Consider the following 230,686-nt stretch of genomic DNA (forward strand, 5'->3'; position numbering starts at 1 on the left):
TCATCCTGTATAATGTGCCCGGCCGGACAGTGACCGATATCGCGCCTGAAACGGTCTGCGAACTGGCGAAGCGATATCCGGAGAACATTGTCGGGATCAAGGATGCCAGTGGTGATCTGTCCCGCGTGGTCGATCACCGGATGGGCATAAGCAAGGATTTCTGTCAGCTGTCGGGTGACGACGAACTGGCACTGCCTGCCAATGCCGCCGGTGCATCGGGCTGCATTTCCGTCACCGCCAATGTCGCACCGAAGCTCTGCGCGGATTTTCAGCAGGCCTGCGTTGAAAACGACATCGCCCGTGCGCGTGAGCTGAATGATCTGCTCTATCCGCTTCATTATGCGATGTTTGAGGATTCAAGCCCCGGCCCGGTCAAATATGCGCTGAGCCGCGTGCATGACTGGATGACCGATGAAGTCCGCCTACCGCTGGTCCCCTGCAGTGAACCGGCTCGTAAGGCGGTTGACGCGGCGCTGGAAAATGCCGGCCTGATCTGATTCTTCGGTGCTGCTAATAAAAAGGGCCGCCTCCCCGGGGAGTGCGGCCCTTTTTATAGTTTTTGCGCAGATTTTACTGTGCAGGGTTATATTTCTGGACGAAATCCATCGCTTCATGCAGCATCTGGTTGCGTGTCTCGGCATGCGAGAGCCAATGATCCTCGTTCATTAAATCAACCATCTTGTAGGGCTTTCCGGCATCCTTCAGGGCATCTGCCATGATTTTGCTGTGAACATATGGAACCACCGTGTCGTCGCGTCCATGGATCAGCAGGATCGGGGCATCGGCGTCTTCTGCATGATTTCTTGGAGAAATTTTTCCGAAATTGTTGGTCGGCCCGAACTCTTCGAGGTAATTTGCCTTGCGTCTTCTATCTATTCCAAACTGGAGATGCTCCTGGCGATAAAAGAGGCCAATGTCGCTCACAGGCGCAACCGCAACAGCGCATTTATAGATACCATGCTGGAGTGTTACCCCGGCCAAAGCGGCATAGCCGCCATAGCTGGCGCCAACGATACAGGCACGTGACGGATCGATTACGCCTTTGTCGGCTAACGCATTCAGACCGTCAGAGAGGTCCGTCTGCATTTTTCCACCCCATTCGCCATAGCCTGCTTCCTTGAAGGCATCATCGCGATTGGTTGAGCCACGGAAATTTGGCTGAAGAACAGCGTATCCACGCGATGCAAATGCTTGGGCCCACCAATCGAACTCTTCACTATCCTGACTATGAGGTCCGCCATGGGGAAGTGGAATAACCGGTAGGTTTTCTGCCTGAAGATTAAGCGGAAGAGTCAGGATGGCTTCTATCTCAAGGCCGTCTTGTGCGGTATATTCGAATGTAGAGATAGGATTGACGCGATTTCCGATTTTTGGTCGTTCCTGACCTATCAACTTCGCTTCCAAAGTGGTGATATCGACAAGATACTGGCTTCCGCTGTCATTATTGCCATTGGTGGACACGATGATGCGCTGAAAATCGGGAGTCCACTGATGAATAGCGAGATTACGGTCCGAAAAGGCTCTATCTATCTTCATGGCTGAGGCTTGCCACTGTGGGGCGACGAATTGCCATGGATCATCCTGCGTGTCGTCGCGCCAACCCAAAAACCTGCTGTTTTTCGGGCTCCAATACATCGCGTCAACATTCTGATCAGAGAGTATCTCTTCGGCTTCTCCATTCCCTGTTAGTGGAACTGTGAAGTAACGGTCATCATCAATGATAGCGGATGATTTTTCGAAATAGATTACATTCTGGCCATTTTCGGAAAAGCCCAGAAGTGCGATGTCACCATCGTAATTCTCCCCTTCCCATATCTTGCGATTCCGGCCATTTTTTATCGTCCAGCGACCATTGTTTCGTTCCCACTCCAATGTCGCCGCGACGTTACCGTCTTCGTCGATCAGCCAGTCACGCCACTGGGATTCGGAAGGTGAATTTGCGATTTTGCGTGCCTGATTTTTGCTCAGATCTATTTCATAGAGGGCAGGTTTAGTGCCGCCTTCATAATACCACTTTCCGTAATTGGAAAAGGTCAGTGGCATCCCGCCGACATAGGCGAACCACCTCCCATTTTTTTGCCGAACCCCATACCATCCGAAGGTCGCGTTCATGATTTCGGGATCGTCTTGAAACACAAGCCTGAACGGCTTTTGTGGATCGACCGGAATGATCATTATATTATAGAATTCGGCGTTTTCGCGAACGAAGCGTGGATCGAGTTCCTGCGTATCGCTGCGAGTAAGGAGCAATTGTTCGTTTCCTGCCCATGTGATACTGCGTACTTTCATGTCGCCAACCTGAAGCGCGTTGATTGGCTTCATTTCCTGATCGAACATCACGAGCATACGTTGGGAATTGATTTGTCCCAGCATTGCCAGAAGCCCCTGCGGCGACAAGGCGGTAAATTCGATCGCGGATAGACTGCCGTAGGCCTCCAGAGGAATCGATTTTTCCTGCGCATGAGGCGTTGAAGAATACCCGGCGGATAGAAGAAGAAAAAGGAAACAGTAAAATAATCTTTGCATTTTGCACCCCTGTTTAAAGAGGTGATTAATACTGTTTTTTAAGTCGTAAAGATCTCGCGTAAGCGGCGGCGCTTGCGGGATTACCCTTTGCAGATTGGCTGCGACGCCCTACATGGCCCATCATCATGGCACGTCCCAAACCATCCACTTTCGACAAGAAAAAGACCGTTGCGGAAAATCGCCGTGCGCGGTTTGATTACCATATTGACGACACATTCGAGGCAGGGATCGCCCTGACTGGCACCGAGGTGAAGAGCCTGCGTTTCGGGGAAGGGTCAATCGCCGAGAGTTATGCCGAGATTCGCAAAGGCGAAGCATGGCTGATCAATGCGAATGTGCCTGAATTCAGTCACGGTAACCGGTTTAATCACGAACCCAAGCGGCCGCGTAAATTGCTGCTCCACGAACGGGAAATCAATCGTCTGCACGGCGCGGTGGAGCGCAAAGGCATGACGCTGGTCCCGCTATCGGTCTATTTCAATTCCAAGGGCCGGGCCAAAGTCGAGCTGGCATTGGCCAAGGGTAAGCAGGCGCATGATAAGCGTGCGACGATGAAAGATCGCGACTGGAAGCGTGATCAGGCAAGAATATTGCGCGATCGTGGCTGATTCACCCGAATTATCTAACGGCTAAACCGTATGTTCAGCCGTTACAGTGCATCATGGCTTTCGTGGATGAGTCAAATGTGTATGGGAGAATCATGAAAACCCGCCTCAGCAGATGGGCAATGCGCCAAATGCCCACGCGCGAGCAGCTTGAGAAAAGCCGCTATGTGCGTCATTTGGCGCGGCGGTCTGAATTGTGGCGGCTTACCCGGCGATCTGTCCCGCGCGGTGTCGCAATCGGCCTGCTCGTCGGCATATTCGCGCTCATTCCCGGGGTGCAGATGATCGGCGCGGCGCTCATGTGCGTGCCATGCCGCGGCAATATCCCGATCGCAGCAGCGATGACATTTGTGTCCAATCCGGCGAGTACCTTCCTGATCATTCCAGCAGCTCTTTGGGTTGGCGGTCTTTTGGGCTTTCCGGTCGATATGGCTGCATTTTCCGAATTGTATCGCAATGGAGCCGGAGTAGGCGAGTGGATCGGCTGGCTGCTTTCTGATGCGGCGCCCTCCCTGGTGGTCGGACTGTTGGTCATCTCGGTGCTGGTTTCGGCCATTGGCTATTTTCTGACTATTTTTATCTGGCGCGGAATCGTGTTGCGCCGTCGGCGTCGGCGATTGAGCCGCGCAGCCCTCGCGCCTGCAGAATGAGCTTTCTGGCCGAAAGAACCGGCTTGCGCCTTGCTGACCATACTTTGGTGGTCTGTGGGTGCCTGCTCAGCCTGACAATTGTGATGTGGGTCAGCGAAAGCGTTCTCGTCACCATGGCCTATGGCGGCGGATTGCTGGCTCTGGGCGCATTGGCCATATTTATCAGCCGCCATAAAATCGCGCTGCAGGCCAGCGATCATGCGGTTGTGCCTGACTGGGCGCTGACCGCTGCCGCAATTGCGGATGATCATGCCGGGCTCGCCATTACGGATCATGATGGCCGTATGCTCTGCGGGAATCCCCTGTTCAACCGCTGGTTCGGCGGGGGCTGTGTGCCGCCGCGACTGGCTCTGGATGACGATTATGATGCGACCTTGCAGCTCGCCGCGCGTGCTGCACGGCGGGATGGCGAGGCGCATCAGCGGGTGTGCCGTGGTCAGGAAATCTGGGATGTAACGATCAAGAGAGCGGGGCGCGGTGACGATTATCTGATCTGGCGCTTTACCAAGATCGGCGTGTCGCATCCTGTCGAGGGGATGAAGGAACGTCTTACCTCATCCGTGGGGCGCATGTTCAGCCAGGCTGCTGTTGAAATCGTTCTGGTGGGCGCTGACGGCGCCATTCGTGCGGTCACGCCAGGCTTCGCCAAACGGGCTGGGGCCGATTCTGAGGCGGATCTGACCGGGCAGGATTTTGTTGCCTTGCTTCGAACCGATGAGCGCGAGCAGATCTATTTCGCGCGTGAAGGACGCAGTGGCAGTCCCCAAATATTGGTGAGGGTTCCGCTTTCAGATCCGGAAATGAAATCGGATGAGGGCGATGGCGAACTGTCGTTGATGCTGTTGTTCGATTCTGCCGTCGGCATTGGCGTGCAGGGCACCGATCAAGGGCAGGCACCCGAATTGGAAGCTCTGCTGGAGAAGCTTCCGCTTGGCCTCGCCATGACCAATAAGGATGGTTATTTCCTGTTTGCCAATCCCGCGTTTCACCGTGCTGCCGGGTTGGGTGAAGAGGAATTGCCTTCCTATCCCTCTGATCTCGTCATTCAGGAAGATAAGGGCGCGCTCTCTAACGCGGTGCGCCGCTATAGTACGGGAGCGACCGGGCGCGGCGATGTCACCGTTCGGTTGCGCTCTGAACCAGATGAACCGGTGTCGTTTGGCATTGCCGCTGTTCGCGGTCTTGGTGAAGCCACCATTCTGCTCAGTATTGCCGATTCATCCGAAGAAACCCGCTTGCGCCGACAGGTGGCCCAGGCGACGAAGATGCAGGCCGTCGGTCAGCTTGCAGGCGGCGTAGCGCATGATTTCAACAATGTGCTGACCGCCATCATCGGCTATTGCGATCTGATGTTGCTGCGTCATTTGCCGGGTGACAGCGATTATGATGATATTCAGCAGATCAAGGCGAATTCGAACCGTGCGGCATCGCTGACGCGGCAATTGCTAGCATTTTCGCGGCAGCAGACGTTGCGGCCTGAAGTGGTGCAATTGCCTGATGTCCTGTCGGAAGTGTCGCAGTTGCTCAAGCGGCTGCTGGGCGCCAAGATCACGCTCAAGATTCATCATGCCAGAGGGTTGGGGCCAGTCCGCGCGGATCCGCGTCAACTTGAACAAGTGATCATCAATCTTGCCGTCAATGCGCGCGATGCCATTCAGTCGAATGGTCGGGACGGTGAACAAACCGGCGGCACACTCAGTTTCTGCACGCGCGCCGTGTCACGCGCCGATATCGAGCGGCTGGAAAGCGATATCATTCCGGTCGGTGAATATACGGCACTGATCGCGGAAGATACTGGTGGCGGCATTTCACCAGAAGCGCTCGGCAAGATCTTTGAACCCTTTTTCACGACCAAGGAGCAGGGCAAGGGCACGGGCCTTGGCCTTTCGACGGTGTACGGTATCGTTAAACAATCGGGCGGTTTTGTCTTTGCCGATAATGTTACCGATGCGGCAAATCGCATTACAGGCGCACGTTTCACGGTTTATCTGCCCATCCATAATGCGCCGACTGAAATACAGGCCCGCCAGGAGCCAGAGCCAGCCAGTCGCTGGTCGGGCGGCGGGCACATCCTGCTGGTCGAAGACGAAGACATGGTTCGCGCGGTCGCGGAGCGCGCTCTGCTGCGTCAGGGATATGAGGTTACCGCCGCGCGCGATGGGGATGAAGGGCTGGAGCACATGCAGCCTGGTCGCTTTGATCTGGTTATCAGCGACGTCGTCATGCCGACGATGGACGGGCCGGCAATGGCGCGTGAGATTCGCAAGATCGAACCTGAGCTGCCGATATTGTTCATGTCGGGCTATGCGGAAGAACAATTGCGCAGCGACATCGATATCGATCGGATGCACTTTCTCCCCAAGCCGTTTTCGGTTCAGCAAATCGCCGCTAAAGTCTCCCAAATCCTTTCGCAAGGGCCGCACAGCGACCAGTGATTTTTCACTTTTGTTCCACTCTTGTTCTTTGAGAACAAATAGGATACATCCTTCGCATGATGCAGAAAGGGGGGGGCTCCCCCTAGGCAACCGAAGGAGGCCATGTCATGGCGGCAAATCTGAAAGTGGTTGAATCTAAGGAAAGCAACGTGGATCGCCAAAAAGCACTCGACGCCGCACTCGCACAGATTGACCGTGCCTTTGGCAAAGGCTCCGCCATGAAGCTGGGCAGCCGGGAAGCCATGCAGATCGAATCGGTCTCGTCAGGCTCGCTCGGGCTGGACATCGCCCTGGGTATCGGCGGATTGCCGCGTGGCCGGATTATCGAAATTTATGGCCCGGAAAGTTCGGGTAAGACAACGCTCGCTCTGCATGCAATTGCAGAAGCGCAGAAAATCGGCGGAACGGCAGCCTTTGTCGACGCCGAACATGCACTCGACCCCGTCTATGCCAAGGCGCTGGGGGTGAATATTGACGAACTGATCGTGTCTCAACCCGATACCGGTGAGCAGGCACTTGAAATTACCGATACGCTGGTGCGCTCAAACGCGGTGGATGTGTTGGTTGTTGATTCGGTTGCCGCTCTGGTGCCGCGGGCAGAAATCGAAGGCGAAATGGGTGACAGTCATGTCGGCCTCCAGGCCCGGTTGATGAGCCAGGCCCTGCGCAAGCTTACCGGGTCGATCAACCGTTCGAAATGTATGGTGATCTTCATCAACCAGGTGCGGATGAAGATCGGTGTGATGTATGGTAACCCGGAAACGACGACGGGTGGCAACGCACTGAAATTCTACGCGTCTGTGCGCCTGGACATTCGCCGGATCGGTCAGATCAAGGATCGGGACGAGATTGTCGGCAATACCACGCGCGTAAAAGTGGTGAAGAACAAGGTCGCACCGCCTTTCAAACAAGTCGAATTCGATATCATGTATGGGGAGGGAATCTCCAAGATTGGTGAGATTCTCGATCTGGGGGTGAAGGCTGGCATCGTAGAGAAATCGGGTAGCTGGTTCTCTTATGATAGTATCCGGATTGGTCAGGGCCGCGAAAACGCGAAGACCTATCTCAAGGAACACACGGAAATTTGTGAAAGGCTGGAAGAGGCCATTCGCGGGAAGACCGATGAAGTGGCCGAAGAGATGATGACCGGTCCGAGCAAGGATGACGAATAGATCTTTGCTATCGATGTGTAGCTGATAATCAAAGGGGGCAGGGCGCTAAGCTCTGCCCTTTTTTATGGAGATGAGGAATGGTGGATCGGTCTGATTGGGAATCCAGAATGGGCGATAAATGGGCCCGTGAATGGCGACAGACTGATCTCAGCTTTTCGCAGCTTACCCCGTATCTGCTGACCCGGATCACCGAACATTCTTTCACAAGCGCGCTCGACATTGGTTGCGGCGCTGGTGAACTGGCTCTCGCCGTTGCTGAAACGAACCCGCAGGCCGGGGTTACCGGCCTTGATATCTCCGCTAGCCTGATCGAAGTGGCACGCGAACGTGCCCATCTGCAGCACTCTCAGCCGACTTTCATAAAAGGCGACGCCGCACATTGGCAGCCCGAAGATAGCTTTGCGCCAGACCTGCTTTTTTCGCGCCATGGCGTGATGTTCTTTGACGATCCCCCTGCTGCCTTTGCGCATCTTTCCGAGATCGCCGCGCCCGATGCCCGGCTGGTATTTTCCTGTTTCAGGGCTTTGGAAGCGAATCCATTTTTTACTGAAATCGCGGCACTGCTTCCACCGGCTGATGGAGCTGCAGCTGCCCCAAATGCACCGGGGCCGTTTGCCTTTGCGGATAAAGACTATGTCCGCTCCATTCTTGAGGCTGGTGACTGGAGCGACATTCAGTTTGAAGCTTTCGACTATCCGGCAATTGCAGGACGCGGCGAAAATGCTGTTGACGACGCAGTGGCCTATTTCACCTCTATCGGACCTGCTGCTCGGGCTTTGTCTCAGATGGAGCAGAGTGAGCGGGAGCAGATATGCGAAGAGATTCGCCGGATCGCTGCTGCCAATTTGACAGGCGGAAAGGTGTCGCTTCAGGCGGCCGTGTGGATTGTGACGGCACGAAACGGGCGTTGATTGCCGTGCAAACAGGCATCTCGTCACTGATTATGGTCTGTTAGATGGTTTAAGGCGCTTGTCGTTCGCGATCCTGTGGCCTAATTGCCAGCCATGCTTTCGACCAATGACATCCGCCGCACGTTCCTCGACTATTTCGCCAGTCATGATCATCAGATCGTGCCTTCGGCGCCTCTGGTCCCCTATAACGATCCGTCGCTCATGTTCGTGAATGCCGGGATGGTCCCGTTCAAGAACATTTTCACCGGTCTGGAGACACCGCCAGCACCGCGCGCGACAGCGTCTCAAAAGTGCGTGCGCGCTGGCGGCAAGCACAATGATCTGGACAATGTCGGTTACACGGCCCGTCACCTGACATTGTTCGAAATGCTCGGCAATTTCAGCTTTGGCGATTATTTCAAAGAACGCGCCATTGAGCTCGCCTGGGGATTGGTAACTAAAGAATTTGGTCTTGATAAAGATCGTCTGCTGGTAACGATCTATCACACGGATGATGAAGCGTTCGATCTCTGGCGCAAGATTGCCGGTTTGCCGGAAGACCGCATTATCCGCATCGCGACCAAGGACAATTTCTGGACTATGGGTTCAGATGGTCCCTGCGGTCCATGCTCGGAAATTTTCTGGGACCACGGGCCGGACGTTGCCGGTGGCCCTCCGGGCAGCCCCGATGAAGATGGTGATCGTTTCGTAGAGATCTGGAATCTCGTTTTCATGCAGCATCTGCAGGAAGCCGATGAGATTACCGGTAATCTGCCGCATCCCAGCATCGACACCGGCATGGGGCTTGAGCGGATTTCCACCGTGCTTCAGGGCGTCCACAGCGTGTTTGAAACGGATAGTTTTCAAACCCTTATCGGTGCAAGTGAAGAGTTGACCGGAACCAAGGCGCAAGGTGAAAGCCGGGCGAGTCATCAGATCATTGCCGATCACCTGCGGTCCACCAGCTTCCTGCTCGCCGATGGTGTTTTGCCCTCGAATGAAGGGCGCGGTTATGTCCTGCGCCGTATCATGCGCCGGGCCATGCGCCACGCGCATCTGCTGGGGGCCAAGGAGCCTTTGATGCACCGGTTGGTGCCTTCGCTCGTCGGCGAAATGGGGCAGGCCTATCCCGAATTGCCACGTGCTCAGGCGCTTATCAGCGAAGTGCTTGAACGCGAAGAAACGCGCTTCCGGCAGACGCTTGATAAGGGGTTGCGCTTACTAGACGACGAAACAAACACGCTGGGCGAAGGCGATCAATTGCCGGGCGAAACTGCATTTCGCCTCTATGACACCTTCGGCTTTCCCTATGATCTGACCGAGGATGCGCTGCGTCAGCGCGGTATCAAGGTTGATCGCGAAGGTTTTGATGAAGCCATGGCGCAGCAGAAGGCCGCTGCACGGGCCGCATGGAAAGGGTCGGGCGCTGCCGCAGACGAAGATGTCTGGTTCGACATTGCTGACCGCGAAGGGGCCACCGAATTCACTGGCTATAATGCGACATCTGGCGAAGGCCGTGTTGTCGCGCTGGTGGTCGATGGCAAGGAAGTGCAGAGCGCCGATGCCGGACAGGATGTGATCATCCTGACCAATCAGACACCATTTTATGGTGAAAGCGGCGGACAGGCCGGTGATAGCGGCGTGATTAGCGACGAGCGGGGTCTGTCGATCACTGTGACGGGCACCAGCAAGCCGCTTGGCCGCTTGCATGCCCACCGCGCGACGATCAATCACGGCCGTATCGCGGTTGACGACACGGTGCATATGACGGTGAATGCAGAGCGCCGTGATCGCATCCGGGCCAACCATTCGGCCACTCATCTCGTTCATGCCGCCTTGCGTCGCCGTCTTGGCGACCATGTTACGCAGAAGGGCTCCCTCGTCGAAGAAGGGCGCATGCGTTTCGATTTCTCCCACCCCAAACCGCTGACGGATGAAGATATCGCTGCGGTGGAAGCTGAGGTGAATGAAGAAATTCGCGCCAATGAAGAAGTTACCACCCGCTTGATGAGCCCGGATGAGGCCATTGAAGCCGGAGCGATGGCTCTGTTTGGCGAGAAATATGGCGATGAAGTTCGGGTGCTGTCCATGGGCCGCACCACTGAGGGGCGCAATTATTCGGTTGAGCTTTGCGGCGGTACCCATGTGAACGCGACGGGTGATATCGGCCTGTTCCGGATTATTTCGGAAAGCGCCGTATCTTCTGGTGTGCGCCGTATTGAAGTGATGACCGGCGAAGCGGCTCGGCAGTGGCTCGTCTCGCGCGAAGAAACGCTGAAATCTGTGGCTAGTCTGCTGAAAACAGTTCCGGAAGAAGCAGAAGCCCGCGTCAAGGCGCTGGTCGATGAGCGTCGCAATCTGGAAAAAGAGCTGGCCGAAGCGCGTAAGCAGCTGGCGCTGGGTGGCGGCGGACAGTCCGGCGGTCCAGTGGATGAGACGATTGCTGGCGTGAAATTCTCCGGCCAAGTGCTGGAAGGGCTTAATCCCAAGGATTTGCGCGGGTTATTGGATGATGCGAAAAAACGCATGGAATCCGGCGTGGCTGCTATCGTTGCCGTGAATGAAGGCCGTGCTGCTTTTGCTGCTGCCGTGACTGCAGATCTGACAGATCGCTACGATGCTGTGGAAATCGTCAAGGCCGGCGTCGCAGCACTGGGCGGCAAGGGCGGCGGCGGTCGTCCCGATATGGCTCAGGGGGGAGGCCCGGATGGCACGAAAGCCGCAGACGCACTCGCTGCCGTTCGCGCCATCTTGCAGGGTGATTGATACCGGCTCGGCGGGCTGACCCTTGCGGTCAGCAACGCACCCAATCAAACCAACATCAGAGGCGAAGCAGGCGCAATTAGCTTGCTTCGCCTCAATTGTCTTTTGCACTGTCGGATGATGTCGGCTCTGCAGTGCCAGCTCGAACCGCGGGCTGGCTGAGTGTCGGATAATGCACCCCAGCACCAAGTCCAGGATAAGTGGCGCGAAGCCGACGGAAAGCTCGACGAACTGGTGCCCTTGATAGAGCTTCAGCTCTTTAAAGTGCTGGTTCGTAATTTGGGCTTGTGCTCCAGCGCTGCACCTTGCTGAATTTGCACACGATATTCGTCACGCTTTTCATGGATCGAAGCGATAACCGGGCCGACTGCAACGCCGAGATCGGTCAGCACGGCTTCTGATAGCTGCAAGGAACTTTCCAGCGTTTCAGGCACGGCATGCGTGGCACCGCTGCGATAGAGTTCGGCGGCATGTATCGTATCGCGTGCACGGGCAATGATCGACAAATCGGGATAGTTGCTGCGCAATTTGCGCGTGATCTGCTGGACCAATACGGGCTCATCCATCGTCAGGATTACCGCAGGGGCCGTCTCAATCCCCAGCTTGTCGAGCGCGTCGACGCGTGCTGCATTGCCGAAGACCGCTTGATAACCATCGCGTTTGGCTTGCTCGATCTGGTCCGAATCCGAATCAACCGCGACATATAGTTGATCATGCTTGTCGAGCATCTGTGCGATCAAACGACCGACGCGGCCGCAACCGACAATGACCACGCGCGGTTCCCCGCTGTTCATGTCGACTTCTGACAAGTCTGGGATCGGCTCCACGCGCCGCGCGACGACCCGGCCGAGCAGGGCAAGCAAGGGGGTAATCGTCAGGCCTATTGCGGTTACGGTTTGCCAGAATTGCGCCGTACCGGGCTGGATAAGCAGGGCCTGAGTGGCTGCGGCCAGTACGATCAAGGTCGTTTCCGACGGGCTGGCCATCAATATGCCGGTTTCGGTCGCGGTGCCGCGGCGGGCGCCCATCAGGCGCAAGAGTACACCCGTAACCAAAGCCTTGAGAGTGAGGACGGAGACGACCGCGACTGCGAACATGCCGGCGTTGGCCGCGATTGTACTGAGATCGATACCCATCCCGACAGTAATCAGGAACACACCCAGGGCTAGGCCCTTGAACGGCTCCATGATGCCTTCAACTTCGGTGTGATATTCGGTTTCGGCAATCAGCAGGCCTGCGATCAGTGCGCCAACGATGGGTGACAGGCCAACTGCGGCTGTCGCCAGGCTGGCCCCCATCACCACCAGCAGCGAGGCTGCCAGAAAAAGTTCAGGGCTTTTGGTCCGCGCTGCCTGAGCGAATAGTTTGGGGAGCGCATAACGCCCGCCGATCATCATGACGATGACGAGCAGCAGACCCATCCACAATGTGTCGATCAGACCATCAAGGCCCTCACTCCCAGCATAGGGGGCAAGAGCGCCAAGCAGGAAGATGATCGGCACGATGGCAATGTCTTCGAACAAGAGCATGGACAAGGCTGCGCGGCCAACCGGGGAGCGAGTGCCCGCCATGGGCAGCACCAACGCTGTGGATGACAGGGCAAGCGCGAGGCCGAGGCCAAGCGCGCCGGTCCAATATTGCCCCAGCATGGCCAGAAATGCCGTGATCAGGGAGCTGATAACCAGCAATTCCAGCGCACCAAGACCAAAGACGAGCTTGCGCATCGCCCAGAGCCGGTTGAATGACAATTCCAGCCCGATCGTGAAAAGCAGCAGGATGATACCGAATTCGGCAAAGGGGCCGAGAGCTTCTGGATCGGTAATCGTCACATGGCTGAGCCATGGATGCGCATAGACGATGCGGCCGAGGCCATAAGGGCCCACAAGCACGCCGACCAGAATGAAGCCGATAATGGGCGTGATGCGAAAGCGGGCGAAGACGGGTATGACTATACCTGCCGCGCCCAGGATCACGAGTGCATCAGATAGAATTGGTGATGAGAGTTCGCCGTGCATGGATGCCCCGAATGTCCTGTTCAGCCACTATGTCAGAAGCGAAGCCTGCTGCAAATCGGCGAGATGCAAAAGTTGGTAATTGTTGAAATCTTGCCCGAAGCTCTCACGTCTTTGACGATGAATTCAGGGCGTGGTGCTTATTCGCTGATCGCTGGCAGATCGTCGATCGGTGCGCTGCCGCCCAAATTGGCCGAGCTCCATGCACAGGATAACGCTGCGCCCAGAACGGGCAGGGGGACGGCCTTCAAGCCGGGTTCAAGTTCGAGGACTACGGGATTGGATGGTGTAGTCATTAAGGTCATCCCTGTTTTTCTGGAGGGCCTGCCATCGGCCCGGATAGTAAAAGCCCCCTCCGAACCGGTCGGAAGGGGCGGTTTTCAGTCCACCATATCGGCGACTACTCGCCTTAATTCGGAGCCTGAAAGCAATGTCTGCGCTGCTGCGGAGGAGCTGCGCGATGCGCGTGACTTACCACCAAAAGACAGCGAAAGGGTGGGGCGCTTGCGCGCCGCCATATTGTTTATTTCCATTAAATTTCCTCAGGGCCGCCAGATGCAGCCCAATGATCAAGCCTGAATCAGCGCCGCTTGCCGGGGCCTTGCCCGGGGGTTCTTTCGCGAAACACGATGCGACCTTTGCTCAGATCATAGGGTGTCATTTCGACATGAACCCTGTCTCCGACCACGGAGCGGATGCGGTATTTGCGCATCTTGCCAGCTGTATAAGCGACAATCCGGTGCTCATTATCGAGCAGCACGCCGAAGCGGCCGTCGGGCAGGATCTCGTCGATTTGCCCTTCAAGCGTAAACAGTTCTTCTTTAGCCAAATCAGGCCCTCTTTTCATGCAATTGGAAGTAACTTCGCGCAAAATTTTACGCGATTGGCCAAGAAGCATGAAAGGGAAGCAGAAGCCGATCTGTCGGCGGTCAAATTCCGTCGCAAGCGACGTCAGGCGAGTTTCATATAGGCAGCTTTTTGCATTTTTACAATCGCGGCTTATATTTATTTAAGAAAGACGGCATTCGGCAAAGCCGAACCAAGCCATTCAGGCGGGTTTCAAGACGGCTATCAATCCGTTATGAGGCGCGGTGTATGCCACCTGCCGATAATTGATTATTGGTTATAGAGCTTCGCCCTGCCTTGGTACAGGCTGGATGATCGATTGGAATTGTATGACTGATCTGGAACGCCCCGTTCTAACCCCGCCCAATGGTGAAAAGCGCGTCTTGCTGCATAGTTGCTGCGCGCCGTGTTCGGGTGAGGTCATGGAAGCGATGACGGCGAGCGGCATCGATTATACGATTTTCTTCTATAATCCCAACATCCACCCCAAGGAGGAGTATATTCTGCGCAAGGAGGAGAATATCCGCTTTGCCGAGGAATATAATGTTCCCTTTGTGGATGCCGATTATGACACCAGCAATTGGTTCAAACGGGCGCGTGGTCTGGAATGGGCGCCCGAGCGCGGGGAACGCTGCACGATGTGTTTCGACATGCGCTTTGAACGCACCGCGCTCTACGCCTATGAAAACGATTTTCCGATCATCACCTCTTCGCTGGGCATTTCGCGCTGGAAGAACATGAATCAGATCAATGATTGCGGCGAACGCGCTGCAGCGAAATATCCGGAAATCGATTATTGGACGTTCAACTGGCGCAAGGGCGGCGGCGCGCAGCGAATGATCGAAATCTCCAAGCGTGAGAATTTCTACCAGCAGGAATATTGCGGCTGCGTTTACTCCTTGCGCGATACCAATGCCCACCGTGTCTCGCAGGGCCGCTCTGAAATCGAGATTGGTAAATTATATTACGGGATGGAGCCGCAAGAGAAGGCAGAGAGCGAAAGCTGATCTTCGCTGAGCTTCTCCGCGTGGCTGTATCGCAGCGGAACTAAAAATCTCTGGATCGCTTGGGCAATCGCGGTCATCCTTGCGCGATGATCCAAGAGCTTGCACGATCCGGGGATAATATGATCCATTTTCACGAAATAATGGCCTTATGAGCGTTCAGGATAGTGCAGATTCGCGCGACTGGACGATGGGGAAAGTTGCGCTTGCCACCGTTACCGTTCTTGCGATCGTGGGTGTGGCGGCGCTGTTGATCGATCTGGCGCGGTTTATCCTGCTGGTATTCGCTGCCGTCGTTCTTTCGGTCATCTTTGATGCACTGACGCGGCAATTCTGCCGTATTCCTTATATTACCCGCGGTCCTGCCCTGGCGCTTTCGGTGTTGCTGCTCATCGGCGTATTCGCCGGCGTTTTCACGATGTTCGGATCGCAACTGGTGCGCGAATTCGACACCATTCGAGACAGTATCCCGCGCGCGATGCAGGATATCGAGAATTTGCTGGACCAGATCGGGCTGGGTGAGACCGCGCGCAGTCTGGTGGAGCAGGGGGGCAGCGATCTTTCGAGTCTCGCTTCGACTGCGGGCGGCTATCTGCTCGCGGCCGGCAATGGCGTGTCCGATCTGGTGCTGGTCTTTGTGGGGGCGATCTTTATCGCCAGCGACCCCGCCGTTTATCGGCGCGGCTTCCTGTTGCTGATTCCGGGGCCTGCTGAACAGACTGCCGGGGAAACGTTGGACGATGCATCGCACGGTCTTCATGGCTGGATGGTGGGGCAGGCGGTCAGTTCCGTGCTGGTCGCCATTCTTACTTGGGGCGGGCTGCAGTTGCTCGGCGTACCGGCCGCTGGCGGGTTGGGCCTGATTGCGGGGCTGCTCGATGTAATCCCGATGATCGGTCCGATCATTGCCGGTGTGCCAGCGGTGCTGCTGGCCTTCACCGTCTCCCCCATCACGGCGCTATGGACGGTGCTCCTCTTCCTGCTGGTTCAGCAATTGCAGGGCAATTTTCTGCAACCGATGATCCAGAAGCAAGCCGTCAATGTTCCGCCTGCAGTTTTGCTCTTCGCCGTGCTGGGGGCCGGAATGGTATTTGGCCCGCTGGGCGTTCTGCTCGCCGCGCCGATCACGATCGTTCTCTTCGTCGCTATACAACGTATTTATGTGCGCACGCTCTTGGGGAAGGACATCAAGGTGGCTGGCACGCAGGAGTAATTTGCCGAGGGTGACATCAGGAAGGGCGAAGCTGCTGTGCGCGCTCTTCCCAGGCAGCATCACACCAGGTGAATTGAACTTCATAAAAGAAGACGGACCCCGCAGCTGATGCTGCGGAGCCCGTTACAATCATCCTGACTTTGGAAAATCAGAGGCCTTGCTTGGCCATTTCTGTTTCGAGGCCGTTCACGATGGCTTCGAAGAACTGTTCGGTGGTCATCCAGCTCTGATCCGGGCCGATCAGAAGCGCCAGATCCTTGGTCATCTGGCCGTTTTCAACACATTGGATGCAGACTTTTTCGAGCGTTTCGGCGAAGGCCACCACATCAGGTGTCTCGTCAAAAATGCCGCGATATTTGAGGCCGCGCGTCCAGGCGAAGATCGATGCAATCGGATTGGTGCTGGTCGATTTGCCTTGCTCATGCTGGCGGAAGTGGCGGGTAACGGTGCCATGCGCCGCTTCAGCTTCCACTGTCTTGCCATCGGGGGACATCAGGACCGATGTCATCAGGCCGAGCGAGCCGAAGCCCTGTGCCACGATGTCGGACTGGACGTCACCATCATAGTTTTTGCAGGCCCAGACGAACTTGCCGCTCCACTTGAGGGCGGAAGCAACCATGTCATCGATCAGGCGGTGTTCGTACCAGATCTTCTTTTCTTCGAATTTTTCCTTGAAGCCTTCCGTGTTGAAGACTTCTTCGAACAGATCCTTGAAGCGGCCATCATAGGCCTTGATGATCGTGTTCTTGGTCGAAAGATAAACCGGCCAGCCGCGGTCGAGGCCGTAATTGAACGATGCACGGGCGAAGTCGCGGATCGAATCGTCCAGATTGTACATCGACATGGCGACGCCCGAGGAGGGGAACTGGAAGACCTCACGGTCAATCACTTCGCCATCGTCACCTTCAAAGACCAGACGCAGTTTGCCCGGGCCCGGAACGCGGAAATCGGTCGCACGATATTGGTCGCCAAAAGCGTGACGGCCAACCACGATGGGATCGGTCCAACCCGGTACCAGACGCGGCACATTGTCAATCACGATCGGTTCGCGGAAAACCACACCGCCAAGAATGTTGCGGATCGTGCCGTTGGGCGAACGATACATGTGTTTGAGATCGAACTCTTCCACACGGCCTTCATCAGGAGTGATGGTCGCGCATTTTACGCCGACACCATGTTCCTTGATCGCATTGGCGGCATCAACGGTGATCTGATCGTCCGTTTCATCACGCTTCTGGATCGAAAGGTCGTAATATTTGAGGTCAACATCGAGATAGGGCTGGATCAGTCTTTCGCGGATCCACTGCCAGATGATTTTCGTCATTTCATCGCCGTCGATCTCGACGATCGGATTTTTGACCTTGATCTTCGCCATAAGGGAGTTCCTGTTGCCTAGCGTTCTCGTTAACTTTGCCGCGTCCTTAAGCGGCTGGACGGATCAGCGCAAGACACCGCCCGTCGGCGAGGCGCATTGCGGGCACTTGCTATCGCTTCGATAGCGGCACGCTTGCGGGGAAAGGCCGGGGCAGCGGAAGTTGTTACAGAGGCAAATCGGCGGCGCAGCAACGGAGACGTCGCCAGAATAATTCTTCGCGAAAAGGGCCAGAGGATATAAATAGGGCAAAGAAAAGCCCGCCATTTAGGCGGGCGTTCTGAGGGTTCGAATGGTGGGCGTAGGAAGAGTTGAACTTCCGACCCCTGCGATGTCAACACAGTGCTCTACCACTGAGCTATACGCCCACACTATCGAATATCCATTCTGGCGAATGGCTGCCTTTTTGTCTGGCAGGCGGGCCATCTAGCGCCGGGGGCATCCCTTGGCAAGGGGTTTAAGCGCGAGCATTTGCCATTTTTTGAAAATGACCATCCACCTCGGCTACCAAATCTTTGAGATGGAATGGTTTTGAGAGTATTTTCGCTCTTGGCTGTGCCTGACTGGCGCGCAAAACGACGGCGGCGAAGCCAGTGATGAACATGACTTGGGTTTCTGGGCTGAGTTCAGAACAGAATTGCGCAAGCTCTATGCCATCCATTTCCGGCATGACGATATCCGTCAGCAGCAGATCGAATCGCTTCGTTTCAAGGAAGGGGATAGCGGCCGTTCCGCGATCCACTGCCGTGACCGCATAGCCCGATTTTTCCAGCGCGCGTGTCAGATAGGCCCGCATGGAATCATCGTCTTCAGCCAGCAGAATTTCGATCATTGGGGCCGTCCTCTCTCGCATCGATAGTGTTTAACGGTATGTCGGCTGAAGTCTGCCTGATGATTTGAACTGGCCAGCTTTGACACATGATAAGAAACCGGCCAGCGTCGCTTTATGACAGAGGCCAATGAACACGATAATGGGGCTGCTCAGCACGGTGCCGGGCAATCCGGCGGTGTAATTCCCGGCATGCATGCCTGGCCCGCTTATCACATTAGGGGGCGTAGCGCCGCTTCACCGATTGTTCTGTCCGTACCGCATGCGGGGCGCGCTTATCCAGCCTCAATCATCCAGAATCTGAGAAATCCTGCGAATGCCTCTCTGCGGTTGGAGGATCGCTATGTTGACCGCGTGGCCACTTATGTCGCGGCAGAAACGGGCGCGCCCTTATTGCTGGCGAACGCGCCGCGCGCCGTGATCGACCTTAATCGTGCGCCCAATGAAATGGACTGGTCGATGGTGAAGGGGGAGGCCGCCCGCGGTTTCCGAAGTGGTTCCCCGCCCAGCCGCCGCGTACAGAGCGGCCTGGGGCTGGTGCCGCGCCGCCTCGCCGGCATGGGCGAATTATGGCGTCAGCCGCTGGTAAAGGGGGAAGTCGAGGCGCGGCTGTCCGGAATACACCGTCCCTATCACATCGCCTTGGAGCGCCTGATACGCGCCGCCCGTCAGGGCTGGGGCACTGCCTTACTATTGGATATCCATTCCATGCCGCCCCTTGGGCCGAAAAGCGGTCCGGATGCAGCGCCAGATTTTGTGCTGGGGGACCGCTTTGGAGGGGCTTGCGATGCGCGGCTGTCGACTCTGGCGGCAGAGTTCCTTTCTGCTGCCGGCTGGCGGGTGACGCACAACCGGCCCTATGCCGGGGGCTATGTACTGGATCGGCATTCCGCGCCCAGCAGCGCGATTCATGCGCTTCAGATTGAGATTTGCCGCTCGACCTATCTGGATGAAGACATGAGCGAACCGGGGAGCGGTCTGCCGCTGATCGCGCGATGCCTGGCGTCGATGGTGCGTATGTTGGAAGATGAGCTGGCGGGCTGGTCAGAAGCGCAGGCCGCAGAATGATGTCCTGCCCCTGACAAAAAACCACCCCGTGCAAATTTGCACGAGGTGGCCAAGGTTCAGGGAGGAGGTGCAAGGGAATGCACCTATCCGGGGGCGCCATGAGGGGAACGCACACCGAATGACCCAAAGTTAAATCTTTGGATCAGATAATCAAGAGCCCCGTGACACTATTTATTGAATTTGTCTGAAACGGGGCTCTTGAAAGATCAGTTCTTTTTCTTGGCGTCGCTCTTGGCAGCTTCTGCAGCCGGGCCTTTGCCCTGCTCAACCTGCTTGGCAAAAATCACGCGCATGCGGTCGAGAGAGAACAGGTGAGCGAAGATCAGAGGCAGCATACCGCTCTGATTCCAGGTGCGCAGCAGGTCACCGCGCACTTCGCGCAGCTTGTCCTGATTGATCATCTGGAAACCGCGATAGATGAACGGCTTGTCCGAATCATCACCGCGCTGAATGGCGACTTCGCCGTCCATCAGCAGGTCTGCTTTTTTCAGTTCTTCGACGAAGTTCTGCGTCCGGCGGCCAGCTTCTTCAAAACGCTGACAGAACTGCAGGACTTCCTGCGTATGTTCGGTCGGTTCGCTTTCCTTGAACAGCTCACGACCTTCCTTGAAATCACCGATCAGGTCGCTGCTCGGATCGAAGCAGAGCGACATGTTGTCATTCTTCGCGTCGAGCTTCGCAAGCAGGAAGGGGTAACGGCGCGCATATGCCGGAACATAAGCGTCTTCCAGAGCTTCACCATCATCCTTGAAGAAGACGTTCACGCCTTCATGCAAGCCGAGCAGTGCGAGAGGAACAGGGTTGTCGCCGCTCGAAAACACAATCGGGAAATGACGCTGTGCTTGGGCAAACTCGTCAGTGGTCAACGGAATGGCGTGCTGCTGGGCGATCCAGGGGGCCTTGTCGACAGACTTTGAGCGCCAGTTGGCGTGATCGCGGCTGTTGAGGGGCGTCAGGTCTTTATAGAACAGGGGCAGGTTAGCTTGCGGCGCGCTGGCCATGGATACTCTCCACATGGAAATAAAACATGATCGGGATCATTGTGTCCCGTGCGATCTTTATTGGCTTTAAGGTTACTGAGCCGTTGGTGCAAGCGGTACGAGTTTGCCCGGATTAAGCCGATTGTCAGGGTCCAGAGCCAGTTTTACAGCGCGCATGATTCCCAGCGAAGCCGGATCACCCAAACGGCCCAATTCTGCGACTTTCAGCTGGCCAATACCGTGTTCAGCGCTGATCGAGCCACCCCATTCGGTCACCAGATCATGGACAAATTCACTGATTTTCTTGCCCTGGGAGTTCTCCCATTCTCCTCTGGATGAACCCTTAGGTGCGATCACGTGGAAGTGGACATTTCCGTCTCCCAGATGGCCGAAGGCGACTCCCGTCGTACCCGCGAAACGTGATTCGACCTGCGGCACAGCTTCGGCAATAAAGTCCGCCATCCGCGCGACCGGCACCGAAATATCATGCTGCATAGCGGGGCCAATCGCCCGTTCGGCTGGCGAAATTTCGTCCCGGAGTGTCCAGAAATCTTCAGCCTGCGTCTCATTCGCGGCCAGCGTCGCATCTTCGACCAGTCCGTCCTCAAACGCGCTTTCGAGCAATTCAGTCGCCAGATCCATCAACGTGCCAGCTCTGCTTTCATCCGCCACCAGCTCGATCAGGCAATGCCATTCATGCTCTGCCTGAAGCGGGGATCGCGCCCCGGGCGCATGGTCAAGCACGGCCTTCAGACTGTGCTTGGGCAGAATTTCGAAAGCTTCCATCGCCTCGCCTGCTTTGGCTTCGGCGTGGAGAAACAGTTTGCGCGTGTCGCGCACATCGCCAAGCCCGGCCCAGATCACCAGTCTTTCCGCAATCGCGGGTTCCAGCTTCAGCGTTGCCGCAGTGACCACGCCCAGCGTGCCTTCCGATCCAATCAGCAATTGCTTGAGATCGAATCCGCGGTTGTCCTTTTTCAACGGAATCAGCGAATTGAAGACACTGCCGTCTGCCATCACGGCTTCAAGGCCGAGTACCTGTGCCCGCATCGACCCATGGCGCAGCACCTGACTGCCGCCGGCATTAGTGGAAATAAGCCCCCCGACGGTCGCCGAGCCTTTCCCGCCAAGCGTAAGCGGAAAGCGGAGGCCTTTTTGAGCGGCGATATCGTGCAAATTCTGCAGAATGACGCCGGCTTCGCATGTGATCTGGCGAGCATCCGCGTCGAAACTGCGAATGGCATCCATCCGGCGCAGCGACAGCAGCAGTGCGTTGCCGCTTGTGTCAGGAGTGGCGCCACCGGACATGCCACTATTGCCGCCCTGCGGTACGATCGCGACCTTGTGACGGTCACACAGGGCCATCAATTGCGATACTTCCTGCGTTGAGGCGGGAGAAGCAAGGCCCAGCGCTTTGCCGGTAAACCTGCCGCGCCAGTCGGTCAGCCACGGGTCGACGAGATCTTTATCCTGGGTAAAGCCACGCTCACCCAGCAATTCGGTAATGTCTTCTAGAAAATCTTTCATGCCATTCCTGTGCCTTAACTGACGGCCCATTGCCAGTCCCGGATCGATGGATAGGGTGGCGATCGCTAACACCATTGCCAGCATGTGCTTGCAATGGGGGCGTTAATTAAGCCATCATTCAATTGCCGCGCTTTAGGGGAGGGCTGAAGTCAGGGTTTTGTCCTGTCATTGTGATTGAATGATGAATTCCTTTGCCGCCCTTCTAGCTGCAGCCGCTGCGCTGCTGCCCTCTTCACCGGAAAATCCCGGACGAACAGTGCTGCCTGCGGTTTCTGCCGGCTATGCGGTGGGGAATGATGGCGAATTGCGCTGGAAAGCGGGCTTGCGCAAAGGCGCAAATCTTGCCGCCGGAGTGCCGCGGCAATCGCCCTTCACGACCTTATTCGAGGTGCACCGGGAACAGGTAAATCAGCAAGTGCGGGTTGAACGACGGGTTGTCATCCGCGTTGCGCCCAGCCCGCCTTCCGTGCGCCAGCAAATGATGGCGGCGATTCCCAAGCGGAGCATGCGCACCCGTTTTCTGGAGCGACCACTTGGCCATTGTATTCCGGCCCGTGACATTGTCGGGCTGCAAACGGTTGCGCCAAACCGATTGCTGTTATTCATGAAGGATCGCCGTATTTTGAGCCTCGCTTTGGGGCGGGCATGCCGGGCACGTGATTTCTATTCCGGCTTTTACGTCGAACCGAATAAGGACGATCAACTTTGCGAGGGGCGCGACCGGTTGTTGTCGCGCGCTGGCGTCAGCTGCGGGGTGGAGAAGCTCAATAAGCTGGTTGCGATCCGCGAATAGTGATCGGAAGCAGCTTTGACACCCGCAAATTCTTGACATTTTCGCCTGTGAGTGCATAGGCCGCGGCAGTTAGATAGCAGGAATAAGCCTGTTGGAAGACCGCGCGGCCAGACGCCGCCTCAAATCCGGATTTTATCGCGCCTATGAAATTTGCCGATCTCGGCCTGTCTGATGAATTGCTGCAATCGGTGAAAGCCGCAGGCTATGAAGAACCAACGCCTATTCAGGCGGAGGCGATCCCTCAGATCCAGATGATGAAGGATCTGATTGCCATTGCCCAGACGGGGACCGGCAAAACGGCCAGCTTCGTGCTGCCGATGATCGATATTCTGGCTGCCGGACGCCGCCGTGCACGCATGCCGCGCTCGCTTATTCTCGCGCCGACGCGCGAACTCGCCATGCAGGTGGCAGAGAATTTTGAAAATTACGGCAAGAATCACGATCTCAAAATGGCGCTGCTTATTGGCGGTGTTCAGATGGGTGAGCAGGTCAAGGCGCTCGATGATGGCGTCGATGTGCTGATCGCGACTCCGGGCCGTCTGATGGATCTGTTCGAACGCGGCAAGATCCTGCTGACGGGCTGTGAATTGCTGGTCATCGATGAGGCTGACCGGATGCTGGATATGGGGTTCATTCCCGATATCGAATTCATCTGCGAAAAATTGCCGACCAATCGCCAGACATTGTTGTTTTCGGCGACCATGCCGGGACCGATCAAGAAACTGGCGGACAAGTTTCTGACCAATCCGAAGCTGATTGAAGTGGCCCGTCCGGCTACCGCGAATATCAATATCGCGCAGCACAAGGTTCACGTTACCCCGCGCAAGAAGCGCGAAATGCTTCGCTATCTGCTAAAGAACGACAATGTGCAGAACGCCATCGTTTTTGCTAATCGCAAGACGACCGTGCGCGAACTCAGTAAGAGTCTGAAGCAGCATGGCTTTGCCTCGGGCGAGATCCATGGCGATATGGATCAGTCATCGCGCATGGCCGAGCTGGATCTCTTCCGTAAGAACGAGATCAACATTCTGGTGGCAAGTGATGTCGCCGCGCGCGGTCTGGACGTTAAGGGCGTAAGCCACGTCTTCAACTTCGACACGCCGTGGCATCCAGATGATTATGTTCACCGGATTGGCCGTACAGGCCGTGCAGGCGCAAAGGGGCGGGCCTTTACCTTCGTCACCGATGCTGATGCAGAGGCGATTGCCAATGTCGAAAAGCTGACCGGCATTAAAATCCCGCCCTATGAAATGTCGGACGGCGATAGCAAAAAGCCGGTTCGCAAGGCGGAAGACGACGCTGACAAATCAGCTGAGGACAAGCCCGAGAAGCCAAAGCGTTCACGCCGTAAAGCTGCACCTGCAGAAGAACCGGCGAATGAAACTGTGCATGAAGAGGCACCGCAGCGTAAGTCACGCCGCAAACCTTCTGCCCGCAACGCTGAGCCTAAAACTTCCGAGCCAGATGTTGCTGAGCCTCAGTCTGCTCCGCGTAAAACCGAGCGCAGCGAATCCGTGAAACCGGATGACTGGAATGGTCCTGTGCCTGAATTTCTGGCGATTTCAGCGCTTCCCTGAACGACTCGATACCTTCGCTGGCCATTCCCTGCGCTGGATAGCATCAATCACCTGATGATCGTGCTTATCCGGCGCAGGCAATCTTCCTGATCAGGCCTTTTTCACGAAACTATCGATCACGCGTTTGACGCCGGTTGTCTCGAAAGCAATTTCGAGCTTGTTGCCTTCCTGCGCCTGTACTTCACCATAGCCGAACTTTTCGTGAAAGACGCGGTCGCCGATGGCCACGTCCTTGCGTGCCTTGGCGGCGAAACTCGCCGCACTGCGGGTGGGTTCTTTGAGCTTTTTGGGAGTGGTTTGATAGCCAGTCGCCAGGGCTCGTTGCCACCCCGGTCCGCGCTGCTGAGAGCGTTCGGGGCGGGATGAGCTGACATGGGCGAAGGGGTCGTCCTGATCGCTCCAATTGGCGCGCCATAGCGAGGCGCCACCGGACATCGTCGTTTCCTGCTCGATATGATCTTCGGGCAGTTCTTCGATAAAGCGTGACGGGATCGAGCTGGTCCACTGACCATAGATCCGGCGGTTGGCCGCATGAAGAATGGTGCAGCGCCGTCTCGCGCGGGTGATCGCGACATAAGCCAGTCTGCGCTCTTCCTCCAGACTGGCCAGACCGCCTTCGTCCAGTGACCTTTGTGACGGAAAAACGCCTTCCTCCCAGCCGGGCAGAAAGACATGTTCAAATTCCAGTCCCTTGGCAGCATGCATTGTCATGATGGTGATTTTTTCACCGTCATCGCGCGCATCATTGTCCATCACCAGGCTGACATGTTCGAGGAAGTCGGTGAGACTTTCGTAATCCTCCATCGCGCGGGCGAGTTCAGACAGGTTCTCAAGCCGTCCGGCGGCCTCTGCCGAGCGTTCGGCCTGAAGCATGGCGTTGTAGCCGCTTTCCTCCAGCACCTGACGCAGCAATTCGGCGGATGACAAATTGTCCGCTTCTTCCCGCCAACGAAGGAAATCGCGCATCAATGCGGCGATCGTTCCACCGGCGCGCTTGGGCAATTCGTCACTATCGGCCAGTTGCAGAGAGGCGGCTGCCAGAGGCATTCCTGTCTTGCGCGCATGCTGGTGCATCTTCTCCAGCGTTTTCGCGCCCAGTCCCCGCTTGGGTTGATTATAGATCCGCTCAAAAGCGAGATCATCGCTCGGCTGGGCGATTACACGCAGATAAGCCAGCGCATCTCGAATTTCAGCGCGTTCATAGAAGCGGAAACCGCCAACGATCCGGTAATTAAGCCCGATCTGAATAAAGCGGTCTTCAAATTCACGTGTCTGATATTGCGCACGTACCAGAATAGCGATCTGATCCAGCGGAGCGCCTTCACGTTCCAGTCGTTCGATATCTTCACCGACACGGCGTGCTTCTTCGGGCGCGTCCCATACACCCACCACCCGCACCGGGTCGCCCGCATGGCGTTCGGTCCACAAGGTCTTGCCCAATCGCTCGCTATTTTCGGCAATCAGGCCAGAGGCGGCAGCGAGAATCTGGGGGGTGGAGCGATAATTCTGTTCCAGCCGGATCACTTTTGCCCCGGGAAAATCCTTCTCAAAGCGCAGGATGTTGGCGACTTCCGCACCGCGCCAGGAATAGATCGACTGATCGTCATCGCCCACCACACAGATATTTTTGCGCGCCTGTGCGATCAAACGAAGCCACAAATACTGGACGGCATTGGTATCCTGATATTCGTCCACCATCACATATTTGAAACGCTGCTGATATTGTTCCAGCACGTCACGATTGCGCCGGAATATATTCAGCATATGCAGCAACAGATCGCCGAAATCACAGGCATTGAGCGCCTTCAGCCGCGCCTGATAGGCGGCGTATAGTTCCTGCCCCCGGCCATTGGCGTAACTTTCATTCTCGGCTGCATCCAGATCTTCTGGATTGAGCCCGCGATTTTTCCAGCGATCGATCAGTCCGGCCAATTGGCGGGCGGGCCAGCGCTTTTCATCCAGCTCCCGCTCGGCAATGAGCTGTTTCAGCAGGCGCTGCTGATCATCCATGTCGATGATCGTGTAGTTACTTTCCAGCCCTGCCAGCTCGGCGTGCCTGCGCAGCATTCGGGCGCAAATCGAGTGAAACGTCCCGAGCCAGGGCATGCCCTCCACCGCTGGACCAATCAGCGTTCCCACGCGCTCGCGCATTTCGCGCGCGGCACGGTTGGTGAAAGTGACGCACAGAATCTCGCTCGGCCATGCCTTGCGCTCATGCACCAGATTGGCGAGCCGGGCAGTCAGGGCCGCTGTCTTACCGGTTCCCGCACCTGCCAGCATCAGCACGGGGCCTTCGCTGGTCAGCACGGCATCACGTTGGGGCGGGTTGAGATTGGCGACCCAATTTGGCGCCTCGACTGGCGGCGGCGCGCCGAGGGAGGAGGGGCTGGCGGACGAGGAGAATGGAGGCTGGTTCACCCGCGAACAGTTAGGGAACATCACCGAGCGGCGCAAGCCCATGGCGCTGTAAGATTGGAACTCTGTTGCCAGGAAAGGCGTTGGGTCGGTGAAAAGAAATAATGAGGAGTTAAAGATGCGTAACCTACTTTTGGCCGGTGCGGCCGCTATGTCCATTGCCGGAATGTCTTCAGCTGCTGTTGCACAGGATGCCTCGGCTCCCATGGGCTCCACCAACACCGTTGAGGATAAGCAGGGCGGTGTTGAAATGACCGCTGAACAGCAGGCAGAGTACGATAGCTGGCCTGAAGAACAGCAGGTCATGTTCGTCGCCTGGGAACCGGTCTATCAACAATACTACTGGACGCTGACACCTACCCAGCAGGAGGGGTATTGGGTGCTGAATGATGAGCAGCGCATGCAGATCAATCAAATGACACCAGCGCAGCGGTCTGCCGCCTGGAGCGCCATCACTTCGCAGATAGATGAGGCCACTTCACCCGCGGCCCAGTCGGCCACTACCAGTGCCGAACCGGGAACACCGGCGGCGAGCACGCCCAAGGATTATCCAATCTGCAGCGCCGAGGTACAGGACAGCTGCATTCAGCCGCGCGCAGCGGGTAAAAACTACGGCAATCGCCCGCTGGATTACTGGCCGGGTGAACCTGCTAGCAAGATGAACTAAATTCATCGCAACATTATCAGAATATCAGGGCGCTGGTTCTTCCAGCGCCCTTTTTTATGCCAGACGCCAAACATAGTGCCGTTGGGAACCGCGCAATTCTTGACAACTTACGGCGCACAGCGCAGCGCTTTTGGCCAATCGGGGGAGCCGAAGGGGGAAGATATGACGTCACCGATACGCGCCAATCGCCGCATTTTGCTTGCGGCACTTGTCGGCACCGCCGTCGAATTTTATGACTTTTACGTCTATGCCACCGCGGCGGCACTGGTGTTCGGACCGCTCTTTTTCCCTTCGGAAAGTGCTTCGGCGCAATTGCTGCTCAGCCTGATGAGTTTCGGCCTCGCTTTCGTAGCCCGGCCAGTGGGGGCGATTGCCTTCGGCCATTTCGGTGACCGGCTGGGGCGCAAGTCCACACTCGTAGCCTCGCTCATGCTGATGGGCATCTCGACATTGCTGATCGCGTTTTTGCCGACCTATCAGATGGTCGGGTGGGTCGCGCCGTTATTGCTGTGCATCCTGCGCTTCGGGCAGGGCTTCGGCCTGGGGGGCGAATGGGGCGGGGCGACCTTGCTCGCTGTCGAAAATGCGCCACCGGGCTGGGAGGCACGCTTCGGCTCTGCACCGCAATTCGGCGCGCCGGTTGGCTTCCTGTGCGCGAATGGGCTTTTCCTGGTGCTGGGTATGACGCTGTCGGATGATGCGTTCTTCAGCTGGGGCTGGCGCGTGCCCTTCCTGCTGAGCGCCATATTGGTCGGGCTGGGTCTGTGGGTGCGGCTCCGCATTGGCGAAACCGCTGCCTTTCGTGATGCGGTGGAAAAAACGCCGCCGCCTGCGGTTCCGCTGGGCGCATTGCTGCGCAGTCATATTTTTGGTGTTGTCGCGGCCGGGGCAGGGGTGGTGGCCTGCTTTGCGATCTTTTATCTATCAACCGCCTTTACACTTGGCTTCATGACGACCGAACGGGGCGTGCCGCGTGAAGACATGCTTGGCATCCAATTGGCAGCCAATCTGTTTCTTGCACTGGGCATTCTGGTCGCGGCGATTTGGTCTGACAAGATGACGACGCGCCGCGTTCTGACCTTCGGTTCGTTCGGCACCGTGCTTCTCGGCCTTGTTTTTGGCCCGGCGCTCGCGGAAGGGTCTCTGCTGGCTGTTTTTGCCATGCTGTCCTTCGCCTTGTTCGTGATGGGGCTGGTCTATGGACCAATCGGCGCATGGATGCCGACGCTGTTTCCCGTGACTGTGCGGTACACTGGAATGTCGATTGCCTTCAATGGTGGCGGTATTCTGGGCGGCGCAGTGGCCCCGATCGCAGCGCAGATGCTGTCTGCTGCCGGGGGCACTGCGCTCGTCGGTCTGTTTCTCAGTGTTGCCGGTCTCGTGACGCTATTGGGTGTTACTCTTGGGAAGCCTTTGCGCGCAGCAGCGTGATCCGGGCTTTGCCCACATTTCGTTCCGCTTCAACCGTGTGAAACTTGAAGCGCAGCTCTTCATCGCGCGCGGTTTCGAGCGCGATCCAGCTTTGTTCACCAATCCAGCCAAGCCGTTGCAGCTTTTCCAGCGCAACGGGCCCGGCGCCGCTATAATAAGGCGGGTCGAGCAGGATGAGATCGGGCGGCGAAATTTTTGGCGGTCCCAGCGCCATGACAGAGCCGGCTCGCACATCACATTGTAATTGTGCGCGAAGAGCCGCGATATTCGCGCGTAAACTGCGCAAGGCTTCCGCATCCTGTTCCACGAACAGGCAATTCGCCGCGCCGCGCGACAGGGCTTCCAGCCCCAGTGCGCCAGATCCGGCGAAGAGGTCCATCACCGTGAGGTCGGCGAAGCTACCCAGCCGGCTGGACAACATGGCGAAGAGTGTTTCACGTGTGCGATCAGCGGTGGGCCTCGTGCCTTCACCCTTTGGCGCGCGCAGCTGACGGCGCCGCCAATCCCCAGCTATAATTCTCATAATTTGCCGCCTTGACGCAATTGCTTGCGGAACCATTCAACGTCTGCCGGGCGAACTTCCTGCACCTGACCGCGCGGAATATCGCCAAGTTCGAAGGGGCCGTAGCTGACCCGCATCAAGCGCGAAACCTGCAGACCCAGATGTTCCAGAACCCGGCGAACTTCACGATTTTTACCTTCGGTAAGCGTCATCTCAATCCATTGATTGCGCCCCGTGCGGCGCTCAAGATTGGCATCGATTTTGCCATAATGAATGCCTTCGATGGTAATACCTTCGATCAGGCTTTCGAGGTCACTTTGCGAGACATCACCAAAGGTGCGGGCGCGATAGCTTCGGGGTATCTCGCTGGAGGGGAGCTCCATGGCGCGTTTCAACTCACCATCATTGGTGAGCATTAACAGGCCTTCGGTGTTGAGATCGAGCCTGCCCACAGGCATCAATCGCGGAGCATTGCGCGGTAATGCATTGCGCAAGGCATTATAAATCGTTGCGCGCCCTTTGGGATCGCGCTCTGCCGTCAACAGGCCAGAGGGTTTGTGAAAGCGGAACAGGCGTGCTTGTTCGGGCTTGGCCACAGCCTTGCCGTCTACGGTAACACCGTTCAAATTGTTCAGGATAGTTGCCGGAGTGGTCAGCGTTTCGCCATTCAGCGCGATGCGCCTGTCAGCGATCATACGCTCCACCTCACGGCGGCTTGCTACGCCAGCACGGGCCAACAATTTTGCGATCCGGTCGCCTTGGCGTTCTTCGCCAGAAATTGGTTTTTGAGACATGGAGGCCCCATAGACCTGATGCGCGTCTGGGGGAAGCTATCGCTAATCGCTAACTATAAAATTAGCCGCAATCATGCGACATGCCTTCGCGTTCGCGAGGGTGCGGCGCGCGCCGGTCATCTGCATCTGCCGTGTCATCAAAAACGCGCCATCCCGGATCGTCCCTCAGCATAGAGATGCGGCAGCGCACGCAACTCGTACGAAAATGAAATCCGTCATGCCACACACGATTACGGTTAACCTTGTGCCCCATCATCCGGCAAATGAGTTTCCGTAGCAAGCTTTTGCCCTCCGTTATGCGACACAACACGGGGGTTTACTTACATCAGTGTATTAACCACCTCAATCCGCAGTTATGTAAATAACACCACACTGGTATGCCCAAAAACCGGATAGCTTCGTAAGTCTTTGAAAATTCGCAAAGCTGTCAGTTGCAATTGTGTTAACGAATTTTCCCGCGAGCAGATATTCGGCCTTTGTTATAGGCGCGACGACAACAATTTCGCTTCTTTCGGGTATCTTTGATCGAATCACTCTGCATGTTTAGCTGCTGCCCTTGTTGGCGAAGCAAAAATTATCGCCAGACCCATGCTTAATTGCGGGGGATAGTGCGCTCTGGCTCTTTTGCGTATTGCCGGGATCGCTATGCTAATACACGGCAGATATTGCCGGGAACAAAGGACGTTATATGGCCGATGTGGCAGAACTGACCGAACGCAATATGTGGGATTCGGTCAGGCCCTATCTTGAGAAGGAGTCGCTTGCCTCTTTCTTTCTCGGCATTTCCTCCGGCTTTCCTTTCGCGATGATTGCCGCGACCCTCACCACGCGGCTGGCGCAGGATGGAATTGAGAAATCGACCATCACTGCCTTTAGCCTGGCGTTTCTGGTTTATAATCTGAAGTTCTTATGGGCTTGGATCGTCGATGGGGTGAAGATTCCGCTGCTTCATCATCTGGGCCAGCGCGTCTCGTGGATGTGGGTTATCGGTTTCTGCGTGATTGCTTCGGTGGTTAATCTGGCGCTCGCGGATCCCGGCCAGGATATTTACTGGACTGCGGTATCCGCCGTGCTGGTGGGCATTGCCGGGGCGACATTTGACATCATCATCGACGCCTATCGGATCGAAACGCTTAAACCCTATCAACTCGGTGTCGGCTCAGGGATGAGCCAATATGGCTGGCGCATCGGGGCGGGCGCTGCCGCTGCTCTCGCGCTGGTGGTGTCGGGGCGTTTCGGCTGGGAAATCGCCTATATTGTCTGCGCCTTATTCGCCTTGCCAGCCATGCTGACGGCAGCCTTTCTGGGTGAGCCCGCACGGCGTAAAGTGGTTCAGGAAAAGCGTAGTATTCGGCAAAGCCTGCGCGCAATCAGCGGTCCATTCACCGAATTTTTTCAGCGCAATGGGGCGTGGCTCGTCTTGCTTTTCATTCTGGTGCACAAAATTGGCGATACGCTTGCCAATCTGACGTTCCGCCTCTTGTTTGATGATCTTGGCTTCAGCAATGATGAAATTGCGATTTTCGACGTGGGCGTCGGCTTTTGGGCGCTCATCATCGGTGTCTTTGTCGGCGGCATCATTTATGCGCGTCTCGGCCTGAAGCGCTCGGTGCTGATTGCGCTCGTTCTGATGGCAATTTCCAATCTCAGCTTCGCCATGCTGGCGGCTGCCGGACACAGCAATATCGGCATGGCCAGTGCTATCGGTTTTGAGAACTTTGCCAGCGGCTTTGGCGGTGTGGTCGTGGTCGCCTATTTCTCGGCTCTATGCGATCTGCGCTTTACCGCAGCGCAATATGCGCTGATTTCTGCAGGCGCGAGTATTGTTGGCCGGTTTCTCACCGGTACAACAGCAGGCAGCCTGATCGAAACCTTTGGCTATGTGAACTTCTACCTGCTTACGACGGTCGCGGCTGTTCCGGGAATCCTGCTGTTCTGGTGGATGATGCGCGTCGGATTGGTGGATGAAGCAATGGGCACTGCCGGTGAGGTGGGCGAAGGCGACGCGCGAAACGATTGAGCCTCAGGGCCTGCGTTTCCCCCGCCGGTTGCGTCCCTTTGTCATGGGGTCAGGCTTGGCGGGCGGTTTCCACCCCTCCGGCCTGCTTTGCCCCTGTTGACTTGTCCCCAGACCCATTGCGCCAGCTTTTTGGCGGGTCAGGCCGGACAGATCGGCCTGCTCGGCAGATTCCGCGCTGGCTCCGCCGCGCATCAGATTAATTCTGTCCCGGCAGCGTTTGGCTTCCTCAAAATCCAGGGCCTGCGCGGCCGCCTGCATCTTTTCCGTCAACGTCTCGATCGTTTCAGTCATAGTTTTAGGAATGCTTTGGTGGCGCTTTGGCTCCAAAAGCTAAGGATGGTTTTTGACTGATTGCGGATTGATCCCCGGCGCGTCCGCCGGAAGGGTTGTGCCGGTTTCAGTCCGGCAGTTCGCCATTCGCCTTCAGCACTTGCCCGGCAAGATAGAGCGAGCCACCGATCAGCACGCGCTGGCCGTCATCGGGCAGGCGGGTGAGGGCGGTGGCGACGTCGGGGGCGGATCGTGCATCGGCGCCGAAGGCGTCCACGCTATGCGCCTCGCTGCCGGGAATGGGCACCACGGTCAGACTGGAGAGCATGCCTTCCATCGGTTTGATCAGCGCCTGCGGGTCCTTGTTGGATAGCATGCCGATGACCAGATGCAGTTTCTCGCCGCCCAGATGGCGCGCGATCGCTTGTCCGGCATCGGGATTGTGCCCGCCATCGAGCCAGACATCGCGGTTTCTAGCATGGGAAGTGAGCGGGCCTGTGCTCAGTTTCTGCAATCGAGCGGGCCAGCGCGCCGTGCGAATGCCTTCGGCCATCGCAGCAGGCGAGACGGTGACGAAATCCTGATGCCGTAGCATAGCAACAGCGAGCGCGGCATTGTCCCCCTGATGCACGCCGGGCATGGTGGGAAGGGGTAGGGTGAGCGGCCCGAATTTGTCCCGGTAATCGATCGCGTCAGGCGTGATCGTGGCATGCCAGTCCTGCCCGCGCATATGCAACGGAGCACCTTCACGCGCTGCGGCGGCCTGCACTTCGATTTCGGCTATTTCGGGATAATGCTGCGTTACGAGCGGTCGACCGGAGCGCGCGATTCCGGCCTTTTCAAAGGCGATCCGGGCGAGCGGTTCGTCCGGCGTACCTTCCTCAGGCACCAGCAGGAAGCTCTCATGATCGATGCCGAGCGTAGCAATGCCGCAGGCGGCGGGGCGATCGAGCACATTGGTGGCATCGAAACGTCCGCCAAGCCCGACTTCGATCACACAGACATCGGCTGGTATCCGTGCAAAAGCCAGAAAAGTCGCCGCTGTGGTTACTTCGAAGAAACTGGGAGCGAGGTCCTCTCCCGCATCCAGCACTTCTTTCAGCAATTCACCCAGGAACTCATCTGAAATGAGCGCACCGTTCAGCCGGATACGCTCATTATATCGCACGAGATGCGGCTTGGTCGCGCTGTGAACGCGCAGACCCTCGGCTTCCAGCATCATCCGCAGATAAGTGCAGGTCGATCCTTTGCCATTGGTACCGGCGACATGAAAAACTGGCGGCAGATGCTTTTGTGGGTCTCCCAAACGGCCAAGCAGATCGTGAATCACGTCCAGCCCAAGCCGGCCCTGTGGCAGGGTCAGCCGGGCCAGACGATCAAGCTGCGCCTGCACCGCTGGGTCTTCTGAGGTGGCGAAATCCTTCACCGCGTTGTCAGCACTGTTGTTCAGGCTGCCTGAGGCTGGGTATAGGCCAGCAAGCGAGCAAGAGTTGACCGCAAATCCTTACGTTCCACCACCATGTCAACCATGCCGTGGTCGTAGAGATATTCGGCGCGCTGGAAGCCGTCCGGCAATTGCTCGCGGATCGTTTCCTGAATGACGCGCTGTCCGGCAAAGCCGATCAATGCGCCCGGTTCGGCGATGTGAACATCGCCCAACATGGCATAACTGGCCGTGACGCCGCCCGTGGTCGGATCGGTCAGCACCACCAGATAGGGCAATCCTGCCTCCTTCAGCCGGCGTGTCATGACGGTTGCCTTGGGCATTTGCATCAGGGACAAAATACCTTCCTGCATCCGTGCGCCACCGGCGGCGGTGCAGACGACGAAGCCGCATTTTTCTTCGATCGCGCGTTCTGCCGCGGCACAGAATGCAGCGCCAACCGCCATACCCATGGAACCGCCCATGAACATGAAATCCTGCACGCCTACAACTGCTCGCTGGCCTTCAATCTGGCCAAAGGCGGCAGTAAAGGCATCATCGTGCGGGTTCTTGGCACGGGCCTGTTTCAGCCTGTCGGTGTAGCGTTTCGTATCGCGGAATTTCAGCGGGTCTTCCTTCACCTGCGGCGCAGGCAGCAGGGCGTAGCCCGGATCGAGAATCTGGGAGAGGCGCGCATCGGCACCAATCCGCCCATGATGTCCGCAGCGCGGACAGACGGACATGCTGTCCTCATATTCCTTGGCGAACAACATATCATGGCATTGCGGGCATTTGACCCACAGATTGTCGGGTGTTTCGCGCTTGGTCGCGAAGGGTAACGAATTGCGAACACGGTTAAGCCAGCTCATGCGGCATCCTTTCGCGCATTATGCACTGCCTGCGCAAGTGCCTGTGTTAGTTCACGAATATGGGTAGGCGCATTTTCTCCATGCTCACCCACCAGTTCGACAAGCGCTGAGCCTACCACCACGCCATCGGCGACGGCAGCAATGGTCGCGGCCTGTTCAGGAGTGCGCACGCCGAAGCCCACGGCGACAGGCAAATCGGATTTTGCCTTGATATCCGCTACGGCGCGATCGACCGATCCGGCAGCCGCTTGCTGCATACCGGTGATCCCGGCGACCGAAACATAATAGAGAAAACCGGCAGAGCCTTCGAGCACTGCGGGAAGGCGGCGTGCATTTGTGGTTGGCGTGGCGAGCCTGATGGGGGCAATACCATTGTCCCGTAAAGCCGGGCCCAGAGAAGCATCCTCCTCAGGCGGAATATCGACGCAGATCACGCCATCCACACCAGCCTTCGCGGCTTCGGCAGCGAACCATTCCGGTCCGCGGCGAACCATCGGATTGGCATATCCCATCAGCACGAGCGGAACGTCCGGGTGGCGGCTGCGAAATGCAGCGGCGATGTCCAGCACGTCGCGGGTGGTGGTGCCTTTGGCCAAAGACCGCAGATCGGCGGCCTGAATTGCCGGACCGTCGGCCATCGGATCGGTGAAGGGCATCCCCAGCTCCACCACATCAGCGCCGCCCTCTACCAAGGCGTCGAGATTGGCGGCGGTGTCTCCATCACCTGCGGTCAGGAAGCAGACGAGGGCTGGATGCCCTTTGCCGAAAGCCTGTTCTATACGGTTCACAGATCCACCCCCAATGCTTCGGCAACGGTGAAGATATCCTTGTCACCGCGGCCACACAGATTGGCGAGAATGATCTGGTCCTGATCCATGTCCCGGGCGCGCTTCGCCACGGCGGCGATGGCGTGGCTGGGTTCCAGCGCCGGAATGATCCCTTCCGTCCGGCAGAGCAGCTGAAAAGCATCCAGCGCTTCCTTGTCGGTGATGGAGGTATATTCCACCCGGCCGTTTTCCTTCAGCCAGGCGTGTTCCGGGCCGATACCGGGATAATCCAGTCCCGCGCTGATCGAGTGCGCTTCGGTGATCTGGCCGTCTTCATCCTGCAGTAGATAGGTCTTGTTGCCATGCAGAATGCCCGGTGCACCGCCGGTCAGGCTGGCGGCATGTTCCTTATCGAGGCCATGGCCAGCGGCTTCAACACCCAGCATGGCGACATCACGGTCATCCAGAAACGGATGGAACAGACCGATGGCATTGGAGCCGCCGCCGATCGCAGCGACCAGCATGTCTGGCAGGCGTCCGGTGCGGTTCATCAATTGCTCGCGGGCTTCGCGGCCGATGACGCTTTGGAAATCGCGCACCAGTTCGGGGTAGGGGTGCGGCCCGGCCGCTGTGCCGATGATGTAGAAGGTGTCATCGACATTGGCGACCCAGTCGCGCAGCGCCTCATTCATGGCATCCTTCAGCGTGGCTGCGCCCGATTGAACGGGCACCACTTCGGCGCCGAGCAATTTCATCCGGAACACGTTGGGCTGCTGACGCGCGGCATCAGTTGCGCCCATATAGACAACGCAGGGGAGACCAAAGCGTGCGCAGACGGTCGCTGTAGCCACGCCATGCTGACCCGCGCCGGTTTCGGCGATGATGCGGGTTTTGCCCATGCGAATCGCCAGCAAGATCTGACCGATGCAATTGTTGATCTTATGCGCGCCGGTATGGTTCAGCTCATCACGCTTGAACCAGATTTGTGCGCCCTTGCCCTCCGGGGCATCCTGACGCAGCTTCGCGGTCAGGCTTTCGGCATAATAAAGCGGGCTGGGCCGGCCGACATAATGCTCCAGCAAATCCTCGAATTGACGGTGAAACGCAGGATCTGCCTTGGCAGCCTTATATTCGCGTTCCAGTTCGAGGACGAGCGGCATGAGTGTTTCGGCGACATAGCGCCCGCCATATGTGCCGAAATGGCCATGCTCATCCGGCTGATTGCGATAGGAGTTAAGTTTGTCTGTCATATTGACCTTGCCGATTGGCAGAAGGCTGCGATTCTGTCCACGTCCTTGATGCCCGCTGCGCTCTCCACACCAGAAGAGGTATCCACCAGCGGCGCTCCTGTGCTGCGTATGGCCTGCGCCACATTGTCCGGAGTGAGCCCGCCAGCGAGCCCCCATGGCGTGGAACCACGATAGGCGGAGAGCAGCGACCAGTCGAAACTTAACCCCATGCCACCGGGCAAAGTGCCTTTTGGGGTCTTGGCATCGAACAGGAGAAAATCAGCGGCGCCTTCATAGGATGCGGCGCGCTCAATATCGGAGGCAGAGGATACCGAGAGCACTTTCCATACCGGCAGGCCAAACTGTGCCTTTACCTGTGCTGTGCGTTCGGGCGTTTCCTTGCCGTGCAGCTGGATCGCACCAAGTCGTCCGGCTGTGACACTTTCACTCAGCATTCCATCATCGGGGTCGACGAAGACGCCCACGCTGCTGATCCGACCGCTTGCCCGTTCTGCCAGCACTGGCAGATCGCGGATGGTGACAAAACGCGGAGAAGGCGGGAAGAAATTGAAGCCGGCATATTCGGCCCGATTGCGGATCGCCGCATCGAGCGCTTCGGGAGTGGAAATTCCACAAATCTTTATCGCAGGTATAACCATAATGCGCCGTAATCGATCGCCCGCCAGAGGGGAAGTGCGGGCGTATCTAAAGCGTAGCTTCGATAGCGCGCGCTGCTTCGGCTGGGTCCAGCGCGCGGCTGATTGGGCGGCCGATTACCAAAACGCTGGCGCCATCGTCACGTGCCTGACGCGGTGTGACGGTGCGTTTCTGATCGCCTGCCGCGCTGCCGGCGGGACGCAGGCCGGGGACGACGAAGAAACCGTGTTTCCATTGCTTGTGCACCGCGCCAACTTCCTGACCCGAACAGACGATTCCGTCGAGACCGGAAGCCTCGGCGAGTTCGGCCAGGCGCATTACATGGTCATGTGGTGTGCCCGTGACGCCTGCTTTGGTCAGATCACGCTGATCAAGGCTGGTCAGCATGGTGACGGCCACCACTTTGCAGTTTTCCCCGGCCGCTGCCTTGGCATCTTCCATCATCGCCTGACCGCCGGATGCGTGAACGGTGACAATCGCCGGTTCCAGCGTGTGAATGGCCTGCATCGCACCGGCAACGGTGTTGGGAATGTCATGCAGTTTCAGGTCAAGGAAGATCGGCAAACCGCAATGGGCGATTTCATGCACGCCATGCGCGCCATGGGCATAGAAAAACTCCATCCCCAGCTTCACACCGCCAATATGGCCTTTGACCTTTTCAATCAGTGCTTTGCCCGCATCAAGTCGCGGCACGTCGAGCGCAAGAAAAACGGGGTTGCTCATCCGCTGTCAAATCCTTGAAGGGCCGGTTTCATCCGGCGTATGTTCTGGGGCCACGACCGGGTCGGATGCCGGGTCCACGCTTTGCGGCTGGACTGTTTGTGCCGATGGTGCGGGCTGGGCCGGGGGAGGGGGCGTGATTGCGGCTTGCTCCAGATGAGAAATGCGCCGCTTCAACCGCCACTTCGTGCCGCGATAGATGAGCCACATCGGGATAAGCCCGGCCAGAAAAGCCACGATTACCAGCGCCGGGATCTTGGTTTCCAGCACCAGTCCTTCCCATATTTTCACCTCAACCGGATCCCAGTTGAAGATGGAAAAAATCAGCAGTGCGACCAGCACCAGCACCCACATAATCGTCCGCAAAATCTGCAAGGCTCAGCTCCCAAAACCGGTAGGTTTAATCCCAATTGGCCGTGATGGTAGGCCCATCACGGCCAATTGGGAAGTGGCTCAGTTTGCGCCGAAAACGCGGTTGAAAATGGTGTCGACCTGCTTGAAATGGTACTCAAGGTCGAAGCGTTTTTCGAGTTCTTCATCACTCAGCGCGGCGGTCACTTCCGCATCCGCCTTAAGCAGTTCGAGCAGGGACAGAGCGCCGTCGCTTTCCCATACTTTCATCGCATTGCGCTGAACCAGACGATAGGCATCCTCGCGGCTCACACCGTTCTGAGTAAGCGCCAGCAGAACGCGCTGCGAATGAACGAGCCCGCCCATACGGTCCATATTCTTCTGCATACGCTCAGGATATACCAGCAGCTTGTCGATCACACCGGTTAGGCGGCCCAGTGCGAAATCGAGCGTGATGCAGGCATCGGGACCGATGAAGCGTTCGACCGAGCTGTGCGAAATATCGCGCTCATGCCACAGTGCCACATTTTCCATGGCGGGCAGGGCATAGGAACGGACCATCCGGGCCAGGCCGGTAAGGTTTTCGGTCAGCACCGGGTTGCGCTTATGCGGCATGGCGCTCGATCCCTTCTGGCCGGGGGAGAAATACTCCTCCGCTTCCAGAACTTCAGTGCGCTGCAGATGGCGCACTTCGACAGACAGACGCTCGATCGAGCTGGCAATCACGCCCAGCGTGGCGAAGAACATCGCATGGCGATCACGCGGGATCACCTGCGTGGAAACAGGCTCAGGCGTCAGGCCGAGGCGTTCGGCGACATGCTCTTCCACCGAAGGGTCGATATTGGCGAAAGTGCCGACCGCACCCGAAATGGCGCAAGTGGCGATATCATCGCGCGCGGCGACGAGGCGCGCGCGGCAACGTGAAAATTCGGCATAGGCTTCGGCCATTTTCAGACCGAACGTCACCGGCTCGGCATGAATGCCATGGCTGCGGCCGATGGTGGGGGTGTATTTGTGTTCCTCCGCGCGGCGCTTGATCGCGGCCAGCAGCAGATCGATATCTTCCAGCAGCAGGTCGGCGCTACGGGCGAGCTGCACGGCCAGCGTGGTGTCGAGCACATCCGAGCTGGTCATGCCCTGATGCATGAAGCGTGCTTCATCACCGACATTTTCCGCCACCCAGGTGAGGAAGGCGATCACGTCATGCTTGGTCACGGCTTCGATGGCATCAATCGCCTCGACATCAACCTTGGGGTTGGTTTCCCACCATGCCCACAGTGCCTTGGCCGCGCTTTCCGGCACTACGCCCAGTTCGCCGAGCTTTTCGGTGGCATGCGCCTCAATTTCGAACCAGATGCGATATTTCGCTTCTGCTTCCCACAGGGCGGTCATTTGAGGGCGGGCGTAGCGGGGAACCATGGCAAACTCCGAGAAAAGGAAATCGGCGTGCGGCTAGGCCGAGCGGGGCGTTAGATCAAGCCCTTCGCCTTTAGCGATATTTGCCCCTCGCTCCCAATAATGACGTGATCATGCAGAATTATGCCAAGCAGGCCGCCTGCTTCCGCGATGCGCCGGGTGATCTGAATATCCGCGCGGCTGGGCTCAGGATTGCCGCTGGGATGGTTGTGCACGAGGATGAGCGAAGACGCTCCGATGTCGAATGCCTTGCGGATGACTTCGCGCGGGTGAATGGCCGCTTCGTCAATCGTGCCATCGCCAACATGGTGATCAAACAGCAGCCGATTCTTGGAATCGAGATATAAAATGCGCACCCGCTCCACCGTCAGATGCGCCATATCGATGCTGAGATAATCGAGCAGCGCTTGCCAGCTCGACAAGACGGGCCGCTCCATCACTTCGCTGCGCGCCATTCTGCGGGCGGAGAGCGCCACGATCTTGAGCGCGCCGGCGCTGACTTCACCCATGCCGGGGACGGCAGACAGCGCTTTGGGATCAGCATTCAGGACCTTGGCCAGCGATCCAAAACGGCGCAGCAGCTCTTTGGCGAGCGGTTTGGTGTCACCGCGGCTGCGCGCGGCAAAGAGAAGATATTCAAGCACTTCATAATCGGCCAGCGCCTCTGCCCCGCCATTCAGCAGCCGGTCACGCAGGCGGGCACGATGGCCCAGTGCATCGCGCCGGACTTGCGCTTGCTGATCGGAACGCGATGAAGTTTCGCTGCTTGTCTGGTTTTCCACGCGCCTATCCCCCGGTAAGACATTGCCTTTGCCGCGCTCAGCGCGCAAGTGGCGGAAGATATGACGCAGACCATCGATATGGATGATGAAACAACGGACACCGCATCCGCGCGGCGACATGTCTGGCGATTCGTCCTGCTCGGTCTGCTGGCATTTTTGCTGGTCGTGCTGGGTGTCGCCTGGTGGCAACGCGAATCAATCGCGGATCGGCTGATCACCGATACGCTCGCCTCCTATGGCATAGAGGCGCGCTATAATATCGAGCGCATTGGTGCCGATCAGCAGGTGCTGACTGATATCGTGATTGGCGATCCGGAAAATCCGGACATGACGATCGAACGCGCGCAAATGCAAATAAGTCCGCGATTCGGCCTGCCGGACATTGCTGAAATCCGGCTGATCAAGCCTCACCTGCGTGCACGGTTTACCAATGGTGCATTTGATCTGGGCGCGCTCAATCCGTTGCTGGAAGGTGGTGACGGCGGGCCGTTCGAATTGCCGAATATCAATCTCCGCATTGTTGATGGCCGGGCGAGTGTCACGACCGACTATGGCAATGTGGGCGCTGCGCTGTCGGGCTCCGGCAATTTGCAGGGCGGATTTACCGCGCAAATGGCGGCAGTGTCCCCCGGTCTGACCGTTTTGGAATGCGATATACGCTCCGTTCAGCTGACCGGGCAGCTGGCGATCCGGTCAGAGCAGCCTGAGTTCAAAGGTCCGCTTTCGCTTCGCCGCGTGAAATGCGCGGGGCAGGGCATCTCGACCGGACAGGCACAGGCCGATCTTGACCTGGTGATCGATCGCGACCTTTCTGGCGGTGAGGGGAAACTCGATCTCAAACTGGCCGATCTGATTGTCGGAGCAAACCGTCTGCGCCACCTGACGGGCGGGATGGATGGTGAGTGGCGGAATGATTCGCTCAATATGGGTTATGATCTGACCGGTCGTAATCTGAGGACGCCGGTGTTGGCTTTGGAGCGGGCCGCGGCCACGGGGGCGATCCGCAGTCATGCCGGGCTGTCCGATTATGACGTGACGGGCGAGGCCAGTGGGCGCAATATTCGCATGGGCGAATTTGTGAACACATCCCTGAACGACGCGGCAAGCGCAGCAGGTGACACCTTACTCGGCCCCATCCTTTCTCGCATCGCGGATAATCTTAAGAGTGAGGAGGCGCGTAGCCGCTTTTCCGGTGAGTTCAGCTACCGCGCGGGGAAGGACGGTCGGCATCTCGATATCCCACGTGCGCGGCTTTGGGGCGGTAGCGGCGACGCGCTGATGTCCGTTTCACGCGTGAGCTTTGACCAAACCAATGAAGAAGCAGGGCGTTTCTTCGGTAATTTTACGAGCGGCGGGCGCGGTCTGCCGCGAATTGCCGGGCGTATGGAAAAGAGCGGCAATGGGCGAACTGTTTTGCGTTTGACCATGGCTGACTATGCTGCGGATGATAATTCACTGGCGATCCCTGAATTGATCGTGCTGCAGGATGGCTCTGGCCGGCTAGGTTTTTCCGGACGGCTGGCGGCCAGCGGCAGGCTACCGGGCGGCCGCGCGGATGATCTGCTGGTCCCGCTATCGGGCAATATCTCGGCAGACGGCGTTCTCTCACTCTGGAGGCGCTGCGCCGATATTCGCTTTGGCCGGTTGCAGCTCGCCAATCTGAGGGTGGAAGACCGAAGTCTGCGGCTCTGTCCGGCGCAGGGCCAGCCTATCCTGCGCTATGGCGCGAAGGGGCTGAAATTGTCAGCCGGCGTGCCTCAGCTCGATCTGGCTGGGTATCTTGGAGAAACACCGATTCGCTTGCGCAGTGGCGCGGTGGGCATTGCCTATCCGGGCAAGATCGCCGCGCGCGATATTCACGTTGGCCTGGGGCCGGTCGCCACCGCATCAACTTTCCTGATCAGCGATTTAAGAGCTGGGGTTGATCTGGATGGCGGAATTTCCGGAGGATTCGCGGGTGCGGATGTGAAGCTGGCCGCTGTGCCGCTCGACATTCTGGACCTCGCCGGCAGCTGGCAATTCGCCGATGGCGTCCTGCGTTTGACCGGCGGCGGATTCCGATTGGAAGACCGTTCAGACAGCGCACGGTTCGAGCCGTTGGTAGGGCGCGACGCTGACCTGACGCTTGAGGATAATCGTATCACCGCCGCCGCAATTCTGCGTGACCCCGGCAGCAACCGGGAAGTTACTCGCGCGGCCATCACGCATGATCTGGCCACTGGCAGCGGCGATGCCGACCTCAGGGTGGATGGTCTGGTCTTTGATGAGGATATGCAGCCCAGCGATCTCACGCAGCTGGCGCTCGGCGTGGTCGCCAATGTCGATGGGATTGTGACCGGTCGCGGCAAAATAGCCTGGAATGAAGCAGGCATCACCAGCAGTGGCCGTTTCTCCAGCAGCAATTTGGATCTCGCCGCGCCCTTTGGTCCGGTAAGAGGGGCATCTGGCACGCTCAACTTCACCGATTTGCTTGGCCTGACGACCGCACCGGGACAGACAATCCAGGTCGCCTCGGTCGATCCGGGCATCGAAGTGTTCGATGGCGAAGTCTCCTTTCAGATCCTGCGTGGAGAGACAATTGCGGTTGAGGGCGGGAAATGGCCGTTCGTCGGCGGTTCGCTCACCCTCCGGCCTGTACGGATAAATCTGGGGCTGGATGAAACCCGCAGCTACATCTTCGAAATCGAAGGACTGGATGCGGCGAAATTTGTCGATCGGATGGGGCTTGCCAATCTTAGCGCCAGCGGAATCTTCGACGGGACATTGCCCGTGGTGTTCAGCGGAGAAAATGGCGCGATCGAAGGCGGCTTGCTGCTGTCTCGTCCGCCCGGCGGCAATGTCTCCTACGTGGGTGAGCTATCCTATGAGGATTTGTCGCCCATGGCCGATTTTGCCTTCGATGCCTTGCGCTCGCTGGATTACCGACAAATGCGAATCGGAATGGATGGGCCGCTGACGGGCGAAATCGTCACCCGAGTGCGCTTCGACGGGGTCAGTCAGGGGGACGGTGCCTCCAACAATATCATCACCCGCCAGATTGCGCGGCTACCTCTGCGTTTCGACGTTAATGTGCGTGCGCCATTTTATAAGTTGATTGGGTCGCTCAGTTCTCTTTACGATCCGGCCGCTGTGCGCGACCCGCGTGATCTTGGCTTGATCGATGTCGAAGGCGATATGCTCGACCGGCAAGTGACGGACAGTGAATTGCCAGGCGGCGACGCCGGAAAAGAAAATCCCACCATTCAGTCCAGTGAAAGCGAGACTATGCCATGAGGCAAGCAAGACAGATTGTGGCTGCCCGTTGCGGGGGCACGGGCCAGCGCGGCGTTACTGGCCGCATGCTGGCGTTGCTTACTCCCTTATGCGGCGCAGCGGTACTTGGAGGATGCATATCCATCAATGCGCCGGATAAGCCTATCGTGATCGAGCTGAATATAAATATCACGCAGGAAGTGATCTATCGGTTGGCAGAAGATGCTGGCAACACGATTGAAGACAATCCGGATATTTTCTGAATGCTCAGGCGTTCTGAGATACTATTGGTGATACGCGGAAACAGAGGCAGATGATTATGAAACAGACAGCCATCACAAAGAAAATATCCGCGCGGGCGCTAGCAGCAGTTGGCGCTGCAGCCGTTCTGGCCAGCGCCTTCGGCAGCCCGGCTCTGGCGCAGCGTGACCCCGCATACGCGCAGGCGCGGGCGCAGGGTAAAGTGGGCGAAAAGATGGACGGTTATCTGGGGATTGTCGGTTCCGGTGACGCGCAATTGCGCAGTCTGGTCGACGATATCAACATCAAGCGCCGCGCTGTCTACGCTGACAAGGCCAAAGCCGCCAATGCGACGCTGGAGGAATACGCTTTCACTGCAGGCTGTCTCGCCATTTCCCGGACCGAGCCTGGTGAAAAATATCAGGCGCCCTCAGGCGACTGGAAAACCCGCACGTCATCGGCTCCGGAGCGAGATCCTCGCTGCCCCTGATTAATCCGTAAGATCAGGGTTTATGCGCTTGTCTCAGGCACTTCTGGGGTAAGCGCCGGGAGAGTTTTCCGCTGTCAAATGGTTGACTCGTTCATATGCCCCGCCTAAGGGGGCCGCGCCCTTAGGGGGTAGCTCATTGCTCATGTCTGAAACTGTCTCTAAGGAGACAGGCATGAGTGATGAAACGCCCGGACGGGAACCCATTGGTGAGGATGCGCGGATCGATGCGCTTGATGCTCGGCTTAAGGCCGCGCGCGAGCGGGAAGATCATCGCAACCGACCGCAAGTGCAGGGTGCCGATGCGAATTATCGTATGGGTAACCGGGTATTGGCGGAATTACTTGGTGGGCTCATCGGTGGCGCGCTTATTGGTTGGGTAATCGACCGGTTTGCTGATACGTCGCCTTGGGGACTGTTAGTGATGTTGACCTTAGGGATCATCGTTGCTTTCAGGAATATTATACGGATTTCGAACCGGCGATCCGACTGACGAATTCTCAAAAGGAATTCACCGGATGGCCGTTTTTATTTTGGCGTTAGGGTAGGGGCGCGAAACAGTGGCAGCCGAACAGGCCAAAGTCGACCCGATGCACCAGTTCACGATCGAACCGATTCTCGGTTCGCAGAACTGGGAAATCGCCGGCTACAACATTGCATTCACCAACAGTGCATTGTGGATGGGCCTCGCGGCCATCGCATTGTGGCTGTTCGTTTTCGGCGGCATGAAGCGTCAGCTCGTGCCCGGCCGTTGGCAAATGGCGGTGGAAAGTTTCACCGGCTTCATCGATGACATGCTGGAAGCGAATATCGGCAAGGCCGGGCGCAAATATGTGCCCTATGTCTTCTCGCTGTTCATGTTCATCCTGTTTGCCAATATTCTGGGCCTGCTGCCCGTCGGTCTGTTTGGGGTTCATCCCTTTACCTTCACCAGCCATTTCACAGTGACTGGTGTGCTGGCGCTGCTGTCCTTTTCGATCGTTCTGGTCGTGGGATTTGCGAAGCACGGCTTCCGTTTCTTCTCGCTGTTCATTCCACACGGTACGCCCGTGGTGATGATGCCGCTGATCTTCTTCGTCGAACTGGCGAGCTTCATGGTGCGGCCGTTCTCTCTCGCATTGCGGTTGTTTGTTGCGATGATGGCTGGGCACCTTCTGCTTGAAGTGCTTTCGAGCTTCGTCATCAGCGGCTTTAATAACGGCATTGGCACCAGCGTGATCGTTGTCATCCCGACCTTCCTGCTGATGATCGGGATCTGCGCGCTGGAGCTGCTGGTCGCCGGTATTCAGGCTTATGTTTTTGCCTTGTTGACTTCGCTTTACATCAACGACGCAGAAAACCTTCACTGATCTTTTTACTTGATACTCAAACGGTTTAATCAAAGGAGTTTTTGAAATGGACGCAGAAGCCGCAAAGCTGCTCGGAGCTGGTCTCGCCGCTATTGGTGCGGGTCTTGCATCGCTCGGCGTGGGTAACGTCTTCGCCAAGTTCCTGGAAGGCGCACTGCGCAATCCGGGTGCTGCTGACGCACAGCAGGGTCGCCTGTTCATCGGCTTCGCAGCCGCCGAACTTCTGGGCCTGCTTTCTTTCGTTGTCGCGATCATCCTGCTTTTCGTCGCGTAACGAAACCGAACACATCTGCGACACCGATCGGTGAAAGCCGGTCGGTGTCGTGTTTCCTCTCCTGTTTATTTCGGACTGACCGATGCCCCAGATAGAACAGCTCGCAGCGACCTATTCGAGTCAGATTTTCTGGCTCCTGGTGATTTTCGGCCTGGTTTTCTTCGTGATCGGCCGTGGGATGGTTCCCAAGGTTATGGATACCGTCGCTCAGCGCGACAAGCAGATCTCCGATGACCTCGCCGCCGCCGAAGCCGCCCGCGCAGATGCGGATAAGCGGGAAGAGGAATGGCGTCAGCGCGAGAATGAAAACCGTGCCCAGGCACAAGCCGTAATCGCCGATGCCAAAGCTCAGGCCGCCTCCAAAACGGAAAGCAAACTCGCTTCCGCGCAGGAACGGGTTGATGCAAGGCTTGCCGAAGCCGAAGCGCGTATTAACGCGGCTCGCGACGAAGCAGCTAATGAAATTCAGTCTGTTGCCAGTGAAGCCGCCCAGGATATCGTGGCGCGTCTTGCCGGCATGAATGTGGCCAAACAAAGCGCCACGGCTGCGGTGAAGAAAGCATTGATCAATGGCTAATCACCCCGAAGTCTTTACTACCGTCGATCCTGATGCAGGCCAGTTCGCAGAACAGCCTCACGATGCAGGACATGTAGAACCCACCGCTTTCGGCCTGGAAGCATTCCAGTGGGTCGCAATTTCCATGACCGTTTTGATCCTCATCATGGTGGTCAAGAAGGTTCCATCTCTGCTGGCCAGCAGTCTCGATGGCCGAATTGCCGCAATTCGTGAGCAGTTGGACGATGCGAAGAAATTGCGCGCCGAAGCCGAAGAACTGCGTCAGGAATATGCTTCCAAAATCGCCAATGCTGAAAAAGATGCGGCAATGATGGTGGAACATGCCCGGACCGAAGCCGAAGCAATCGTGACCAAAGCGGAGGAAGATTCCTCATTGATGGTTGCCCGGCGTCAGCAGATGGCGGAAGACAAGATCGCAGCAGCCGAGCGCGCTGCTATTGAAGAGCTTCGCACCAAGACGGCCAATGCGGCGACCTCCGCCGCACGCAGCCTGATTGCTGATAAATACGAAGCTGAAGGTGATCGTCAGTTGGTGGATTCGACCATCTCCGATCTGTGATCAGAATTGCTTTATTGCGATAAGGGAAGCGGGGCCTCGACAGGCCCCGTTTTCGGATCTGTCAGGAAATAATCGGTCATCCGTGTCGCGATGATCTGCACCGCATTCTGACAGCCAAACCCTCCAAGCAGTATCGTGCGGTCTACGCAGCAGCTTTCAAGGCAATGGCTTCGCCTGCTGCCACCGCGCTGGCCCATGCCCATTGAAAATTATAGCCGCCGAGCCAGCCTGTGACATCAACAGCTTCCCCAATGACGTAAAGGCCAGGCATGGAGCGGGCCTCCATTGTCTTGGACGACAGTTCTTTGGTGCTCACACCGCCTACTGTGACTTCGGCTTTGGCAAATCCCTCACTGCCGCTGGGCGTGAAGGTCCAGCTTTTAAGCCGCTCTTCCGCCGCGTTGAGGCGTTTGTCGGTCAAACTCCCGATCTCACCGTCCAGCCCCAGTTTGGTCAGCAAGGCCGTACTCAGGCGATCAGGCAGTTCGCCGCTCAGAACGCGGCCAATGGATTGCTGCGGCTTTTCCCGCTTGGCATCACTCAGGAATCCAGTGGGATGATCCGGCAGAAAGTTGACGGCGATATTCTCGCCATTTTGCCAATAGGAAGAGATTTGCAGAATAGCGGGGCCAGACAGACCGCGATGTGTGAACAGTGCAGCCTCACGAAACCGGGTCTTGCCCGATATGGTCACAACATCGGCGCTCACGCCTGACAATTCGCGAAACAACGCTTCATCAGCGCCTAAGGTAAGGGGCACCAGAGCCGGGCGCGGCTGAACGATCTTGAGACCGAATTTCCGCGCCAGTTCATAGGCAAATGTGCTGCCACCGATCTTGGGTATCGAGGGTCCGCCAGTTGCCACGACACAGGTTGGCGCTCGAACGGTACGATCCGCGAGCGTGCAGGAATAGTGACCATCCGAATGCGTAGTGTCCCCCAGGGTCACATTGCACTCAATCTCGACTGCACCCTTGGCACATTCCTCCAAGAGCATGTCGACAATTTGCCGCGCTGATTCATCGCAGAACAGCTGACCCAGCGTCTTTTCGTGCCAGGCGATGTGATAGCTTTCGACCAGATCCAGAAAATCCTGCGCGGAATACCGGCTGAGCGCCGATTTGGCGAAATGCGGATTGGCGGAAATGAAACGGTCTGGGGCGCATTGAATATTGGTGAAATTGCAGCGCCCGCCGCCGGAAATCAGAATCTTGCGCCCGGGATTTGGGCCATGGTCTAGGATCAAGACGCGTTGTCCCCGCTGCCCGGCAATGGCCGCGCACATCAGGCCGGCGGCGCCAGCGCCGAGTACGATTGCGTCATAATGATCAGATGATGTCATAAGCGCGGCTCTAACCGCTGATCACCGCGCAGACCAGTGGCAGAAGCATGGCGGCTCCAAAAGTTCAGAGGAGCTGCGAAGCCGGGGCCTGCATCATGCTTTGGTCAACGTGAGCGAAGACAACGTCGCTGTTTCGTTGGCAGAAGAGGATGGGGCGGAATAGGATGGATTGCAGGCTATCGCCAGCACATACGAAAAGGCGGCGCAGACCAATGGTGCGCCGCCTTTTTTAACCTGATGGGAATGCGCCGTCAGAGTTCAGGTCCGTCGAGCACAGTCTGTTTGTCATAAATAGGATTGTACATCAGCGTCCCAAATTTTGCGACGACTTCGGCCCTGGCATCATTGCGTGGTTCGACTGGCTGCGCGCGCAGCAGAGCCTCGTTCCGTGCTTTGATCCCATCGGTAAATTCCGGATGGGTCATGATAAACAGATCATTGCGTTCAATACCGCGCAGAACCCGTTTGCCGACTTCCTCCTTCGACATGAATACTGACGTATCGAAAGGCGGCGGACCCTTGGGTGCTTCATCCGCTTCCTGGGGCTGTTGCTCATTGCGCAGATGGTCTGGCCGCGTGGCCGACGTGGATGTGCCAAGATTGGTTGATACAGGGCCGGGGAAGAAGCAGGAGACGCCGATATTGCTGCCTTCCAATTCGGTTGCCAGCGACTCCATCATGCCCGCCACGGCGAATTTGGCGGTGCAATAGAGACCTGCCGAACCCACTGCGGAGAAGCCACCAGTCGAACTTGTCGCTACGATGTGGGATGGTTCACCATGTGCCTTCATGCGCGGCAACAGCGTGACCAAGCCGTTCACAACACCGTAAATATTGACCTGAACATTGAAGTCCCAGTCCTTATAGCTCGCTTCCGACATCGGGCCGGTAATACCCACGCCGGCATTGAGCGCGAGGATATGAATATTGCCGAACAGGCTCTCCGCCTCTTCGACGGCTTTTACCCAGCCATCGCGGTCTGTCACATCAAGTTTTACCGCTTGAACGGCCAGATTGGTGCCGGAGAATTCCTCCAACGCTTCATCCAGAGCTTCCTGGCGAATGTCGGAGATGACAACTTTCATGCCGGCTTCAGCGAATGCTTTCGCCATACCGAGCCCCATGCCGCTGGCGCCGCCAGTGATGAAGGCTGTTTTTCCTTTAACGTCTTTCATGGCATCCTCTTATTATGATTGCGGGCTTGGTCAGCCCGGTAATTGGGGAGTGGGCGTGGTGCCTGGCAGGCCGAATAATTCATGCATGCCGTTATGGCGGCCAAGTCCGTCAAACAGATTCAGCCCGCGTTCTATCCAGTCGCGCAGCGGTTCATCATCATGCAGCGGCGGAATGGTGCAGATGGAGCCGCACCACAGGAACGTGCTGAGTACGCAATAATCAGCATATAATGGCGTGTCGCCGCCCAGCCATTTTTTGTCTTTGAGCAGATTGCGCAGCGGTTGAAGCAGTGGAATGACCTCCGGAAGGCGTTCTTCACGGCCCTGCGCCACATCTTCAATTTTCTGGCCGCCGAGAAACATGCGTTCACGGCTTTCGCGGACATAGGGTTTGTCCCGTTCCAGCGACTGGTCGTAATAATCCTTGATATAGCACCGGAACCACGGGTGAATGATGTTCTGCCACATCCATCCATCAATGAATTTGGTCAGCTGTTTTTGACCGGGGCCTTCATAGAGCATTGGCCGGTCGGGATATTTCTCGTCGAGATAATCGGCAATGAACCAGCTGTCCTTGATCCATTCTCCGTCATCCTTGATCACGGGAACGCGATCGGAATAACCCTCCGTGATATCTGCGATGCCGGTGAAGCCATTGGGAATGATGTCTATATCAAATCCCTTATGCTTCAGCGCATATTTGATCCGCCAGACATAAGGACTGATCGTGCAGCCCGACTGGACCTGCAGATCGAGCAGCGAAATGACGTTATCCTGTGCCATGCCCGGCAATCTCCCATCCTCTATTCGTCGCATGTCCACTCATTGAACGCGGCAGTGCCGTCACGTTCAACATCACTATCAGATAGCGCTTCGAGAATGACTTTGTCCAGAAAATCCGGCCGAAACATTTATGTAGATTGCAGATAAAAAATGCCCCTCCACAAAGGGAGGGGCCAGGATGCTGATCTGTCGAGGAGAGATCAGAATTTGAAGTTCGCACCCACGTAAAACCTGCGACCGATCAGGTCGTAATAGGCCAGGGTATTCGGCGTATATGTACCGCCGGCCAGATTGCCCGGAGGAGGGTTGGTATTGACGCCGGCCAGTGGTGGTTCCTTGTTGAACAGATTGTCTACACCGAAGCGGATAGTTGCATTATCCGTTACAGAATAGCTGCCGTTGAGATTGAAAAGGTCGTAAGCAGGAGCGCCGCGGAAGCTTGTGTTCGGATCCGTCGCCGCAGTCACATCGTCAGTTGCCGGCAGATGCTGCCACTGCAGGGCAACATTTGCCGAACCGACGCTATATCCCAGCGTCGTGAACAGCTTCCATTCAAAGGCACCGCCATCGAGACCATTCTGCTGGCTCGGCGGGCCGAATGTGCCGGTGTAATCAACCAGAGCCAGATTGGGCAATTCGGACGATTTCAGCTCAATCTGATAGTTGAACACAGAGTTGAGCGAAATCGTGCCAGGACCTGCATCAAACGCCCAGTTGAGATTAATGTCGATCCCGGAGGTCTGGAACCGGCCATTGTTCAGGAAGGTACGGACAACATTGCCAAGCGTACCCACTGTATTGCGGCCAATGCCCGAGCAGAAATCCGAATTCGGATCATAATCTGGGTTGAACGCCGGGTCGAAGCACTGGCGCTGCGCGATATCGACGGACTGCGCGCCAATCGCATCCTTCACCTTGATATTATAATAGTCGATCGACAAGCGCAGGCGAGTGAGCGCTGGCGACATGAATGGTGAATCGATAACGGCGCCCAGTGTCCATGTATCGGCCTTTTCCGGCTTCAGGTCAGGATTGCCGGACAGCGTTGGGAACACGTATTCTGCGCCCGCAGGCTGAACCGTATTGTCGTAAAATTGCTCATCCGCATTCACATCGCCTGAGCGTTCCATCAATACTCGGCACAAGGCCTCTACCTGAGCGGCATCGGGATTGGTGGCGGGGTTGGCGGAATAGGGCAGTGAATTGGCGCGCGAGCAGACATCACCACCGGTTGCGACGGCAAAAGTCTGTTCCGGAGCCAAGAACAATTCAGCCGTGTTGGGCGCCCGTTCAGCGCGGTTATAGCCGCCGCGCAGACGGAACCAGTCGGTTATCTGCCATTCGGCGAGTGCCTTATAGGTGTAACTGGTGCCGGTCGTGCTGTAATCCGACATACGGCCGCCGATTTCGAGATCGAGCCGCTGGAAACCGGGCGTGTCGCTGAGGATCGGGATCAGCAATTCACCATAGAGCTCCTTGATCGTGATTTCGCCCTGTGAATTACCGGACGGGTAGAGACCAAGAACCTGTTCCTGGAAAGACTGCCCCTGCGTGGTGAGCGTGTCGTTCTGGAATTCGTAATCCGTCTTGCGATAGCTGGCACCGAAAGCCGTGCGAACCTGACCGGCCGGCAAATCAAACAGACCGCCCTGAATATTCGCTTCCCAGATGCTTTGCTGCATCACCGACTTGGTCTTCACATTGGCGCGGATTGCTTCGAGGCAATCCTCGCTGATCGGATCGCCGCTGAAGGGATTGAGACCGCTGGTGCAGGTCGCAGTTGACGCGCCGAAGCCGCCAAATTGCTGATTGCCCGTGGCTTCGAACCCTTCACCGAAATTCGGTGCATTGATGAGCGTGCGATAGCGCTGAAGTGATGCAAAGCCGCGCTGAATTACCGTTGTTTCGCTTTCGCTTTGCGAACCGAAAACTTCCCATGTCCAATCGCTATCCGGCACGCTCCCTTCCAGACCGACGGTCATGTTATATGTATACACGTCGGTTTCCGATGACCGGTTGAACGGCATCATCTGGAAGATCTGGAATGGAGCATTCGGATTTTGCCGTGCGTTCAGGATCTGGACGACTTCATCAGGCAAATCAGACTGCGGGTTAGCGGGGTCATAATCGACGAAGGCTGTCCAGCCGCCGGTTACAGGTGATGGTTCCTGAACCGTACGTGTTGAAACCTTGCTGAAGATGCCCTGCGCAAACAGGCCGATCCAGTCGTTCAGCTCATAATTACCGCGGGCATACATATTGTAGCGTTCAAGCGGCAAAACCAGCATCGCATCGGTGAAGTTGGTTTGCAGCAGCCCGTTGTCCCCGACTTTGTAAGTGAAGCCATCGACGATATCGTTGCGATATACACCGGGAACGCCAGGACCGTCGAAACCCGAGAAGACGGTCCCGTCGGGATTTGTGTACAAAATGAGCTGCTGGTTTGGAACTTGTGACGGCGCGTCACTGAAGATCCCATCAATCACATTTTGATCGACCGGATTCCCGAAGCCAAGATTGATGCCGGGGCGATAGGGGAAAAAGCCCGTTCCGGTGATCGACGTATCGCCCCAGTAATCGCGCCAGTAATCGCGATCCTTGCGATAGGACGCATTGCGTTCATTCGTGGCAAAGCTCAGTGAAATATTACCGCGTCCATCGTCGAAGTCGGTGCCCATAATACCCGAGACCTGGTATTCGAAACCGTCACCTTCCTGCGTAACATTCGCCTGCGCATCGAGTTCGAGCCCTTCGAAATCGCGCTTCATGATGAAGTTGACAACACCAGCCACGGCGTCGGCGCCGTAGGTCGAGGAAGCACCACCTGAAATGATTTCCACCCGTTCAACGGCAGCGGAAGGAATGGAGTTGATGTCCACCACATTCGAGGCATTGCTGGGCGTACCGCGGCGACCATCGATCAGGACGAGCGTGCGGTTGGACCCAAGACCGCGCAGCGACACGGTCGCTGCACCGGGCGTGCTCTGCGATGTTGGCTGAATATCGCCGCCATCGGTCGGCGCGTCGAGCGTAGGCGCAAATTGCGGTAATTTGTTCAGGCTGGATTCGATCGCGGCCGTGCTGGATTGCTTCAGCAGAGCGTCATCCACCGTCACGATCGGGCTGGGCGATTCAAAGTCACGGCGGACGATGCGAGAGCCGGTGACGATGATTTCGCTGGCTTGCGGTGCGGCCAAAACACCGCTGTCGCTGTCCGTCTCAACGCTCTGTTGGGCAAGTGCGGGCGTTGCAAATGTCATCATCCCGGCAACACCCGCCAGCAAACCATGCCTCAGGCGTCGGTGGTTGAAGTGCAGATTGTTCCCCATCTTTCAGGCTCCCTAAAATCGTCAGTCTGTGCCGACGTTTTGAAAATTCAGCATGACGGACCAATCTGGAGCCAGATCGCATCGCGCAGGAGCGGGCGTCCTCGTTGATCCATTCGCGCGACACGAAGGTAGATTTTAAAGGAACGAGCAGGCGCACGGTATGATTGGCCGGCAAGTCCGACCGATCCCGCACCATACGATGAATGGCGCCGCTTTTTCCTCTCCCGAACGCCTGACAATCTTTTGAGTCGAGTACGTTTCCAGCCATTGCATATGGCGCGAGATTGATAGTGTCTAGATATGATTGATCGATTTAGCGGGTAAAACCGAAAGCGGGCAGCGGAGTAATAGCTTGTAAAGGCCACTTTTTAGAGAAATTTGTAACAACGAAGTGGATATATTGCGCTGAAATATAGTGCTAAATTGCTTTCCCTGTAACATCCGTGCTTGTTTGGACGAGTGTTGAAAAAAGCTCTCGTTTGTCAAATATATTGACTGTGTCTGATTTGTGCTTGAGCCGAATGGTGCTTGCTGTCTAAGCAGGGACAGCTTTTCAAAAAAGACAGCGGAGAGAGTGGAAATGAAGAATCTGAAGGGCAAAGTCGCCTTTATCACGGGTGGTGGCTCAGGCGTTGCCTTGGGCCAGGCAAAGGTGTTTGCCGAGGAGGCAGGCATGAAGGTCGTGATCGCGGATATTCGCCAACAGGCGCTGGATGACGCGATGGATTACTTCTCTGGCAAGGGTGTCCAAGTGCACCCCATTCTGCTCGATCTGACGGACCGGGAGGCCTACGCGCGAGCTGCGGATGAGGCTGAACGCATTTTTGGGCCGGTGGATCTGCTGTGCAACACGGCGGGCGTCAGCCAGTTTGGCCCTATTGCGGATGCAACCTTTGACGATTGGGACTGGCAGATGGATGTCAATGTCAAAGGCGTCATCAATGGCTGCATGACCTTTATTCCGCGGATGATCAAACGCGGGGAGGGCGGGCATATCCTCATCACCGCCAGCATGTCAGCCTTTGTCGCTTTGCCGACCACGGCGATCTATTGCACCACCAAATATGCCGTTCGTGGATTGGCGGAATCGCTGCGTGTCGAAATGCCCGAGCACGATATCGGAGTGTCGCTGCTTTGTCCGGGCGCGGTGAACACCAATATTCACCGTGCTGTGGAAACTCGCCCGGAAAAATACGCGAAAACAGGCTATTACGGCGCGGATGAAGAAGTGTTCGGCCATCTGAAAGCGGTCATCAAAGATGGCTTCGATCCGGTGGATCTGGGGCGCGTTGTGCGTGATGCGGTTGAAGCGAACCAGTTCTGGGTGCTTCCTTATCCTGAATTCGTTGAGGGTCAGCATCAGCGTGATCAGGAGGTGGTGGATGCCATGCTGATGTATCAGGACCATCCTGACAGCATTCGGCGGGCCAAAATGCGCGAAGAGATGGGGCAGAATATGCCCGGCCAGTAAGCAGGGCAATTGAGGTGTGGGTGGAAGGCCCCCGGTTTGGCGACCGGGGGCCTTTTTCACTGATGAATTACCCAGCGCGCTGATTTTCAACGCGTTGATTTTCAGATCAGTCCCGCTTCCTTCCTTCCAGCGATTTCGCGCGCATAGGGACGCAGGCCCAGATAGATGATGTAGATCGCGACCGGCATCATCACACCCACAGCAATCGCCATTGCCGGGCCAAGATAGGCTTCGCCGCCCAGCATACCGGAAATGAGCGTCAGGATGGTGGGGCCAAGGCCGCCAACAACGGTGAACATGAACATATAGAGCGCGGTTACCTGCGCGCGCATCCTGTTCGGGGTGATTACCTGAATGGCCGTATTCTGCGGCACGGCCGCTGCCATGCTGAAGCTGATCGAGACTCCTGCGAGTATGATGGAGAGTTCTCCCGTCGGCATCAGCGGACTGGCTACCGCAAAAGGCAGCGCGCAAACCCACGCCACCATCACGGCTCGCACCGGTGCATCGTCATAGCGTTTCTGCAGCGTTTCGGTCAGCCATGCCCCTAGCGGCAGTCCGACCAGCGAGAATATCAGCATCGTTCCACCCTGCCACAGACCGATCATGGCGACATCCCAGCCATAAGTCCGTTGAAGGAAGGGGATACGCCATTGGGCAATCGCGGTCCCTTCAATGGAGACGATAGCCAGTGCCACGAAGAGCGGGGCATAGACGCCGCGGCGGGCCCACAGCTCTTTCATGACGTCGGAAACGGGCAGCATTTTTGGCTTTTGCCCCTCAACCGGAAGGGCGATTTCCCGGCGATCAGGTTCCTTGATGCACCACAATATCAATGCCACCACGAAGGCGCCGATTGCACCTATGAGATAGACCTTGTGCCAGGGTTTAATGGTTAGACCGAACCATTCACTGGTTCCCCAGCCAATGGCTGCGGCGACCAGCAAGCCGCCCAGTACCGAGGCGAGGGCAGTTCCGAGCACAAAGCCGACCTGCATACCCGCAATGGCTCGCGAGAGTTTATGCGGTGGGAAGTAATCAGCGAGCAGGGAATAAAACCCCGGTCCATTTACCGTGGCGGAGGACCCGACAAACATACGGCCGACAAACAAATGCCAAAAGTTCTGGGCCAGCCCGCACATGACTGTGAACACGCCAACAAAGATGGAACCGATCGGCATCACGATGGTGCGGGGATAACGGTCGATCAGTCGCGCCATGGGCAGGCCGATCAGCGCATAAAAGAGCACCGGAGCGACGCCGGTCAGAAGACTCATCTGAAAGTCAGTGGCCTGAAAATCTGCTTTGATCAGCTCGATCAGAAAGCCTGTCAGCCCGGCGTCGAACATGTTGATCATATGGGCGAAGGCAAGGAACCCAACACATGTCCATGCCCGCGCAGGGGAAGGCCATTCCTGTTCAGGCACCTTCCCGCTCGTGCCCGGGATTGCGACCGCGCTTTGCGGATCTTTCCCGAGCGGTGGTGAAACGCTCGCCATATTCCTCTCCCATCATGACGCGACCTGTTTGGTCGTCATCGCCACTCATCCTGCGGACAAGTGAAGAGGAAATATGTCGCTATTGTTGATTTTGTCCAGATAATAATGGGTGCTACCTAAATAGCATAGTCGCTATCTTCGCTTGTTAAAGCGGACAAGTCATGGCTATGAGGTATCTTGCGTAACCTTCGGTTATCGGTTGTTTTCAAAACGAACGATCGGTCCCGCATATTGTTAGTAAATCACGGTGGAAAGGCTGTACTTTCTGTGAAATTGTCCGAAAAACACGAAAGTTCTGAAATAATAGAGTGGCGCGACGACTTGTGTCGGTATGCTCGCGCTGTCTGGGTGGCGAGCCGTGCCGGGGAAGCGTTACCGCAATTATCCAGTGATGAAAGCGCCCGTCTGGAAGATGTGTTGGGCGATGTATACCATGATGCGGTTGAAGTTGTCCGATCCTATGCCATTGGCGATTCCCGCAGCCGCGATACGGAAGAACCGCCTGCTGATTTTGCACCCAGGCTCAAACTGATTTTGAAAGGATTCGCGCCGGAAAGTCAGGCAGTTCAGCCCTCCAGTGATGAGGAGCCCAATGCCGTAATTTTTCAGCAGCACTTGTGGCAATTGCTGCGCAAGGTTCGGGAAAGTGCCGAATTATCTTACGCGCGCGAAGTGGATTTGCCGGAGCTTGATCGCCGTATTCTGTTCCTGCTGCATAGTTCCGGGCCGCAGGTTCCGGCCGCCATTTCCAGCGCGGTTGGCATGGATAAGGCGCAGGTTAGCCGCTCTGTTAAACGCCTGCTGCAACAGGAAATGGTTGAGCGCACGCAAATACGCTCCCCCATTGCGCTGACGGAAAAAGGTCAATCCGCGGCGGCGCGTTTGCTCCGTCTGGCAGAGTTGCGGAACCGGGAATTGTCTTTCGATATAGATGATGAGGAACTGGAAGGCTTTTTCGTTACGGTCGACGTCCTGCTTCATCGGGCGGCTTCCTTGTATGAACAGGAACGTGCGCTTAGTCAGGGCGGTCCTGTCGGGGATTCCATTTTTGACGGAATTCGTCCGTTTCAGGTGAGGCGCACTGATGGCGCGATCGTGATTGATCGCGGCTATATCGTATCGCCTTTGCTGACATTGAGCGCTTACTTCACCCGCAGCGCGGCACTGACCTATAAGCGGCTGGCCAGCCTTTCCAATTTTGAAGCATGGGTTTTGTCAGAAATCTGCCAAAATCCGCCCGTTGAATGGGCGCGTCTCGTCCGCGGGCTTGAACGCGATCACAGCCAGGCCGGGCGGACGGTCAATGCGTTGATTGAGCGGGATATCGTGTTCCGCGAAGGAAAGCCTGGACGGCGTTTCGGGCGTTTTTCGCCGACCGAGGAGGGCAAGCGCCTGTATGCGATTATTCAGGATCTGGGCTTCCAGCGCAGTAAGTTCATGCTTGAACCGCTTTCCGAACAGCAATTGCAGGCATTCATGGCGACCTTCTCCAAGCTGAAGCGCAATTCGGTGGCCCAGCTCGAACGCGAACATGCGCTGGAGGAATATGGCAGCCGGTAAGCGCCCTTTGGCCTATTATCCGGCTGCTCTTTCCCGTAAACGCTGCATCGCTGGACGCTGCTGATTGCGCTCCAGCCAGGCGGGAACTGCGCTCAGCTTGTCCCATCCGACAATGGGGCCTGCTTCGTACCAGCTAATGACACCGCCGATCCATCCGGCCATTGAAATATCGGCGATGGTATATTGGTCACCCATGATCCATTCGCGTCCGTCCAGCCGCTTTTCGAGCACATTCAGCAGCCGTTCGCTTTCCTTGGCAAAACGCTCGACCGGGCGCGGATCCTCAATCTCACGGCCGGCATATTTGTAGAAATAGCCCAGATTGCCCATGAACGGTCCGATATGGGCCGCCTGGAAAAACAGCCATGAGGTGCATTCCAGGCGCTCACGAATATTCTGCGGAATCAACGCGTTCTTCTTATCCGCCAGATAGATCAGGATCGCATTGGATTCGAACATGCCGATCGGCTCCCCATCGGGGCCATCGGGGTCGATAATAGCCGGGATCTTGCCATTCGGATTGAGGCTCTCAAACTCGGGCGTAAACGTCTCATCCTTTGAAATATCAATATGATGATATTCGTAATCAATCCCCAATTCCTCCAGCGCGATCATAGGCTTCATGCCATTGGGGGTTGGGCAGCCAAAGAGCTGGAGAATGTCAGAATTCTTGGGTTTCCAGCGCTGAGTGATGGGAAAAGCTGAGAGTTTATCCATGGTGCGTTCTTTCTGTCACGACTGTTTCGGGATGACCTGCTCGGTGCTCGCCAGATGATGCCCGCCTTGCCGAATGCGGTGATGAACGCGCCATGCCAGCCATGCCGCGGGAAGCATTCCGGCCCCCGCGAAAATGTAGGGCGCATCGACGCTCACGCCGGAAAACAAGGCGCCTGCAATGATCGGGCCGATGATACGGGCAAATGCGCCAAGCGCGCCGTTGACCCCGAGCAAAGCCCCTTGCTGCTCGGGTGCACTGGCGAGCGATATCAGGCCCGAGATGGCCGGTTGCGTGATCGAAATGCCGATCACGGTAAAGACCGTGATACCCACCAGCCACATGCCATCTGGTGCCCAGACCTGTGCGATAAGACTGATGCCGCCAAGCAGCAGTCCGGCGGTGAGCGCGGCCGCCTCACCAATGCGGCGGACGATCCAACCCGCTATCACTGCCTGATTAAGAGCAGAAAGCGCACCGATGAATGTGAAGGTCAGACCAACCTCATGCGGTCCCCAATCGAAACGTGCAGCTGTCCACAAGGCATAGATTGCCTCCATGGCTGAAAAGGCACCGGTTGCGATCAGGGTGGTCAGCAGAACCTGACCGATAATCGGGTGCCGCATGGCCTCCATCAAGCGCGCCTGCTGCCGGGCGGCGCGGCGTGAGTGATCATGCGATTCTTTGAGAAAGAAGATGATGCCGAGCACAGATAGAACGCCCAGAATAGCCGCGCAGAGCAATGGCGGGCGATAGCCGGCTGCTCCTATTCCTTCGACAACCAGCAATCCGCCAATTGCCGGGCCGACCATGAAACCCAGTCCGAAGGCCGCACCGAGCAGTCCAAGGCGTTCTGTGCGCTTTTCTGGCGGGGTGATGTCAGCCACATACGCCTGGGTAGTCGAGATATTGCCCCCGGCGATGCCAGCCACAAAGCGCAGCACCAGCGCGGTGTTGTAATCGGGTGCATAGGCCAGCAACAGGTAGGACAGCCCGATGGCCGCCATCGTTCCCATCAGCACGGGCTTTCGCCCGATACGGTCGGATATACGGCCCCAGAGCGGTTCACCCAGGAATTGCCCAACCGAATAGGCGGAGAACAATATCGTCACCTGCCATGCGGAAATGCCGAAGCTTTCTGCGTAAAAGGGCAGCAGCGGGATAACAATGCCGAAGCCTGCGATATTGATGAAAACGACCAGCAACAAGACGATAAGCGCGCCCTTGCCGCCTATGGGTGTGGTCTGTTTATCTGACATTGTGATCCCCGAAAATCCGGCAGCGCCGAGGGCGAAAGCTGCGGTTCAATATTTGATTAAGTCTGCAGCTTTTGCGTTGCGGCGCAAACGGTCGGCTCGTTCACTTCACCCGTTTAACGCGAACGCCGGCCTGGCCATCTGCCACCATCAGATAGCTTCCGAGGGAGGCTGCCTTGATCTCAACGGTCGAACCGCGACGGGGAGGGCGATAGCTGCTGGAAACGCTTTCGGTGAACAGCCATTGCGCGCCGCTTTCCAGCGTAATCAGATATGTTCCGGGCTGACGCTCACGCACGGATGCAACCCGCGCGCTCAATTCATCGCGGTTTTCGGGTGCCGGAGCAAAGCGTTCTGGTTTCCGGATATCCTCTGCGCCAAATGTATCGTTGCCAGTGCTGGCAGATGCGCCGGACGCACTCGCATTCGGCACCGTATTGCTGCGCGGTTTACCACCAGCGGCGCGGATATTGTTGTCGTAGCAGGCAAGCCGCGCTTGTGCGTCGTCAATCTTGGCGCATTCGCGAAGGATGTTGAGCACGATTGCATCATCAACCTGCGCCGTGGCGGGGGTGGTGCCACCAATCATCAATGCACTGCAGCCAAGTGCAGCAAGGGCAAATCGTTTCATCTCTATTCCTCCCCGATCCATTATATTGTCTATTAATCAAATATTTGAGTGCGAATTCTTCCGATGTTTCGAACTTATCTCGCAGATGTGCCGTAGCGCTGCTTATCCAACTGTTGCCGTGCCTCGATGTATTTATGCATGGCTTGCGCACGCTTCTCTTGCCCGCTCTCATCTGAATCCGCCGGTGGCAAGGCATCCAGAGCTTGCTTGAAGATAGCTTCCAGCCCGGCGCGCGCTTCGGGATAGGGAATGATGTAGAAGCGGTTTTCCTCAATTGCCTGTTTCACATGGCCAGCGAGTTCTTCGGGCTCCATCCCCTGCGCATAGATTTCGTGAAGCGCTGCGATCTCATCTTCATTCACGTCAAACGCGCTCTCGCCATATCTGTCGGGACGGGTTTTTACGCTCTCGGCAATGTTGGACTTGATATTGGCGGGGGCCAGCACGCTGACACCAATGGCATGGTCCTTCAGCGCATCACGCATCGCCATTGTGATCCCATGCACCGCGAATTTGGAAGCGGAGTAAATCCCGGCACTGCTATTCGCCATGAAGCAGCCGAGTGATGCGGTGTTGACGATATGCCCACCCTGATTGCGCTCGATCATGCGCGGGACAAAGGTCTGCATCAGATTGACGACACCGTTGAAATTGACGTCCATGATCCAGTCGTAATCGGAATAGCTGGCCTGTTCGAGCGGTCCGAATATCGATACACCGGCAGTGCCGAACAGCATGCTGACAGGGCCGAGGGCGTCCTCCACTTCATCTGCAGCGCGTTGAAAAGCGGCCCGGTCGGTGATGTCCAGCTCGACGCCATAGGCTTCGATGCCCTCTTCTTTCAGCTTGCTGACCGCCGTCTGGACTGCGTCGCCGCGAATATCCGCGATCGCAATCTTACAGCCAGCGCGTCCGAAAACCTGCGCTTGCCCAAAACCGGCACCGCTCGCACCGCCAGTGATAAAGGCGGTCCGCCCCGCAAAATCGAATGCCATGCTATCATCTCCGCTTTATAATTTTGTTATTTCAATTCGGTTGGATGGCTGAGTTTTCTCACGCCAGCCCGAGCTCTTCATCACTCGCGGAATGGCCCCATTTGTCCCTTGGCGGCATGGGGCGGTCTTGCCAGGGTATATCAATCGTAAAACTCGAAACCTTGCGGCCTTCCGGAATCTTTCCGTTGCCGCCGCCCTGGCTGTAATCATAATAGAGCTTGATCAGCTCTTCATACGTATGATGGCGCTGGGCAACTTCGTGATTTGTGCAGGCTTCGCGCCAGCGCAGCGCGCGCTTCGCCTCAGCCGGCGGTGCATAATCCTCGTAATATTCGAGGAACCACAAGCGCTTGAACATGGGAGTGAAGGCGACTTCTGCCCAGCCAAAGTCCTCCCAAAGCCAATCCCGGTCCGGAGCGTAATAGCTCAGAAACTCGTCCAGCTTCAGCCATTGTTCGTCCATATTTGCGATCAGCTCATCTCGCTTGTCGCGTTCGCGGTTGAGGATCATACGATAACCGGCGCCGGTAAAAGCCATATCACTCGCGCATAGCATCCCCTCAACGGCATGTTTGTAAGGGTCGGAATGCGCCAGTCGCTCGGCCGGAAAGCGCTCATCGAAATAGCGCATGATGACGAGACTTTCCTTCAGTGTCTCACCGTTTTCCAACTCTAGCGCGGGAAGGGCGGTGGTGCCGCGCGTGCGTTGCAGCAACCAGTCAGGTCGCGGTTTCGAAATGTCGATTTGAAAATCATCCAGCGCATCACCGCATCCCTTCAGATCCAGCATCAGCTCGACTCTTTCGGAAAACGGGCAACCAGGAATGTGGTACATCATCGGTTTGCCGGACCGGGCCGGCTCGGCTTGCTGTGTGGCCGTAGGCATGAATTCTCTCCCAAACTAGACTTTCGGCTAGCAGAGGAAGACGCGCTCGCCAATCAAATTGATTTTGTCCTTATTGTGAGGGTGGTGGTGCATTACGGATTTGCGCTGCTGAATGGTCAAATCACATTGAAAAAAAAGGCCCCGGCGACTTTACAGTCCCGGAGCCCATATCGTGTGCCAGACCACTTTGTTCGATCGATCAGATGTGCGGCCTGTGTTGCGACTTGCAGTTAGGCGTCGGCGCTGCTTTCTCCGCGGCGCTTATAGTCAGCCTCGATACTCTTGAAGAGCGCCGTGATGTTGCCTTCGCCGAAACCTTCATCGCCCTTGCGCTGAATGAATTCGAAAAAGACCGGCCCCAGCATAAGTTGAGAGAAGATCTGCATCAGCAATTGCGGCTCGCCGCCTTCGGTGGTGCCATCCAGCAGAATGCCGCGTTCCTTGAGCTTGTCCACGGGTTCGCCATGGCCAGGAAGGCGCTCGGCCAGCTGCTCATAATAGGTTTCCGGCGGAGGCGGAGCGAAGGGCGTACCCTTCTGCTTCAAACTGTCGAGCGACGTGTACAGGTCGTCACTATCGAAGGCGATGTGCTGGATGCCTTCGCCGTTAAATTCCTTGAGATATTCTGCGATCTGACCTTTTCCGCCTTCGCCACCTTCTTCGTTCAGTGGAATACGGATCTTGCCGTCAGGCGCCATCATCACCTTGGTATTAAGGCCGGAATATTCTCCGGTTACATCGAATTGCTTGAATTCACGGAAGCCAAAGATCCGGGAGTAGAATTCTTCCCAATGTGACGTCCGACCGGCATAAACGTTGTGGGTCAGATGATCGATAGTATTAAAGCCAGCGCCCGGCGGAGTGCGCTCGACACCGTCTTCATAGACAAAATCGATGTCGTAAATATTGGGCCCTTCGCTGTAGCGATCGACCAGATAAATCAGCGAATGCCCAATGCCGCGAATGGCAGGAATGTTCAGCTCCATCGGGCCGGTGTTTACATTGACTGGCTCGGCGCCGCGCTTAAGCGCGAGGGCGTAGGCTTTCCCGGCATTGCGAACGCGAAAGGCCATGCCGCAACATGAGGCGCCATGTTCGGCCGCGAAATAGGCTGCGGGGGAGCGCGGTTCATAATTGGCGATCAGGTTGATTTCGCCCTGCCTCCAGAGCTGCACGTCCTTGCTGCGGTGCTGCGCCACCTGCGTGAAGCCCATGCGTTGGAAGGATTCTTCCAATGGCCCCTTTTCCGGTGCGGAAAATTCAAGAAATTCGAACCCGTCAAGTCCGAGTGGATTGTCAAATAGATCAGTCATGGTTTCAAATGTAACCGGTTGATGGGGGCGGTTCAAGAGGACTTCGCGCTAACCACCGGTTTTCCCCATCATCCTGGCGCAAACAGGCTTGAATCTGCGGGCTGGGTGTGATTCTGTGTTGAGATGATCAAGGCCGTGGCAAAAAACTCTTTACGTGAAAGGCTGACCCAGTTCGCTGCGCTATCTTATTTGCTGGTGTTGGGCGGGTTGGTGCTTGCTGGGCCCTATGGCGTTTTGGCCTGGAATGAGAATGTTTCGCTGCTCGACAAGCGGGAGCAGCGCATCACAGCGCTGTCTGAACAGCGTGATGCGCTCAGCAATCAGGTAAAGTTGCTGAATCCCGATCACGCCGATCCTGATCTCGTCACCGAATTGATGCGGGAAAATCTGAACGTCGCACATCCTGACGAATATATAATCGATCTTAATCAGCCCTGATGGCACCTCTCTGACTTGCGTAAAGCGGGACAGATATGTCCAATGGAGGCGTTGCCAGCGCGGCAATTGTCAGCCTATAGGCAGGGCGTAAACCGATGAGTCCCAAAAGGGACCATGTAAGAAAGGGATAGACGACTTGGCTAAAGCGTCCGCCAGCTCCACTTCCGGAAAATCCGGACGGTCCTCGACCGGAAAGAAGCCCGAAGCCCAGCCTGATAATGCAGGCGATAATTTTGAATTACGCAGTCTTCAGGATTCCTTCGAAAAGGATAAGACTTATAAGGCCAGCGAGGATGAGCTGCTTGGGTTCTACAAGCAGATGCTTCTTATCCGCCGCTTTGAAGAGCGTGCGGGCCAGCTTTACGGGCTAGGCTATATCGGTGGTTTTTGTCATCTTTATATCGGCCAGGAAGCAGTTGCTGTTGGCATCCAGTCGGCCCTTGAAGTTGGCAAGGATAGCGTGATCACCGGCTATCGTGATCACGGCCACATGCTTGCCTATGGCATCGATCCCAAGATTATCATGGCCGAACTGACCGGTCGCCAGGCTGGTATCAGCCACGGCAAGGGCGGTTCGATGCACATGTTCTCGACCGAAAAGGGATTTTACGGCGGGCACGGTATCGTCGGTGCTCAGGTGCCGCTGGGTGCGGGTCTCGCATTTGCGCATCAGTACAATGAAGATGGCGGTCTGTGTGCCACCTATTTCGGTGATGGTGCGTCCAATCAGGGCCAGGTCTATGAAACCTTCAATATGGCCAGCCTGTGGAATTTGCCGATCATCTTCATCGTTGAGAACAATCAATATGCGATGGGCACTTCGGTAAAGCGCAGTTCTGCCGAAACCGAATTCTATCGCCGTGGCACCGCCTTCCGCATCCCCGGCATGAAAGTGAACGGCATGGATGTGCTCGAAGTGCATCAAGCCACGCAGATTGCTGCCGATCACGTACGCTCGGGCAAAGGTCCCGTGCTCATGGAGCTGGAAACCTATCGCTATCGTGGTCACTCCATGTCTGATCCGGCGAAATACCGGACACGCGAGGAAGTGCAGGGCGTTCGTGACAAGAGCGATCCGATTGAAAAGGCCAAGGCCTATTTGATCGAGATGGGTTATGACGAAGAGAAGCTGAAGCAGATCGATAAGGATATTCGCGCCCAGGTGGCCGAAGCCGCCGACTTTGCTGAAAATTCGCCCGAGCCTGAGGCGAGCGAACTCTACACCGATGTTCTGGTGGGTAATTACTGATGGCTATCGAAATTAAAATGCCGGCCCTTTCTCCAACGATGGAAGAGGGCACGCTGGCCAAATGGCTAGTGAAAGAGGGCGATAACGTAACCGCCGGCGATATTCTCGCCGAAATTGAAACCGACAAGGCGACGATGGAATTCGAAGCCGTGGATGAGGGCACCGTCGGCAAGATCCTGATCGAAGAAGGCGCTGAAAATGTCGCCGTCGGTACGGTCATCGCGATGCTTGCCGAAGAAGGCGAAGATGCCTCTTCGATCGAAGCCCCCGCAGCTACTCCGGAAGAGTCCGAGAGCAAGCCGGCTGATGAAGAAAAGCCCGCCAGCGCAAGTTCCGCTGAAATCATGACCAAGGATCAGCCGAAGCCCAAAAAGGCCGATCCTGAAATTCCGCCCGGCACCAATATGGTGAGCGCTACCGTGCGCGAAGCCCTGCGTGATGCAATGGCGGAGGAAATGCGTCTTGATGAACGCGTCTTCGTCATGGGCGAAGAAGTGGCGGAATATCAGGGGGCCTATAAGGTCACGCAGGATCTGCTGGCTGAATTCGGTCCCAAGCGCGTTATCGATACGCCGATCACCGAATATGGTTTTGCCGGCATTGGTACGGGTGCGGCAATGGGCGGCCTTCGCCCGGTGGTTGAATTCATGACGTTCAACTTCGCCATGCAGGCCATCGATCACATCATCAATTCGGCGGCCAAGACGAATTACATGTCGGGTGGCCAGATGCGCTGCCCTGTCGTGTTCCGCGGCCCCAATGGTGCGGCGAGCCGTGTTGGCGCCCAGCACAGCCAGAACTACGCACCTTGGTATTCCGCAGTGCCTGGGCTGATCGTGATTGCCCCTTATGACGCATCCGACGCCAAGGGCCTGCTGAAGGCGGCAATCCGCTGTGAAGATCCGGTCGTGTTCCTCGAAAACGAGCTGATCTACGGCAAGAGCTTCGAGCTTGCTCAGCTGGACGATCATGTTCTGCCAATTGGCAAGGCGCGCACCATGCGTGAAGGTAATGACGTCACGATCGTGTCCTATTCCATCGGCGTCGGCCTTGCGCTCGAAGCTGCTGAAAAGCTGGCAGAAGATGGGATTGATGCTGAGGTGATCGACCTGCGCACTATCCGTCCGCTCGACCGTGAAGCCGTGCTGGAAAGCCTGGCCAAGACCAATCGCCTGATCATTGCTGAAGAAGGTTTCCCGCAATGTTCGGTTGCTGCTGAAATTCAGGCAATCTGCATGGAGGACGGTTTCGACCATCTCGATGCACCGGTTCTGCGTGTCTGCAACGAAGACGTGCCACTGCCCTATGCGGCCAATCTGGAAAAGATGGCGCTGATCGATTCGGATCGGATCATCGCGGCCGTGAAAAAGGTCTGTTACGTCGATTGATGAGATAATCCCGGCCTGCGCGTATGCGGGCCGGGATGTCTTTTGATGCTTGACCGAACACGGCCGCATCCCGACTCTCCTGAAATGTCAGAATCTTTGCTCGAATCCCTCCCTTTGGTGGAGCGGCTTGCGCTGGCCTATGGCTCGGCGAAGGGACGTGACGTCCTGCTGCCGATCTTTGCCTGTGATGCCCGGCTGAGCCAGATCGTGCGGCAGAAGCGCGAACCCGTTCTGGCGCAGATGCGTCTGGCCTGGTGGCGTGAAATGCTGGAGAAACCAGCTGATCAATTGCCGAAGGGCGATGCGGTGCTGGACGCTTTGTCACATTGGCCAGAGCGGGGACAGTTGGCATCGTTGGTCAGCGGATGGGAAATGTTGCTGCAGGAAGAGCTGGATGCAGCAGCGATAGAAGCCTTTGTTGACGGACGCGCCAATGCGGTCCGTCTTGCGGCACTGCAGATCGACAGCGGGAATAATGCCGATGTCCAGACCGCCGCTCAATATTGGGCACTCGGCGATCTGGCGGCCAATCTTGGCCCATCGGATGAACGCGAAAGAGTGCGCCGTCAGGCCGATGATCTTCCCCGGAATATTGCCCGGCTTCCCAGATCCTTGCGGCCTGTGTTCATTCTCGGGAAGCTGGGGCAGCGTGCTCTCGATGCTGACGGCGCTCCATTGTTAAGCGGTCCCAAGTCGATGTTAACCATTGCACGTTTGGGAATCGCGGGTTTTTGAAGTAGTTTCCTCTTCAGGGGGGAGATATGCACAGACTGATTTTGGGGGCGCTGGGGACGCTTGTTCTTGTGGCCGTGGGCCTGTTTTGGTGGCAGGGTCGGGCGGAAATAGAGAAGGCTGCACCGCCGCCGATGGTCGAGCCGATCGAAGTCGTCGAAGACCCGGACTTGCTTCCCTTTGCTGATCTGGCGGGATTGCAGGGGCCAGAACCACCCGAAGCCAGCGAGATCACGCGCGAACAGCGGCGTTTTTTCCGCTATGATCGCAACCGTGACTGGCGCATCACCCGTAATGAGATGCTCTCCACGCGCAGTGATCAGTTCCGCGATCTGGATGTAGACGGAAACAACTTGCTGACATTCGAGGAATGGGCTGTCACCACGGCGCAGCGGTTTGATGGGGCCGACGGCAATGGCAATGGTGAACTGACGCCTGCAGAATTCGCCACCACCGCACCAAAGCGGAAAGCAAAGCCTAAGCCGAGATGCAGCTGCTGATCAGGCGGCGACACTTCGCAAATTGCTCTGCCACACGGAAAAATCCTGCTTGGCGCGGGAGGTATAGGCTTCCTTGCGCTGCTTCTTTTTTACGTCATGCATCGGCGGAAAAAGGCCGAAATTGACGTTCATCGGTTGATAGCTTTCAGCTTCTGCATCGCCGGTGATGTGGGACAGCAGCGCGCCCATTGCCGTGGTCGCAGGGGGTGCGGTGTAGCTTTGACCAGCGAGTTCGGCCGCCGCCATCAGGCCAGTCAGCAAACCGATGGCGGAGCTTTCCACATAGCCCTCGCACCCGGTAATCTGTCCGGCAAAGCGGATGTTGCTGGCCGATTTCAGGCGCAATTGCCGGTCCAGCAACAAAGGAGAGTTCAAAAAGGTGTTGCGGTGCAAACCACCGAGCCGCGCAAATTCGGCATTTTGCAGCCCCGGAATTGTCCGGAATAGCTCGACCTGCGCGCCATATTTCATCTTGGTCTGGAAGCCGACCATGTTCCACAAAGTTCCGAGCTTGTTGTCCTGACGCAGCTGCACCACTGCGTAGGGCCAGCGTCCTTGCGGGAATTCGGGTGTGGCGGTGCGCGGATCGTCGAGGCCAACTGGCTTCATCGGACCGTAGCGCAGGGTGTCTACGCCGCGTTCCGCCATAACTTCGATCGGCATGCAGCCATCGAAATAGGGCGTGTCCTTTTCCCATTCCTTGAATTCGGATTTTTCAGCGTCCAGCAGTCCCTGATGAAAAGCGAGATATTCCTCCTTGTTCATCGGGCAGTTGATGTAGTCCTTGCCTTCACTTCCGGGGCCGGAGCGTTTGTCCCACCGCGATTGCATCCAACAGATCGACATATCGATGGTGTCATGGTGAACGATCGGCGCGATCGCGTCGAAAAAGGCCAGACTTTCCGATCCTGTGGCCGCGCCAATGCTTTCCGCCAGGCTCGCCGCGGTAAGTGGACCAGTCGCTACGATGGTCAGCCCTTCAGTCGGCAAAGTATCGATACGCTCTCGGACGATTTCCACATTTGGGTGGTCGCGCAGCGCGTTTTCCACTTCGGCGGAGAATACGTCGCGGTCCACTGCCAGAGCGGAGCCGGCCGGAACGCGGGCCTTTTCGCCCGCGCGCATAATCAGGGAATCGAGCTGACGCATTTCATAATGCAGCAGGCCCACGGCATTCTTCTCATCATCATCGGACCGGAAAGAGTTCGAGCAGACCAGTTCAGCCAGCCCATCCGTGTGGTGCGCAGCGGTGGTTTCGCCGCTACCGCGCATTTCGGAAAGGCGAACGCGGAAACCGCGTGATGCCAGTTGCCATGCTGCTTCGCTGCCTGCGAGGCCGCCGCCGATAATGTGAACGTCATGTTGCATAAGTCGTCGCATGTCCTGTCGTATGGGCTGCGCGCTTGCTCCCAAGCGCAAAGCGGGTCAAGGGTAGACCATGCCAAAGCGTGCCCTGTATGAGAAAAGACCCTATTTGCTCGCTTCCTTCGCGGCGGCGCTGGCCTTCTATTATCTGCGCGCTGGCCCGGTGCCGGAGTTGTATCTGATTCCGGTCAAGGGAGCAGCGGTTGGTTTGCTCGCTCTATACGCCTTTATGCGGCATCACAGCCCGGATTCGCGATTGCTGGTTTGGGTAATGGCGTTGGCCGCGGTCGGCGACATGGCCTTTGAAGTGGATAGTGAAACGGCGGCATGGCTGTATTTTGGCAGTCATCTTTTTGCCTTGGGTCTGTATCTGCGCAATCGGCGGCCTGTGCTCTCCACTTCGCAAAAAGCCTGTGCTGCCAGCTTGCTGCTGCTGTTACCGGCAATTTGCGCTGTGCTGGCTCTTCCCGGCAGCCGTTTTTCCGCTGCTCTCTATGGGCTTACCATGGGGGCGATGGCGGCGACTGCCTGGACCAGCGTATTCCCGCGTTACCGCGTTGGGGCAGGGGCGGTTTTGTATGTCGCGGCGGAGTTGCTGTTGCTGGCTGGGCTAGGGATAATGCAGGGCAGCATGATACCTCAGATTTTTGCATGGCCGCTTTATTACCTTGGCCAATTCCTGATCTGCACCGGGGTCATTCAAACATTGCGCAAACGTGACCCGGAACTACGCCTGATCCATGGCAGATAAATTGCCATACCCGCATATACGGCCTTCATTTGGTGTGAGTGGGTTCGCTAAAAACCATTTCTCTCTCGCAGGAGATTTTCAAGTTTGCGACGATCTTTGCGGCTTCGTATTTGGTTGCTGATGGAACTCTCTGCGGAAACGCTCAGTTTGCTGGTGTCTTCGTCACGTTTGATCGCAAAACACCGTGAGCATCCAACGGGCAAATCTTCGGGCCCGTAAACCGCCACCACCGTTAATTCGAGATTTTGGCATCCGTCATCGAGGGATATGCCGCTTTCCCTGAGAATCTCATCAAAACTACCGATATTGGTCATTTTTCCCTGTTGAAGGGCACCGAAGCGAAACGAGTTCTCGTGAGATTTGTCTGTGTGGTCGGAGTGTCTTGCGGGCTGCAGATAGGTTTTGTCATCGCCATGATTCACACTGGCGACAATGGCATCAAGAAAGACCGGCTCCGGGCTCATATTGATGACAACACAATCCTGGGCCTCGCCGTGCTGAACGCAATCTATGATCAATTTGGTCTGACGTTGGCGTTTATAGGCGGCTACGACGAGATTGAAGTAGACCAGCCAGATTGTGACCATGCCGAGGTTGAACAGCGCGTTTAAGGCGCCACTATATTGATTGAGCCATTGAAGCATAGTGCGGGTAACTGGTTGTTAACGCGCCAGTTTCAAGAGGCTGAGATCCAAGGGGCTGGGCCAACAAAAACGCCCCCTTTCAAGGGGGCGTTTTCTTACTTGTTTGTCGAAGCGCGGCGTGAGCTTAAGCCTCGCTGTCATCCTCTTCACCGGGCGGATCATCGCGATCGAGCGTGGTGTGCGGTGTTGTTTCCGGACTATCGCCCGCGACAATTTCCTCGATGATGGCTTCTTCAGCTTCGTTCTCGGGAGCCTCTTCTTCATCAATGCGTACGGCGCTGACGATGAATTCGCCCTTGCTCACATTGAACAGACGGACACCCGCGCTGCCGCGACCGATCACTCGCAACGTGTCGAGACCAATGCGGATCAGTTTGGCCTGATTGGTGACCAGCATCAGCTGATCGTTCAGCGTTGCACGGAAGCTTGCCACCACGGGGCCGTTGCGCTTGATATTGTCGATATTCACGATGCCCTGACCACCGCGGCCGATGCGGCGGTATTCATAGGCTGACGAAATCTTGCCATAGCCATTGGCGCAGATTGTCAGAATGAATTCTTCATTGTCGCGCAATTCCTCGAAGCGTTCCGCAGGGAGGTCAGGATCGCTATCCCGCTCGGCCTTCCAAGGGGCATGACGCAGATATTCGTCGCGTTCTTCGCTTTCCGCACCCACGCGGTGAAGAATGGAAAGCGATACGACTTCGTCATCATCCTTCAGATTCATCCCCCGGACACCGGTTGATGTGCGGGACTGGAATTCCCTGATGTCTTCCGCTGCAAAACGGATGGCCTTGCCGTTGCGAGAGGCGAGCAGGACATCATCGAGTGAATCGAGCAGGGCAACACCGATCAGACGGTCGCCTGAATCCTCGTCAAAACGCATCGCCAATTTGCCGTTGGACGGGATATTGGCGAAGGAATCCATCGCGTTCCGGCGCACGCCACCCTTGGCGGTGGCAAACACCACATTGAGCGCGCCCCAGCTGTCTTCATCCTCCGGCAAAGGCAGAACGGCTGCGATTGCTTCGCCGCTATCAAGCGAGGGCAACAGGTTCACGATAGGCCGTCCGCGTGTCGTTGGCCCGCCTTCCGGCAGTTTCCAGACCTTGAGGCGATAAACCTTGCCAGCGGTGGAGAAGAACAGCACCGGATTATGCGTGCTGGTGACGAACATTTCGCTGACCGCGTCCTGTTCCTTCGTCGCCATACCCGCACGGCCTTTGCCGCCGCGATGTTGCGCCCTGAAGGTCGAGAGCGGGGTGCGTTTGATGTAACCGTCAAGCGTAACGGTAACGACCATTTCGTCCCGTTCGATCAGGTCTTCATCATCAAGGCCATCCCATGCGGGCGCGATTTCGGATACACGCGGTGTCGCGTAATTAGCACGAATCTCAACCAGCTCATCACGCATCACGCCGTAGAGTTTTGCGCGATCACCAAGGATTGAGAGATATTCCTCAATCGCAATGGAAAGCTCTTTGAGTTCGTCGCCGATCTCGTCACGTCCCAGCGCGGTCAAGCGATGCAGACGCAGGTCCAGAATGGCTTTTACCTGCCGTTCGGACAGGCGATATGTGCCGCCTGTCTGTTCGGCATCGGGTTCAATTGCCTCAACCAGACGAATATATTGCGCAATATCGCCGATCGGCCATTCACGTGCACGAAGCTTGCTGCGCGCTTCTGCCGGATTGGATGCGCCGCGGATGATTTTCACCACCTCGTCCAGATTGGATACCGCAACCACCAGGCCGAGCAAGATATGCGCACGTTCACGCGCCTTGTTCAGTTCATATTTCGTGCGCCGGGTGATGACCTGTTCGCGGAACTGAATGAAGGCCTGAATAATGTCGCGCAGGAACATGACTTCGGGCCGACCGCCGCGAATGGCGAGCATATTGGCTGGGAAGCTCGACTGCGCGGGTGTGTGCCGCCAGATCTGGTTCAACACCACTTCCGGCGTAGCATCGCGCTTCAGATCGACGACCACGCGCATGCCTTCGCGCGAGGATTCGTCGCGAATATCGGAAACGCCCTCAATCCGCTTTTCCTTCGCGGCTTCGGCGATCTTTTCAACGAGGTTGGATTTGCCAACCTGATAGGGAATGGAGTGGAGCACGATTGCGCGGCGTTCACCGCGATTTTCTTCAATATCGTGACGGCACCGCATCAGAACAGAACCGCGCCCGGTCGTATAGGCGGAGCGGGCACCGGCATTCCCCAGAATTATCGGTGCTGTCGGGAAGTCGGGGCCGGGGATGATCTGGAACAGTTCTTCCGAAGTGATTCCGGGGTTTTCGATATAGGCCAGACAGCCATCGATAACTTCACCCAGATTATGAGGCGGGATGTTGGTTGCCATCCCGACTGCGATCCCGCCTGAGCCATTGACCAGCAGATTGGGGAAGCGGGCCGGAAGCACGGTGGGTTCAGAGCGCGAACCATCATAATTGTCGGCAAAATCGACAGTATCCTTGTCGAGATCATCAAGCAGTGTGGTGGAAACCTTGGCCAGACGCGCTTCGGTGTAACGCATGGCTGCCGGCGGATCGGGGTCCATGGAACCAAAGTTACCCTGACCATCGATCAGCGGAACGCGCAGCGACCAGGGCTGCGTCATACGTGCCAGCGCATCGTAAATCGCGCTGTCGCCATGCGGGTGATAGTTACCCATCACGTCGCCGACGATTTTTGATGATTTGCGATAGGGCCGATTATAGACGAAGCCGCCTTCCTGGCTGGCATATAGGATGCGGCGATGGACCGGTTTAAGCCCGTCACGCACATCGGGTAATGCGCGGGACACGATTACGCTCATCGCGTAATCGAGATAGCTCGTCTTCATTTCCTCGACGATGTCGATCCGGTCGATCTCGTCTGGCCCTTCGGGGGAATCGATATTCTCGATGTTGTCGCTCACCTGCGAAATTCGCCTGTCATTGTTATTACTTCAAAACGTGGGATGACCCTAGGACATCCATCGCTGACAAGCCAGTAAAAGCGCCGCCTGAGCCGCATGCAGCCACGCTTATCCACGATTTCTTTTGTCTTCTGGTCCGGTGTGACGGATCTGAGTGAACAGCCCATTCAAAAACCGTTCAGGCCTTTCACTTTACATCATATTTGCAATTATGGCGCCGAAACGGCAGTAACGCGTTCGTGTTGACCATTGATAGGGCGCTTATGCCCATTAATACCTTACAGGAGAGTAATTGATGCTTCGTATGTCCCTTCCCGTACGTCGCAAGGCCCACAAGGGTCTTGGTTCCAAAATCGCAATGGCGATGGCTCTGGCCGGCGGAACCGTTGCTGGCGCAGGGATCGCGACCCCCGCTTTCGCCCAGGATTATTCCAAGGCCTTCGTGAAAACGTATAAGCCTGTGGCGGATATCGTGAATGCAGAAGGCGGCGATGTCGCTTCGCAGAAGCCCAACATTCCTGCCGTTATCGCAGCAATTGAGACTGAAGACGATCGTTTTGCAGCAGGCCAGCTGATTCTCAGCATGGGCTCCAAACTCACGGATCCGAGCCTGCAGCGTCAAGGCCTTGAGCTGATGCTCGCCAGTGGCAAGACTCCTGCGGAACAAGTCGGCCAATTCCAGTTCTATGTCGGTAACTTCGCTTACCAGGCCGGTGATTATGCCGCTGCACGCGAAGCGCTGAATGCCGCGGCTGCTGCCGGTTATACCGACAATGATCCCGAAGCGCTGATCATCGAAAGCTACTTTGCTGAAGATCAGAACAAGGCTGGTCTCGATTATCTGAAGCAGGCAGTTACCGCGCGGATGGATGCTGGCCGTGAAGTGCCGGATAATTGGCTCCTGCGCGGCCTGAAGGTTGCCTATGAAAATGATATGGCAGCCGAAGCGACCGATATCGCGGCATTGCTGGCTGAGAATAACCCGACCGAACAGAACTGGACCAATGGTCTGCAGGTTGTTCGTGCGCTGAACGACTTTGAAGGTCAGGAAATGCTCGATGTCATGCGCCTGATGCGTGCGACCGGTTCCATGACCACTCAGCGCGATTATATCGAATATGTCGAAGCGGCCGATGCGCGCCGGATGGCCAATGAAGTGCTGGCCGTGCTGCAGGAAGGTGAAGCTGCCGGTCTGGTGCCTGCGGATGAGCCTTTCTTCAACGATGCCAAATCGACCGCGCAGGAACGTGCAGCATCCGACCGTGAAGGCGCGTCCGAACTGCTGGCTGATGCACAGAGCGCGGATACCGGCGTGACGGCTCTCGGCGCCGCGGATCTGTTCATGTCGTTTGATGATTACGCAAATGCCGAGAAAATGTACGCGCTCGCAGTCGAAAAGGGCGGGGTTGATAAGAACCGTGCTCTGACACGTGAAGGCATCGCCCAGGCTATGCAGGGCGAATCTGACGCAGCACGCGCCACACTGCAGCAGGTTACCGGAAACCGGGCACCGATTGCTGAAATGTGGATCGCCTATGTCGATGCGAACGATGCGCCGGCCGCTCCGGCTCCGGCAGCAACGCCAGCGACAGCAGCTCAGCCCGAAGGCTGATCTGGCTCAGGTCTGAAACACCAAAAAGGCCCGGGAAGCGAGAGCTTTCCGGGCCTTTTTCTGTGCTTTGTATGTCCCCGCGTGTCGGGCACGCGGGGGATGGTTCAGGGGATCAGACGTTGAACTTGAAGTTCATGATGTCGCCATCCTGCACCAGATATTCCTTGCCCTCCTGACGCAGTTTACCGGCCTCGCGCGCGGCACTCTCTCCGCCCAGTTCGATATAATCCGCAAAGGCGATGGTTTCGGCCCGGATGAAGCCCTTTTCGAAATCGCTATGGATCTCACCGGCTGCTTGCGGTGCCTTTGCGCCTGCCGGGAAGGTCCATGCGCGCGCTTCTTTCGGGCCGCAGGTGAAGAAAGTCTGCAGTCCAAGCAGATTGTAACCCGCCTTGATCACTCTCGCGAGACCGCTTTCTTGCAAGCCCAGCTCGCTAAGGAACTCGCCTCTTTCCTCAGGCTCCATCGCAACCAGCTCGGCTTCGATGGCAGCGGACACGACAACCGCCTGAGCGCCTTCGGATGCGGCCTTTTCAAAAACCTGTGCTGACAGATCATTGCCCGTCGCCGCATCGCCTTCGGCGACATTGCAGACATAGAGCACAGGCTTTGCCGTCAACAGCTGAGCCTGACCAAATACGCGCTCTTCTTCCTCGTCCTTTGGCTCGGTCAGCCGGGCGGGCTTGCCTTCTCGCAGAAGTTCGAGTGCCTGACCCAACACGCTGGCGGCGATTTTCGATTCCTTGTCACCGCTCGTCGCACGCTTCTGCGCAGCGGGGACCCGCTTTTCGAGGCTTTCCAGATCCGACAACATAAGCTCGGTCTCGACCACTTCGGCATCCGTGATGGGATCAACCTTGTTGGAGACGTGCTGAATGTCGTCATCTTCGAAGCAGCGCAAGACGTGAACGATCGCGTCGACTTCGCGGATATTGCCAAGAAACTGGTTGCCCAGACCTTCGCCCTTGCTGGCGCCTTTGACCAGGCCCGCAATATCGACAAAGGCCAGCTGCGTTGGGATGATCTTGGCAGAGCCTGATATCGCCGCGATCTGATCAAGTCGGCCATCGGGCACGGATACCTGGCCAACATTCGGCTCAATCGTGCAGAATGGATAATTCGCAGCCTGTGCGGCCTGCGTTTCGGTAAGTGCATTGAACAGCGTCGATTTGCCAACATTGGGCAGGCCGACGATCCCGCAGCGGAATCCCATGGATTATTTCCTCGATTTACGTTTGATGGCCGCCTTAGCGCCGCTGGGCGAGAAACGCCAGAGATGCAAAAGGGGCGCTGGTGCCGCACACCAACGCCCCTGAAAATTTACCGCGTAAATGCGGTGTTATTTCTGGCGCGAAGACCGGTTTGTACGTCTGCCAAGGATCAACCCTGCCAGTCCGATAGCCGCAATGCCGAGCATCCCCGGTTCGGGAACCTGCGTCGGTATAGACGGCTCAGATTCCCCACCCTGGCAGCCGCTGGTGCAATGATCCGGTTCAGTTGGATTATGACCCATTGCAAAGGCAGGTGTCGTTACCAGGCCAAAAATCGCAGCAGTCAGGAGAAGGGAGTTACGCAACATATAGAAGATTCTTTCTAGAAACTTGGTCTTCGCGTCGAAGAGTAATCAGGATTTGCGCGAAGAGCGGCGAGCGCGGACAAGGCCCAGTCCCAGCAGCCCGAGACCCGCAATACCCAGCATGCCCGGTTCAGGAACAGGCGTGCCACCCGATGAGTTCCCGTGGCCGCAACCAGGATGATGATGATGATAGGTTGCCATGGCCGGCGTTGCGATCATCAGAGCGCCCAGCGTGCCGGACAGAAGGAGTGTTTTCTTGATCATAATTTAAGTCCCCCAATTGAAACGAAGGCCAGATCACACAAAATTCCGTATCCAGAGCCGGCCGTTGACCGCAACCCAAGAGCAAGATGCGAAAAGAGTCGACCGGGACTGGCTGAGTGTCGCGATGTGGTACAACTGCAAATCTTCATGGTTAACGCCATATTTTTGGCAGAAGGTGGGGCCGAATTTGGGGAGGAACTGTGCGCAACCTGCAATCATCATTTGTTATGGGCTTGTTCTTTTCCATCTTATGCAGCTGCTCAGCAGGCACAGAGCAATTGTATGAGCAGACGCGTCAGGAGCTGTCTCAGAAAGAATATGACAAGGCAGAGGATCTGTTGCTTGAATGGTTGCAGGCAGAGCCGCGCAACGCAGACGCACTGACGCTTCTTGCAAGAGCCCAGCTTGGGCTGGGGCGCGGGGTCAGTGCGATTGCCACTCTGGATCGCTTGGCAGCGACAGGCAATCTTCCGCCAGATTACAGGATTTTGCGGGGTGACGCTGAACTGCTGCGAAAACGATATGATGCGGCTATGCGCGAGGTGCAGGGACTCCCCAGTTCAGAAGCGTGGCGCGTGCGCGCATTGGCTGCGATCGGACTTCAGCGTGGGTCTGATGCTGAAAATGCTTTCCACGAAGGACTTGTAGCCAGCGGGGCCAAGGCGCCCTTGCGCGGTGAATATGCTCTTTTTCTGCTGGATCGCGGAGATATCGCAAAAGCCGAAGAGCAAGTCAGAGAGGCTGTCAGAGAAGATCCCAATGCGCTGGCACCGATGTTGGCATCGGCGCAGATTTCGATAACGAAGGGAGATCTCGCCGCAGCGCTTGCAACATACCGCAAGGCGCGGAAAATCTATCCCGACAGCCGATCCGTACTGATCGGGCTGGCTGAGGCGCTGGCCGATCTTGACCAATATCAGGCCATGACCCCTTTGATCGATGAACTCTACGCCCTCGCTCCGACGGATATTGCGGTGGTGTATCTTGAGGCACGTGTGTTAGCCGGGCAGGGCGATTGGACAGTAGTGCGCGATCTTTTGCAGACGCGGGAGGATGAGCTGACCGATATGCCGGAGGCGGTGCTGCTTTATGCGCGTGCTTTGCTTGAGCTAGGACAGGATGAGCAGGCGCTGGCACGTTTATCGCCCCTGATCCGCAAATGGCCGAAGCTGACAGGCGCACGCCGGACTCTGGCTGAAGCGCAAATCTCTACGGGTGAGGTGGCGACGGCCATCGCGACGCTTCAGCCCGCGATGAGGGGGAGTCCATCCCCGGAAATACTGCAAGTAATGGCGAAAGCGCAGCAGGAACTGGGGAATTCGGCAGAGGCTGCGACCTATCGTCAGAGGGCTCAGCGTGCTGCGCTTGACCGGGCAGCCAAAGACAGGTCCCTTGGCGAAGCCGCATTGACCCGTGATGCCTGGATGGTCGCGGAATCAGCTTTCAACAGGGTGATCAAATCGCAAGGCAGGCATGATGCCGAAGTGCTGAGCAAACTTGCTTATGCGCAGGGGCGTCTCGGCAAGTTTCAAGATGCCCTGCGCAATGCAGAAGCCGCATTCGAACTGGCTCCGCAAAATCCGGCTGTGATGGACACGCTGGGCTGGCTTCTGTTTCGTACTGGCAAAGACCGGCCGCGCGGTTTTGCCTTGCTTGAAAATGCAGTCCGACTTGCTCCCGATGACGAACTGATCGCCCAACATTGGCAGCGTGCCAGAAGCAGTGCAGAACAGACAGCATTGACGAAAAAATAGCTGAGATAGCGAAGCAATGGTTGCAGTTCGCTCAGTGTTTTTCCAATGCGTAACAGAACAAAATTCAGGGAACGCCGGAATCCGATGAGCTTCGATTTTAATACTATCCACCTTCTGTTTCCCACGCCGGTCGTGTCATACAAAATTCACGATTCCGAGCGCTTAAACATGGAGTTGCTGAAAGAAATCGACGCGCGTCAGGCAAGCGAACTAGGCATAAAACGCAGTAACCGGCTGGGCTGGCATAGCGAATCTGATTTCTTCCAGCGCAAGGAACCAGCGCACAACACGATTGCCAGAGCGATCCGTGATGCCGCTGTGAATGCGACCAAACGAATCACCGGTAATCCGAAGGAGCTGGAAAAGGGACGGCTGACCTTGACGGGTTGGGTCAATGTTAACCCCACGGGCGGCCACAACGCCCCGCATGATCACCCAGGTAGTTTCTGGTCTGGCTGCTATTATGTCTCCATGCCCAAGCCCGATGAAGAGGAAGGGCGCCCCAGCGCCATATCTTTTATCGATCATCGTTCTGCACCGGCGGGGCAGCCTCTTGTGAAGGCGCCTTATCTCAACGGCTCGATGCCGATGCGGCCGGAAGAGGGGACATTGCTGCTGTTCCCCAGCACTGCGAAACATTGGGTAGAGCCCAATATGGCGAAAACGTCGCGTGTTACGGTGGCGCTTAATGCGTTTGTATTTGGCGGTCTTCCACCGCATGTTCAGCAGGCGCAGAAGGAAGCTGCAGAAAAGGCAGCGAAAGACCCGGAAAAATAAGACAAAGGGCGGGCGCCGTCTCTGGCGGTCCTGCCCCTTTGCGTTAATCCTGCTGACGCAGGGCGACATCGCTCATAAATCGCGGATTGTCGCCCTTGGCGAGCCAGTCCGCCTCGGCGGAAACCGAGCCCAGCATTCCTGCCAGCTCGTCCTGTTCGGCCTTGGCATAATTGCCGAGCACATAGCCATGGACCCGGTCTTTATGGCCGGGATGGCCAATGCCAAGCCGAACACGGCGGTAATCCTGCCCGCAATGGCGATCGATTGACCGCAGGCCATTATGGCCCGCCGCACCGCCCCCGATCTTCACCTTCACCTTAAAAGGCGCGAGATCGAGCTCATCGTGAAATACGGTAAGGGCATCGAGGTCAAGTTTGTAGAAGCGCAGCGCTTCACCCACTGACCGGCCGCTCTCATTCATGAAGGTCGCCGGTTTAAGCAGAATGATCCGCTCCCCGCCGATCCGCCCATCCTGAACCCAGCCCTGAAATTTCTTCTGGACCGAACCGAAGCCGTGCATGTCGGCCATGACGTCCAGCGCCATGAAACCTACATTGTGCCGGTGCATCGCATATTGCGGACCAGGATTTCCGAGACCTACCCAAAGTTGCATGGGGCTTCCGATAGCGATCTGGCGGCAGATGCCAAGGGCTGCGTTGTCACGCGGTGCTTATCGTACACAAAAAAGCCGGCCAATCCGCAGTGGATGGCCGGCCTTTTGCGTTCAGAAACTGGCAGCGATCAGTCGTTGTCGCCGGGGTTCTGTTCTTGTTCAGTTGCAACGGTTTCGGGCGTTTCTTCTTCGTCAGCTTCGGAATCCGAACGCTTCAGAGCGGAAGGCGCAACAACCGTAGCGATGGTGAAATCGCGGTCGGTGATGGCGCTTTCAGAACCCTTGGGCAGCTTCACGTGGCTGATGTGAATCGAATCGCCGACTTCGAGGCCGGTGACGTCGATTTCGATTTCGCCAGGAATCTTGTCTGCTTCGCAAACCAGTTCCAGTTCGTGACGCACGACGTTGAGCACGCCGCCACGCTTCAGACCCGGGGATTGTTCTTCATTGGTGAAGAGAACCGGTACCGACACGTCAACCTTGGCGTTCTTCGAGAGACGCAGGAAGTCGACATGCAGCGGGCGGTCTGAAACCGGGTGAAACGCGACATCCTTAGGCAGGGTGCGAAGCGTCTGACCATCAAGATCGATCTGAACGATCGAGTTCATGAAGTGACCGGAGCCAAGCTGTTTAGCCAGCACACGTTCTTCAACATGAATGGTAATGGGTTCTTTGTTATCGCCGTAGATAACGGCGGGAATGCGGCCTTCACGACGCAGTGCACGGGAGGCTCCCTTGCCAGCCCGTTCGCGCGCCTCGGCCGGCAGGGTCAGAGCGTCGCTCATAATACGTGCCTTTCGAATGCGTTTGAAATAGGTTTTCCGTCACGCCTCCAGGGATGATCATAACGGAAGACCGGGCCATTAGGGGCAAATTGCTTTCAATGCAAGCGCTGAGCCATTTGGGCCCCGCCAATGATTGTGCAGGCCGCTGATCACTGGATACGTTTTATAACATATCCTTCCTTGCTCAACGCTTGCGGTAAACCATCAGCGCCGATCATATGCCCGGCACCGACCGCGATGAAAAGTGGTCCGAAGGTGGGGAAAGCTGTGTCCAGCTTGTCCACCCAATTGCGATTGCGCTTTGTGAGCAGTGTCTCACGCAATTGCGGATTGGCGAGCAGGCCTTGTGAGCTTTGATTCTTCAGAACTCGCAGATCCCCTGTCAGCCACGCTTTGAGGCTGGCATCGCGAAGGGCTGGTGCGGCTGCGGCCTCCTGCGCCACCGATATCAGCAGATGGGATTGTTCGGCGCGCGACATATTGTCGAACATATGAAATTGCTGCGCGGCGCCTTCCAGCTCCATCGCATCGGGATGCTGCCGCAGCAGCCAGCGGTCGACGCCATTGCTGGAATCGCTGTTCTGGCGGGTGGCATTGGCTAATATCAGGGCGGCGCCCCAGCTTTTGACATGGGTCCAGCTGGCATCGGAGCTGCCGGCTTGTGTGATCAGCCGCGTAATTGCAGCGCGGTCTTGTTGCGGAACGCGCTCTTCAAGCGGGGGAAGAGGGCGGTCTGAGCGGGAAAGTCTCGCAAACTCATCCGCTATCGCAGAGGAATCGTTGAGATCTGCGACTTCAACCACGAGTTTTTCTGTCTGGGCGAGGGCGCTGTCCAATCGCGGTGTGCGCCATTCGACCCCGTCCGGCAGTGCATGCACCGTGCCGAATAACCAGCCCTCCAGCTGTCCGTCTGCATTGTGCACTTCCCATAAGGCGGGCGCTGGATTGGGCCATTCCTGATCTGCCGACCGCTGGCAGGCGAGCAGGCAGGCAATGAGGAAGAAGGAAAGGGCAATCCGCATTTGGAGCAGATCACGCATTGTTCGGATCAATGGGTGATGCGGCGGGTCGGCAGTCCGCGCTGAGCCAATTGCGCCTGCACACTGTTTTCACCGGCCAGATGACCTGCCCCCACTGCGATGAATACAGTGCCGGGTTGCTGCATGCGCTCTTCAATCCAGTCCGCCCAATGTGCGTTTCGATCGGTTAGCAGCCGCTTGTAGAGCGCAGGGTCATCCAATTCCCCATTCATGATGCGGGCGAGATCATCCGCGTCGCCTGCCAGCCATTCACCGACCATCGCGTCAATCGTGTCCATCATCCCGGGTAGAGATTCCACCGTTTGATCCAGAAATGCCAGCTGTGTGTCTGGCGACATTTCGTCGAACAGACTGATTTGTTCATCCGGTGTTTCCAGCGCGGCCCGCTGCTTATCGGCTGCCTTGGCGGTCAAGACCGCGTCAACGCCGCTATTCGCACCATAACCAGCCTGAACCATCGGCAGTAATTGCAGGGTCATCGCCGCATACCAGGGCTCAAACCGGTCGAGCGCTTCCACCGGCAGGCCCAATGTTACCATCGCTGCTTCATATTGCTCGCGATTTTCATCGCTCATCTGCTCGCGCAATGTCGGCGCATCTGCAGGCAGTATGGCTTTGGACATCACCAATTGCTGCATCGCGGCTGCATCATTCATGTCTATTTCAGTGACAAGTTCGTCAGAGGATTGAAATGCTTCTGCTATGGCACCGCCAAACCACTTCACATCCTCGGGCAGGACATGCACTGTGCCAAATAGGTAAACGGTCGTGTCGTCATCTGACAAGGCCCACAGGGCCGGGCCCTGATGCCCTTCTTCAATATCCGTTTCCGCGAGGTTTTCGGGGATCTCCAAAGGCTCCGCCGCGCAAGCCGTGACGCCCAGTATCATGGAAAGTGAGCCTGCCAGTGGCAGGAGCAGGGACTTTAACGACATAAAAAGATCCTCGATCCATCTCTTGAGCGGACAAGATAGGTATTTATTCTTCAGGCAGTAGAGTGCGTTAAAAATCAATAGGGCGTTGCACCTTTGTTACCGCTGCTATCTAAATGCACATCAAGGCGCAGCCGCGGCATTGACGGTTTCCTGACCATCCGCCATGGCGCATCCACCATGACACAGGCACCGAAGAGCTTTCAGGACATGATCCTCGCGCTCCATAATTACTGGAGCGAGCAGGGTTGTGTCATTCTGCAACCATACGACATGCGCGTTGGCGCGGGCACTTTTCATACGGCGACCACGCTGCGGGCTTTGGGCCCGGAACCGTGGAACGCGGCTTTTGTTCAGCCTTGCCGCAGACCGACCGATGGTCGTTATGGTGAAAACCCCAATCGGTTGCAGCATTATTACCAATATCAGGTGATCCTGAAGCCAAGCCCGCCGGATCTGCAGGACCTTTACCTGAAAAGCCTCGAAGTGATCGGTATCGATCCTCTGAAGCACGATATTCGCTTTGTTGAGGATGACTGGGAATCCCCGACATTGGGCGCCTGGGGCCTGGGCTGGGAAGTCTGGTGTGACGGGATGGAAGTCACCCAGTTCACCTATTTCCAGCAAATGGGCGGCTATGATTGCAAACCGGTGGCGGGGGAGCTGACTTACGGGCTCGAACGCCTCGCCATGTATATTCAGAACGTCGACAATGTGTACGATCTGGATTTCAACGGCCGCGGCGTTTCCTATGGCGATGTGTTTCTCGAAAATGAGAAACAGATGTCGAAATGGAATTTTGAAGTCGCCAATACAGATGCCTTGTTCGACCTGTTCGGCAAGGCCGAGGCGGAATGCCAGAATGCGCTGCAGGCCAATGTCCCCATCGCTGCGTATGAGCAGGCGATCGAGGCGAGCCATATCTTCAACCTTTTGCAGGCGCGCGGTGTGATCTCGGTGCAAGAACGCGCCTCTTATATGGGCCGGGTCCGCGACCTCGCGCGGGGAAGCTGTGAAGCCTATATGGCCAAGGAAAAAGACCGCTGGATCAGCGCTTATCCGGAGTGGCAGGCATGAGCGATTTCCTCCTAGAATTGCGCTGTGAAGAAATTCCTGCCCGCATGCAGAAGGGCGCGCGCGCCGATCTGGAAAAACTCTTTCGCAGCGAATTGAGTGCCGCTGGCGTCACGCCGGGCGAGATTGTCGTCTGGTCCACACCGCGCCGCCTTGCACTGATCGCACGCGACCTGCCCGAACAGACCGAAGCCGTCAGTGAAGAGGCCAAGGGGCCGCCGGAAGGCGCTCCCGATCAGGCAATTGATGGTTTCTGCCGCAAGAATGGCGTGACGCGGGATCAGCTTGAGCTGCGCGATGTCAAAGGCCGTGCAACCTATTTTGCGGTGAAGAACATTCCCGGCCGCGCCGTGAAGGATGTGCTGGCCGAAGCGATACCGGCGGTTATTCGCGCCTTTCCATGGCCCAAAAGCATGCGCTGGGGCGCGGCTTCCCTGAGCAGCGAGTCCGGCCGCTGGGTCCGCCCACTCTCCGGAATTCTTGCATTGTTCGGGGACGATCTGGTGGAATGCGAAGTGCACGGCGTCACCAGCGGGCTGGTTACCGCCGGGCATCGCTTCCACCATTCGGGCGATATTACGATCGGCCATGTCGATAATTACCAAGAAAAACTGCGCGCCTGTCATGTGATTGTCGATCATGCAGAGCGTGAAGCGCTGATCCGGGACAAGGCTCAATCCGCGGCGCGCAATGCCGGGCTCGTTCTGGTCGAGGATGAAGGTCTGGTGGTGGAAAACGCCGGCCTGACCGAATGGCCGGTTCCGTTGCTTGGCCGCTTCGATGAGGCTTTTCTGGAAGTGCCGCCCGAAGTCATTCAGCTTTCAGCGCGGACCAATCAGAAGTATTTCATCTGCAATGATGCTTCGGGCAATCTTGCCAATGCCTTCATCTGCACAGCCAATATCGAGGCGGCTGATGGCGGCGCCGCGATCGTTGCGGGCAATGAAAAAGTGCTCGCCGCGCGTCTGGCTGATGCCCGTTTCTTCTGGGATGTGGACCGCAAGAAAAGCCTCGCCGAACATGCCGAGGGTTTGAAGCGGATCACGTTCCACGAAAAGCTCGGCACAGTGGCTGACAAGGTGGAGCGGGTGGCCAAACTCGCGCGCTGGTTGGTCGAACAAGACATCGTCAAAGGAGCCGATGCGCAGCAGGCTGAGCAGGCTGCACGCCTGTCCAAGGCTGATCTCGTCACCGAGATGGTTGGCGAATTTCCTGAACTTCAAGGACTTATCGGCGGTTATTATGCTGCCGCAGAAGGTCTGCCGGAGGCGGTATCCGATGCTATTCGCGATCATTACAAGCCGGTCGGGCAGGGCGACGATGTTCCATCCGCGCCGGTGACGATCGCTGTCAGTCTGGCGGATAAGCTGGATACCTTGGTCGGATTTTTTCAGATTGACGAGAAACCGACAGGTTCGAAGGACCCCTTCGCACTTCGGCGCGCAGCGATTGGTATTCTCAGCCTTATTCTGGAAAATGACCTTCGCGCTTTCATGTTTGATCTGATCACGGCGGCCGCCCATCCGGGCAAGACGTCAGAGGCCGGCCGGGAAATCGCCAGTTTTCTGATCGAACGTCTGAAGGTTCAGCAGCGCGATGCAAACATTCGGCACGACATGGTCGATGCTGTGGTGGCTGTTGAGCAAGGCGGAGACAATGTTCGCATGGTGAAGCGCATTGCGGCTCTTCAGGCCTTTATAGGATCGGAAGATGGCGCCAATTTGCTCGCCGGATATAAGCGTGCCGCCAATATCCTGAAGAAAGAGGACTGGCACGGCGAAGAGGGTGAAATCTCGCGCACTGGCGAGGAAGATCCGCTGGCGATGGTCGATGATCCCGATCTGGCTCCGGTCATCCGCGCGAAGATGGACGAACGCCATCTTGAAGACCTGTCTTACGAGCCGGATGACGCTGAAAAGGCGTTGATGGAGGCGCTGAGCAAGGCCGAGCCGCGTGCTGCGGCGGCTGTTGCGGCGGAAGATTTCGAAGGTGCGATGGCTGCGCTGGCGAGCTTGCGGGCCCCGATCGACGATTTCTTCGAAAATGTCACGGTGAACGCAGATGATCCGGCAAAGCGGGCAGCACGTCTGTCCCTGCTTGATCGTTTTCGTGCTGCGGTGCACAATGTAGCGGATTTCTCAAAAATAGACGGGTGAATTCTCACCCGGCACATAAACAACAAGCAGAATTGAGGAGTGGTATGAGCAAGCTGGTCTACACGTTCGGCGGTGATGCATCGCATGGCGACGATCCACGGGCGAAGGACAAGAATCTGCTTGGCGGTAAGGGCGCCAATCTGGCGGAAATGGCAAGCATCGGCCTGCCAGTGCCACCGGGTTTTACCATCACCACAGAAGAATGCGTACGCTATCTGAAAGAAGGGTCGGACTTCTCCGCCGATCTTCGCGCAGATATCGCCAAGGCGCTGACTCATATCGAAAGAACCGTCGGTAAGAATTTCGGCGATGAATCCGACCCGCTGCTGGTTTCTGTCCGCTCCGGTGCACGCGTATCCATGCCCGGCATGATGGATACGGTTCTCAATCTCGGCCTGAATGACAAGACGGTTGAAGGTCTTGCCAAAGTCGCCGGAGATGATCGTTTCGCATGGGATTCCTATCGCCGTTTCATCCAGATGTATTCGGACGTCGTGCTTGGCCTTGATCATGGCCTGTTCGAAGAAGCTCTGGAAATTGCCAAGGAAGACAATGGCTTCTTTGCTGATACTGAGATGACGGCTGATGATTGGCGCGCGCTGGTCAAGGAATTCAAGGCCATCGTCGAACGCGAACAGGGTGAGCCGTTCCCGCAAGATGTTCACGCTCAGCTCTGGGGCGCGATTGCGGCCGTTTTCGACAGCTGGGATTCGGACCGGGCAAAGGTTTATCGCCGATTGAACGATATTCCCGGTGATTGGGGCACGGCCGTCAATGTTCAGGCCATGGTATTCGGCAATATGGGGGATACCAGCGCCACTGGCGTTGCCTTCACGCGCGATCCGGCCACGGGTGAAAAAGCCTATTACGGCGAATTCCTGGTCAATGCGCAGGGTGAAGACGTGGTCGCCGGCATCCGGACCCCGCAATATCTGACTTTGCGTGCGCGTGAAGCGGCCGGTGCCGATAAACCCAGCATGGAAGAAGCCATGCCGGATGCCTATGGCGAATTGGCCAAGGTCTTTGAGCTGCTGGAAGCGCATTATGCCGATATGCAGGACATCGAATTTACCGTGGAACGCGGCAAATTATGGATGCTCCAGACGCGCAGCGGCAAACGCACTGCTGCCGCGGCGCTCAAATTGGCCGTCGACATGGTTGAAGAGGGTCTGATTGACGAAAAGACCGCCATTCTTCGCGTCGACCCCATGGCGCTTGATCAATTGCTGCATCCCACGCTTGACCCCGATGCAGCGCGCGATGTGCTGACCACGGGGCTGCCGGCATCGCCCGGCGCCGCTTCGGGTATTATCGTGCTCGATGCTGATACTGCGGAACACAAGGCAGAGCGCGGCGAAAGTGTGATCCTGTGCCGTGTTGAAACCAGCCCGGAAGACATTCACGGGATGCATGCAGCAAAAGGCATTCTGACCGCGCGTGGCGGGATGACCAGCCACGCGGCCGTGGTCGCACGCGGAATGGGGCGTTGCTGCGTCTCCGGTGCTTCTGCAGTGTCCATCAATCTCAAGGATCGCACCTTGCGAATTGGCGACCGCGAATTGAAGGAAGGTGACACGATCACGCTGGATGGCGGCACGGGTCAGGTGATGGCCGGTAAGGTTGCCACGATCGAACCCAAGATGGCCGGCGATTTTGCCACGCTGATGGAATGGGCCGACCGGATCCGCCGCATGAAAGTGCGTACCAACGCAGAAACGCCTGAAGATTGCGTCACAGCGCGTAAATTCGGGGCCGAAGGTATCGGATTGTGCCGCACAGAACACATGTTCTTCGATGCAAGCCGGATCAGCGCAGTTCGGGAAATGATCCTGGCGGAGGATGAAGGCGGGCGCCGTAAGGCTCTGGCCAAATTGCTGCCAGAACAGCGCAAGGATTTCACTGAAATCTTCGAAGCCATGGCGCCGCTGCCCTGCACGATTCGCCTGCTCGATCCGCCGCTGCATGAATTCCTGCCGACAGGTGATCAGGAATTTGCCGAGCTGGCTGAAATCACCGGCTTTGGCGTGGATCATCTGCGCCGCCGGGCGGAAGAATTGCACGAATTCAACCCGATGCTTGGACATCGCGGCTGCCGCCTCGGCATCACCTATCCTGAAATCTACGAAATGCAGGCGCGCGCCATTTTTGAAGCCGCTTGTGACGTGGCCGAAAAAAGCGGCAATGCGCCAGTGCCGGAAGTGATGATCCCACTGGTTGGCACCAAGCGTGAGCTCGCAATTCTGCGCAAGCTGGTGAATGATATCGCTGCGGAAGTCTTCGCAGAACGTGGCCGTGAGCTCGAATATCTCGTCGGCACCATGATTGAATTGCCGCGCGCTGCCTTGATGGCGGGCGAAATCGCCGAGGAAGCACGGTTTTTCTCCTTCGGTACGAATGATCTGACGCAAACCACGCTGGGTGTTTCACGCGATGATGCGGGTCGCTTCCTGTCCACCTATGTCGAAAAGGGCATCTATGGGCGTGACCCGTTCGTCAGCCTCGATGTCGAAGGGGTGGGGCAACTGGTCTCGCTCGCAGTGGAGCGTGGCCGCGCGACCCGGCTTGATATCAAACTCGGTATATGCGGTGAACATGGCGGCGATCCCGCCAGCATTCTGTTCTGCGAGAAAACTGGCCTCGATTATGTCAGCGCGTCGCCATACCGCGTTCCCATCGCACGATTGGCTGCCGCTCAGGCATCTTTGAGCTGATAATTTCTAAAGGGCGGTCTTTCGGGATCGCCCTTTAGAAAAGATCTCTTCCCTTTGAACCGCTTAGGGTGATGATTTCGAAAGATTCCGTCACCCTGCCATCCTCATCTGCAGCCTGCAGAAATGCGGCGCGAGCGCGGTTCAGAGCAGCCTTGCCAAGCGGCGGAGCATAAGCGGAAAGGCAGCTTCCAAGCCCCTGCTCGCGCAGATCCTCTACCAGCCTGTCCATCGTGCCGTAACGTACCGACAAGGCATGGCCATCAATGACCGGATCGCCCCATCCGGCCCGCTGTAGCAATTGCGCTCCGGCGCGTATATCGACCAGCGGGTGCATTCTCGCAGCCGGCCGGTCAGGCTCGGCGGCCAGGATGGCACTGCGCAATTGTGGCAGGCTACCCGCGCCGACAAAACTGGCAATTGCAAAGCCCTTGGGTGCCAATGCCTGACGCATATGGATCAGCGCGCCAGGTAGGTCGTTCACCGTATCAAGCAGGCCCAGACTGACGATCAGATCATATTGCCCCTCAGGGTAGGGGAGTTCTTCGTTGACGGTATTCGCGGAGAGTGCCGAGGAGGGATCGGCGCATTTTACGTCATAGGCCTGGGCTGTCAGTGTCTTTGCCAGTTCATTGGTAAAATCTCCCATTATCAGCGCTTTGCCGGGTTCATGTCGTATGAATGCCAGGCGTTCGAGGACATCCTGAGTCATATCATCCAGCACGAATTGTGCGGCGTCCGGTCGGCGTTGAAGCGCGGCCAGTCGGTCGCGGCGGGCAATGCGGCGGGACGAGGAGAAAATGCGGGGGGGGCTTGCTTCGTTCATTGTGCGCTCTCTGCCCGTGGCATGGATCAGGTGCAAGTTCTTGCGGGCAACACCAATCCCGCGCATGAATGCCGCGATGAAGGTAGGGCACGTTCTGAGGCCGCTGGTGGATCTGATCTTTCCGCCGCGTTGCCCGGTTTGCGGAGACAGTATTTCCGCACAGGACGGTGTTTGCGCGCAATGCTGGGCCGGTCTCGATTTTCCAACCGAGCCCTGGTGTCAATCCTGCCAGCGGCCATTTTCAGCCAATAGCGGAATTGAGGGCGGATCATGCGCCGTGTGTCTTGCCGAAAAGCCCTATCATGACGGCATCATTGCGGCGGTGCGCTATAATGATGTGGCGCGCTCACTGGTCCTGCGCCTCAAATATAGTCGGCGGCTTGGGCTGGCGAAATTGATGGGCACGGCGATGGCAGCCCGGCTTGATCCGTTGGAAGATGAAACGCTGTTATTGCCTGTGCCCCTTCATCCGCTGCGGCTCTGGCACAGAGGTTTCAATCAATCCATCTTGCTGGCTGAAGAAATACGCCGGAAAAAAGGGGGCGTGGTTGCGGTCGCAGCGCTGCGACGCCGCCGCTATACGCCTAGCCTTGGCGGGAAAGGACGTAAAAGCCGAGAGAAAATATTGCGCGGTGCAATTGATCTGCGTGACAGCTGGAAAGAGCGAATCAAGGGGCGTGATGTGATCATCGTGGATGATGTACTCACCAGTGGTGCGACAACGCGCGCCTGTGTTTCGGCGTTGCGGAAGGCAGGCGCGAAAACAGTGCGGATCGCCTGTTTTGCACGGGTTTTGGATTAAAAATCTAATCTGAAATGAAAACGCCCGGAAGGCGTTGCGCTTCCGGGCGTTCACGTGACGAATAATTGGGCCGGCTCCGTCAAGCCTGTGGTGGTACCCCCCAGTACACCAACCCATTCCCTCATTTGGAATTTCTCATTTCGAGATAATTCCTAAACCCCCCAAACCTAGGCGCTTACGGCGCGTCCAGTCCTGGTGACGGCTCTTGCTGCCGTGGACACATTCATTCCACTGAAAGGCTTCGCTTGGAAGAGGTTTGCCGTGATTTCATGGATTTTGCTTCAATCTGTGGTTATCCTGCAACAACCTGCCGTTTGGCGATCACCTTATGTATTTTTGTGAAAGGATTCCAAGATTTCTGGTCAATCTGAAAATGGTGCACTGCGAGAACAAGGTGCGGCCTTTATGCCGAAGTTCGACGATAAAGGTCTGCTCAGTGCGGTGGTCCAGCATTGTGAGACCGGCGAGATCCTGATGGTCGCCTTCATGGATCAGGATGCGCTGGATGCGACGATACGAACCAGGAAAGCCCATTTCCATTCACGTAGCCGGGGACGCTTGTGGATGAAGGGAGAGAGCTCGGGAAATATCCTGGATGTGCGGGACATTTTGGTCGATTGCGACCAGGACGCTCTTGTGCTGAAAGTCCATCCCAATGGTCCCACATGTCATACCGGGGCGCGGAGTTGCTTTTATCGCAAGCTCGAAAATGATGATCTGATCAGGACCGACGGCTAGGTCGGCGCGGTCAAACAGGAGATTACATGCCTATTTATATGCCGCCCACGCGCGACACACGCTTCGTTGTCAAAGAAGTTCTCGGAGTGGGGATGGAGGCGGGATCGCCAGCATTTGAAGCAGTGGATGAAGACATCGTCGATGCCATCATAGAAGAATCCGCTAAATTCTCGGCTGAAGTGATTGCACCGCTCAACCCCAATTCGGATCGCGAAGGTTGCACTCGGCATGATGATGGCAGCGTCACCACGCCCACGGGCTTTCCTGAAGCCTATGCTCAATATTGTGAATCAGGTTGGGGCACTTTGGCGCTGCCAGAAGAATTTGGCGGGCAGGGCATGCCGCATGTTCTGGCAACGGTGGTTGAAGAATATCTCAATTCGGCATGCCATGCTTTCAACATGTATCCGGGCCTCACCCATGGTGCGGTTTCAGCCATTCTCGCCAAGGGAACCGATGAGCAGAAGACGGCCTATTTGCCCAAGCTGATTTCCGGTGAGTGGCTCGGCACCATGGCTCTCACCGAAGCGCATTGCGGAACCGATCTTGGATTGATTCGCACCAAAGCTGTGCCGCAGACCGATGGATCTTACAGTATCACGGGCAGCAAGATCTTCATCTCTGGCGGTGATCAGGATTTGACCGAAAACATCGTGCATCTGGTGCTGGCCAAGACCCCTGATGCGCCCGCTGGGTCACGCGGTATTTCGCTGTTCCTGGTGCCGAAATCTCTGCTGAATGATGCGGGTGAACCCGGTGAGCGCAATGGCGCGCATTGCGGCTCGATTGAAGAAAAGATGGGCGTGCATGGCAGCGCGACCTGCGTCATGAATTTTGACGGCGCAACCGGCTATCTGGTTGGCGAGGAAAATAACGGCCTCGCCGCGATGTTCATCATGATGAATGCGGCCCGCCTCAGCTGCGGCAATCAGGGGCTTGGTCAGGCGGAGCTGGCCTATCAGAATGCAGCCGATTATGCGCTGGACCGCAAGCAAGGGCGGGCGATGGGGACGCGTGCTGACCCTGCCAGCGCAGCGGATCCGATTATTGTTCATGCCGATGTGCGGCGTATGTTGATGGATGCCAGAGGTTTTACCGAGGGATTCCGAGCACTTGTTCTTTGGTGTTCCTATCAAATTGACATCTCTCATGGAGCGGAGACTGAAGAAGAACGCGTGGCGGCAGATGCATTGGTCAGCATGCTGACGCCGGTGCTGAAGGGTTTCGGCACGGATCGCGGGTTTCAGACCGCTGTGAATATGCAGCAAGTGCTGGGTGGTCACGGCTATGTCAGCGAATGGGGCCTGGAACAATGTGTCCGCGATGCCCGGGTGGCGATGATCTATGAAGGTGCCAACGGTGTTCAGGCGATGGATCTGGCCGGTCGCAAACTTGCGGGCGATAAGGGCCAGGTTGCAGAACGCTATTTCGCCATGATTGAAGGTGAATGCAGCGGCGCCAGTGAAAGCCTCTCATTCCTCACGGAACCTTTGCTGGAAGCCCTTGCGGATATTCGGGAGGCTGCTCAGTGGCTGATCGACAATGCGAAAGCCGATGCCAATAATCTGGGCAGCGGCTCCTATCCTTTCATGCATATGATGGGGCTGGTTTCGATCGGCCTGATGTGGCTGCGTATGGCCACCGTGGCAGAGCGCGGGCTTGAAAGCGGTGAAGGCGATGCAGCTTTTTACGAAGCCAAATTGTGTGTGGCTCGCAACTTCGCCCTGCGCGGACTGGCAGAGATGGTCAGCCTCAAGAAACAGGCAATGGCCGGTGCTGAAACCCTCATGAGCTTACCCGCAGAAGCATTTGAAGTTAAAGGCTGAAGCGTGCCCCGTCACTGCCCCGTAAAGGGCGCGTGACGGGGGTGTTTTCCTAACGCAGGATTTCGTCAAACAGTGCATGCATCGCTGCCCAGCTTTGCTGGTCGGCGCTTGCATCATAGGCGGTCGCGGGATTGTCATTCGGCTGCGGATTGGTGAAGCCATGCTTCACACCGCCGTAGGAATGAAAATGCCAGTTCGCGCCTGCATGGTCCATCTCTTCCCAGAAAGATACTACCTGACTGCGCGGGACCATCGGATCAGCATCGCCATGGCAGACCAGAATGCGGGCGGATATGGCATTTTTCTCGGCGGGCTGCTCTGTATTCAGCAATCCGTGGAAACTGACCGCTGCGGCAAGAGGTGCGCCTTCCCGCGCCAGCTCCAATGCGGCTTGTCCACCCATGCAGAAGCCGATCGTGGCAATGGCGCAATCATCATCGACATCGTCCAGTGAGATGAGTGCACGCAAGGCCGCGCGTAAACGCTGGCGATAGGAATCGGGCGTTTCCCGAATAGCAGCTGCCGCTGTCCGGGCTTCATCGAAATTTTCAGGCGCGGAACCGTAAAAATCGGCAATCAGGGCAATATAGCCCGCTTCGGCCAGTTCGCGCGCCTTGTCCTTCACCGAAGCGGTGAGGTTCATGATCGTCGGAAATACGAGGATGGCGGCCCTCGCTTTGCCGTCGGGTCTCGCTAGAAAACCTGACAGTCTAGTGTCGCCATCCTCGTAAAAGACCGGGTCGAAATTACGCATCGGGCAGGAAGTCCGGCACCGACAGATAGCGTTCACCCGTATCGTAGTTGAAGCCCAGAACACGGGAGCCGCTGGGCAGGTCCGGCAATTTTTTGGCAATCGCCGCCAGCGTCGCGCCGGAGCTGATCCCCACCAGCAGGCCTTCTTCACTGGCGCAGCGGCGGGCCATTTCCTTGGCATCCTCGGCATCGACTGGAATTGCGCCATCAATCGACTTGGTGTGGAGGTTATCCGGAATAAACCCGGCGCCGATGCCTTGCAGCGGATGCGGGCCGGGCTGACCACCGGAAATCACCGGCGACAATGCGGGCTCGACGGCATAGGCCTTCATATCGGGCCAGTGCTTCTTCAATTCTTCGGCGCAGCCCGTTAGATGGCCGCCTGTGCCAACACCGGTAATCATCACATCGACTGGGTCCTCGGCAAAATCCTTCAGGATTTCCTGCGACGTGGTCTGGGCGTGGATGTTGACGTTGGCCGGGTTTTCAAATTGCTGCGGAATCCATGAACCGGGGCGCTGCTCGGCCAGTTCCATTGCCCGCTCAATCGCGCCTTTCATGCCCTTTTCCTTGGGCGTCAGGTCGAATTTTGCGCCATAGGCGAGCATCAGGCGGCGGCGTTCCAAAGACATGCTCTCAGGCATGACCAGCGTCAGCTGGTAGCCCTTGACCGCAGCAACCATTGCCAGGCCGACCCCGGTATTGCCGCTGGTCGGCTCAATAATCTCGCCGCCGGGTTTCAGATCGCCGGATTGCTCGGCTGCTTCCACCATCGCGAGCGCGATTCTGTCCTTGATCGAACCGCCTGGATTGCCCCTTTCGGATTTCACCCAGACTTCATGATCAGGAAACAGCCGCGACAGGCGGATGTGCGGTGTGTTTCCGATCGTAGCGAGAACATTGTCGGCCTTCATGATGGGGGCTCCTTCACTTCTTGTTTTCGGTACTGGGGCGCGAACGTCTTTGCCCAACGTAACTCGGGAAAGACCCACGCCCATAATGCTGTAACGAATATCGCCCCTGCGCCGCCGAAAACAACCGCCCCGGTTGCGCCGAGCAGTGCTGCGGCCAGGCCCGATTGCATTTCGCCCAGTTCATTCGAGGCCGATATGGCGAGGCCAGAGATCGAAGAAACGCGTCCGCGCATTTCATCCGGGGTGTTCAGCTGCACCAGAGAGTTTCGGATAAAGACCGAAATCATGTCACCTGCGCCCAATATGGCGAGGAATAAGAGTGACAATCCAAAATTGCGCGACAGGCCAAAGCCAATTGTTGCTGCGCCGAATATCGCCACACCCCAAAGCATTTTGGTGCCCACATTGCGTTCAAGCGGACGGAACGAGAATATCAGCGCGACCACACCGGCCCCCAGTGCTGGCGCGCCTCGCATCAGGCCCAGACCTTCCGTCCCGACCTGAAGAATGTCGCGGGCAAATACGGGAAGCATGGCCGTTGCCCCGCCGAGCAGGACGGCAAACAGATCCAGCGAAACGCAGCCCAGCAAGAAGCGGTCAAACCAGACGAATTTGGCGCCATCCACCATTTGTCTGACGGGGTGAACCGGCTCGTCCGATTGCTTCGCACGGATTGGCCTGATGATGGATATAAGGATTGCCGATGTCGCAATCATCACAGCGGAGAGCGCATGGGGCAGGGCCGGTTCGACATCGAAGAGGAAACCGCCTGCAGCAGGGCCGGCCACTGTGCCTATCGTGAAGGCAATAGAGCCAAGCGCAATGGCTTTGGGCAGCAATGCCGGGGGCACGATATTGGGTGCGATGGAGCTCTGCGCCGGACCAAGAAATATGCGGGCGGCGCCATGCGCTGCGGCAAAGCAGAAGATAATCGGCAGATCGAGAGCATCTTGCCATGTCATAATGGCCAGGAGCACCGCGATACAGCAGTCGACGCCATTGGCAGTGGCCGCAACCCGTCTGCGGTCAAACTTATCCGCGGCCCAGCCTGCGACAGGTGTGAGCAGCATCAAGGGAATGAATTGAGCAACGCCCAGCAACCCCAGAATAAAGGCCGCATCGCGGCGGCCCATGCCATAATCGGCGCGTGCGATATCGTATGTTTGATAGCCTATCAGCACGACCATGGAGACGGTGGCTGCGATAGCCACGAGGCGCGCGATCCAGAATAATCGGTAGTCGCGTATCTGGAGGGGGGATGTTGGTTCAGTCACTCGCAGCCTGTGGCAGTGCCGGAGCGCTTTGCCAAGAAGTTACCGCTTCAATTACCGGAGCAATGCAGAATTCACCCCTTGCGACGCAAGCGAGGATTAGGCTGCAAAACACTGATAAGATTATTGAAATCATCCGGGCGGATTACCCGTTCAAACTGAAAGCCAGCGCGGCTGTCCGTTCGCCACATGCAATAGGCTTCTATCCGGCCGATCGCCGGCAAGGGCACAATGACCCTGTCTCCGCGTGTAATTTCCGGGGAGTCGTCAATCATGAAACCATGGGCGGAAAGGTTGACGATACGCAGTGGCAGCTCACCATGACCCAGATGTTCACCGGTTACCGTATGGTCGACTGGATGTCGCGCGGATCGTCGCATATCGGTTACAGAAAGCCGGGCACCCGCGGCCATATCCAGTTCTCCTCACGATAATTAGCTCCGTAATTATGACGAGGAAAACTGGATAATTGGTTAACAAGCTGTAAGTTAATTTCGCTTCAGAATACCGTGCTTTTTCTTGCCCAGACTGAGCTTCACTTCCGCTCCGGCGGGCAATTGAATTAAGAAACCCGGGTCTGACTGAACAATTTCGTCCAGCTTTACAGCGCCCTCTGCAATTTTTCTCTTCGCTTCACCATTGGAAGCAGTGAAACCCAGCTCTGTACAGGCTGCACCAAGCCGTATTCCTTCTTCACTAACATTTACAACTGGCAGATCTTCACCCCGGCCGGCGCCGGCAAATGTCGCCGCAGCGGTCTTCTCTGCTGTTTGAGCAGCATCCTCACCGCGGCACAGTTTGGTGGCCTCATTGGCCAAGACCACTTTCGCCTCGTTGATTTCAGACCCTTGCAAAGCGGACAGGCGCTTTACTTCAGTCATGGGCAAATCGGTGAACAGGCGCAGACGTGCTTCGACATCGGCATCGGCCGTGTTGCGCCAGAATTGCCAGTAATCATAGGAGGACAGGCGATCTTCGTTGAGCCATACGGCACCGCCCACGGTCTTGCCCATCTTGCTGCCATCGGAATTGGTCAGGAGCGGTGTGGTGAGACCGTAAAGCTGGGTGCCATCGACCCGGCGGCCAAGCTCCATACCATTGACGATATTGCCCCATTGGTCCGATCCGCCCATCTGCAAACGGCATTTCAGCCGGCGCGACAATTCCAGGAAATCATATGCCTGGAGGATCATGTAGTTGAATTCGAGGAAGGAAAGCGACTGTTCCCGGTCAAGCCGCAGCTTGACGGAATCGAAGCTCAGCATTCGATTGACCGAGAAATGCTGTCCGATGTCGCGCAGAAACGGGATATATTCCAGCTGGTCGAGCCATTCGGCATTATCCACCATAACTGCATCGCTAGGGCCGTCGCCAAAGGTCAGAAACCGCTCAAACACCTTGCGGATGGACGCGACATTTTCTGCGATCAGCTCGCTCGTCAGCAGTTTGCGCGCTTCATCCTTGAAGCTGGGATCACCGATCTTGCCGGTACCGCCGCCCATGACAACGATCGGCTTGTGCCCGGCCTGTTGCAGGCGGCGCAGCATCATGATCGAAACGAGATGCCCGACGTGGAGCGAATCCGCTGTGGGATCGAAGCCGATATATCCGGGAACGATCTCCTTGCCGGCCAGATTGTCCAACCCGTCGGCGTCGGTCAGCTGATGGATATAGCCTCTTTCGTCGAGGATGCGTAGGAGATCGGAATTATAGGTCATATCGGTCTGTCGTTCTGCTTTTTTCCAAGAGCGGGCGCGTAGCATGGAGGGCTCTGCTTGAAAACGTATCATCTCAAAGCGCATCCGGCGCATGATCCAATATCGGTTTCAGCCGTGAAGGCGGGGTTCGGAATCCATCCGCAGGGTTTCCTTATGCTGCGTTACCGGATTGAGAATGCGGCGCAGGTGAAATTGCCCGTTGGTGAGGCGCGGGGACGGGCAGATGGCCTGTGGCAAACAACCTGTGCGGAGCTGTTTCTGCGATACGCTTCGGGCAGCTATCGCGAATTCAACTTTTCGCCAGCGGGTGAATGGTCAGCATATGATTTTTCCGGCTACCGCTCGGGCCGAAGTGATTACGACCCTCTCGAATGGCCGGAAATCGACTGTCTCGAGGCGGATGGCGCGTTGATCATCACCGTGATCCTGCAGGGACAGGAGCTTGCCGGAGCGGACGCAGCGGGCCTTTCCATGGTGATTGAAGAGGAGGGCGGGGTTAAATCCTACTGGGCATTGGCGCAGGAGAGTGCCGAACCTGATTTCCACAATGCGGCTTGCTTTGCAGTGCCGCTTCGCGCAGCGAGTGCATCATGAAATTCGGAATAGACAGCCTGCTCGCTTCGCCTGATCTGCTGAAAATGCTGGAGGGCAAACGTGTTTCCCTGGTCGCGCATCCCGCATCGGTGACAGAGGATCTCACCCATTCACTTGATGCTCTGGCAGCATGCGATTCGGTAAATCTGACCAGTGCTTTTGGCCCGCAACATGGGCTTAAGGGTGATAAGCAGGATAATATGGTCGAGACCGCTGACGCGCTCGACCCGGTTTACAATATTCCTGTTTACAGTCTCTATGGCGAGGTGCGCCGCCCTTCCGCTGAAATGATGGACAGTGCGGATGTGTTTCTGTTCGATCTGCAGGATCTGGGCTGCCGGATTTATACCTTTGTCACCACGCTGCTCTATCTGCTGGAGGAAGCATCCAAGGCGGGCAAGGAAGTCTGGGTGCTGGACCGGCCAAATCCGGCAGGGCGCCCGGTGGAGGGGACGTTGCTTTTGCCCGGGCAGGAAAGTTTCGTCGGGGCAGGGCCGATGCCCATGCGCCACGGCCTGACCATGGGCGAAATGGGCCATTGGTTCATCCATCATTTTGGTCTTGATGTCGCCTATAGGGTCGTTCCGATTGAGGGGTGGCAGCCCGCGAAGAGCCCCGGCTTTGGCTGGCCGGATAATCGGATCTGGATTAATCCCAGTCCCAATGCTGCCAACGTCAACATGGCGCGTGCCTATGCCGGAACAGTTATGCTGGAGGGCACCAATCTGAGCGAAGGGCGAGGAACGACGCGGCCGCTGGAGGTGTTGTTCGGTGCGCCGGATCTGGATGCGCGGGCAGTCCATGCCGAAATGACGCGGATTGCGCCCGACTGGATGAAAGGCTGCGCCTTGCGCGAATGCTGGTTCACACCAACATTTCACAAACATTCAGGCATGCTGTGCCACGGGCTGATGATCCATGCAGAAGGCCGGTTTTACGACCATAATGCATTCCGTCCTTGGCGATTGCAGGCGCTGGCATTCAAGGCGATCCGCGAGATTGACCCAGATTATCCGATCTGGCGCGACTTTCCCTATGAGTATGAATTTGATCGTCTTGCGATTGATGTGATCAATGGCGGAGCGGCTTTGCGGCAATGGGTGGATGACGCAGCTGCAGAGCCCGGCGATCTCGAATCCATGGCTGCTCAGGATGAACAGGAGTGGAAAGCCGCGATTGCTGATCACCTGATTTATCCCGCAGGATAAGCAGCATATCAGCGCTTAAATTGACTTTATCCGTTTTTCTCTTGCTCTGGGGGCTGCAGGGTGGTTAATCCGCTGCAAACACAAAGAAGAGGATAGTCTGATGCTCAAATTATACAGCTTTGGCCCCGGTGCAAATTCGCTGAAGCCTACTCTGGCCCTTTATGAAAAGGAGTTGGAATTCGAGCATAAATTGTTGAACCCGGCGAAGTTTGAGCACCATTCGGAATGGTTCAAGAAGATCAATCCGCGTGGACAGGTGCCTGCGCTGGAAGACCGCGGTAATATCATCACGGAAAGCACCCTGATTTGCGAGTATCTGGAGGATGAACACCCCACAGATGTAAAGCTGCGCCCTGACAATTCCTTCGACACGGCGCAGATGCGGGTCTGGACCAAATGGGTCGATGAATATTTCTGCTGGTGCGTGTCCACGATTGGTTGGCACCGCATGGTCGGCAATATGGTCAAAGGCCTGTCAGACGCAGAGTTCGAAGAAAAGCTGAAGGACATTCCTGTTCACGAACAGCGGGTGAAATGGCGCCGGGCGCGTGAAGGTTTCCCGCAGGAAATGCTGGATGAGGAAATGCGCAAGATCGGCGTATCTGTGCGCCGTCTGGATGACCATCTGGCCGACAATGAGTGGCTGGCTGGCGGGATGTATACGCTCGCCGATATCTGCAATTTCGCGATTGCCAATGGTATGCAGCATGGGTTTTCGGAAATGGTCAATGGAACCGATACCCCGCATCTGCTGCGCTGGATCGAACAGATCAATGAACGGCCTGCTGTAAAGAAAATGTTCGCCAGCGTGCCGAATGAACTGAAGAAAGACTGATCATCTTCACACAGAAAAAGGGCTCCCGAAGCGTTTCGCGAGCCCTTTTTTGTATCTGCGCTGAGCGAGTGCGACTTATGCGTCGATCAGGTCGCGGTCCACTTCACCGGCGCGATTCTGGATGAAGTTGAAGCGGTGTTCCGGATTGCGGCCCATCAATTGCCCCACCAATTCCTTCACCGCCGCGCGCTGTTCGAATTCAGGGGGCAGGGTGATGCGCAGCAGACTGCGCGTTTCGGGATTCATCGTGGTTTCGCGCAATTGCTGCGGATTCATCTCGCCCAGACCTTTAAAGCGCCCGACATCGACGTTTTTGCCCTTGAAGACGGTCTGTTCCAATTCGCGCCGATGGGCGTCATCGCGGGCATAGCGGCTCTCTTTCCCAGCGGTGAGGCGGTAGAGCGGCGGTTGTGCCAGGAACAAATGCCCGGTGCGGACGATATCGGACATTTCCTGAAAGAAGAATGTCATCAGCAAGGTGGCAATATGTGCGCCATCCACGTCGGCGTCGGTCATGATAACCACGCGATCATAACGCAGATTGCTCGCGTCACAATCCTTGCGGATTCCACAACCTAAAGCCAGGATGAGGTCTGCAATTTCCTGGTTCGCGCGGATTTTGTCCATGCTGGCGCTGGCGACATTCAGGATCTTGCCGCGGATGGGCAAAATCGCCTGAGTCTTGCGATTGCGCGCCTGTTTAGCGCTGCCGCCGGCGCTGTCGCCTTCGACAATGAACAGCTCGGTTTCGCCTTCACCTTCACCGGAACAATCCGTGAGTTTCCCCGGTAGGCGGAGCTTCTTTGAATTGGTGGCGGTCTTGCGCTTGATCTCACGCTCAGCCTTGCGGCGCAGGCGTTCATCCATCCGTTCCATCACCTGACCGAGCAGAGCTTTGCCGCGGTCCATATTTTCGGTGAGGAACAAGTCGAAATGATCGCGCACGGCGTTTTCAACCAGCCTTGCGGCATCCGCTGAGGTGAGCCGGTCCTTGGTCTGGCTCTGGAATTGCGGATCACGGATGAAAACCGACAGCATGATTTCACCGCCGGTGATCACATCATCTGCTGTCAGGTCCTTGGCCTTTTTCTGGCCAATCAGATCGCCAAAACTGCGCAGGCTTTTGGTAAGTGCTGCCCGCAGACCCTGTTCGTGAGTCCCGCCATCGGGCGTGGGAACGGTGTTGCAATACCAGCTATAGGAACCGTCCGAGTAAAGCGGCCATGCCACCGCCCATTCCACCCGGCCGAGATTGTTGCCTTCCTCATCATCCGGGAAATCCTGCGTTCCGGCGAAGGGATCGGTCGTGACGCATTCACGATCGCCAATCTGCTCCCGCAAATGATCCGCCAGTCCGCCAGGAAACTGGAAGACGGCTTCCGCCGGCACTTCGTCGCTGGCGAGGCTTTCGGCACATTTCCAGCGGATCTCAACACCGGCATAAAGATAGGCTTTTGAGCGCGCGAGCTTGAACAGGCGCAGCGGCTTGAACTTCTGCTTCGCGAAAATTTCAGTGTCGGGCGTGAAGGTAACGCTGGTGCCGCGCCGATTGGGCGCTGCGCCGATTTTCTCGATCGGGCCGAGCGTTTGCCCTCTGGAAAATTCCTGCGCGTAAAGCTCCTTATTCCGGGCCACTTCCACGCGGGTATGTTCGGACAATGCGTTCACTACGGAGACACCCACCCCGTGCAGACCGCCACTGGTGGCATAGGCCTTGCCGGAGAACTTGCCACCGGAATGCAGCGTAGAGAGGATCACTTCGAGCGTGGACTTGCCGGGGAATTTGGGATGTTCATCCACCGGAATGCCGCGCCCATTGTCCGTGATGGTCAGGCGGTTGTCTTCATCCAGCTCAACTTCGATCCGGTTGGCATAGCCAGCCACAGCCTCATCCATGGCATTGTCGAGTACTTCGGCGGCAAGGTGATGGAGCGCGCGCTCATCCGTGCCGCCGATATACATGCCCGGGCGCCGGCGAACCGGTTCGAGCCCCTCGAGAACTTCGATAGAAGAACTGTTATAATCTTCGCTACCCGCGGGTGCATTCTCGAACAGATCATCGGCCATAGGTTAAATTGTATAGAGGCTCCCGATTGCCAGACAAGCGCCCGCTGGCGGTTATCTTCAATTGTCGAAGCGCTGGGGGGCGGGATCGATTACGGTAATAGTGCCATTGCCGACCTGACGCACTTCCATGGCTCGTTCACCAACGCCGTCGCGTTTGAAGCGGAACGGACCGTCGAGACCGAGGAAACCATCCTCGGCGACCATTTCAGACACCGGGAATTTACGGCCCGGTTTCCAGTCGCGCGCAACCCGCAGGGTCAGCAGCACGGCATCATAGCCCAGAGTGGCAATCCGATAGGGCTTTTGACCGAAGCGTGATTCGTACGAGCTGACGAACTGGCGATAGCGGGAATCGGAAACGGCGGAGAACCATGCACCCTGCAGGGCGCTCGCATTCGCGATACTGCTTTCGCCGCTCCAGAGATCGGTGCCGAGAATTTGCGGCAGTTTTTCGCCCGCATCCTTGAGTTCAGTGGCTGCGAGGGAGGAAAGCTTCGCGCCATCGGCGATCAGCACAGTGTCAAAACCGCCCTGTTCATCGAGCTGGCCCGCGGCACGGATAATCGCGCGATTGCCGCGGTCATAGCTTTTTGTGGTCACATAGGTCGCACCGCGTGCTTCGACTGCGCTGCGCAATGCGGCCGCTGCACGCTGTCCATATTCACCCGTCGGCACCAGAGCAGCAAAACGGCGCGAGCCATTTGCGATCGCGTAATCGACCGTGCGGATAACGGATTGCTCAGGGATGTGCCCCATCACGAAAACGTCCTGATCCGCGACCGACAGATTGTTGGAAAAGGTAATGAGCGGAACATCTGCGGGCCGGGCCTGTGCCAGAACCGATGTGACATTATCGCCCAGAAGCGGGCCGAGTATCACTTTATTTCCGTCCGCAATCGCACGATTGGCCGCATTGCCTGCGCCCTTGGCGGTGTCGTAAGTGGTTATACGAAGGTTATCTGCATTCGTATCCAGCAATGCCATGGTCGTCGCATTGGCGATGGACTGGCCAACACCGGCGTTGGTGCCGGACATGGGCAGGAGCAGCGCAACGCGGTGACGCGTCAGATCCTGCGGCAATTGCGTGTCACTGGGGCCAGTTTCGGGAACCGGCGCACTGGTGGTTGGGGCATTGCCCGCATCAGGAATGACCTGACAGGCGCCCAGGGCGATGGTGCCCGCTACCAATGTCAGATTCCGTTTAAAATTGCCGAACATTCTTGCCGCTCTCCACCTAACTGGTCCACAAGGCTTCGGTGATTGAAGCAAGCGAACCTAAACCATTGTCTCCAGGCCTCTATATTGTCGCGACGCCGATTGGCAATCTCGGTGATATCAGTTTTCGGGCAATTGATTGTCTTAAACGAAGCGCAGCCATTGCGTGCGAGGATACGCGTGTCGCATCCAAACTGCTGCGGCATTACGAAATTCACAAACCCTTGTGGCGGTATGACGATCATGCCGATGCAACGCAGCGAGAGCGTCTGCTGCAGCGGATGGAGAATGAACCCGTCGCACTGATCAGCGATGCCGGGACGCCGCTGGTCTCAGATCCGGGGTATCGTCTGGTGCGTGAGGCGAGAGAACGCGGCATCGCGATTACCAGTCTGCCCGGGGCAAGCGCTCCGGTGATGGGCCTGACATTGTCGGGCCTTCCCACTGACCGTTTCCTGTTTGCTGGCTTTTTGCCGGTGAAGGAAAAGGCGCGCGCGGATATCTTGCGTGAGTTGGGCGCCGTGCGGACCACTTTGATCTTTTTCGAAACGGCCGCCCGTCTGTTGAAAGCGCTCGCCGCGATCGCCGAGATTTTGCCTGGCCGCGAAGTGGCGGTCGCGCGCGAGTTGACCAAGACATTCGAGGAATGCCGCAGCGGTTCGCCGCAGGATGTTGCCGCCCATTATGAGGCGCATCCGCCCAAAGGCGAGATCGTCCTCTTGATTGGCCCTGCACCCGAGCAGGACCCGGAAGATGTGGACGTGGATGCATTGCTGCGTGAAGCATTGCAGGACAAGAAGCCATCGCAGGCGGCTGGTCAGGTCGCGCGTGCGACCGGTCAGGACCGCAAAACATTGTACGCCCGCGCTATGGAACTTGGCAAAGGATGAACCGCCGTCAGGCTGAGCGGCGCGGAAGAAACAGTGAGCGGATCGCGGCGCTTTATCTCGGCCTGTCTGGATGGCGGCTGCTCGCGAGCCGGGTAAAGACCCCGCGCGGCGAGATTGATCTCATCATGCGGCGCGGTTCGACGATCCTGTTCGTGGAAGTGAAATATCGCAAAGCCGCGAAGGATTGGGCACTGGCGCTGGATGCTTATCGCCTGCGCAGAGTGGCCGCCGCTGTCGAAACTATCGCACATCGCTATGCCCGCAGAGGAGAAAACGTGCGAATTGATGCGGTGATGCTTGCACCATGGCGCTGGCCACGCCACATCGTGAACGCCTGGCAGCCATAGGAAGAATTAGCATGGGTTTGCGTGTCGCGGTCCAGATGGACCCAATGGAAAGCATCAATATCTCAGGGGACTCGAGCTTTGCGCTGATGCTCTCCGCACAGGAGAGAGGCCATGAAATATGGCACTACGATGTGCGCACATTGGCCTATGAGACAAATGAAGGCGCCGGGGGGCGGATCACCGCCTGGGCCAAGCCGGTAAGTGTCCAGAAGGTCAAAGGCGATCATTTCACGGCGGGTGAATTGCGGCGGATTGATCTCGCCAAAGATATAGATGTGATCCTGATGCGTCAGGATCCGCCATTTGATCTTGGCTATATCAGCGCGACCCATATCTTGGAGCGGCTGGAGGGAACCACGCTGGTGGTCAATGATCCGGTCAGTGTCCGCAATGCACCGGAAAAAGTGTTCGTGCTCGATTATGCGCGATTCATGCCGCCGACCCTGATCGCACGGGAACTGGCGGATGTGCGTGATTTTCAGAAGAAGCACGGCGCTCTGGTTGTCAAACCGCTGCATGGCAATGGCGGCAAGGCGATCTTCCGCGTTGAGGAAGATGGCACCAATCTTTCAGCTTTGACCGAAATGTTCGGACAGGTCTGGCCCGAGCCCTTCATGGTGCAGCCCTTCCTTCCCAGCGTCACCAAGGGGGATAAGCGTATCGTCCTGATCGACGGGGAGTTCGCCGGCGCCATCAACCGCAAGCCCGGTGAGGGTGAATTCCGGAGCAATCTGGCACGGGGCGGCTATGCCGAGGCGTGCGGCCTGACCGCGCGTGAGGAAGAAATCTGCGCCGCCATGGGCGGTGAATTGAAGAAACGCGGGCTGATGTTCGTCGGCATTGATGTGATCGGCGGAGAATGGCTGACGGAAATTAACGTTACATCGCCCACTGGCATCGTCGCAATCGACGAATTCAACAAGACCGACAGTGCCGGCGCGATATGGGATGCCATCGGCAAGCGATTGAAAGGTTGAGCGCCGTCTGAGAAGGACACGACAACAATCGCTGAACCCTTTGGCGGTTGGGCCGTTACCTGATCCATGCAGGAACTCATTCTCAGTATAATTCAGCAAGGCGGCTATTTCGGCATTGCGGTGCTGATGGCGCTCGAAAACGTGATTCCGCCTATCCCCTCTGAAGTGATCATGGGGCTGGGCGGGATGCTGGTCGAACGCGGCGATATGGCGTTCTGGCTCCTGCTGCTAGCCGGTACAGTTGGTTCTACCTTCGGCAATTATGTCTGGTTCTGGCTCGGGCAGAAATGGGGATATGAGCGGTTGGAGCCCTTCATCAATCGCTGGGGCCGCTGGCTTACGCTCGATTGGGAACATATCGAACAGGCAAACCGCTTCTTCCGCAAACACGGCCACTGGGTCGTGTTATTTCTGCGCTTCGCGCCCTTCCTGCGCACCATGATTTCTCTGCCAGCTGGTCTGTCGCATATGCCGCTGGGCAAGTTTCTCGCCTTTACCTTTGTCGGAACCGCGATCTGGAATGTCGCACTGATCTATGGCGGACAATTATTGGGCCGATATTTTCAGGGCTCGCAAGATGTCCTAGCCTGGCTGATAATCGGATTACTCGCGCTGGGCGCGCTGTTCTATCTGTGGCGGGTTTTTACTTGGGTGCCCCATGATCAGCGAGATGGTCAGGGCTAGGCCGCAAACTCATAAACAACGCCATCGAGGTTTGAGGCAAAATGGCTCGGCGCAAGGAAAGAAGGCGTGGAAATATGTCGATATTTCAAGACTTCTTGACGCAGCGATGGGCCATTTTGGCCAAATCGCTTGGCGACGCCGAAATGGCTTCCCTCTCGAACCAAATCGCCCTTGGAAAGGCAAACAGCCTTCCCGGCGGGCGCTTTGCTCCGATATGTTCGCCATTTGGGCACCTCGACGGTGCTGTTTATGAGTTTACGGCCTAACCACGTTCACGCGGGTGCGCTTTGCGGTACGTGTCCAGCAAACTCGATGCATCAACCTTGGTATAGATCTGGGTCGACCCCAGGCTGGCATGGCCGAGCAATTCCTGCAGGCTGCGCAAATCGGCGCCTGCACCCAGTAAATGCGTCGCGAAGGAATGGCGCAAGGCATGCGGCGTTGCGCTTTCGGGCAGGCCGACAGTGATCCGTGCAGCCGAGACCGCCTTACGAATCAATCCATCGCTGAGCGGTCCTCCTTTGGCACCGCGAAACAAAGCCTTATCTGGCTCTAATCGATACGGGCAGGCCGCGATATATTGATCGACCGCGTCGCGGATGACGGGAAGGATAGGGACAACACGCTGTTTATCGCCCTTACCGGTCACGACCAACCGGTCACTCAGCGGATAATCTGAACCGCGCAGAGAAACCGCCTCGGCTATTCTGAGTCCCGCCCCATACATCAGCAGCAGCACCGCACTATCGCGCGCGCCAATCCAGGGTTGCGCCGCACTTTCGCGTACAATTGTGATCAGGCTGATCACATCATCGGGGGAGATGGGACGCGGCAAGCCCTTCTTCACCCGCGGTCCGCGCATGCGGGGCGGCTGCTTCTCCAATCCGGCCTTGTCCTGCGCAAAGGTGATGAAGCCCTTAATTGCTGACAATTCGCGCGCTGCGGAAATGTTGCCCAGACCTTCCGATCTGCGATCTGCCAGGTGATTGCGCAGCTTTGCCGGTCTCAGTTGCGCAACGGCCATCCAGTCGGACAGATCAAGTTGCTCGGTCAGTCGGTCTGCCGCATCGCAATAGGCACGCACCGTATGAGCAGACCGGCGCCGGCCATTGATCAGATGTTCACGCCATGCCGCCAGCAGATCGTGACGGCTCATGATTCGACCAGTGCGGCAGGCACGATTTCACCGAGCAGGGCATCCAGCAGGGGCATCCCCCTGTCCGTGACAATCAGGCGGCTGTCTTCTTCACGCAGAAGGCCCATGTTGGCATAAAAATCGGCATTCTTCCGATCAATCAGTTGGCTGCTGGGAATGTTGAAGCGCCGGGACATCGCGGCGAGATCAATTCCTTCATCGAGCCGCAATCCCATCAACAAAGCCTCTGAAACCTGCGTAGAAGGCGTCAGGTCCAGCTCTTGCTTGATGCCGTGGCCGTTGCGCGTCACCGCTTCCAGCCAGTTCTCAGGCTTTTTGTGCCTTTGTGTGGCCGCGCTTGAGCGCCGCCCATGGGCACCGGGGCCGATGCCGCAATAATCGAGATAGCGCCAATAGGTCAGATTATGGCGGCTTTCCTCACCGGGTCTTGCGTGATTGCTGATTTCATAGGCGGGCAGGCCGGCGGCTGCGGTAATTTCCCGTGTCATGGTGAAGAGATCGGCCGCCGGATCATCATCCAGCGGCATGAAACGCTTCAATCGCACATCACTGGCAAAGCGGGTCCCCGCTTCAATCGTTAATTGATAGAGCGACAAATGCCCGGTGCCGAAATCGATGGCGCGGCGCAGTTCGTCTTCCCAGGCGGCTGGGCTCTGATCGGGGCGGGCATAGATAAGATCGAAGCTGACGCGAGAGAAATGCTGCTGCGCCACGCCCAGTGCGGCAATGCCTTCCTCTGCATCATGCAGACGCCCGAGAAAGCGGAGGTCCTCGTTGTTCAGCGCCTGCAGCCCCAGCGAGACACGGTTTATCCCTGCCTGCGCAAGTGCTGCAAAATTGGCCGCCTCCACAGAGGAAGGATTCGCCTCCAGTGTAATCTCGATATTATCAGCAAAGCCCCAGAGCTGCTCTGCTTCATTCAGTAGCGTTTCAACCATCGCGGGGGGCATCAGCGATGGCGTGCCGCCGCCAAAAAAGATCGACCGCAAGGGCTCGCCGCCAGCCAGTGCCGCTTCATGACGCATATCGGCCAGCAGGGCAGCTTCCCACGCATCATGGTCCACATGATCCCGGACATGCGAATTGAAGTCGCAATAGGGGCATTTGGCGAGACAGAACGGCCAGTGAATATAAAGCGCTTGAGCCACACCTGTTTCAGCAGGTGTTAACGCTTTTTTGTCAAGAGTTGTCGTCATGAAAATCGGGCGTATTCTTGCATTTCTGCTGACTGGTTGCCTCTCCATGCTGGTTGTGAGTGCACATGCTTCCAGGCCTGATGATCGGTTCCAGCGCACGATTCTGGTTAGTCATAATATCGAAAGGGTAACGCTGGGCCTCAAGCCGCTGCATTGGAATGCGCAATTGGCAGATGAGGCCAATGAGTGGGCGCGGCGTCTGGCTAGGGAAGGGCGCATACGGCATTCGCATGTTACCGAGCGCAAGGGGGCCGGCGAAAACCTGTGGGCTGGCACACACGGATATTATCAGCCGCAGGATATCATGAACGCCTTTCTTGCCGAAAGACGTGATTTCCGCGCCGGGGTGTTTCCTGACGTGTCGCGGACGGGAAGCTGGAATGATGTTGGCCATTATACGCAGATCATATGGCCAGACACACGCTATGTTGGCTGTGCGAGTGCGAGGGGCAGAAGCTATGATTATGTCGTTTGCCGTTACTGGCCAGCAGGCAACATCATCGGCCGCCGCATCGCGCCGTAAAGCCATGAGGGGCGGGTGGGAGTGTGGAAGTCACCCTCTTTGCCTACGGCAATTCCTCCTCTAAGGGCACACAATGAGCTTTGCTGCGACCTTATTGACGCTATATCCCGATATGTTTCCCGGCCCGCTGGGCCATTCACTGGCTGGCCGCGCGCTGGAACGCGGTGACTGGTCGCTGGATTGCGTGCAGATCCGTGATTTTGCCACGGACAAGCACCGGACCGTGGATGACACACCAGCAGGTGGTGGGGCCGGAATGGTGCTGAAGGCAGATATTCTGTCCGGCGCGATTGATCACGCCCGTGCAAAACAGCCCGATGCTCCGATCTTGGCCATGACGCCGCGCGGGAAACCGATCACGCAGGCGCGGATTCGTGATCTGGTGGCGGGGCCGGGGGTCACGTTGCTCTGCGGCCGGTTCGAAGGCTTTGATGAACGGATCTTTGAAGCGCGCGATATTGAAGAAGTATCGGTCGGCGATATCGTTCTATCGGGCGGGGAGCCAGCGGCGCTGATGATTCTCGACGCTTGCATTCGGCTGCTTCCCGGAGTAATGGGCGCGGCTACGAGCGGGTCCGAAGAATCCTTCGAAGAAGGCTTGCTTGAATATCCGCAATACACCCGACCCGTTGAATGGGAAGGGCGCACGATCCCTGAAGTGCTGCGATCGGGGGATCATGCGAAGATTGCCGCATGGCGAAAGTCACGCGCGCAACAGGACACACGGTTACGCAGGCCGGACCTTTGGGAACGTCATAGTGGCGTTCGGGACCAGCCTGCCTCTGGCGCGCGGCACGATAATTGAGGAATAGGTCTATGAACCTGATTCAGCAGCTCGAAAAAGAACAGATCGAGCAACTCAGCGATGGGAAAGAAATTCCCACATTCCGCGCAGGCGATACCGTCCGCGTTGGTGTGCGTGTTGTTGAAGGCACGCGCGAACGTGTTCAGAATTTCGAAGGTGTCTGCATTGCCCGTTCCAACCGCGGCATGGGCAGCAACTTCACTGTTCGCAAGATGAGCTTTGGCGAAGGTGTGGAACGCGTGTTCCCGCTGTACTCGCCCAACCTCGACTCCATTACCGTGGTTCGCCGCGGTATCGTGCGTCGTGCGAAGCTGTATTATCTGCGTGGTCGCACCGGCAAACGGGCGCGCATTGCAGAGCGTCGTGATAATCAGGGCTAAGCTTCCACAGCCGCTTGAAAAAAGTTAATGAAAGGGCGCCCTGACTATCCGGTCAGGGCGCCCTTTTGTTTTTCCCTCAATGAGATGGTCCCGGCATGATCCCCATTCGCTACGCATTATCGTCCAGCATCATGGCATTGGCACTTTCGGCCGCGCTATCTGCAACCACAGCGCAGGCCGCGCCCGCAACCGATGCCGCACAGGAGAAGCCCATGGCTAGTGACGCCGCCGAATCCGGTGAATTGACGCTGGAGCGCGTCTTCGCCAGCCCGTCTCTGGATGGTCCCTCTCCGCGCGGTTTGAAGCTGTCACCCGATGGCCGTTATCTGACCTTGCTGCGTAACCGTGATGATGACCGCCAGCGCTACGACCTGTGGGGCTATGACCGGGAAACCGGCAAATGGCAGATGCTGGTTGATAGCGAGAAGCTCGGCTCCGGCCGCGCGCTGTCCGAAGCAGAGAAGATGCAGCGGGAACGGCTGCGGATCGGCGATCTCAAAGGGATTGTGAGCTATGAATGGTCTGAAGATGGCCAGTCATTGCTCGTGCCGCTGGAAGGTGATCTGTATCTTGCCGGCATTGACGGTTCTGTTCAGCGGCTCACCGATACGGAAGAATCAGAACTTAATCCGGCGCTGAGCGAACGCGGCAATTACGTTTCTTTCGTACGCGATGGCAGATTGTTTGTCGGCGCATTGGGCGAAGCTGCGCAGCCGATTACGCCTGAGGAAGACGGGCCTGTTCAATGGGGTGTTTCCGAATTCGTCGCGCAGGAGGAAATGGACCGTCATGATGGCTATTGGTGGTCCCCCACGGATCAGCGCATCGCGGTCGCACGGGTGGATGAAACGCCGGTCGGCATCGTAACCCGCACAGCCATCGGCGCCACGGGCACCAAGACTTATCAGCAGCGCTACCCCGCCGCCGGAACGCCCAATGCCGATGTCCGGCTCTTCGTAATGAACCCGGATGGTGACGCGCGCGTCGAGGTCGATCTGGGGCCGGATCGGGATATTTATTTGGCACGGGTTGATTGGGCACCGGATGGCTCTGCTCTCTATGTGCAGCGCGAAAATCGCGAGCAGACCCGGCTTGATATGCTGAAAGTGGACCCGGCAACTGGCAAGTCTCAGCTTCTGTTCTCGGAACAGGCGCGCGAAAAGAGCTGGATCAATCTGTCGCATGATTATCGCTTTCTGGATGATGGCAGCCTGATCTGGTGGTCTGAAAGAAGCGGCTATGGGCACCTCTACCGCTTTGCCGATGGGGAATGGCAGGCGCTGACCTCGGGCGACTGGGTGGTGACGAGCCTTGATGGCGTGGATCAGGAAAGCGGCACTGTCTATTTTACCGGGACGCTGGATGATCCGCTGGCGACGCAGATCTATTCGCTGAACCTGTCGGACCCGGCGGAAATCTCGCGGCTGTCCGATGCCGATTACGTCAACGGTGCGAAGATGGATGATGCCGGCAAGACGCTGATCGTCGGACGATCATCAGGCAATCAGCCCAAGCAATATTACCTTGCTGATGGGGCTGGTGAACGCCTGACCTGGATCGAGGAAAACGTTCTGGATGCATCGCATCCCTATGCGCCTTATCTCGCCAGCCATCGTTCCGCGCAATATGGCGTCATCGAAGCAGAAGACGGCACGCCGCTCCATTACATGATGATCACGCCAGAGTTGGAAGAGGGCAAGAAATATCCGGTCTTTTCCCAGCATTATGGCGGCCCGCATGTGCAAACTGTCACGAAGGGCTGGATCTCTCCACTGGCGCAGAAGATCGTCGATGAAGGCTATATCTATTTTGCGCTCGACAATCGTGGCAGCGCCAATCGCGGTGTCGATTTCGAAAGCGCAATCTGGCACGCGATGGGTTCGGTCGAGGTTGCCGACCAGAAATCCGGGACGGAATTACTGAAAACGCTTCCTTTCGTCGATGGATCGCGGATCGCGACCTATGGATGGTCCTATGGCGGCTATATGACGCTGAAAATGCTGGAAGCCGATCCGGGGCTTTACGCTGCCGGTATTGCTGGTGCTCCCGTGACCCGCTGGGAACTGTATGACACCCATTATACCGAGCGTTACATGGGCAATCCGCAGCGGGATGGGGCTGCCTATGAGTTATCCTCGGCCATTCCCGATGCGACCGGAATTGCTGATCCGATGCTGCTTATTCATGGCATGGCTGATGACAATGTGGTGTTTGAGAACTCGTCGGAGCTGATCGGGGTTTTGCAGGCCGACGCCGTGCCCTTTGAAATGATGCTGTACCCGGGCAAAACGCATGCAGTGAAAGGCCCGAGGATCAGTGTCCATGTATGGGAAACGATTTTCAATTTCCTGAAGGATAAGGGTGTCGCGCCGACGAGTGACGGTGCGGCGTCTGCGAACTGACAATGGTGCACCATTCCGCTCAACGCCCTGCCAGCGCCATTCCGGATAAGCTGCCCAACTTTGTTTCGGCTTTATCGGGGGAGGGCGCATCATCATCCGGTGGCGCGCTAGGCCTCGCCGGAGCATGGGCCATGGGTGTTGGCGGAATGATTGGCGGCGGGATATTCTCGACGCTGGGCGTGGTGATCGGCGCGGCGGGGCAATGGACCTGGGCCAGTTTCCTGATCGGCGGTTTGATTGCCTTGGCAACCGGTCATTGTATGGCCGCATTGACGGTGGATGGCGACCGGTCGGGTGGAATTTACCGGTTTTTGCGGCTTCAGGGATACGATAAATCTGCGCACCTGTCGGCGCTGGTCCTGCTTCTCGGCTATACGTTGACCATTGCCGTCTACGCTTTCACCTTCGGATCCTATCTCGCCAATGTGTTTGGCGGGCCTGCATGGATGCCGCAAGCGATGGGTGTTGCGGCGATCATCGTGCTGGCGGGCATAAATCTGCGCGGTGCAAGCGATGCTGCCGGGGTCGAAATCGCCATCGTCGTGGGCAAGCTGACCATTCTGGCCGGATTGGGGATCGCCGGGTTGGTTCATTTTAATGCAGCCAGGCTGGCGGTTGAAAATCCGCCCGGATGGTTCGGAGCCATTATCGGCGCAGCCAGCGTATTCATGGCCTATGAAGGGTTTGAGCTGCTGTCTTATGATTATGACGAAATGGCTGATCGCAAGCGGCTGATCCGTCGGGTCATGCCGCTCACCATTGGCACGGCGATCTTCGTTTATATTGCCATAGCGCTCGCGGTTCCCATGCTTGTGGATACCTCCAGACTGATCTCGGATGGTGAAGTCGCATTGGCCGAGGCAGGGCAGGCATTGCTCGGCACACCGGGACTGTTGCTGATTACCGCGGCAGCCGCAATGTCCACAGGATCCGCTATCAATGCCACTCTGTTTTCATCCGCGCGCCTTGCGCGGGAGGTGGCGAGTGAAAAGAAGCTGCCGGCAGTGTTTGCCCATGAAAATGCACAGCACTCGCCCTATATCGGCGTTCTGACTCTCGGCAGCGGCGCCATCGTGCTGACGATATTAGGCGGCCTCGCATCATTGGTAACCGGCGCAAGCATCGTTTTTCTGCTGGTGTTCGGCACGGTCAACTTTCTTGCGTGGCGCGAAGGGGTTGGAAACCGGTTCTATGCGGCCTTTGGTACGGTGGGCGCTTTCCTATCAACCATTCTGCTCGCGCTGCATCTGAGCAAAATTGTTTGAAATAATATTACAAATATATCGGGCCTACCGGGAAATTTGTTGCGTCTGTATTGAGCATCATTAAAGGCGGGCCCAGCAGAGATAATGGAGTGAATAATGGGTTATCGGGTAGCGGTAGTTGGTGCGACGGGTAATGTCGGGCGCGAAATGCTCGCCATTCTGGCGGAGCGCGAATTCCCGATGGATGAAATCGCAGCGCTGGCAAGTTCTCGGTCGGTCGGCAGCGAGGTCGAAATCGGCGATTCCGGCCGCAAGGTGAAATGTCAGAATGTTGAACATTTCGATTTCACCGGATGGGATATCGCCTTGTTCGCAGCGGGCTCCGGCCCGACCAAGACCTATGCCCCCATCGCCGCTGCAGCAGGCTGCGTCGTGATCGATAACAGCTCGCTTTACCGGATGGACCCGGACGTTCCGTTGATCGTGCCGGAAGTGAACCCGGACGCGATTGACGGCTATAAGAAGAAGAACATCATCGCCAATCCCAATTGCTCCACGGCGCAATTGATGGTGGTGCTCAAGCCACTGCATGACGCCGCAGGGATCAAGCGGGTCGTGCTCAGCACCTATCAGTCGGTTTCCGGCTCGGGCAAGGCCGGGATGGATGAACTGTTCCAGCAAAGCCGCGCCATCTTCGTCGGTGATCCGGTGGAACCCGAAACCTACCCCAAGCAGATCGCCTTCAATGTCATCCCGCATATCGATGTGTTCATGGATGATGGTTCCACCAAGGAAGAGTGGAAGATGGTGGTCGAAACGAAGAAGATCCTCGACCCGAAGATCAAATTGAACGCTACCTGCGTTCGCGTGCCGGTCTTTGTAGGCCATTCGGAAGCGGTGAATATCGAATTCGAACGCGAGATTTCGGCCGAGGAAGCGCAGAACATCTTGCGTGAAGCGCCTGGCTGCATGCTGGTCGATAAGCGCGAAGATGGCGGTTATGTCACGCCGGTGGAATGTGTTGGCGACGGCGCAACCTATATCAGCCGCGTGCGTGATGATCCGACGATCGATAATGGGCTGACGCTGTGGTGCGTGTCAGACAATCTGCGCAAAGGCGCGGCACTCAATGCGGTTCAGATCGCTGAATTGCTCGGCCGTCGCCATCTCAAAAAGGGCTGATAGCCCGTTTGCTCTTGCGCCGCCTCCCGCAGCTCTGCGATAGGCGGCGCATGACAAAAAAAGAAACCTTTGCCGGTTTTGACGGCACCGAGCTCGCCCTTCACCGCATGGGGGAAGGGCGGCCGATCGTGCTGCTTCATGGTTTGTTTTCAAGCGCGGAAATGAACTGGATTCGTTTCGGTCATGCAAAACAGCTGGCCGAGGCGGGTTTTGAAGTCCTGATGCCTGATTTGCGCGCGCATGGTGAGAGCGGGAAACCGCATGATCCGGCGGCCTATCCGCCCGATGTGCTGGTTCGTGATGCGATGGCTCTTGTTGAGCATTGCAATCTGACTGACTTCGACCTCGCCGGTTTTTCCCTTGGTGCGCGTACTGCCGTTCGTGCGGTTCTGGCAGGGTTGGCACCGCGGCGCCTGGCGCTGTGCGGAATGGGGCTGGAAGGGCTGGCTGGCTGGGACAAGCGGGCGGCATTCTTCATCGATGCGATCGACCGCTTTGATGAAATCAAACATGGTGATCCTGCCTTCTTCGCTGTTTCATTCATGAAAACGATGAAGGTCGACCGCGAGGCCGCGCGCCTGTTGCTTCAGTCAGTCGATGACACGGAAACGTCCGAACTGCGCAACGTGGATATGCGCACATTGATTATCTGCGGTGACAAGGACCGCGATAATGGATCGCCGGACAAACTGGCAGACGCTTTGCCTGATGCCTCAACGGCCGAGATACCCGGCACACATATGAGCAGCGTTGCAGAAAGCGCGCTGGGTGACGCCTTGTGCAATTTCTTCTTGGATGATGCGGCTGATTAGGCCGCAAATTCTCAGGCGATAATCGGCATTAGAAATTGTCCTTCGCACTTCTTAGCGCAGCAAAGGTCTCATGCGGCTGTGTGCCGCCCCAGCGCTGCTGAAGAATGGGCTCATCCGCGCGCAGGAAGGGGTTTGTTTGCAGCTCGCGTTCCAGCAACGTCGGAACGGTGGGTTTGCCTTTTTCCCGCTGGGCGGTAATTTCAGCGGCATATTCTGCCAGCGCCTGATTGTCAGGATCGGCGTGAAGCGCGAATTTGGCATTCGCTGCCGTATATTCATGTGCGCAGTAAATTGCCGTGTCAGCAGGCAAGGCCTTCAAGCGGCTGAGGCTGGCCCAGAATTGCGGGGCACTGCCTTCGAACATACGGCCACAGCCCAGTGCAAACAGTGCATCGCCTACGAATGCGACCTTTGCATCGGGTAAATGATAGGCGACGTGACCGTGGGTGTGGCCGCCAACATTGATGACATTGGCGGTGTAGGCGCCGATTTTGACCTCGTCGTCCTGGTCGACGGTGCGATCGATGCCGGCGATCTTGGCTGCATCACCCGTGGGTGCGGTGACGGTGCACTGCGTCGCTGCCTTGATCTCTTCATTCCCTCCCGCATGGTCCGGATGCCAATGGGTGTTCCAGATCTGCGTGATTTGCCAGCCCTTAGCCTTCGCTTCACGCAAATAGGCGGATGCGTCGGGCGTATCGATGCACACTGTTTCTCCGCTGTCAGGATCATGGAGCAGGAAACCGTAATTGTCGGACAGGCAGGGGAATTGGTGAATCTGAAGCATGTCACCAATCTAGGCATTCGCCAGAATAAGAAAAGGCCCGGCAACGCGAAGCTGCCGGGCCTTTCTTTAAGCTTTAGAAGCTTGCGAGGGCGAACTTAGTCGTCCTGCTTCTTGAGCGCTTCGCCAAGAATGTCGCCGAGCGATGCGCCGGAATCCGACGAACCGTACTGAGCAACTGCCTGCTTCTCTTCCGAGATCTGGCGAGCCTTGATCGAGAAGTTCGGCTTCTTCGAACGATCGAAACCGGTGACCATGGCATCGATCTTCTGGCCGGTCTGGAAACGATCGGGACGCTGTTCGTCGCGATCGCGGCCGAGATCCGAACGCTTGATGAAGCCGGTTGCACCGTCTTCGCCAACCTGCACTTCGAGGCCGCCATCGCGAACTTCGAGAACGCTGACAGTAACCACGTCGCCACGCTTGAGCGAATCGCCCGAAGCGGCAGCGGCCGGAGCACCCTTTTCAAGCTGCTTCATGCCGAGGCTGATGCGTTCCTTGTCGACATCGACGTCGAGCACAACGGCTTCAACTTCTTCACCCTTACGGTGCAGGGCGAGGGCGTCTTCACCCGAGATGCCCCATGCAATGTCGGACATGTGAACCATGCCGTCGACATCGCCGTCGAGACCGATGAACAGGCCGAATTCGGTAGCATTCTTGACTTCGCCCGAAACGGTCGAGCCGATCGGATGCTTGTCTGCGAATTCTTCCCACGGATTGCCCTGAGCCTGCTTGAGGCCGAGGCTGATGCGGCGCTTGTCGGCATCGACTTCGAGAACGACAACTTCGACTTCCTGGCTGGTCGAAACGATCTTGCCGGGATGGACGTTCTTCTTGGTCCAGCTCATTTCCGAAACGTGGACCAGGCCTTCAATACCAGCTTCCAGTTCGACGAAAGCACCATATTCAGTGATATTCGTGACCTGGCCGTTGACCTTCATGCCAACCGGATACTTGACGGCAACGCCTTCCCACGGATCGCTTTCAAGCTGCTTCATGCCGAGGCTGATGCGCTGCGTTTCCGGGTTGATGCGGATGATCTGAACCGTCACGGTCTGGCCGATTTCGACCACTTCGCTCGGGTGGTTGACGCGCTTGTAGCTCATGTCGGTGACATGCAGCAGGCCGTCGATGCCGCCGAGATCAACAAAGGCACCGTAATCGGTGATGTTCTTCACAACACCTTCGATAACCTGACCTTCGGACAGCTTGTCGATCAGTTCGCTGCGCTGTTCGGCGCGCGTTTCTTCCAGAACGGCACGACGCGAAACAACGATATTGCCGCGACGACGGTCCATCTTGAGGATCTGGAAAGGCTGCGGCATTTCCATCAGCGGGGTGACATCGCGCACGGGGCGGATATCGACCTGGCTGCCGGGCAGGAAGGCCACGGCGCCGTCGAGATCGACGGTGAAGCCACCCTTCACACGGCCGAAGATACGGCCTTCGACGCGCTTGCCTTCGCCGAATTCGCTTTCCAGCTTGTCCCAGGCGGCTTCGCGGCGTGCGCGGTCGCGGCTGAGCATTGCTTCGCCTTCGGCGTTTTCAACGCGGTCGACATACACTTCAACTTCGGAACCGACCTGCAGGCCGTGATCGTCGTCGTTGCGCATAAATTCTTTGAGAGCGATACGGCCTTCGCTCTTAAGGCCGACATCGACGAGCGCCATGCCATTTTCGATGGCGGTTACGGTGCCTTTAACGACGCGGCCTTCAAAGCCACCTTCGTCGGCAGCGCCGAGCTGTTCGTCGAGGAGTGCCGCGAAATCGTCGCGGGAGGGATTTGGCGCAGTTGCCATAGGGTTAGAGTTCCTAATCACGTTTTTCCGGCCAAGCGGTTGGTTCCGCTGGTCTTGTGGCCGAACTGCCCAGATGACCGAATGCCAGCCTGAGCGATCTTCGAATAAAATCTGACGGGCGTGAACATGGAAAAAGCGAAAAAGTACCTGCCCGCTATAGGGATGTACTGGTTCCGACTGATTTTCTTGATGAAGCCATCTGATGCGGCCCTGCCACGCTCGAACAGGAAAAATCCGTCGAACGGGCGGGCGCTTAAGGCAAAATGAGGGAAAAGGCAAGTTTGACCTGGTCAAATATGCTTAATTGTTACGAAAAGCTCGCCTTTACGTCCTCTGCCACGTCAATCGCGGCCTGAATAGCATCATCCTTGTTCAGGGCGCTTGTATCTATGATGTAGGCATCCTGTGCGGGAATAAGAGGAGCCTCTGTCCGGTTGCGGTCACGCTCATCACGTTGCCGCAAATCCTCTTCTATCGCCGCCAGAGTGACATCGTCATTCCTCTGCTTCATTTCCAGAAAACGACGCTGCGCCCGCGCATCTACTGATGCGGTAACGAACAATTTAATTTCAGCCTCGGGCGCAATTACGGTGCCAATATCCCGGCCATCCAGCACCGCGCCGCCTGCCTGGGTCGCGAAGCTGCGCTGGCGTTCGTAGAGCGCCTTTCGAACATCCGTGTGAATGGAAACCCGACTCGCCAACCCGCCAGTTCTTTCCGATCGCAATTCCGGATCGGAAAGAAGTGCGTCGGGAAAATCACAGGCGGCCAGAGCGTCCGCGGATGAATCCGGATCCATGCCCTGCAACTCCGCCTGCCGCCCGACCGCGCGATACAGCAGGCCGGTGTCGAGATGTGGCAGGTTGAAATGCTGGGCCAGCGCCTTCGCAATTGTTCCTTTGCCCGAGGCTGTCGGTCCATCCACCGCGATAATCATGGCCAAGTCCGCCTTTTCAATCTGCCGAGGTCAATTGGTCGAGCAATTGCTCGAAATCCGGGAAGCTGGTGCCGATGGGGCTCGTGTCGTCGATCTCGACTCCGGATTGGCTGCCGAGTCCGGCAATCGCCATGCTCATAGCAATTCGGTGGTCGAGATGGGTTTTGATCGAGCCTTCTGCACCGGGCAGGTATTCACCCGCCGTGCCGGTAATGGTGATGCCATCACCCTGTTCCTCAACATTGGCACCAATATGGGCGAGGGCTTCCGCCATCACGGCAAGCCTGTCCGATTCCTTGACACGCAATTCTTCCAGGCCAGTCGCAATGGTGGTCCCTTCGGCAAAGGCTGCGGCTACGAAGAGGGCTGGAAATTCATCGACCATGCTGGGCACAATAGCAGGGTCCACAGTAATGCCCTTGAGGGGAGAGTGTCGGATACGCAGATCAGCCACCGGCTCACCGCCAACTTCACGGCGGTTTTCTTCTACGATCTGGCCGCCCATTTTTCGCAAGACCTCGAACAGACCGGCGCGTGTGGGATTAAGCCCGACATTTTCGATCGTGATTTCACTCCCCGGCACGATCAGTGCCGCCACCACGAAGAAGGCCGCAGAAGACGGGTCTCCGGGAACATCGATGATTTGCGGGGATAGCTCTGCTTCACCGCGCAGGCTGATGATTCGTTCTCCGTCCACTTCTTCCACCTGCAGATCGGCGCCAAAACCTTTCAGCATGCGTTCCGTGTGGTCGCGGGTGGGGACAGGTTCGATGACCTTGGTGATCCCGGCCGTGTTCAGGCCAGCCAACAAAACCGCGCTTTTAACCTGGGCGGAGGCCACAGGTAGACGATAAGTGATCGGGATGGCCGGGCAAATACCGCGTAGTGTCAGCGGCAATCTTCCGCCTTCGCTGGCTTCAAACTGCGCGCCGGTTTCGGAAAGCGGTGTGATGACGCGGCCCATCGGGCGGGAGGACAGGCTGGCATCACCGACAAAGCGAACCTCTACCGGGTGACTGGCAACCAGGCCCATCAACAGGCGCACGGCAGTGCCGCTATTCCCCATATCCACGGCGTTTTCGGGTTGCTGAAGGCCGCCGACACCAACACCATGGATGACCCATTCCACCGCATCAGCATTCTGGCGGCGTTCGATTTTTGCACCCATCGCCCGCAATGCATCTGCGGTCGCGATAACATCTTCGCCTTCGAGCAGGCCGGTTACACGGCTTTCTCCAACCGCAAGAGCACCGAACATAAGAGAACGATGGCTAATGGACTTGTCACCCGGTACACGGATTCGGCCGGTCAAGGGATTGCCACTGATGAAGCGACGGGGCCGCAGGCCCGGTCCTGACGTGGTGGAAGGCGAAATAGAGGTCAAACGTCATGTCTTTCGGGAAATTGATAGTGACGCGGCTTTTGACAGCGAGACTACCCTATGGCAAGGCGCGCCGCTCTTGATTCCGGTGCGAAGCGCGCCCATCAAGATCAACGAGATTTTTGATCCCGCCCGGTAAGTCCGGCGGGCAGCGTTTGAGGAAATTGAAATGGTCAAGCCTGAATGGGGCTCCAAGCGGACCTGCCCGAAATGCGGCACCCGTTTCTACGATCTGGGCAGTGACACTCCGGTGACCTGCATCGAATGCGAAAACGAATGGTATCCTGAGCCTGTGCTCAAATCCAAACAGCCGATTCCTTTCGAGGAAGAGGAAAAGGAAAAGACGAAGAAGGACGCCGATTCTGATCTGGCTGACGATGAGCTGGAAGATATCGACGAGGATAACGATTCCCCGGATAACGACGTTGATCTCGGCGGAGACGACGATCTGGGCGTCAATTCGGCGACAGACGAAAAAGAAGACGAAAATTAATACTTGCCAAGCTTGGGAGCTGGCTCTAGAGGGCGGCTCCCAAGCCAAGACGAAGTGGTAAAAAACTTCTGATTTGGTGAGGAAGCGCTTCATCCCGCGAGGCGCTGAAATGAATGAATGGGGCCTTAGCTCAGCTGGGAGAGCGCTACAATGGCATTGTAGAGGTCAGCGGTTCGATCCCGCTAGGCTCCACCATTCACCGGATATGCTGATATCCGGCCATCGTTGAAATGCACTGGCAGCACCAATGCCTGCGATCATTTGAACTTTGACCTGATCTCAACATACCTGGATAACATATGGGTGCGTTCAGGGGATCATCCCCACGCTGGCCGACGAGTTTTCGTCCGCCGGCGTTTTTCGCGTTTCATCCTCCGTAAATTGAATTGCGGTGGGCGGGGCGCCGGACAGGAGAAGAGAGAAAGACATGTTTGACAGCCTTTCCGATCGTCTGACCGGCGTATTTGACCGATTGCGTGGCCGTGGTGCTCTGAATGAGCAGGACGTGCGCGAAGCGATGCGTGAAGTCCGCATTGCCTTGCTTGAAGCCGATGTGGCGCTGCCGGTTGCGCGTGAATTCATCAATAAAGTTACCGAGCAGGCTGTCGGCCAGCAGGTTCTCAAATCTGTCACTCCCGGGCAGCAGGTCGTCAAGATCGTCAATGACGAGTTGGTGGCCATGTTGGGCGGCGAAGACGCTGTCGGGCTGGAACTGGAAGCCAAGCCGCCGGTCGTGATCATGATGGTCGGCCTGCAAGGCTCCGGTAAAACCACCAGCACGGCCAAGCTCGGCCGTCTCATCCGTGAGAAACACGGGAAGAAGGCCATGATGGCCTCGCTCGACGTTAACCGCCCGGCAGCGCAGGAACAGCTTGCTGTTCTGGGCCAGCAGGTCGACGTTGCGACATTGCCGATCGTGGCAGGTCAGCAGCCGGTCGATATTGCGCGCCGGGCGATGGAATCGGCTAAATTGCAGGCGGCCGATGTGCTGCTGCTCGACACTGCAGGCCGTCTGCATGTCGATGAAGCGCTGATGGCGGAAATGAAGGCCGTGGCCTCTGTGGCCGCGCCGACAGAAGTGCTGTTGGTCGTGGACTCGCTCACCGGTCAGGACGCTGTGAATGTCGCGCAGAGCTTTTCGGGTGAAATCGATCTTACCGGTGTGATCCTCACCCGGATGGACGGTGATGCGCGCGGCGGTGCGGCGCTGTCCATGCGTGCGGTGACAGGCAAGCCTATCAAATTTGCCGGCACGGGTGAAAAGCTCGACGCGATCGAGCCCTTCCATCCCTCACGCGTTGCCAATCGCATCCTGGGCATGGGCGATGTCGTCAGCCTCGTCGAACGGGCGTCTCAGGTCGTCGAGAAAGAAGACGCCGACCGTATGGCCGAGCGGATGATGAAGGGGCAGTTCGATCTGAACGACCTTCGCACCCAATTGCGCCAAATGCAGAATATGGGCGGGCTTGGCATGCTCGCAGGAATGCTGCCCGGCATGAAGAAGGCCAAGGCCGCCATGCAGCAATCCGGCATGGATGATGGTGTGCTGGGGCGGATGGATGCGATTATCGGATCGATGACGCCGAAAGAACGCGCGAATCCGGCATTGCTGAATGCGAAGCGGAAGCGCCGCGTCGCGGCCGGCTCTGGTACCCAGGTGCAGGACATTAATCGTCTGCTGAAAATGCACCAGGAAATGGGCAAGGCGATGAAACAGATCAAGAAGATGGGCGGGCTGAAAGGCCTTGGTGCTCTCTTCGGCAAAGGCGGCATGGGTGCGGCCATGCCTGGTCTTGCAGGGCAGGGCGGCGCTGGAGGCGGTGCCGGCCTTCCCGGGATGGATGGCGGTCAGCTTCCCCCCGATTTACAGAATTTGTTGAATAAGAAGTAATTTCAAGAATTTAGACTGGAAAGGTACGTATAATGGCAATTGCTCTTCGTCTTTCGCGCGGTGGCGCGAAGAAGCGCCCCTATTACCGGATTGTTGCTGCGGATTCGCGCAGCGCACGTGACGGCAAGTATCTCGAGCAGGTCGGCACCTATAATCCGCTGCTCGCCAAGGATGACGAAAAGCGCGTTCAGCTGAACGAAGATCGCGTTCGTTATTGGCTCGGTGTTGGCGCACAGGCTTCTGACCGTGTCGCCCGCTTCCTCGATGCTGCAGGCATCAAGGAACGCGCCGCACGCAACAACCCGAACAAGGCTGAACCTGGCGAAAAGGCCAAGGAGCGCGCTGAAGAAAAGGCTGCCAAGGTTGCTGAAGCCGAAGAAGCTGCCAAGGCTGCTCAGGCTTCTGCCGAAGAAGCACCCGCTGAAGAACCCGCAGCAGAAGAAGTACCGGCTGAAGAAAAAGCTGAGGGCTGAGATATCTGATGGCGGACAAGGCTGTTATGCTGGCTGCTGTCAGCGGCGCACATGGCATAAATGGCGAAGTCCGCCTGAAGCTTTTCGGAGAAGGGGTAGCCGCTTTGAAGCGCTACCCCTCCTTCAATGACGGTGCGCTGACTCTCAAAAGCATGCGCAGCGACAATAAAGGCGGCGCCATCGCGCGCTTCGCCGAAGTGACTGACCGCAATACAGCAGAAAAGCTGCGCGGGACCGCGTTGAGCGTTTCCAGAGAACTGATGCCAGAACTGCCCGCGGATGAATATTATCATGCCGATTTGATCGGGCTGCCCGCAGTTGACGAGCAGGATCAGCCATTGGGCAAGGTCGTGGCAGTGGATAATTTTGGCGCCAGCGATGTAATCGAGGTCGAGCGCCCCGATGGCAAAAAGTTCATGGTGCCGATGACAAAAGATGCCGTTCCGCAATGGAATGAAGCGGGCATCACCATCCATTCCGCCTTTATTGTCTGATTAGACAAAGCTACTTGCGCATTTGCGCGGTGTCTTCATGCGTTGCGGCGACTTCGTTTGCGCTGCGCGCGCATAACTGTATTAACAGACTCCTACATTCCAGAAGATCATAGCTGCGGGCTCGCTTCCGAGCTCGCCTCAATGCGTCTGCAGAGAGAAGGAGCAACTATGAAGGAAGAGAATGGGGCTTCCGTTTTTGCCCCCGAAAAAACTCAGGATTATGGTGAAGATCCGAAGGCCGTCCGGCAAAGCGACAAATATGTCAGCGAATATGTCCGCGGTTTTGTAAATAAATGGGACGAGTTGATCGATTGGGACGCCCGCGCAAAAAGCGAAGGCCGGTTCTTTATCGATGTCCTCAAGGCACGCGATAAGAAATCCGTGCTCGACGTTGCAACCGGCACCGGTTTCCATTCCATTCAGCTGCTCAAGGCAGGCTTCGATGTAACATCCGCTGATGGATCCGCCGAAATGCTGGCCATGGCGTTCGACAACGCCAAAGATAATGATCTGATGCTGAAGACCGTGCATGCCGATTGGCGCTGGCTGAACAAGGATGTCCACGGAAAGTTCGATGCGATCATCTGCCTTGGCAACAGTTTCACGCATCTGCATGAGGAAAAAGACCGTCGCCGCGCATTGGCTGAATTTTATGCCGCGCTGAAGCATGACGGGATTTTGATCCTTGATCAGCGTAATTACGACAAGATCCTGGGCGGCAATGATGCCTCCAAGCATAAGTATTATTATTGCGGGGATCAGGTTTCTGCCGAGCCGGACTATGTCGATGACACTTTGGCGCGGTTCAAATACAGCTTCCCAGACGGCAGCGAGTATTTTCTGAACATGTTCCCTCTGCGTAAGGATTACACGCGCGGATTGCTGCGCGATGTCGGCTTCCAGCAAATCCACAGCTATGGTGATTTTCAGGCTGAGGGTGAGGAATCAGACCCCGACTTCTTCGTTCACGTAGCGGAGAAATCCTATGCAGAATGAAGGCGGCGTCGCAGTTGCTCAGAACTATTACGATAGTGATGAGGCGGATAATTTTTATCACACCATCTGGGGTGGTGAAGATATCCATGTCGGCATTTATGAAAAGACACGCGACATTCGGGAAGCGAGCCGAACCACGGTTGACCGGATGGTTCAGCTGCTGGGCGACCTGAAGGGCAAGACGGTGCTCGATATCGGTGCCGGCTATGGTGGCGGAGCCCGCGTGCTCACCTCGCAATACGGGGCAGAGCATGTCACGTGCCTCAACATTGCCGTGAAGGAAAATTGCCGCAATCGCGCCATGAACGAGGAGGCAGGGTTGTCAGAGCGGATTACCGTCACCGACGGGTCCTTCGATGACATTCCCTATGACGACGAAAGCTTCGACGTAATCTGGAGCCAGGATGCCATCCTGCATGCACCGGATCGCGCGGCCGTCATGGCGGAGGCCGTGCGCGTTCTGAAGCCGGGTGGCCATTTCATCTTTACCGACCCGATGCAGGCCGATGATCTCGAAAATAGCGACGATCTGCAGCCGATATACGATCGCATTCATCTGGCCAATCTTGCCAGTTTCGGCTTCTATGAGCAGGAACTGACCAAACGTGGTCTGGAAAAGGTGGATATCGAAAAGCGCTCGATGGAAATCGCCAACCATTATGGCCGCGTGGCGGAAGAATTGAAGGCGCGTCGCGCTGAAATTGATGCGAGTGACGAATGGGTCGAACGCATGCTCGCCGGACTCGCCCTGTGGGTTGAAGGGGCTAAGGCTGGCAAACTGGCCTGGGGCATCATTCATTTCCGCAAGCCGGAGTAAGCCTGCGGAAACTTAAAAAAAGCGCGGCGCCTTTGCGGGTGCCGCGCTTTTTTATTTTCTCAGGAAATTGGACGCTTAGCTTTCGCCGAACTGGTCCGCTTTCAGTTTTGCAAAAGCGTCAGAACGATGGCTGATCGCTTGTTTGTCAGCAGGGTCCAATTCAGCAAATGTCTCTGAACGTCCCGTGGGCACGAAGACCGGATCATAGCCAAAGCCCATTGTGCCGCGTGGCGGCCAGGTCAATGTGCCGGATGCCCGGCCTTCATAGATGACATGATCGCCATCAGGCCAGGCCAGCGCCAGAGTGCAGGAGAAAAAGGCATCGCGCGGTGTATCCGCCCCTTTTTCGGCCAGCATTCCTTCCACCTTGCCCATGGCCATATACCAGTCTCGCACGGCATCGCCTTCGAACCATTGCCGCTCGGCCCAGTCGGCCGTGTAGACGCCGGGGCGCCCACCCAGACTGTCAACCGACAAACCGCTATCATCTGCCAGTGCCGGAATGCCGGAGGCTTCCGCAGCGGCACGGGCTTTGATCAGCGCATTTTCAGCAAAGGTCTTGCCCGTTTCCGCTGGTTCCGGAAGGCCAAGAGCACCGGCGGAAATGCAATCGAGACCATAGGGTTCGAGCAATTTGGCAATCTCTTTGAGCTTGCCAGCATTATGGGTGGCAATAACCAGCTTTCCGGAACCAATCTTGCGGGTCATTTCACGGCCTTTTCCTGGGCTGCGAAAATATTGCCGCAGCCGATCTGAGCCAGACGGAGGAGGCGCAGCAGGCCTTCTTCGTCATAGGTCGCGCCTTCTGCGGTGGCCTGCACTTCGGCAATCCGCCCGCCTTCGATCAGCACGAAATTCGCATCCGCATCGGCGGAACTATCTTCGTCGTAATCGAGGTCCAGTACAGGCTCGCCATTGCAAATACCGCAGGAAATCGCGGCGATCTTGCCTTCGATCGGGTCCTGCTTGATGTCACCGGATTCCATCAGCTTGTTCACGGCAATGCGCAGCGCAATCCAAGCGCCGGAAATCGCGGCGGTACGGGTTCCGCCATCTGCCTGAATGACATCGCAATCGAGCGTGATCTGACGTTCGCCAAGCTTCTTGAGATCGACCACGGAACGCAGCGAACGGCCGATCAGCCGCTGAATTTCCTGTGTCCGGCCGGATTGCTTGCCCTTGGCCGCTTCACGGCTGCCGCGGGTATGGGTGGCGCGGGGCAGCATGGAATATTCGCCGGTGACCCAGCCTTCGCCCTTGCCGCGCAGCCACGGCGGAATCCGTTCTTCGACGCTGGCGGTGCAGAGTACCTTGGTTTCACCAAAACTGATCAGCACCGATCCTTCGGCATGTTTGGTAAAACCGGTCTGGATGTCGATTGCGCGCATCTCGTCTGGTGCACGGCCGGAAGGTCTCATGAAATTCTCCTGATATAGATAAATTTCACCTAGGCGCTTAAGGCGCAGCGCCGCAAGACTTGTGGTGCGGCAGGGAACGATTAAGTTGTAGTGACCATGGCATCGCCCCCAGTTTCAGAATTGACCGATCGCGCCCGCGAGATTTTCCGTCTCGTGGTGGAAGGCTATATCGATAACGGCCAGCCCCTGGGGTCAAAGGCGATTGCCGCCGGGGGGAAGGTCAATTTGTCGCCAGCCTCGATCCGTTCGGTGCTGAGCGACCTCGAAGCACTTGGTCTGTTGGCCGCGCCGCATACCAGCGCTGGTCGGATGCCGACAGAGATCGGTTTGCGCCTGTTCGTTGATGGCATGATGCAGGTGGCCGAACCGACTTTGCATGAACGCGGGGTCATCGAGCGCCGGCTTTCCGAACATGGAGCGATCGAGCAGGCTCTGGAGGCGACCAGCTCGGTTCTATCCGATATTTCCGCCGCAGCCGGCGTGGTGATGGTGCCGCGCCGTGAACCCAATCTGAGCCAGATGAATCTGGTGCAGCTTGATGAAAGACGAGCTCTGGTGGTGCTGGTGGGGCAGGATGGCAGCATCGAGAACCGCCTGCTGGACATTCCCGCCGGGACATCCATTGCCAGTTTGCAGCAAGCGACCAACTACATCACCGCTCGTCTGAATGGACGAACATTGGAGGATGCGGCTTCGGCAATCAGGAAAGAAGTTTCCTCCGGCCAGTCACAACTCGACACGGCCAGCCGCGAGCTGGTGGAGCGCGGTTTGGCGATATGGACAAAAGACGCCTCCGAACGGCCCGTGCTGATCGTGCGCGGTCAAGCCAATCTGCTCGATGAAGAGGCGCTCGGCGACATCGAACGCGTTCGGTCGCTGATTGATGATCTGGAAAATAAACAATCTGTATCGGAATTGCTGGAGAGTGCGCGCGAAGCAGAATCCGCGCGGATCTTCATCGGTTCTGAAAACCGCCTGTTCGGTCTTTCCGGCAGTTCGGTCATTGCTTCTCCCTATCGCGACCGCGAGGGAAGAGTGGTTGGCGTGCTGGGTGTAATAGGGCCCACACGGTTGAATTACGCAAGAGTCGTCCCCATGGTGGACTTCACTGCCCGGAGCCTGGGCAAGCTTATTGGATAGCTGGAAGAAATTTAAACATGATGGATGAAAAGCCGGACACACGCGACGACGCGGTTGCCGAAGAATTGAAGGGTGTACCAGAGGACATGCTCGACCAGGGCGATGACGCTGCGGAAGAGGGCAATTCGGACGAACTGTCCCAGCTTCGCGAAGAACTGGATGCGGCGAAGCAGGATGTGCTTTATGCAAAGGCTGACACGCAAAATGTCAGGAGACGGCTTGAGAAGGAAGTGTCCGATGCGCGTGCCTATGCCGCCACCAGTTTTGCGCGCGACATCTTGAGCGTGGCGGACAATATGCGCCGGGCCATGGATGCCGTACCTGCTGAATTGCGGGAAGATGAGAAGTTCAAGGGTCTGGTTCAGGGTATCGAAGCGACGCAGCGCGAAATCGACAAGGTCTTCACGCAGCATGGCATCACCCGGATCGGGGCCATGGGGCTTCCGCTGGACCCGAATACCCACGAGGCAATGCTGGAAGTTCCGACCGATGATGCCGAACCGGGCATTGTGGTTCAGGAAATGCAGGCTGGATATATGATCAAGGACCGATTGCTGCGCCCCGCGATGGTGGCTGTCGCCAAGAAGCCCGACTAATCAGACAGTCCGTTGGAACTAGCCTGTTTTACCAACGTAAGTAGGGCAGGCAGTTTTTAAGGATAATGTAATGATCAAGAGGATTTTGCTTGCGCCGGTAATCTTGGGTTCGGCCCTCTCCCTGGCAGCTTGCGCCGACAATTACGGCGTTGAAGGCGGCCTTGCTGGTGCGGCTGCTGGTGCTGGTGTGGCCGCGGCCACGGGCGAAAATGTTGGGCAGGGCGCCGCTATCGGTGCCGCTGCCGGTGCTGTTGGCGGGGCTTTGATCAAGAAGGATGGCAAATGCTATCGCCGTGATCGTTATGGCGATGAATATCGCGTCGATTGCGACAGACGATAAAAGCTATGTGAATAGCGAATTGAAAAGGCGTGGCCGGGTGGCCGCGCCTTTTTGTTATTGTGCGCCCGGAAAATTCACCAGCAGATCGTAGGCTGCGCCATCGGATACGCCTGCAAGTTTCAATCCATTGCGTAGCAGGAAAGCATGGCGAACGATTTCGGCCTGCTGTTCAATGCCATAGCGTTCCAGTTTCCATCCCGGTTTCAGGCTGTAATCATAGCTGCAGAATGGGTGGCGGTGCAGGACCAGGTAATATTCGCCGCGCTGCGTGGTTTGCCACACATGCGTCATTTCATGAATGAACAGCCCCTGATGGGTTAAAGAGGCTTCAGCAAAATCATCGCAATAAAACGGACCGCGAGGGTGAAAATGGATAGCCCCGCGCGGTGCCATTACGGTGCCGCGTGGCTGGAACGGAAACCATTTCCGCCTGACTATCCGAACATTCCCATACTCAATGGCATTGCCGAACACAGTGCGGGCGAGGGCGGTTTCTCCATGGGTAAGCCGCCTTTCGCCTCCCGGCGGACATAGCGCCTTCGCCGCATCATGCATTATTGGCTATCGCTGGCGTCGCCGTCTCCGTCTGGGGCATCGCGATCATCGCCGGCCGCGCGGACTTCTGTCGGAAAGCTGTATTTGTCACCGCCGGCAAAAGTGAGTGTCACTTCAATGGAATCGCCCGGCTTCAGCGTATCAGGAAGGCCCTCTGCCATGACGTGCATTTCGCCGGGAATAAGCTTGGTAGATGCTCCTGCGGGCACAGCCAGCTGGAAGACATCATTCATCACTTCTTCGCCCGACCACGTACCCATTTTATGAATGACTGCGCTATCTGCGCCTTCGACCGACACGGCGCGGATGACCATATCCGTCGTCCCGTCATTCAAAACATCAAAATAGATTGCGGCGGGATTGCCTGAAACTGGCGGCAGCATAAGCCGCGCATTTTCAACGGAAATACCCTCAGGTCCTTCCGGCGCAGCCTCGACTGGCTCTTCAGTCTGGCTGTTACAAGCAGCAAGACTGAGGCTTGTTGTGGCGATCATCACGGCAGAAATTAGAGTCTTCACGGCATTCCCTCCTGTTATCGTATACATTTTCTAACTCGCTTGATCCCTTGTGCCAAGCAAAACCACCCCTATATCGCCCGCGTTAACCGAGCCGCCGAAAAGGTTTCGCCGTGAACGGGAAGCCTAATGTGCGGTGTCCAGACATAGAAGAGGAAATGGGGAAACCATGGCCAAAGTAATTGGTATCGATCTTGGAACGACGAACAGCTGTATTGCTGTGATGGACGGGGGCAAACCCAAGGTCATTGAAAATTCCGAAGGCGCGCGCACCACGCCTTCCATCACCGCTTTCACCAAGGATGGCGAACGTCTGATCGGCCAGCCCGCAAAGCGCCAGGCAGTAACCAATCCTGATAATACGCTGTTTGCGATCAAGCGTTTGATCGGCCGGCGTTATGATGATCCGACCACCAAGAAGGATCAGGGCCTGGTTCCCTATGATATCGTCAAAGGCAAAAATGGCGATGCATGGGTTGAAGCCGGCGGCAATGAATACAGCCCGTCGCAGATCTCCGCGTTCATTCTTCAGAAGATGAAGGAAACCGCTGAGAGCTATCTTGGCGAAACGGTTGAACAGGCGGTCATCACCGTTCCTGCATATTTCAATGACGCGCAGCGCCAGGCAACCAAGGATGCCGGCCAGATCGCAGGTCTTGAAGTGCTCCGCATCATCAATGAGCCGACTGCTGCGGCTCTGGCTTACGGTCTCGACAAGGAAGACGGCAAGACGATCGCCGTTTATGACCTTGGCGGCGGTACGTTCGACATCTCGGTTCTCGAAATCGGTGATGGCGTGTTCGAAGTGAAGTCGACCAATGGCGACACCTTCCTCGGCGGCGAAGATTTCGACAGCGCGATTGTCGAATATCTGGCTGACCAGTTCGAGAAGAAGGAAAATATGGACCTGCGCAAGGACAAGCTTGCGCTGCAGCGTTTGAAGGAAGCCGCTGAGAAGGCCAAGATCGAACTGTCCAGCTCGCAGACGACCGAAGTCAACCTGCCCTTCATCACCGCCCGCATGGAAGGTGGATCTTCCACCCCGCTTCACCTCGTCGAAACGCTCAGCCGCTCGCAGCTTGAACAGCTGGTCGAAAAGCTGATCCAGCGCACGCTGGAACCTTGCAAAAAAGCTCTGGCTGATGCCGGGCTCGACAAGGGCGGCATCGATGAAGTCGTGCTGGTCGGCGGTATGACCCGCATGCCCAAGGTGCGCGAAGTGGTTGAGAAATTCTTCGGTAAACAGCCGCATACCGGCGTTAACCCCGATGAAGTCGTGGCTATGGGCGCTGCCATTCAGGCCGGTGTTCTGCAAGGCGACGTCAAGGACGTTCTGCTGCTCGACGTGACCCCGCTTTCGCTGGGCATTGAAACGCTCGGCGGCATCATGACCAAGATGATCGACCGCAACACGACGATCCCGTCAAAGAAGACGCAGGTCTATTCGACTGCCGAAGACAACCAGCAGGCCGTGACCATCCGCGTGTTCCAGGGTGAACGTGAGATGGCGCAGGACAACAAAATGCTCGGTCAGTTTGACTTGATGGGCATTCCGGCTGCACCGCGCGGTGTCCCGCAGATCGAAGTGACCTTTGACATCGACGCCAACGGCATTGTGAATGTTTCGGCCAAGGATAAGGGCACCGGCAAGGAGCAGCAGATCCGTATTCAGGCTTCTGGTGGTCTGTCGGAAACCGACATTGATCAGATGGTTCAGGATGCCGAGAAGTTTGCGGACGAGGACAAGAAACGCCGTGAAAGCGCCGAAGCGCGCAACAACACGGAAAGCCTTGTTCATGCGACCGAGAAGCAGCTTTCCGAGCATGCCGACAAGATCGATGACGAGCTCAAGGGCCAGGTCGAAGCCGCGATTGCCGAAACCAAGACCGCGCTGGAAGGCGACGATGTCGAGGCGATCAAGGAAAAAGGTCAGGCCCTGACCGAACTCGCCATGAAGATCGGTCAGCAGATCTATGAGAAGGAACAGGCTGCGGGCGGTTCTGCCGATCAGGGTGCAGAAGGCGCAACCAGTCAGGCCGACGAAGATGTTGTCGACGCGGAATTCTCCGAAGTTGACGACGAGAACAAGGGCTGATCGTCCTGATTTGAAAACTCAGCCGCCACTGGTGCAGTTCATGCGCCAGTGGCGGTTCGGTTTGGTAAGGGGACTTTATGGCTGCTACCGAAATCGACTTTTACGAACTGCTTGAAGTTGAGCGTAACGCCGACGACAAGACGATTAAATCCGCTTATCGCCGCATGGCGATGCGTTATCACCCCGATCGCAATCCGGGTGACGCTGAGAGCGAAGCAAAATTCAAAGCCTGCAGCGCTGCATATGAATGTCTGAAAGACCCGCAAAAGCGCGCGGCGTATGATCGCTATGGCCATGCTGCCTTCCAGCAGGGCATGGGCGGTGGCGGCGGCGCCGGACCCCAGGGCGATTTTGAAGATATCGGCGATATTTTTGAAACCATTTTCGGCAATGCATTTGGCGGTGGTGGTGGACGCGCTCGCCCGCGCCGTGGCGCTGATATGCGCTATGATATGGAAATTGGCCTGGAAGAAGCCTTCCACGGCAAACAGACCGAAATCGAGGTCGAGGTTTCCGTTCAGTGCGGCACGTGCGAAGGCACCGGAGCAGAGCCGGGCACGTCTAAGCGAGGCTGTGATTTGTGTCATGGTCACGGGAAGGTTCGCGCTCAGCAGGGCCTGTTTATCGTCGAACGCCCGTGTCCGAATTGCCATGGCCGCGGTGAAGTCATCGAAAAACCGTGCCGTGATTGCCGCGGCGAAGGGCGGGTGGATGAAATCCAGTCGCTTGAAGTGAATATCCCGCCAGGCGTAGATAATGGCACCCGTATCCGCCTTTCCGGCAAGGGTGAAGCTGGGCCGATGGGCGCTCCTCCGGGCGACCTCTATATCTTCCTTCATATCCGCAAGCACAGTGTGTTTGAGCGTGAAGGAACCGTGTTGTTCGCGCGTCTGCCGATCAGCTTTACGGTTGCCGCGCTGGGCGGTTCTGTGAACATTCCCGGCATGGATGGCGAGATGCACGAAATCACCATCCCGGCGGGTATCCAGTCGGGCAAGCAGCTGCGTAAACGCGGTGCAGGTATGCCCGTTCTGCAGGGCCGCGGCCGCGGCGATCTGGTCGTGGAAGTCGCGGTTGAAACGCCCACCAGGCTCTCTGCCCGACAGAAAGAATTGCTGCGGGAATTTCAGGAAACTGAAACCGGTGATGAATGCCCCGAATGCCGCGGCTTTCTTGACAAACTCAAGAATGCGTGGACCGACCTGACCGAATGACCCAGACAACCGTTCTCTTCGTTTGCCTCGGCAATATCTGCCGGTCACCCTTGGCCGAAGGCGCTATGCGCGAGGCAGCGGAGCGGGCGGGGCTGGACATAAAGGTGGATTCCTGCGGCACTGGCAATTGGCATATTGGCGAGGCACCAGACATTCGCGCGCGCTCCATCGCCCGGCGCAAGGGTGTGGACCTCGACATGCTGCGCGGGCGCCAATTGGCCGCAGAGGATTATACGCGCTTTGATTACATCTTCGCGCTGGATCACGACAACCTTGAGGTAATCCGTGACCGCTGTCCGGCTGACAGCACAGCCGAAATCTCCCTGCTGATGGATGTCGTGCCCGGTCATGAGGGCGAGCCCGTGGCAGACCCGTATTTTGGCGGTGATGAGGGCTTTGAAGTGACGTGGTCTGACGTATCGAAAGCCGCCAACGCACTGGTTGAGCGGTTTTCCAAAAATCCCTGACCCTCAGCAAATATCATAGCTGCTGACACTTCTGCTGCTTCAGGATCGCCCTCTTCAGCCTCAGGATGAATAATCTTGCCACCTGAAAATATAGCTCAACCGATCTTGCGTTCTATTTTTGTTCCGATTATCTGTTGATCCATGGCGAAAACCAAACGTAGATATATCTGTCAGGCCTGCGGCAGTGTGTCGCATCGCTGGCAGGGCCAGTGTCCAGACTGCGCGGAATGGAACACTCTTGTGGAAGATACGCCTGCCAGCGTTTTTTCACAGAAGCATGATCTATCGAGCGGAGGGCGGCGGATAGAGTTTGTTCCGCTCGATGTGCCGGGCAAGGCGTTGAAGCGTCAGACAACCGGCCTCAATGAACTTGATCGCGCCTTGGGTGGTGGGCTGGTGCCCGGTTCAGCCATATTGATGGGCGGCGATCCGGGAATAGGCAAATCAACCCTGCTGCTGCAGGCCTCCGCCGCGATTGCGCGCAGCGGGCGGGAAGTGGTCTATGTCAGCGGTGAGGAAGCCTCTGGACAGGTCCGTATGCGGGCCGAGAGGCTGGGGTATAAGGATGCCCCGATCCGTCTCGCTTCGGCAACCTCTGTTCGTGACATTCTGACTACGCTTCATGCGATGGAGCCACCCGCATTGCTGGTAATCGATTCAATCCAGACGATGCATTCGGACACGATTGAAGGCGCGCCCGGCACGGTCAGTCAGGTTCGCGGCTGTGCATTTGAATTGATCCGTTATGCCAAACAGAGCGGCGCTGCGCTGATTTTGGTGGGCCATGTCACCAAGGACGGAACGATCGCCGGCCCGCGCGTGCTCGAACATATGGTCGATGTCGTGATGAGCTTTGAAGGTGAGCGAAGCCATCAATATCGTATTCTCCGCGCATTGAAGAACCGCTTTGGTGCAGTGGACGAAATCGGTGTATTCGCCATGGCCGGGCAGGGCCTGGAAGAAGTACCCAATCCCTCCATGCTGTTTCTTTCCGGTCGCGAAGAGCCGATGGCAGGCAGCGCGATCTTCCCTGCAATCGAGGGGACCCGCCCCGTTTTGATCGAGATCCAGGCGCTGATCGTCAGACTGCAAAGTGGCGCAACCCCGCGCCGTGCAGTGGTTGGCTGGGACACTGGGCGTCTTGCTATGTTGCTCGCGGTGCTGGAATCGCGCTGCGGTCTCAATTTCTCGACGGCGGAAGTCTATCTCAACGTCTCAGGTGGTTACCGATTATCGGACCCGGCAGCTGACCTTGCAGTCGCCGCGGCATTGGTATCTGCACTTGCGGACAAGCCCTTGGCGGCGCGGTCCGTATGGCTGGGTGAAGTGTCTCTGGCGGGGGAAGTACGCCCGGTCGCTCATGCCGGATTGCGAATGAAAGAAGCGGCCAAGCTTGGCTTCGATCAAGGCTTCGGTCCGCCTGAATGCGGGCAGGGCGTATCGGGCATACACTGCGAAGAATTGTCGATATTGCCAAAGCTCGTTGACCGGATCGTGGCATCCGAATAAGCCCGGTTCTGAGATGAGCGGATTTGATATTCTCGTTCTTATTATCGTCGGTGTCGGCGCGATAGGTGGGTTCTTGCGCGGCTTCGTTCAGGAAGTGCTTTCGCTTGCCGCTTGGATATTGGCCGTTTTTGCCATCCATTATCTGCACACTGACCTGACCGATGCCTTGTTCGATTATGTCGGCAGCGCATCGGGCGCCGCCATTCTCGCCTTCGCGCTGCTGATGCTCATCCCCTATGCTGGCATGAAACTGATTGCGGGCTGGGCGGGCAGGGCATCCCGGCGTTCGGTTCTTGGTCCGATTGACCGTGTACTGGGTTTCGGATTCGGCGCGGTGAAGGGCGTCATCATCGTCATTATGGCATTTTCGCTTCTTGTTCTTGGTTATGACACCGTTTGGGGGCCGAGCGGCCGTCCGGCATGGATCAAGGATGCGCGCACCTATCCTTTCGTGAATGCCAGTTCCGAAGCGCTCGTTCAGCTCATTGATGAACGCCGCAGTGCCTTGCGCAGTGACGATACGGCTGATCTGGATTCCTGAATGAGCAGTTCCGAAAAGCTCTACACGCCTGAGCTGCTTGCTCTGACGGTTCGCTTGGCAGAATTCCCGCCCAGGCCTGATCTAGCGCTGCATGGCAGCGCGCGTTCGCAAAGTTGCGGCAGCACGCTGGATGTGGATCTGGACCTCGATAAGGAAGCGCGAATTTCCCAAATCGGGTTTCGCGTACAATCCTGCGCCATCGGGCAGGCCAGTGCCTTTATTTTTGCGGAACAGGCCATTGGCCGGGATGAACAGGACATTCGTGCCGCCCGCGATCGTTTGCGCGATTGGCTCTCCGGTGATGAGACTGCACCTGACTGGCCGGGAATTGAAAAAATTGGCGCGGCGCGTGCTTTTCCGGGACGGCATGGCGCAATTCTTCTGGCGTGGAATGCCTCGCTGGATGCATTTGCGCATTCCTCGCTCGTCGCTGCCCAAGCCTGACATTTTCTCCCTGAGCCTGGTCATAAACAGGGTTTTACGTGACAGAAACTTCCCATCTTCCCCCCCGCACATTGCGTCTGGCGCTTGATCAATCGGCCTTGGCGGAGAATTGGCGCTATCTGAACAGGATGTCGGGAAGCGCGCAGGCCGGTGCTGCGGTGAAAGCGGATGGCTATGGCTTGGGCGCGGACCGTGTGGTCCCTGTCCTGCGAGATGCCGGTGTTCAGGATTTTTTTGTTGCCCATTGGAGCGAGGCACACTCTGTTGCACGGCACATTCCGGCGCATCGGATATCGGTTCTGCACGGGGCGGTTAACCGGGAGGAGGCCGAGTACGGAATTCGTCACGGCATCCGGCCTGTGATCAACAGCCTGCATCAGGCACGAGTATGGCAGGAAAGCGGTGGCGGCCTGTGTCATGTCATGGTCGATAGCGGGATGAGCAGGCTGGGCCTGTCTTTGGAAGACGTGTCCGATCCCGTTATTGCTGCGCTGGATATCGACCTTGCGATGTCTCACCTCGCATCTGCCGATGAAGATGTTGCGCAAAATGCTCTGCAGCTGGAACGATCTCGGGCGGCTTTTGCGCAGCTTCCCGCGCGCCGTTTCAGTCTGGCCAACAGCGCGGGAATCATGCTGGGGCGTGATTATCATTTCGATCTGACTCGACCCGGATTATCGCTTTACGGCGGCATCGCCCGGCCTGAAATGGCGGGCAACATCAGGCAGGTCGCGATTCCCCAAGCAGCCGTGATCCAAAAACGCCGTCTTCAGGCTGGCGACAGCGTGGGCTATAATGCGCGCTTCGTGGCGCCGGGGCCGATGAATGTTGCGGTGATATCGCTCGGCTATGCAGATGGTCTGCTTCGTCTTCAGCAGACCCCTTATCTCGAATTTGACCGCAAGAAACTGCCCGTTTTGGGTAATATATCGATGGATATGACGATCGTCGACATTGGTCAGGCGCCCGATCTGCGCGAAGGCGACTGGGTCAATCTGCCCTATGATTTGCGAATGGTTTCAGACCGTTCGCAATTGTCCCAATACGAACTGCTTACCATATTAGGGCTTCGCTTGCGTTGATACTTCGAGCAAAATCCTGATGTTGCGCTGCAAATACTGCAAGTGCTAAATAGATCTGGCAACAGGAGGCTTATAGTCCATGGCCAAGCAAGAGAACGACACCGGTCAGGTTATCATCAAGAAGTACGCCAATCGGCGGCTCTACAACACCAGTTCCTCAAGCTATATCACGCTTGATGATCTTGCTCGGATGACGCGCGAGGGGACGGATTTCAAGGTGCTGGATGCCAAGACCGGCAATGACATCACCCATGCGATCCTGACCCAGATTATCATGGAGGAAGAAGCCGCCGGGGAGCAGATGCTGCCGGTCAGTTTCCTGCGCCAGCTTATTTCAATGTATGGCAATTCCATGCAATCGCTGATGCCGGCCTATCTGGAAGCCAGCATGGACAGTTTCCGTGCTAACCAGCGAAAATTGCAGGACACGTTTTCCGGCGGAGTCGGCCCGGATGCGTTCGCCAAACTTGCGAAAACGAACATGGCAATGTTTGAAGCGGCCACCAGCGCTTTCATCCCCAATCAGGGCGGTGAAACCCCTTCAGATGGCGGTTCTGAGCCTGCTGCAGACAGCGCGTCAGACCTTTCCGAACTGCGCAAACAGATGGCCGATATCCAGAAGAAGCTCGATAAGCTTGGCAAATAGCGCGCGGAAGGCCATCGGGGCCGTTTACCCCTTTTGTGATTCGCGAGACTGAAACAACCGTGTCATCCATACGTCATGCATTATCGATCAAGCGCGAAGACGATTTCGCGCAGTGGTATCAGGAAGTCATCTCAGCTGCAGATATGGCGGAGGAATCCGGCGTTCGCGGATGTATGGTCATCAAGCCATGGGGCTATGGCATTTGGGAACGGATGCAATATCTGCTCGATCAGCGGATCAAGGCGACCGGGCACGATAATGTCTATTTCCCGCTGTTCATTCCGCTCTCCAATTTTGAGCGTGAAGCCGAACATGTAGACGGTTTCGCCAAGGAGATGGCGGTTGTTACGCATCACCGCCTGATCCCGGGCGAAAAAGGTGGACTGATTCCCGACCCGGAAGCAAAGCTGGAAGAGCCTCTGGTGGTGCGTCCGACGTCGGAGACCATCTTTGGCGACGCGATGAGCCGGTGGATTCAGAGCTGGCGCGATTTGCCGCTGCGGCTCAACCAATGGGCCAACGTCGTGCGCTGGGAAATGCGCACCCGGATGTTCCTGCGGACGAGCGAATTTCTCTGGCAGGAAGGGCACACTGCCCATGCCGATGATATCGACGCCCGCGAACACACGCTGCGCATGCTCGAAGTGTACCGGTCCTTTGCCGAAGACGTTCTGGCGATGCCGGTCGTTGCCGGTGAAAAGCCGGAGAATGAGCGTTTTCCGGGCGCGGAGGAAACCTGGTCGATCGAAGCGATGATGCAGGATGGCAAGGCCCTGCAGGCGGGCACATCGCATTATCTGGGTACCAATTTCTCCAAGGCGGCGGACATTTCTTATCAGGACCGTGAGGGGCAGCAGCAATTGTGCCACACGACCAGCTGGGGCGTTTCAACCCGTCTGGTCGGCGGTCTGATCATGACACATGGTGATGATGACGGCTTGCGTGTGCCGCCCTCTATCGCACCGTGGCAGGTTATCATCTGCCCGATGTTGCGGGATAAGCAGGAAGACGAGGCGCTGCTGCGCTATTGCGAAAATCTGCGCGCTGCCATTGCGTCCGACCATGTGATGGATGAACCGATCCGCGTCCTGCTCGACCGCAAACCCGGCAAGGCTGCTGCCAAGCGCTGGGATTGGGTGCGTAAGGGCGCGCCGATCATTATCGAAGTGGGTGGACGCGATCTGGCCAGCGGCACGGTCACAGTCATTCGCCGTGACCGGCTCTGGGGCGTGGATGGCAAACTGGCCGTTCAGGGGCCTAGCCATCAGGATTGCACCGCCAGCATCGGCGCGCTGCTTCGGTCTATTCAGCGTAATTTGTATGACCGTGCGCATGAACGCCGCGAACGCAACATCCGCCGTGACATTGAAACGATGGAAGATCTCGAGGCGTTTTTCTCCAGTGATCAGCGCTATCCAGGCTGGGTAGAAGTCCAATGGTCACGGCCCACCGGTGAGGGGCTTGCAAAGGTGGTCGAGAAGCTGAAATCACTCAAACTCACCTTCCGTAACGTGCCGACCGATGCAAAGGATGCCGGTGGCACCTGTATTTTTACAGGCGATCCTGCGGTTGAACGGATTTACGTCGCCCGCGCTTATTGATGGTTTTTCGGTGATCCCCCAAGGCTTTGGCTTGTGCTCATTGCGGGGGATCGCCACATAGGTGGCTATGCCCAGCCGCAAACATACCGGACTTCCCAGCAGGGAACAGGTCCTCGAATTTATCCAGACATCCGACAAACCCGCAGGGAAACGCGAAATATCCAAAGCGTTTGGCCTGAAGGGACAGGAAAGAATCGCCCTTAAGCGCCTGTTGAAAGACATGGCGGAAGAAGGGCTGATCGATGGCAAACGCACCGCCTATCACCGCATGGGCGGCGTGCCGAAGGTTACGGTGCTCCGGGTTGTCGATATAGAGGATGGCGAGGCCATCGCCATTCCTGATGCCTGGCAGCCCGATGATGCGACACCGCCGCCGCGCATTCGCATTGTCGAGAAGAAGAAAGCCCCTGCGCTCAAGAAGGGCGACCGCGTGCTGGCGCGGACTGAAGAAGCCGGCAAAGGCTGGCGCGCCTATCCGATGAAGAAGCTGGTCGATCGTCAGGCCGCGATGCTCGGCGTCGTGGAGATTGATGGTTCGGGGCAGGGCTGGCTGGCACCGGTTGATAAGAAGATCCGCACGTCCGTCAAAATTGCCGATCTGGGTGAGGCCGAGGCCGGTAATCTGGTGCTGACGGAGCCGGTCGGCCGATCCCCGCACTCAGGCGTGAAAGTCGTCGAAGTGCTGGGCGATCCTCTGGCACCGCGCGCTTACAGCCTGATTGCCATTCACAAGCATGGTATCCCGCATGTCTTCCCGCAGGAAGCGCTCGATAGTGCGGAGACCGCTGCGACACTGCCCGTTTCGACAGAAGCGCGCGAAGATCTTCGTCATTTGCCCATCATTGCCATAGACCCGGCTGATGCACGCGACCATGATGACGCGATCTGGGCAGAGGAAGATGGCGAGGGCGGCTTTCGCGCTGTGGTCGCTATTGCCGATGTCAGCTATTATGTCCGCCCCGGCACCGCCGTAGATAAAGAAGCCCGCAAACGCGGCAATTCAGCTTATTTTCCCGACCGTGTGGTCCCCATGCTGCCAGAAATCCTCAGCGCGGATGTCTGTTCACTGGGCGAGGGCGAAGACCGTGCCTCCATGGTATGTCATTTGCGCATTGGCCAGGATGGCAAGCTGAAGGAATGGCGTTTTTCTCGCGCTGTCGTGCGTATTCATGAGGTGATGGCCTATGAAGAAGCGCAGCGCCGGATGGATGAAGGGGAAAACGACCCGCAGCTGACCGGATTATGGGCCTGTTGGAAGGCGCTGGCCGCGGCCCGCGATAATCGCGATCCCCTCAATCTTGACCTGCCAGAGCGGCGGGTGGTGCTGGACGATCAGGGCCGCATTGCCGAAATCGCCGTGCGGGAAAGACTGGATGCGCACCGCGTGGTTGAGGATTTCATGATCTCCGCCAATGTCGCGGCAGCCAAGGCGCTGGAAAGCAAGGCCAGCCCCGTAGTGTATCGCGTTCATGAAACACCGGGCCGCGAAAAGCTGATCGCCTTGCGCGATTATCTGGAAACCTTCGACAAGAAGCTGGCGCTGGGTCAGGTGATTACGCCCAGTTTGTTTAACCGCATGATCAAGGATGTGTCCGACCCGGCGGAAAAAGCGCTGGTGATGGAAGCTGTGCTGCGCAGCCAGACGCAGGCGTATTATGGCCCGAAAAATGCCGGCCATTTCGGCCTCGCCCTCGGCAGCTATGCGCATTTCACATCGCCCATCCGGCGGTATTCCGATTTGCTGGTTCATCGCGCACTGGTCGATGCGTACAATCTGGAACAGCCAGCACCGAAACAGGATATTCCGGCCCACTCCGGCTTGTCGGAGAAGGACCGTGCGGATCTTTCCAAGATCTCCGACGCGATCAGCCAGACAGAGCGCCGCGCAATGGAGGCGGAGCGTGATACGGTTGATCGTTACGTTGCCGCGTGGCTCTCCGCCCGGGTGGGAGAAACCTTCCAGACACGAATCACCGGTGTCCAGAGCTTCGGCTTTTTTGCCACGATCGTCGGGCTGGGCGGGGACGGCCTGGTCCCGGTTTCGACGCTGGGGTCGGATTATTTCCATTACGACGATGCCGCCAAAGCACTGATTGGCGAGCGCACACGCAAGGTTTACGCCACGGGCGATATGCTGGATTTGCGGTTGGGAGAAGCCAATCCGCTGACTGGCGCGTTGAAATTTGAATTGCCGGGTAAGGATGGTTCATCCGTGGAGCCGCGCGGCAAGCGCCCACCGCCGCGCAAGGGCAAGCCGGCTGCGCCCAAGGATAAGAGCGATAAGGATAAGAAGGGCAAGCACATGCAAGGCAAGCGTGGGCGGCCGGGTAATATCCGGCATCAAGGCCGAAAAAAGAAGTAGCGGCCAGCAATCTGCAACTGCCAGATTGGCCGCAACCCGCAGCGCTACACGGCCGCGAATCGAACCCTGATTTCGGTTTATCGAGAGAGGGACTTCCGGTCGCTTGGCGCAGCTTATGCCAGCGTGGCGATTTCCTCGTCAGTCAATTGTCCGGGAATGATGAACAGCGGGCAGGGCAGACTACCGGCCACGGCGGTAAAATGTGTGACCAGCGGGCCGGGGTTCCCAGTGGGCGCAGCACCCAGAACCAATGCAGAAACTTCTGGATGTTCAGCAAGATATTCGCGGATCATCACCTTGTCATCACCCATGCGCACAGTGATTTGCGGCATTTTTCCGGATTCGCTGAGCAGCGTTCCGGCAGCGCTGTTGGCCAGCACTTCGGCGCGGTCGCGCGCCTCCTCCTCAATCGTCGCCTGAACCCCGGCAAAGGCGTTGAAATCCTGTTTGGGCACCAGTGCCAGTATTTGTACCCGTCCGCCCACATCGGACGCACGCCTCGCCGCAAAACGCAAAGCGACGCGCGCTTCCTGGGTTTCATCCATGATCACAAGATATATACGCATGTTCCGTCTCCCTCATTCCCCCTATCCGTTGTGGCGACAAAGGTGCAATATCCTTGCAGCCGAATGTTAAATTAGTCAGAGACGCCTGTAACCAAACCGCTACGAGGAATATTCGCCAGATTATGCCTATCGCCATTAAGATGCCCGCCCTTTCCCCAACCATGGAAGAAGGCACACTGGCCAACTGGCTGGTCAAAGTGGGCGACAAAGTATCCGCCGGTGACATTATGGCCGAGATCGAAACCGACAAGGCCACGATGGAATTTGAAGCCGTGGATGAGGGCACCATTGCCCACATTCAGGTTGAAGAGGGCACCGAAGGTGTCAAAGTCGGTGCGATCATCGCCACGCTTGCTGAAGAGGGGGAAGACCCCGCTGACATTGATCCGATCACCGAGGGCGGCAGCGCCCCGGCAGCGAAGAAGGAAGAGGCTGCTGAATCAGCGCCTGCGCCCAAAGCGTCGCCTGCCCCAAGTCCTGCTCCGGCACCCGCAGCTTCGCCCGCGCCATCTGCTGCTGATGGGGATCGCATTATCGCGTCGCCGCTCGCTCGCCGGATCGCCGAACAGAAGGGCGTTGACCTCTCTGCCGTCAAAGGCAGTGGGCCCAATGGCCGGATCGTGAAGGGCGATGTTGAAGCGGCTGAAGCAGCGCCTGCGCCTGCGTCCGAGAAAACTTCCGCACCCGCGCCTACCGCTGCTCCGGCTCCGGTCGAAGCACAGGATTTTGGCATTCCGCACGAAGCGGAAAAACTGTCTGGCATGCGCAAGACGATTGCCCGCCGCCTGACCGAATCGAAGCAGCAAGTGCCGCATATCTATCTGACCGTGGATATTCGCCTCGATGCCTTGCTCAAACTGCGCAGTGAGCTGAATGCAGCGCTGGAGCCGCAGGGCATCAAATTGTCGGTCAATGATCTGTTGATCAAGGCGCTGGCCAAATCTCTCATCGCTGTGCCCGAATGCAATGTGCAGTTTGCTGGCGATAAATTGCTGAAATTCAGCCGCGCCGATATTTCGGTGGCCGTGTCGATCGACAATGGCCTGATCACGCCGATCGTCGAAGATGCCGGAGCCAAGGCCGTCTCGTCCATCTCGACCGAGATGAAGGATCTGGCTGGCCGCGCACGTGAAGGCAAATTGGCACCCGAGGAATATCAGGGCGGTACTGCCTCGCTGTCCAATATGGGCATGTTCGGCATCAAGCAGTTTGAAGCCGTGATCAATCCGCCACAGGCAATGATCATGGCGATCGGTGCAGGTGAGAAGCGGCCCTATGTCATCGATGATGCCTTGCAGATCGCAACGGTCATGTCAGCCACCGGTAGTTTCGATCACCGTGCGATCGACGGTGCCGATGGAGCCCGTTTGATGAAAGCCTTCAAGGAACTGGTTGAAGCACCCCTGGGCCTGGTTGCCTGAGGATGCGTTTGGCCGCAGGCTTTGCCGCTTTGGCGGCGCTGCTGTCCTCCTCACTTGCCGCACAGGACAGGGATGAACAGATCCCTGTCCTGGGGCTCGAGGGGGCCGAGGCAGATGCCTGCGCCGCGATTGGCAGGATTACCGGTCTGGCGGATACAAACAGCTTCTCCGCCTCGCTGGACACGTCCATTCCGGTCCGTAGCTATCCGGATGAAGGCGCAGCGGAAAAGGAGCGGCTGTCTCGCTCAACCATCGTGTGGTTATGCGATCATGAGGGGCGCTGGCAGGGCGTTGTTTATCCCTCCGGCCCCTATCAGGAAATCGGCGATTGCCGGGTCAGCACTCCGATTGCAGAACCGGAACCTTATACAGGCCCATGCGCATATGGCTGGGTTCTGGCGCGCAACATTTCTCTAATTGCGGGGTGAGATAATGGATCAGGAAAGCCGCAAGGATCAGCAACCGGCCATTCGCGTCAGCGCGATGCCGGCCGACACCAACGCCTATGGCGATATTTTCGGTGGCTGGCTGGTCAGCATGATGGACAGTGCCGCTGGCCTTACTGCCGCGCGCTATTCGCACGGACGCGCCGTGACAGTGGCGATGGACGGTATGCAGTTTCATCAGCCCGTGAAGGTTGGTGACGAGGTTTCGGTCTATACCGAAATCATCAAGGTGGGCAGCAGCTCGATGACCATAGCAGTGGAGGCATGGCGGCGTGAACGCCACCGGGACAGCTCCGCAATGGTGACCGAGGCGACATTTACTTTCGTGGCGATTGACGACAATGGCCGCCCGCGAGCCGTTAAGGGCTGACGGGCTGATTATTCTTCGCCCGTAATTTCGGGCAGTGAACTGACTGGCAGGAAGACGCAGAAAATATGGCAGAGAAATACGATGTAATCGTTCTAGGTTCCGGCCCCGGCGGCTATGTAGCGGCAATCCGCGCTGCTCAGCTGGGTCTCAAAACGGCGATCGTGGAGCGCGAACTGCTTGGCGGTATCTGCCTCAATTGGGGCTGCATCCCGACCAAAGCCCTGCTCCGTTCGGCCGAGATCTTTCATTATATGCAGCATGCCGGCGATTATGGCCTGGTTGCCAAGCAGATCGAAGCCGATCTGGAAGCCGTGGTGAAGCGCTCTCGCGGTGTTGCCAAGCAGCTTAATCGCGGCGTCACCGGTCTGATGAAAAAGAACAAGATCGCTGTTCATATGGGCGAGGGCACTTTGAAAAATGCCAATACGCTGGAAGTGAAGGGTGAAAAGGGCACCGAAACCCTCAGCGCGAAGCATATCATCGTCGCAACTGGCGCGCGTGCCCGCGATTTGCCATTCGCCCCCGCCGATGGTGAGCGTGTGTGGACTTATCGCCATGCGATGACGCCCAAGGAAATGCCCAGCAAGTTGCTGGTCATTGGCTCCGGCGCAATCGGCATCGAATTTGCCAGCTTCTACAATGACATGGGCGCTGATGTGACCGTGGTCGAAATGCTCGACCGGATCGTGCCTGTGGAAGATGCGGAAGTATCGACCTTCCTGGAAAAGCAATTGACCAAGCAGGGCATGACAATCCGCACCGGCACTGGTCTCGAAGCGCTCGAAACAACCGCCAAAGGCGTGAAAGCCAAGATCAAGGGTAAGGATGGCAAGGTTTCCGATGAGGAATATAGCCATGTGATCGTTGCCATTGGCATTCAGCCCAATACTGAGAATATCGGTATCGATAAGCTCGTCGACCTTGATCGCGGATTTATCCAGATTGACGATTACGGACGGACCAAAACCAAGGGCCTGTGGGCTATTGGGGATTGCGTTCCCGGCCCATGGCTAGCCCATAAGGCCAGCCATGAAGGCGTCACCGCAGCAGAAGCCATCGCGCAGGAACTGGGTAACAAGGACGTGCATCCGCACGGCCTCGACCGAAACAATATTCCCGCCTGTACCTATTGCCACCCGCAAATCGCCAGTGTCGGTATGACCGAAGCAAAGGCGAAGGAAGCTGGCTATAAGGTGAAGGTCGGCAATTTCCCCTTCATCGGCAATGGCAAAGCCATCGCATTGGGTGAGCCGGAAGGCTTCATCAAAACGGTTTTCGATGAAAAGACCGGCGAATTGCTTGGAGCCCATATGATCGGGGCGGAAGTCACCGAACTGATCCAGGGTTATACGGTTGGCAAGCAGTTGGAAACGACCGAAGCCGAACTGATGCAGACGGTCTTCCCGCATCCCACATTGTCCGAGATGATGCATGAAAGCGTTCTTAGCGCCTATGGCAGGGCGTTGCATTTCTGATAATTCCATGCGCTCCGGCCAAAAGGTCGGAGCGCATTTGCTTCCGGTTCGTTCTCTCCAAAAGGAGATTGACTATGGACCGTAAATCAACAGACAAACCCACCGCTGCCAAAAATAAAAATGACAGCGAAGTGATCCGAAAGCACCGCGCCTTGCAGAACCAATCCTCGGTTTCCCCGCAGGATTACCCTCAGGCGACGGATAAGGAACAGGCGCTGGCCGTTCCGAAAAAATCCGACAAGAAGTGACTGGCGCGAATTTTTACACGACAGTAAGTGCCGCGCCCGGCAGGTGGCTCGTTGCCATGGGGCGTTGTGGGAGTTGAAGTTCGACTTCTGCACGCTGGCTGAGGATCGGCTATCGTCGCGGTTGCTGAGAGAGGGGTTTTGTAGCCCGCCCCAAAATATCCGCATTTGTATCCCGCGGAAATTGAACCCTGCCAATCAGTTCGGCCACAGGGCCTTTTCGAGTATGTCGGTCAGGCCTTTTTGGATGGCCTCGTCCTGCACCTCGGATATGGCCTTGTGGCCCATCACCTTGCGCAAGATACCACTCCCCATCAGGATGCTGAGCGCCATGCCGGCTCGTAGCCGGGCGTCTTCGCCATCGAGGCGTCCCGCAATGGGCTGGATGATCGTCTCTTCGATCGCCTCGCTAACGATCGTCCTGGTATGTGGCGAAGAGGCAGACCGCAGAATGATCAGCAGGCGATCGACCTGAGCATTCGACGTCTCATGCTCCATGTCCATGACGAGCGACGCGAAATAGGCGGGCAGTTCGTCCTGCGGCACCTTACCTAGCAGCATCTGTTCTTCGTGTTCATCGGGACGAAGAACCTCGCGGAAGAGCTTTTCCTTGTTGCCAAAATAACGCCCGATCAGTGCGACATCGACGCCAGCTTCACAAGCGATGTCACGCAATCCCGCATGCTCATAGCTTTTCGCTGCAAAGCTGCGCCGAGCCGCATCAAGGATGGCTTGGCGGGTCGCGGCGGCATTACGTTTTCGCATGGGAGAGCCTGTATTCATTTAGGTCCGTTACCAGAATTCCGGCAAGTTTCAACTGTAAGTCAACAGCCGTTGACAAGTTGAAAAGCTGAATCTAGCTGTGAGCTGAATTGTGAGCAGCCGGCATAAGATTCGCTGTTCAGGGGAATGGAGCCAAGAGGGCATGGCCCGAATATCTACAGGATCGGTTCAGCGAATGATGGGAAACAAGCTTGCCGCAGTAGCGGCCTCTTTGGCCTTGGTACTGGGCGCCTGTTCGAGCGGTGGCGATGATGCCGCACCGCCACCGCCCACCGTCACGGTGGCGCAGCCAGTGGTTCAGGAGTTGGTCGACTGGGACGAATATGTCGGCCGATTCGAGGCGGTACGGGAAGTCGACGTGCGGCCGCGCGCAACAGGGTATCTGAGCTCTGCAAAATTCACCGACGGGCAATATGTCCGCAAGGGTCAGTTGCTGTTTACCGTCGATCCGCGCCCGGCGCGGGCGGCTCTGGCTCAGGCCCGGGCGCAGCTTGCGCAGGCCGAAGCCAATCTCGCCAATGCGAGGACGGAGCTTGCCCGTTCGGAAACACTCGCTGCTGCGCGTGCGGCCAGCCAGGAAGAGCTCGAATCCCGTAACGCAGCCGTCCGCTCAGGCGAGGCGCAGGTGGCTGCTGCTCGCAGCCTCGTGCGGGCACGCGAACTTGATGTCGGTTTCACCCGGATCACGGCCCCGATCTCGGGTCGCATTTCTGAACGAAGGGTCGATCCGGGTAATACGGTCACCGCTGACCAGACCATTCTGACCACCATTGTCTCGACCAACCCGCTGCATTTCAAATTCCGGGGATCGGAAGCGCTCCTGCTCAAATACCAGCGGGAAGGCAGCGGGACGGTGAAGGGCACGCAGGTGCGCGTTCGACTGCCGGACGAGACGGAGTTCCTTCATACGGGAAAGCTGGACTTCATCGATAATGCGATCGACGCCGGGGCAGGTACTATCCAGGCCCGCGCTGTCATCCCCAATCCTGATGGGTTTCTCAAGGCGGGAATGACCGGCAATCTTCGGCTTGAAGCGTCCACGCCTTATCAGGCTATGCTTGTCCCGGATGTGGCAATCGTCTCGGATGGTGCGCGCCGGGTCGTTTACGTGGTTGGCAAGGATGGAACAGTCGCCGCGCGTCCGGTCCAGACCGGTCCGCTCAGCAAAGGATTGCGGGTCATCCGCAGTGGCTTGAAGCCCAAAGAAAGTGTCATCATCAGCGGCGTGCAGCGCGCGCGGCCCGGGCAGAAGGTTACACCTAAGGCCGGAAAGATCGAAGCGCAGGACGGGGCTGACGGAGAAGTCGCCGATACGCCGCCCGCTTCGGCTGTCGCCCTCCCGGTCGGCCAGTAGAAAGATAGAGACATGAAGCTGTCAGCTTTCTTCATCGAGCGGCCGATTTTTGCGGCTGTGATCGCAACGTTCATCACGCTTATTGGCGCCTTCGCCTTCCCCTTGCTGCCGCTCTCGCAATATCCCGAGATCGCCCCGCCGACGATTGTCGTCAATGCGCCTTATCCGGGTGCTTCTGCGGAGACGATCGCAGAGACTGTTGCGGCGCCGATTGAGCAGGAGATCAACGGCGTTGAGGACATGCTCTATATCCAGAGCTCCTCGACCCAGGGGCAGGCACGGGTCACCGTCACCTTCAAGCCCGGGACCGATCTCGATTCCGCGCAGGTGCTGGTCCAGAACCGCGTTGCCCTGGCCGAACCGCGCCTGCCGGAGCAGGTCCGCCAGGTAGGTGTCACGGTCAATAAGGAGGCGACCGGCTTCCTGATGATCGTCACGCTCACGGCGGATGAGGATTCCGGCCTCGGCATCGACTATCTCGGCAACTACGCCCAGACCATTGTGCGTGACCGGCTCTTGCGCCTGAACGGCGTGGGCGGGGTCAATGTTTTCGGCGGCGGCAATTATTCGATGCGCGTCTCGATCGATCCCGATCGGGCCGCGGCGCGCGACCTGACCTCGACCGAAATCATCTCCGCCTTGCGCACGCAAAACGTGCAGGTTGCGGGCGGTGCTCTCGGTCAGGCCCCGGCCGGCGGCAAACAGCCCGCTTTCGAGGTTCCCCTTGATGTTCGCGGACGCCTTGCGACGCCCGAGGAGTTCGGGGACGTCGTGCTCAAATCCGACGCCGAGACAGGCTCAATCACGCGGTTGCATGATGTCGCGCGTGTTGAACTGGGAAGCCAGGATTACGGCATCCGTGCGTTCTACAATGGCAGCCAGGGTGTGGCGATTGCAGTGGTCGAACAGCCGGGGGCAAATTCGCTGGACGCCGCCGGGCTGGTGCTCGACGAGATGAAGGTGATCTCCCAGGACTTCCCGCCGGGAATGCACTACTCAACACCCTATAATCCGACCGAATTCGTCGCCGCGTCGGTCGATGCCGTGCAGCACACGCTGATCGAAGCCGTGATCCTTGTCATGATCGTGATCCTCGTCTTCCTGCAAACCTGGCGTGCTGCGATCATTCCCATCATCGCGATCCCGATCACACTGATCGGCACATTCATGGTCCAGCTCGCGCTTGGCTATTCGATCAATTCGCTGTCGCTGTTCGCGCTGGTTCTGGCGGTGGGCATCGTGGTCGATGACGCGATCGTTGTCGTGGAAGCGGTCGAAAAGCATGTTCGCGATGGGATGGCACCGCGTGCCGCCGCACACCGGACGATGAAGGAAGTCTCCGGAGCGCTCGTGGCGATCGGACTGGTGCTGATCTCTGTGTTCGTGCCGACAGCGATGGTGTCGGGTATTCCGGGCATCTTCTACCGCCAGTTCGCCGTCACGATTGCGGCGGCGGCCGTGTTCTCGCTAATCGTGTCGCTCACGCTCTCGCCTGCGCTGGCAGCGCTGCTGCTCAAGCCTCACAAGGAAGGGCATGAGGATAGAGGTCCACGGTGGCTGCGGCCGCTGCATGTCGCGGGAGACCGCTTCAATCGCGGTTTCGATTGGGTTTCTAATCGCTATGGCCAGTTTACCTCGCGCACCTTGCGCGTGGGCGCCATCATGCTGACGATCTACGCTGGATTGCTGGCGCTGACCGGCTGGCGGCTGACCGATACGCCGACCGGCTTTATTCCGGAACAGGATCAGGGAATCCTTATCGGTGTGGTGCAGATGCCGCCGGGCTCATCGCTCGACCGCACCACCGAAGTGGTGGAAAAGCTTTACGATACCGCGATCCAGCAGGAAGGTGTGGAGGCCGCGATCTACCTCGCCGGGCTCGACGGGGTCACGCAGGCGACATCGTCCAACGCCGGCACCGTCTTCATGCGCCTCAAAGACTGGTCGGAACGCGGGCCGGAGCTTTCTGCCGAGGCTCTATCCGCCAAACTGACCGCACAACTTGCGGCGACCACGGATCAAGCGAATATCTTCATCGTTTCACCGCCGACGGTTCGCGGGCTGGGCAATGGCAGTGGTTTCTCGATGATGGTGCAGGACCGCTCGGCCAACGGCTACCGCGCGCTCGAAGCGGCAGGTGGTGCGGCGATGGGCGCAGCGGCGCAGGAAACCGACGTCAATCAGGTCTATACGACGTTCAACAATGGTACGCCGCGTATCCGCGCGGAGGTCGACCGCGACCGGGCGCAATTGTTCGGTGTGCAGCCGGGGCAGGTCTATGACACGCTCGGCACCTATATCGGCTCGACTTACGTGAACGACTTCAACCTTGCCGGGCGCACCTATCGTGTGACGGCACAAGCCCAGCCGACCTCGCGTGATGATATTGCCGATGTCGGCCGGCTCGAGGTGCGCTCGTCTGGTGGGGAAATGGTGCCGCTGTCGGCGGTGACCAATCTTCAGGACGACACCGGCGCAGCGCGGATCGTGCGTTACAACCTGTTCCCGGCGCTTGAACTGCAGGGGCAGGCCGGACCTGGCGTGTCCTCCGGGCAGGCGCTGGAAACGATGGAGAAGGTCGCGGCAGAATCGCTGCCGCAAGGTTTCGGCTACGAATGGACAGGCCTAGCCTTCCAGCAGAAGGCCGCGGGCAGCAGTTCGGCGCTGATCTTTGTACTGGCGGTTGTCTTCGTGTTCCTCGTGCTCGCGGCGCAATATGAATCGCTGACGCTGCCGCTGGCCGTCATCCTCATCGTGCCCATGTGTATTCTGGCGGCGATGATCGGTGTTAATTTGCGAGGAATGGACAACAATATCCTGACCCAGGTCGGCCTGGTGGTGTTGATTGCCCTTGCGGCCAAGAACGCGATCCTCATCGTCGAATTCGCCCGGCAGGGCGAGGAAGAGGGGCTGGGAATGATCGATGCAGCCATCGCCGCCGCCCGCGTTCGCCTTCGCCCGATCCTGATGACCAGCTTCGCCTTCATCTTCGGCGTGATGCCGCTGGCAATCGCTTCAGGTCCGGGCGCGGAAATGCGTCAGGCGCTCGGCACCGCGGTTGTTGCCGGCATGCTGGGTGTGACCTTCTTCGGCCTTATCTTCACCCCCGTTTTCTACATGGTGGTGCGCAAGCTTGAGGAACGCCTGAAGCGGAAGAAGGACGAACCGGAACAGGCCGCACAGCCGCAGGGAGAAGTCGAATGACCCGGTTGCTTATGGTGACAGCGAGCAGTCTGGTGCTCGCCGGCTGCGCAGCCGGACCGAACTATGTCTCGCCCGCTCCTCAGGCGCCCGCGCAAGCTGAGTTCACCAGCGCGGCAGACCCGGCCTTCGTGCCCGACGAGCCGCCCAAGGAATGGTGGAAGCTGTTTGACGCTCCGGTGCTTGACCGACTGATCGACGAGGCCCTTGAGGCCAACACCGATCTGCGCGTGGCGGCAGCGAATTTGGAGCGGGCACGCGCGGCGTTGAGCGAGGTTCGCTCAGCCCGGCTGCCATCCACCGAGATTTCGGCCAATGGTCAATATGCCCGCCAGGCGGGGGCGACCACGGGCGTGGACGGTGCGCTCTATGAGGGCGAGATCTACGATGGCGGGCTGGGCGTGTCGTACCAGGTCGACCTGTTCGGCCGGATCCGCCGCGGCATCGAAGCGAGCCGCGCCGATCTTGGCGTGGCACAGGCGAGCTACGACCTTGCCCGCATCAGCGTGGTGGCCGAAACGGCACGCGCCTATGCGCAAGCGTGCAGCGCTGGGCGGCAGCTGTCCGTGGCACAGGAAAGCCTGCGGGTGCAGGAAGAAACCTTCGATCTGACCCGCAGGTTGGAGGAGGGCGGGCGCGGTACCGGGCTCGACACGAGCCGCGCCAATGCCCTGCTCGAACAGACTCGTGCGGCGCTTCCCAGCTTTGCGGCGGATCGCCGTGCCGCGCTGTTCAGCCTGGCGGTTCTCACCGGCCGCACGCCGTCGGAATTTCCGTCCGATGTCGCGAGCTGTGAAGAGCCGCCGGTCATTGCTTCGGCGCTTCCGGTCGGGGATGGGGCCAGCCTGCTTGCGCGGCGGCCCGATGTGCGGGCTGCCGAGCGCCGCCTTGCCGCCGCCACGGCGCGCGTCGGCGTCGCCACGGCTGATCTCTATCCGAACGTGACACTGGGCGGATCGATAGGCACTACGGCGACCTCCATCGACGATCTGGGCAGCGACGGTTCCTTCCGCTTCAGCCTCGGGCCGCTGATTTCGTGGAGCTTTCCCAATATCACGGCGAGCCGTGCGCGCCTCAGGCAGGCGCAGGCGACATCCAAAGGTGCTCTGGCTGCATTTGACGGTGCGTGGTTCAATGCCTTGCGCGAGAGTGAAACGGCGCTGACACGCTATGCGGCCCAGCGCGAACGGGTGGAAAGCCTCTCGCGTTCGCGCGATCAGAACGCCGAGGCCGCACGGATTGCCCGCTTGCGTTATCAGTATGGCGCCGAGAGCTTCCAGATCGTGCTCGATGCCGAGCGCTCGCTCGCCGATTCCGAGGCAGTGCTCGCCGTGTCCCGCGCCAATCTCGCCAATCAGTCTATCTCGCTGTTCCTGGCCCTTGGCGGCGGGTGGAGGGAATGACCGGTCGCCACAGGCTGACAGGCTGACTTCGCCGCGCGAGCGTTGTGATTAAGGCTAATGGGGAGCTAGTCCCCCCATTTTGTCTTTCGTCATAATGCCCGAGCATCGGGCACACGCCTTGGAAAAATCACCCAGAATTCAAAGAGGCTTTTCCATATAGACGGCCATGTCACCATAGGTGGCAAGTTTCGCGCGGAGCGCAGGGGTCTCCTGAGGTTCAAAGCCCTGCGCTTTCCAGAAAGGCGCCGAATTGCCGACAGCAACCAAGCCGCAAAGCGTCAGCTGCTGACTGAGCGCATGTTCTTCGCTCCGTTTCAATATTCGGGAAGCAGCCCCAGCTCCGCGCGCGGCCATGGAGATTGCGAGATCGTGAATATAGAAGAGGTCCGCTTGGGCGGGAAGCGCACCGAGCAGCGTGTCTAAGGCAGGTGGGCGCGCGCGCTGCCATGGATGCGAAATGAAATAGCCTTCGCATTTTTCACCACTGGCAAGGACAAAGCAGCCTTGCGGATAGAGGGTGAGCTTTTCTGCAAATACTTCCGGACGTTCGGGATAGTCTTCGTGAATGGCGTCCGCCAAAGTGAAAACCTGCGGCAGGTCGTGCCGTGTCATCGCGCGCCAACCGGGCTTTCTGTCCGCCATTTTCATCTCCTCCGCTCGCAGAAGCTATGTGATCGATGAAACAACATCTAGCCTACATATGGTCGATGTGGATCGATGATTGGATTGGTTAACGCAATCATAGATCGCGGCATTCCGCTGATCGTCGATGAGCATAATCTCGATATGATCGCGTCTGCCGACTATGTCATTTTGATGGGGCGGAAGCAGGAAAGCGCGGACGCATCGCCGCCGCGGCCAGTCGTAGTGCGATAGAGGACAGCAGCTTCGGCGACAACGCTCTTGGCTCGCTCTATTCGGTGATCTGGCAAATCGGCAGGTCACCCTGAATAATAACGGGGGAGGCGAGGGCAAAAGCACCGCCTTTGCTGGGGTAGAGCGCAATGCCAGGCTGACCGATGCAGATACAATTGTTATGAAAACCCAGCGAAGTGGGAGTTCGGCTAGAGTGAGATATCAACGTGAAGGCATCTCGATTAAATCTGGGAAAGATATAGATCATATTCATGACCTTCAACTTGGAGGGGCTGACACGATTGATAACCTTTGGCACTTGATATGAGCGTGAACCGAAGCTTGGGGTCTCAGATACATCACCAAATCAAAGATTTGCGTGTTGGGATTCGGGTGAATAGGATCACAATTGGAGATTGACATGTTCGAGGCGTTCCAGGCCCTTTATCCGAAGGATTCCTGCGCGAGAAGCGATGACGGCGATGTTCCGGTTCCAAGTCTGCAAGGACTTCCTGAATTTTTATCGGAGTTTGGGGGGGGCATCCTTTAGGGGCGGTCTCTACAGGGTGGTTTTAGCCTCAGAGATTGCGGGCTGGAATGCGCGGGTTGAGGCGGGATATCCTGAGTTCGCAGACCAGATCACCTGTTTTGCCTATGACTGGCTTGGACGAGCATTCGCGCTTAACCAAAAGCGGTTGGAGGTAGGACGATCTGGAGTGACAATGTTTGAGCCTGGTACAGGTGAATCACTGGAAATTCCGTGTAATTTACAGACGTTCCATACAGAAGGGTTACTCGAATTTGGTGAGGCCGCACTGGCGATCAGCTTCTTTGAGGATTAGCTCGGTGCCGGAGGTGCTGCTCCTTCGACGGATCAATGCGTAGGCTATAAGAAGCCATTGTTCCTTGGCGGGGTTGATGACCTTGAGAATTTGGAGCTGTCTGATCTCGATGTCTATTGGCACCTGTCTGCCCAGATCATCCGCCAAGCGCGCGGACTTCCTCCGGGAACGTCAGTGCGCTTCGATATAGGTTAACCCTTCGCTTCCATCAATCCAGTAGCCCAAGGCCCTCACTGTTCTCTCCGGCTCGCTCACTGGTCCCCAATTGGCCACTCGTAAGCGGGTAGATTACCCGCCACTTGAAGTAGCGCGGAAATCCGTTTTGGGCGAAAGTGAACCGTTTGCGAATGGAGCGGGTTAGCGCTGACCCGTTCGCACGCGGCTGTGACCGTCGCCGTCATTGCGCCTATTGGTGGTAGCGGTTTCTGGGCGGCGGATGGAAATGGAGGTTTGGGCAATGTCGCCGGTCAAGGCGTAGGGATCGCACCGGCACGTAAAGTGGAGTCAGCTGGAAGAGCGTTGCCATAAGTGCGGTGAGCGCTGGCGCCTTGATAAGTTCGGGCGGTTAGCGGGAATGATCAATGGTTACCTTTGGGAGCACCTAAAGAAGTGCCCTAAACCGACATTAGGGCGCAAAGCTGCCATGCGGCGTCACCGATCGAAACATCTGCCATCTCAAAAGGACCCGTTTCGGAAGGTCCCCCAAAATCAGTCATTTCAATACATGGCAAATCACCAATTTTGCCATTTACTGGGGGGAAGGGCTCGTCGGACTATGAAAAAACCTGCGGTAGCCAAAGCGAGAGGCCGGGGACGGCGATCACCATGATCAGGGCAACGAGTAATGCAAGATAGAACGGCCAGATCGTTCTGAGTGCCTGACCCACCGGAATTCCTTGAGAGGCGCATCCTACAAAAAGAACTGATCCAACCGGGGGGGTAAGCAAACCAATTCCGAGCGCGAGCATAAGCATGACACCAAACTGCACCGGGGCCATCCCGACCGAGGTCGCTATGGGCAGAAAAATCGGCGTGGTGATCAAAATCAGCGGTGCCATGTCCATGAAGGTGCCCAGCACAAGCAACATTGCTGCAATCAGTATCAACGTGAGAAATGGGTTGGCCATTGCCGGGGCGAGCAGCTCCGCGAGTTGAGCTGGTGCTTGCAGCACTGCCAGGACCCAGCCGAATAGCGATGCGGTCGCGATGATGAACATCACCATGATCGTAGTGCGGGCGCTGTTCATGAATGCGGCTATCAGACGTGTCAGATCAAGTTCCCGGTAAACGAAAGCCCCAACAACTATTGTATAGGTGCACGCGATCGCTGCGCTTTCGGTTGGCGTGAAGATTCCCGCAAGAATACCAAACAGAATGATGAGCGCTGTCAGAATGCCCGGGAAGGCAACAGCGGCTGATCGGATCAGCGCGCGCCAGCCAGGAAAATGGCCACGCGGATAGCCACGCTTGGTCGCCACAATTGCCGCCACCACCATGAGCGTCAATCCGGTCACGATGCCCGGCAGAATGCCTCCCAGGAACAGGTCGCCGATAGAAATGCCGGTACCAGCGGCGGTCGCATAGATGATCATATTATGCGAGGGGGGTATGAGCAGGCCGGTGATGGAGGCTGAGGTCGAGACATTCACTACATAATCGGGATCGAAGCCGCGCTGCCGCATTTCGGGACCCAATGCGGACCCCATGGCCGAAGCACTTGCCAAGGCCGAGCCTGAAACTGCACCGAAGAGCATTGAGGCCAGAATTGTCACCTGCCCCAGACCGCCCGGCGCGGGGCCGAGCGTGGATTCAGAGAGCCTGACAAGGCGGCGGGCGATCCCTGCCTGTGTCATCAGCTCTCCTGCCAGAATGAACAGGGGAATTGCCATCAGTGTAAAAATATTCACGCCGGCGGCCATACGCTGCACCGCAACAACCAGCGGAATGTCGAGCGTAAACAAGATGGTACTGGCTGCAAGAAACAGCGACAAGGCAACCGGCACACCGCAAAAGAGCATTACGGCGAGCAGCAGCAGCAAGATCAAGATCAGTGTCATGCGCTTGCCTGGCTCCCTGAAATTTCCTCTCCCCTGAGGAGTTTATCCAAAGCGAAAACGGCGATCAGGGCGCCAGAAAAAGGAATGACAAGATAGACCATCCCGCGCGTGAGAGGCAGTGTGGGAACGGCATTCCCCCATGTCGCCTGTGCCAGCAAGATTCCGAGCCAGACGATCAGTAAAGCTGCAAGAATGATCAGCAAATTGGCAAGCTGAACGACGCGCTTTTTCCATGTTTCTGGAAGGTTCGCCACGCCCTCGACAATGCGGATATGAAACCCTTCGGCGATGCCGGAAGCGGTCCCGAGAAATGTGAGCCAGATCATCAGCATCAGCGCCGTCTGCTCGGCCCAGGCGGGGCTATAATCGAGGACATAGCGTGCAAAGACCTGCCAGCTCAGTATCGCCACCATCAGGGCGAGGGCAATGGCAGAAGCCGCGAGCAGCAGGCGGCTGATAATGCGGATAAACCGATCAATCATTTTCCACCCCGATCGATCGAATATCTTCCACCAGCTTACGCAGCGCGGGAGTACCCGCATAGTTCGCCCAAACCGGCTCCATACGTTTGCTGAAGGCCTCCCGGTCCACATCGTCCACTATCTGCATCCCTGCGGCACTCACGATCGCGCGCGATCGCACGACGCGTTCATCCCACATATCGCGCATGAAAGGGACGGAGGCTGCCGCTGCAGCGCGCACAGCTTCGCGATGCTCCGGGGATAGCTTTTCCCAGCTTTTACGAGACATTGCGAGTATCTCTGGTGCCATCACATGGCGAGTTAGGCTGTAGACAGGAGCCACTTCGTAATGGCGCGAGGATTCATAGGATGGAAGATTGTTCTCTGCGCCATCAATCACCCCCTGGACCAGGCCCTGATAGACCTCGCCATAGGCCATGGGCGTTGCATTGCCGCCCATCGCCTCGATCATGGAGACGAACACGTCCGAAGTCTGCACTCTGATCTTCAGTCCTGCCATATCGCGTGGTTCGCGAACCGCGCGATTAACCGTGTAGATCGACCGGGCGCCGCTGTCGTAAAATGCCAATCCAATCAGCCCGTGACGGGCAAGTGAATCGAGAATTTCCCGACCTGGCGCACCATCCATCGCCGAACGCATGTGCCGCGTAGAACGAAAGATGAAGGGCAGGGATGGAACCAGTGTTTCGGGCACCAGAACGTTGAGTGGCGCGGTGTTGATACGCAGAAAGTCGATTCCGCCGAGCTGTGCCAGTTCCAACGTATCGCTCTGACTGCCGAGCTGCTCGGAAGGATAGACTTCCACATCCAGCTGTCCTTCAGTTCTGCGGAAAAGATCCTGCGCGAAATATCGCAGTGCCTCGACGGTTGGATATCCGTCCGGCTGGCTGTCAGCCGCAAGCAGCGGCCTGATCCGCGCACTGCAACCGCCCAGCATGGTTGCTACACCGAATGTGCCGCCCGCAAGCAATGCGGCCCTGCGGTTCAAGCGCAGCATAGCGGTCAAGATATGGCCTGAAGCGCATGCTTGATAGTCGATAGCTCGTCCTCGGAGGGCTTCCATTGCGACTGCAACAGCCCGTCCGAACCAAACATCGCCTTTACGATGCCTTCAATCCCTGCCTCCTTCCAGACGTTCTCGAATTCTTGAGCGCGCGGATCGTCGACGGGGCGTATATCGCCGCGAATATGGCGTAACCAATGGGCAAGTGCCGTGAGGATAGCAGGACAGGAATTATCCCGCTTTCCTTGAATGGCCAGTGTGTCGAGCCAGCGTTGACCAATCTTCTGGCTGCCATCCATAGCAATCTGAATCAGTCTGTGTTGCAGCGCCGGATTGTCAAAACGTCTAATCAGTTCATCTGCATAGGCAGAAAGATCCTGCCCTTTGCCCGGATTGATGGTGGGGGCGGCTTCATCGCGCATGAGGCGCTGAGTCATGGCACGCAGGGCCGGATCGGCAATCGCTTCGTGAACGAAGCTGTAGCCGGCATCGAGGCCGGCATAAGCCAGCAGTGAATGCGCTCCATTCAGCATTCTGAGTTTTGCGGTTTCATATGGCTCGACGCTGGGCACGATTTGCACGCCAAATTTGTCCCAAGCCGGATGGGCGTCGGCAAAGCTGTTCTCGATCGTCCATTGGCTGAAGGATTCCGTGAAAATACCCGCTTCATCGCGCAGCCCGATCCGTTCTTCCAGCTCAGCCAGATCCTGCTCGGTCGAAGCGGGAACAATACGGTCCACCATGCTGTCCGGAGTGGTGCAATGTTCGCGGAACCAGGTGGCGACTTGGGGCGAGTGCTTATCCAGCCACTGGCCCATCAGACGCCCGAGCTGCTTACCGTTGCCGGACAGATTATCGCAGCTCAAGAGTGTGAGGCCCGGCAATCCTGCGGCTTGCCTTCTGGCGAGAGCCTTTTCCAGAAGCGGATAGAAACCGTTTTTCGCCTGATCGAAATCCAGCGATCCATCAGCTGCGCGGCAATAGCCCTTCTCGGTGACAGTAAAGCTGACAATATGGCAATCAGGCGAGGCAATATTGTCAGAGATGACAGACTGATCTTTGTCAGCGACCAGAACCTCTCGGACTGAGCCAACAACCTGCGTTTCAGGCTCTTCATCCGACCGTTGCGTAAGCGTGTACATCCCGCCCTGCGGGTTCATCTGTCTGGCAACTGTAGATGATCGCAAGGAAACGCCGGCGATCATCCAACCCCTTTCGCCTGCCTCCAGACATGCATCAGTGTAGTGGGCCTGATGGGCACGATGAAACGCGCCGATGCCGAAATGGACAATGCCGATCGGCTGCGAGCGGTCATAGGAAGGACGCGTGACTCCGCCCGGCAGGCGGCTAATCGTATCGGGAGACAGCCTCACAGTTTGTAAGCCGACTTTGCGAGATTGTAGGCAAGATCCCTCGCAACCTCTGCCGCCTCCCAATCCTGCAAGCGATGCTCGGCCACGAGTTCCGCGAGAAAACCGCAATCGATACGCCGTGCCAGATCATGCCGCGCCGGAATGGAGAGGAAGGCGCGCGTATCGTCGTTGAAGCCCACAGTGTTGTAGAAACCTGCTGTTTCGGTCATCTGGCGGCGGAAGCGGCGCATGCCCTCCGGGCTGTCGTGGAACCACCATGCAGGGCCCAGCTTGAGGGCAGGATAATGCCCGGCCAGAGGCGCCAATTCGCGTGAATAGACAGACTCATCGAGAGTAAAGAGGATCGCCGTCAGGTCACGCTCATTGCCATATTTGCCAAGCAGGGGACGCAGAGCTTCAACATATTCGCTGCGAACAGGAACATCTGCACCTTTATCGCGGCCGAAACGGTCGAACAGCGATTGATTGTGATTGCGGAAACTGCCGGGATGAATTTGCATCACCAACCCGTCTTCCAGGCTCATGCCGGCCATTTCGGTCAGCATCTGCGCGCGGAAGTTTTCAGCATCGTCTGAGGATGCCTTTCCAGTCTTCACGCGGTCGAACAGTGCTTCTGCGTCCTGTGGGGAGAGGTCAGCCGTCTTGGCCGTCGGATGGCCGTGATCGGTTGATGTGGCCCCCATCTCCTTGAAGAACGTACGCCGCTTGCGATGCGCTGTCAGGTATCCACTCCAGGAGAAACAATCTTCTCCGGTTAAATCCGACAGTTTCCTTAGGTTGGCGACAAAACCTTCGAATTCAGGGTCCACGACGGGATCTGGCCGATAGGCGGTGATAACTTTACCGCCCCAGCCGCTTTCACGAATAGTCTTGTGGGAGCTCAGCGAGTCCAGCGGGCTTTCGGTGGTGGCGATCGCCTCGATATTGAACCGCTCGAATAGTGCCCGCGGGCGAAAATCGTCGCGTTTCAATTGGTCGTTGATCGTGTCGAAGTAATGGTCGGCGCTTTGACGCTGAAGCAGGATGTCCAGCCCGAATACTTCCGCAAAAACCCAGTCTAGCCAAATGCGCGAGGGCGTACCGCGAAACAGGTAGTAATTTTCGGCAAAGGTTCGCCAGGCCGACCGCGGATCGGCAACTGGACTGCCCGAAGCGTCAGGAATGCCAAGGTCGCCGAGCGGTATGCCTTGCGAATACAGCATGCGGAACAGGTAATGGTCAGGGACCAGCAACAGATTGGTGGCGTTGTCAAAGTTCTCATTGCGGGCCCACCAGGACGGGTCTGTATGTCCATGCGGACTGATAATCGGAAGATCCTTCACCTCCGCGTAGAGAGTCCGGGCAATGTCGCGGACATGACGATCCGCGGGCAGCAGGCGATCAGGATGCAGGGAAAGAGTCGCAGCGGTCATGACTAATCCACTCAAGCCGTGACGCGCGAATAGCGCTCACGCTTTGCCATTATGGATTTCTTCGCCTCCTGAATGGCACGCTCTTCAGTCGCGAAGAGCAAGCTTTCGAGAACCTGGCTGAGATGCGCACGCATTGCGTTTCGCGCGGCTGCGGGGTCCCGCGCTTTCAGGGCATCCAATATCCTTGTATGTTCTTCAACCACCGGCTTGATGTTGGCTGTCCGTGCCTTCTCATGCAGAAGTGCGGCCTCCGGGGAGGTGCGCCGCAAGCTCCACAAGCGGTCGACCGCTTCGATCAGGGCATTGTTCCGGGTGATGGCGGCAATGGTGTGATGAAACGCAGCGTCAGCTTCTTCCGCACCGCCCGGGGTCAGATTTTCAACCTCGATCTGCCGGACTATAGTTTCGAGTGTCTCCACCTCGTCATCACTGATCTGCGTTGCTGCCAAAGCAGCTGTCTCAGCCTCAATCAGCAAACGCGCTTCCGTCAGTTCGATCGCTGAAACGTCAAAACCTTCACCAACCAATTCGACAGGTGCTTGGCAGACATAGGCGCCGGATCCGATGCGTACTTCAACCAAGCCGCGAACCTCTAGTGCAATGATGGCTTCGCGAACTGTGGGGCGACTGACGCTGTATTGAAGCGCGAGCTCCCTTTCGGCCGGAAGTTTGGCGCCAACTGGATATTTGCCTGCCGCTATCTCTTCCATCAGCCACTTTGCGACGTCTTTATACAGGCGATCCTGATGAACCTTGTTCATGGCGCGCTTCCCTCGGTAGAATTTTTGGACTGGCCAGTCTTATAAAGTTGACAGACCAATACGCTCTAGTCCAGTTTAAGTTGACAGGCCAGTGGGCGGCAGTCAAGGAAATGTCGCCTGAAAACGCATTTGAGGGACCCATCCATGAAGATACAAGACGCCCGCGTGATCGTGTGCTGCCCCGGGCGTAATTTTGTCACGCTCAAGATCGAAACTGACCAGGGGGTGTATGGCATCGGCGATGCTACGCTCAACGGGCGCGAGCTTGCGGTTGTTTCTTATCTCGAGGACCATGTGATCCCTTGTCTCATTGGCAAGGACCCACGCCGGATTGAGGATATTTGGCAGTATCTTTATCGCGGCGCTTATTGGCGGCGGGGCCCCGTCACAATGCGGGCAATTGCCGCTGTTGACGTGGCGCTTTGGGATATCAAGGCAAAAATGGCCGGCATGCCGCTTCATCAGCTGCTGGGCGGAAAAAGTCGCGATCGGGTTATGGTTTATGGCCATGCCAACGGGTCAGACATCGCGGAGACTGTGGACGCCGTCGGTCAGTATATCGACATGGGCTATAAAGCCATTCGTGCGCAGACCGGGGTTCCAGGGATCAAGGATGCCTATGGCGTGGGGCGCGGCAAGCTTTATTATGAGCCAGCCGATGCCGATCTTCCCTCCCATACGGGCTGGGATACGCGCAAGGCCCTGAACCACGTTCCCAAATTATTCGAAAAACTGCGCGATACTTACGGATTCGACCATCATTTGCTGCATGACGGTCATCACCGTTATACGCCGCAAGAGGCTGCAAATCTTGGCAAGATGCTCGAACCGTTTCAGCTTTTCTGGCTGGAAGATGTCACGCCTGCGGAAAATCAGGAAGCCTTCAAACTCGTCCGCCAGCATACTGTCACGCCGCTTGCTGTGGGTGAAATATTCAACACGATCTGGGATGCGAAAGATCTGATTGAAAATCAGCTCATCGACTATATCCGCACAACGATCGTGGGTGCTGGCGGTATTACCCATTTGCGGCGGATTGCCGATCTTGCAGCTCTTTATCAGGTGCGCACCGGTTGTCATGGTGCAACCGACCTTTCCCCCGTTACGATGGGAACCGCGCTCCATTTCGATAGCTGGGTGCCCAATTTCGGCATTCAGGAATATATGCGCCACAGCGCGGAGACAGATGCCGTCTTCCCGCATGATTACCGCTTCGAGGATGGTCATCTCATCTGCGGCGAAAGTGCAGGGCATGGCGTCGATATTGATGAAAAGCTGGCGGCGAAATACCCTTACAAGCGCGCTTTCTTGCCCGTTGCGCGGTTGGAAGACGGAACAATGTGGAATTGGTAAAAACTAAATGACACATATTGTCTGCCTCGGTGAAGGGATGGTCGAAGAACGTTGCTCTGCCGATGGCGCGGCCATACGCTATTATGGTGGCGATACGCTCAATACAGCAGTGCATCTTGCGCGGTTTGGGCATCGGGTAAGCTATGCGAGTGCGCTTGGGAGCGATCCTGAAAGCACCGCGCTTTGTCGATCCTGGAGCGAAGAGCAGCTCGACTGTTCTTTGATTCTCAGTCATCCGAGCCGCAAGGTCGGGCAGTACTATGTTCTGGTCGATGAAGAGGGCGAGCGCAGCTTTTCCTACGATCGTTCGATGAGCGCTGCGCGCGAAATGTTCACCCTTCCAGGCCAGGAGGATTGGCAGAACGATATCGCACATGCGGAATTGTTCGTTTTCTCACTCATATCTCTGGCTATCCTCCCCGATAACGGACGTGAGCAATTATTGCATCTGGCGGATCGCGTGCGTCGGAGCGGCGGGAAAGTGGCCTTTGACGGTAATTACCGACCGGCGCTTTGGGATACATCCGACCTGGCGAGAGAGTGGCGCGATCGGGCCATAGCCCTGTCTGATTTCGGACTTCCCACTCTGGACGATGAACGTGCGCTGGGTGCCGAAGACGCTGGTTCGGTTGTTAACCACTGGCGCAGCGCAGGTTGCGGGGAATTGGTGGTTAAGCTTGGCGAAAAAGGATGTCTTTCTCAAACAGGAGACATCGTGCCGCCGGAACGCATTATGCGGCCAATTGATACCAGCGGGGCAGGGGATGCGTTTGACGCTGCTTATCTGAGCGCCCGTCTTGCAGGGATCGATGCGATAGCGGCCTGTTCCGCAGGCCATCGGCTGGCAGGCTGGGTTATCCAGAGGCCGGGCGCTGTCCCAGCGCTGGATGATGCAGCACCTTACAGCGATTGAGCGTTTCTTTGGCAGGGGTATCCTGCGTTCGTTCCAGTGTTGATCGGCTGACGCGGCGATCTGGGAGGAAGGCTGTCACGCGCCTGCATGAGGCCGCTGTGACATATCCCGGTGGCGATTATCCGAATTGGTGTGCCCATCCAGACGATTAAACAAGCAACTCGGTAAGGCCGCTGCATTTGCAGCGGCCTTACCGAGGCGTGGGAGCAGATTAGTTATTCGCGCCGAAGCCGATGCGCAGGCGAATGCCGGCATAGCGGCGGTAATCACGTGCCAATGTCTGCACGACAGCCACATCCGAATATCCGTTGGTTGAAAAATTCGTGATTGATGAGGCGTATGTCGTATCGAAGAGATTGTTAACGAAGACCGACAGTTCCCAATTGCGGTTCTCTGCCTCACGCAGCCCGAATGAGGCATTTGCAATGCCGTAAGCGGGTTGAATGGTTTCGGGATCCTGACTCAGCGAAAAGTTCACGTCGTCCTGCCATGAATAATTGGCAGTAAAGAAGACATTGGCACTGTTCGTGACGGGCACTTCATAAGAACCGCCAACATTGAATTTGAACTCGGGGGAATTGGCAAGATCGCCGCCGCTCAAATCCTGGATCTGAGAAGTTGATCCGGGAATCGTCATGCAGCCTTCAGCTTCGGTCTGAAACGGATAGCAGGCAGCATCGGGGTAGGAGGTGATTGTCGCATCGACATAGGCCGCAGAACCGAACAGATCCAAGCCCTGAACCGGCCGGACCGATCCCTCGAACTCAATTCCCCTGGTCCGCAATTTGCCAACATTCTTCAGCACGAACTGCGGTACGCCAGCTGTGGAATCGACGCCCTGAGCCTGAAAATCACGATAGTCTGTCCAAAAACCGGTGATGCTGAAAGAAGCACGGTTGTCCCAGAACCGGCCCTTCACACCTGTTTCATAGGAGACCGAGTGTTCAGGTTTGACCAAATTGTCGATGCTCGTCTGATCGAAGCCAGAGACAATATCATAGGCCTGCCCCTTGTAGCCGCTCGCGACCGAGGCATAGACCATAACGTCGTCAGCCACATAGTGCTGCAACGAGGCCTTGCCGGTCAGAGCGGTATCGCTCGCGTTACCTTCGTAAACGGCCGGGGGCGTTGAAAGGTTATCGCTGAAATAGACCCCCACTTTCTCGTGGTTGATGCGGCCGCCAAGCGTCAGGCTGGTCGAAGGGCTGAGATCATAACCGAGTTGAGCAAATGCGGCGAGAGTCTCCGTCGATGCAGTCGAGTCCCAGTTGCGTCGCAGAAATGAAAGATAAGGCGCAGTTTCACGGGTGAACGTACGGTCAGTGTCGCCATTGGCGTAATAGAGCCCAACCAGATAATCGAAAACCCCGGTTGCAGGCGATGTCAGGCGTAGTTCCTGCGCGAACTGCGTGGCTTTATAGGGCCCGCTTTGATAGAGCGTAGGTGCTGCTGAGAAGTCGAGATCATTGCCCGTATTGAGATGCCAGTACTGATAGCTCGTTACGGAGGTCAGACTGGCGAAGCCCAGATCGAAATCAGCCTTTGCAGCCAATACATATTGACGGCTGTCGGCAATCTTTGGATCGCTCAGGCGTACCTTGTCGTTCCCAAGACCAACATCGACACCGGTTGTATCGATTGGTTGACCATTCTGGAGCACGCCCGGGGCCAGATAATAATATGTCTGCTGGCTGCCATTGGAATTGGTTTTGCTAAAATTGCCGGTCAGCGCCAGATCCATGATTCCGGAAGAGTAAGTCAGCTTGCCGGAAACGCCGTAGCTTTCTTCAGCATTGACCTTCTCATCCGTTTCCAGATTCGTAATGTAGCCGTCACGATCGGAATAATATCCGTTCAGACGGAAGCCCAGATCAGGGGTGAGGGGGCCGGAGAGCATGGCGACCACCTTCTGCTGGTCATCATCGGTAACGGTCCCTTCAACATAGCCGCTGAACGTGCTTGTTGGACCTTTAGTCACGATATTGATGACGCCGGCTGAGGCGTTCTTGCCAAAGAGCGAGTCCTGCGGACCACGCAATACCTCGATGCGGGCAACGTCGCTCAGAGGGCCAAAGGCCTGACTTTGCTGGAGAAGAGCAACATCGTCGACAACTACTGATACCGAAGGTTCGATGCTGGTCGAGAAGCCAAAGGTACCGATGCCGCGCATTGAGACTGTGGACGACGCAGAATTGCCGCCGTCAGTGACGGTTACCGATGGAGACAGGCGGGTAAGATCACTGAAATCGGTGACCTGTGCGGCGTCAAGCTGTGTCTCGTCAATTGCCGAAATAGCAGTCGGAACAGACAGAATATCCTGAGTGCGCTTCTGGCCGGTAACCAGAATGATATTATCCATATCAGACCCTGCGTTTGCGCCCTCGCTGTCGCTCTGCTGCTGAGCCGATGCGGCCGTAGCGGTGAGCGCAATTGCGGAGATCCCCGCAGCCAGCCCGAATCTTGCTAGATATACTAACCTCACTTCCATCTCCCTGTACGTGCCGACATCATGGTCGGACAATTATTGTTGATGGGGCGTATCATTGTCTGAGAAATAGGTAAAGCCAGTTTTCGATTATGGTATGACCAGAGGGTAAATTGCAGGTGGGGTGGTGCCGAAAAATAGATCTGAGCCAAGTTGTTTCTCTAAGCAAATACGGCATCAGGCATCTGCCTAAGTTAATGCTGGTACTTGCAAAGGCCTTGCTAAGAATTTTCCTACATCCTATTGGTCAGGCCACTTAACGAGGCATGGCAAAAATTGTCAGCACCAAGAGGATAGCAATGGTTAGGCAAAGAGCTCTCAAAATCGCAGTGGCGCTGATGGTGTCCATCGGGCCCGTTACAACGCTTGATGCGCAGCCGATCACCGTCAATGATGGGAAAATCGAGGGGCGGCGAATTGCGGGGGGAGTGCATGCCTATCTTGGAATTCCCTTCGCTGCGCCTCCGGTTCGGGATTTGCGCTGGCGGGCGCCAACGCCTGCTGAGCCCTGGGAAGGCATCCTTCATGCGGACCGGGCGCCACCTCAATGCATGCAACCTCAGCGCGGAATTCTCACGAACCAATATTCCGGAGCCGAGATCACCAGTGAAGACTGCCTTTATCTCAATGTCTGGGCGAAACCAGGTCTGAAAGAGGCTCCGGTAATTGTCTATCTCCACGGGGGTGGCTTCTTTGTGGGCTCAGGCTCGATGCCGCTCTATCGGGGAGAGCATCTCGCCGAGAAAGACGTCGTGGTCGTCAATCCGAATTACCGGCTGGGGCCTCTCGGTCTTCTTGCACATCCTCAACTCACAGAAGAATCACCCCATAACAGTTCCGGAGATTACGGGTTTCTGGATCAGATCGCAGCGCTGCGCTGGGTTCAGGAGAATATTGCCGCTTTTGGTGGAGATCCATCGAATGTCACCATCGTTGGTCAGTCAGCTGGTTCGATGTCGGTGCTGGTATTACAGGCCAGCCCTTTAGCCGCCGGTTTGTTTGATAAAGCGGTTGGCATGAGCGGGGCTCTCATTGGCGGGGCCGGCCCAGCAAAGCTCATGACGCTTGATGAGGCAGAGGAAGAAGGTCTGGCTCTGCAAGCAGTCTGGGGGGCACAATCTCTGGAGGACTTAAGGGCACTTCCCGCGGATAGGCTGGTCGCTCCGCGTAGCCCCGGTTCCCCTCGTTTGGGGCCGATTGAGGACGGCTACGTTCTGCCCGAAGCGATCGATCAGATTTTTGCCCGCTCCGAGCAAAATGACGTTCCTCTGATCGTTGGTTTCACGAAGGACGAAGCGTTCGGTGGTTTCGGCCCCGTTTCGGGACTTGAGGAATACCGGAAAAGGGCCCGGGATCTATTTGGCGATAAGGCGCCGCAGTTTCTTGAGCTCTATCCGGCCTCCAGCGATGAGCAGGCCATGGCGCAGGCACGGGCCGCCAGCCGGGATGCTACTATGGTTTCCTCCATGGATCTGTGGGCGCGCGCTCAAACCGAAACCGGGAATGCCCCAGTATATAGCTACATGTTCGCAAGGCCTCATAGCTATGCAAAAGGGGCGACTATTCCCGATATCGACCAGGATACAGCCGGTGCTTATCATACGTCCGGCGTGCCTTTCTGGCTGGGCACATTGGAAAGCTTCAACCGCTTTCGTACAATGCGGGAATGGACGGCAGACGATGTTGCGGTGAGCAACAGCATGATGGATTTGCTTGTCGCATTTGCAAAGACCGGGCGTCCGGATAGCGGAAAAATGAGCTTGCCGAAGTTCGACGCTAAAGAGCCGGAATTGCTTGAAATTGGCCAGGATATGAAAATGGCACCCTGGCCCGAAGAGCGCAAACTCAACTTTTTCCGAAATATTGCAAAGCAATCTGTACTCGCCAGCACGGGGCAGGATTGAAATAGTAAAAGGAAAGGTCCGAAGTATTCATTCAAGTTATGCCCTGCTTAGACATTAAACTTCCGTGCAGAGCATGCAGCGAACAATGCCTTTTCTTTTTTCAATTTTCCGGAGCGACAACACCTCCGGCAACTTTTCGACAATCAAGGTGATCCTATGAAAGTTCTCGCTTCAGTCAGCCTGGCAGTTCTGGGCCTCGCAAGCCTGCCGGGAACCGGCCATGCGCAAGATGCCATTGCCGCCGCGAACACTCCTGCACCTGATCGGCGCAGCACGATCTCCTTGTCCAAAGGCTGGCAGTTTAACCTCGTTGGAACGGCAGAGAATGGTGACGATCGCCCAAAAGAGGGCAATTGGGAAACTGTCTCTGTTCCGCACAGCTGGAACCGTATCGGCTACTATAAAGCTGACACGGTGAATGACCGCATCAATACAGAGGATAATGTCAACAAGACGCAAGGCATCGGGTGGTATTATCTGGAGTTCGAGGCGCCCGCCGCGACTAACGGACAGCGAGCGTTCCTGGAGTTCGACGCGGCCAGTCGCTCGGCCGAAGTCTGGCTCAATGGGCAGCCTGTGGGCGAGAATCGCAACCCCTTCGGGCGATTCCGGCTTGATGTCACCGACGCACTCAAGTTCGGCGCTGGCAATACTCTTTACGTCAAAGTTGACAACAGCGCGCCTGTCGATGGAGCGAGTACCGAAGACACTTTGCCGCTTACAGGCGACTTCTTCGTACGCGGCGGGCTTTACCGTCCGGTCAATCTGATCATAACCGAACCTGTCCATATCGATCTGCTCGATAGCGGAGGTCCGGGCGTTTACGCGCGCACCGAATTTATCGAGGGCGAAGCGGCGAGCGTGAATGTTCGCACTTTGGTGAAAAATGATGCGGCCACCCCTCAGCCGATCGCTGTAATTACCAGCCTGCTCGATGCGAGTGGGAGGGAAGTAGCAACCCGGAATGATAAATTGTCCCTTGGTGCTGGAGAGCAAGGCGAGGTCAGCGGTGACTTGCGGGTAAACGACCCTCATCTCTGGCAAGGGACTGAGGACCCCTATCTCTATTCTCTCCGTACGGAAATCCGCTCAATCGACGGTAAGCTGCTTGACGCGCTCAACCAGAATTTCGGCCTGCGCACTGTGGAACTTGATCCCGAGCGGGGCTTCCTTCTGAATGGCAAACCTTATCGCCTGCTCGGTGCGGGACTGCATCAGGATAATGAGCAGTCCGGCTGGGCGCTGAGCGAGGAGGAAGTGGCTCTCACAATGGAAACCGCGCGCGAAATGGGCGCAAATGCGCTCAGGCTTTCGCATTATCAGCATGGGAGTCCAATTCACGATTTGGCGGACAAATACGGGATCGTGCTGTGGGACGAGATCGCACTGGTGACGGCATGGACAACAAATGACGACCAGACCGTAGCGCCAGAGAAACTCCGCGCAAACGCGCGCCAACAGATCCGGGATATGGTCCGGCAGAATTACAACCATCCTTCCGTCGCGGTCTGGGGTATCGCCAATGAGGTTGATTTCGGTCCCACACGCCCGGATTTTCTTGGTCGTCCCCCAGCCAAGGTCCCATCGCCGCGCTCCTTGCTGAGCGAATTATATGAGGTTACCAAAGCAATCGATCCGACCAGATCAGTGGTGCTGGCTCAATGCTGCGAATTGCGGGTTGAGGATGGCGTTCCTGTCGTCGCCGACCTTGTCGATGCAGTCGGCGCAAACCGATATTTTGGCTGGTATTATGGAAAACCATCGGATCTGGGCCCGCATCTGGACAAACTGCTCGCCACGCATCCTGATAAACCTCTGGCGGTCAGTGAGATTGGTGCAGGTGGATCAATTGATCTGCATACCGACAATCCGCTTGGTGGCCCGATTGATATGGGCGGAAGTACGCAGCCAGAAGAATTTCAGACCTGGCTGCATGAGCAAAGCTGGCAGCAGTTAAAGGATCGCGACTATCTGTGGGGTGTTTTCCTGTGGAATGCGATCGACTTCGGCACGTCGGTTCGGCAGGAAGGAAACTCCGTCGATATCAACACCAAAGGCCTGGTGACTTACGACCGCGCAATCCGCAAGGACGCCTGGTATTTCTATCGAGCTAATTGGTCGGATGAGCCCACGGTCCACATAACCGGTCGCCGCTATATCGACCGTGCCTATCCCGTTACGGATATTCGGGTTCACAGCAACGCTGACAGCACCTCGCTCACGCTGAATGGCCGTGATCTTGGCACCCTGAACGATTGTCCGGAAATGGTATGCGTTTGGCAGGACGTTCGGCTGACGCCAGGAACCAACATCGTGCGCGCCATGGGTTCTTTTGACGGTCGTGAAGTCGAAGATGAGATTTCGTGGCAGCTTGGTGCATCGCAGGTTGGTGCCTTCAGGATCGACAGCGGCGCCATTCTCGCTGCAGATGCACCAGTTCAGTTTGGCTCGGATAATTTCTTCCAGGGCGGCGTGGCTGGTACGGCGGATACGCTGCGCAGGGGGCGTCCACCTATCCGGGCCGACATAGCCCAAACCGATCGCCGGGATATTGTGGCGACGTTCCGGACAGGTGATTTTGAATATCACGTTCCCACCGAAAAAGGCGCCTACTGCGTGACACTTACTTTCGTAGAGCCAGAAGCGAATCCAGGCGAACGAGTGTTCAATGTAAAGGCGAACGGGAAGCTCGTTCTGCCCGCCTACGATATAAGCCGGCAGGCCGGAGGTGTGCTTACGGCGGTGAAGGAAAGCTTCGAGATTCGATCGGAAAGTGATAAATTGACACTCGATTTTGACCCCGTGACCGGTGCTGCAATTGTGTCGGCGATCGAAGTCGAACCTCTTCGTTAGCAAGGAGCAAGTCGATGGTCGAATTCAGCAGGAGGCAGACGCCCTCCTATTTCTTCAGCTTGCTCAAACGCAGACAATTGAAGCGAAGGGGCTCCAGCTCAGAGCTGACTTGTCGCTTGGTCGTTCTGTGATCCTCGTCCCGCAGCTCCATCTCTTCAATTTCGTAGATGGGCTGAGCCGAAGGGAATACCCCTTCGGCTTGAGATTCCAGTCAGCAGAAATTATCGGCCCTTTCGCCCACGAGAAATGATTCCGGCACCGGCCTCGATCTCGTCTCGCGAGAGGGTGAGCGGCTTGCCTGCCTTGACCTTGAGAGCACTAGAGGATTCCGCCAGATCCAACACCGTCTAAACGGGAATCCGCTCATCCCTTCATCCAAGATGGCGGCGATACATCTTCTTTGAACCGGCTAGCCGCACGTGACCTTGGCGCGCGACTGCGGGCGCGGGGCGAGGACTGACCACGGTGGTAGGCGTGCGGTCGATGCTGGCGAGGCGGATCTGAACTAAGGCTAAGCGGCTGCATTTGTTGGCGGGCCGGAGACGGCGAAACGGAGAACGACATCTACGTTATTGCCCTCCAAATTCATTAATGTTGCCGGTCACATCCCGGTGCGAAAATTGTCTTGCATCCGATAGAAACCCCGCAAGCGGACGTTCGTCATGTTTGCAGCGAATGACTGGAGCGAGCCCATTCTAACGGATGCTGCAGCTTGGAGGAATGTCACATTTGCTGCATAAAAACCATCTGAGAGATTCAGTTTACGCAACTGCACTGCTTGGTTTCGGCAACGTCGAAAGCCAGACGTGCGTTCAGTGAAGTCAGCCTCACTTGGCGTTTCGTAATACCTTTCGGATGTAGGTGTTCGCAGAACGGAAATGCGATGGACCAGACGCCTCTGCGTACCGGCCAAGCGTCCATTTTCCGGTCCAGGCGTGCGCGCCACTGGTGTAGAGCGTATCCTCGTCTTGTGCTGCAATGAACTGGCGCAACTTGTCACAAGCGGTTTCAAAACCGGCAAGCAGGACTGACCACGGCGTCTGATTGCCTTTTGCGTACAGACGCGCGTTGTATTCTTTTAGCTGGTTCCATTTGTAGCCTTTGGCGGGCACATGAACCTCGCGACCCGCAACTCCGTTTCATACCAACCGTGAAACATGCCCATCCAGTGGGTGCGGTGTGCGATCACACCCTTGATCGTGGCGTCATCATCGGGGGCCGACCAAGAGGCTTTTGCTTCGTCGACGCCATCAAGCGTTTTGCGGAGCTTGGCCAATTCCTTATCGAAAACGGCAAGTAAGTCAGTCTTGTTGGTCGCTGCGGGCATGCCCAACCATTACACAACTTAACAGATTGCATCATTGATATAAAGCAAGGCTGCGTCGCTACCTGGATCAGTGCAATAGCAGCCCTTGGCGCAGCCGCAGCGGACGGCAACTTCCTCCCGCACTGCTGACATTGAAATATGAACCTACCTACGTCCACTTCGCTGCGAGTACTTGCAAAACCGAACGGCAATCGCTGCCACCTTCTGGTGTGCGGTGATCGGCGGCACATAGGCTATTTTCGACGGCAATCGGCGGTGAATGGCGGACAGGGTGGGATTCGAACCCACGAAGGGCTTGCACCCTTGCCGGTTTTCAAGACCGGTGCATTCAACCGCTCTGCCACCTGTCCGCTACGAAAAGTCGGCTAGCGTGTGAAACACCATTTGTCACCTGCGGATTTTAAGCAGACTGCGACTTTTTTGTGGGAAAATCGACTATTCTCATTAGGTCTGCGCAGTCTCGCTATTTCACTCACTCCCTTGCCGTGCAAGAGAAGGCGTTATGAAGCTTTTTAAATCTGTTCTCCCATTCGCCGCTTTCCTAGCCTGCACCACCGGGGCGCAAACCGCCTGTGCTCAGGAGACCGATTTCGACTCATACGTGCAACTCGTCTCTGCCAAGGCACGCGCGGAAGGTGTCAGCGAACAGACCATTCGACAGTTAACCGCAGGTCTGGAACCTAACCCCCGTGTGCTCGCTTTGGACACGGATAATGTCGGCTCGTCTTCCAGCGGCTCCTATCCGCGGATGGATTCCTATATTCAGCGGCACAACACACAGTCCCGGATCAACGGTGGCAAGCGTGTTTATGCTCGTCTGAGACCGCATGCGCAGCGGCTGGAGCGCGAATTTGGCGTACCTGCAGAAATCTTGATTGCCATCTGGGGGCATGAGACAGCCTATGGTGCAGTCACAGGTAGCTTCGATCTCGTTCGTTCCCTTGCGACATTGGCCTGGGAGGGGCGCCGCCGCGAATTGTTCGAACGTGAACTGATCGATGTGATGAAGATCGCCGACAGCGGTGTCCCGCGGTCTCAATTGCAGGGCAGTTGGGCCGGTGCCTTCGGCAATTCACAGTTTCTGCCCAGCGTCTATCTGCGGCTCGCGGTGGATGAAGATGGTGATGGCGTACGCGATATCTGGAACAGTGATCTCGATACGCTCGCCTCAATCGCCAATTACTTCCATGATGCCGGTTGGCGCACCGGTCAGCCATGGGCCGTGCAGGCCTATGTTCCCAACAGTGTCGATCGATCAGCTATTGCACCGCGTGTAGAGGCTCCTGTCTGCGAACGGGTGCATGAACGCCATAGCAAATGGATGACTGTTGCCGAGTGGAAGAAGCTTGGCGTTATTCCGCGCGGCCAGATCGCTGACGATGTGATGGCATCTCTGTTCGAGCCGGACGGTCCCGCTAATCCGGGCTATCTCTTAACGCAGAATTATAGGGTCATCCTCGAATATAACTGCTCAAACTATTATGCGATGAGTGTGGGGCTTCTTGGAGATGATATTGCGCAATAAGGAAACGGTGGCCGTTGGCGGCATGAAGCCCATTTTGCAGCTCTTGCCGGTTGTATTGCTCGCAGGTTGTGCCGCTGCCTCTTCGAATGCCCCCCAGATTGCGCCAATTCCGCGAACCGGCCCGGCGGCGGATTATCCGATGGTGGTTGGTGATCCCTACAGCGTGCAAGGGATGCTTTATACGCCGCAGGATGTCATGAATTATGACGAAGTCGGCTATGTGGCGCTTGATCCGGCCGGCGGTGCCACAATCAGTGCCGAGCATCATACGCTTCCGCTCCCCAGCTATGTTGAGGTGACATCACTCGATACGGGACGGACTATCCTCGTCCGGGTTGAACGGCGCGGACCGATGCAGAGCAAGGATTTGATTGGTTTATCGCCCGGCGCGATGGAACAGCTTGGCTCGGAAATCGGCGGCCCGGTGCGTGTGCGCCGCGTTAATCCACCTGAAGAATCGCGCGCATTGCTGCGTCGTGGTGGTCAGGCGGGGAAGCGTATGGATACGCCGATGTCTCTGGTCGAGGTGCTTCGGCGGCGCTTGCCTGAAAGCGGTTCTGTCCCTCTGAATGAGGAATCGGAGAAAGCCGCACCGCTGCCTATCCGTGATGAAACGGGCTCCAAACCGGAGAAAGATGACAGCGCTGCGGTGATCCGGAATGTAGATCCTGATCTGCCCAGTGCGGCAGAACCACCTGAGAATGACAGTTCGGGTGACTTTGTGTCTCGGCCAATAGTACAAGCTGTTCAGCCTGTTCGCGCAGCAGCATCGCAAAGTGCTGCGCCTGCTACTGCTCCAATCGAGAATGGTTTCATCGTTCAGGCCGGTGCCTATTCACGCAAGGCAGGGGCGGAGCAGGTTGCCAGTGACATAGATGGTTTCATTAGTCCTTCCGGTTCGCTGTACCGCGTGAGAACTGGCCCCTTCAAGACCCGTGCAGAAGCGCAGAGTGCGCTCGCCAAGGTTAAGGCGGCTGGTTATAGTGATGCGCGTATTTATCGGCAGAATTAATCCAGAAGTGATCGCTTCCCATTCGAGGGAGCCAGGGTGATTGGGCAAAAAATGTTAAGACCTATCTTGCCGGCATTGGCCATGCTGGCATTGTCGAACGCAGGAGCATTGGGCGCCGCGGAGCAGCGTGCGGCACCGATCGATACCGATATCCCGGTGGCTTTGCTGGTTGATATTTCCTCCGGACAGACGCTGTACACACGCGAAGCCGACCGGCGCTTCATGCCCGCTTCAGTCACCAAAGTGATGACGATTTACACGCTGTTCGACTTGCTCAATCGCGGCAAATTACGTCCGGATGGCGTCGTTGAAGTCAGCAAAAAAGACGCCGATGAATGGTCGGGCGAAGGATCATCGATGTTCTTGAAGGCCGGCGACCGGGTTACGGTTGAGCGATTGCTGATGGGCATAACAACCGTTTCCGCCAATGATGCCTCAGTGGTCATGGCCCATGAAGCAGCGGGGTCGATGAAAAACTGGATCGCGCTGATGAACAGCAAGGCCGCAGAGCTGGGCATGCGAAACAGCCATTTCGGTCTGCCAAATGGCTATCCGGATGAAGGCCGGACTTTCACCAGCGCAGATGATCTGGCCCTGCTGGCCAGTGCAATGATCGAGCGCTACCCGGATCTGTATCACCATTATTTCGGCCATCACGGTATGACCTATAATGGTATCACGCAGGCCAATCATGATCCGATAACCGGAGTGGTGCAGGGCGCTGATGGCATAAAAACCGGTTATACCCGTCAGGCAGGGTATAATTTCCTGGGCTCTGCCGAACGGAATGGCCGCAGGCTGGTGATGGTTCTGGCTGGCGCTCCATCTGCAGGCGAGCGCAATCGCAGCGCTCGCAATTTCATGAATTGGGGCTTCGATACGTTCGACAATCGGCTGCTCGTGCCCAAGGATTATGATCTCGGACGCGCGCTGGTCCAGAATGGTGCAGAAGACAGTGTAGCCCTCACGACCGCGCAGGACATCCGGGCCAGCCTGCCCAAAAATGATCGCGAGCGTATGAAGCTCAGCATTCGGTACCGCGGGCCGCTGGAAGCGCCGATCGCACAAGGGCAGGAAGTCGCGCAATTGCGTATCGAGATCGATGGTCAGAAACCGCATGATGTGCCAGTCGTGGCGGCTGAAAATGTTGCCAAGGCCAACATTCTGCAGCGCATTATAAATGGCGTGAACGGGTTCTTTTCATGAAGCGCGGCCGCTTCATTTCGCTGGAAGGTGGTGAGGGGGTAGGTAAATCTACCCAGGCCCGGCTTCTGGAAAGCGCTCTCGCAGAGCGCAATATCCCGGCGATCATCACGCGCGAGCCGGGTGGGACTTCAGGTGCGGAAGCTGTGCGATCACTGCTGCTCGATCCGGAAAACCCGGATTGGGGCTACCGCGCGGAGGCATTGCTCTTTGCCGCCGCCCGCGCCGATCATGTCGAACGCTGCATCCTCCCCGCGTTGCAATCCGGGCAATGGGTTATCTGTGATCGCTTTATCGACTCCACCCGTGCTTATCAGGGCGGTGACGCGGGGCTGAGTGACGCAGAAATCCTTGCGCTGCATGCTATTGGAAGCGGCGGTCTGCTGCCTGACCGAACCTTTCTTCTTGAAGTTCCGGCCGTTATTACTGCGCAGCGCCTTGCAAAACGTGATGGAACCCATGCGGACCGCATTGGAGGCAGAGACGCCACTTTTCACGAAAAGGTGGCGCGTATTTTTGGGCAGCTCGCCGAAGCTGAACCGCAGCGTTTCTGCCGCATTACAGCCGATAAAAGTCCTGAAGCAGTGCATCAGCAGATTTGGCAGGCACTCCAGACGATGCTTGCGGAACCCGATTGATGCTGTCGGGTCATGATACGGTGTGGCGGGAATGGCGGGCAGCTCTGGACAGTCCGCGGATGCATCACGCGTGGATGCTTGCTGGCAGGCGCGGCAGCGGGAAAATGACCTTTGCTCTGGAGGCAGCTCATGCGCTGATCGCGCAGGATGGTCAGGATCATCCTGCTCAGAACCATCCTGATATCCTCGTGCTCACCCATCTTCCTTCTAATTCCGATGAGGAAAAGAAGCGCGACGAAGGCAAACCCTATCAGACCAAGCGCAATATCAGCGTGGATCAGATCCGGCGGATGCAGCAGCGGCTGACCACACGGCCGACATTGGGCACGCGGCGCGCGATTATTATCGACCCGGCGGACGATATGGAAAAGGGCGCTTCGAACGCTTTGTTGAAGAGCCTGGAAGAGCCGCCTGCAGGCAGTTATTTCTTGCTGGTGACCCACCGGCCCGGCAAGTTGCTCCCGACAATCAGATCTCGCTGCCGATTGCTGCGTTTTCCGCAAATATCGGATTCAGAAATCGATGCAATTTTGCAGAAAAATGCACCGCAGGCTAATCCTGCAACCAGGCACGCGGCGATTGCCGCGGCGGGAGGCTCACCGGGCGCAGCGCTTGATTTCGTGGAAATGAACCTGGCGGAATTGCACCAGCTGATGGTGACCATTTTGCGAGAGGGCGATCGGGACTATTCGTTGCGCGGGCGGCTTGCTGGCGAGATGGGGGCGAGGCCGGATCGTTTGCGGCAAGCGGCGGCCATTGATCTGGCCCGTTCGGTTCTTGCAGGCGCCGTCGCAGAGGCGCCCAAGGCCGCGATGCCGGTCATGATTGATGCGCATTCCGACCTCAACCGGCTTGCCGCTCAGGCTCCGACCTATAATTTTGATGCTGGATTGCTGGTAATGGAAATCGGCACCTTGCTCGCATCGGCCGCTATGCCTAGGGACTAGGACATGGCTAAGCCCTTTTATATTACGACCGCGATTCATTATCCCAACGGCAAACCGCATATCGGTCATGCCTATGAAACGATTGCCGCCGATGTGCTGGCGCGTTTCCACAGGATGCAGGGCAGGGAGGTCCGGTTTCAGACCGGGACTGACGAACATGGCCTGAAAATGGCTCAGAAGGCCCGCGAGCTTAACATGACTCCGCGCGAACTTGCGGATCAAATGTCATCCTATTTCAAAGATTTATTTGATAATCTTGATATAAGTTATGACCGCTATATCCGTACCACGGAAGATGCGCATAACCACGCAAGCCAAGCCATATGGAAAGCGATGGAGGCGAATGATGATCTCTATCTCGACCGGTATGAAGGTTGGTACTCCATCCGCGATGAAGCCTATTATGATGAAAGCGAGCTGCTGGAAGGAGAGGGGGGCGAGAAGCTTTCTCCGCAAGGCACCCCGGTTGAATGGACGGTAGAGGAAAGCTGGTTCTTCCGTTTGTCCAAATATCAGGACAAATTGCTGCAATTATACAATGACAATCCCGATTTCATCCGCCCGGAAAGTCGCCGCAATGAGGTGATGCGCTTTGTCGAAGGCGGGCTGCGCGATCTGTCTGTCTCGCGAACCAGCTTCGACTGGGGCGTTAAGGTTCCGGGTTCTGAGAATCACGTGATGTATGTGTGGGTGGATGCGCTCACTAATTATCTCACGGGGCTGGGTTATCCCGATACGACGCCTGACTTCGAAAAATTCTGGCCAGCAGATGTGCATTTGATCGGCAAGGATATCATCCGTTTTCATACGGTTTACTGGCCTGCCTTCCTGATGAGTGCGAATATCGCTTTACCCAAGCAGGTGTTTGGCCACGGGTTTTTGCTGAACCGCGGCCAGAAGGAGTCAAAATCGCTCGGCAATGTGACCGATCCTAACGAGCTGGCTGAAAAGTTCGGCGTGGATGTGCTGCGCTATTTTCTCCTGCGTGAATTCGCCTTCGGTCAGGACGGCAGCTACTCTCCGCAAGCCATTGTCACACGCTCCAATGCGGAACTGGCGAACAGCTTCGGCAACCTCGCGCAGCGCGTGATGAGCTTTATTGCCAAGAATTGCCCTGATGGTTTTACAGCTGAAGCTGCGGCTCAGCCCGTGGATGGCGAATTGCTGGCAACTGTCCGCAAGGCATGCAGTGAGGAATTGCCGGAAGCATTCGAGCGCATGGCTTTTTCCGTAGGTCTGGAAGCATGGATGCGCGGTGTCTTCGCCTGCAATGCCTATGTTGATGAACAGGCACCCTGGGCCCTGCGGAAGACCGATCCTGAGCGGATGAAGCGGGTTTTGGCAACGCTTTGCGGCGCTATTCGTGATCTCGCAATTGCAATTTCGCCTGTTACACCAACGGCTTCCGGTAAGATCCTTGACGCGCTTTGTATCCCGGCTGATCAGCGCGACATGCAGGGTCTCGAATTGGATATCACCAATGGGCCGATCACGGTGGACAGCCCCAAGCCTGCTTTTCCGCGGCTCGAAATGCCGGAGGAAGAGGAGGGCGCCTGATGCTGATCGATAGCCATTGCCACTTGGAATATGAAGGCCTGGTGGAGGATCAGCAGGCCATTCTGGAGCGCGCACGCGCCGCAGGCGTTGACGCATTTCTGAATATTTCGACGCGCCAAAGCGAATGGGACCGCGTGGTCGCCACGGCGGAGCGTGAAAATGATGTCTGGGCCAGCGTCGGAATCCATCCGCATGAGGCCGATAGCCATGCGGATCTGGGGGAGGCGGCCTTGCGCGAAGCAACCCATCACCCCCGCGTCATTGCGATTGGCGAAACCGGGCTCGATTATTATTACGACAAGTCCGACCGGCAGGTGCAGCAAAAGCTGTTCCGCATGCATATCTCCGTGGCGCGCGAAACCGGCTTGCCCCTGATTATCCATACACGTGATGCCGAGGATGATACCGCTGAAATCCTGAGCGATGAAATGGAGAAGGGGGCTTTCCCGGCTCTGATCCATTGCTTCACAGCCTCGGCTGATTTTGGCCGCATTGTGCTCGACCTTGGCCTTACGATTTCTCTTTCCGGTATCGTGACGTTTAAAAACGCCAAGGATCTTCAGGAATTTGCACAGAAAATTCCTGAAGATCGGCTGTTGGTCGAGACTGATAGCCCGTTTCTTGCGCCGATACCGCATCGCGGGAAAAGCTGTGAGCCCGCCTATGTACGCGATACGGCCGAATTTGTTGCCGCTTTGCGTGAGGAAAGCGTGGAGCATTTAGGCCAGACCACCAGTCGCAATTTTGCAAAGCTGTTCGCGAAGGCTGGTCTGTGAGAATTGTGATACTTGGTTCGGGAACGTCTACCGGCGTACCCAGGATTGGAAATGACTGGGGCGCCTGTGATCCTTCTGAACCGCGCAATCGCCGTACACGCGTTGCGATTATGGTGGAAGGCAATGACGGCGCCCGTATCCTGGTCGATACGCCGCCAGATCTCCGGCAACAGCTGCTAACCAATGAAATTGATCGCATCGATGCGATTTTCTGGACCCATGACCATGCAGATCACACACATGGTATCGATGATCTGCGCGTGCTGCGTTATGGGCGCGGCGGTCCGCTGCAGGGGTTTGCGGCAGATGAAACCGCACGCCGGTTGAGGCAGCGCTTTGGCTATGTCTTTGCCGGCCAGCATGGTTATCCGACTATCGCGAAACTCGACACATTGGATAGATTGCGCATGGCGCTGGGGTTCGGTGTCGGGTTTTGTCAGATGCCGCATGGTCCCGCGCAAAGTACCGCATTCTGCTTCGATCAGGATGGAAAAACAGTAGGTTACGCCACAGATTTCAGTGAAATCACGGATGGCATGCTGGATCTGTTCGACGGCGTCGATTTGCTCATTTGTGACTGTTTACGGCGTGATCCGCATCCAACGCATGCGCATCTCGGGATGGCACTTGAGCTGGCCGAGAAGTGTGACGCCGGCCATATGGTGCTGACGCATCTGGATAAGAGCATGGATTACCGGACGCTATGCGATGAAGTTCCAGACAACGTAACCGTCGGCTACGACGGATTGGAGCTGATCCTATGAGCAGTTTCAACTGGGTGTCGATCGTGGCGCTGGTGGGATATCTGGTCCTGGCGTTGGCTGCCTTGCGTTCGCAGCACATCAGCCTTGGTAAAGCGGCGCGACTGGCGTTGATCTGGTTCGGCATTTTTCTGGTCGTGGCGATCATTTTTAACAATATCGGCTAGCCACCGCCCGTCCATCCCGTGTAATATTTAACATAATATATATTATCAGTTCGAATAAGAGCGAGATCGCAATGTCCCATCAGCTCACCCGCCTGCTTCAGATCATGGCGCGCTTACGTGATCCGGTGAATGGCTGTGAATGGGATGTCGCTCAGACTTTTGAGACAATTGCGCCCTATACAATTGAGGAAGCGTACGAAGTCGTCGATGCGATTGAGCGCTCTCATATGGATGATCTGCGCGACGAACTGGGCGATCTGCTGCTGCAAGTCGTATTCAATTCGCGTATCGCTGAAGAAGCCGGTTATTTTACTTTTCAGGATGTTGCCCAGGCAATTTCAGACAAGATGGAAGCCCGCCATCCACATATCTTTGCCGCCAATGATGATGACGCTCCGGGTGCCCAGAAATGGGAAGATCTCAAGCAGCAGGAACGCGAAGCTAAGGGCGAACGCAGCGCGATGGATGGTGTGGCATCAGCACTGCCTGCTTTGCTACGCGCAGAAAAGCTGCAGAAGCGTGCCGCACGTGCGGGTTTTGACTGGCCGGATGTTGATGGGCCAGCAGCGAAAGTTGCCGAAGAAGCAGCCGAACTGGCGGAAGCTGCCGATGGTCCTGACAAGCTAGAAGAAGCCGGTGACTTCATCTTTTCAGCCGTCAATCTGGTGCGCGCCTATGGCATAGCTCCCGAACAGGCGCTCCGCGCCGCAAATTCAAAGTTTGAACGCCGCTTCCGGGCGATGGAAGATATGGCAGACGGCCGGTTTGACACATTGACACTCGAGCAACAGGAAAACCTGTGGCAAGAGGTCAAGCGTCAAGAAAAGAGCGAACAGCCCTCCTCCTAAATGGTTTCAAACCGACCGTGCTCTTTCTCGGTCAGGCGAACACGCAGGGTGCGGAGCGGGCGGCCATCCTCCCCTTCCCCGGCTTCTTCTTCCTGCTTCACTTCGCCATGGGCGTGCAGCCATGCAATCCGCTGACCGTCACTTGCCGGCAACGTGATTTCATATTCCTCGGCATCTTCAGTGAGCCGCGCGCCCAGCTGTTCGGCAAGCAGCTGGACGCCGTCGCCCTGCATCGCTGAAATCGGCAGGATGTTCTCATCATGCTGCGCCAGAGCGAGCAGTTCTTCCCGCTGATCCTTGTCCAGTAGGTCGAGCTTGTTCCAGGCTTCCATGATCGGGATGGTCGACTGATCATCCTCTCCATCCATAACGCCCAGATCGCGCAGCACTTCCAGCACTTGCTGTTTCTGCATGGCATTGGCGGGATTGGCCATATCCCGCACGTGGAGGATGATGTCTGCCGCGGTCACTTCTTCAAGCGTTGCCCGGAATGCGGCGACCAATTGGGTCGGCAGATCCGAGATAAAGCCAACCGTGTCGGACAGGATAGCCTTTTCCACACCGGGCAGGCGGATGCCGCGCATGGTGGGATCTAGCGTCGCGAATAGCAGGTCTTCTGCCATCACGTCCGCCCCGGTCATACGGTTGAAAAGTGTTGATTTTCCGGCGTTTGTGTATCCCACTAGCGCAACGATCGGCCAAGGCGCCTTGCCGCGCCGTTCGCGGTGCAGCGCGCGGGTCTTGCGGACCTGCTCAAGTTCTCGGCGCAGCCTGCCCATCCGGCTGCGGATCATTCGCCGGTCGGCTTCTATCTGTGTTTCGCCGGGGCCACCCAGGAAGCCATAGCCACCACGTTGCCGCTCAAGGTGGGTCCAGCTGCGCACGAGGCGGCTCGCCTGATAATCAAGGTGGGCGAGCTCGACCTGCAACCGGCCTTCGGCTGTGTCAGCGCGTTCGCCAAAAATTTCCAGGATCAGACCAGTCCGGTCGATCACCTTCTTCTTCAGCCGGTCTTCCAGATTACGTTGCTGAATGGCCGAAAGCGCGCCATCCACGATCAGCAGCTCAGCGTCTTCCTGCGCGCATTGTATAGCAATGCGGTCGATCTGGCCTTCACCAAACAAGGTGCCGGGCCGGACATCCCGGATAGGCAGCACGAAGCTGTCCGCCACCACGATTCCAATCGCCATGGCAAGGCCGCAAGCTTCTTCAATACGTGCTTCAGGATCTTCACTGCGGCGTTGACCGCGAATATCCGGACACACGACGAGAGCACGCGCACCGCGCGTGACCTCGCCCTCTACATCTTCATTATCAAAACTCAGTCTTCGTCGCCTTCTTCATCAGCCCATTCGGTAGACAGATCTACATGCGTGGCAGGCTGAATTGTTGAAACTGCATGCTTATAGGCAAGCTGTACGAAGCCTTCTCGTTCCAGCAACATGCAGAAAAGATCGTAGGATGCGATACGGCCCTGCAGCATAACGCCATTCACCAGGAACATCGTGACCTGCACTTCGGCTTCACGCACCCGCGACAGGAAGATATCCTGCAACAGGCGTTGCTTCTTCTTTGCGTCGGCAGTCATCTCGAACTGGCCGGATTCCACCGGTTGGCCGGGCATGATCGTGGAGATTGCGTGCTTATAGACCAATTGCGATTGTCCGTCGCGGCGCAGCAAGATCGAGAAATTGTCGAACCAGGTGACAATTCCCTGTAATTTCACGCCTTTCACCAGAAACATGGTGACGGAAATCTTCTCTTTGCGAAGAAAGTTGAGAAATACGTCTTGCAGATTACCGGGCTTGGCCGGTGTTTTTGCGGCAACAGGTGCGGGCTTTGAAACAGCGCGAGCGGATAGCGTACCCTTGGCCATAAACTGACTCCTTTTCTTTTCTTGGCGGTCGCTTGTGCGCCGCATTCTGGCCGTCGCTTGTGACACCAAGCTGACGACCGGGGTGATCAATTGGGTGCATACTAATGCCGGTGGCGGGATTCACGCAATGGCTTTCGTTTCACCTGATAAGATTTCAGTCAGCTTCCCTTTTCATCCGAATTATTGCGTTCGCCCATGCCCAGCAGCTTGAGCTTACGATGCAAGGCGGAGCGTTCCATGCCGATGAAGCCGGCCGTCTTGGAAATGTTGCCAGAAAAGCGTCTGATCTGAACGCGCAGATATTCGCGCTCAAAGCTCTCACGCGCCTCGCGCAGGGGGACGCCCATCAGCGCAGAAACGCCGGACGAGGCATCGGAGGCCCCACCCGTGACTTCTTCGGGCAGCATATCGGGCTCGATTTTCGAGAGCCTGTCGCGCGGCGCGAGGATGACGGTGCGTTCCACGACGTTGCGCAATTGGCGCACGTTGCCTGGCCAGTCATAGGCCTGCAACGCGGCCATTGCCTCTGGCGTAATTCCGGGCGCCGAGGAGCCCTGCTCGCTTGCATAACGGGTGAAGAAGTGATCCGCGAGCGCCGGGATGTCATCACGCCGGTCAGCCAGCGAGGGGACCGCTACCGGGACCACATTCAGGCGATAGAACAGATCTTCACGAAATCGTTGTTCTTCAATCTCATTTTCGAGATTCCTCGAGGACGAAGACACAACACGAACGTCGACGCCAATCTGGCGGTTGCCCCCTGCCCTTACAAAGCTCTGATCGGTCAAAACGCGTAAAATGCGCGCCTGTGTGCTCAGGGGCATGTCCGCTACTTCGTCGAGATAGAGCGTGCCGCCATCGGCCATTTCCAACAGGCCCGGGCGCAGCAATTTGCCGTCGATTTCCTCGCCAAACAGCTCCTGCTCGAAGCGTTCAGGCGTTATCCGCGCGGAGTTCACGCTGACAAAAGCTTTATCGGCCCGGTTGCTCCATGAATGGAGGAGACGGGCGGCAACTTCCTTACCCGCACCGGCCGGGCCTGAGATCAATACGCGGCTGCCGGTTGCTGCCACCCGTTTGAGAGTGGCGCGGACCTGATTGATCGCCGGCGAATTGCCGTTAAATTCTTCATTCGCGGTGACACCTTCACGCAGCTGCGCATTTTCGCGCCGCAAACGCTCAGTTTCCGTGGCCCTTTCCACCAGCAACAGCAATCTGTCGGCTTCAAAGGGCTTTTCAATAAAGTCCATCGCCCCGCGGCTGACGGCGGAAACTGCCGTATCGATGCTGCCATGGCCGGAAAATATGATGACCGGTAATTGCGGTTCGCGGCTCTTGATAGCGTCGAGAACCTCGAGCCCGTCCATCTCACTGCCATGCAGCCAGACATCGAGCAAGACGAGGCTGGGACGGCGCTCATCAATCATGGCAAGTGCGCTCGTGCTGTCGCCAGCGGTGCGACATTCATAGCCTTCATCAGAAAGAACCCCGGCAACCAGTTCCCGGATATCCCTTTCGTCATCTACTATCAGGACGTCCAGCGCCATGCGCGATCCTCCTTCTTCATATTTCGGCCATGTCATTGGCCATATCGCTGCCGACCGGATCGCAGGCGAAACGCATGATCACGCGCGCACCGCCGCTTTCCACCGGCACAAAACTCATTTCACCGCCATGTTCTTCAACGATCTTGTTCACGATGGCGAGCCCCAGACCGGTGCCCTTTTCGCGGGTGGTCACATAGGGTTCCACAATTCTCTCACCATCCTGCGGCAAGCCTACCCCATTATCAGTTATCGCGACGGTCAGCATATCATTGGACCGTTCAACATGAACGGCGACTTGCCCCCGGAAGTCGATGTCATCCTGTTTCGCGCGGCTTTCCACCGCCTCTGATGCGTTTTTGAGAACATTCATCATGGCCTGGCCGAATTGATGCCGGTCACACAGCACAAGGCCGATATCGCCGTCTGCCTCGAAGCGGAAATTGATAGCTGGGCGGGCAACTTCCTGCAGGAATATCGCTTGCCGGACCAGATCGACCGGATCTTCCTGCCGGAAAACGGGTTTTGGCAGCCGCGCGAATGATGAAAATTCATCGACCATTTTGCGCAGGTCACCCACCTGCCGAATGATGGTGCTGGTCAGTTCTTCAAACAGCTCGCCATCCTGCACTATCTGTTTGCGGTAGCGGCGCATCAAACGCTCTGTGGCGAGCTGAATGGGTGTGAGCGGGTTCTTGATTTCATGGGCAATACGGCGGGCGACATCGGACCACGCGGCTTGCCTTTGGTTGAGCAATTGCCGGGTGATGTCTTCAAATGTGATAACCTGTCCATTGCTCGCCGGCGACAGCTTCACGGCGAGAGTCAGCAATTCACCATTGCGATTATACTGCACAATACCGTGACTGCGTCCGCTGGCCGTAAGTGCGGCCAGTTCGGGGGCAATATCATCAAGCTGACAGCCTATGGGATCTGCGCCGTTTTCAGCATTCAGGACCGCCTTAGCACTGCTATTGATCAGTGTAATTCGCCCCTGCGGGTCCACGGAAAGAATGCCGGCAGTGATCGATTCCAGAACAGCTTCGATGAAGGCGCGGCGTTCATCCAATTGATGGTTGGCCCCCACCAAAGCCTTGGTCTGCTGTTCAATTTGCGCCGTCATGCGGTTGAATGCACGATTGAGCAGCCCGATTTCGTCGTGCCCCGTACGTCCTTCGATCCGCAGCGCGTAATTGCCGCTCCCAACCTTGCGGGCAGCCCCGACCAATCGGGTCAAAGGACGGACCTGTCGATCGGCGAACCGCAAGGCGAACCAAACGGCCAGCCCGACCAGCGCAATTGAGGCCACAAACAAGGCGAGGTTGAAGCGCAATTGCAGCGTGGTGGCGCGCTGTGTCATCACATCATAGGCGGCCAGAACACTGCGCGCGCGCTGCCATTGGCTGAGCGCCAAAGTATCGGCAATCCGGGCATTGTAGAGATAAATTCCCGCATCCTGATCAATGGCCGTGACCGCTTCGATCCGCTCAGGCCCTGCCTTGACGACGACAGTCTGACCTTCCTGCAGTTGCTGGATTGTTTCGCGCGTAACGCGCTGCCCCTCTCCATTATCATCAGGATCGACAATAGCGACAACGCGCAATTCATCATTCCCATTGAGCTGCAGAATGGCGCTTTCATCAAGATTACGTCCAACGACCTGAAGCGAATAGCCTTCGGCGAAATCCGGGCTCGCAAGGCTTCCTTGCTGCAGATAAAAACGCAAATCGCCGGCCATCGTGACCGTTTCATTGCCTACGTCCCGCTGATTTTCCTCATAATAACCGCGGGCGAGCCGATTGGCATTTTCCAGAATGCCGCGGGAACTGTCGGAAAACCAGAATTCCACACCGGACTGAAACAGGAAACTGGCAAATACGGCCACGAGCAATGTCGGGATGGCGGCAACCAGCGAGAAGAAGAAGACAAGCCGGATATGGAGGCGCGCGGTGGTTCCCCCGGCGCGTTTGATAGCTATGCGGCGCCCCAGAAAGACGACGATCGCCAGTGCCGGTATCAGCGTGCCGACCAACATCGCCGCAGCCTGTCCGGATGGGAGTAACTGCCCCGCCTGTGGCTGGGCTGAAAATGACAGATAAGAGATGCTGATCATCACCAGCAGCAGGGCTGCCGAGGCAATTTCCAACAGCAAGAAGAGATTTGCGCGCCGAGATGCAACAAGCGCCCGGCGCCACCACCGGGGTGTTCGCCGCGACGTGTTCAACGAGTGCATGTCGTCATCCTCGCTCATAGTTGCACTGATACAACAATCCTGTTGCTATTTTGCAAGATGTTTCTTCTGGCCGGTGTTTCTTAATCGCGCCGGGCGAAGCGATCCGGGTCGATTTCAAGCTCGCCGATCCTCTTACGAAGCGTATTCCGATTTATGCCCAGCATTTGCGCAGCCTTCAATTGATTGCCTTCGGTTTCGGCCAGGGCCTGTTCAAATAGCGGTTTTTCAAATGCTGCCAGCGCCGTGTGATAAAGCGTGCCGGCTGCCGGTTGATTGTTGCTGCGCCAGAATTTTATCGCCTGTGCAAAGTCGGGGGCGCCTGTGTCGCTTGAGGGAGAGATATGCGCTTCCTCGAGCAGTGAAAACACCGTTTCAGCATCAATCTCATCTTCGCGGGCGAGCAGAGCCAAGCGATACATGAAATTGCGCAATTCGCGGACATTCCCGCGCCAGCTTTGACGCGCCAATGCTTTGGCCGCTTCGTCCCCCAATTGCCGCTGAGGCAAGCCCTCGCGTTCGGCCTGATGCAGGAAATGCTGTGCCAAAGGCGCAATATCATCGGCTCTGTCGCGCAATGGCGGCAGCATAATGGGCACGACATTGAGGCGGTAGAACAAATCTTCCCGAAATTTTCCGTCCGCGATCATGGGGGCAAGATCGCGATTGGTGGCCGCGATGATCCGCACATTTATCTCGGTTTCTTCATTGCCGCCTACCCGCCGGATACGGCCAGATTGCAACGCGCGCAGCAGCCGCGTTTGCGCTTCGGCCGGCATATCCCCGATCTCGTCCAGGAATAACGTGCCGCCGTCAGCCTGTTCGAATTTACCGATGTTTCGCGCCGTAGCCCCTGTAAACGCACCTTTTTCATGACCGAATAATTCGCTTTCGATCAGCTCTTTCGGGATCGCTGCGGTGTTGACGGCAATGAAGGGGCCTTCTTTTCGATGGCCGAGCTGGTGGATCGCCTCGGCCACAAGTTCCTTGCCGGTGCCGGATTCCCCAAGAATGAGCACGGTCAGATCATTGCGCAAAACGCGCGTGATCATGCGGTATACATCCTGCATCGCCTGACTGCGGCCGATCAGTGGCAGATCGTCCCCTTGCTGCTGGGTCTCTGCGCGGGGTTGATGGCGGGTGTCTGCCGCCTGCTTGGCGACGCGCACCAATTCATCAAGGTCGAATGGCTTGGGAAAATACTCAAATGCATCAGTGTCGGTCGCACGCACTGCGGTATCGAGCGTGTTCTGAGCAGACAGGATAACAATTGGCAGGTCGGGCCGCACAGCGCGCACGCTCGGGAGGGATTCGATACCGTCACCGTCGAGCAGCAAGACGTCAGTCAGCATAACGTCGTAGCAATTATTGCTGAGCAGATGGTCGCGCCCGGCAATGGAATCGCATTTGTCGACGGTAAAGCCTTCGTCCTCCAGCCCCGCCTCGATCACCGTGGCGATTGAGCTGTCATCCTCAACCAGAAGGGCGCGTCGTCCCATGCTAATTCCCCTATTTAACCATCGGCAAGTGAATGCGGAAATGCGTCCAGCCATGCACCTCATCACGTTCATGCGTGATACGGCCATTCATGTCGCGAACCAGCTTATTGACCAGCGCCAGCCCCAGCCCCTGACCGTTCTTCTTGCTCGTGACGAATGGTTCAAAAATATGATCGCGCAAATCGCGGGGGACGCCCGGTCCATTGTCACTCACCCGTATTTCAATCGGCAAGCGGATGGGCCTTCCCAAACGCATCACATTCAGAACAAATCCACTGACGAAACGCGTGCCCAATGTGACTTCAGGATGTTCGCCATCCTTGCAGGCATCACGCGCGTTGCAAATCAGGTTGATCAGCACCTGCACCAAGGAATCCTGATTGGCCAGCACGGGTGGAAGCGAAGGATCAAATTCCTCGGTCAGTCTGACATTTTCGAGGCCAGCTGCCTCCACCAATTCGCGCGCGCGGTGCAGAACCTGGTGCAGGTTGCAGGGGGCAACCGGCTCAGGCTTCTCGCGCCCCAGTCGCTGCATGCGGTCAACCAGCTTCGCAATCCGGTCCACTTCCTCGGCGATAAGCTTCGCCATCGGCTTATCCTTGTCCGGCAGTTTGCGAGAAATCAGCTGGGCGGCACCGCGAATGGCGGAAAGCGGATTCTTGATTTCATGGGCGAGAATGGCTGGCGCGCGCAGCGGCAGATCCTCTGTGTCGCGCAGCGAGTCACTGCTCCCGGTGTCGTGCATGGAAAGTAACTGCCAGCCCGGAAATCCGGTCACTGGCGACAGCACGAAATCAATTTGTCTGAGGGCAGAATCGTGAAAGCTGGTGGCCACGCCATGCGCCGCAATTTGTGCATCGCCCTGTGCGAGGAGGCCAGCCAGTCGTTCCGATTCAAAGCGGACGATCGCTCCAAGCCCCCGCCCCTCCATCCGGCGCGCACTCAGCCCGATCAACTGTTCCGCTGCGGGGTTGGCACGCAGAATCGTAAGATCCGGCCGTAGCACCAGCACCGCAATGCCCAGACTGTTGAACAGTGCAGGCGTTTGCGGAACACTTCCCGCGCTATCGCTCACGCGGCCCGGCGATGCAAAAACGGTTCGTAGAAACGCTCTATTTCGCCAAGGACATTTTGCGGATCGTCGATGAAATTGGCGCGATTGCGGAACTCGGCTGAGCCGGACATCCCCTTGCTATACCAACCGAGATGCTTGCGGGCGATCTTGACGCCCACCTCGGGGCCATAATGTTCAAGCATCGCATTATAATGCTCCACCAGAACCTTGTATTGTTCATCAAAGCTGGGGCTTTCGCGCCTTTCGCCGGTACGCAACCAGTGCATGATCTGCCCCAGCAGCCAGGGCTTGCCATAGGCGCCCCGGCCGACCATCACGCCATCCGCGCCGCTTTGCTCCAGCGCGTTGGCGGTATCTTCAATCCCGCAGATATCGCCATTTACGATCACCGGAATGGAAACGGCATCCTTCACCTTGCGAACAAAGCTCCAATCGGCGGACCCCTTATACATCTGATTGCGCGTGCGACCGTGAACGGTGATCATCTTGACCCCCAGGTCCTCGGCTATTCTTGCAAGTTCGGGCGCATTCAGACTGGCATGGTCCCAGCCCATCCGCATCTTCACCGTAACCGGCACCGAAACTGCCTTAACCGTCGCTTCCATCAGTTTTGTGGCGAGCGGAACCTCGCGCATCAGGGCCGATCCGGCGAAGCCGTTCGTTACCTTGCGAACCGGACAGCCGAAATTGATATCGATAATGGCCGCGCCGCGGTCTGCATTTAGTTTTGCCGCTTCGCTCATCGATTCAGGATCACAACCGACCAGCTGCATCGACACCGGCTCTTCAATGGCGTCCCACGCGGCCTTTTGCAGAGATTGCCGCGTTTCGCGGATCATCGCCTGGCTCGCGATCATTTCGGTCACATTCAAGCCCGAGCCATATCGGCGGACGAGAGTGCGAAACGGCATATCGGTGACGCCGGTCATGGGCGCGAGCAGTACCGGGCAGTCGATACGCACGGGGCCGATATCAATTGGCGCAAGCGCTGGCGGTGTGGGAAGCTGGGTCATGATCATATAGTGCCTAAATTATAGGCACGCGCATAGTGGATTGCGGCATAAGCTTCAAGCGGGTAGCCGCTGGCGAATGACTGAGCCAAAAACCCCATTGCCTGGCTTTGCCGCTATTATTGTCGCGGCAGGCAAAGGTCTGCGTGCCGGACATGCCCTGCCCAAGCAGTTTGTCGAGTGGCGCGGCAAGCCGGTTTTGCGTCATTCTGCCGAATCTTTGCGAGATGCCGGGGCGTCTCCTCTGATTGTTGTCATACCTGCGGGAGCTCAGGATGTCGCAGCGCAGGCGCTTGATGGTTTGTCGGACATCGAGTTCATCATTGGCGGAGCAACAAGGCAGGAATCGGTATTCGCTGCATTGAACTATCTCTCTAACCGATCCTGTGACCGGGTTCTCATTCACGACGCCGCCCGGCCCATTTTGCCGCATGCTGTTGTTCAGCGGCTGATGGCGGCGCTGGAAACGGATGCCGGGGCAATTCCCGTCCTTCCTGTAGTGGATAGTCTGGCGCAGGCCGAGGGCCACCGGATGGTGGGCACTGCACAGCGTGATAAATTGAAGCGCGTACAAACACCGCAGGCTTTCCGTTTTACCGACATCTATAACGCTCATCAAGCATGGGACGGGGCAGCTGATGCCGGAGATGACGCGCAAATATTGCATGCTGCCGGCGGTTTGGTAGCGCTGGTGGAAGGCGACGAAGCGTTGAAGAAACTGACTTTTGCGGAGGATTTCATGCCGGCAAGAATGCCCATACGCATCGGGTCGGGCTTTGACGTGCATCGGTTGGTCGACCAGGAAGAGCTCTGGCTTGGTGGTATCAAAATTGAGCATCATCAGGGATTGTCAGGCCATAGCGATGCCGATGTCGTGCTGCATGCGGTGGTCGATGCCATTTTGGGCGGTGTTGCCAAGGGCGATATCGGTCAGCATTTTCCGCCCAGCGATCCGCGATGGAAAGGCGCCCGCTCAAGTCAGTTCGTGGAGCATGCCGTATCTCTGGCAGCAGAAGCAGGATACCGTGTCGGCAATATGGATGTGACGATTATGTGCGAAGCGCCGAAAATCGGCCCGCATCGCGATGCGATGCGCGAGAAACTTGCAGAGCTCACGAGCGTTGATGTGTCGATGGTGAGTGTAAAAGCCACCACGACTGAGCGCCTCGGTTTTACTGGCCGAGGTGAAGGTATCGCGGCGCAGGCCGTCGTCACTCTTACCGAAGTTTAACGGAGCAGACATCGCATGAAGCGTAAGCCTTTTATCCAGGGCGCGGTTTTAGCCCTTGCCGCGTTTGGCCTGCCCCTGAATGCATGGGCGTCAGAGCGCCCCGCCAGCTGCATGACTGAGGACGAGCTTGCCTCGGTTATGCTCTATGCAGCGCCTACGCTCATCCGTGGTGCCCGCAAGGGATGTGCCCCCTTTGTTGGAGCGGAGAGCTATTTGGAACAGCATGGGGAAGAAACGGCAGCGAGATTCTACGCCTATCGCGGAGAAAGCTGGCCGGCAGCCCGTGCGGCCATGTTTCGGGTGATGTCACAGGATCCACGCACCAGAGGTCTGGCGACGGTGATGGAACAGATGCCGGAGGAAACACTGCGTTCGGCAGCGGATACGCTCTATTCGGAAAAACTGGCTGAAGATGCCGATGCAGCAATCTGCGACAAGGTAACGCGCGGACTTGAATTGACCTCGTCACTCGAACCGCGCAAAGCAGCGCGCCTGGCTGCATTCCTCTTCGTGACCTTTCGCGTTGAGGATTTAGGAATTTGCGCAATGGAGACCGAATAATGGACAGCCTTCTGCCGCAGGATATCGTGGACCTCGCCCGGCGCGTTGTCGAAGAAAACATGGCCGCAGGACGCAAGGTCAGCCTTGCTGAAAGCTGCACAGGCGGATTGGTCGCCGCAGCGCTGACAGAAATTTCAGGCTCATCCTCCGTCCTTGATCGCGGTTTCGTGACCTATTCCAACGAAGCCAAGCAAGCGGAGCTTGGTGTCGCGAGCGACATTATCGAAACATTCGGCGCCGTGTCGGTGGCCTGTGTCTACGCGATGGCAAAGGGTGCGCTTGAGCGGAGTGACAGCGACGTTGCCGTGGCCATCAGCGGCATTGCCGGTCCCGATGGTGGGACCGAGCAGAAGCCCGTGGGCACGGTCGTATTTGCTCGCGCCCGCCGCGATAGCGACGAGCCCGAAGCAGAACTAAAGCGATTTGACGAGCACAGCCGTGCGGGCGTCCGCCATCAGGCGACGCTGTGCGCGCTCGAGCTGCTATTGCCGTAAAGCTGCTCTGCCCGCTCTTCAAAAGCGGTGACCATCTTGCGAAAAGCCCGGTCAAAATACTGACCGGCCAGCGCTTCAAACATCCGGCTCTTGAATGCGAAATCGACACAAAAATCGATTTCGCAGCCGCCGTCCTCAAGCTGGCGAAAATCCCAGCTATTATCGAGGTCCCGCAGCGGGCCATCGACGTAATGGACCAATATCCGGTTGGGCCGTTCCTTGGTGACGCTTGACGTGAACTTCTCACGCAATGCCTTGAAGCCAACCAGCATGTCGGCCTCCATCGCAGTTTCGCTTTCCGAACGCACACGGGTGGCAACCACCCATGGCAGAAATTCCGGATAACGATCGACATCGGCGACAAGGTCGAACATCTGCTGCGCGCTATAGGGCAGCCGGCGCGTTTCCTGAATGCCCGGCATCAGCCCTGTCGTGCCTTCTTCTGCGCTTCTTTGGCGAGCTTGGCTTCACGCGCGGCGCGCATTTCGTTAAAATCATCGCCTGCGTGATAGCTTGAACGCGTCAGTGGGCTGGAGGCGACCTGAAGGAAGCCCTTGGCCCGCGCAATCGCGGCATAGGCGTTGAAGGCTTTCGGGGTGATATATTCTTCCACTGCCGCATGCTTCGGCGTGGGCTGCAGATATTGGCCCAGCGTCAGGAAATCGACCTGTGCAGAGCGCATATCATCCATCACCTGATGCACTTCCAGTCGCCCTTCCCCGAGACCCATCATCATTCCGGATTTCGTGAAGATCATGGGATCGTGGTTTTTGACTTCTTCAAGCAAACGCAGCGAGGCATAAAAACGTGCGCCTGGCCGAATGGTCGGATAAAGCCGTGGTACAGTTTCCAGATTGTGATTGAACACATCGGGCCCAGCAGCGCAGATCGCCTCGATCGCCGGGCGCATCTTACCCCGGAAATCAGGCGTCAGAATTTCAATGGTCGTGTCGGGGGTGTTGCGACGCAGGGCCTCAATCACCTTGACGAATTGGCCTGCTCCGCCATCGGGCAGATCATCGCGGTCAACCGATGTAATGACGATGTGCTCTAGTCCCATCTTCGCTGCGGCGGTCGCAACATGCTCCGGCTCCAGCGGATCGACGATGCGCGGCATCCCGGTTTTCACATTGCAGAAAGCGCATGCGCGTGTGCACACATCACCCAGAATCATCACGGTGGCATGTTTCTTGGTCCAGCACTCGCCAATATTCGGACAGGCTGCCTCTTCACATACGGTGTTGAGATTGAGGTCACGCATCAGCTGGCGCGTTTCGTGATAGCCCTCGGTAACGGGAGCTTTAACACGGATCCAGTCTGGTTTGCGCTGGCGTTCGGGGCGCGGTGCGGAAGAAAGGTCGTTCATACCTGCCCACTTAGGCAACCCTCTTGCCAGTGGCAATGGCAAGAGGCATTGGAATCTCCATGACTCAAAGTTCAAGCGCAGAATTAGACGAAATGATGGCCGGCTATCACCGGTTTCGCGACAAAAACTGGCATCCTCAGCGTGAACGCTGGAGATCTTTGCGCGACGGGCAAAGCCCCCGGGTGATGATCGTCGCCTGTTCGGATAGCCGAGTCGATCCCTCACAGATCTTCGATGTGGACCCGGGTGAGATTTTCGTGGTGCGCAATGTGGCCGCTATGGTGCCGCCCTTTGAGACCACGCCTGGCCATCACGGGGTTTCTGCTGCCCTTGAATTTGCCGTCCAGGTTCTAAAGGTCAAGGAAGTCTGGGTCATGGGGCACGGCATGTGCGGCGGTTGCAAAGTCGCACTGACACAGGAATTGCGTGGGACAGAGCCCGGCCGGGGCGGATTTATTGCCGATTGGATTGAACTGCTCGACGATGCGCGCGATGCCGTGGCACAGGAATTCGGTACGGAAACACGCGAAGCCGAAATCGCTATGGAAAAGGCCGGTGTGCAGGTCAGCTTGGCCAATTTGCGGACCTTCCCCTGTGTGCAGGAAAAGGAAAAACGCGGCACACTTACCTTGCGCGGCGCATTCTTTGCCATCTCCGACGGGGTGCTGAATTTGCTGGATGAAGAGACCGGGGAATTTACACCAGCGCCCGATATGGCGTGAGCGACTAAGCGATCAATCCAGCATTTTCTTGTCAGCCCGCCAAGTGGCTGCAACAAGGTAGCAATGTCTGATGAAATGCTGAAAAATATCGCTCTTTTGATTGATGCCGACAACGCATCCCATCACGGAATAGACCCGGTTCTGACCGTGTTGGCAGAATTGGGTCAGGTGAATATCCGCCGCGCCTATGGCAATTGGGCGAAGCCTGCCCTCGCCAATTGGAACAAGATCACCCATCGCTATGGCTTGCAGCCGCAGCAGCAATTCGATCTGACCAAAGGCAAGAACGCCACCGATATGGCAATGACGATCGACGCAGTCGATTTGCTTTATGCCGGCAAGGTCGATGGCTTTGGCATCATGAGTTCTGACAGTGATTTTACGCCGCTGGTGACACGGCTGCGGCAGGATGGCCTGACGGTCTACGGTTTTGGTAATGACAAGGCGCCAGAAGCCTTCAAAACGGCCTGCACCAGATTCATCGATGTTGCGCAGTTGATAAACACGGCATCCCGCGAGGAAACGCATAAACCCGAAGACGCGATTGACCGTGACCTGATTACCCTGCTGGGTGACGCCTGGAAAGCGGCGACGCGCGATGATGACGATTTCGCCCGATTACAGGAAGTGGGCCAGATCGCCGGTAACAGATCCAGTTTTGATGTTCGAAATCATGGATTTAAGCGCCTTTCCGATCTGGTGCACTCGGCGAATGAGAATTTCAAGCTGGAGCGGCGCAAGGATGGCCAACTATATGTGAAGCGCCTGCGTTAAGCGGGCACGAATTGTCCTTTTATCCGTTGGGCCGCAAACAACAGGGACAAATCAATGGTCGATAAATCCGAAAAATTCCGCTGGCTTATCCGTCTGGGATTTGCGGCCAGGGGCCTCGTTTATGTACTCTTGGGCTATCTCGCCCTCTCGACGCGCGGTAGTGAAGGCGCGAAGGGCGTGTTCGATTATTTACAGGAGGTGCCGCTGGGCACGCCGATCCTGTATCTCGCGGCGCTGGGCCTGATTAGTTACGCCTTATATCGCTTCTGCTCTCCTCTGTTCGATATTGAGAATTATGGCAGCGACAAAAAAGGTATCGCCCATCGCATAGGTCACGCCGCTTCCGGATTGGCCCATGTCGTGCTGGCTTACACAGCTTTTCAGTTTGCACAGGGGACAAAGCAATCGGCATCCGGCGATGGCGGCACCGCTACGGAAGCAGCCGGCACGGTTCTCTCCGTCAGCTTCGGCTCATTCGTACTCGGCATTGTTGGTGTTGGCTTCCTGATCGCTGGTATCATGCAGGCCAAAAAGGGGATCACGGGTGATTTTATGCGCCGTGTTTCAGGCCAGGCGCCTTCCTTCATCCGCTATTTTGGACATGCGGGATATCTGGCGCGCGGTATCGTCTTTGTCGTTATTGGCTGGGCAGTCGTTCGCTCTGCATGGCTCGCCAGCACATCACAGATCAAAACTCTGGGTGAAGCGATCTCATCGCTTAGCGACAATGGCATGTTGTATACGGCCGTTGCTGCAGGCCTGCTGCTGTTCGGAATTTTCAGCCTATTCCTCGCCAGATATCGGATCGTGCCGGATCTGGGTCCCCAAGGACTGAAGCCGTCCTTCCGCAGCTGAATTATTGAGTTCCGTTTGGAAACGGGCACAATAAGGGCCGTGTTTTTCACCGATATCGGCGGAAAACGCGGCCCTTTGTATTTCGATCAGTGCAATCCGGCCTTGCTTTCAACGGCGGTGCATCAGGCCCCGCATTGGGCAAGACCGGTGCCGTCAAACACGACCCGGCCATATTCGTCGCGCACCACGACATGACCTTCATAATCAGTCTTTGCTTCTGATCCGAGTGCTTCGTCGCCTTCGCCTTCGATCTGAAGCTGCACGGAATATGCGCGGCCGTCGTATTTCGACCACGAACCCGCGGGCAATTGCTGCGCACCGGGATCTGTGGCGAACTGCGTCATCGTGCCGTCGATCTTCATATAAGCGATTTCCGACATTGCGATTACGCGTGTGCCAAGGCTCGTCCCCGGCGCATAATTGCAAGCCTCGCCAGCAATACCGTGTTTTTCAAGATCGGGATACAGAATGGCATCGGGAACAATCGGCTGCAGCGGTGGCTCGCTGTTCTGAACCTCCTTGACCATCGCAATATCGCGGGCATCCCTTGCCGCCTTTTCCGCCGGGCTGAGATCTTCTCCGCAAGCTGAAAGTAGCAATAAGCCGACACCGCCTGTCAGCGCAACAAATCGCATCAATGCCTCCCGAAGAGCTTTTCCACGTCATCCATGGATAGTTTTACCCAAGTCGGGCGGCCATGATTACATTGCCCTGAACGAGGGGTGTTTTCCATTTCCCTCAGCAAGGCGTTCATTTCCGCCACATTCAGTTTCCGTCCCGCCCTGACGGAGCCATGACAGGCCATAGTCGCCAGAATATACTCGATTTTTTCGCTCAGCAACAAAGATTGACCATGCTTGGCGAGATCATCCGCCAGATCCTGCAACAAGGCCTGCGGCTCCGCTTTTTTTAAGGAACCCGGCAGAGCGCGGACCAGCATGGCTGACGGCCCGAAGCGTTCGATCATCAACCCGAGATCGGCAAATTTATCAATCTGTTCCTCAAGCCGGTCACAATCCACTTCTTCCAGCTCGACAACCTCGGGGATCAGCAAAGCCTGTGATGCAGCGACCTTTTCAGTCGCACCGCCAGCGCGCAGCCGCTCCAATGTCAGCCGTTCATGCGCGGCATGCTGATCCACCAGAACCAGACCGTCAGCGGCCTCTGCCACGATATAGGTTTGCGCCACCTGCCCGCGCGCAATTCCCAGCGGGTAACGCTCTGCATCCTCGGGCACATCTTCGGCCACTTCCGCCCTACCCTGCGGCATGGCCAGATCGCTGCCCGATTGAGCGACCAGCCCCGCGCCCGAAAATGCCGATGTGCTCTCACGCAGCAGGGAAGAGCCTGGTCTAGCGGACGGGTTTGACCAGTCGCGCCCGGTAAACATGGAATGGAGCGCTGCGGAGGGTTCTGCAGCAGACGGCTGCTCTGCATCGCCCAGGCTCGGCTCGCTTTGCCAGCGCGACATCGCCCCATGGTCGGGCGACTGAGCACTGCGCCGATCGCCCGTAGCCAGTGCTTCACGCAGCGCCGTCACGATAAACCCGCGCACGCCCGCACTATCGCGGAAGCGAACTTCGGTTTTCGCCGGGTGCACGTTCACGTCAACATCCTCAGGCGGAATATCCAGAAACAGCGCCAACACAGCATGGCGATCCCGCGCCAGCATATCGGCATAGGCGCCCCGCACAGCGCCAGTTAGCAAGCGATCCTTCACCGGACGGCCATTGACGAAGAGATATTGATGATCCGCAACGCCGCGATTGAATGTGGGAAGGCCTGCCACGCCGCGCAGCGTCATTTCACCGCGGGCCATTTCCAGCACCACACTGTTATCGGCCAGATCACGTGTGACGATCTGAGCGACACGGTTTTCCAGCGCCTGCCCGGCTTGCAGACCGAATATGCGCCGCCCACCATGTTCCAGAGTTATGGCTATATCGGGCCGGGCCATCGCCAGACGGCGCACCACATCAAGACAGGCCGCATATTCACTACGCGCGGTGCGAAGGAATTTGCGGCGCGCCGGCACTTTGGCGAAAAGGTTCTCCATCCGCACCCTTGTGCCGGGCGGCAAGGCAGCGGGCCCTTCCTCCATCAGCGTTCCGTGATCGACTACGCGGCACCAACCCTGCTCAGCCCCCTGAACGCGGCTTTCGATTGTCAGCTTGGCGACGCTGGCAATTGAGGGCAAGGCTTCCCCACGAAAGCCCAAGGTTGTGACTTGTTCGATCGCTTCATCAGGAAGTTTGGAAGTCGCATGCCGCTCCAGCGCCAGCGACATTTCCTCGGGCGACATGCCGCATCCATCATCTGTCACCTCAATCCGGTTCAGGCCGCCTTCGACAATAGAAACGGCAATTCGCTTCGCACCAGAATCGATTGCATTTTCAATCAGCTCCTTCAGTGCGGAGGAAGGCCTTTCGACCACTTCCCCGGCAGCAATTCGATTGACAAGATCATCTGGAAGGCGCCGAATTTGGTTCATAAAAGCAAGGCTAGCGGTGAATTGCGAGCATTTCGAGGCAGGCGGTGTAAAACTCCCCTGATTTTAACACAAATTTTTGGCGTTTGGTCGCGCCATAGGTTAAGGACGCCGCCATCCCGTGGCCAAATTTCGTAACGCCGCATGACAAAGAGTGCGCTGTAGGCGCCTAAAACAACGGATTAGTCGATGAGCTCTTTTTTCTCCCAGTTTTTCAAGTTCGGTTCGCAGAACATGGCGATCGACCTTGGGACAGCGAATACGCTGGTTTACGTACAAGATCGCGGCATTGTTCTGAATGAACCCTCTGTGGTCGCGATCGAGACGCTGAACGGGATCAAAAAGGTCAAAGCCGTCGGTGATGATGCGAAGCTGATGATGGGCAAAACGCCCGACAGTATTGAAGCCATCCGGCCGCTACGCGATGGCGTGATTGCCGATATCGAAATCGCCGAAGAAATGATCAAGCACTTCATTCGCAAGGTGCATGGCAAGAAAAGCCTGTTTCGCTACCCTGAAATCGTGATTTGCGTGCCGTCGGGTTCGACATCGGTTGAACGCCGCGCCATCCGCGATGCTGCGTCTAACGCGGGGGCCAGTCAGGTCTTTCTTATTCTGGAGCCCATGGCTGCAGCCATTGGTGCCGATATGCCAGTTACCGAACCGGTGGGTTCGATGGTGGTCGATATTGGCGGCGGCACCACGGAAGTGGCCGTGCTGTCCTTGCGCGGGCTGGCCTATACGACCAGCGTCCGTACCGGCGGTGACAAGATGGACGAAGCGATCGTTTCCTATGTCCGCCGACATCACAATCTGTTGATTGGCGATTCGACCGCTGAACGTATCAAGAAAGATTACGGCATCGCCACCGTGCCCGAAGATGGCATTGGCGAAATAATCACGATCAAGGGCCGCGATCTCGTTAATGGCGTGCCGAAAGAAATCACTATTAATCAGGCGCATGTGGCAGAAGCCTTGTCTGAGCCTATCGGCGCCATCGTCGAAGGCGTGCGGATCGCGCTTGAAAATACGGCGCCGGAACTCGCCGCCGATATCGTCGATCAGGGCATCGTGCTCACCGGCGGCGGCGCGTTGATCAGCGGACTTGATGATCACTTGCGTGAAGAAACCGGTTTGCCTGTCAGCATCGCAGAAGATCCGCTATCCTGTGTTGCACTTGGTACGGGTCGTGCCATGGAAGATCCGATGTATCGCGGCGTATTGATGACCGCCTGATTCTAGCAAAGGGGAAGGCGCAATATGGCGCCGCCGACATTTCGCCGTTCGGGGCTTAACAAGAAGGCGCGTTTTAGCGTTTTCACCGGCTATGTGGCCGCCGCTATTGGCGCGATGGCGGGTGCGATCCTGCTCGCTTTGTCCTTGTGGCGGCCGCAAGCCTTCGCGGATTTGCGCAGCCAGGCGCTCGACATCGTCTCCCCTGTTGGTGAAGCCGGTGCAGAAGCTCGCACCGGCACGCGCGGATTCTTCGATGTCGTTAGCGGATATTACCGCGCCGGAAGCAAGAATGCCGAACTGCGCCGTGAAATCGAAATCGCCCGGGTGCGCCTTGCCGAAGCAAAGGCGCTGGAGCAGGAAAACCGGCGGCTTCGGGCCGTTCTGACCATTCGTGATAGCGATAATAAACCTGTCGCTGTCGCCCGGCTGATTGGCGCAACATCATCAAGTTCACGGCGCTTCGCCTATCTCGGCGCGGGGGACAAACAAGGCGTCACACCCGAAATGCCGGTCGTGGCTCCAAAGGGGCTGGTCGGCCGGATATTGGAAACCGGCACGAACAGTTCGCGCGTCCTTCTACTCAGTGACAGTGAAAGCATGGTGCCTGTCCGGCGCGCCAAGGATGATCTTGTCGCCTTTGCCGAAGGCCGGGCAGATGGCAGTTTGCGTCTCCGGCTGATCAATCTCGGGATAAATCCCATCCGCCCGGGCGATATCTTCGTCACCTCTGGCGCCGGCGGCTTGTTCCGCCCCGGCATCGCCGTTGCGGTGGCGGATGAGATTACCAAGGATGGGGCCATTGCTCATGTGCTGAGCAATCCTGCCGCCACTGATTATGTTACGGTTGAGCCCATCTGGCGGCCGGAAGCCGTCAATGCTGCCTCGGTTCCGGTAGAGCAGGAACTGGGCGGGGAATGATAAGCCCGATCAACCCCCGGGCAAGGCAGGATCGTTTCGGCCGCAAGATCAACCGCGACCACTCCCGCATACTCGCGCTCTCCATTCCCTGGCTCACGGTGCTGATCGGTTCGCTGGTTCCGTTATTGCCTATTATCACGCCAGTCCCGGTGGTTCCGCCACTGGCCTTCATCACCATGCTTGCATGGCGGCTGGTGCGTCCCGGTTTGTTGCCCTTATGGGCAGGCGTCCCCTTTGGTCTGGTGGACGACCTTTTTTCAGGCCAACCCTTTGGCAGCGGCATTCTGCTCTTTTCACTCGCGCTGATTGCGATTGAGGCGCTTGAAATGCGTTTCCCATGGCGGTCCTTCTTTCAGGACTGGCTCACGGCATCGGTGCTCATCACGGCCTATCTGCTTTGCTGCTGGCTGTTTTCCGGTGCGATTCCCGGCCATGTACAGCTTACAGTCATTGTTCCTCAGATATTGCTTTCGCTTGTTCTTTTCCCTGTAATTGCCCGTATGGTTTCCGTCTTTGACCGGTTCCGGCTTATGCGGGTTCGGCGCGTCGGCTAAAGCTAGAAATGAAAAAACGAACCACCCCTGCGGCTCTTCGCCAGACATTCGACCGTCGCAGCTTTGCGATCGGATCGGTGCAGGGCGGTGTGGGTTTGATCCTCGCTGCGCGAATGGGATATATCGCCGTTGCCGAGAATGAAAAATATGAGATGGAGTCCGAAAGCAACCGGGTCAATCTCAGCCTGATCCCGCCGCGCCGTGGCTGGATCCTCGATCGCAATGGGGCCCCCCTCGCCTCAAATGAAGCCGATTTCCGCGTCGATATTATTCCTGACCGACTGGTGAATGCAGAACAGGCGGTCGATACGCTCGGTGAATTGCTGCATCTCACGCCCGTCGAGATACAGGATCTCAAAGACAAGCTGGAAGATTCGCGCGGGTTTCAGCCGGTCCAGGTGGCAAGCGGATTGGATTATGACGAATTTGCGGCAGTCAGCGTGCGTCTTCCCGATCTGCCGGGCGTCGTCCCTCAGCGCGGTTTCTCGCGTTATTATCCCACCGGCCCCTCTGTTGGTCACCTGATCGGATATGTTGGGGCCGCTTCTGCCGAAGAATATGAAGAAGAGCCCATTCCGCTCTTGGTGACGCCGGGGTTCAAATTGGGAAAAGACGGGCTGGAAAAACAGTTCGAACAGACCCTGCGCGGTCAGCCCGGTGCCCGCAGGGTTGAAGTGACGGCCAGCGGCCGGATCGTGCGCGATCTCGAAACGCGGGAAGATGTGCAGGGACAGGCGATCCAGCTGGCTATTGATGGCCCGCTGCAGGATTACGCCGCACGGCGCATCGGTCTGGAATCCGGTTCGGCCGTCGTGATTGACTGTGTCACGGGCGATCTGATGTGCATGGCCTCCATGCCGAGCTTTGACCCCAACAGTTTTTCCGATGGGATCGGGCGCGTCGAATATAAGATGCTGAGCGAGAACGACCGCGTTCCGCTGCGTAACAAGGTCTTGAAAGGACTGTATCCGCCCGGCTCTACCGTAAAGCCGATGGTGGCCATGTCCTTTCTGGAGGCCGGCCTCGATCCGGAGGCCAGTACTGTCTGCACCGGCGGCCTGAGGGTCGGCAATCGTGTGTTCCACTGCTGGAACCGGCGCGGACATGGCCGGGTGAACATGGCCAAGGGCATCTATCAAAGCTGCGATGTCTATTTCTATCACTTTGCCCAGAAGCTGGGCATGGATGTGATCGCGCCCATGGCCCATCGTTGCGGCATGGGGCAGCAATTCCCGCTGCCTGTCGCCAGTCAATTCTATGGCACAGTGCCCGATCCCGCTTGGAAGCTGAAGAAGTATGGCCGCGAATGGCAGCCTTACGATACGGTGAATGCCACAATCGGTCAGGGCTATATGCTCGCCAATCCACTGCAACTTGCGGTGATGGCGGCGCGTCTGGCAACGGGCAAGAAGGTGATGCCGCGGCTTATGCTGGATGGCTCTCAGCCAACCTTTGACAGCATGAATTTCCATGGCAACCACGTGGAAGTGATCCAGAATGCCATGAGCGATGTGGTCAACGGACCGGGCACAGCCGGCCGTGCGAGGTTGCCAGTTGATGATATTCTGATGGCGGGTAAAACCGGCACAGCGCAGGTCGTCAGCCTTAACGTATCCAGCGGCAAAGGCGGACCTTGGAAATACCGCGATCACGGCCTCTTCATCTTTTTCGCGCCCTTCAACAATCCGCGTTATGCGGGCGCCGTCGTGATCGAGCATGGCGGCGGTTCTGGTGCAGCCTATCCGGTTGCACGGGATATCATGACTTTCCTGTTCGATCCGGCTAAGGGGCTGGAGGCGCTGCACGCGCTTGAAAAACAATGGGGTGGCACTGCGCAGGAAAGGCTTGCCGCGCGCTATTCAAAATATGCCGCCGAGGCAGGCGTGGACGTGCCACCTGCACCGAGCGATCCTGCAACTCTGGTCAAACATGTGGATGCTGAAGCGCGTGCAGCGGCGCAACCTGCGGCGATGGCTACCGGAGCGATCAGACCTCGGCCTGATCCTGTTGCCGGGGACACACGGACGGAGCCGGATACATGAATTCCTCTATCCTGCCCGGCCCACTTTCCACCCTGCCCTGGCGCGTGCTGATCCCGCTAACATTGCTGACCTGCTTCGGCGCCATGGTTCTCTATTCTGCTGCCGGCGGATCCTTGCAGCCTTTCGCAACCAATCACCTCCTACGCTATGGCGTCTTTCTGGTGATGGCGCTGATCATGTCGCTGTTTCCGCAAAATTTGGTCCGGCTTGGGGCATATCCTGCCTATGGTGCCGTGCTTATCCTGCTGGTGCTGGTCGAAGCATTGGGGGCAATGGGCGGCGGTAGTCAGCGCTGGCTTGAGCTTGGCTTTGTCCGGCTGCAACCGTCAGAGTTGATGAAACCGGTTATCGTGCTGGTGCTGGCGGCTTTCTATCATTCCCTGCCCGCGAGTATGGTTGGCAGCTGGCGCGCTCTCATTCCTGCTGGTGTCCTTATCGCACTTCCAACTGGACTGGTCCTGATGCAGCCTGACCTTGGCACTGCGCTGGCGATTGTCTTTGGCGCGGGCGTCATCATGTTTCTTGCAGGTTTGCCGATGCGCTGGTTTGTCGGCGCGGGCGTTGCCGCAATGGTTGCGATCCCCCTCGCCTTCATTTTCGGATTGAAGGATTATCAGAAGCGGCGGGTGACGACCTTCCTTGATCCTGAAAGTGACCCCTTGGGGGCCGGCTATCATATTACCCAGTCGAAGATCGCGATTGGGTCCGGGGGCCTGGATGGCAAAGGGTTTGGCAATGGCTCCCAAAGTCACCTGAATTACCTTCCTGAGCCTCATACGGACTTCGTATTTGCCACCATGGCCGAAGAATGGGGTTTGATCGGCGGATTACTGGTGCTGTTGATTTTCGGGATCGTTTTGCGTTGGGGACTGACCGTGGCCCGAAACGCACCCGATCGTTTTTCTCAGCTGCTTGCCGCCGGGATGACGGCCACGATCTTCTTCTACGCCTCGATCAATTTGATGATGGTGATGGGGCTTGCTCCCGTTGTCGGCATTCCCTTGCCCTGGATGAGCCATGGCGGCTCATCTATGATGACGAATATGATTTGTATCGGCACGCTGATGATGGTCGATCGCTGGACAAAAACGGGCAATCGCAGCAATTTTTCATAAAAATGCAAAAATCCCGGATCTGCCCCCTTTCATTCTTTTTCGCAGCCGTTATACGAGCGTCTCCCGACGATTCGACGGGACGGCAATTGCCAGTGTGGACGCATAGCTCAGTTGGTAGAGCAGCTGACTCTTAATCAGCGGGTCCTAGGTTCGAACCCTAGTGCGTCCACCATTTTTCTTCCATAAAAACAGCAGTATCGGTCTTGGCGACCGGGTTCATCCTGACGGTGATAGCGGACATTAGATAGCCAAAACCCCATTGCGTCAGCTTCGCATTTCGACTGCGCGGGACGACGCACATATCGTCGTCAGCATTTCAGACGGTGGTCCCGGTATTTCGTCGGAAACCGCTGACCGCCTGTTCCAGCCCTTCGTGACCGACAAGTCCAATAGCATGACGGTGGGGCTGTCGATCTGCCGCGCGGCGGTATCGCTGCTCATGGTGGCGAGCTGTGGTTCGACAGCGCAAGCTCGACAGGGGTGACTTTCCACATCAACCTGTGGCTGGCGGATTTGAATTGGCCCCGGCCCCGGCGGTGACGCCATGATTTCAACGAGGGATGAACGGTCGATCTCAGGCGACTCTCAGGCCGCCTTACCATGCGAACGCGCACCGGGACGGTAATCGGGATGCCGATATTCCGGGACGAAGAGGACGATCAGTGCTGCAATGGCCGCGCAAACGGGCACGGTCGACAGTGCGAAGCCGAAACTGCCGCCGCTTCGGTCGGCGAGAAATCCCACAAGGGGTTGGAAGATCATCGCGCCGGCGATGCCGATCATGTTGACGAATGCGATCACGGTACCGACCAGCTGGTTTGTCTGCCCTTCCTTGGCCATCGTGAAGGTCAGCATCTGGAACCCACCGAAGAAGCCCGCGATAAACAGCAGCGCACCCTCCAGAAATACCGAAAGCGGCAAATAGAGAACTGCGGCATAAGCGAGAGCAGTGAGGAGAGCGCCGCCGAAAATGAGATATTTACGGTGTCCGAGAAAATCAGAAAGCCACCCGCCGACAAGACTGCCGAGCGCCATGCCCCAGAAGATCATCGAGACTATCGCCTCCGCCACTACCGGGGAGAGGTGATGATCCCTGGTCAACTCGGTCGTGCCCCAGAGGCCACCATAGACATTGACTGGCATGTAATAGAGCAGACCGATCAGCGAGAGCGCCCAGATGCGCCTATCGCCCAGCACGACGGCCAGACTGTCCCGGACATGCTCGATCGGCGCGGTATCGGCTGTTACCGCTGGCGAAACGGGTTCTTTCAAAAAGCGATAGGCGAACAGGAAAACACCAAGGCCGACAAGCCCCGTCGCGACGAATACAATCCGCCAGTTGGAGCCTGCAATCGCGTCCGATAAGGCCACGGCACCGACTGCGACGCCCAACATGCCGACCGCGTTCACGCCGCCCGACAGCAGCGCAAAGCGTTCCGGCGCAAACCAGTGATTGACCAGCCAGAGCGCGCCAACAAAGGCGAACGACGCGCCGAAGCCGGTCAGCAGACGGCCGGCCCCACCGATCCACATATTGTCCGTGCACGCAAAGACGAGAACGCCGAACGAGCAGGCGAAACTACCCAGCAGGATGAAGCGGCGTGCGCCGAAGCGATCGAGCAGCAGCCCAACGACGATCTGCATCGGCGCGTAAATCCAGAAGAAGAGGCTAGAGAGCGATCCGAAGCCGGAATTCGAAAGATGATAGAAGGTCGCGATCGCCTGCGCGTCGAGGCTCGGCTCGATACGAGTGACAAATTCGAACAGAAAGAAGATCGAGCCAATGGCAAAAGCAATCCAGGCAGCGCGCATGATCGATTGGTCACTAAAAGGAGGATTGTCGAAGACGTTCATCTTAGCACGACGAGATTTCCCGGCAACCGCCCGCCCCAATCTTCGTCCTTTTCTCACGCTTGGCCAACCGCAACATCGTCGCCTGCATCGGCTCAAGAGCAAATCGGGAGGTTCAAATCGAGCACGATGCCATAGTCCAACACCAGCGGCACAAGGTCGAGAATATGGTCGGAAAGCTCAAGGACTGGTGCCGCATCCAAACCCACTATGATCGAAGCGCCCACACTTTCACGTCCGATATCTGCATCACAGCAACCGTCATCTCCTAACTGAATCAGTGCCCTCGCCTGCTGGATCACGCAGCTGCGTTGCCCTCTGGATATTCCTGCTCCTGTACCTCTGCGTGGCTGAACATGATCCAGTTTCGGGCGAAAGACCGGCCTCCATCAGCCTGCATCTTACCGGAAGATGTACACAATCCTCCGATCAGCGAACTGATGGAGGCGCGACGCCGGGTTTCAACTGCGAGCATTGAGAAGATAGCGCGCAACGCGATCCAGATCCTCAAGCCTGCCCGTGGTCATCACAGAAAGAGGAGTGTGGTCCTCCAACGCTAGGTTTGGCGAGCGTAGCCACCCCGGCATGCGATCGGGCGGCAACTGTGTCCCGAGCGAAGCGTATATCGAGAGTACCGCCCCGATCCGGATGATGACCATCTCCGCTATCGGCACAGGCTCATGGGCCTGAATGCGGATGCGCAGGTCCTCGAAAACAGCAGGTTCTCGGATACCGAGGATCTGTGTCTGCTCCGCTTCTGTTAGCTTCCATTCGCTGGCGATGTTGAGGAAGCCTCGCAGCGCCGCGCCGCCATGGCGCACAGGATCCAGTTCGGCAAAGCCTCCCGCCATCACAGGTACACTCCGGCATCAATGGCCCCGATCATGTCAAGAATGAAGGCGAGGCCTTCCTCGGACTGCTCGGCCCGTTCGATCGGCGTCTCGCCACCCAGCCAGTAATGCCGGCGGTTCATGAAGTGGATCGTCTGTACCAGATCGCCCCCATAGAGCGTCCTGCCAGACACCATCTGATCATGGACGAAGTCCAAGCTCCAGCGCTGGTTCGGCAACGCCAGCATCGGAGCAGGCGCTCTGGTCCCGACAGACAGCACGCCTGCGGCTGCGTCGTCGCCTCACCGCCAGCCCTTCCTCCTTGTAGAGCCTCTGGGTCTTCTTGCGGTTGATCATCACGCCCTCCCGGCGCAGCAGGATGTGCAGACGGCGATAGCCGAACCGGCGACGCTGGTTGGCCAGTTCGCGCAGCTTCTCGCGCAAACCGGCGTCATCGTCCCTGGTGGAACGGTAACGCACACTCTTGCGATCGGCATCAATGACACGGCACGCCCGCCGCTCGCTCATCCTGTGGCATCCCTTGAGATGAGCGACAGCTTCCCTCTTGGCAGCGGGCGTCAGAACTTTTTTGCCAAAAGATCTTTCAGCGCAGCCTGATCGAGCATGGCATCGGCCAGCAATCGCTTCAGCTTCGCGTTCTCGCTCTCCAGCTCCTTCAGTCGCCGGGCCTCAGACACTTCCAGTCCGCCATACTTCGACTTCCAGTTGTAGATCGTCGCTTCGGATATACCGTGCCGGCGGGCCAGGTCGGCAGTCTTCGCGCCAGCCTCGGCCTCCTTCAGCACGCCGATGATCTGCTCTTCCGAAAACCTCGTTCTCTTCATCTCGTCCGTCCTTCCATCGGGGCCGGACTCTAATCAAGCGTGGAGGAAAATCAGGGGGTCACGTCACTGAGATCTCCAGCCAGCATACAAATGACTGGTGAGGGTAGTTCCAGTGGCTGATCCACCCAGCGGTCCCACTCTTGTTGCCAGAGCTTTTTCATATGGCTCAGGACAGCAGGTTTTTTGTCTGCAACGTTGTACATTTCGGAAAAATCTTCGGCGGTGTCAAACAACTGCCAATCGTCATTATCGTAATTGTCAACTCCGCACGAATGCAGCCCCACCGCGCGCCAATGTCCATCTGTTATAGCGCGGTTGCCTCGCAATTCGAAAAATTGGCGTTGGCGCCCTTTCGCTTTGCTATCACGAAGCCCATGGAGGAATGATCGCCCGGCGACTGGCATCTCCGCCTGTCCATTGACGGTCGCTGGAAAAGAAGTGCCTGCTGCTTCAAGCATGGTTGGTGCCAGGTCGACCACATCGACATATTGATCTCGTATCTCTCCACCCTGCTGCGTGAAAGCGGGCCATGAGACGATGAGTGGTGTGCGCACTCCACCAAGAAACGGCCAGAGCTTGTAGCGACGAAAAGGTGCGCTGCTCACCCCGGCCCATGGGCGCGGATATTCGGATTGGGTAGCAACGGTGCCCAATTCGATCATGCGTTGGCGCTGTTCAGCAGGGGTCAGCGTGTTTGGCTGGTAAAGCGCCTCGAAAAACCCATTCTGACCTGCTTCCGATGCTGCGCCATTGTCGGAAAGAAACACGATCATCGTGTCATCGCGTAAGCCCTGCTTTTCGAGGCAATCCATCAAGCGACCGAGCTGCGCGTCAGCATGTTCAATGAAACCAGCGTAAACTTCCATATATCGAGCGAAAACTACTCGCTCATCTTCGCTCAGATCGGTCCATGCCCGATCATCTTCTGCGCGTGGTGGGAGCGAAGTATTTGCGGGAATGATGTTCATTGCCTTCATGCGTTCAAAGCGACGTTCGCGCAGCACATCCCAACCTTCGGAATAGCGGCCAGAATAACGCGCAGAATACTCTGCAGGAGCCTGAATGGGTGAGTGGGCGACGCCCATGCCAAGGTGCAGAAAGAACGGCTTGTCCGCATCAGCCCGCTCTGCATGGGCTTCGATCAATTCGATTGATTTATCAACGAGGCCTGCGGAGACGTGATAGTCTGCAGGTAAGTCGGGATGAATATAGTCGTCATTCTCTACCAGTTCGGGCTTATACTGATCCGTCCATCCGCGAGCAAAGCCGTAAAAGTAGTCGAAGCCACGAGCGCGAGGCCAGTTCTTGCGCGACGTTCCGGGGGCAAGATGATCCATCGGTATGAGGTGCCATTTGCCTACCAGCCACGTAGCGTAGCCAGCATCCTGAAGGGTTTGTGCGCTGGTCTGTGCTGTGTCAGGCAAGTGAAAGGTGGGGAAAGGAAAGTCTTTAGCAAAAGGGCCAAAAGCCGTGTCGGGTACGTCGGGAAAGTTGACAGAATGGCTGTTACGCCCGGTCAGCAGGGAGGCTCGGGTGCAAGAACACACCGCTTTAGAATCGAAGCGATTAAAACGTTGGCCTCGCTGCGCCAGACCATCGATTGCAGGTGTGTTGATTTCACCACCAAAACAACCAAGGTCTGAAAAACCAACATCATCAAGGACAATCGTGATGATATTCGGACGTCGTAGTGGTTGCTCAACCTTTGTCTTGGCAACAGCAAGTGACGGCGCGAGCATTGTGCTGGACAGAAGGCCGAAGGTAAATCGACGCCGCGATGTCTGCATGATCAAGTCCTCTTTATTATACGTCTGAAGTAGCCCTGCCGAGCGAGCGGCTGGTCCGGCAGGGCCGCAATTCAAAGTTTGATACGAGCGCCGAGCATGAACTGATGGCCCGGATCGTAATAATCGACCGGCAGGTCGCCCAGGGTTGTTCGACTGGCATCGACATTATCGAGAACATTACTGCCTTCGAGCACAATGGATATCTCGTCGTTCAGCTGGTAGCTGACACTCAAGTCGAGTGAGGCACGCGGTTGGGTTGTCACACCAAGGCCAAAGTAGCTGGAAGGCAGTCCCTGCGAGACGAATTTGTCACGCCACGTATAGGAAACCCGCGTCGCAAAGCGCCCATCGTCATAATATGCACTCGCGTTGAAGTTATTCTTTGATGCCGCAGTGAGAACCTGGGGCTGGTTGTTCGAAATGAAAGTATAGTTAAGCTGAGTGCCAGTGTATTTGAGAGGCCCCGGCAGAAAAGTGAATGCCTTCTGGAAACCGACTTCGAACCCTTTCACCTTGACGCCCGAGCCATTGACAGGCCGCGTGCGTTGAAAGGTCTGATCTTCGACAACACTGGTATTGCTTGAGGCATAAAACAAAGTAACCGGCAAAATGACGGAATCCGTTTGCGGATAAACCAGTGAGGCGAGGTTCTTATAGAAACCTGAAAAAGTGAGCGACGTGTCGAGATCGGGATACCATTCGATACCGGCATCGAAGTTGGTCGATAAAAACGGTTTCAGAGAAGGATTGCCGGTGTTCACCGTATAGGCACCGGTCGTGCCGCTCACAGAGGTTGATGGTGATATCTGCGTCAGCGTCGGTCGGCTCAATGTACGCGAAGCAGCAAAGCGCAGCTGCACACTGTCTGACAAAGCGTACTTCAGGTTAGCTGAGGGTAAAACATATGTATATGTGTTCTTGGCCGAAATCGGTCCAGCAGGAGGCACTGTGACCGTTCCTCCCGTATCTACATTGATAACCAGCGACTGAAGATCAGGTGAAACACCGCGCGCTTCTCCACGCGTATTGACAATGCGCGCACCGATGTTGCCGCTCAATCCATCATCGCCAGTGGCGAAGTCAGCCTGGACATAGGCTGCAAGAGTCCGCTCTTTCAAATCCACAACGCTGGAAGGGTTGGTCAGCAAAATCGCGCCAGAAAGCTCGCCGAGCTCATCGCGCGAAACGGTCTCCATCAGGGAGTGAATATCTGTTGAAAGCCACTGTGAGGGCACCATAACATCACCGGAATATGCGCCGAGGAAGTCACCGCGGCTTGCTCCAGCAATCTGGGAGTACGGTACGATGCCATACCCGCCAGCTCCGTTCGAAGTCAGTCCGGCCGTTAAGGCAAGGGCACCCGCAGGAACGACCAGCGAATCTGCATTGGCATATGTTGCGCGCCATGTGGCTGCCCCACCGATGGCTATCCTGCGGAGAAAGGAATCATCTAAGCTGTAAGACAGATTAGCCTTGAATTCATCGACCTGGTCCTCTGTTTTGCGGCCATAAGCACCGTTAATGCTAGCAACGACTCCAACAGAGGGGTCCAGATAGCGTGCCTCAGATTCCGGTGACAGGCTCAGTCCGCATAAGGCTTGACCGGGCTCGCAGCTTTGGGTGACGTCAAAGCGCTGGATTTGCGCAAACCCTAGATTATCACCTGCCTGCTTCGCCTGCGAATGTGCGTAATTTGCTGATGCTCTCCAATTATAGCTTTCCCATTCAGCTCCGGCCTTCGCGTAATAGGTCGTAGCGACCGAATTATTATAGCGATTGTTGGCGCGGACATCGACACCGCGGAGACCAATCGTAGTCGCAAATGGAAGTCCAAAGGTCAGTTGTGATGGGGCTATGCCATCAATGCTAGTGAGCGCGGTGGTTGAGGGGGCATACTCGCCGCCGTTCGCGCCAACAAACAAATTCAAATTCTCGAGGCTGTCGACCTGAACATGGAAACGGCTGTAAAAACCTTCGGTGTAAACCTTCAGATTGTCAGTCAGTTCATATTCCAGTACACTGGTCAGAACCGCGCGTCGGCGACGCTCTTTGGCAATTTCAGTGCGAACTTGGGAGGGTAGGTTGAACTGGTCATCTGTATCGCCATCGCCATTAACATCGCCGAAGCGTCCTTCGCTTGCCACACCCCAACCAATGGTGTTGACGGAATGCGTTTCGGTGCGCGTATCGCTGTAGCCCCCGGCGATTAGAAAACCGCCACGGCCACCTCCAAATGTGGTGGAAAACAACGCGGAAGCTTGCGGCGTGACCTTGCCTGCATTTGAATTCCAGACGCCGAAAGCTGAAGCAACGAGAGTTTGCTTGCCCAAGCTTAGAGGGCGCACGGTCTTGACGTTGATCGTGCCTGACAAACCGCCTTCCTGCAGCTCTGCCGTGGGTGACTTAACAACCTCTAGTGTCTGCACGAACTCGGTAGGAAGTAGGCGAAAATCGAACGAACGATTGATATCGCCGCCAGCGCCACCGCCGCGTAGATCGACGATCGAGGAGGCGAGTGTGCTGCCGTTGAGTTCCACACGGGTAAAATCGGTGGGCAGGCCGCGAATACTGGCCGCTGTACCTGATCCGCGAGTACGGGTGATCTGCACGCCAGTGATGCGCTGGCTGGCATCTGCCACGTTTTCGGTTGGGAATTTACCAATGTCTTCCGAAGTGATCGCGTCGATCACATTCACAGCGTTTTTCTTTTCCTGCGCCGCAGACTGCAGGCTAGCACGCACACCGGTGACGGTAATTTCCTGCGCTTCATCTTCCGACGGGGCGGATTGCGCGGCGGCTGGTGAAGCAAGCGCAACTCCGACGAGCGAAGCAAGACTTACACTGGCCAGCATGGTGACATAACGTTTCGAATATCGTGGCATGAGAACCTCCCCCTGACATTTCCCCTGAATACTTGGGGAGGGTAAGGAACTGATCGAGACAAATTTTGAGCTAGAAATCTTAAGTTTCCGCCCGCATTGAAGCTCTTACATCCGTACCCTTGCGCGACCAGCAAACGGTGTTCCGATTGTCGGTCGCCTCCTTCCCAAGATTGCTCCACGCTCTGCTTTATAAGTGCTTGCAGATACTGGGACAACGTTGTCTCCATAGTCTCAGTTTTTATCACTTGTCAATTCAAACACGCTTTCCGTTAATATGAGGGGGCAGGTCCAAGCGATGCGCGGCGAATGAACTCGTATGGAACCTGGCCAGGTTTTATGTTGACCTGCTTATCATTCGCGCTTTCGGCAACGAGATACTGCCCGATTGCGCAGGCCATTTGCGTTGTGGGTTGGCTAACGGTGGCAATGCTGGGAATAGTATGTTGCGAAATGACCAGATTCCCAAAGCCAACCAATGACAATTCGCGCGGCACGGATATTCCTAGCGCAATCGCGGATGCCAAAACGCCTGCCGCCATTTCATCATTGGCTGCGAAAATTGCTGTAGGCGGAACAGGTAAGCTAAGGAGTTTGCGCCCGTTCTCTACACCGCTATCATATGTAAAGTTGCCGGGCACCGTCACCAATTCAGCGTCCCGAACGGCTTTGACCGCCTCACGCAAACCATCAAGTCTTCCAAGATGGGCATAGTGGGTTTCGGGGCCAGAAATATACCCGATCCGACGGTGACCTTGTGCGAGTATCGCTTCACCCACGTCCCGACCGGCAGCACGGTTGTCGATCCACATAGAAACCCCGGTTTCAATATCTTTGCCGGGATTGAGGCGCCCTAATCCAATGGAACGTGATCCAATGAGATCGAGTACCCAAGGCACGTCGCAAAACGGCGGTATCAGTATCACACCGTCGGGCTTCACAAGGTCAAGAAAACGGGCCAGCCGTATTTCACCCTGCTCACGTTCCATAGACGCTAGCGTATCAACAACCAGATGGTAATCGGATGACATGCAGGCTTGGAGGAGACCTGCCACGACGTCCATGATATAGCTGGGCATTCGCTGGCTAAGGTTCACCTTGTCCACATGGCCCCGTGATGTCATCAGCAGCGCGAGAGTGAAGCTTCGCCCAGTACGCAGGCTTCTTGCCCCTAAATTGGGACGATACCCCAAGGCGTTGACCGATGCCTCGACCTTTGCGCGTATATCTTTCCCGACTGTGGCCTTCTGATTTATGACCCGCGAAACGGTTTTAAACGAAACGCCTGCATGGCTCGCGATGTCCTTGATGGTCGGTTTACGCAAAGCTTCGGATCATCCTTCATTTATATCCTCCCTGCAAAACAGCTTATAAGCATTTGGTCAACTGTTTGACACCCCCGAGCCGCCTCTATGGAATTGTAGCGATTGTGCGCTGGTAACCCGAACGATTGCAGCTTGCGCGGAAAAACAGCTATATGATCAAAAATAGAAAATAGGTTTTGCGTTTTGGCAAATGGTCTGGTGGTTTTGTCACAGACTGGTCGGCGCAGAATAATGAGTAGAGTCAAAGATTGTCGATTTCTCGGTCTTTTGTTGAGGTCATAGTAACAGGAGATCTACCCAATCGCAGCGGAGTGCCAGGATATAAATTCAAGCATCAAATTCTTGTCTTTCTGAGGAGCCAAAATACATATGCTTGACGCCCTCCCCTATTCCAAGTCGACCGACACTCAATCGATTTCTGATGAAGTCATAGCCGATGTACCGATGGCATCTCCCAGCATGCGGCAAGATTGGAATAAAAAGTTGGAAGTGTATTTGCGCCTCAACGCTTTGTTAAAGGCCAATATCGCCTTTGGGCCGATGGCACTGATTGCCGCTGCAGCAGAGCAAGAGGCCGCGAGCTGGAAGAGCGCTATGGGTCTGATTTCCGTCAACGCTCTGAGGTAAAGGCACGTTTTGCAGAGCGCCTCAAGCAGCATCAGGTCATCGATGACGAACTAACCATGAAGTATATTCGACCTCTTGCCAAAGCTGCTATAGACCTTGTCCAGATCCCCGCCCCGGACCTTTCTGCCGCCATGTTCAAGGTCGATCTAATCGAGCGTGACGATCTCGAAGTCTACGCCAATTTCGACGGCAACCTCTTCCAGATTGTGGTGGATGATATGAAACGAATAGCCGGTACTGCCTACAATTAAGCCACAGCCATTCACAGTTTCACAAGGCACCTCAGTCGCCAAAAGCAGGCCAGCTTACAGTTGAGACCTCTACTCATGTACTGGTTGAATAGACGACATCCAGTGCCTGATGAGGCTAAAGCGTATAGGCAGGGGTTGTAAGTTCGATCTGAACTTTCAACCGTGAACAGAACAAGAATATATACCATGGTATGACAAGTGTCGTGCAGTAAAAATGACCGAAAACCAACATATGCGATCAGGTGCTACATTTTCGGGAGGCAGGGGCCGGAGGTTCGAATCCTCTCTCCCCTACCACTTTATCGCAAGAGCGACGGATTTCCGCCTTTTTAGCATTGGTTACGCTGGTGTTCCGGTCACATGACCGGTACACATCTGGGTGACACATGCGGGAAGGTCAGATTATGTCCCGTATCCCTCACGTCTACCGACGCGATGGCCGATATATATTCCGTCGTCGCATTCATTTCCGAAATCTTATATCCAAGCCAATAGCAGTCGCGCTGCAAACCGCCGCCCCCAAGCTCGCGCGACAACGTGCGGCCATGCTGTCAGCCCGGTTTGCGATAGTGAAATCGCTTGTGAAAGAGATGATGGAAAGTGGAACTCCCCTTACCGGCGCAGAAATCGAACTCCTGTTTCGTAAGGAACTGGAACGCGAGCTCAGCGGACATGTCCAACGTGCATTCGAGGACGGGGAATGGTCGTCCCGGGCTCGCTAACTTGCCACGCTCGATCGTGAGGTCTTCAGCCTTCTCCGATCGCCTGACCGACATGCGCCGGAGCTAACTGAATACTCCAAGGGAATGATCTCCGACGAAGACGTTGAGCTGAGGCTAAAAGCTATCGGCGCTCCAGTGGATGCAGGCACCCTCGTCGCTGCTCGCACGCATCTTCTTCGTGCCCGCGCTGCCGGCTGCTCTCGCGTCCAGCGGCTGTATGACGAGGATGTGCTGGACGCCATTGATCCAGTTCGCGCCTTGATGGCGGACCTTGGCTCCCCGTCCAAGGAATCCATCAAGCTTCGGGAGGCCACCGACGCGATCGCCAACGTAGCCGTCGTACCGGATCGTTCGGGAGAGTGCCAGTTCGTGATTTATGACGATCGACGCTTTGGCGATGTGGTCGAGGATGCGATCGCAGCCCTGAAGTCCGAGGGCGTGTGGAAAGGCAACCTAAAACAGCGGCGAAGAATCATGCAAACCTTCGCATGGATTACAGCCAATCGAGGAAAAACACACTTTGCACCCTGTCCCCGGGGCGGAAGCCGTCGACACCTTCGTCCACGGCCACAACTTCGCCTGCGAAATCAGACATGGGAATCGCCGGATCGGGAAGGATGCCGTTGAAGTACTTTCCCTGCGCAACGGCAAAATCGCGATAGTTGATCGACCACGCGCGCGGCGCGATGAGCACCTCGCCCGGTCCGGGGGAAGGATCGGGCAGCTTAGTCAGGTAGAGCTCGTCAAAGCCTTGCGATCCAGCTGGCAACATCCAGGCACGCATCATTCTCTCCCTTCGTGCGGTTTGCCCGCCAAGCATTTATTCACTTGTTGTATCGGGAGGCAGGGCAAAGGTGACATATCTGCTCGGCTCCGGCTCCGGCAGGCCAAGACCGCCGGCAAACAGGCCGAGCCCGCCCACGGGGACGGTGATGAACTGACGCCCATCGACCTCGAAAATCGCCGGCACGCCTTTTGTCGCGGCATCCAGGCGGTGTTCCCAAAGGATTTCGCCCGTATCGGCATCGCGCGCGCGAAAGGCACGATCCGTCGCCGTGCCAACAAAAAGCAGCCGCCTGCAGTCGCCACCGGTCCGCCGCGCGGGGTTTGCGACCCGACGCCGGTGATGCCCTGCTCCTCCAAAGTCATGATCTCGCCATTTGATATGCGCCAGATCTGTTCGCCGGAATTCATGTCGTAAGCGGTCAGGAACGACAATGGCGGCTTGATCGCGACCATGCCGTTCGACTGCAACAGGAAATTCGTGGGCCAGCGATAGGGCACGATATCGTCGTCCTCGCCATTGGGTATGGCAGCCTTCGATTCCGGCCGATTATCGACACGAAGATTGATCAGCAGCGGCAATTCGCGGCTGACCACATAGATCCGCTGGCGCCGGGGATCGGAAGCGACATTGCCCCAGTTTGCCCCGCCATTGGCACCGGGAAAGCTGATCGTCCCGCATATGCTAGGCGGGATATACGGCCCTTCACCCCAGCGCGAATTGGTAAACAATTCGCGCAGTTTTTGCTGATCTTCCTCGGGCAGCAGCGGATTGATGTCGTCCGGCGTGAAGCTCATGCGGGTGTAGGGAAGCGGCCAGGTGGGTATCGGCTGTGTCGGCGATGCTTTTTCGCCGGGCACGTCCGATTCCGGCACCGCAACTTCGGGGATCGGCCAGACCGGTTCGCCGGTGCGACGATCCAGCACGAACAGCCAGCCCTGCTTGGTCGGCTAGACCAGAACCGGAATGCGTTCGCCCATCGCAGCGCGCCTTCGGGGCCGCCGCTCTTGGTGATTGTCATCAGCTTGGGCGCGGTGGGCAGATCGAAGTCCCAGATGTCGTGGTGCACGGTCTGGTAGTGCCAGACGCGCTCCTCAGTCTCAGCATCGAGCGCCACGATCGAGTTGGCGAACAAATTGTCCTCTTCCCGATTGCCGCCGAAATAGTCGTGGCGCGCCGTGCCGGTGGGAATATAGACCAGCCCCAGCTCGCTATCGACCGTGCTTTCCGACCAGTTGTGCACCCCGCTGAAACTACTGCGATCAGGCGTATCGGGCCAGGTATCAGCGCCGAATTCGCCTTCGCGCGGGACGACGTTGAAGGTCCATTTCAGCGCGCCGGTCATGACGTCATAACCATGGATATTCGCCGGGCTGGAAGCGTAGTCGTAGGCACCCGCCGGCAGGGAGACGATAATCGTGTCGCGATAGATGAGTCCGGGATTGTCGGTCTGCAACGAACTGCCCGGCGTGGCAACATCTGTCGGCAGCGCATCGCGCAGATCGACGCCGCCATCAGTGCCAAAACCATCGATCACCTGCCCGGTGGCAGCATCCACTGCGCGCAGCATGCCATTGTTGATGACCAACAAGCGTTCATCCGTGCCATCGGCACTGCGCCAGTAATTGATGCCGCGCGTGCCGATGCGTCCTTCCAACGCGCTTCGCCACATTTGCTTCCCCGTAGCGGGGTTCAGCGCCAGAACCTGCCCCCGCCGTCGAGCACATACATCCGTCCGCCCGCGACCACCGGGTTGAAACGCGGAGGCTGCCCCTCGCCAGTGGGAAACTCCCAAGCGATTTCCAGTCGGCCGACATTCGACCGGTCGATCTGGTCGATCTGGTCGAGTGAAGAATATTGCGCGCTCTCGGCTCCGCCAAGATAAGCGTACCAGCCGACATAGTCGAAATCCTCTGCCGGGAAGGCCGAGGCTGCCGGGCCGATCACCCGCTCTTCAGAAGCGGTGGAGCAGGCAGCAAGCAGTGCAACCGGCGCAAGCGAGAGAAGTGTTTTCTTCATTCTGAGCCGTCCGGGAATTGAGTTAGTTGGCGGCGCAATTCCTCAGTCAATTGCGAGGCCTCCATCGTGTCGGGATAATGCGCGCGATAACGAAAGTGCGGGTCCATCAAATAGGTGAGCGAGGAGTGCGGCATGTCGTACCCGTCCGGATTGTCGGGGTCGGCAACTTTTGTTGCGAACACCTTGAAGGCGGAACGCATGGCCTCGATCTCGTCCCTGCCGCCCGTCAGCCCGATAAAGCGCGGCCAGCGTTCTTCCAGAAAGGCACGCATCACTTGCGGCGTGTCGCGCTCAGGATCGACGGTGACGTAAAGCGGCTGGATATGCTCGGCCTGCCGTTCAAGCAACTCGAGCGCCTCCGAAATGCGCGTCAGCGCGCGCGGACAAACCAGCTTGCAATGTGTGAAACCGAAAAAGATCAGCGCAAAACGCCCTTCGTAATTCGCTTGGGTAACCGGTTTGCCGAAGTGATCGGTAAGTTCGAAGTTGCCACCAATCGCTGTGCCGGTCACTTCGCACCGTCCCGCACGAGTTGCAGACCGGTTTGCCGATCGATTGTGATGTCCAGCTCGACACGCTCGCCTTCCGCCGTCTCCAACACCTCGCCGTCCCGCAGGATCGTGCAGGGGCCGCCGCCGGAGTTGGTGAGGACCAGCCTTGCCTCGACCTTGTCTGCAAGGGCCGGGCGAAGGGTCAGCGACAGCTTGCGCTCTTCGTCGTCATAGCGCGCCTGCAACACATCCAGTTCGAACGGGCATTCGGCCAAGTGCGGCTGGCTGAAATGCTCCTTACCCCAAGGATGGTTATACAGCTGCCACAGGCCATCGGGCACGTTGAGCCGCGCATAGCCGGCCAGCACATTGCCCGTCAGCGGCTCGACGAAGGTGAGATTGCCGCTATCATCATAGCTGCGATCGTTGCGGGGGTAATAGAGCCCGCCCTTCTCCCATGTCGGGTTCATGTGCTTGTCAGCATGCGCCTGCATGGCAGCCAGCGTCTCCTCATCCCCCAGCTCGGAGAGCCACATCAGCACGGTGCCGAAATCGGGAGTCGACCATTGCACCGCCAGTTCGTCCACCGCAGCATCCTTGCCAGCTTCCTCATAGCTTTCGGCAGTGCCGGGCAGCATGGCCAGCGGTCGCAGCGAGATGGTGCCGTCCTCAGCCGTCTTGAGTGCATGATAGACCTGGCTACGGCGATGTTCGCGCACGAAATCGCGGTTCCAGGCATGCATGATTGCGCCGGTGTGGGAGTCGGTCGCCGGGCCGCCGGGGACCAGCACGTTCTGCCGCACCATCAACATCATCGGCATGGTACCGGGCCGGTCCAGCACGTCGCGGTCCGCCCATGCCTGACGGTAGCCGGCGGCCGCCTCTTCGGCGATTGTCGTGCCCTTGCGGACATCGTGAAAGCGAAAGCCCAGCATCGGAAACTGGTTGCACACTAGGAAGATGCAATTGGGCTCGCAGGCGACCCCCAGCCAGCCATTCTCGACCATCTGCCAGTAGATGATGTCGTTGATCGAGGAGAAATCGTAGCTAAACTCCATCTCCTCGCCCACGAACAGCGGCGAGTGCCGAATGGTCAGCCCGCCTTCGCGCTCGTAGCGATCATCGTCAAACAGCACGCCGTACATGCCGGCCATGGCGTGTAGGTGGCCGGAATACATGATGTTTTCCTTGACCACCGGATCGTGCCACTGCTCGCGGCGCTCTTCGAGATCCGGATCGATCCGCTTGTCGGACTGGCTGGCCTCGAACCAGTAACCCCATACCTCGCGCCGCAACATCTTGCGGATCGCCGCCTGCATCGCTTCCTTGAAAACACAGGGTGCAGCAGGCAGGTGATGATAATGCGCGAGGCCTAGCGCATAGACGATATGGCCTAGCTGATAGCGATAGGATGACAGCCCTTCCTGCCCGGCTTCCATGGAATCCATGTGCGACCAATCACCATCGGGCTGCGCCATCAGATTGCGCATATGGCGGATATGGCCTGCCTGCTGGTCGGTCAGCACGGCTTAGATTTCGGTCAGTTCATAGAGCAGCGAGCGTGCCGGCTTGGGCGAGTAGTTCGGAACATCGGCACCGGCCGCGGCCGCTTCGGGCGTTGCAAGGGCAGCCAACAGGGCCTCTTTGCTCTCGTAATCGGCTTCGAACACGCAGAAGCAGTCAATGTCGCCGTTGATCTGGATATCGGGCGCAAAGGCATAACCGCGTCGAATTGCGCCGGGCACATTGGCGCCAAGCGGCAGGTGAACCTCGACGAAGTAGCGTTTGAACTCTTCGGGATCATCAGGTGTGGGATACAGATTGATCAAACGGTACATGGATGTCCTTTCTGGTGGTGCGGCGGCGTCAGAGGCGTTGGACGATCGACGCGCCGGCGAGATTGATATCCAGCCGCATCCAGCTTGCCTGTATTTTCTCGCGCACCGGCAATTGATGCCACGGGTCGAGATCGGACACGCCGGTGTAGTGGCAATTGCCTTCGCCCAGCCACGCGAACTTCGGGCGGCATTCGAGCTCGCCCAGCACCAGTTCTGCCAACGAATATGGCTCGTCCGGATCGGGGCTCTGGATCACGCGCAGGTTCAGTCCCTTGAGCATGAAGCTCTCGGGGACCTCCATCGGGCTGAGGCCTCGGAACACTCCGTTCATGACCCGCAGACCCTGTGGCCGTTCGTAGTACATGCCGACGAGGTCTTCGTGCTTTTCGAACGAGATATGGCCGATCTTCTTGGGAAAGCCGTAGCCTTCGCGTCCCGCCATCAGCGCAATGCTCTGGCTGACACCTGCCTGTGTGAAATAGGCATACTCCTCGCCGCCATAGAGCACGTTGATGCATTGCAGGATCTCTCGGTAGGGGCCGCCAGTGCTCCATTCGTAATCCGCAAAGATCAGCCGGACATGCGACGGATCGGTCAGTTCGAGCTGTTCGGGCACGATGGCGGCGGCGGCCTCGGGATCGGTGCGATACTCGAAGGTGTACCAGTCTGCATTGCGCCAATAGGATGGCTTTTCAACATAGGCCGCCGATTGAACCGGCATGGTGAGACCGAACTGGTCCTTGGTGAGTCTTCCCTGCATAGCCTCTCCTGTTGCCTCACCGGCTGAATCATTCTGCCGCTTCGACCACGTCGGGCCTCGCGACGGTATCGCTTGCGGAACGGTTTGGCGGAAACGCCTCAACCGGCGTGCCCTCCTTGCGCATCAGTTCGGCCATCAATTGCCGGAACATGGCCGGGCCCTTGTCGGCATCGATCCACGCCATGCGATTGGCCGGATGGTTGTCGATGATCTTCTGCTGCGCCTCGATCATGTCGAGGTCTTCATCGAAAGCAGCGCTGGCGACCTTCCACATGCCGTCGGCTTCCTCATCGGTCACATCCGCCTTGCGCGGTCCGGAGGAGAAGAAATAGCGCGTCGTACGTTCGGTCATCGGAGTGACGGCCTGGCAACTGATATTGTCGCTGAGCGGCTCGACATCGGCGGGTGGTGTGCCAAAATCACATTTTTCGGCCGTTCCAGCCGGATAGGTCGCGACGCGCGAGATGAAAATGCCCGGGACAACATAGTCCAGCCGCGACCAGACATCACCGGTCCCGCCCGACTTGGCCTGCACCACGGCGCGCCCGAAATCGCCCACGCGCCAGTTTTCGTACCGCACGCCAGTTTCGATCCGCGTGCCCGCGGCTCCACCTACAGACTGGCCGGTCTTCTTGTCCTCCGGTTCACCTTCGGGCGGAGCGGCAAGCGTTTTCTCGTGCAGGAACGCGACGTGCGAAAGGTCGAGCAGATTGTCGCTGACCAGCGCATGGTGCGCTTTGTAGTCGAGCTGCCCGGTTTTGAACCGCCGAGCCGGGGCGTCCATGTAACTGCAATCTGGGATTGTGGATGGGTCCGCCATCGCCGGATCACCCATCCAAATCCAGGCCCACTGGTGCTTCTCGGCAACCGGATATGGTTGCAGGCACAATTGTGGAGAGACTTTTTCCTGAGCTGGCACCTCGACGCAATTTCCGTCCGCATCGAATTTCACGCCGTGATACATGCAGCGCAAATCGTCGCCTTCGAGACGCCCTTTTGACAGCGGCGCCCAACGGTGCGGGCAGCGATCGGGAAGCGCGTTCAGCGTGCCGTCCTGCTTGCGGAAGAACACCACCGGTTCGCCCGCAATCATGCGACCGGCAAGGTCGCCCGCATCGAATTCGGTGGTCCAGCCTGCTACATACCAGATGTTTTTCAGGAACATCCCCGCTCTCCTCTCCAGTCCCGTGTCGCGCAGCGTCTAGGCGCTCCATCATAGCCTCTATGTACACCTCTAACGATATCGAGTCAAAGCAGTGCTGGGCGACGAGCGCGCGGCGGGATGCGGAATTCGGGTTTTGCATTGCGGACGCCCTTCTCCTATCGCAGCAGCTGGGCGATGTTGCGGCATGGCAGCTATGCGATAGTCTATGGAGGAAGCCGGATTGAAAAAAGGCGGCTCACCAATGCCGGTCGATCTGGCGGACCGACAGGCTGCCTTCGACACCCATATCTATTCGCCCGCCCACCTGATTGCGCGCGCTGATCAAGTGGTGAATGCAGGCTATCTGGAACGATGCCGCGCGCACGGGTTAGAGCTGACAGTGCCGCAATTGCTGTATCTGTGTGCCGTGGCTACTAACCCCGGCGGCCATCAGGCCGCGGCAGCACGCATGATTGGCATGGACACGCCGACCGGGGCCTTTGTGATCTCCGCCCTGGAGCGGAAAGGTCTGGTCGAGCGGCAGCCATGTGCAACCGACAAGCGGCGCAAGACGATCTACTGTACTCCCAAGGGGGAAACCGCTCGGGTCAGTGGCGTTGCCCTGTTTTCCGCGTCCACGCGCGATTTCCTGGAGCCTGCGACTGCTGCGGATCGCCGTGAACTCCAGCGCATCTTTGAGAAGATTGCCGCACATGACGAGGCCAATCCGCCTCCCTTGCGCGACGCATCCGGGAAGCCGGTTACCGTCCCAGATTACCTGCCGGCAGAGGTTCTGCCCGGTTACCTGCTTGGCCGCTCCCTGCAGCTAGCGGCCGCGCTTGTCGCCCCCGCACTTGCTCCGTTTGACCTGACTATTCGGCAATATGTGGTGCTGGCGATGCTGGGGATTACCGGGCCATGCAACATGACCTTGCTTACGCGGGTCATGGGCTCCGAACGGTCAGCGATGGCCATTGTCCTGCCAACACTTAAGAAGCGCAGACTGCTCAGCATCAATCGCGAAACAGATCGTTCGCTGTCAATTGCGTTGACCGAAGGCGGGCATGCGCTGCTGTCGCGGGTAAGGCCGGTCGCCGAAGCGGCCAATCGCCATATTGCCTGCCATCTCAACCAAAAAGAGAGAGAGCTTTTTACCCGGACAGTTGCCGGGATACTCAACCATCGTGGAGAACTCCTCAGATTCGAGGATGTCGCACAACCGCGATCTGGCGCTTGACCGGTCCAGTTCGAGCATCAGAGAAAAAGGGAATGCGATGATCAAGAAGGATTGGCTGCCTTGACCTTGACCTTGACCTTGGCACTGGCGTCTGGCGCAAACTCAAACTGGACGGACCGAACGTCCGCTCTTGGGAACTAAGATTTGGGACCGCTACGTCTTCGATCAGGGCGCTTTGCGGACAGGCAGGAACTGGGCCGAAAGGTGACCGTCCGCTTTTGGGTGGCTAGAGGCACGAAGCTGCCAAATCGCGTTGGCATATGCGCGACCGAGAATACCATGGTTGATTAGTTTACACTTCGCCGATGGACGAAGGTTGTGGACCATAGCCAGCCAGCATTGATTTCACATGTAGGTCGCGTTGCGGGAAGGGTATCGAAATGCTCTCCTCTCCGAAACGTCGCGCGATCTCGAAGCTCAGGTCCGAGGCGGTGGGCGGCGACATCTGCCAGCGAATGTCCCCGAGCGATCGCTTGACGCGCACCTTTGAGGCGGCACATGATGCGATGGCGATGCGGGGGAGACCATGCTGCTGCACAAAGGTCCGGCTGAAATGCTCGCGCGAGACCCCCGCCGCGCATGCCAGCGCCTGTATTGGAAGGGAGTCATTTTCGGGGCCGGTACCTTGCGTGCCAGGCCGCTCTGATCCGGCCAGCGAGGATTCTGACAAGGCCAGTGATTGCACCAATGGCCGAAGCCTCGCGGCAGGAAGGCAGTGAGGATAGGAGCCCAGGTCAAGGGGCGCATAGACATTCAGGCAGCGCCCTTCGGCGCTTGCGCTATCGGTAAAGCGATGCGGCAGACCGGCAGGAAGGTAGAGGCATTCGCCCGCGGTCACCTCAACGATCCCGAAGCGGGTTTCCGCCCGGCGCTTCCCACTCTGAACCAGACAGAGCTGGGCATTCTCGTGAAAATGGTGGCGCAAATCCGGCAGAGCATTGCCTGCACATGAAGCCAGTTCGATCGCTCCGACCCGCCGGTCATTCCACATCACAGACGTACTCAGTTGGCTTGGCCGCGTGACACAGTCGCGCCAACACCGTCAATCCCCAGCACGATGCCGCCGAGGATCAGCACCATTCCGATGATGACAGTGCCTCGCCCAATAGTAGGGCGGCGAGACCGGCGCCGAACAAAGGCATCAGTGTAATCATCGGGCCTGCGGGTGCCGCTCCGAGATTTTTCACAGCCGCGTTGTAGAGCACATAGGCAAAGAGCGACGGGATGCCTGCGCTGCCTGCCATTTCCGTGGCGGAGAGCGGCGCCATCGCTGCCGCGCCGATAGCAAATGTCCCCGTCAGGAAACTGGCCGGGTGGCAATCGGGTCGAAGGCGCAACAGCGCTGTGTAAAGCGCCCAGCAGACCACCCCGCACAGCACGAGGAAATCTCCGAAATTGAGTGTCAGCCGCACCATTGCCGCAAGATTGCCGCGCCAGACGATGACCGCCACGCCCAGCATGGAGAGGGTCACGCCGACGATCTGCAAAGCCGACGCCCGGTCACCGACAAAGAGGCGATTGAACAGGAGGACGAGCGCCGGGATCGCCGCCTGAAGCAAAAGCCCGTTGCTGGCGGTGGTGAATTGCAGGCTCGAATAAATAATCGAATTGAACGCGGCCACGCCCGTGAGACCAAGCAGCAGGACCGCCTTCCAGTGCGACAGGAGCATTTGCCAATCGGTGCGCAAATGCCGCCATGCAAAAGGCAGAAGGATCGCAAGCGCACCGCTCCACCGGACCAGCGCCAGGGTGAATGGCGGAATGACACCGCTCATTGCGCGCCCGACAATGAAACTGCCTGACCAGAACAGGATCACGATCCAGAGCGTGGCGTAAGACCAGAGAGCCGTACCACTCGCCGGGGCTCGATTCATGTGCATCGCTAGCCCCGCATTTCAGACCAGACCGCGCGCGGCGCTGCCCCCGGCACTCGTCAGCATGGCAGCGATATCGCGAAGCGCCTGTTCGAGAGCATCGCGCGAGCGCAGGCCGCCAAGGCACAGACGAACCCCAGAGGGTGCAGTCTCATCGACAATCGGCCCGTCCGGCGGCGTCAGCGCGATGGAGGCGCGCAAGGCGCGGGCGCTCAGCCGTTCGGCATCGAGCATGGGCATCGGCATCCATACGTGGAGGCTGCGCCCCGCCCCCGGCACTGCCATCGCCTTGCTGAGGATCGACGACGCCAACTGCGTCCTCGCCTCGCTTTCGGTAATTACATCATCGGCGATCCTGTCGGCCGTTCCGTCCTGTTCCCACTGGCTGAAGACAAGACCGCCCAGCGATGGCGGGCTGTAGCCAAAGGCGCGAATGCCCAGCAGCAGTCGGTCGCGCACATACTCATCATCGGGCGGCAATAGGAAACCGAGCCGCAAGCCGGGCGCGACCGCCTTGGAAACGCCCGCGACCATCAACGTCCGTTCCGGCGCGAGATCCGCAAAGCAGTCCGGCGCACCGGCGTCGGCGAAGACGCGATAGGCATCGTCCTCGACGATCATCAGATCATGGGCGCGCGCGACGTCGATGATGTCAGCGCGGCGCGCGGCATCGAGGGTGATCGTAGTCGGGTTTTGCAAGGTCGGGATTATGACCAGCACCTTGGCGCCAGTCTCCCGGGCACAGCGGGAGAACGCTTCGGGATCGATGCCGCGTTCATCCATGGCAACGCCCTGCAGGCGATAACCCCCATGGTCAGCCAAGGTCCGGATGCCGGGATACGTCGCGGCTTCGCACAGGATCGTATCGCCGGGCCGCGCCAGCGCCGCGAAGGCGAGAGCAAGGCCATGCTGCCCACCATTGCACTGGATAACCCGATCCGCCGTCGCGCGCGTCACGCCATGACGGCGCTTCAGCCAGGATGCCCCGGCCTCGCGCATCGAGACCAAGCCTTCGGGCGGCGCATAGTTCACCGCTACGCCAAGATCCGCGCGCTGGCGCACGCGAGACAGCCCCTCCCCGATCCAGCGCTCGGCAGGATCGAGCGGCGGCACATTATGCGCCATGTCGAGCGGGCCGGTGTCATGTGGCGCGGCATGCGGCCTTGCCCGGTCGGCGACGAAAGAACCCCGGCCTACATGGCTGGAAATAAACCCACGCCGCTCCGCCTCGACATAGGCCCGGCTGACCGTGCCGACACTCAGGGACAGGCGGTGCGCCAGATCGCGCTGCGGTGGCAAACGATCGCCGGGCACAAGGCGGCCATCGCGCACATCGCCCTCCAGCGCGGTCACGAGACGCTCGTACACCGGCGCACTGCCCTTTGAGATATCCGGTTGCCAGTCTTTCATCGCCATTCCTACATTATATTGAGCTGGTTCAATATCACATTTGACTCATAGTTCAATGATGGCCATCCAGCGCAGCAGGAGAACATCATGGATACGAGTCTGCTTGCCCCGCTTGCGCTGTACAGTTTCGTCTGCACGGCCACGCCCGGCCCCAACAATATCATGCTTGCCTCTTCTGGGCTGGTTTTCGGATTCCGCCGGACCATCCCGCACATCTTCGGGATTAGTTTCGGCTGCGCGCTTATGCTGGTGCTCAGCGGGCTGGGTCTGGGGGCGCTGTTCGAAGCATGGCCAGTTCTGCGCTGGGCGGTACGGATTTTCGGTGCCGTCTATCTCGGATGGCTCGCCGTGAAGCTGTGGCAATCAGAAGGCATCGAACGCCGCGAGGGCGCACATCCGCTGACCTTCTTTCAGGCAGCTTCCTTCCAGTTCGTCAATCCCAAGGCCTGGGCGATTACCATGCCTGCCATCGCCAGCTTTACCGTGCCCGGCCGACCGCTCGCCCTGCAGCTCGGCGTTATCGTCGCAGCCTTTGTGCTGGTCGGCCTGCCTTCCATCGCAACCTGGGCGGCGATGGGCGCTGGGGCCCGCGAACTGCTCGAAAGCCGCAAGGGCATGATCGTCTTCGTGCGCGTGATG

The 230,686-nt window shown here is 57.2% G+C and carries 215 protein-coding genes, 4 tRNA genes and 3 pseudogenes (2 of these 222 running past the window's edge); 117 read left to right on the forward strand and 105 right to left on the reverse strand.

What is annotated here, in order from left to right; all coding sequences use genetic code 11:
• Window positions 1-497, forward strand: partial view of a 4-hydroxy-tetrahydrodipicolinate synthase gene (dapA, locus tag GRI91_RS01120; protein WP_160734798.1) — the 3' portion only. It extends 385 nt beyond the left edge of the window; the window shows 497 of its 882 coding nt (coding positions 386-882); its start codon lies beyond the left edge, outside the window; it ends in the stop codon at window positions 495-497.
• 73 nt (window positions 498-570) lie between these two features.
• Here dapA and GRI91_RS01125 read toward each other — a convergent pair whose 3' ends face one another.
• The gene (locus GRI91_RS01125; protein ID WP_237437584.1) at window positions 571-2,526 is read right to left on the reverse strand and encodes an alpha/beta hydrolase family protein; all 1,956 of its coding nucleotides are present in this window, start codon (window positions 2,524-2,526) and stop codon (window positions 571-573) included.
• Window positions 2,527-2,651: 125 nt separating this feature from the next.
• Here GRI91_RS01125 and smpB point away from each other — a divergent pair, with 125 nt between their 5' ends.
• The 6 genes from smpB (at window position 2,652) to alaS (ending at window position 11,044) form a co-directional block, all read left to right on the forward strand.
• Entirely contained in the window at window positions 2,652-3,134 is a 483-nt protein-coding gene (smpB, locus tag GRI91_RS01130; RefSeq protein WP_160734799.1) for an SsrA-binding protein SmpB, read from the forward strand.
• 119 nt (window positions 3,135-3,253) lie between these two features.
• Window positions 3,254-3,781, forward strand: coding sequence for a DUF2062 domain-containing protein (locus tag GRI91_RS01135; protein WP_237437585.1), 528 nt, complete (start codon window positions 3,254-3,256; stop codon window positions 3,779-3,781).
• The gene (locus GRI91_RS01140) at window positions 3,778-6,216 is read left to right on the forward strand and encodes a response regulator (RefSeq protein WP_160734801.1); all 2,439 of its coding nucleotides are present in this window, start codon (window positions 3,778-3,780) and stop codon (window positions 6,214-6,216) included. Before GRI91_RS01135 ends, GRI91_RS01140 begins: the two co-directional genes overlap by 4 nt.
• 107 nt (window positions 6,217-6,323) lie before the next feature.
• A complete protein-coding gene (gene recA / locus GRI91_RS01145) occupies window positions 6,324-7,388 on the forward strand; it encodes a recombinase RecA (protein ID WP_160734802.1) in 1,065 nt (354 codons plus the stop codon).
• A gap of 77 nt (window positions 7,389-7,465) precedes the next feature.
• A complete protein-coding gene (locus tag GRI91_RS01150; RefSeq protein ID WP_160734803.1) occupies window positions 7,466-8,299 on the forward strand; it encodes a class I SAM-dependent methyltransferase in 834 nt (277 codons plus the stop codon).
• A 93-nt stretch (window positions 8,300-8,392) separates the two neighbouring features.
• Window positions 8,393-11,044, forward strand: a complete 2,652-nt coding sequence (gene alaS, locus GRI91_RS01155) for an alanine--tRNA ligase (RefSeq protein ID WP_160734804.1) — start codon at window positions 8,393-8,395, stop codon at window positions 11,042-11,044.
• 248 nt (window positions 11,045-11,292) lie between these two features.
• Here the strand turns inward: alaS and GRI91_RS01160 are convergent, their stop codons facing one another.
• From GRI91_RS01160 to infA, 4 genes are all read right to left on the reverse strand, one after another.
• A complete protein-coding gene (locus GRI91_RS01160) occupies window positions 11,293-13,056 on the reverse strand; it encodes a cation:proton antiporter domain-containing protein (protein ID WP_160734805.1) in 1,764 nt (587 codons plus the stop codon).
• 137 nt (window positions 13,057-13,193) lie between these two features.
• Window positions 13,194-13,349, reverse strand: coding sequence for a hypothetical protein (locus tag GRI91_RS01165; protein ID WP_160734806.1), 156 nt, complete (start codon window positions 13,347-13,349; stop codon window positions 13,194-13,196).
• 84 nt (window positions 13,350-13,433) lie between these two features.
• Entirely contained in the window at window positions 13,434-13,586 is a 153-nt protein-coding gene (locus GRI91_RS01170) for a hypothetical protein (protein ID WP_160734807.1), read from the reverse strand.
• A gap of 47 nt (window positions 13,587-13,633) precedes the next feature.
• Window positions 13,634-13,882: a translation initiation factor IF-1 gene (gene infA / locus GRI91_RS01175; RefSeq protein ID WP_160734808.1), complete on the reverse strand. Its 249-nt coding sequence runs from the start codon at window positions 13,880-13,882 to the stop codon at window positions 13,634-13,636.
• Window positions 13,883-14,228: 346 nt separating this feature from the next.
• On the opposite strand from infA, the gene GRI91_RS01180 reads away from it, so the two are divergent.
• Both GRI91_RS01180 and GRI91_RS01185 read left to right on the forward strand, forming a co-directional pair.
• A complete protein-coding gene (locus tag GRI91_RS01180; protein WP_160734809.1) occupies window positions 14,229-14,906 on the forward strand; it encodes an epoxyqueuosine reductase QueH in 678 nt (225 codons plus the stop codon).
• A gap of 148 nt (window positions 14,907-15,054) precedes the next feature.
• Complete coding sequence (locus GRI91_RS01185) at window positions 15,055-16,116, forward strand: AI-2E family transporter (protein ID WP_160734810.1); 1,062 nt, start codon at window positions 15,055-15,057, stop codon at window positions 16,114-16,116.
• A gap of 148 nt (window positions 16,117-16,264) precedes the next feature.
• Here GRI91_RS01185 and GRI91_RS01190 read toward each other — a convergent pair whose 3' ends face one another.
• From GRI91_RS01190 to cpdR, 3 genes are all read right to left on the reverse strand, one after another.
• On the reverse strand, window positions 16,265-17,491 hold the full coding sequence (locus GRI91_RS01190) for an NADP-dependent isocitrate dehydrogenase (protein WP_160734811.1): 1,227 nt from the start codon (window positions 17,489-17,491) through the stop codon (window positions 16,265-16,267).
• Window positions 17,492-17,781: 290 nt separating this feature from the next.
• Window positions 17,782-17,856 (reverse strand) — tRNA-Val (locus GRI91_RS01195).
• Between the two features lie 89 nt (window positions 17,857-17,945).
• Window positions 17,946-18,320 carry a cell cycle two-component system response regulator CpdR gene (gene cpdR / locus GRI91_RS01200; protein WP_160734812.1) on the reverse strand — a complete coding sequence of 125 codons (375 nt, stop codon included), beginning with the start codon at window positions 18,318-18,320 and terminating at the stop codon, window positions 17,946-17,948.
• Between the two features lie 114 nt (window positions 18,321-18,434).
• On the opposite strand from cpdR, the gene GRI91_RS01205 reads away from it, so the two are divergent.
• Window positions 18,435-19,385 carry an N-formylglutamate amidohydrolase gene (locus GRI91_RS01205; RefSeq protein ID WP_202385388.1) on the forward strand — a complete coding sequence of 317 codons (951 nt, stop codon included), beginning with the start codon at window positions 18,435-18,437 and terminating at the stop codon, window positions 19,383-19,385.
• Window positions 19,386-19,591: 206 nt separating this feature from the next.
• On the opposite strand, the gene GRI91_RS01210 is transcribed toward GRI91_RS01205, so the two are convergent.
• Window positions 19,592-20,386 (reverse strand): SapC family protein, encoded by a 795-nt coding sequence (locus GRI91_RS01210; RefSeq protein WP_160734813.1) that lies wholly within the window; start codon window positions 20,384-20,386, stop codon window positions 19,592-19,594.
• 72 nt (window positions 20,387-20,458) lie between these two features.
• The gene (locus GRI91_RS01215) at window positions 20,459-21,892 is read right to left on the reverse strand and encodes an FAD-binding oxidoreductase (RefSeq protein ID WP_160734814.1); all 1,434 of its coding nucleotides are present in this window, start codon (window positions 21,890-21,892) and stop codon (window positions 20,459-20,461) included.
• A 178-nt stretch (window positions 21,893-22,070) separates the two neighbouring features.
• Between GRI91_RS01215 and GRI91_RS01220 the strand changes: the two genes are divergently transcribed.
• Together GRI91_RS01220 and GRI91_RS01225 are read left to right on the forward strand one after the other, a co-directional pair.
• Window positions 22,071-22,685 carry a hypothetical protein gene (locus GRI91_RS01220; RefSeq protein ID WP_160734815.1) on the forward strand — a complete coding sequence of 205 codons (615 nt, stop codon included), beginning with the start codon at window positions 22,071-22,073 and terminating at the stop codon, window positions 22,683-22,685.
• Between the two features lie 143 nt (window positions 22,686-22,828).
• Window positions 22,829-24,262 carry a DEAD/DEAH box helicase gene (locus GRI91_RS01225; RefSeq protein WP_160734816.1) on the forward strand — a complete coding sequence of 478 codons (1,434 nt, stop codon included), beginning with the start codon at window positions 22,829-22,831 and terminating at the stop codon, window positions 24,260-24,262.
• 90 nt (window positions 24,263-24,352) lie between these two features.
• Here GRI91_RS01225 and GRI91_RS01230 read toward each other — a convergent pair whose 3' ends face one another.
• Window positions 24,353-26,701 carry an ATP-dependent helicase gene (locus tag GRI91_RS01230; protein ID WP_160735321.1) on the reverse strand — a complete coding sequence of 783 codons (2,349 nt, stop codon included), beginning with the start codon at window positions 26,699-26,701 and terminating at the stop codon, window positions 24,353-24,355.
• Window positions 26,702-26,795: 94 nt separating this feature from the next.
• Here GRI91_RS01230 and GRI91_RS01235 point away from each other — a divergent pair, with 94 nt between their 5' ends.
• Together GRI91_RS01235 and GRI91_RS01240 are read left to right on the forward strand one after the other, a co-directional pair.
• The gene (locus tag GRI91_RS01235) at window positions 26,796-27,344 is read left to right on the forward strand and encodes a hypothetical protein (protein WP_160734817.1); all 549 of its coding nucleotides are present in this window, start codon (window positions 26,796-26,798) and stop codon (window positions 27,342-27,344) included.
• Window positions 27,345-27,506: 162 nt separating this feature from the next.
• The gene (locus GRI91_RS01240; RefSeq protein WP_160734818.1) at window positions 27,507-28,775 is read left to right on the forward strand and encodes an MFS transporter; all 1,269 of its coding nucleotides are present in this window, start codon (window positions 27,507-27,509) and stop codon (window positions 28,773-28,775) included.
• Here GRI91_RS01240 and rsmD read toward each other — a convergent pair.
• The gene (rsmD, locus tag GRI91_RS01245; protein ID WP_237437586.1) at window positions 28,741-29,298 is read right to left on the reverse strand and encodes a 16S rRNA (guanine(966)-N(2))-methyltransferase RsmD; all 558 of its coding nucleotides are present in this window, start codon (window positions 29,296-29,298) and stop codon (window positions 28,741-28,743) included. The genes GRI91_RS01240 and rsmD overlap by 35 nt on opposite strands.
• Window positions 29,295-30,071 (reverse strand): pseudouridine synthase, encoded by a 777-nt coding sequence (locus GRI91_RS01250; RefSeq protein WP_160734820.1) that lies wholly within the window; start codon window positions 30,069-30,071, stop codon window positions 29,295-29,297. Before GRI91_RS01250 ends, rsmD begins: the two co-directional genes overlap by 4 nt.
• A gap of 688 nt (window positions 30,072-30,759) precedes the next feature.
• On the opposite strand from GRI91_RS01250, the gene GRI91_RS01255 reads away from it, so the two are divergent.
• Window positions 30,760-32,091: an AmpG family muropeptide MFS transporter gene (locus GRI91_RS01255; protein ID WP_160734821.1), complete on the forward strand. Its 1,332-nt coding sequence runs from the start codon at window positions 30,760-30,762 to the stop codon at window positions 32,089-32,091.
• A 3-nt stretch (window positions 32,092-32,094) separates the two neighbouring features.
• Here GRI91_RS01255 and GRI91_RS01260 read toward each other — a convergent pair whose 3' ends face one another.
• The 10 genes from GRI91_RS01260 to radC all read right to left on the reverse strand — a co-directional run bounded on the left by GRI91_RS01260 (window position 32,095) and on the right by radC (window position 40,506).
• A complete protein-coding gene (locus GRI91_RS01260) occupies window positions 32,095-32,382 on the reverse strand; it encodes a UvrB/UvrC motif-containing protein (RefSeq protein WP_160734822.1) in 288 nt (95 codons plus the stop codon).
• A 106-nt stretch (window positions 32,383-32,488) separates the two neighbouring features.
• Entirely contained in the window at window positions 32,489-33,787 is a 1,299-nt protein-coding gene (locus tag GRI91_RS01265) for a folylpolyglutamate synthase/dihydrofolate synthase family protein (protein WP_160734823.1), read from the reverse strand.
• A 20-nt stretch (window positions 33,788-33,807) separates the two neighbouring features.
• Window positions 33,808-34,653: an acetyl-CoA carboxylase, carboxyltransferase subunit beta gene (gene accD, locus GRI91_RS01270; RefSeq protein WP_160734824.1), complete on the reverse strand. Its 846-nt coding sequence runs from the start codon at window positions 34,651-34,653 to the stop codon at window positions 33,808-33,810.
• The gene (gene trpA / locus GRI91_RS01275) at window positions 34,650-35,441 is read right to left on the reverse strand and encodes a tryptophan synthase subunit alpha (RefSeq protein ID WP_160734825.1); all 792 of its coding nucleotides are present in this window, start codon (window positions 35,439-35,441) and stop codon (window positions 34,650-34,652) included. The genes accD and trpA overlap by 4 nt, the downstream gene beginning before the upstream one ends.
• The gene (gene trpB, locus GRI91_RS01280) at window positions 35,438-36,670 is read right to left on the reverse strand and encodes a tryptophan synthase subunit beta (RefSeq protein WP_160734826.1); all 1,233 of its coding nucleotides are present in this window, start codon (window positions 36,668-36,670) and stop codon (window positions 35,438-35,440) included. The genes trpA and trpB overlap by 4 nt, the downstream gene beginning before the upstream one ends.
• Window positions 36,667-37,308 carry a phosphoribosylanthranilate isomerase gene (locus tag GRI91_RS01285; protein WP_160734827.1) on the reverse strand — a complete coding sequence of 214 codons (642 nt, stop codon included), beginning with the start codon at window positions 37,306-37,308 and terminating at the stop codon, window positions 36,667-36,669. Before GRI91_RS01285 ends, trpB begins: the two co-directional genes overlap by 4 nt.
• Before the next feature lie 46 nt (window positions 37,309-37,354).
• Window positions 37,355-38,029, reverse strand: coding sequence for an orotidine-5'-phosphate decarboxylase (gene pyrF, locus GRI91_RS01290; RefSeq protein WP_160734828.1), 675 nt, complete (start codon window positions 38,027-38,029; stop codon window positions 37,355-37,357).
• A gap of 6 nt (window positions 38,030-38,035) precedes the next feature.
• Window positions 38,036-38,401, reverse strand: coding sequence for a LapA family protein (locus GRI91_RS01295; protein ID WP_160734829.1), 366 nt, complete (start codon window positions 38,399-38,401; stop codon window positions 38,036-38,038).
• 78 nt (window positions 38,402-38,479) lie between these two features.
• Window positions 38,480-39,796: an adenylosuccinate lyase gene (gene purB / locus GRI91_RS01300; protein ID WP_160734830.1), complete on the reverse strand. Its 1,317-nt coding sequence runs from the start codon at window positions 39,794-39,796 to the stop codon at window positions 38,480-38,482.
• Window positions 39,797-39,846: 50 nt separating this feature from the next.
• Entirely contained in the window at window positions 39,847-40,506 is a 660-nt protein-coding gene (radC, locus tag GRI91_RS01305; protein ID WP_237437635.1) for a RadC family protein, read from the reverse strand.
• 129 nt (window positions 40,507-40,635) lie between these two features.
• Here radC and GRI91_RS01310 point away from each other — a divergent pair, with 129 nt between their 5' ends.
• The 8 genes from GRI91_RS01310 (at window position 40,636) to GRI91_RS01345 (ending at window position 47,313) form a co-directional block, all read left to right on the forward strand.
• Complete coding sequence (locus GRI91_RS01310) at window positions 40,636-43,848, forward strand: intermembrane phospholipid transport protein YdbH family protein (protein WP_160734832.1); 3,213 nt, start codon at window positions 40,636-40,638, stop codon at window positions 43,846-43,848.
• Between the two features lie 17 nt (window positions 43,849-43,865).
• Window positions 43,866-44,090 carry a YnbE family lipoprotein gene (locus GRI91_RS01315; RefSeq protein ID WP_337190295.1) on the forward strand — a complete coding sequence of 75 codons (225 nt, stop codon included), beginning with the start codon at window positions 43,866-43,868 and terminating at the stop codon, window positions 44,088-44,090.
• Between the two features lie 56 nt (window positions 44,091-44,146).
• Window positions 44,147-44,557 (forward strand): YdbL family probable chaperone protein, encoded by a 411-nt coding sequence (locus GRI91_RS01320; protein WP_202385389.1) that lies wholly within the window; start codon window positions 44,147-44,149, stop codon window positions 44,555-44,557.
• Between the two features lie 172 nt (window positions 44,558-44,729).
• A complete protein-coding gene (locus GRI91_RS01325) occupies window positions 44,730-45,047 on the forward strand; it encodes an AtpZ/AtpI family protein (protein ID WP_160734833.1) in 318 nt (105 codons plus the stop codon).
• A 67-nt stretch (window positions 45,048-45,114) separates the two neighbouring features.
• Window positions 45,115-45,903: a F0F1 ATP synthase subunit A gene (locus GRI91_RS01330; protein ID WP_337190296.1), complete on the forward strand. Its 789-nt coding sequence runs from the start codon at window positions 45,115-45,117 to the stop codon at window positions 45,901-45,903.
• A 46-nt stretch (window positions 45,904-45,949) separates the two neighbouring features.
• Window positions 45,950-46,177, forward strand: a complete 228-nt coding sequence (locus GRI91_RS01335) for a F0F1 ATP synthase subunit C (RefSeq protein WP_120325182.1) — start codon at window positions 45,950-45,952, stop codon at window positions 46,175-46,177.
• Between the two features lie 82 nt (window positions 46,178-46,259).
• Complete coding sequence (locus GRI91_RS01340; protein WP_160734834.1) at window positions 46,260-46,754, forward strand: F0F1 ATP synthase subunit B family protein; 495 nt, start codon at window positions 46,260-46,262, stop codon at window positions 46,752-46,754.
• Complete coding sequence (locus tag GRI91_RS01345; RefSeq protein WP_160734835.1) at window positions 46,747-47,313, forward strand: F0F1 ATP synthase subunit B family protein; 567 nt, start codon at window positions 46,747-46,749, stop codon at window positions 47,311-47,313. The genes GRI91_RS01340 and GRI91_RS01345 overlap by 8 nt, the downstream gene beginning before the upstream one ends.
• A gap of 142 nt (window positions 47,314-47,455) precedes the next feature.
• On the opposite strand, the gene GRI91_RS01350 is transcribed toward GRI91_RS01345, so the two are convergent.
• From GRI91_RS01350 to GRI91_RS01365, 4 genes are all read right to left on the reverse strand, one after another.
• Complete coding sequence (locus GRI91_RS01350; protein ID WP_160734836.1) at window positions 47,456-48,655, reverse strand: BaiN/RdsA family NAD(P)/FAD-dependent oxidoreductase; 1,200 nt, start codon at window positions 48,653-48,655, stop codon at window positions 47,456-47,458.
• Window positions 48,656-48,906: 251 nt separating this feature from the next.
• Complete coding sequence (locus GRI91_RS01355) at window positions 48,907-49,830, reverse strand: SDR family oxidoreductase (protein WP_160734837.1); 924 nt, start codon at window positions 49,828-49,830, stop codon at window positions 48,907-48,909.
• Window positions 49,831-49,860: 30 nt separating this feature from the next.
• Entirely contained in the window at window positions 49,861-50,613 is a 753-nt protein-coding gene (locus tag GRI91_RS01360; protein ID WP_160734838.1) for a glutathione S-transferase family protein, read from the reverse strand.
• 200 nt (window positions 50,614-50,813) lie between these two features.
• A complete protein-coding gene (locus tag GRI91_RS01365; protein ID WP_160734839.1) occupies window positions 50,814-53,942 on the reverse strand; it encodes a TonB-dependent receptor plug domain-containing protein in 3,129 nt (1,042 codons plus the stop codon).
• Window positions 53,943-54,522: 580 nt separating this feature from the next.
• Between GRI91_RS01365 and GRI91_RS01370 the strand changes: the two genes are divergently transcribed.
• The gene (locus GRI91_RS01370; protein WP_160734840.1) at window positions 54,523-55,413 is read left to right on the forward strand and encodes an SDR family oxidoreductase; all 891 of its coding nucleotides are present in this window, start codon (window positions 54,523-54,525) and stop codon (window positions 55,411-55,413) included.
• Window positions 55,414-55,514: 101 nt separating this feature from the next.
• Here the strand turns inward: GRI91_RS01370 and GRI91_RS01375 are convergent, their stop codons facing one another.
• On the reverse strand, window positions 55,515-56,912 hold the full coding sequence (locus GRI91_RS01375) for an MFS transporter (protein WP_160734841.1): 1,398 nt from the start codon (window positions 56,910-56,912) through the stop codon (window positions 55,515-55,517).
• 321 nt (window positions 56,913-57,233) lie between these two features.
• On the opposite strand from GRI91_RS01375, the gene GRI91_RS01380 reads away from it, so the two are divergent.
• A complete protein-coding gene (locus GRI91_RS01380; protein WP_237437587.1) occupies window positions 57,234-58,472 on the forward strand; it encodes a MarR family transcriptional regulator in 1,239 nt (412 codons plus the stop codon).
• 15 nt (window positions 58,473-58,487) lie between these two features.
• Here the strand turns inward: GRI91_RS01380 and GRI91_RS01385 are convergent, their stop codons facing one another.
• From GRI91_RS01385 to hppD, 6 genes are all read right to left on the reverse strand, one after another.
• Entirely contained in the window at window positions 58,488-59,189 is a 702-nt protein-coding gene (locus GRI91_RS01385; RefSeq protein ID WP_160734843.1) for a glutathione S-transferase family protein, read from the reverse strand.
• Window positions 59,190-59,204: 15 nt separating this feature from the next.
• Window positions 59,205-60,446, reverse strand: coding sequence for an MFS transporter (locus tag GRI91_RS01390; protein WP_160734844.1), 1,242 nt, complete (start codon window positions 60,444-60,446; stop codon window positions 59,205-59,207).
• A 100-nt stretch (window positions 60,447-60,546) separates the two neighbouring features.
• Window positions 60,547-61,074, reverse strand: a complete 528-nt coding sequence (locus tag GRI91_RS01395; RefSeq protein ID WP_160734845.1) for a hypothetical protein — start codon at window positions 61,072-61,074, stop codon at window positions 60,547-60,549.
• Between the two features lie 74 nt (window positions 61,075-61,148).
• Window positions 61,149-62,069 (reverse strand): SDR family NAD(P)-dependent oxidoreductase, encoded by a 921-nt coding sequence (locus tag GRI91_RS01400; RefSeq protein WP_160734846.1) that lies wholly within the window; start codon window positions 62,067-62,069, stop codon window positions 61,149-61,151.
• 58 nt (window positions 62,070-62,127) lie between these two features.
• Window positions 62,128-62,955, reverse strand: coding sequence for a glutathione S-transferase family protein (locus tag GRI91_RS01405; RefSeq protein WP_237437588.1), 828 nt, complete (start codon window positions 62,953-62,955; stop codon window positions 62,128-62,130).
• A 230-nt stretch (window positions 62,956-63,185) separates the two neighbouring features.
• The gene (hppD, locus tag GRI91_RS01410) at window positions 63,186-64,268 is read right to left on the reverse strand and encodes a 4-hydroxyphenylpyruvate dioxygenase (RefSeq protein WP_160734847.1); all 1,083 of its coding nucleotides are present in this window, start codon (window positions 64,266-64,268) and stop codon (window positions 63,186-63,188) included.
• 135 nt (window positions 64,269-64,403) lie between these two features.
• Here hppD and GRI91_RS01415 point away from each other — a divergent pair, with 135 nt between their 5' ends.
• The 5 genes from GRI91_RS01415 to GRI91_RS01435 all read left to right on the forward strand — a co-directional run bounded on the left by GRI91_RS01415 (window position 64,404) and on the right by GRI91_RS01435 (window position 68,575).
• Entirely contained in the window at window positions 64,404-64,706 is a 303-nt protein-coding gene (locus tag GRI91_RS01415; RefSeq protein ID WP_337190297.1) for an FtsB family cell division protein, read from the forward strand.
• A gap of 136 nt (window positions 64,707-64,842) precedes the next feature.
• Window positions 64,843-65,955, forward strand: coding sequence for a pyruvate dehydrogenase (acetyl-transferring) E1 component subunit alpha (gene pdhA, locus GRI91_RS01420; protein ID WP_202385390.1), 1,113 nt, complete (start codon window positions 64,843-64,845; stop codon window positions 65,953-65,955).
• Window positions 65,955-67,343 (forward strand): pyruvate dehydrogenase complex E1 component subunit beta, encoded by a 1,389-nt coding sequence (locus GRI91_RS01425; RefSeq protein ID WP_160734849.1) that lies wholly within the window; start codon window positions 65,955-65,957, stop codon window positions 67,341-67,343. The genes pdhA and GRI91_RS01425 overlap by 1 nt, the downstream gene beginning before the upstream one ends.
• Before the next feature lie 45 nt (window positions 67,344-67,388).
• Window positions 67,389-68,078 (forward strand): hypothetical protein, encoded by a 690-nt coding sequence (locus GRI91_RS01430; RefSeq protein ID WP_160734850.1) that lies wholly within the window; start codon window positions 67,389-67,391, stop codon window positions 68,076-68,078.
• A gap of 26 nt (window positions 68,079-68,104) precedes the next feature.
• The gene (locus GRI91_RS01435; protein WP_160734851.1) at window positions 68,105-68,575 is read left to right on the forward strand and encodes an EF-hand domain-containing protein; all 471 of its coding nucleotides are present in this window, start codon (window positions 68,105-68,107) and stop codon (window positions 68,573-68,575) included.
• Here GRI91_RS01435 and trmFO read toward each other — a convergent pair whose 3' ends face one another.
• Window positions 68,576-69,943, reverse strand: a complete 1,368-nt coding sequence (trmFO, locus tag GRI91_RS01440; RefSeq protein WP_160734852.1) for a methylenetetrahydrofolate--tRNA-(uracil(54)-C(5))-methyltransferase (FADH(2)-oxidizing) TrmFO — start codon at window positions 69,941-69,943, stop codon at window positions 68,576-68,578.
• A 70-nt stretch (window positions 69,944-70,013) separates the two neighbouring features.
• On the opposite strand from trmFO, the gene GRI91_RS01445 reads away from it, so the two are divergent.
• A complete protein-coding gene (locus GRI91_RS01445) occupies window positions 70,014-70,691 on the forward strand; it encodes a lysoplasmalogenase family protein (RefSeq protein ID WP_160734853.1) in 678 nt (225 codons plus the stop codon).
• Window positions 70,692-70,738: 47 nt separating this feature from the next.
• Here the strand turns inward: GRI91_RS01445 and GRI91_RS01450 are convergent, their stop codons facing one another.
• Both GRI91_RS01450 and gyrA read right to left on the reverse strand, forming a co-directional pair.
• The gene (locus tag GRI91_RS01450) at window positions 70,739-71,335 is read right to left on the reverse strand and encodes a hypothetical protein (protein WP_160734854.1); all 597 of its coding nucleotides are present in this window, start codon (window positions 71,333-71,335) and stop codon (window positions 70,739-70,741) included.
• A gap of 124 nt (window positions 71,336-71,459) precedes the next feature.
• Window positions 71,460-74,180 (reverse strand): DNA gyrase subunit A, encoded by a 2,721-nt coding sequence (gene gyrA, locus GRI91_RS01455; protein ID WP_202385432.1) that lies wholly within the window; start codon window positions 74,178-74,180, stop codon window positions 71,460-71,462.
• Window positions 74,181-74,550: 370 nt separating this feature from the next.
• On the opposite strand from gyrA, the gene GRI91_RS01460 reads away from it, so the two are divergent.
• Entirely contained in the window at window positions 74,551-75,867 is a 1,317-nt protein-coding gene (locus GRI91_RS01460) for a hypothetical protein (protein WP_160734856.1), read from the forward strand.
• A 112-nt stretch (window positions 75,868-75,979) separates the two neighbouring features.
• On the opposite strand, the gene ychF is transcribed toward GRI91_RS01460, so the two are convergent.
• The 3 genes from ychF to GRI91_RS01475 form a co-directional block, all read right to left on the reverse strand.
• Window positions 75,980-77,080, reverse strand: coding sequence for a redox-regulated ATPase YchF (gene ychF, locus GRI91_RS01465; RefSeq protein WP_160734857.1), 1,101 nt, complete (start codon window positions 77,078-77,080; stop codon window positions 75,980-75,982).
• A 126-nt stretch (window positions 77,081-77,206) separates the two neighbouring features.
• The gene (locus GRI91_RS16345) at window positions 77,207-77,446 is read right to left on the reverse strand and encodes a PEP-CTERM sorting domain-containing protein (RefSeq protein ID WP_160734858.1); all 240 of its coding nucleotides are present in this window, start codon (window positions 77,444-77,446) and stop codon (window positions 77,207-77,209) included.
• 45 nt (window positions 77,447-77,491) lie between these two features.
• Entirely contained in the window at window positions 77,492-77,707 is a 216-nt protein-coding gene (locus GRI91_RS01475) for a PEP-CTERM sorting domain-containing protein (protein WP_160734859.1), read from the reverse strand.
• A 278-nt stretch (window positions 77,708-77,985) separates the two neighbouring features.
• Between GRI91_RS01475 and GRI91_RS01480 the strand changes: the two genes are divergently transcribed.
• Both GRI91_RS01480 and GRI91_RS01485 read left to right on the forward strand, forming a co-directional pair.
• Window positions 77,986-79,461: a tetratricopeptide repeat protein gene (locus tag GRI91_RS01480; protein WP_160734860.1), complete on the forward strand. Its 1,476-nt coding sequence runs from the start codon at window positions 77,986-77,988 to the stop codon at window positions 79,459-79,461.
• An 84-nt stretch (window positions 79,462-79,545) separates the two neighbouring features.
• Window positions 79,546-80,238: a TIGR02466 family protein gene (locus GRI91_RS01485; protein WP_160734861.1), complete on the forward strand. Its 693-nt coding sequence runs from the start codon at window positions 79,546-79,548 to the stop codon at window positions 80,236-80,238.
• A 43-nt stretch (window positions 80,239-80,281) separates the two neighbouring features.
• Here GRI91_RS01485 and pth read toward each other — a convergent pair whose 3' ends face one another.
• From pth to GRI91_RS01505, 4 genes are all read right to left on the reverse strand, one after another.
• Window positions 80,282-80,851 (reverse strand): aminoacyl-tRNA hydrolase, encoded by a 570-nt coding sequence (pth, locus tag GRI91_RS01490; RefSeq protein WP_160734862.1) that lies wholly within the window; start codon window positions 80,849-80,851, stop codon window positions 80,282-80,284.
• A gap of 128 nt (window positions 80,852-80,979) precedes the next feature.
• The gene (locus GRI91_RS01495; RefSeq protein WP_160734863.1) at window positions 80,980-81,636 is read right to left on the reverse strand and encodes a 50S ribosomal protein L25/general stress protein Ctc; all 657 of its coding nucleotides are present in this window, start codon (window positions 81,634-81,636) and stop codon (window positions 80,980-80,982) included.
• 149 nt (window positions 81,637-81,785) lie between these two features.
• Entirely contained in the window at window positions 81,786-82,676 is an 891-nt protein-coding gene (locus GRI91_RS01500) for a TraB/GumN family protein (protein WP_160734864.1), read from the reverse strand.
• A gap of 8 nt (window positions 82,677-82,684) precedes the next feature.
• A complete protein-coding gene (locus tag GRI91_RS01505) occupies window positions 82,685-83,611 on the reverse strand; it encodes a TraB/GumN family protein (protein WP_160734865.1) in 927 nt (308 codons plus the stop codon).
• A gap of 177 nt (window positions 83,612-83,788) precedes the next feature.
• Here GRI91_RS01505 and GRI91_RS01510 point away from each other — a divergent pair, with 177 nt between their 5' ends.
• From GRI91_RS01510 to ppdK, 3 genes are read left to right on the forward strand one after another with little or no spacing between them, the layout of a single operon-like run.
• Window positions 83,789-84,685 carry a glycine--tRNA ligase subunit alpha gene (locus tag GRI91_RS01510; protein WP_160734866.1) on the forward strand — a complete coding sequence of 299 codons (897 nt, stop codon included), beginning with the start codon at window positions 83,789-83,791 and terminating at the stop codon, window positions 84,683-84,685.
• The gene (gene glyS / locus GRI91_RS01515) at window positions 84,682-86,838 is read left to right on the forward strand and encodes a glycine--tRNA ligase subunit beta (protein ID WP_160734867.1); all 2,157 of its coding nucleotides are present in this window, start codon (window positions 84,682-84,684) and stop codon (window positions 86,836-86,838) included. The genes GRI91_RS01510 and glyS overlap by 4 nt, the downstream gene beginning before the upstream one ends.
• 44 nt (window positions 86,839-86,882) lie before the next feature.
• Window positions 86,883-89,549 carry a pyruvate, phosphate dikinase gene (gene ppdK / locus GRI91_RS01520; protein ID WP_160734868.1) on the forward strand — a complete coding sequence of 889 codons (2,667 nt, stop codon included), beginning with the start codon at window positions 86,883-86,885 and terminating at the stop codon, window positions 89,547-89,549.
• 34 nt (window positions 89,550-89,583) lie between these two features.
• On the opposite strand, the gene GRI91_RS01525 is transcribed toward ppdK, so the two are convergent.
• Window positions 89,584-90,372, reverse strand: a complete 789-nt coding sequence (locus GRI91_RS01525) for a methyltransferase domain-containing protein (RefSeq protein WP_160734869.1) — start codon at window positions 90,370-90,372, stop codon at window positions 89,584-89,586.
• A gap of 76 nt (window positions 90,373-90,448) precedes the next feature.
• Here GRI91_RS01525 and GRI91_RS01530 point away from each other — a divergent pair, with 76 nt between their 5' ends.
• The 3 genes from GRI91_RS01530 to GRI91_RS01540 all read left to right on the forward strand — a co-directional run bounded on the left by GRI91_RS01530 (window position 90,449) and on the right by GRI91_RS01540 (window position 93,738).
• Window positions 90,449-91,174: a ComF family protein gene (locus tag GRI91_RS01530; protein ID WP_160734870.1), complete on the forward strand. Its 726-nt coding sequence runs from the start codon at window positions 90,449-90,451 to the stop codon at window positions 91,172-91,174.
• 354 nt (window positions 91,175-91,528) lie between these two features.
• On the forward strand, window positions 91,529-91,912 hold the full coding sequence (gene hisI, locus GRI91_RS01535) for a phosphoribosyl-AMP cyclohydrolase (RefSeq protein ID WP_337190309.1): 384 nt from the start codon (window positions 91,529-91,531) through the stop codon (window positions 91,910-91,912).
• Between the two features lie 26 nt (window positions 91,913-91,938).
• Window positions 91,939-93,738, forward strand: coding sequence for an acyl-CoA dehydrogenase C-terminal domain-containing protein (locus GRI91_RS01540; protein WP_160734872.1), 1,800 nt, complete (start codon window positions 91,939-91,941; stop codon window positions 93,736-93,738).
• Window positions 93,739-93,787: 49 nt separating this feature from the next.
• On the opposite strand, the gene GRI91_RS01545 is transcribed toward GRI91_RS01540, so the two are convergent.
• The 5 genes from GRI91_RS01545 to tyrS all read right to left on the reverse strand — a co-directional run bounded on the left by GRI91_RS01545 (window position 93,788) and on the right by tyrS (window position 98,394).
• A complete protein-coding gene (locus GRI91_RS01545; protein WP_160734873.1) occupies window positions 93,788-94,492 on the reverse strand; it encodes a dienelactone hydrolase family protein in 705 nt (234 codons plus the stop codon).
• Window positions 94,485-95,405: a cysteine synthase A gene (gene cysK / locus GRI91_RS01550; RefSeq protein ID WP_160734874.1), complete on the reverse strand. Its 921-nt coding sequence runs from the start codon at window positions 95,403-95,405 to the stop codon at window positions 94,485-94,487. Before cysK ends, GRI91_RS01545 begins: the two co-directional genes overlap by 8 nt.
• Entirely contained in the window at window positions 95,402-96,616 is a 1,215-nt protein-coding gene (locus tag GRI91_RS01555) for an MFS transporter (protein ID WP_419866820.1), read from the reverse strand. Before GRI91_RS01555 ends, cysK begins: the two co-directional genes overlap by 4 nt.
• A gap of 134 nt (window positions 96,617-96,750) precedes the next feature.
• Window positions 96,751-97,089, reverse strand: coding sequence for a PilZ domain-containing protein (locus GRI91_RS01560; protein ID WP_160734876.1), 339 nt, complete (start codon window positions 97,087-97,089; stop codon window positions 96,751-96,753).
• A 75-nt stretch (window positions 97,090-97,164) separates the two neighbouring features.
• Window positions 97,165-98,394, reverse strand: coding sequence for a tyrosine--tRNA ligase (tyrS, locus tag GRI91_RS01565; RefSeq protein ID WP_160734877.1), 1,230 nt, complete (start codon window positions 98,392-98,394; stop codon window positions 97,165-97,167).
• 57 nt (window positions 98,395-98,451) lie between these two features.
• Here tyrS and GRI91_RS01570 point away from each other — a divergent pair, with 57 nt between their 5' ends.
• The 3 genes from GRI91_RS01570 (at window position 98,452) to GRI91_RS01580 (ending at window position 101,031) form a co-directional block, all read left to right on the forward strand.
• The gene (locus tag GRI91_RS01570) at window positions 98,452-98,988 is read left to right on the forward strand and encodes a DOMON-like domain-containing protein (RefSeq protein ID WP_160734878.1); all 537 of its coding nucleotides are present in this window, start codon (window positions 98,452-98,454) and stop codon (window positions 98,986-98,988) included.
• The gene (locus tag GRI91_RS01575) at window positions 98,985-100,196 is read left to right on the forward strand and encodes an exo-beta-N-acetylmuramidase NamZ family protein (RefSeq protein ID WP_160734879.1); all 1,212 of its coding nucleotides are present in this window, start codon (window positions 98,985-98,987) and stop codon (window positions 100,194-100,196) included. Before GRI91_RS01570 ends, GRI91_RS01575 begins: the two co-directional genes overlap by 4 nt.
• 100 nt (window positions 100,197-100,296) lie before the next feature.
• Window positions 100,297-101,031 (forward strand): glutathione S-transferase family protein, encoded by a 735-nt coding sequence (locus tag GRI91_RS01580; RefSeq protein WP_160734880.1) that lies wholly within the window; start codon window positions 100,297-100,299, stop codon window positions 101,029-101,031.
• A gap of 75 nt (window positions 101,032-101,106) precedes the next feature.
• On the opposite strand, the gene parE is transcribed toward GRI91_RS01580, so the two are convergent.
• Window positions 101,107-103,098, reverse strand: a complete 1,992-nt coding sequence (gene parE, locus GRI91_RS01585; protein ID WP_160734881.1) for a DNA topoisomerase IV subunit B — start codon at window positions 103,096-103,098, stop codon at window positions 101,107-101,109.
• A 57-nt stretch (window positions 103,099-103,155) separates the two neighbouring features.
• Window positions 103,156-104,316, reverse strand: coding sequence for a penicillin-binding protein activator (locus GRI91_RS01590; RefSeq protein ID WP_160734882.1), 1,161 nt, complete (start codon window positions 104,314-104,316; stop codon window positions 103,156-103,158).
• A 38-nt stretch (window positions 104,317-104,354) separates the two neighbouring features.
• Between GRI91_RS01590 and rsmI the strand changes: the two genes are divergently transcribed.
• From rsmI to GRI91_RS15955, 5 genes are all read left to right on the forward strand, one after another.
• Window positions 104,355-105,203 (forward strand): 16S rRNA (cytidine(1402)-2'-O)-methyltransferase, encoded by an 849-nt coding sequence (rsmI, locus tag GRI91_RS01595; protein ID WP_160734883.1) that lies wholly within the window; start codon window positions 104,355-104,357, stop codon window positions 105,201-105,203.
• Window positions 105,200-105,550 (forward strand): YraN family protein, encoded by a 351-nt coding sequence (locus GRI91_RS01600; protein ID WP_160734884.1) that lies wholly within the window; start codon window positions 105,200-105,202, stop codon window positions 105,548-105,550. The genes rsmI and GRI91_RS01600 overlap by 4 nt, the downstream gene beginning before the upstream one ends.
• An 11-nt stretch (window positions 105,551-105,561) precedes the next feature.
• On the forward strand, window positions 105,562-106,527 hold the full coding sequence (gshB, locus tag GRI91_RS01605; protein WP_160734885.1) for a glutathione synthase: 966 nt from the start codon (window positions 105,562-105,564) through the stop codon (window positions 106,525-106,527).
• A gap of 66 nt (window positions 106,528-106,593) precedes the next feature.
• On the forward strand, window positions 106,594-107,211 hold the full coding sequence (locus GRI91_RS01610; RefSeq protein ID WP_160734886.1) for a DedA family protein: 618 nt from the start codon (window positions 106,594-106,596) through the stop codon (window positions 107,209-107,211).
• 74 nt (window positions 107,212-107,285) lie between these two features.
• Complete coding sequence (locus tag GRI91_RS15955) at window positions 107,286-107,477, forward strand: hypothetical protein (protein WP_237437590.1); 192 nt, start codon at window positions 107,286-107,288, stop codon at window positions 107,475-107,477.
• Here GRI91_RS15955 and GRI91_RS01615 read toward each other — a convergent pair.
• Both GRI91_RS01615 and hemW read right to left on the reverse strand, forming a co-directional pair.
• Window positions 107,474-108,367: a tyrosine recombinase XerC gene (locus GRI91_RS01615; RefSeq protein ID WP_202385391.1), complete on the reverse strand. Its 894-nt coding sequence runs from the start codon at window positions 108,365-108,367 to the stop codon at window positions 107,474-107,476. The genes GRI91_RS15955 and GRI91_RS01615 overlap by 4 nt on opposite strands.
• Entirely contained in the window at window positions 108,364-109,515 is a 1,152-nt protein-coding gene (gene hemW, locus GRI91_RS01620; protein ID WP_337190298.1) for a radical SAM family heme chaperone HemW, read from the reverse strand. The genes GRI91_RS01615 and hemW overlap by 4 nt, the downstream gene beginning before the upstream one ends.
• Window positions 109,516-109,561: 46 nt before the next feature.
• Between hemW and GRI91_RS01625 the strand changes: the two genes are divergently transcribed.
• The 7 genes from GRI91_RS01625 to GRI91_RS01655 all read left to right on the forward strand — a co-directional run bounded on the left by GRI91_RS01625 (window position 109,562) and on the right by GRI91_RS01655 (window position 116,872).
• Window positions 109,562-110,086 carry a CAP domain-containing protein gene (locus tag GRI91_RS01625; RefSeq protein WP_237437591.1) on the forward strand — a complete coding sequence of 175 codons (525 nt, stop codon included), beginning with the start codon at window positions 109,562-109,564 and terminating at the stop codon, window positions 110,084-110,086.
• A 73-nt stretch (window positions 110,087-110,159) separates the two neighbouring features.
• Window positions 110,160-110,891: a tRNA (guanosine(37)-N1)-methyltransferase TrmD gene (trmD, locus tag GRI91_RS01630; protein WP_160734888.1), complete on the forward strand. Its 732-nt coding sequence runs from the start codon at window positions 110,160-110,162 to the stop codon at window positions 110,889-110,891.
• Window positions 110,892-110,902: 11 nt separating this feature from the next.
• A complete protein-coding gene (gene rplS, locus GRI91_RS01635; RefSeq protein ID WP_160734889.1) occupies window positions 110,903-111,271 on the forward strand; it encodes a 50S ribosomal protein L19 in 369 nt (122 codons plus the stop codon).
• A gap of 95 nt (window positions 111,272-111,366) precedes the next feature.
• Window positions 111,367-113,673, forward strand: a complete 2,307-nt coding sequence (locus tag GRI91_RS01640; RefSeq protein ID WP_237437592.1) for a S9 family peptidase — start codon at window positions 111,367-111,369, stop codon at window positions 113,671-113,673.
• A 2-nt stretch (window positions 113,674-113,675) separates the two neighbouring features.
• On the forward strand, window positions 113,676-114,938 hold the full coding sequence (locus tag GRI91_RS01645; RefSeq protein WP_160734890.1) for an APC family permease: 1,263 nt from the start codon (window positions 113,676-113,678) through the stop codon (window positions 114,936-114,938).
• A 96-nt stretch (window positions 114,939-115,034) separates the two neighbouring features.
• Window positions 115,035-116,060 carry an aspartate-semialdehyde dehydrogenase gene (locus GRI91_RS01650; protein WP_160734891.1) on the forward strand — a complete coding sequence of 342 codons (1,026 nt, stop codon included), beginning with the start codon at window positions 115,035-115,037 and terminating at the stop codon, window positions 116,058-116,060.
• A gap of 50 nt (window positions 116,061-116,110) precedes the next feature.
• Complete coding sequence (locus tag GRI91_RS01655; RefSeq protein WP_160734892.1) at window positions 116,111-116,872, forward strand: alpha/beta fold hydrolase; 762 nt, start codon at window positions 116,111-116,113, stop codon at window positions 116,870-116,872.
• A gap of 28 nt (window positions 116,873-116,900) precedes the next feature.
• On the opposite strand, the gene gloB is transcribed toward GRI91_RS01655, so the two are convergent.
• The 4 genes from gloB to aroA form a co-directional block, all read right to left on the reverse strand.
• Complete coding sequence (gloB, locus tag GRI91_RS01660; RefSeq protein ID WP_160734893.1) at window positions 116,901-117,659, reverse strand: hydroxyacylglutathione hydrolase; 759 nt, start codon at window positions 117,657-117,659, stop codon at window positions 116,901-116,903.
• A gap of 95 nt (window positions 117,660-117,754) precedes the next feature.
• A complete protein-coding gene (gene rpsA / locus GRI91_RS01665; RefSeq protein ID WP_160734894.1) occupies window positions 117,755-119,458 on the reverse strand; it encodes a 30S ribosomal protein S1 in 1,704 nt (567 codons plus the stop codon).
• A 307-nt stretch (window positions 119,459-119,765) separates the two neighbouring features.
• Window positions 119,766-120,395: a (d)CMP kinase gene (locus GRI91_RS01670; protein WP_160734895.1), complete on the reverse strand. Its 630-nt coding sequence runs from the start codon at window positions 120,393-120,395 to the stop codon at window positions 119,766-119,768.
• 16 nt (window positions 120,396-120,411) lie between these two features.
• A complete protein-coding gene (gene aroA, locus GRI91_RS01675) occupies window positions 120,412-121,740 on the reverse strand; it encodes a 3-phosphoshikimate 1-carboxyvinyltransferase (RefSeq protein ID WP_160735330.1) in 1,329 nt (442 codons plus the stop codon).
• Between aroA and GRI91_RS15810 the strand changes: the two genes are divergently transcribed.
• From GRI91_RS15810 to GRI91_RS01710, 8 genes are all read left to right on the forward strand, one after another.
• Window positions 121,721-121,915 carry a hypothetical protein gene (locus tag GRI91_RS15810; RefSeq protein ID WP_202385457.1) on the forward strand — a complete coding sequence of 65 codons (195 nt, stop codon included), beginning with the start codon at window positions 121,721-121,723 and terminating at the stop codon, window positions 121,913-121,915. The genes aroA and GRI91_RS15810 overlap by 20 nt on opposite strands.
• 30 nt (window positions 121,916-121,945) lie before the next feature.
• The gene (locus GRI91_RS01680) at window positions 121,946-122,269 is read left to right on the forward strand and encodes a TIGR02300 family protein (protein WP_160734896.1); all 324 of its coding nucleotides are present in this window, start codon (window positions 121,946-121,948) and stop codon (window positions 122,267-122,269) included.
• Window positions 122,270-122,388: 119 nt separating this feature from the next.
• A tRNA-Ala gene (locus GRI91_RS01685) sits at window positions 122,389-122,464 on the forward strand.
• Window positions 122,465-122,696: 232 nt separating this feature from the next.
• Window positions 122,697-124,160, forward strand: a complete 1,464-nt coding sequence (ffh, locus tag GRI91_RS01690) for a signal recognition particle protein (RefSeq protein ID WP_160734897.1) — start codon at window positions 122,697-122,699, stop codon at window positions 124,158-124,160.
• Window positions 124,161-124,192: 32 nt separating this feature from the next.
• A complete protein-coding gene (rpsP, locus tag GRI91_RS01695; RefSeq protein ID WP_160734898.1) occupies window positions 124,193-124,633 on the forward strand; it encodes a 30S ribosomal protein S16 in 441 nt (146 codons plus the stop codon).
• 8 nt (window positions 124,634-124,641) lie between these two features.
• Window positions 124,642-125,127 carry a ribosome maturation factor RimM gene (rimM, locus tag GRI91_RS01700; protein ID WP_160734899.1) on the forward strand — a complete coding sequence of 162 codons (486 nt, stop codon included), beginning with the start codon at window positions 124,642-124,644 and terminating at the stop codon, window positions 125,125-125,127.
• 168 nt (window positions 125,128-125,295) lie between these two features.
• A complete protein-coding gene (locus GRI91_RS01705; protein WP_160734900.1) occupies window positions 125,296-126,123 on the forward strand; it encodes a glycine/sarcosine N-methyltransferase in 828 nt (275 codons plus the stop codon).
• Entirely contained in the window at window positions 126,113-126,940 is an 828-nt protein-coding gene (locus GRI91_RS01710; RefSeq protein WP_160734901.1) for a methyltransferase domain-containing protein, read from the forward strand. Before GRI91_RS01705 ends, GRI91_RS01710 begins: the two co-directional genes overlap by 11 nt.
• Window positions 126,941-127,015: 75 nt before the next feature.
• Here GRI91_RS01710 and rdgB read toward each other — a convergent pair whose 3' ends face one another.
• Together rdgB and rph are read right to left on the reverse strand one after the other, a co-directional pair.
• Entirely contained in the window at window positions 127,016-127,648 is a 633-nt protein-coding gene (rdgB, locus tag GRI91_RS01715; protein ID WP_160734902.1) for an RdgB/HAM1 family non-canonical purine NTP pyrophosphatase, read from the reverse strand.
• Window positions 127,645-128,358 (reverse strand): ribonuclease PH, encoded by a 714-nt coding sequence (gene rph / locus GRI91_RS01720; protein ID WP_160734903.1) that lies wholly within the window; start codon window positions 128,356-128,358, stop codon window positions 127,645-127,647. The genes rdgB and rph overlap by 4 nt, the downstream gene beginning before the upstream one ends.
• Before the next feature lie 96 nt (window positions 128,359-128,454).
• On the opposite strand from rph, the gene hrcA reads away from it, so the two are divergent.
• The 3 genes from hrcA (at window position 128,455) to GRI91_RS01735 (ending at window position 130,434) form a co-directional block, all read left to right on the forward strand.
• Window positions 128,455-129,498 carry a heat-inducible transcriptional repressor HrcA gene (gene hrcA / locus GRI91_RS01725; protein ID WP_160734904.1) on the forward strand — a complete coding sequence of 348 codons (1,044 nt, stop codon included), beginning with the start codon at window positions 128,455-128,457 and terminating at the stop codon, window positions 129,496-129,498.
• A gap of 17 nt (window positions 129,499-129,515) precedes the next feature.
• On the forward strand, window positions 129,516-130,094 hold the full coding sequence (grpE, locus tag GRI91_RS01730) for a nucleotide exchange factor GrpE (protein WP_160734905.1): 579 nt from the start codon (window positions 129,516-129,518) through the stop codon (window positions 130,092-130,094).
• Between the two features lie 70 nt (window positions 130,095-130,164).
• Complete coding sequence (locus GRI91_RS01735; protein WP_160734906.1) at window positions 130,165-130,434, forward strand: YMGG-like glycine zipper-containing protein; 270 nt, start codon at window positions 130,165-130,167, stop codon at window positions 130,432-130,434.
• A 54-nt stretch (window positions 130,435-130,488) separates the two neighbouring features.
• Here GRI91_RS01735 and GRI91_RS01740 read toward each other — a convergent pair whose 3' ends face one another.
• The gene (locus tag GRI91_RS01740; RefSeq protein WP_160734907.1) at window positions 130,489-130,989 is read right to left on the reverse strand and encodes a vgr related protein; all 501 of its coding nucleotides are present in this window, start codon (window positions 130,987-130,989) and stop codon (window positions 130,489-130,491) included.
• On the reverse strand, window positions 130,989-131,507 hold the full coding sequence (locus GRI91_RS01745; RefSeq protein WP_160734908.1) for a copper chaperone PCu(A)C domain-containing protein: 519 nt from the start codon (window positions 131,505-131,507) through the stop codon (window positions 130,989-130,991). The genes GRI91_RS01740 and GRI91_RS01745 overlap by 1 nt, the downstream gene beginning before the upstream one ends.
• A gap of 166 nt (window positions 131,508-131,673) precedes the next feature.
• Between GRI91_RS01745 and dnaK the strand changes: the two genes are divergently transcribed.
• From dnaK to rnr, 10 genes are all read left to right on the forward strand, one after another.
• Complete coding sequence (gene dnaK, locus GRI91_RS01750; protein WP_160734909.1) at window positions 131,674-133,599, forward strand: molecular chaperone DnaK; 1,926 nt, start codon at window positions 131,674-131,676, stop codon at window positions 133,597-133,599.
• A 77-nt stretch (window positions 133,600-133,676) separates the two neighbouring features.
• Complete coding sequence (gene dnaJ / locus GRI91_RS01755; protein WP_160734910.1) at window positions 133,677-134,813, forward strand: molecular chaperone DnaJ; 1,137 nt, start codon at window positions 133,677-133,679, stop codon at window positions 134,811-134,813.
• On the forward strand, window positions 134,810-135,280 hold the full coding sequence (locus tag GRI91_RS01760) for a low molecular weight protein-tyrosine-phosphatase (RefSeq protein WP_160734911.1): 471 nt from the start codon (window positions 134,810-134,812) through the stop codon (window positions 135,278-135,280). Before dnaJ ends, GRI91_RS01760 begins: the two co-directional genes overlap by 4 nt.
• Window positions 135,281-135,421: 141 nt before the next feature.
• Window positions 135,422-136,789, forward strand: a complete 1,368-nt coding sequence (gene radA / locus GRI91_RS01765; RefSeq protein ID WP_160734912.1) for a DNA repair protein RadA — start codon at window positions 135,422-135,424, stop codon at window positions 136,787-136,789.
• Between the two features lie 13 nt (window positions 136,790-136,802).
• Window positions 136,803-137,330 carry a CvpA family protein gene (locus GRI91_RS01770; RefSeq protein ID WP_160734913.1) on the forward strand — a complete coding sequence of 176 codons (528 nt, stop codon included), beginning with the start codon at window positions 136,803-136,805 and terminating at the stop codon, window positions 137,328-137,330.
• Window positions 137,331-137,774, forward strand: a complete 444-nt coding sequence (locus tag GRI91_RS01775) for an iron-sulfur cluster assembly scaffold protein (RefSeq protein ID WP_160734914.1) — start codon at window positions 137,331-137,333, stop codon at window positions 137,772-137,774.
• A gap of 38 nt (window positions 137,775-137,812) precedes the next feature.
• A complete protein-coding gene (gene alr, locus GRI91_RS01780) occupies window positions 137,813-138,856 on the forward strand; it encodes an alanine racemase (RefSeq protein WP_160734915.1) in 1,044 nt (347 codons plus the stop codon).
• Between the two features lie 79 nt (window positions 138,857-138,935).
• A complete protein-coding gene (gene phaR / locus GRI91_RS01785) occupies window positions 138,936-139,502 on the forward strand; it encodes a polyhydroxyalkanoate synthesis repressor PhaR (protein WP_160734916.1) in 567 nt (188 codons plus the stop codon).
• A 59-nt stretch (window positions 139,503-139,561) separates the two neighbouring features.
• Entirely contained in the window at window positions 139,562-141,103 is a 1,542-nt protein-coding gene (proS, locus tag GRI91_RS01790) for a proline--tRNA ligase (protein ID WP_160734917.1), read from the forward strand.
• Window positions 141,104-141,170: 67 nt separating this feature from the next.
• The gene (gene rnr / locus GRI91_RS01795) at window positions 141,171-143,465 is read left to right on the forward strand and encodes a ribonuclease R (RefSeq protein WP_160735331.1); all 2,295 of its coding nucleotides are present in this window, start codon (window positions 141,171-141,173) and stop codon (window positions 143,463-143,465) included.
• Between the two features lie 113 nt (window positions 143,466-143,578).
• On the opposite strand, the gene GRI91_RS01800 is transcribed toward rnr, so the two are convergent.
• Entirely contained in the window at window positions 143,579-144,031 is a 453-nt protein-coding gene (locus GRI91_RS01800; RefSeq protein ID WP_160734918.1) for a universal stress protein, read from the reverse strand.
• A gap of 122 nt (window positions 144,032-144,153) precedes the next feature.
• On the opposite strand from GRI91_RS01800, the gene GRI91_RS01805 reads away from it, so the two are divergent.
• The 5 genes from GRI91_RS01805 to GRI91_RS01825 all read left to right on the forward strand — a co-directional run bounded on the left by GRI91_RS01805 (window position 144,154) and on the right by GRI91_RS01825 (window position 147,991).
• Window positions 144,154-145,452, forward strand: coding sequence for a pyruvate dehydrogenase complex dihydrolipoamide acetyltransferase (locus GRI91_RS01805; RefSeq protein ID WP_160734919.1), 1,299 nt, complete (start codon window positions 144,154-144,156; stop codon window positions 145,450-145,452).
• 2 nt (window positions 145,453-145,454) lie between these two features.
• Window positions 145,455-145,880, forward strand: coding sequence for a hypothetical protein (locus GRI91_RS01810; RefSeq protein ID WP_160734920.1), 426 nt, complete (start codon window positions 145,455-145,457; stop codon window positions 145,878-145,880).
• Window positions 145,881-145,884: 4 nt separating this feature from the next.
• Entirely contained in the window at window positions 145,885-146,268 is a 384-nt protein-coding gene (locus GRI91_RS01815; protein ID WP_160734921.1) for an acyl-CoA thioesterase, read from the forward strand.
• A gap of 65 nt (window positions 146,269-146,333) precedes the next feature.
• Window positions 146,334-147,743 carry a dihydrolipoyl dehydrogenase gene (gene lpdA, locus GRI91_RS01820; RefSeq protein ID WP_160734922.1) on the forward strand — a complete coding sequence of 470 codons (1,410 nt, stop codon included), beginning with the start codon at window positions 146,334-146,336 and terminating at the stop codon, window positions 147,741-147,743.
• Window positions 147,744-147,817: 74 nt separating this feature from the next.
• Window positions 147,818-147,991: a hypothetical protein gene (locus GRI91_RS01825; RefSeq protein WP_160734923.1), complete on the forward strand. Its 174-nt coding sequence runs from the start codon at window positions 147,818-147,820 to the stop codon at window positions 147,989-147,991.
• A gap of 195 nt (window positions 147,992-148,186) precedes the next feature.
• On the opposite strand, the gene GRI91_RS01830 is transcribed toward GRI91_RS01825, so the two are convergent.
• Window positions 148,187-148,771, reverse strand: coding sequence for a TetR/AcrR family transcriptional regulator (locus GRI91_RS01830; RefSeq protein WP_160734924.1), 585 nt, complete (start codon window positions 148,769-148,771; stop codon window positions 148,187-148,189).
• Window positions 148,772-148,913: 142 nt separating this feature from the next.
• Here GRI91_RS01830 and GRI91_RS01835 point away from each other — a divergent pair, with 142 nt between their 5' ends.
• The 3 genes from GRI91_RS01835 to GRI91_RS01845 are packed head-to-tail and all read left to right on the forward strand — an operon-like array spanning window position 148,914 to window position 154,729.
• On the forward strand, window positions 148,914-150,125 hold the full coding sequence (locus GRI91_RS01835; RefSeq protein ID WP_160734925.1) for an efflux RND transporter periplasmic adaptor subunit: 1,212 nt from the start codon (window positions 148,914-148,916) through the stop codon (window positions 150,123-150,125).
• Window positions 150,126-150,137: 12 nt separating this feature from the next.
• Window positions 150,138-153,329, forward strand: a complete 3,192-nt coding sequence (locus GRI91_RS01840; protein WP_160734926.1) for an efflux RND transporter permease subunit — start codon at window positions 150,138-150,140, stop codon at window positions 153,327-153,329.
• A complete protein-coding gene (locus tag GRI91_RS01845; RefSeq protein WP_160734927.1) occupies window positions 153,326-154,729 on the forward strand; it encodes an efflux transporter outer membrane subunit in 1,404 nt (467 codons plus the stop codon). Before GRI91_RS01840 ends, GRI91_RS01845 begins: the two co-directional genes overlap by 4 nt.
• Window positions 154,730-154,867: 138 nt before the next feature.
• On the opposite strand, the gene GRI91_RS01850 is transcribed toward GRI91_RS01845, so the two are convergent.
• A complete protein-coding gene (locus tag GRI91_RS01850) occupies window positions 154,868-155,371 on the reverse strand; it encodes a GNAT family N-acetyltransferase (protein ID WP_160734928.1) in 504 nt (167 codons plus the stop codon).
• A gap of 686 nt (window positions 155,372-156,057) precedes the next feature.
• Here GRI91_RS01850 and GRI91_RS16350 point away from each other — a divergent pair.
• Window positions 156,058-156,426: a hypothetical protein gene (locus GRI91_RS16350; protein WP_202385392.1), complete on the forward strand. Its 369-nt coding sequence runs from the start codon at window positions 156,058-156,060 to the stop codon at window positions 156,424-156,426.
• Between the two features lie 57 nt (window positions 156,427-156,483).
• Window positions 156,484-156,621, forward strand: a complete 138-nt coding sequence (locus tag GRI91_RS16355) for a hypothetical protein (RefSeq protein WP_202385393.1) — start codon at window positions 156,484-156,486, stop codon at window positions 156,619-156,621.
• Between the two features lie 578 nt (window positions 156,622-157,199).
• Here GRI91_RS16355 and GRI91_RS01860 read toward each other — a convergent pair.
• The 6 genes from GRI91_RS01860 to GRI91_RS01885 are packed head-to-tail and all read right to left on the reverse strand — an operon-like array spanning window position 157,200 to window position 163,514.
• Window positions 157,200-158,483: a TRAP transporter large permease gene (locus tag GRI91_RS01860; protein WP_160734929.1), complete on the reverse strand. Its 1,284-nt coding sequence runs from the start codon at window positions 158,481-158,483 to the stop codon at window positions 157,200-157,202.
• The gene (locus GRI91_RS01865) at window positions 158,480-158,965 is read right to left on the reverse strand and encodes a TRAP transporter small permease (RefSeq protein WP_160734930.1); all 486 of its coding nucleotides are present in this window, start codon (window positions 158,963-158,965) and stop codon (window positions 158,480-158,482) included. The genes GRI91_RS01860 and GRI91_RS01865 overlap by 4 nt, the downstream gene beginning before the upstream one ends.
• Complete coding sequence (locus GRI91_RS01870) at window positions 158,958-159,962, reverse strand: TRAP transporter substrate-binding protein (protein ID WP_160735332.1); 1,005 nt, start codon at window positions 159,960-159,962, stop codon at window positions 158,958-158,960. Before GRI91_RS01870 ends, GRI91_RS01865 begins: the two co-directional genes overlap by 8 nt.
• Window positions 159,963-159,967: 5 nt before the next feature.
• Window positions 159,968-161,341, reverse strand: coding sequence for a mannitol dehydrogenase family protein (locus GRI91_RS01875; protein ID WP_160734931.1), 1,374 nt, complete (start codon window positions 161,339-161,341; stop codon window positions 159,968-159,970).
• Window positions 161,338-162,753, reverse strand: coding sequence for a glucuronate isomerase (gene uxaC / locus GRI91_RS01880; protein WP_160734932.1), 1,416 nt, complete (start codon window positions 162,751-162,753; stop codon window positions 161,338-161,340). The genes GRI91_RS01875 and uxaC overlap by 4 nt, the downstream gene beginning before the upstream one ends.
• A gap of 11 nt (window positions 162,754-162,764) precedes the next feature.
• Complete coding sequence (locus tag GRI91_RS01885; RefSeq protein ID WP_160734933.1) at window positions 162,765-163,514, reverse strand: FadR/GntR family transcriptional regulator; 750 nt, start codon at window positions 163,512-163,514, stop codon at window positions 162,765-162,767.
• 144 nt (window positions 163,515-163,658) lie between these two features.
• On the opposite strand from GRI91_RS01885, the gene manD reads away from it, so the two are divergent.
• A complete protein-coding gene (gene manD / locus GRI91_RS01890) occupies window positions 163,659-164,867 on the forward strand; it encodes a D-mannonate dehydratase ManD (protein ID WP_160734934.1) in 1,209 nt (402 codons plus the stop codon).
• 7 nt (window positions 164,868-164,874) lie between these two features.
• Window positions 164,875-165,780, forward strand: coding sequence for a sugar kinase (locus tag GRI91_RS01895; RefSeq protein WP_237437594.1), 906 nt, complete (start codon window positions 164,875-164,877; stop codon window positions 165,778-165,780).
• A gap of 211 nt (window positions 165,781-165,991) precedes the next feature.
• Here GRI91_RS01895 and GRI91_RS01900 read toward each other — a convergent pair whose 3' ends face one another.
• Window positions 165,992-168,262, reverse strand: coding sequence for a TonB-dependent receptor (locus GRI91_RS01900; RefSeq protein ID WP_337190299.1), 2,271 nt, complete (start codon window positions 168,260-168,262; stop codon window positions 165,992-165,994).
• A 269-nt stretch (window positions 168,263-168,531) separates the two neighbouring features.
• On the opposite strand from GRI91_RS01900, the gene GRI91_RS01905 reads away from it, so the two are divergent.
• Window positions 168,532-170,169, forward strand: a complete 1,638-nt coding sequence (locus GRI91_RS01905) for a carboxylesterase/lipase family protein (protein WP_160734936.1) — start codon at window positions 168,532-168,534, stop codon at window positions 170,167-170,169.
• Between the two features lie 156 nt (window positions 170,170-170,325).
• Window positions 170,326-173,022 carry a glycoside hydrolase family 2 TIM barrel-domain containing protein gene (locus GRI91_RS01910; protein WP_160734937.1) on the forward strand — a complete coding sequence of 899 codons (2,697 nt, stop codon included), beginning with the start codon at window positions 170,326-170,328 and terminating at the stop codon, window positions 173,020-173,022.
• An 827-nt stretch (window positions 173,023-173,849) separates the two neighbouring features.
• On the opposite strand, the pseudogene GRI91_RS16360 reads toward GRI91_RS01910, so the two are convergent.
• Window positions 173,850-174,349, reverse strand: a pseudogene (locus GRI91_RS16360) (ClbS/DfsB family four-helix bundle protein).
• Window positions 174,350-174,609: 260 nt separating this feature from the next.
• Window positions 174,610-174,699 (reverse strand) — tRNA-Ser (locus tag GRI91_RS01925).
• 152 nt (window positions 174,700-174,851) lie between these two features.
• On the opposite strand from GRI91_RS01925, the gene GRI91_RS01930 reads away from it, so the two are divergent.
• The 10 genes from GRI91_RS01930 (at window position 174,852) to mazG (ending at window position 183,783) form a co-directional block, all read left to right on the forward strand.
• Window positions 174,852-175,874, forward strand: a complete 1,023-nt coding sequence (locus GRI91_RS01930) for a lytic murein transglycosylase (protein ID WP_160734940.1) — start codon at window positions 174,852-174,854, stop codon at window positions 175,872-175,874.
• Window positions 175,858-176,886 (forward strand): SPOR domain-containing protein, encoded by a 1,029-nt coding sequence (locus GRI91_RS01935; RefSeq protein WP_160734941.1) that lies wholly within the window; start codon window positions 175,858-175,860, stop codon window positions 176,884-176,886. The genes GRI91_RS01930 and GRI91_RS01935 overlap by 17 nt, the downstream gene beginning before the upstream one ends.
• A gap of 51 nt (window positions 176,887-176,937) precedes the next feature.
• Window positions 176,938-178,092, forward strand: coding sequence for a D-alanyl-D-alanine carboxypeptidase family protein (locus GRI91_RS01940; protein WP_160734942.1), 1,155 nt, complete (start codon window positions 176,938-176,940; stop codon window positions 178,090-178,092).
• On the forward strand, window positions 178,089-178,727 hold the full coding sequence (gene tmk, locus GRI91_RS01945) for a dTMP kinase (RefSeq protein WP_160734943.1): 639 nt from the start codon (window positions 178,089-178,091) through the stop codon (window positions 178,725-178,727). The genes GRI91_RS01940 and tmk overlap by 4 nt, the downstream gene beginning before the upstream one ends.
• Complete coding sequence (locus GRI91_RS01950; RefSeq protein ID WP_160734944.1) at window positions 178,727-179,674, forward strand: DNA polymerase III subunit delta'; 948 nt, start codon at window positions 178,727-178,729, stop codon at window positions 179,672-179,674. Before tmk ends, GRI91_RS01950 begins: the two co-directional genes overlap by 1 nt.
• A 3-nt stretch (window positions 179,675-179,677) precedes the next feature.
• Window positions 179,678-181,231 carry a methionine--tRNA ligase gene (gene metG, locus GRI91_RS01955; RefSeq protein ID WP_160734945.1) on the forward strand — a complete coding sequence of 518 codons (1,554 nt, stop codon included), beginning with the start codon at window positions 179,678-179,680 and terminating at the stop codon, window positions 181,229-181,231.
• Window positions 181,231-182,007 carry a TatD family hydrolase gene (locus GRI91_RS01960; protein WP_160734946.1) on the forward strand — a complete coding sequence of 259 codons (777 nt, stop codon included), beginning with the start codon at window positions 181,231-181,233 and terminating at the stop codon, window positions 182,005-182,007. The genes metG and GRI91_RS01960 overlap by 1 nt, the downstream gene beginning before the upstream one ends.
• On the forward strand, window positions 182,004-182,771 hold the full coding sequence (locus GRI91_RS01965) for an MBL fold metallo-hydrolase (RefSeq protein WP_160734947.1): 768 nt from the start codon (window positions 182,004-182,006) through the stop codon (window positions 182,769-182,771). The genes GRI91_RS01960 and GRI91_RS01965 overlap by 4 nt, the downstream gene beginning before the upstream one ends.
• On the forward strand, window positions 182,768-182,935 hold the full coding sequence (locus tag GRI91_RS15825) for a hypothetical protein (protein WP_202385396.1): 168 nt from the start codon (window positions 182,768-182,770) through the stop codon (window positions 182,933-182,935). Before GRI91_RS01965 ends, GRI91_RS15825 begins: the two co-directional genes overlap by 4 nt.
• A gap of 71 nt (window positions 182,936-183,006) precedes the next feature.
• A complete protein-coding gene (mazG, locus tag GRI91_RS01970; protein ID WP_160734948.1) occupies window positions 183,007-183,783 on the forward strand; it encodes a nucleoside triphosphate pyrophosphohydrolase in 777 nt (258 codons plus the stop codon).
• Here the strand turns inward: mazG and hflX are convergent.
• From hflX to dusB, 7 genes are all read right to left on the reverse strand, one after another.
• Complete coding sequence (gene hflX / locus GRI91_RS01975; protein WP_160735334.1) at window positions 183,780-185,108, reverse strand: GTPase HflX; 1,329 nt, start codon at window positions 185,106-185,108, stop codon at window positions 183,780-183,782. The genes mazG and hflX overlap by 4 nt on opposite strands.
• Window positions 185,105-185,659 carry an RNA chaperone Hfq gene (hfq, locus tag GRI91_RS01980; protein ID WP_160734949.1) on the reverse strand — a complete coding sequence of 185 codons (555 nt, stop codon included), beginning with the start codon at window positions 185,657-185,659 and terminating at the stop codon, window positions 185,105-185,107. Before hfq ends, hflX begins: the two co-directional genes overlap by 4 nt.
• Before the next feature lie 158 nt (window positions 185,660-185,817).
• A complete protein-coding gene (gene ntrX, locus GRI91_RS01985) occupies window positions 185,818-187,206 on the reverse strand; it encodes a nitrogen assimilation response regulator NtrX (protein WP_160734950.1) in 1,389 nt (462 codons plus the stop codon).
• 16 nt (window positions 187,207-187,222) lie between these two features.
• Window positions 187,223-189,436, reverse strand: coding sequence for a sensor histidine kinase (locus GRI91_RS01990; RefSeq protein ID WP_160735335.1), 2,214 nt, complete (start codon window positions 189,434-189,436; stop codon window positions 187,223-187,225).
• Between the two features lie 80 nt (window positions 189,437-189,516).
• Window positions 189,517-190,932, reverse strand: a complete 1,416-nt coding sequence (locus tag GRI91_RS01995) for a sigma 54-interacting transcriptional regulator (RefSeq protein ID WP_160734951.1) — start codon at window positions 190,930-190,932, stop codon at window positions 189,517-189,519.
• A gap of 10 nt (window positions 190,933-190,942) precedes the next feature.
• A complete protein-coding gene (locus GRI91_RS02000) occupies window positions 190,943-192,007 on the reverse strand; it encodes a two-component system sensor histidine kinase NtrB (protein WP_337190300.1) in 1,065 nt (354 codons plus the stop codon).
• Window positions 192,004-193,020, reverse strand: a complete 1,017-nt coding sequence (gene dusB / locus GRI91_RS02005) for a tRNA dihydrouridine synthase DusB (protein ID WP_160734952.1) — start codon at window positions 193,018-193,020, stop codon at window positions 192,004-192,006. Before dusB ends, GRI91_RS02000 begins: the two co-directional genes overlap by 4 nt.
• 76 nt (window positions 193,021-193,096) lie before the next feature.
• Between dusB and GRI91_RS02010 the strand changes: the two genes are divergently transcribed.
• Genes GRI91_RS02010 through GRI91_RS02020 form a run of 3 tightly spaced genes read left to right on the forward strand, consistent with a single transcriptional unit; the run spans window position 193,097 to window position 195,303 of the window.
• Entirely contained in the window at window positions 193,097-194,248 is a 1,152-nt protein-coding gene (locus GRI91_RS02010; protein WP_160734953.1) for a bifunctional 2-C-methyl-D-erythritol 4-phosphate cytidylyltransferase/2-C-methyl-D-erythritol 2,4-cyclodiphosphate synthase, read from the forward strand.
• Between the two features lie 15 nt (window positions 194,249-194,263).
• The gene (locus tag GRI91_RS02015; protein WP_160734954.1) at window positions 194,264-194,809 is read left to right on the forward strand and encodes a hypothetical protein; all 546 of its coding nucleotides are present in this window, start codon (window positions 194,264-194,266) and stop codon (window positions 194,807-194,809) included.
• Complete coding sequence (locus GRI91_RS02020; protein ID WP_160734955.1) at window positions 194,809-195,303, forward strand: CinA family protein; 495 nt, start codon at window positions 194,809-194,811, stop codon at window positions 195,301-195,303. The genes GRI91_RS02015 and GRI91_RS02020 overlap by 1 nt, the downstream gene beginning before the upstream one ends.
• Here GRI91_RS02020 and GRI91_RS02025 read toward each other — a convergent pair.
• Both GRI91_RS02025 and lipA read right to left on the reverse strand, forming a co-directional pair.
• Entirely contained in the window at window positions 195,264-195,725 is a 462-nt protein-coding gene (locus tag GRI91_RS02025; RefSeq protein ID WP_160734956.1) for a type II toxin-antitoxin system RatA family toxin, read from the reverse strand. The genes GRI91_RS02020 and GRI91_RS02025 overlap by 40 nt on opposite strands.
• On the reverse strand, window positions 195,725-196,669 hold the full coding sequence (lipA, locus tag GRI91_RS02030) for a lipoyl synthase (RefSeq protein ID WP_160734957.1): 945 nt from the start codon (window positions 196,667-196,669) through the stop codon (window positions 195,725-195,727). The genes GRI91_RS02025 and lipA overlap by 1 nt, the downstream gene beginning before the upstream one ends.
• Before the next feature lie 59 nt (window positions 196,670-196,728).
• On the opposite strand from lipA, the gene GRI91_RS02035 reads away from it, so the two are divergent.
• The 3 genes from GRI91_RS02035 to GRI91_RS02045 all read left to right on the forward strand — a co-directional run bounded on the left by GRI91_RS02035 (window position 196,729) and on the right by GRI91_RS02045 (window position 199,020).
• Window positions 196,729-197,391: a carbonic anhydrase gene (locus tag GRI91_RS02035; protein WP_160734958.1), complete on the forward strand. Its 663-nt coding sequence runs from the start codon at window positions 196,729-196,731 to the stop codon at window positions 197,389-197,391.
• Between the two features lie 63 nt (window positions 197,392-197,454).
• On the forward strand, window positions 197,455-198,165 hold the full coding sequence (locus tag GRI91_RS02040) for an NYN domain-containing protein (RefSeq protein WP_160734959.1): 711 nt from the start codon (window positions 197,455-197,457) through the stop codon (window positions 198,163-198,165).
• Window positions 198,166-198,219: 54 nt separating this feature from the next.
• Window positions 198,220-199,020 (forward strand): DUF1206 domain-containing protein, encoded by an 801-nt coding sequence (locus GRI91_RS02045; RefSeq protein ID WP_160734960.1) that lies wholly within the window; start codon window positions 198,220-198,222, stop codon window positions 199,018-199,020.
• Window positions 199,021-199,142: 122 nt separating this feature from the next.
• Here the strand turns inward: GRI91_RS02045 and GRI91_RS02050 are convergent, their stop codons facing one another.
• Together GRI91_RS02050 and mutL are read right to left on the reverse strand one after the other, a co-directional pair.
• Window positions 199,143-199,655: a hypothetical protein gene (locus tag GRI91_RS02050; protein WP_160734961.1), complete on the reverse strand. Its 513-nt coding sequence runs from the start codon at window positions 199,653-199,655 to the stop codon at window positions 199,143-199,145.
• On the reverse strand, window positions 199,655-201,511 hold the full coding sequence (gene mutL, locus GRI91_RS02055) for a DNA mismatch repair endonuclease MutL (RefSeq protein WP_160734962.1): 1,857 nt from the start codon (window positions 201,509-201,511) through the stop codon (window positions 199,655-199,657). Before mutL ends, GRI91_RS02050 begins: the two co-directional genes overlap by 1 nt.
• Before the next feature lie 186 nt (window positions 201,512-201,697).
• Here mutL and GRI91_RS02060 point away from each other — a divergent pair, with 186 nt between their 5' ends.
• The 7 genes from GRI91_RS02060 to GRI91_RS02090 all read left to right on the forward strand — a co-directional run bounded on the left by GRI91_RS02060 (window position 201,698) and on the right by GRI91_RS02090 (window position 207,857).
• A complete protein-coding gene (locus GRI91_RS02060) occupies window positions 201,698-202,744 on the forward strand; it encodes a rod shape-determining protein (protein ID WP_160734963.1) in 1,047 nt (348 codons plus the stop codon).
• 24 nt (window positions 202,745-202,768) lie between these two features.
• Window positions 202,769-203,662, forward strand: coding sequence for a rod shape-determining protein MreC (gene mreC, locus GRI91_RS02065; protein ID WP_160734964.1), 894 nt, complete (start codon window positions 202,769-202,771; stop codon window positions 203,660-203,662).
• Window positions 203,659-204,216 carry a rod shape-determining protein MreD gene (mreD, locus tag GRI91_RS02070; RefSeq protein ID WP_160734965.1) on the forward strand — a complete coding sequence of 186 codons (558 nt, stop codon included), beginning with the start codon at window positions 203,659-203,661 and terminating at the stop codon, window positions 204,214-204,216. The genes mreC and mreD overlap by 4 nt, the downstream gene beginning before the upstream one ends.
• 8 nt (window positions 204,217-204,224) lie before the next feature.
• Window positions 204,225-206,258: a penicillin-binding protein 2 gene (gene mrdA / locus GRI91_RS02075; RefSeq protein ID WP_160734966.1), complete on the forward strand. Its 2,034-nt coding sequence runs from the start codon at window positions 204,225-204,227 to the stop codon at window positions 206,256-206,258.
• Window positions 206,255-207,373, forward strand: coding sequence for a rod shape-determining protein RodA (rodA, locus tag GRI91_RS02080; protein WP_160734967.1), 1,119 nt, complete (start codon window positions 206,255-206,257; stop codon window positions 207,371-207,373). Before mrdA ends, rodA begins: the two co-directional genes overlap by 4 nt.
• 96 nt (window positions 207,374-207,469) lie before the next feature.
• Window positions 207,470-207,545, forward strand: a tRNA-Lys gene (locus GRI91_RS02085).
• An 87-nt stretch (window positions 207,546-207,632) separates the two neighbouring features.
• Window positions 207,633-207,857 (forward strand): ATP-binding protein, encoded by a 225-nt coding sequence (locus GRI91_RS02090; protein ID WP_202385397.1) that lies wholly within the window; start codon window positions 207,633-207,635, stop codon window positions 207,855-207,857.
• A 101-nt stretch (window positions 207,858-207,958) separates the two neighbouring features.
• Here the strand turns inward: GRI91_RS02090 and GRI91_RS02095 are convergent, their stop codons facing one another.
• The 8 genes and pseudogenes from GRI91_RS02095 to GRI91_RS02130 form a co-directional block, all read right to left on the reverse strand.
• Window positions 207,959-209,185, reverse strand: coding sequence for an MFS transporter (locus tag GRI91_RS02095; protein ID WP_160734968.1), 1,227 nt, complete (start codon window positions 209,183-209,185; stop codon window positions 207,959-207,961).
• Window positions 209,186-209,319: 134 nt separating this feature from the next.
• Window positions 209,320-209,526 carry a hypothetical protein gene (locus tag GRI91_RS02100; protein ID WP_160734969.1) on the reverse strand — a complete coding sequence of 69 codons (207 nt, stop codon included), beginning with the start codon at window positions 209,524-209,526 and terminating at the stop codon, window positions 209,320-209,322.
• A gap of 159 nt (window positions 209,527-209,685) precedes the next feature.
• Complete coding sequence (locus tag GRI91_RS02105) at window positions 209,686-210,075, reverse strand: MbcA/ParS/Xre antitoxin family protein (RefSeq protein ID WP_160734970.1); 390 nt, start codon at window positions 210,073-210,075, stop codon at window positions 209,686-209,688.
• Window positions 210,075-210,251, reverse strand: a complete 177-nt coding sequence (locus GRI91_RS02110) for an MbcA/ParS/Xre antitoxin family protein (protein ID WP_202385458.1) — start codon at window positions 210,249-210,251, stop codon at window positions 210,075-210,077. The genes GRI91_RS02105 and GRI91_RS02110 overlap by 1 nt, the downstream gene beginning before the upstream one ends.
• A pseudogene (locus tag GRI91_RS02115) lies at window positions 210,237-210,899 on the reverse strand (transposase); the annotation flags it as partial. The pseudogene GRI91_RS02115 and the gene GRI91_RS02110, both read right to left, overlap by 15 nt.
• Before the next feature lie 50 nt (window positions 210,900-210,949).
• Window positions 210,950-212,686 carry an arylsulfatase gene (locus GRI91_RS02120; RefSeq protein WP_160734971.1) on the reverse strand — a complete coding sequence of 579 codons (1,737 nt, stop codon included), beginning with the start codon at window positions 212,684-212,686 and terminating at the stop codon, window positions 210,950-210,952.
• 71 nt (window positions 212,687-212,757) lie between these two features.
• Window positions 212,758-215,568 (reverse strand): TonB-dependent receptor, encoded by a 2,811-nt coding sequence (locus GRI91_RS02125; protein ID WP_160734972.1) that lies wholly within the window; start codon window positions 215,566-215,568, stop codon window positions 212,758-212,760.
• Window positions 215,569-215,837: 269 nt separating this feature from the next.
• Window positions 215,838-216,890: a LacI family DNA-binding transcriptional regulator gene (locus GRI91_RS02130; protein ID WP_160734973.1), complete on the reverse strand. Its 1,053-nt coding sequence runs from the start codon at window positions 216,888-216,890 to the stop codon at window positions 215,838-215,840.
• A gap of 369 nt (window positions 216,891-217,259) precedes the next feature.
• Between GRI91_RS02130 and GRI91_RS02135 the strand changes: the two genes are divergently transcribed.
• Together GRI91_RS02135 and GRI91_RS02140 are read left to right on the forward strand one after the other, a co-directional pair.
• Window positions 217,260-217,517, forward strand: a complete 258-nt coding sequence (locus GRI91_RS02135; RefSeq protein WP_160734974.1) for a hypothetical protein — start codon at window positions 217,260-217,262, stop codon at window positions 217,515-217,517.
• 56 nt (window positions 217,518-217,573) lie between these two features.
• Complete coding sequence (locus tag GRI91_RS02140) at window positions 217,574-217,768, forward strand: hypothetical protein (RefSeq protein ID WP_160734975.1); 195 nt, start codon at window positions 217,574-217,576, stop codon at window positions 217,766-217,768.
• 1,215 nt (window positions 217,769-218,983) lie between these two features.
• Here GRI91_RS02140 and GRI91_RS02145 read toward each other — a convergent pair.
• The 9 genes and pseudogenes from GRI91_RS02145 to GRI91_RS02185 all read right to left on the reverse strand — a co-directional run bounded on the left by GRI91_RS02145 (window position 218,984) and on the right by GRI91_RS02185 (window position 225,547).
• Window positions 218,984-219,277, reverse strand: a complete 294-nt coding sequence (locus tag GRI91_RS02145; protein WP_160734976.1) for an alcohol dehydrogenase catalytic domain-containing protein — start codon at window positions 219,275-219,277, stop codon at window positions 218,984-218,986.
• A gap of 33 nt (window positions 219,278-219,310) precedes the next feature.
• Window positions 219,311-220,164, reverse strand: a pseudogene (locus tag GRI91_RS15965) (outer membrane protein assembly factor BamB family protein).
• Window positions 220,068-221,069 carry an outer membrane protein assembly factor BamB family protein gene (locus GRI91_RS02155; protein WP_160734977.1) on the reverse strand — a complete coding sequence of 334 codons (1,002 nt, stop codon included), beginning with the start codon at window positions 221,067-221,069 and terminating at the stop codon, window positions 220,068-220,070. The pseudogene GRI91_RS15965 and the gene GRI91_RS02155 overlap by 97 nt, the downstream one beginning before the upstream one ends.
• Window positions 220,967-221,293: a hypothetical protein gene (locus GRI91_RS02160; RefSeq protein ID WP_160734978.1), complete on the reverse strand. Its 327-nt coding sequence runs from the start codon at window positions 221,291-221,293 to the stop codon at window positions 220,967-220,969. The genes GRI91_RS02155 and GRI91_RS02160 overlap by 103 nt, the downstream gene beginning before the upstream one ends.
• Window positions 221,290-221,805 (reverse strand): SCO family protein, encoded by a 516-nt coding sequence (locus tag GRI91_RS02165; RefSeq protein ID WP_160734979.1) that lies wholly within the window; start codon window positions 221,803-221,805, stop codon window positions 221,290-221,292. Before GRI91_RS02165 ends, GRI91_RS02160 begins: the two co-directional genes overlap by 4 nt.
• Entirely contained in the window at window positions 221,802-223,310 is a 1,509-nt protein-coding gene (locus GRI91_RS02170) for a linalool dehydratase/isomerase domain-containing protein (RefSeq protein ID WP_160734980.1), read from the reverse strand. The genes GRI91_RS02165 and GRI91_RS02170 overlap by 4 nt, the downstream gene beginning before the upstream one ends.
• 3 nt (window positions 223,311-223,313) lie before the next feature.
• Window positions 223,314-223,622, reverse strand: coding sequence for an EthD family reductase (locus GRI91_RS02175; protein ID WP_160734981.1), 309 nt, complete (start codon window positions 223,620-223,622; stop codon window positions 223,314-223,316).
• Between the two features lie 28 nt (window positions 223,623-223,650).
• The gene (locus tag GRI91_RS02180) at window positions 223,651-224,382 is read right to left on the reverse strand and encodes an acetoacetate decarboxylase family protein (protein ID WP_160734982.1); all 732 of its coding nucleotides are present in this window, start codon (window positions 224,380-224,382) and stop codon (window positions 223,651-223,653) included.
• A gap of 28 nt (window positions 224,383-224,410) precedes the next feature.
• Complete coding sequence (locus GRI91_RS02185) at window positions 224,411-225,547, reverse strand: aromatic ring-hydroxylating oxygenase subunit alpha (RefSeq protein ID WP_160734983.1); 1,137 nt, start codon at window positions 225,545-225,547, stop codon at window positions 224,411-224,413.
• A 241-nt stretch (window positions 225,548-225,788) separates the two neighbouring features.
• On the opposite strand from GRI91_RS02185, the gene GRI91_RS02190 reads away from it, so the two are divergent.
• Window positions 225,789-226,763 carry a MarR family winged helix-turn-helix transcriptional regulator gene (locus tag GRI91_RS02190; protein WP_237437596.1) on the forward strand — a complete coding sequence of 325 codons (975 nt, stop codon included), beginning with the start codon at window positions 225,789-225,791 and terminating at the stop codon, window positions 226,761-226,763.
• Between the two features lie 292 nt (window positions 226,764-227,055).
• Here GRI91_RS02190 and GRI91_RS02195 read toward each other — a convergent pair whose 3' ends face one another.
• The 3 genes from GRI91_RS02195 to GRI91_RS02205 form a co-directional block, all read right to left on the reverse strand.
• Window positions 227,056-227,754, reverse strand: coding sequence for a cupin domain-containing protein (locus GRI91_RS02195; RefSeq protein WP_237437642.1), 699 nt, complete (start codon window positions 227,752-227,754; stop codon window positions 227,056-227,058).
• Window positions 227,755-227,833: 79 nt separating this feature from the next.
• Complete coding sequence (locus tag GRI91_RS02200) at window positions 227,834-228,637, reverse strand: DMT family transporter (RefSeq protein ID WP_237437597.1); 804 nt, start codon at window positions 228,635-228,637, stop codon at window positions 227,834-227,836.
• A gap of 21 nt (window positions 228,638-228,658) precedes the next feature.
• On the reverse strand, window positions 228,659-230,047 hold the full coding sequence (locus GRI91_RS02205) for an aminotransferase-like domain-containing protein (RefSeq protein ID WP_160734986.1): 1,389 nt from the start codon (window positions 230,045-230,047) through the stop codon (window positions 228,659-228,661).
• An 87-nt stretch (window positions 230,048-230,134) separates the two neighbouring features.
• Here GRI91_RS02205 and GRI91_RS02210 point away from each other — a divergent pair, with 87 nt between their 5' ends.
• Window positions 230,135-230,686: the 5' portion of a LysE family translocator gene (locus tag GRI91_RS02210; RefSeq protein WP_160734987.1), read on the forward strand. Its footprint extends 42 nt past the window's final position; only the first 552 of its 594 coding nucleotides appear in the window; its start codon is at window positions 230,135-230,137; its stop codon lies beyond the right edge, outside the window.

It is taken from the genome of Altericroceibacterium endophyticum (assembly GCF_009827595.1).
GTDB classification, from domain to species: Bacteria; Pseudomonadota; Alphaproteobacteria; order Sphingomonadales; family Sphingomonadaceae; genus Altericroceibacterium; species Altericroceibacterium endophyticum.

Coding starts and splice junctions, on each gene's coding strand:
- GRI91_RS16345 (WP_160734858.1), bottom strand. CDS start 77,446: ATGTTGCGTAACTCCCTTCTCCTGACTGCTGCGATTTTTGGCCTGGTA.
- GRI91_RS02185 (WP_160734983.1), bottom strand. CDS start 225,547: ATGTTCCTGAAAAACATCTGGTATGTAGCAGGCTGGACCACCGAATTC.
- parE (WP_160734881.1), bottom strand. CDS start 103,098: ATGGCCGATGATCTGTTCGAGAATGCACCCGCGGGTAGCGAAGATTAT.
- trmFO (WP_160734852.1), bottom strand. CDS start 69,943: ATGCAACATGACGTTCACATTATCGGCGGCGGCCTCGCAGGCAGCGAA.
- dusB (WP_160734952.1), bottom strand. CDS start 193,020: ATGACCCAGCTTCCCACACCGCCAGCGCTTGCGCCAATTGATATCGGC.
- GRI91_RS01500 (WP_160734864.1), bottom strand. CDS start 82,676: ATGCGTGATCTGCTCCAAATGCGGATTGCCCTTTCCTTCTTCCTCATT.
- GRI91_RS01960 (WP_160734946.1), top strand. CDS start 181,231: ATGCTGATCGATAGCCATTGCCACTTGGAATATGAAGGCCTGGTGGAG.
- GRI91_RS01310 (WP_160734832.1), top strand. CDS start 40,636: ATGACGCAGACCATCGATATGGATGATGAAACAACGGACACCGCATCC.
- GRI91_RS01810 (WP_160734920.1), top strand. CDS start 145,455: ATGCGTTTGGCCGCAGGCTTTGCCGCTTTGGCGGCGCTGCTGTCCTCC.
- pth (WP_160734862.1), bottom strand. CDS start 80,851: ATGCAACTTTGGGTAGGTCTCGGAAATCCTGGTCCGCAATATGCGATG.
- metG (WP_160734945.1), top strand. CDS start 179,678: ATGGCTAAGCCCTTTTATATTACGACCGCGATTCATTATCCCAACGGC.
- GRI91_RS01160 (WP_160734805.1), bottom strand. CDS start 13,056: ATGCACGGCGAACTCTCATCACCAATTCTATCTGATGCACTCGTGATC.
- GRI91_RS01950 (WP_160734944.1), top strand. CDS start 178,727: ATGCTGTCGGGTCATGATACGGTGTGGCGGGAATGGCGGGCAGCTCTG.
- GRI91_RS01230 (WP_160735321.1), bottom strand. CDS start 26,701: ATGTTCCCTAACTGTTCGCGGGTGAACCAGCCTCCATTCTCCTCGTCC.
- GRI91_RS01190 (WP_160734811.1), bottom strand. CDS start 17,491: ATGGCGAAGATCAAGGTCAAAAATCCGATCGTCGAGATCGACGGCGAT.
- GRI91_RS01435 (WP_160734851.1), top strand. CDS start 68,105: ATGCACAGACTGATTTTGGGGGCGCTGGGGACGCTTGTTCTTGTGGCC.
- manD (WP_160734934.1), top strand. CDS start 163,659: ATGAAGATACAAGACGCCCGCGTGATCGTGTGCTGCCCCGGGCGTAAT.
- GRI91_RS01910 (WP_160734937.1), top strand. CDS start 170,326: ATGAAAGTTCTCGCTTCAGTCAGCCTGGCAGTTCTGGGCCTCGCAAGC.
- tyrS (WP_160734877.1), bottom strand. CDS start 98,394: ATGACCTATAATTCCGATCTCCTACGCATCCTCGACGAAAGAGGCTAT.
- GRI91_RS01285 (WP_160734827.1), bottom strand. CDS start 37,308: ATGGTTATACCTGCGATAAAGATTTGTGGAATTTCCACTCCCGAAGCG.
- GRI91_RS01185 (WP_160734810.1), top strand. CDS start 15,055: ATGAGCGTTCAGGATAGTGCAGATTCGCGCGACTGGACGATGGGGAAA.
- GRI91_RS01335 (WP_120325182.1), top strand. CDS start 45,950: ATGGACGCAGAAGCCGCAAAGCTGCTCGGAGCTGGTCTCGCCGCTATT.
- GRI91_RS02020 (WP_160734955.1), top strand. CDS start 194,809: ATGGACAGCCTTCTGCCGCAGGATATCGTGGACCTCGCCCGGCGCGTT.
- GRI91_RS01530 (WP_160734870.1), top strand. CDS start 90,449: ATGAAGGTAGGGCACGTTCTGAGGCCGCTGGTGGATCTGATCTTTCCG.
- GRI91_RS01670 (WP_160734895.1), bottom strand. CDS start 120,395: ATGATTATCGCGGTGGATGGACCGACAGCCTCGGGCAAAGGAACAATT.
- GRI91_RS01865 (WP_160734930.1), bottom strand. CDS start 158,965: ATGATTGATCGGTTTATCCGCATTATCAGCCGCCTGCTGCTCGCGGCT.
- rpsP (WP_160734898.1), top strand. CDS start 124,193: ATGGCAATTGCTCTTCGTCTTTCGCGCGGTGGCGCGAAGAAGCGCCCC.
- GRI91_RS01540 (WP_160734872.1), top strand. CDS start 91,939: ATGCCTATTTATATGCCGCCCACGCGCGACACACGCTTCGTTGTCAAA.
- GRI91_RS01905 (WP_160734936.1), top strand. CDS start 168,532: ATGGCAAAAATTGTCAGCACCAAGAGGATAGCAATGGTTAGGCAAAGA.
- GRI91_RS02145 (WP_160734976.1), bottom strand. CDS start 219,277: ATGATGCGTGCCTGGATGTTGCCAGCTGGATCGCAAGGCTTTGACGAG.
- GRI91_RS01680 (WP_160734896.1), top strand. CDS start 121,946: ATGGTCAAGCCTGAATGGGGCTCCAAGCGGACCTGCCCGAAATGCGGC.
- GRI91_RS01210 (WP_160734813.1), bottom strand. CDS start 20,386: ATGGCCAGCGCGCCGCAAGCTAACCTGCCCCTGTTCTATAAAGACCTG.
- GRI91_RS01385 (WP_160734843.1), bottom strand. CDS start 59,189: ATGGATAAACTCTCAGCTTTTCCCATCACTCAGCGCTGGAAACCCAAG.
- GRI91_RS02010 (WP_160734953.1), top strand. CDS start 193,097: ATGACTGAGCCAAAAACCCCATTGCCTGGCTTTGCCGCTATTATTGTC.
- GRI91_RS01350 (WP_160734836.1), bottom strand. CDS start 48,655: ATGACATCATCTGATCATTATGACGCAATCGTACTCGGCGCTGGCGCC.
- GRI91_RS02135 (WP_160734974.1), top strand. CDS start 217,260: ATGCTTGACGCCCTCCCCTATTCCAAGTCGACCGACACTCAATCGATT.
- GRI91_RS01450 (WP_160734854.1), bottom strand. CDS start 71,335: ATGCTTCAATGGCTCAATCAATATAGTGGCGCCTTAAACGCGCTGTTC.
- rph (WP_160734903.1), bottom strand. CDS start 128,358: ATGAGACCTTCCGGCCGTGCACCAGACGAGATGCGCGCAATCGACATC.
- GRI91_RS01835 (WP_160734925.1), top strand. CDS start 148,914: ATGGCCCGAATATCTACAGGATCGGTTCAGCGAATGATGGGAAACAAG.
- GRI91_RS01255 (WP_160734821.1), top strand. CDS start 30,760: ATGGCCGATGTGGCAGAACTGACCGAACGCAATATGTGGGATTCGGTC.
- mutL (WP_160734962.1), bottom strand. CDS start 201,511: ATGAACCAAATTCGGCGCCTTCCAGATGATCTTGTCAATCGAATTGCT.
- GRI91_RS01645 (WP_160734890.1), top strand. CDS start 113,676: ATGGTGCACCATTCCGCTCAACGCCCTGCCAGCGCCATTCCGGATAAG.
- GRI91_RS02180 (WP_160734982.1), bottom strand. CDS start 224,382: ATGCAGGGAAGACTCACCAAGGACCAGTTCGGTCTCACCATGCCGGTT.
- rnr (WP_160735331.1), top strand. CDS start 141,171: ATGCCCAGCCGCAAACATACCGGACTTCCCAGCAGGGAACAGGTCCTC.
- GRI91_RS01610 (WP_160734886.1), top strand. CDS start 106,594: ATGCAGGAACTCATTCTCAGTATAATTCAGCAAGGCGGCTATTTCGGC.
- ychF (WP_160734857.1), bottom strand. CDS start 77,080: ATGGGATTCCGCTGCGGGATCGTCGGCCTGCCCAATGTTGGCAAATCG.
- GRI91_RS01325 (WP_160734833.1), top strand. CDS start 44,730: ATGAGTGATGAAACGCCCGGACGGGAACCCATTGGTGAGGATGCGCGG.
- GRI91_RS01205 (WP_202385388.1), top strand. CDS start 18,435: ATGACAGAGGCCAATGAACACGATAATGGGGCTGCTCAGCACGGTGCC.
- GRI91_RS01360 (WP_160734838.1), bottom strand. CDS start 50,613: ATGGCACAGGATAACGTCATTTCGCTGCTCGATCTGCAGGTCCAGTCG.
- recA (WP_160734802.1), top strand. CDS start 6,324: ATGGCGGCAAATCTGAAAGTGGTTGAATCTAAGGAAAGCAACGTGGAT.
- GRI91_RS01445 (WP_160734853.1), top strand. CDS start 70,014: ATGCCAAAGCGTGCCCTGTATGAGAAAAGACCCTATTTGCTCGCTTCC.
- purB (WP_160734830.1), bottom strand. CDS start 39,796: ATGGTTCCCCGCTACGCCCGCCCTCAAATGACCGCCCTGTGGGAAGCA.
- smpB (WP_160734799.1), top strand. CDS start 2,652: ATGGCACGTCCCAAACCATCCACTTTCGACAAGAAAAAGACCGTTGCG.
- GRI91_RS02105 (WP_160734970.1), bottom strand. CDS start 210,075: ATGGCGGGAGGCTTTGCCGAACTGGATCCTGTGCGCCATGGCGGCGCG.
- GRI91_RS01545 (WP_160734873.1), bottom strand. CDS start 94,492: ATGCGTAATTTCGACCCGGTCTTTTACGAGGATGGCGACACTAGACTG.
- GRI91_RS01930 (WP_160734940.1), top strand. CDS start 174,852: ATGAAGCTTTTTAAATCTGTTCTCCCATTCGCCGCTTTCCTAGCCTGC.
- GRI91_RS01625 (WP_237437591.1), top strand. CDS start 109,562: ATGAAAATCGGGCGTATTCTTGCATTTCTGCTGACTGGTTGCCTCTCC.
- GRI91_RS01860 (WP_160734929.1), bottom strand. CDS start 158,483: ATGACACTGATCTTGATCTTGCTGCTGCTGCTCGCCGTAATGCTCTTT.
- GRI91_RS01395 (WP_160734845.1), bottom strand. CDS start 61,074: ATGAAACGATTTGCCCTTGCTGCACTTGGCTGCAGTGCATTGATGATT.
- pyrF (WP_160734828.1), bottom strand. CDS start 38,029: ATGAGCAACCCCGTTTTTCTTGCGCTCGACGTGCCGCGACTTGATGCG.
- GRI91_RS02190 (WP_237437596.1), top strand. CDS start 225,789: ATGCCGGTCGATCTGGCGGACCGACAGGCTGCCTTCGACACCCATATC.
- dnaK (WP_160734909.1), top strand. CDS start 131,674: ATGGCCAAAGTAATTGGTATCGATCTTGGAACGACGAACAGCTGTATT.
- GRI91_RS01345 (WP_160734835.1), top strand. CDS start 46,747: ATGGCTAATCACCCCGAAGTCTTTACTACCGTCGATCCTGATGCAGGC.
- GRI91_RS01260 (WP_160734822.1), bottom strand. CDS start 32,382: ATGACTGAAACGATCGAGACGTTGACGGAAAAGATGCAGGCGGCCGCG.
- lipA (WP_160734957.1), bottom strand. CDS start 196,669: ATGAACGACCTTTCTTCCGCACCGCGCCCCGAACGCCAGCGCAAACCA.
- GRI91_RS01885 (WP_160734933.1), bottom strand. CDS start 163,514: ATGAACAAGGTTCATCAGGATCGCCTGTATAAAGACGTCGCAAAGTGG.
- GRI91_RS01405 (WP_237437588.1), bottom strand. CDS start 62,955: ATGCCTACGGCCACACAGCAAGCCGAGCCGGCCCGGTCCGGCAAACCG.
- GRI91_RS01425 (WP_160734849.1), top strand. CDS start 65,955: ATGGCTATCGAAATTAAAATGCCGGCCCTTTCTCCAACGATGGAAGAG.
- GRI91_RS01735 (WP_160734906.1), top strand. CDS start 130,165: ATGATCAAGAGGATTTTGCTTGCGCCGGTAATCTTGGGTTCGGCCCTC.
- GRI91_RS02160 (WP_160734978.1), bottom strand. CDS start 221,293: ATGAAGAAAACACTTCTCTCGCTTGCGCCGGTTGCACTGCTTGCTGCC.
- gshB (WP_160734885.1), top strand. CDS start 105,562: ATGGGTTTGCGTGTCGCGGTCCAGATGGACCCAATGGAAAGCATCAAT.
- GRI91_RS01375 (WP_160734841.1), bottom strand. CDS start 56,912: ATGGCGAGCGTTTCACCACCGCTCGGGAAAGATCCGCAAAGCGCGGTC.
- GRI91_RS01560 (WP_160734876.1), bottom strand. CDS start 97,089: ATGGCCGCGGGTGCCCGGCTTTCTGTAACCGATATGCGACGATCCGCG.
- GRI91_RS02205 (WP_160734986.1), bottom strand. CDS start 230,047: ATGAAAGACTGGCAACCGGATATCTCAAAGGGCAGTGCGCCGGTGTAC.
- GRI91_RS01475 (WP_160734859.1), bottom strand. CDS start 77,707: ATGATCAAGAAAACACTCCTTCTGTCCGGCACGCTGGGCGCTCTGATG.
- lpdA (WP_160734922.1), top strand. CDS start 146,334: ATGGCAGAGAAATACGATGTAATCGTTCTAGGTTCCGGCCCCGGCGGC.
- GRI91_RS01805 (WP_160734919.1), top strand. CDS start 144,154: ATGCCTATCGCCATTAAGATGCCCGCCCTTTCCCCAACCATGGAAGAA.
- GRI91_RS02035 (WP_160734958.1), top strand. CDS start 196,729: ATGACTCAAAGTTCAAGCGCAGAATTAGACGAAATGATGGCCGGCTAT.
- GRI91_RS01525 (WP_160734869.1), bottom strand. CDS start 90,372: ATGAACGAAGCAAGCCCCCCCCGCATTTTCTCCTCGTCCCGCCGCATT.
- ffh (WP_160734897.1), top strand. CDS start 122,697: ATGTTTGACAGCCTTTCCGATCGTCTGACCGGCGTATTTGACCGATTG.
- cysK (WP_160734874.1), bottom strand. CDS start 95,405: ATGAAGGCCGACAATGTTCTCGCTACGATCGGAAACACACCGCACATC.
- GRI91_RS01740 (WP_160734907.1), bottom strand. CDS start 130,989: ATGCATGATGCGGCGAAGGCGCTATGTCCGCCGGGAGGCGAAAGGCGG.
- GRI91_RS01430 (WP_160734850.1), top strand. CDS start 67,389: ATGCTTGACCGAACACGGCCGCATCCCGACTCTCCTGAAATGTCAGAA.
- GRI91_RS15810 (WP_202385457.1), top strand. CDS start 121,721: ATGAAGCGACGGGGCCGCAGGCCCGGTCCTGACGTGGTGGAAGGCGAA.
- GRI91_RS01830 (WP_160734924.1), bottom strand. CDS start 148,771: ATGAATACAGGCTCTCCCATGCGAAAACGTAATGCCGCCGCGACCCGC.
- rsmD (WP_237437586.1), bottom strand. CDS start 29,298: ATGAGAATTATAGCTGGGGATTGGCGGCGCCGTCAGCTGCGCGCGCCA.
- GRI91_RS02015 (WP_160734954.1), top strand. CDS start 194,264: ATGAAGCGTAAGCCTTTTATCCAGGGCGCGGTTTTAGCCCTTGCCGCG.
- mrdA (WP_160734966.1), top strand. CDS start 204,225: ATGAAAAAACGAACCACCCCTGCGGCTCTTCGCCAGACATTCGACCGT.
- GRI91_RS01710 (WP_160734901.1), top strand. CDS start 126,113: ATGCAGAATGAAGGCGGCGTCGCAGTTGCTCAGAACTATTACGATAGT.
- alaS (WP_160734804.1), top strand. CDS start 8,393: ATGCTTTCGACCAATGACATCCGCCGCACGTTCCTCGACTATTTCGCC.
- ntrX (WP_160734950.1), bottom strand. CDS start 187,206: ATGGCGCTGGACGTCCTGATAGTAGATGACGAAAGGGATATCCGGGAA.
- GRI91_RS01140 (WP_160734801.1), top strand. CDS start 3,778: ATGAGCTTTCTGGCCGAAAGAACCGGCTTGCGCCTTGCTGACCATACT.
- GRI91_RS01760 (WP_160734911.1), top strand. CDS start 134,810: ATGACCCAGACAACCGTTCTCTTCGTTTGCCTCGGCAATATCTGCCGG.
- rimM (WP_160734899.1), top strand. CDS start 124,642: ATGGCGGACAAGGCTGTTATGCTGGCTGCTGTCAGCGGCGCACATGGC.
- GRI91_RS01770 (WP_160734913.1), top strand. CDS start 136,803: ATGAGCGGATTTGATATTCTCGTTCTTATTATCGTCGGTGTCGGCGCG.
- GRI91_RS01180 (WP_160734809.1), top strand. CDS start 14,229: ATGACTGATCTGGAACGCCCCGTTCTAACCCCGCCCAATGGTGAAAAG.
- mazG (WP_160734948.1), top strand. CDS start 183,007: ATGTCCCATCAGCTCACCCGCCTGCTTCAGATCATGGCGCGCTTACGT.
- GRI91_RS02140 (WP_160734975.1), top strand. CDS start 217,574: ATGAAGTATATTCGACCTCTTGCCAAAGCTGCTATAGACCTTGTCCAG.
- GRI91_RS01650 (WP_160734891.1), top strand. CDS start 115,035: ATGGGTTATCGGGTAGCGGTAGTTGGTGCGACGGGTAATGTCGGGCGC.
- GRI91_RS02175 (WP_160734981.1), bottom strand. CDS start 223,622: ATGTACCGTTTGATCAATCTGTATCCCACACCTGATGATCCCGAAGAG.
- GRI91_RS02040 (WP_160734959.1), top strand. CDS start 197,455: ATGTCTGATGAAATGCTGAAAAATATCGCTCTTTTGATTGATGCCGAC.
- GRI91_RS01220 (WP_160734815.1), top strand. CDS start 22,071: ATGATGAATTCCTTTGCCGCCCTTCTAGCTGCAGCCGCTGCGCTGCTG.
- GRI91_RS02125 (WP_160734972.1), bottom strand. CDS start 215,568: ATGCCACGATATTCGAAACGTTATGTCACCATGCTGGCCAGTGTAAGT.
- mreD (WP_160734965.1), top strand. CDS start 203,659: ATGATAAGCCCGATCAACCCCCGGGCAAGGCAGGATCGTTTCGGCCGC.
- GRI91_RS02060 (WP_160734963.1), top strand. CDS start 201,698: ATGAGCTCTTTTTTCTCCCAGTTTTTCAAGTTCGGTTCGCAGAACATG.
- GRI91_RS02200 (WP_237437597.1), bottom strand. CDS start 228,637: ATGAATCGAGCCCCGGCGAGTGGTACGGCTCTCTGGTCTTACGCCACG.
- GRI91_RS15955 (WP_237437590.1), top strand. CDS start 107,286: ATGTCGATATTTCAAGACTTCTTGACGCAGCGATGGGCCATTTTGGCC.
- GRI91_RS01250 (WP_160734820.1), bottom strand. CDS start 30,071: ATGTCTCAAAAACCAATTTCTGGCGAAGAACGCCAAGGCGACCGGATC.
- GRI91_RS01170 (WP_160734807.1), bottom strand. CDS start 13,586: ATGGAAATAAACAATATGGCGGCGCGCAAGCGCCCCACCCTTTCGCTG.
- GRI91_RS01485 (WP_160734861.1), top strand. CDS start 79,546: ATGAGCTTCGATTTTAATACTATCCACCTTCTGTTTCCCACGCCGGTC.
- GRI91_RS02045 (WP_160734960.1), top strand. CDS start 198,220: ATGGTCGATAAATCCGAAAAATTCCGCTGGCTTATCCGTCTGGGATTT.
- GRI91_RS01615 (WP_202385391.1), bottom strand. CDS start 108,367: ATGAGCCGTCACGATCTGCTGGCGGCATGGCGTGAACATCTGATCAAT.
- GRI91_RS01655 (WP_160734892.1), top strand. CDS start 116,111: ATGACAAAAAAAGAAACCTTTGCCGGTTTTGACGGCACCGAGCTCGCC.
- GRI91_RS01870 (WP_160735332.1), bottom strand. CDS start 159,962: ATGCTGCGCTTGAACCGCAGGGCCGCATTGCTTGCGGGCGGCACATTC.
- GRI91_RS01460 (WP_160734856.1), top strand. CDS start 74,551: ATGCTTCGTATGTCCCTTCCCGTACGTCGCAAGGCCCACAAGGGTCTT.
- trpB (WP_160734826.1), bottom strand. CDS start 36,670: ATGACAGACAAACTTAACTCCTATCGCAATCAGCCGGATGAGCATGGC.
- GRI91_RS01215 (WP_160734814.1), bottom strand. CDS start 21,892: ATGAAAGATTTTCTAGAAGACATTACCGAATTGCTGGGTGAGCGTGGC.
- GRI91_RS01400 (WP_160734846.1), bottom strand. CDS start 62,069: ATGGCATTCGATTTTGCGGGGCGGACCGCCTTTATCACTGGCGGTGCG.
- GRI91_RS02025 (WP_160734956.1), bottom strand. CDS start 195,725: ATGCCGGGCATTCAGGAAACGCGCCGGCTGCCCTATAGCGCGCAGCAG.
- GRI91_RS02195 (WP_237437642.1), bottom strand. CDS start 227,754: ATGTGGAATGACCGGCGGGTCGGAGCGATCGAACTGGCTTCATGTGCA.
- ppdK (WP_160734868.1), top strand. CDS start 86,883: ATGAGCAAGCTGGTCTACACGTTCGGCGGTGATGCATCGCATGGCGAC.
- GRI91_RS01995 (WP_160734951.1), bottom strand. CDS start 190,932: ATGGGACGACGCGCCCTTCTGGTTGAGGATGACAGCTCAATCGCCACG.
- GRI91_RS01235 (WP_160734817.1), top strand. CDS start 26,796: ATGCGTAACCTACTTTTGGCCGGTGCGGCCGCTATGTCCATTGCCGGA.
- accD (WP_160734824.1), bottom strand. CDS start 34,653: ATGAGCTGGCTTAACCGTGTTCGCAATTCGTTACCCTTCGCGACCAAG.
- GRI91_RS01640 (WP_237437592.1), top strand. CDS start 111,367: ATGATCCCCATTCGCTACGCATTATCGTCCAGCATCATGGCATTGGCA.
- GRI91_RS01775 (WP_160734914.1), top strand. CDS start 137,331: ATGAGCAGTTCCGAAAAGCTCTACACGCCTGAGCTGCTTGCTCTGACG.
- GRI91_RS01845 (WP_160734927.1), top strand. CDS start 153,326: ATGACCCGGTTGCTTATGGTGACAGCGAGCAGTCTGGTGCTCGCCGGC.
- GRI91_RS01815 (WP_160734921.1), top strand. CDS start 145,885: ATGGATCAGGAAAGCCGCAAGGATCAGCAACCGGCCATTCGCGTCAGC.
- GRI91_RS01150 (WP_160734803.1), top strand. CDS start 7,466: ATGGTGGATCGGTCTGATTGGGAATCCAGAATGGGCGATAAATGGGCC.
- GRI91_RS01165 (WP_160734806.1), bottom strand. CDS start 13,349: ATGACTACACCATCCAATCCCGTAGTCCTCGAACTTGAACCCGGCTTG.
- uxaC (WP_160734932.1), bottom strand. CDS start 162,753: ATGACCGCTGCGACTCTTTCCCTGCATCCTGATCGCCTGCTGCCCGCG.
- GRI91_RS01600 (WP_160734884.1), top strand. CDS start 105,200: ATGAACCGCCGTCAGGCTGAGCGGCGCGGAAGAAACAGTGAGCGGATC.
- GRI91_RS01320 (WP_202385389.1), top strand. CDS start 44,147: ATGAAACAGACAGCCATCACAAAGAAAATATCCGCGCGGGCGCTAGCA.
- dnaJ (WP_160734910.1), top strand. CDS start 133,677: ATGGCTGCTACCGAAATCGACTTTTACGAACTGCTTGAAGTTGAGCGT.
- GRI91_RS01990 (WP_160735335.1), bottom strand. CDS start 189,436: ATGCACTCGTTGAACACGTCGCGGCGAACACCCCGGTGGTGGCGCCGG.
- GRI91_RS01355 (WP_160734837.1), bottom strand. CDS start 49,830: ATGAAAGACGTTAAAGGAAAAACAGCCTTCATCACTGGCGGCGCCAGC.
- GRI91_RS01940 (WP_160734942.1), top strand. CDS start 176,938: ATGTTAAGACCTATCTTGCCGGCATTGGCCATGCTGGCATTGTCGAAC.
- GRI91_RS01135 (WP_237437585.1), top strand. CDS start 3,254: ATGCGCCAAATGCCCACGCGCGAGCAGCTTGAGAAAAGCCGCTATGTG.
- GRI91_RS16350 (WP_202385392.1), top strand. CDS start 156,058: ATGACGGCGATGTTCCGGTTCCAAGTCTGCAAGGACTTCCTGAATTTT.
- GRI91_RS01125 (WP_237437584.1), bottom strand. CDS start 2,526: ATGCAAAGATTATTTTACTGTTTCCTTTTTCTTCTTCTATCCGCCGGG.
- tmk (WP_160734943.1), top strand. CDS start 178,089: ATGAAGCGCGGCCGCTTCATTTCGCTGGAAGGTGGTGAGGGGGTAGGT.
- grpE (WP_160734905.1), top strand. CDS start 129,516: ATGATGGATGAAAAGCCGGACACACGCGACGACGCGGTTGCCGAAGAA.
- GRI91_RS01340 (WP_160734834.1), top strand. CDS start 46,260: ATGCCCCAGATAGAACAGCTCGCAGCGACCTATTCGAGTCAGATTTTC.
- glyS (WP_160734867.1), top strand. CDS start 84,682: ATGAGCGATTTCCTCCTAGAATTGCGCTGTGAAGAAATTCCTGCCCGC.
- GRI91_RS02110 (WP_202385458.1), bottom strand. CDS start 210,251: ATGGTGTCTGGCAGGACGCTCTATGGGGGCGATCTGGTACAGACGATC.
- GRI91_RS15825 (WP_202385396.1), top strand. CDS start 182,768: ATGAGCAGTTTCAACTGGGTGTCGATCGTGGCGCTGGTGGGATATCTG.
- GRI91_RS01225 (WP_160734816.1), top strand. CDS start 22,829: ATGAAATTTGCCGATCTCGGCCTGTCTGATGAATTGCTGCAATCGGTG.
- GRI91_RS01580 (WP_160734880.1), top strand. CDS start 100,297: ATGCTCAAATTATACAGCTTTGGCCCCGGTGCAAATTCGCTGAAGCCT.
- GRI91_RS01370 (WP_160734840.1), top strand. CDS start 54,523: ATGAAGAATCTGAAGGGCAAAGTCGCCTTTATCACGGGTGGTGGCTCA.
- GRI91_RS01895 (WP_237437594.1), top strand. CDS start 164,875: ATGACACATATTGTCTGCCTCGGTGAAGGGATGGTCGAAGAACGTTGC.
- GRI91_RS02050 (WP_160734961.1), bottom strand. CDS start 199,655: ATGCGATTTGTTGCGCTGACAGGCGGTGTCGGCTTATTGCTACTTTCA.
- rdgB (WP_160734902.1), bottom strand. CDS start 127,648: ATGACCCGCAAGATTGGTTCCGGAAAGCTGGTTATTGCCACCCATAAT.
- rpsA (WP_160734894.1), bottom strand. CDS start 119,458: ATGGCAACTGCGCCAAATCCCTCCCGCGACGATTTCGCGGCACTCCTC.
- GRI91_RS01935 (WP_160734941.1), top strand. CDS start 175,858: ATGATATTGCGCAATAAGGAAACGGTGGCCGTTGGCGGCATGAAGCCC.
- hrcA (WP_160734904.1), top strand. CDS start 128,455: ATGGCATCGCCCCCAGTTTCAGAATTGACCGATCGCGCCCGCGAGATT.
- hfq (WP_160734949.1), bottom strand. CDS start 185,659: ATGGCCAAGGGTACGCTATCCGCTCGCGCTGTTTCAAAGCCCGCACCT.
- GRI91_RS01590 (WP_160734882.1), bottom strand. CDS start 104,316: ATGTTCGGCAATTTTAAACGGAATCTGACATTGGTAGCGGGCACCATC.
- GRI91_RS01505 (WP_160734865.1), bottom strand. CDS start 83,611: ATGTCGTTAAAGTCCCTGCTCCTGCCACTGGCAGGCTCACTTTCCATG.
- phaR (WP_160734916.1), top strand. CDS start 138,936: ATGGCCAAGCAAGAGAACGACACCGGTCAGGTTATCATCAAGAAGTAC.
- mreC (WP_160734964.1), top strand. CDS start 202,769: ATGGCGCCGCCGACATTTCGCCGTTCGGGGCTTAACAAGAAGGCGCGT.
- GRI91_RS01850 (WP_160734928.1), bottom strand. CDS start 155,371: ATGGCGGACAGAAAGCCCGGTTGGCGCGCGATGACACGGCACGACCTG.
- GRI91_RS02095 (WP_160734968.1), bottom strand. CDS start 209,185: ATGCGCGCTGCCTGGATTGCTTTTGCCATTGGCTCGATCTTCTTTCTG.
- radA (WP_160734912.1), top strand. CDS start 135,422: ATGGCGAAAACCAAACGTAGATATATCTGTCAGGCCTGCGGCAGTGTG.
- GRI91_RS01390 (WP_160734844.1), bottom strand. CDS start 60,446: ATGTCAGATAAACAGACCACACCCATAGGCGGCAAGGGCGCGCTTATC.
- cpdR (WP_160734812.1), bottom strand. CDS start 18,320: ATGATCGAAATTCTGCTGGCTGAAGACGATGATTCCATGCGGGCCTAT.
- GRI91_RS01825 (WP_160734923.1), top strand. CDS start 147,818: ATGGACCGTAAATCAACAGACAAACCCACCGCTGCCAAAAATAAAAAT.
- gyrA (WP_202385432.1), bottom strand. CDS start 74,180: ATGAAGACGAGCTATCTCGATTACGCGATGAGCGTAATCGTGTCCCGC.
- gloB (WP_160734893.1), bottom strand. CDS start 117,659: ATGCTTCAGATTCACCAATTCCCCTGCCTGTCCGACAATTACGGTTTC.
- GRI91_RS01575 (WP_160734879.1), top strand. CDS start 98,985: ATGAAATTCGGAATAGACAGCCTGCTCGCTTCGCCTGATCTGCTGAAA.
- GRI91_RS01840 (WP_160734926.1), top strand. CDS start 150,138: ATGAAGCTGTCAGCTTTCTTCATCGAGCGGCCGATTTTTGCGGCTGTG.
- hppD (WP_160734847.1), bottom strand. CDS start 64,268: ATGACTGATCTATTTGACAATCCACTCGGACTTGACGGGTTCGAATTT.
- trmD (WP_160734888.1), top strand. CDS start 110,160: ATGAGCTTTGCTGCGACCTTATTGACGCTATATCCCGATATGTTTCCC.
- rodA (WP_160734967.1), top strand. CDS start 206,255: ATGAATTCCTCTATCCTGCCCGGCCCACTTTCCACCCTGCCCTGGCGC.
- GRI91_RS01240 (WP_160734818.1), top strand. CDS start 27,507: ATGACGTCACCGATACGCGCCAATCGCCGCATTTTGCTTGCGGCACTT.
- GRI91_RS01365 (WP_160734839.1), bottom strand. CDS start 53,942: ATGGGGAACAATCTGCACTTCAACCACCGACGCCTGAGGCATGGTTTG.
- GRI91_RS02120 (WP_160734971.1), bottom strand. CDS start 212,686: ATGCAGACATCGCGGCGTCGATTTACCTTCGGCCTTCTGTCCAGCACA.
- GRI91_RS01800 (WP_160734918.1), bottom strand. CDS start 144,031: ATGCGTATATATCTTGTGATCATGGATGAAACCCAGGAAGCGCGCGTC.
- GRI91_RS01705 (WP_160734900.1), top strand. CDS start 125,296: ATGAAGGAAGAGAATGGGGCTTCCGTTTTTGCCCCCGAAAAAACTCAG.
- GRI91_RS01510 (WP_160734866.1), top strand. CDS start 83,789: ATGACACAGGCACCGAAGAGCTTTCAGGACATGATCCTCGCGCTCCAT.
- GRI91_RS01495 (WP_160734863.1), bottom strand. CDS start 81,636: ATGAGCGACGCTCTGACCCTGCCGGCCGAGGCGCGCGAACGGGCTGGC.
- rplS (WP_160734889.1), top strand. CDS start 110,903: ATGAACCTGATTCAGCAGCTCGAAAAAGAACAGATCGAGCAACTCAGC.